The organism is Microvirgula aerodenitrificans DSM 15089, from assembly GCF_000620105.1.
Taxonomy (GTDB): Bacteria; Pseudomonadota; Gammaproteobacteria; order Burkholderiales; family Aquaspirillaceae; genus Microvirgula; species Microvirgula aerodenitrificans.
In genome coordinates, this window is sequence record NZ_JHVK01000004.1 from 1 (window position 1) to 225,764 (window position 225,764).

208 protein-coding genes, 7 tRNA genes and 1 riboswitch (1 of these 216 running past the window's edge) are annotated in these 225,764 nt (G+C 66.1%); of the genes, 70 read left to right on the top strand and 145 right to left on the bottom strand.

From position 1 onward, the window contains the following. From Q352_RS0105420 to Q352_RS0105455, 8 genes are all read right to left on the bottom strand, one after another. The coding region (locus tag Q352_RS0105420; RefSeq protein WP_028498455.1) for a GTP-binding protein at window positions 1–380 on the bottom strand (380 nt) is incomplete at its 3' end. A 35-nt stretch (window positions 381–415) separates the two neighbouring features. Beyond that, window positions 416–490, bottom strand: a tRNA-Thr gene (locus tag Q352_RS0105425). A 15-nt stretch (window positions 491–505) separates the two neighbouring features. Continuing rightward, window positions 506–579 (bottom strand) — tRNA-Gly (locus Q352_RS0105430). A 53-nt stretch (window positions 580–632) separates the two neighbouring features. After that, a tRNA-Tyr gene (locus tag Q352_RS0105435) sits at window positions 633–717 on the bottom strand. A 165-nt stretch (window positions 718–882) separates the two neighbouring features. Continuing rightward, the gene (locus Q352_RS0105440; RefSeq protein WP_028498456.1) at window positions 883–1,134 is read right to left on the bottom strand and encodes a YfhL family 4Fe-4S dicluster ferredoxin; all 252 of its coding nucleotides are present in this window, start codon (window positions 1,132–1,134) and stop codon (window positions 883–885) included. A 92-nt stretch (window positions 1,135–1,226) separates the two neighbouring features. Beyond that, window positions 1,227–1,775: a 16S rRNA (guanine(966)-N(2))-methyltransferase RsmD gene (gene rsmD / locus Q352_RS0105445; protein ID WP_028498457.1), complete on the bottom strand. Its 549-nt coding sequence runs from the start codon at window positions 1,773–1,775 to the stop codon at window positions 1,227–1,229. A 6-nt stretch (window positions 1,776–1,781) separates the two neighbouring features. Next, window positions 1,782–3,113, bottom strand: a complete 1,332-nt coding sequence (locus Q352_RS0105450; protein ID WP_028498458.1) for a M16 family metallopeptidase — start codon at window positions 3,111–3,113, stop codon at window positions 1,782–1,784. Continuing rightward, window positions 3,103–4,485, bottom strand: a complete 1,383-nt coding sequence (locus Q352_RS0105455) for a M16 family metallopeptidase (protein WP_028498459.1) — start codon at window positions 4,483–4,485, stop codon at window positions 3,103–3,105. The genes Q352_RS0105450 and Q352_RS0105455 overlap by 11 nt, the downstream gene beginning before the upstream one ends. Before the next feature lie 100 nt (window positions 4,486–4,585). Here Q352_RS0105455 and ftsY point away from each other — a divergent pair, with 100 nt between their 5' ends. From ftsY to rpoH, 4 genes are all read left to right on the top strand, one after another. Then, on the top strand, window positions 4,586–5,728 hold the full coding sequence (gene ftsY, locus Q352_RS0105460; RefSeq protein ID WP_028498460.1) for a signal recognition particle-docking protein FtsY: 1,143 nt from the start codon (window positions 4,586–4,588) through the stop codon (window positions 5,726–5,728). 11 nt (window positions 5,729–5,739) lie between these two features. Next, a complete protein-coding gene (ftsE, locus tag Q352_RS0105465) occupies window positions 5,740–6,393 on the top strand; it encodes a cell division ATP-binding protein FtsE (protein ID WP_028498461.1) in 654 nt (217 codons plus the stop codon). Continuing rightward, complete coding sequence (gene ftsX, locus Q352_RS0105470; protein WP_028498462.1) at window positions 6,390–7,298, top strand: permease-like cell division protein FtsX; 909 nt, start codon at window positions 6,390–6,392, stop codon at window positions 7,296–7,298. Before ftsE ends, ftsX begins: the two co-directional genes overlap by 4 nt. Before the next feature lie 225 nt (window positions 7,299–7,523). Then, complete coding sequence (gene rpoH / locus Q352_RS0105475) at window positions 7,524–8,372, top strand: RNA polymerase sigma factor RpoH (protein ID WP_028498463.1); 849 nt, start codon at window positions 7,524–7,526, stop codon at window positions 8,370–8,372. Between the two features lie 54 nt (window positions 8,373–8,426). Here rpoH and Q352_RS0105480 read toward each other — a convergent pair whose 3' ends face one another. Beyond that, window positions 8,427–8,990 (bottom strand): O-acetyl-ADP-ribose deacetylase, encoded by a 564-nt coding sequence (locus Q352_RS0105480; RefSeq protein ID WP_036385449.1) that lies wholly within the window; start codon window positions 8,988–8,990, stop codon window positions 8,427–8,429. Between the two features lie 43 nt (window positions 8,991–9,033). Between Q352_RS0105480 and Q352_RS0105485 the strand changes: the two genes are divergently transcribed. The 7 genes from Q352_RS0105485 (at window position 9,034) to Q352_RS0105515 (ending at window position 14,773) form a co-directional block, all read left to right on the top strand. Next, window positions 9,034–9,109 (top strand) — tRNA-Ala (locus tag Q352_RS0105485). Window positions 9,110–9,279: 170 nt separating this feature from the next. Further along, window positions 9,280–10,542, top strand: a complete 1,263-nt coding sequence (locus tag Q352_RS0105490) for an Hsp70 family protein (protein ID WP_028498465.1) — start codon at window positions 9,280–9,282, stop codon at window positions 10,540–10,542. Between the two features lie 111 nt (window positions 10,543–10,653). Further along, window positions 10,654–11,658 (top strand): taurine ABC transporter substrate-binding protein, encoded by a 1,005-nt coding sequence (gene tauA / locus Q352_RS0105495; RefSeq protein WP_028498466.1) that lies wholly within the window; start codon window positions 10,654–10,656, stop codon window positions 11,656–11,658. A 9-nt stretch (window positions 11,659–11,667) separates the two neighbouring features. Next, window positions 11,668–12,465 (top strand): taurine ABC transporter ATP-binding subunit, encoded by a 798-nt coding sequence (gene tauB / locus Q352_RS0105500; RefSeq protein ID WP_028498467.1) that lies wholly within the window; start codon window positions 11,668–11,670, stop codon window positions 12,463–12,465. Beyond that, entirely contained in the window at window positions 12,452–13,297 is an 846-nt protein-coding gene (gene tauC / locus Q352_RS0105505) for a taurine ABC transporter permease TauC (RefSeq protein ID WP_036385451.1), read from the top strand. Before tauB ends, tauC begins: the two co-directional genes overlap by 14 nt. 14 nt (window positions 13,298–13,311) lie before the next feature. After that, window positions 13,312–14,145 (top strand): taurine dioxygenase, encoded by an 834-nt coding sequence (tauD, locus tag Q352_RS0105510; protein ID WP_028498469.1) that lies wholly within the window; start codon window positions 13,312–13,314, stop codon window positions 14,143–14,145. 73 nt (window positions 14,146–14,218) lie between these two features. After that, on the top strand, window positions 14,219–14,773 hold the full coding sequence (locus Q352_RS0105515) for an NADPH-dependent FMN reductase (protein ID WP_028498470.1): 555 nt from the start codon (window positions 14,219–14,221) through the stop codon (window positions 14,771–14,773). 22 nt (window positions 14,774–14,795) lie between these two features. On the opposite strand, the gene Q352_RS0105520 is transcribed toward Q352_RS0105515, so the two are convergent. From Q352_RS0105520 to Q352_RS0105535, 4 genes are all read right to left on the bottom strand, one after another. Next, window positions 14,796–15,506 (bottom strand): MgtC/SapB family protein, encoded by a 711-nt coding sequence (locus Q352_RS0105520; protein ID WP_051528713.1) that lies wholly within the window; start codon window positions 15,504–15,506, stop codon window positions 14,796–14,798. Between the two features lie 35 nt (window positions 15,507–15,541). Beyond that, window positions 15,542–16,513 (bottom strand): 4-hydroxythreonine-4-phosphate dehydrogenase PdxA, encoded by a 972-nt coding sequence (gene pdxA / locus Q352_RS0105525; RefSeq protein WP_028498472.1) that lies wholly within the window; start codon window positions 16,511–16,513, stop codon window positions 15,542–15,544. Next, window positions 16,510–16,923: a hypothetical protein gene (locus tag Q352_RS0105530; protein WP_028498473.1), complete on the bottom strand. Its 414-nt coding sequence runs from the start codon at window positions 16,921–16,923 to the stop codon at window positions 16,510–16,512. The genes pdxA and Q352_RS0105530 overlap by 4 nt, the downstream gene beginning before the upstream one ends. A 66-nt stretch (window positions 16,924–16,989) precedes the next feature. Then, on the bottom strand, window positions 16,990–18,333 hold the full coding sequence (locus tag Q352_RS0105535; protein WP_028498474.1) for an adenosylmethionine--8-amino-7-oxononanoate transaminase: 1,344 nt from the start codon (window positions 18,331–18,333) through the stop codon (window positions 16,990–16,992). 166 nt (window positions 18,334–18,499) lie between these two features. Between Q352_RS0105535 and Q352_RS23715 the strand changes: the two genes are divergently transcribed. Beyond that, on the top strand, window positions 18,500–18,949 hold the full coding sequence (locus tag Q352_RS23715; RefSeq protein WP_036385453.1) for a pilin: 450 nt from the start codon (window positions 18,500–18,502) through the stop codon (window positions 18,947–18,949). A 68-nt stretch (window positions 18,950–19,017) separates the two neighbouring features. On the opposite strand, the gene secA is transcribed toward Q352_RS23715, so the two are convergent. After that, window positions 19,018–21,738, bottom strand: a complete 2,721-nt coding sequence (gene secA / locus Q352_RS0105545) for a preprotein translocase subunit SecA (protein WP_028498475.1) — start codon at window positions 21,736–21,738, stop codon at window positions 19,018–19,020. 249 nt (window positions 21,739–21,987) lie between these two features. On the opposite strand from secA, the gene Q352_RS0105550 reads away from it, so the two are divergent. Further along, window positions 21,988–22,428 carry a DciA family protein gene (locus tag Q352_RS0105550; RefSeq protein ID WP_028498476.1) on the top strand — a complete coding sequence of 147 codons (441 nt, stop codon included), beginning with the start codon at window positions 21,988–21,990 and terminating at the stop codon, window positions 22,426–22,428. Here the strand turns inward: Q352_RS0105550 and moaC are convergent. The 22 genes from moaC to gatC all read right to left on the bottom strand — a co-directional run bounded on the left by moaC (window position 22,425) and on the right by gatC (window position 44,709). Continuing rightward, window positions 22,425–22,907 (bottom strand): cyclic pyranopterin monophosphate synthase MoaC, encoded by a 483-nt coding sequence (moaC, locus tag Q352_RS0105555; protein WP_028498477.1) that lies wholly within the window; start codon window positions 22,905–22,907, stop codon window positions 22,425–22,427. The genes Q352_RS0105550 and moaC overlap by 4 nt on opposite strands. A 20-nt stretch (window positions 22,908–22,927) precedes the next feature. Continuing rightward, window positions 22,928–23,110 carry a hypothetical protein gene (locus tag Q352_RS0105560; RefSeq protein ID WP_028498478.1) on the bottom strand — a complete coding sequence of 61 codons (183 nt, stop codon included), beginning with the start codon at window positions 23,108–23,110 and terminating at the stop codon, window positions 22,928–22,930. Window positions 23,111–23,159: 49 nt separating this feature from the next. Further along, on the bottom strand, window positions 23,160–24,071 hold the full coding sequence (lpxC, locus tag Q352_RS0105565) for a UDP-3-O-acyl-N-acetylglucosamine deacetylase (RefSeq protein WP_028498479.1): 912 nt from the start codon (window positions 24,069–24,071) through the stop codon (window positions 23,160–23,162). Window positions 24,072–24,176: 105 nt separating this feature from the next. Beyond that, window positions 24,177–25,373, bottom strand: a complete 1,197-nt coding sequence (gene ftsZ / locus Q352_RS0105570; protein WP_028498480.1) for a cell division protein FtsZ — start codon at window positions 25,371–25,373, stop codon at window positions 24,177–24,179. Window positions 25,374–25,494: 121 nt separating this feature from the next. Then, window positions 25,495–26,706 carry a cell division protein FtsA gene (gene ftsA, locus Q352_RS0105575; RefSeq protein ID WP_233495175.1) on the bottom strand — a complete coding sequence of 404 codons (1,212 nt, stop codon included), beginning with the start codon at window positions 26,704–26,706 and terminating at the stop codon, window positions 25,495–25,497. A 62-nt stretch (window positions 26,707–26,768) separates the two neighbouring features. Further along, a complete protein-coding gene (locus Q352_RS0105580; protein WP_028498482.1) occupies window positions 26,769–27,503 on the bottom strand; it encodes a cell division protein FtsQ/DivIB in 735 nt (244 codons plus the stop codon). Then, the gene (locus Q352_RS0105585) at window positions 27,493–28,419 is read right to left on the bottom strand and encodes a D-alanine--D-alanine ligase (protein ID WP_084299885.1); all 927 of its coding nucleotides are present in this window, start codon (window positions 28,417–28,419) and stop codon (window positions 27,493–27,495) included. The genes Q352_RS0105580 and Q352_RS0105585 overlap by 11 nt, the downstream gene beginning before the upstream one ends. Beyond that, entirely contained in the window at window positions 28,419–29,816 is a 1,398-nt protein-coding gene (gene murC / locus Q352_RS0105590; protein WP_028498484.1) for a UDP-N-acetylmuramate--L-alanine ligase, read from the bottom strand. Before murC ends, Q352_RS0105585 begins: the two co-directional genes overlap by 1 nt. A gap of 73 nt (window positions 29,817–29,889) precedes the next feature. Then, the gene (murG, locus tag Q352_RS0105595; protein ID WP_199905534.1) at window positions 29,890–30,972 is read right to left on the bottom strand and encodes an undecaprenyldiphospho-muramoylpentapeptide beta-N-acetylglucosaminyltransferase; all 1,083 of its coding nucleotides are present in this window, start codon (window positions 30,970–30,972) and stop codon (window positions 29,890–29,892) included. After that, the gene (ftsW, locus tag Q352_RS0105600) at window positions 30,969–32,135 is read right to left on the bottom strand and encodes a putative lipid II flippase FtsW (protein WP_028498486.1); all 1,167 of its coding nucleotides are present in this window, start codon (window positions 32,133–32,135) and stop codon (window positions 30,969–30,971) included. Before ftsW ends, murG begins: the two co-directional genes overlap by 4 nt. A 2-nt stretch (window positions 32,136–32,137) precedes the next feature. Then, entirely contained in the window at window positions 32,138–33,508 is a 1,371-nt protein-coding gene (murD, locus tag Q352_RS0105605) for a UDP-N-acetylmuramoyl-L-alanine--D-glutamate ligase (RefSeq protein WP_028498487.1), read from the bottom strand. 5 nt (window positions 33,509–33,513) lie between these two features. Further along, a complete protein-coding gene (mraY, locus tag Q352_RS0105610) occupies window positions 33,514–34,599 on the bottom strand; it encodes a phospho-N-acetylmuramoyl-pentapeptide-transferase (RefSeq protein WP_028498488.1) in 1,086 nt (361 codons plus the stop codon). Window positions 34,600–34,689: 90 nt separating this feature from the next. Next, window positions 34,690–36,054, bottom strand: a complete 1,365-nt coding sequence (locus tag Q352_RS0105615; RefSeq protein WP_308417830.1) for a UDP-N-acetylmuramoyl-tripeptide--D-alanyl-D-alanine ligase — start codon at window positions 36,052–36,054, stop codon at window positions 34,690–34,692. Beyond that, complete coding sequence (locus Q352_RS0105620; RefSeq protein ID WP_028498490.1) at window positions 36,051–37,523, bottom strand: UDP-N-acetylmuramoyl-L-alanyl-D-glutamate--2,6-diaminopimelate ligase; 1,473 nt, start codon at window positions 37,521–37,523, stop codon at window positions 36,051–36,053. The genes Q352_RS0105615 and Q352_RS0105620 overlap by 4 nt, the downstream gene beginning before the upstream one ends. Then, the gene (locus Q352_RS0105625) at window positions 37,520–39,283 is read right to left on the bottom strand and encodes a peptidoglycan D,D-transpeptidase FtsI family protein (protein WP_036385458.1); all 1,764 of its coding nucleotides are present in this window, start codon (window positions 39,281–39,283) and stop codon (window positions 37,520–37,522) included. The genes Q352_RS0105620 and Q352_RS0105625 overlap by 4 nt, the downstream gene beginning before the upstream one ends. Beyond that, window positions 39,280–39,552: a cell division protein FtsL gene (gene ftsL, locus Q352_RS0105630; protein ID WP_028498492.1), complete on the bottom strand. Its 273-nt coding sequence runs from the start codon at window positions 39,550–39,552 to the stop codon at window positions 39,280–39,282. Before ftsL ends, Q352_RS0105625 begins: the two co-directional genes overlap by 4 nt. Further along, entirely contained in the window at window positions 39,549–40,502 is a 954-nt protein-coding gene (gene rsmH, locus Q352_RS0105635) for a 16S rRNA (cytosine(1402)-N(4))-methyltransferase RsmH (RefSeq protein WP_028498493.1), read from the bottom strand. The genes ftsL and rsmH overlap by 4 nt, the downstream gene beginning before the upstream one ends. After that, window positions 40,499–40,945: a division/cell wall cluster transcriptional repressor MraZ gene (mraZ, locus tag Q352_RS0105640; RefSeq protein WP_028498494.1), complete on the bottom strand. Its 447-nt coding sequence runs from the start codon at window positions 40,943–40,945 to the stop codon at window positions 40,499–40,501. The genes rsmH and mraZ overlap by 4 nt, the downstream gene beginning before the upstream one ends. Window positions 40,946–41,220: 275 nt before the next feature. Next, a complete protein-coding gene (gene gatB, locus Q352_RS0105645) occupies window positions 41,221–42,648 on the bottom strand; it encodes an Asp-tRNA(Asn)/Glu-tRNA(Gln) amidotransferase subunit GatB (protein ID WP_028498495.1) in 1,428 nt (475 codons plus the stop codon). Between the two features lie 11 nt (window positions 42,649–42,659). Continuing rightward, complete coding sequence (locus tag Q352_RS0105650; protein WP_028498496.1) at window positions 42,660–42,908, bottom strand: hypothetical protein; 249 nt, start codon at window positions 42,906–42,908, stop codon at window positions 42,660–42,662. Beyond that, entirely contained in the window at window positions 42,905–44,356 is a 1,452-nt protein-coding gene (gene gatA, locus Q352_RS0105655; RefSeq protein ID WP_028498497.1) for an Asp-tRNA(Asn)/Glu-tRNA(Gln) amidotransferase subunit GatA, read from the bottom strand. The genes Q352_RS0105650 and gatA overlap by 4 nt, the downstream gene beginning before the upstream one ends. Before the next feature lie 65 nt (window positions 44,357–44,421). After that, the gene (gatC, locus tag Q352_RS0105660) at window positions 44,422–44,709 is read right to left on the bottom strand and encodes an Asp-tRNA(Asn)/Glu-tRNA(Gln) amidotransferase subunit GatC (RefSeq protein ID WP_028498498.1); all 288 of its coding nucleotides are present in this window, start codon (window positions 44,707–44,709) and stop codon (window positions 44,422–44,424) included. A 148-nt stretch (window positions 44,710–44,857) separates the two neighbouring features. On the opposite strand from gatC, the gene Q352_RS0105665 reads away from it, so the two are divergent. The 7 genes from Q352_RS0105665 to Q352_RS0105695 all read left to right on the top strand — a co-directional run bounded on the left by Q352_RS0105665 (window position 44,858) and on the right by Q352_RS0105695 (window position 52,142). Beyond that, the gene (locus Q352_RS0105665) at window positions 44,858–45,901 is read left to right on the top strand and encodes a rod shape-determining protein (RefSeq protein ID WP_028498499.1); all 1,044 of its coding nucleotides are present in this window, start codon (window positions 44,858–44,860) and stop codon (window positions 45,899–45,901) included. Between the two features lie 63 nt (window positions 45,902–45,964). Continuing rightward, the gene (mreC, locus tag Q352_RS0105670; protein WP_028498500.1) at window positions 45,965–46,870 is read left to right on the top strand and encodes a rod shape-determining protein MreC; all 906 of its coding nucleotides are present in this window, start codon (window positions 45,965–45,967) and stop codon (window positions 46,868–46,870) included. A gap of 4 nt (window positions 46,871–46,874) precedes the next feature. Further along, complete coding sequence (gene mreD, locus Q352_RS0105675) at window positions 46,875–47,372, top strand: rod shape-determining protein MreD (RefSeq protein WP_028498501.1); 498 nt, start codon at window positions 46,875–46,877, stop codon at window positions 47,370–47,372. Window positions 47,373–47,376: 4 nt separating this feature from the next. Next, window positions 47,377–49,434: a penicillin-binding protein 2 gene (mrdA, locus tag Q352_RS19995; RefSeq protein ID WP_051528714.1), complete on the top strand. Its 2,058-nt coding sequence runs from the start codon at window positions 47,377–47,379 to the stop codon at window positions 49,432–49,434. A 1-nt stretch (window position 49,435) separates the two neighbouring features. Further along, on the top strand, window positions 49,436–50,548 hold the full coding sequence (rodA, locus tag Q352_RS0105685) for a rod shape-determining protein RodA (protein WP_028498502.1): 1,113 nt from the start codon (window positions 49,436–49,438) through the stop codon (window positions 50,546–50,548). Window positions 50,549–50,638: 90 nt separating this feature from the next. Then, window positions 50,639–51,421 carry a transporter substrate-binding domain-containing protein gene (locus tag Q352_RS0105690; protein WP_028498503.1) on the top strand — a complete coding sequence of 261 codons (783 nt, stop codon included), beginning with the start codon at window positions 50,639–50,641 and terminating at the stop codon, window positions 51,419–51,421. A 61-nt stretch (window positions 51,422–51,482) separates the two neighbouring features. After that, window positions 51,483–52,142 carry an amino acid ABC transporter permease gene (locus Q352_RS0105695; protein WP_028498504.1) on the top strand — a complete coding sequence of 220 codons (660 nt, stop codon included), beginning with the start codon at window positions 51,483–51,485 and terminating at the stop codon, window positions 52,140–52,142. 441 nt (window positions 52,143–52,583) lie between these two features. On the opposite strand, the gene ccsB is transcribed toward Q352_RS0105695, so the two are convergent. From ccsB to Q352_RS0105710, 3 genes are all read right to left on the bottom strand, one after another. Continuing rightward, on the bottom strand, window positions 52,584–53,729 hold the full coding sequence (gene ccsB, locus Q352_RS0105700) for a c-type cytochrome biogenesis protein CcsB (RefSeq protein ID WP_028498505.1): 1,146 nt from the start codon (window positions 53,727–53,729) through the stop codon (window positions 52,584–52,586). 23 nt (window positions 53,730–53,752) lie between these two features. Continuing rightward, window positions 53,753–55,765 carry a cytochrome c biogenesis protein ResB gene (locus tag Q352_RS0105705; RefSeq protein ID WP_028498506.1) on the bottom strand — a complete coding sequence of 671 codons (2,013 nt, stop codon included), beginning with the start codon at window positions 55,763–55,765 and terminating at the stop codon, window positions 53,753–53,755. Between the two features lie 101 nt (window positions 55,766–55,866). Beyond that, entirely contained in the window at window positions 55,867–56,487 is a 621-nt protein-coding gene (locus tag Q352_RS0105710) for a c-type cytochrome (RefSeq protein ID WP_028498507.1), read from the bottom strand. A gap of 93 nt (window positions 56,488–56,580) precedes the next feature. On the opposite strand from Q352_RS0105710, the gene yihA reads away from it, so the two are divergent. Next, window positions 56,581–57,228 (top strand): ribosome biogenesis GTP-binding protein YihA/YsxC, encoded by a 648-nt coding sequence (gene yihA, locus Q352_RS0105715; protein ID WP_028498508.1) that lies wholly within the window; start codon window positions 56,581–56,583, stop codon window positions 57,226–57,228. Between the two features lie 253 nt (window positions 57,229–57,481). On the opposite strand, the gene Q352_RS20000 is transcribed toward yihA, so the two are convergent. From Q352_RS20000 to Q352_RS0105735, 4 genes are all read right to left on the bottom strand, one after another. Then, on the bottom strand, window positions 57,482–58,570 hold the full coding sequence (locus Q352_RS20000) for an FAD:protein FMN transferase (protein ID WP_234413004.1): 1,089 nt from the start codon (window positions 58,568–58,570) through the stop codon (window positions 57,482–57,484). Beyond that, the gene (gshB, locus tag Q352_RS0105725) at window positions 58,555–59,502 is read right to left on the bottom strand and encodes a glutathione synthase (RefSeq protein ID WP_028498509.1); all 948 of its coding nucleotides are present in this window, start codon (window positions 59,500–59,502) and stop codon (window positions 58,555–58,557) included. Before gshB ends, Q352_RS20000 begins: the two co-directional genes overlap by 16 nt. A 28-nt stretch (window positions 59,503–59,530) precedes the next feature. Then, window positions 59,531–60,814, bottom strand: coding sequence for a glutamate--cysteine ligase (gshA, locus tag Q352_RS0105730; RefSeq protein WP_028498510.1), 1,284 nt, complete (start codon window positions 60,812–60,814; stop codon window positions 59,531–59,533). An 83-nt stretch (window positions 60,815–60,897) separates the two neighbouring features. After that, window positions 60,898–61,842 (bottom strand): carbohydrate kinase family protein, encoded by a 945-nt coding sequence (locus Q352_RS0105735; protein ID WP_028498511.1) that lies wholly within the window; start codon window positions 61,840–61,842, stop codon window positions 60,898–60,900. A 69-nt stretch (window positions 61,843–61,911) separates the two neighbouring features. Between Q352_RS0105735 and Q352_RS0105740 the strand changes: the two genes are divergently transcribed. From Q352_RS0105740 to Q352_RS0105760, 5 genes are all read left to right on the top strand, one after another. After that, window positions 61,912–62,397, top strand: coding sequence for a TlpA family protein disulfide reductase (locus Q352_RS0105740; protein WP_028498512.1), 486 nt, complete (start codon window positions 61,912–61,914; stop codon window positions 62,395–62,397). Window positions 62,398–62,491: 94 nt separating this feature from the next. Continuing rightward, on the top strand, window positions 62,492–62,983 hold the full coding sequence (gene purE, locus Q352_RS0105745; RefSeq protein ID WP_028498513.1) for a 5-(carboxyamino)imidazole ribonucleotide mutase: 492 nt from the start codon (window positions 62,492–62,494) through the stop codon (window positions 62,981–62,983). After that, the gene (locus tag Q352_RS0105750) at window positions 62,980–64,110 is read left to right on the top strand and encodes a 5-(carboxyamino)imidazole ribonucleotide synthase (RefSeq protein ID WP_028498514.1); all 1,131 of its coding nucleotides are present in this window, start codon (window positions 62,980–62,982) and stop codon (window positions 64,108–64,110) included. Before purE ends, Q352_RS0105750 begins: the two co-directional genes overlap by 4 nt. A 155-nt stretch (window positions 64,111–64,265) precedes the next feature. After that, window positions 64,266–64,943 carry an NYN domain-containing protein gene (locus tag Q352_RS0105755; protein WP_028498515.1) on the top strand — a complete coding sequence of 226 codons (678 nt, stop codon included), beginning with the start codon at window positions 64,266–64,268 and terminating at the stop codon, window positions 64,941–64,943. 63 nt (window positions 64,944–65,006) lie between these two features. Continuing rightward, window positions 65,007–65,885, top strand: coding sequence for a phosphoribosylaminoimidazolesuccinocarboxamide synthase (locus Q352_RS0105760; RefSeq protein WP_107888872.1), 879 nt, complete (start codon window positions 65,007–65,009; stop codon window positions 65,883–65,885). Window positions 65,886–65,991: 106 nt separating this feature from the next. Here Q352_RS0105760 and yedA read toward each other — a convergent pair whose 3' ends face one another. Further along, the gene (gene yedA / locus Q352_RS0105765; RefSeq protein ID WP_028498517.1) at window positions 65,992–66,897 is read right to left on the bottom strand and encodes a drug/metabolite exporter YedA; all 906 of its coding nucleotides are present in this window, start codon (window positions 66,895–66,897) and stop codon (window positions 65,992–65,994) included. 225 nt (window positions 66,898–67,122) lie between these two features. On the opposite strand from yedA, the gene Q352_RS0105770 reads away from it, so the two are divergent. The 5 genes from Q352_RS0105770 to Q352_RS0105790 all read left to right on the top strand — a co-directional run bounded on the left by Q352_RS0105770 (window position 67,123) and on the right by Q352_RS0105790 (window position 72,280). Then, a complete protein-coding gene (locus tag Q352_RS0105770) occupies window positions 67,123–67,332 on the top strand; it encodes a DUF2061 domain-containing protein (RefSeq protein ID WP_036385524.1) in 210 nt (69 codons plus the stop codon). A 115-nt stretch (window positions 67,333–67,447) separates the two neighbouring features. Then, window positions 67,448–67,942 (top strand): MarR family transcriptional regulator, encoded by a 495-nt coding sequence (locus Q352_RS0105775; RefSeq protein WP_028498519.1) that lies wholly within the window; start codon window positions 67,448–67,450, stop codon window positions 67,940–67,942. A 90-nt stretch (window positions 67,943–68,032) separates the two neighbouring features. Further along, the gene (locus Q352_RS20005) at window positions 68,033–69,496 is read left to right on the top strand and encodes an efflux transporter outer membrane subunit (protein WP_051528715.1); all 1,464 of its coding nucleotides are present in this window, start codon (window positions 68,033–68,035) and stop codon (window positions 69,494–69,496) included. 84 nt (window positions 69,497–69,580) lie between these two features. Beyond that, window positions 69,581–70,726 carry an HlyD family secretion protein gene (locus Q352_RS0105785; protein ID WP_028498520.1) on the top strand — a complete coding sequence of 382 codons (1,146 nt, stop codon included), beginning with the start codon at window positions 69,581–69,583 and terminating at the stop codon, window positions 70,724–70,726. Between the two features lie 12 nt (window positions 70,727–70,738). Next, entirely contained in the window at window positions 70,739–72,280 is a 1,542-nt protein-coding gene (locus Q352_RS0105790; protein WP_028498521.1) for a DHA2 family efflux MFS transporter permease subunit, read from the top strand. Between the two features lie 68 nt (window positions 72,281–72,348). On the opposite strand, the gene Q352_RS0105795 is transcribed toward Q352_RS0105790, so the two are convergent. Genes Q352_RS0105795 through Q352_RS0105810 form a run of 4 tightly spaced genes read right to left on the bottom strand, consistent with a single transcriptional unit; the run spans window position 72,349 to window position 74,663 of the window. Beyond that, on the bottom strand, window positions 72,349–73,005 hold the full coding sequence (locus Q352_RS0105795; protein WP_036385461.1) for a DUF799 domain-containing protein: 657 nt from the start codon (window positions 73,003–73,005) through the stop codon (window positions 72,349–72,351). Next, window positions 73,002–73,379, bottom strand: a complete 378-nt coding sequence (locus Q352_RS20010; RefSeq protein WP_036385463.1) for a DUF4810 domain-containing protein — start codon at window positions 73,377–73,379, stop codon at window positions 73,002–73,004. The genes Q352_RS0105795 and Q352_RS20010 overlap by 4 nt, the downstream gene beginning before the upstream one ends. Continuing rightward, window positions 73,376–73,684: a hypothetical protein gene (locus tag Q352_RS0105805; RefSeq protein ID WP_028498523.1), complete on the bottom strand. Its 309-nt coding sequence runs from the start codon at window positions 73,682–73,684 to the stop codon at window positions 73,376–73,378. The genes Q352_RS20010 and Q352_RS0105805 overlap by 4 nt, the downstream gene beginning before the upstream one ends. Before the next feature lie 22 nt (window positions 73,685–73,706). Next, window positions 73,707–74,663 (bottom strand): CsgG/HfaB family protein, encoded by a 957-nt coding sequence (locus tag Q352_RS0105810; protein ID WP_028498524.1) that lies wholly within the window; start codon window positions 74,661–74,663, stop codon window positions 73,707–73,709. A 378-nt stretch (window positions 74,664–75,041) separates the two neighbouring features. On the opposite strand from Q352_RS0105810, the gene Q352_RS20015 reads away from it, so the two are divergent. The 4 genes from Q352_RS20015 to Q352_RS0105830 all read left to right on the top strand — a co-directional run bounded on the left by Q352_RS20015 (window position 75,042) and on the right by Q352_RS0105830 (window position 79,828). Then, window positions 75,042–76,772 carry a DEAD/DEAH box helicase gene (locus Q352_RS20015; protein ID WP_084299889.1) on the top strand — a complete coding sequence of 577 codons (1,731 nt, stop codon included), beginning with the start codon at window positions 75,042–75,044 and terminating at the stop codon, window positions 76,770–76,772. Between the two features lie 68 nt (window positions 76,773–76,840). Continuing rightward, the gene (locus Q352_RS0105820) at window positions 76,841–77,587 is read left to right on the top strand and encodes a uroporphyrinogen-III synthase (protein ID WP_028498525.1); all 747 of its coding nucleotides are present in this window, start codon (window positions 76,841–76,843) and stop codon (window positions 77,585–77,587) included. After that, window positions 77,580–78,629, top strand: a complete 1,050-nt coding sequence (locus Q352_RS20020; protein ID WP_051528716.1) for a uroporphyrinogen-III C-methyltransferase — start codon at window positions 77,580–77,582, stop codon at window positions 78,627–78,629. Before Q352_RS0105820 ends, Q352_RS20020 begins: the two co-directional genes overlap by 8 nt. Further along, complete coding sequence (locus Q352_RS0105830; protein ID WP_028498526.1) at window positions 78,626–79,828, top strand: heme biosynthesis HemY N-terminal domain-containing protein; 1,203 nt, start codon at window positions 78,626–78,628, stop codon at window positions 79,826–79,828. Before Q352_RS20020 ends, Q352_RS0105830 begins: the two co-directional genes overlap by 4 nt. A gap of 55 nt (window positions 79,829–79,883) precedes the next feature. Here the strand turns inward: Q352_RS0105830 and Q352_RS22720 are convergent, their stop codons facing one another. Further along, window positions 79,884–80,312: a GNAT family N-acetyltransferase gene (locus tag Q352_RS22720; RefSeq protein WP_084299891.1), complete on the bottom strand. Its 429-nt coding sequence runs from the start codon at window positions 80,310–80,312 to the stop codon at window positions 79,884–79,886. A gap of 375 nt (window positions 80,313–80,687) precedes the next feature. After that, window positions 80,688–82,160: a glycerol kinase GlpK gene (gene glpK, locus Q352_RS0105835; protein WP_028498527.1), complete on the bottom strand. Its 1,473-nt coding sequence runs from the start codon at window positions 82,158–82,160 to the stop codon at window positions 80,688–80,690. Window positions 82,161–82,389: 229 nt separating this feature from the next. On the opposite strand from glpK, the gene Q352_RS0105840 reads away from it, so the two are divergent. After that, a complete protein-coding gene (locus tag Q352_RS0105840; RefSeq protein WP_028498528.1) occupies window positions 82,390–83,178 on the top strand; it encodes a DeoR/GlpR family DNA-binding transcription regulator in 789 nt (262 codons plus the stop codon). A gap of 59 nt (window positions 83,179–83,237) precedes the next feature. Here the strand turns inward: Q352_RS0105840 and Q352_RS0105845 are convergent, their stop codons facing one another. Next, entirely contained in the window at window positions 83,238–83,726 is a 489-nt protein-coding gene (locus Q352_RS0105845; RefSeq protein ID WP_028498529.1) for a universal stress protein, read from the bottom strand. Between the two features lie 347 nt (window positions 83,727–84,073). Here Q352_RS0105845 and Q352_RS0105850 point away from each other — a divergent pair, with 347 nt between their 5' ends. Beyond that, window positions 84,074–85,276, top strand: coding sequence for an SAM-dependent methyltransferase (locus tag Q352_RS0105850; protein WP_036385465.1), 1,203 nt, complete (start codon window positions 84,074–84,076; stop codon window positions 85,274–85,276). Window position 85,277: 1 nt separating this feature from the next. Here the strand turns inward: Q352_RS0105850 and Q352_RS0105855 are convergent, their stop codons facing one another. Continuing rightward, window positions 85,278–86,111 carry a dienelactone hydrolase family protein gene (locus Q352_RS0105855; protein WP_036385467.1) on the bottom strand — a complete coding sequence of 278 codons (834 nt, stop codon included), beginning with the start codon at window positions 86,109–86,111 and terminating at the stop codon, window positions 85,278–85,280. A 134-nt stretch (window positions 86,112–86,245) separates the two neighbouring features. Between Q352_RS0105855 and Q352_RS20025 the strand changes: the two genes are divergently transcribed. After that, window positions 86,246–86,650 (top strand): YbaN family protein, encoded by a 405-nt coding sequence (locus tag Q352_RS20025; protein ID WP_051528741.1) that lies wholly within the window; start codon window positions 86,246–86,248, stop codon window positions 86,648–86,650. A gap of 2 nt (window positions 86,651–86,652) precedes the next feature. Here Q352_RS20025 and prfA read toward each other — a convergent pair whose 3' ends face one another. The 3 genes from prfA to hemA form a co-directional block, all read right to left on the bottom strand. Then, window positions 86,653–87,729, bottom strand: coding sequence for a peptide chain release factor 1 (gene prfA, locus Q352_RS0105865; protein ID WP_028498532.1), 1,077 nt, complete (start codon window positions 87,727–87,729; stop codon window positions 86,653–86,655). Between the two features lie 97 nt (window positions 87,730–87,826). After that, window positions 87,827–88,990, bottom strand: coding sequence for a hypothetical protein (locus Q352_RS0105870; RefSeq protein ID WP_036385469.1), 1,164 nt, complete (start codon window positions 88,988–88,990; stop codon window positions 87,827–87,829). 18 nt (window positions 88,991–89,008) lie between these two features. Next, window positions 89,009–90,259, bottom strand: coding sequence for a glutamyl-tRNA reductase (hemA, locus tag Q352_RS0105875; RefSeq protein ID WP_028498534.1), 1,251 nt, complete (start codon window positions 90,257–90,259; stop codon window positions 89,009–89,011). Window positions 90,260–90,484: 225 nt separating this feature from the next. Here hemA and Q352_RS0105880 point away from each other — a divergent pair, with 225 nt between their 5' ends. After that, a complete protein-coding gene (locus Q352_RS0105880) occupies window positions 90,485–94,348 on the top strand; it encodes a DUF3683 domain-containing protein (RefSeq protein ID WP_028498535.1) in 3,864 nt (1,287 codons plus the stop codon). A gap of 30 nt (window positions 94,349–94,378) precedes the next feature. Here the strand turns inward: Q352_RS0105880 and Q352_RS0105885 are convergent, their stop codons facing one another. Then, a complete protein-coding gene (locus Q352_RS0105885) occupies window positions 94,379–95,017 on the bottom strand; it encodes an alanyl-tRNA editing protein (protein ID WP_028498536.1) in 639 nt (212 codons plus the stop codon). 33 nt (window positions 95,018–95,050) lie between these two features. Further along, window positions 95,051–95,605, bottom strand: a complete 555-nt coding sequence (locus tag Q352_RS0105890; RefSeq protein WP_028498537.1) for a YaeQ family protein — start codon at window positions 95,603–95,605, stop codon at window positions 95,051–95,053. A 131-nt stretch (window positions 95,606–95,736) separates the two neighbouring features. Between Q352_RS0105890 and Q352_RS24025 the strand changes: the two genes are divergently transcribed. Together Q352_RS24025 and Q352_RS22190 are read left to right on the top strand one after the other, a co-directional pair. Next, window positions 95,737–96,036, top strand: coding sequence for an Rdx family protein (locus Q352_RS24025; protein ID WP_028498538.1), 300 nt, complete (start codon window positions 95,737–95,739; stop codon window positions 96,034–96,036). A gap of 83 nt (window positions 96,037–96,119) precedes the next feature. Continuing rightward, on the top strand, window positions 96,120–97,067 hold the full coding sequence (locus tag Q352_RS22190) for a hypothetical protein (protein ID WP_028498539.1): 948 nt from the start codon (window positions 96,120–96,122) through the stop codon (window positions 97,065–97,067). On the opposite strand, the gene Q352_RS0105905 is transcribed toward Q352_RS22190, so the two are convergent. Continuing rightward, on the bottom strand, window positions 97,057–97,512 hold the full coding sequence (locus Q352_RS0105905) for an acyl-CoA thioesterase (RefSeq protein WP_028498540.1): 456 nt from the start codon (window positions 97,510–97,512) through the stop codon (window positions 97,057–97,059). The two genes, Q352_RS22190 and Q352_RS0105905, sit on opposite strands and share 11 nt — an antisense overlap. Window positions 97,513–97,579: 67 nt before the next feature. Here Q352_RS0105905 and Q352_RS0105910 point away from each other — a divergent pair, with 67 nt between their 5' ends. Further along, entirely contained in the window at window positions 97,580–98,176 is a 597-nt protein-coding gene (locus Q352_RS0105910) for a TetR/AcrR family transcriptional regulator (protein ID WP_028498541.1), read from the top strand. Here Q352_RS0105910 and Q352_RS0105915 read toward each other — a convergent pair. Then, window positions 98,170–98,811, bottom strand: coding sequence for an NAD(P)-dependent oxidoreductase (locus tag Q352_RS0105915; RefSeq protein ID WP_028498542.1), 642 nt, complete (start codon window positions 98,809–98,811; stop codon window positions 98,170–98,172). The genes Q352_RS0105910 and Q352_RS0105915 overlap by 7 nt on opposite strands. 101 nt (window positions 98,812–98,912) lie before the next feature. On the opposite strand from Q352_RS0105915, the gene Q352_RS0105920 reads away from it, so the two are divergent. Further along, window positions 98,913–99,809, top strand: a complete 897-nt coding sequence (locus Q352_RS0105920) for a LysR family transcriptional regulator (protein WP_028498543.1) — start codon at window positions 98,913–98,915, stop codon at window positions 99,807–99,809. 9 nt (window positions 99,810–99,818) lie between these two features. Here the strand turns inward: Q352_RS0105920 and Q352_RS0105925 are convergent, their stop codons facing one another. After that, the gene (locus Q352_RS0105925; protein WP_028498544.1) at window positions 99,819–100,139 is read right to left on the bottom strand and encodes a hypothetical protein; all 321 of its coding nucleotides are present in this window, start codon (window positions 100,137–100,139) and stop codon (window positions 99,819–99,821) included. Between the two features lie 182 nt (window positions 100,140–100,321). On the opposite strand from Q352_RS0105925, the gene Q352_RS0105930 reads away from it, so the two are divergent. Next, window positions 100,322–101,824: a SidA/IucD/PvdA family monooxygenase gene (locus Q352_RS0105930; RefSeq protein ID WP_028498545.1), complete on the top strand. Its 1,503-nt coding sequence runs from the start codon at window positions 100,322–100,324 to the stop codon at window positions 101,822–101,824. A 76-nt stretch (window positions 101,825–101,900) separates the two neighbouring features. Here Q352_RS0105930 and Q352_RS0105935 read toward each other — a convergent pair whose 3' ends face one another. From Q352_RS0105935 to Q352_RS0105960, 6 genes are read right to left on the bottom strand one after another with little or no spacing between them, the layout of a single operon-like run. Continuing rightward, window positions 101,901–102,509 (bottom strand): alkylhydroperoxidase domain protein, encoded by a 609-nt coding sequence (locus tag Q352_RS0105935; protein ID WP_156952482.1) that lies wholly within the window; start codon window positions 102,507–102,509, stop codon window positions 101,901–101,903. Then, on the bottom strand, window positions 102,506–103,132 hold the full coding sequence (locus Q352_RS0105940) for a CMD domain protein (protein ID WP_028498547.1): 627 nt from the start codon (window positions 103,130–103,132) through the stop codon (window positions 102,506–102,508). The genes Q352_RS0105935 and Q352_RS0105940 overlap by 4 nt, the downstream gene beginning before the upstream one ends. Continuing rightward, on the bottom strand, window positions 103,129–104,772 hold the full coding sequence (locus tag Q352_RS20035) for a dipeptide ABC transporter ATP-binding protein (protein ID WP_051528717.1): 1,644 nt from the start codon (window positions 104,770–104,772) through the stop codon (window positions 103,129–103,131). The genes Q352_RS0105940 and Q352_RS20035 overlap by 4 nt, the downstream gene beginning before the upstream one ends. Then, the gene (locus Q352_RS0105950; protein WP_084299897.1) at window positions 104,769–105,653 is read right to left on the bottom strand and encodes an ABC transporter permease; all 885 of its coding nucleotides are present in this window, start codon (window positions 105,651–105,653) and stop codon (window positions 104,769–104,771) included. The genes Q352_RS20035 and Q352_RS0105950 overlap by 4 nt, the downstream gene beginning before the upstream one ends. Continuing rightward, window positions 105,650–106,600 (bottom strand): ABC transporter permease, encoded by a 951-nt coding sequence (locus Q352_RS0105955; RefSeq protein WP_028498549.1) that lies wholly within the window; start codon window positions 106,598–106,600, stop codon window positions 105,650–105,652. The genes Q352_RS0105950 and Q352_RS0105955 overlap by 4 nt, the downstream gene beginning before the upstream one ends. 15 nt (window positions 106,601–106,615) lie before the next feature. Further along, complete coding sequence (locus tag Q352_RS0105960; protein ID WP_084299899.1) at window positions 106,616–108,280, bottom strand: TIGR04028 family ABC transporter substrate-binding protein; 1,665 nt, start codon at window positions 108,278–108,280, stop codon at window positions 106,616–106,618. A 195-nt stretch (window positions 108,281–108,475) separates the two neighbouring features. Here Q352_RS0105960 and mntA point away from each other — a divergent pair, with 195 nt between their 5' ends. Both mntA and hepT read left to right on the top strand, forming a co-directional pair. Continuing rightward, window positions 108,476–108,895, top strand: a complete 420-nt coding sequence (gene mntA, locus Q352_RS0105965; protein ID WP_036385474.1) for a type VII toxin-antitoxin system MntA family adenylyltransferase antitoxin — start codon at window positions 108,476–108,478, stop codon at window positions 108,893–108,895. Then, window positions 108,885–109,346 carry a type VII toxin-antitoxin system HepT family RNase toxin gene (hepT, locus tag Q352_RS20040; RefSeq protein WP_051528718.1) on the top strand — a complete coding sequence of 154 codons (462 nt, stop codon included), beginning with the start codon at window positions 108,885–108,887 and terminating at the stop codon, window positions 109,344–109,346. Before mntA ends, hepT begins: the two co-directional genes overlap by 11 nt. A 6-nt stretch (window positions 109,347–109,352) precedes the next feature. Here the strand turns inward: hepT and Q352_RS0105975 are convergent. The 5 genes from Q352_RS0105975 to cutA form a co-directional block, all read right to left on the bottom strand. Further along, window positions 109,353–109,428: transfer RNA gene (locus Q352_RS0105975), tRNA-Lys, on the bottom strand. Between the two features lie 31 nt (window positions 109,429–109,459). Continuing rightward, a tRNA-Lys gene (locus tag Q352_RS0105980) sits at window positions 109,460–109,535 on the bottom strand. 32 nt (window positions 109,536–109,567) lie between these two features. Then, a tRNA-Lys gene (locus Q352_RS0105985) sits at window positions 109,568–109,643 on the bottom strand. A 62-nt stretch (window positions 109,644–109,705) separates the two neighbouring features. Next, complete coding sequence (dsbD, locus tag Q352_RS0105990; protein WP_028498552.1) at window positions 109,706–111,526, bottom strand: protein-disulfide reductase DsbD; 1,821 nt, start codon at window positions 111,524–111,526, stop codon at window positions 109,706–109,708. Between the two features lie 23 nt (window positions 111,527–111,549). After that, window positions 111,550–111,900 (bottom strand): divalent-cation tolerance protein CutA, encoded by a 351-nt coding sequence (cutA, locus tag Q352_RS0105995; protein WP_036385476.1) that lies wholly within the window; start codon window positions 111,898–111,900, stop codon window positions 111,550–111,552. On the opposite strand from cutA, the gene Q352_RS0106000 reads away from it, so the two are divergent. Continuing rightward, on the top strand, window positions 111,899–112,357 hold the full coding sequence (locus Q352_RS0106000; RefSeq protein ID WP_028498554.1) for an FxsA family protein: 459 nt from the start codon (window positions 111,899–111,901) through the stop codon (window positions 112,355–112,357). The genes cutA and Q352_RS0106000 overlap by 2 nt on opposite strands. On the opposite strand, the gene Q352_RS0106005 is transcribed toward Q352_RS0106000, so the two are convergent. Further along, window positions 112,354–112,644: a DUF167 domain-containing protein gene (locus Q352_RS0106005; protein ID WP_028498555.1), complete on the bottom strand. Its 291-nt coding sequence runs from the start codon at window positions 112,642–112,644 to the stop codon at window positions 112,354–112,356. The two genes, Q352_RS0106000 and Q352_RS0106005, sit on opposite strands and share 4 nt — an antisense overlap. Before the next feature lie 61 nt (window positions 112,645–112,705). On the opposite strand from Q352_RS0106005, the gene Q352_RS0106010 reads away from it, so the two are divergent. The 6 genes from Q352_RS0106010 to Q352_RS0106035 all read left to right on the top strand — a co-directional run bounded on the left by Q352_RS0106010 (window position 112,706) and on the right by Q352_RS0106035 (window position 119,264). After that, window positions 112,706–113,167 (top strand): Dps family protein, encoded by a 462-nt coding sequence (locus Q352_RS0106010; RefSeq protein WP_028498556.1) that lies wholly within the window; start codon window positions 112,706–112,708, stop codon window positions 113,165–113,167. A gap of 366 nt (window positions 113,168–113,533) precedes the next feature. Next, window positions 113,534–116,884, top strand: a complete 3,351-nt coding sequence (locus tag Q352_RS0106015) for a bifunctional diguanylate cyclase/phosphodiesterase (RefSeq protein ID WP_028498557.1) — start codon at window positions 113,534–113,536, stop codon at window positions 116,882–116,884. 47 nt (window positions 116,885–116,931) lie between these two features. Continuing rightward, window positions 116,932–117,789 (top strand): energy transducer TonB, encoded by an 858-nt coding sequence (locus Q352_RS22195; RefSeq protein WP_156952483.1) that lies wholly within the window; start codon window positions 116,932–116,934, stop codon window positions 117,787–117,789. Window positions 117,790–117,850: 61 nt separating this feature from the next. Beyond that, window positions 117,851–118,228 (top strand): hypothetical protein, encoded by a 378-nt coding sequence (locus Q352_RS0106025; protein WP_028498558.1) that lies wholly within the window; start codon window positions 117,851–117,853, stop codon window positions 118,226–118,228. Window positions 118,229–118,335: 107 nt separating this feature from the next. Continuing rightward, a complete protein-coding gene (locus Q352_RS0106030) occupies window positions 118,336–118,743 on the top strand; it encodes an acyl-CoA thioesterase (RefSeq protein ID WP_028498559.1) in 408 nt (135 codons plus the stop codon). Between the two features lie 29 nt (window positions 118,744–118,772). After that, window positions 118,773–119,264, top strand: coding sequence for a peroxiredoxin family protein (locus tag Q352_RS0106035; protein WP_028498560.1), 492 nt, complete (start codon window positions 118,773–118,775; stop codon window positions 119,262–119,264). A gap of 61 nt (window positions 119,265–119,325) precedes the next feature. On the opposite strand, the gene Q352_RS0106040 is transcribed toward Q352_RS0106035, so the two are convergent. From Q352_RS0106040 to Q352_RS0106090, 11 genes are all read right to left on the bottom strand, one after another. Further along, the gene (locus Q352_RS0106040) at window positions 119,326–120,390 is read right to left on the bottom strand and encodes an ABC transporter substrate-binding protein (protein ID WP_028498561.1); all 1,065 of its coding nucleotides are present in this window, start codon (window positions 120,388–120,390) and stop codon (window positions 119,326–119,328) included. A 132-nt stretch (window positions 120,391–120,522) separates the two neighbouring features. Continuing rightward, window positions 120,523–121,641, bottom strand: coding sequence for a glutamate 5-kinase (proB, locus tag Q352_RS0106045; RefSeq protein WP_028498562.1), 1,119 nt, complete (start codon window positions 121,639–121,641; stop codon window positions 120,523–120,525). Between the two features lie 100 nt (window positions 121,642–121,741). Then, window positions 121,742–122,503, bottom strand: coding sequence for a HesA/MoeB/ThiF family protein (locus tag Q352_RS0106050; RefSeq protein WP_028498563.1), 762 nt, complete (start codon window positions 122,501–122,503; stop codon window positions 121,742–121,744). A 54-nt stretch (window positions 122,504–122,557) separates the two neighbouring features. Next, on the bottom strand, window positions 122,558–123,829 hold the full coding sequence (locus Q352_RS0106055) for a sigma-54-dependent transcriptional regulator (RefSeq protein ID WP_028498564.1): 1,272 nt from the start codon (window positions 123,827–123,829) through the stop codon (window positions 122,558–122,560). Continuing rightward, the gene (locus Q352_RS0106060; protein WP_028498565.1) at window positions 123,808–125,925 is read right to left on the bottom strand and encodes a sensor histidine kinase; all 2,118 of its coding nucleotides are present in this window, start codon (window positions 125,923–125,925) and stop codon (window positions 123,808–123,810) included. Before Q352_RS0106060 ends, Q352_RS0106055 begins: the two co-directional genes overlap by 22 nt. Continuing rightward, entirely contained in the window at window positions 125,925–126,533 is a 609-nt protein-coding gene (locus tag Q352_RS0106065) for a DUF4390 domain-containing protein (protein WP_036385479.1), read from the bottom strand. The genes Q352_RS0106060 and Q352_RS0106065 overlap by 1 nt, the downstream gene beginning before the upstream one ends. A gap of 10 nt (window positions 126,534–126,543) precedes the next feature. Then, a complete protein-coding gene (rsmB, locus tag Q352_RS0106070) occupies window positions 126,544–127,782 on the bottom strand; it encodes a 16S rRNA (cytosine(967)-C(5))-methyltransferase RsmB (RefSeq protein ID WP_028498567.1) in 1,239 nt (412 codons plus the stop codon). Window positions 127,783–128,061: 279 nt separating this feature from the next. Continuing rightward, window positions 128,062–128,928 (bottom strand): zinc metalloprotease HtpX, encoded by an 867-nt coding sequence (htpX, locus tag Q352_RS0106075; RefSeq protein WP_028498568.1) that lies wholly within the window; start codon window positions 128,926–128,928, stop codon window positions 128,062–128,064. Between the two features lie 168 nt (window positions 128,929–129,096). Further along, window positions 129,097–129,807, bottom strand: coding sequence for a LytR/AlgR family response regulator transcription factor (locus Q352_RS0106080; protein WP_028498569.1), 711 nt, complete (start codon window positions 129,805–129,807; stop codon window positions 129,097–129,099). Beyond that, window positions 129,795–131,510, bottom strand: a complete 1,716-nt coding sequence (locus Q352_RS0106085) for a response regulator (RefSeq protein ID WP_028498570.1) — start codon at window positions 131,508–131,510, stop codon at window positions 129,795–129,797. Before Q352_RS0106085 ends, Q352_RS0106080 begins: the two co-directional genes overlap by 13 nt. Window positions 131,511–131,517: 7 nt before the next feature. Further along, the gene (locus Q352_RS0106090) at window positions 131,518–133,674 is read right to left on the bottom strand and encodes a UvrD-helicase domain-containing protein (RefSeq protein ID WP_028498571.1); all 2,157 of its coding nucleotides are present in this window, start codon (window positions 133,672–133,674) and stop codon (window positions 131,518–131,520) included. Between the two features lie 130 nt (window positions 133,675–133,804). On the opposite strand from Q352_RS0106090, the gene Q352_RS0106095 reads away from it, so the two are divergent. Beyond that, window positions 133,805–134,485, top strand: coding sequence for an enoyl-CoA hydratase/isomerase family protein (locus Q352_RS0106095; protein WP_028498572.1), 681 nt, complete (start codon window positions 133,805–133,807; stop codon window positions 134,483–134,485). Here the strand turns inward: Q352_RS0106095 and Q352_RS0106100 are convergent, their stop codons facing one another. Together Q352_RS0106100 and Q352_RS0106105 are read right to left on the bottom strand one after the other, a co-directional pair. Continuing rightward, complete coding sequence (locus tag Q352_RS0106100; protein WP_084299907.1) at window positions 134,486–135,358, bottom strand: endonuclease; 873 nt, start codon at window positions 135,356–135,358, stop codon at window positions 134,486–134,488. It abuts the gene before it with no gap. Window positions 135,359–135,411: 53 nt separating this feature from the next. Next, window positions 135,412–135,819: an HIT family protein gene (locus Q352_RS0106105; RefSeq protein WP_028498574.1), complete on the bottom strand. Its 408-nt coding sequence runs from the start codon at window positions 135,817–135,819 to the stop codon at window positions 135,412–135,414. 166 nt (window positions 135,820–135,985) lie between these two features. Here Q352_RS0106105 and paeA point away from each other — a divergent pair, with 166 nt between their 5' ends. Next, complete coding sequence (gene paeA / locus Q352_RS0106110) at window positions 135,986–137,290, top strand: polyamine export protein PaeA (protein WP_028498575.1); 1,305 nt, start codon at window positions 135,986–135,988, stop codon at window positions 137,288–137,290. A 106-nt stretch (window positions 137,291–137,396) separates the two neighbouring features. Here paeA and Q352_RS0106120 read toward each other — a convergent pair whose 3' ends face one another. From Q352_RS0106120 to hemC, 7 genes are all read right to left on the bottom strand, one after another. Next, window positions 137,397–137,909, bottom strand: a complete 513-nt coding sequence (locus tag Q352_RS0106120) for a GNAT family N-acetyltransferase (RefSeq protein ID WP_028498576.1) — start codon at window positions 137,907–137,909, stop codon at window positions 137,397–137,399. A 4-nt stretch (window positions 137,910–137,913) separates the two neighbouring features. Then, entirely contained in the window at window positions 137,914–138,678 is a 765-nt protein-coding gene (gene ybgF / locus Q352_RS0106125) for a tol-pal system protein YbgF (protein WP_233495166.1), read from the bottom strand. A gap of 144 nt (window positions 138,679–138,822) precedes the next feature. Further along, a complete protein-coding gene (pal, locus tag Q352_RS0106130) occupies window positions 138,823–139,335 on the bottom strand; it encodes a peptidoglycan-associated lipoprotein Pal (protein WP_028498578.1) in 513 nt (170 codons plus the stop codon). Window positions 139,336–139,424: 89 nt separating this feature from the next. Next, on the bottom strand, window positions 139,425–140,711 hold the full coding sequence (tolB, locus tag Q352_RS0106135) for a Tol-Pal system beta propeller repeat protein TolB (protein ID WP_084299909.1): 1,287 nt from the start codon (window positions 140,709–140,711) through the stop codon (window positions 139,425–139,427). A gap of 2 nt (window positions 140,712–140,713) precedes the next feature. Next, a complete protein-coding gene (locus tag Q352_RS0106140) occupies window positions 140,714–141,598 on the bottom strand; it encodes an energy transducer TonB (RefSeq protein WP_036385481.1) in 885 nt (294 codons plus the stop codon). A gap of 5 nt (window positions 141,599–141,603) precedes the next feature. Continuing rightward, the gene (gene tolR, locus Q352_RS0106145) at window positions 141,604–141,987 is read right to left on the bottom strand and encodes a protein TolR (protein WP_244879558.1); all 384 of its coding nucleotides are present in this window, start codon (window positions 141,985–141,987) and stop codon (window positions 141,604–141,606) included. Between the two features lie 236 nt (window positions 141,988–142,223). Continuing rightward, window positions 142,224–143,144 (bottom strand): hydroxymethylbilane synthase, encoded by a 921-nt coding sequence (hemC, locus tag Q352_RS0106150; protein WP_028498582.1) that lies wholly within the window; start codon window positions 143,142–143,144, stop codon window positions 142,224–142,226. 108 nt (window positions 143,145–143,252) lie between these two features. Between hemC and ppc the strand changes: the two genes are divergently transcribed. Next, window positions 143,253–145,970, top strand: coding sequence for a phosphoenolpyruvate carboxylase (gene ppc / locus Q352_RS0106155; RefSeq protein ID WP_028498583.1), 2,718 nt, complete (start codon window positions 143,253–143,255; stop codon window positions 145,968–145,970). 263 nt (window positions 145,971–146,233) lie between these two features. Here the strand turns inward: ppc and argH are convergent, their stop codons facing one another. Continuing rightward, window positions 146,234–147,613, bottom strand: a complete 1,380-nt coding sequence (gene argH / locus Q352_RS0106160; protein WP_028498584.1) for an argininosuccinate lyase — start codon at window positions 147,611–147,613, stop codon at window positions 146,234–146,236. A 133-nt stretch (window positions 147,614–147,746) separates the two neighbouring features. Here argH and Q352_RS0106165 point away from each other — a divergent pair, with 133 nt between their 5' ends. Further along, window positions 147,747–147,932, top strand: coding sequence for a DUF3460 family protein (locus Q352_RS0106165; protein WP_028498585.1), 186 nt, complete (start codon window positions 147,747–147,749; stop codon window positions 147,930–147,932). 4 nt (window positions 147,933–147,936) lie between these two features. Here Q352_RS0106165 and Q352_RS0106170 read toward each other — a convergent pair whose 3' ends face one another. The 3 genes from Q352_RS0106170 to Q352_RS0106180 are packed head-to-tail and all read right to left on the bottom strand — an operon-like array spanning window position 147,937 to window position 149,945. Beyond that, window positions 147,937–148,668 carry a pseudouridine synthase gene (locus Q352_RS0106170; RefSeq protein ID WP_028498586.1) on the bottom strand — a complete coding sequence of 244 codons (732 nt, stop codon included), beginning with the start codon at window positions 148,666–148,668 and terminating at the stop codon, window positions 147,937–147,939. 3 nt (window positions 148,669–148,671) lie between these two features. After that, the gene (locus Q352_RS0106175) at window positions 148,672–149,187 is read right to left on the bottom strand and encodes a CNP1-like family protein (RefSeq protein WP_028498587.1); all 516 of its coding nucleotides are present in this window, start codon (window positions 149,185–149,187) and stop codon (window positions 148,672–148,674) included. Next, on the bottom strand, window positions 149,184–149,945 hold the full coding sequence (locus Q352_RS0106180; protein ID WP_028498588.1) for an NRDE family protein: 762 nt from the start codon (window positions 149,943–149,945) through the stop codon (window positions 149,184–149,186). Before Q352_RS0106180 ends, Q352_RS0106175 begins: the two co-directional genes overlap by 4 nt. Before the next feature lie 143 nt (window positions 149,946–150,088). On the opposite strand from Q352_RS0106180, the gene Q352_RS0106185 reads away from it, so the two are divergent. Both Q352_RS0106185 and pyrC read left to right on the top strand, forming a co-directional pair. Further along, window positions 150,089–150,319 (top strand): sulfurtransferase TusA family protein, encoded by a 231-nt coding sequence (locus Q352_RS0106185; RefSeq protein WP_028498589.1) that lies wholly within the window; start codon window positions 150,089–150,091, stop codon window positions 150,317–150,319. Window positions 150,320–150,336: 17 nt separating this feature from the next. Continuing rightward, window positions 150,337–151,377, top strand: coding sequence for a dihydroorotase (gene pyrC / locus Q352_RS0106190; RefSeq protein ID WP_028498590.1), 1,041 nt, complete (start codon window positions 150,337–150,339; stop codon window positions 151,375–151,377). Here pyrC and Q352_RS0106195 read toward each other — a convergent pair. From Q352_RS0106195 to Q352_RS0106255, 13 genes are all read right to left on the bottom strand, one after another. Further along, window positions 151,374–152,681, bottom strand: coding sequence for a cobyrinic acid a,c-diamide synthase CobB (locus Q352_RS0106195; RefSeq protein WP_036385483.1), 1,308 nt, complete (start codon window positions 152,679–152,681; stop codon window positions 151,374–151,376). The two genes, pyrC and Q352_RS0106195, sit on opposite strands and share 4 nt — an antisense overlap. A gap of 2 nt (window positions 152,682–152,683) precedes the next feature. Beyond that, window positions 152,684–153,286 carry a cob(I)yrinic acid a,c-diamide adenosyltransferase gene (gene cobO / locus Q352_RS0106200; RefSeq protein ID WP_028498592.1) on the bottom strand — a complete coding sequence of 201 codons (603 nt, stop codon included), beginning with the start codon at window positions 153,284–153,286 and terminating at the stop codon, window positions 152,684–152,686. A gap of 9 nt (window positions 153,287–153,295) precedes the next feature. Further along, window positions 153,296–154,384, bottom strand: coding sequence for a CobW family GTP-binding protein (locus tag Q352_RS0106205; RefSeq protein WP_028498593.1), 1,089 nt, complete (start codon window positions 154,382–154,384; stop codon window positions 153,296–153,298). Beyond that, window positions 154,381–155,922: a precorrin-3B C(17)-methyltransferase gene (gene cobJ / locus Q352_RS0106210; protein WP_028498594.1), complete on the bottom strand. Its 1,542-nt coding sequence runs from the start codon at window positions 155,920–155,922 to the stop codon at window positions 154,381–154,383. The genes Q352_RS0106205 and cobJ overlap by 4 nt, the downstream gene beginning before the upstream one ends. A gap of 71 nt (window positions 155,923–155,993) precedes the next feature. Further along, on the bottom strand, window positions 155,994–156,833 hold the full coding sequence (locus tag Q352_RS20050) for a cobalamin biosynthesis protein (protein WP_233495168.1): 840 nt from the start codon (window positions 156,831–156,833) through the stop codon (window positions 155,994–155,996). Between the two features lie 23 nt (window positions 156,834–156,856). Further along, on the bottom strand, window positions 156,857–157,672 hold the full coding sequence (cobM, locus tag Q352_RS0106220) for a precorrin-4 C(11)-methyltransferase (RefSeq protein ID WP_028498595.1): 816 nt from the start codon (window positions 157,670–157,672) through the stop codon (window positions 156,857–156,859). Continuing rightward, the gene (cobI, locus tag Q352_RS0106225; protein ID WP_028498596.1) at window positions 157,669–158,400 is read right to left on the bottom strand and encodes a precorrin-2 C(20)-methyltransferase; all 732 of its coding nucleotides are present in this window, start codon (window positions 158,398–158,400) and stop codon (window positions 157,669–157,671) included. Before cobI ends, cobM begins: the two co-directional genes overlap by 4 nt. Then, window positions 158,397–159,551: a cobalt-precorrin-5B (C(1))-methyltransferase CbiD gene (cbiD, locus tag Q352_RS0106230; RefSeq protein WP_028498597.1), complete on the bottom strand. Its 1,155-nt coding sequence runs from the start codon at window positions 159,549–159,551 to the stop codon at window positions 158,397–158,399. The genes cobI and cbiD overlap by 4 nt, the downstream gene beginning before the upstream one ends. Beyond that, window positions 159,548–161,119, bottom strand: coding sequence for a precorrin-8X methylmutase (locus tag Q352_RS0106235; protein WP_028498598.1), 1,572 nt, complete (start codon window positions 161,117–161,119; stop codon window positions 159,548–159,550). Before Q352_RS0106235 ends, cbiD begins: the two co-directional genes overlap by 4 nt. Continuing rightward, window positions 161,116–161,820, bottom strand: a complete 705-nt coding sequence (locus Q352_RS0106240) for a cobalt-precorrin-7 (C(5))-methyltransferase (RefSeq protein WP_028498599.1) — start codon at window positions 161,818–161,820, stop codon at window positions 161,116–161,118. The genes Q352_RS0106235 and Q352_RS0106240 overlap by 4 nt, the downstream gene beginning before the upstream one ends. A 33-nt stretch (window positions 161,821–161,853) precedes the next feature. After that, window positions 161,854–163,800, bottom strand: coding sequence for a putative cobaltochelatase (locus Q352_RS0106245; protein WP_028498600.1), 1,947 nt, complete (start codon window positions 163,798–163,800; stop codon window positions 161,854–161,856). Continuing rightward, window positions 163,797–167,873, bottom strand: a complete 4,077-nt coding sequence (locus tag Q352_RS0106250; RefSeq protein ID WP_028498601.1) for a cobaltochelatase subunit CobN — start codon at window positions 167,871–167,873, stop codon at window positions 163,797–163,799. Before Q352_RS0106250 ends, Q352_RS0106245 begins: the two co-directional genes overlap by 4 nt. Then, the gene (locus Q352_RS0106255; protein WP_028498602.1) at window positions 167,870–168,199 is read right to left on the bottom strand and encodes a (2Fe-2S) ferredoxin domain-containing protein; all 330 of its coding nucleotides are present in this window, start codon (window positions 168,197–168,199) and stop codon (window positions 167,870–167,872) included. The genes Q352_RS0106250 and Q352_RS0106255 overlap by 4 nt, the downstream gene beginning before the upstream one ends. 168 nt (window positions 168,200–168,367) lie before the next feature. Then, window positions 168,368–168,545, bottom strand: a riboswitch (cobalamin riboswitch). Between the two features lie 125 nt (window positions 168,546–168,670). On the opposite strand from Q352_RS0106255, the gene Q352_RS0106260 reads away from it, so the two are divergent. Next, window positions 168,671–170,116: a cobyric acid synthase gene (locus Q352_RS0106260; RefSeq protein ID WP_244879559.1), complete on the top strand. Its 1,446-nt coding sequence runs from the start codon at window positions 168,671–168,673 to the stop codon at window positions 170,114–170,116. Window positions 170,117–170,156: 40 nt separating this feature from the next. Here the strand turns inward: Q352_RS0106260 and Q352_RS0106265 are convergent, their stop codons facing one another. From Q352_RS0106265 to parC, 9 genes are all read right to left on the bottom strand, one after another. Then, a complete protein-coding gene (locus Q352_RS0106265) occupies window positions 170,157–171,218 on the bottom strand; it encodes a sulfate/molybdate ABC transporter ATP-binding protein (RefSeq protein WP_028498604.1) in 1,062 nt (353 codons plus the stop codon). A 26-nt stretch (window positions 171,219–171,244) separates the two neighbouring features. Next, entirely contained in the window at window positions 171,245–172,135 is an 891-nt protein-coding gene (gene cysW / locus Q352_RS0106270; protein WP_028498605.1) for a sulfate ABC transporter permease subunit CysW, read from the bottom strand. Between the two features lie 12 nt (window positions 172,136–172,147). Further along, window positions 172,148–172,978, bottom strand: coding sequence for a sulfate ABC transporter permease subunit CysT (gene cysT / locus Q352_RS0106275; RefSeq protein ID WP_028498606.1), 831 nt, complete (start codon window positions 172,976–172,978; stop codon window positions 172,148–172,150). A gap of 26 nt (window positions 172,979–173,004) precedes the next feature. Continuing rightward, window positions 173,005–173,829, bottom strand: a complete 825-nt coding sequence (locus tag Q352_RS20055; RefSeq protein ID WP_051528720.1) for an EAL domain-containing protein — start codon at window positions 173,827–173,829, stop codon at window positions 173,005–173,007. A 13-nt stretch (window positions 173,830–173,842) separates the two neighbouring features. Then, entirely contained in the window at window positions 173,843–174,844 is a 1,002-nt protein-coding gene (locus Q352_RS0106285; RefSeq protein ID WP_028498607.1) for a sulfate ABC transporter substrate-binding protein, read from the bottom strand. A 146-nt stretch (window positions 174,845–174,990) separates the two neighbouring features. Beyond that, window positions 174,991–175,836, bottom strand: coding sequence for a sulfurtransferase (locus Q352_RS0106290; protein ID WP_028498608.1), 846 nt, complete (start codon window positions 175,834–175,836; stop codon window positions 174,991–174,993). A 78-nt stretch (window positions 175,837–175,914) separates the two neighbouring features. Then, entirely contained in the window at window positions 175,915–176,295 is a 381-nt protein-coding gene (gene crcB, locus Q352_RS0106295; RefSeq protein ID WP_028498609.1) for a fluoride efflux transporter CrcB, read from the bottom strand. A 64-nt stretch (window positions 176,296–176,359) separates the two neighbouring features. Continuing rightward, window positions 176,360–176,821 carry a cupin domain-containing protein gene (locus tag Q352_RS20060; protein WP_107888917.1) on the bottom strand — a complete coding sequence of 154 codons (462 nt, stop codon included), beginning with the start codon at window positions 176,819–176,821 and terminating at the stop codon, window positions 176,360–176,362. Window positions 176,822–176,928: 107 nt separating this feature from the next. After that, entirely contained in the window at window positions 176,929–179,259 is a 2,331-nt protein-coding gene (parC, locus tag Q352_RS0106305) for a DNA topoisomerase IV subunit A (RefSeq protein WP_036385485.1), read from the bottom strand. Between the two features lie 147 nt (window positions 179,260–179,406). On the opposite strand from parC, the gene Q352_RS0106310 reads away from it, so the two are divergent. After that, window positions 179,407–179,862 carry a GNAT family N-acetyltransferase gene (locus Q352_RS0106310; protein WP_051528722.1) on the top strand — a complete coding sequence of 152 codons (456 nt, stop codon included), beginning with the start codon at window positions 179,407–179,409 and terminating at the stop codon, window positions 179,860–179,862. A 1-nt stretch (window position 179,863) separates the two neighbouring features. On the opposite strand, the gene Q352_RS0106315 is transcribed toward Q352_RS0106310, so the two are convergent. Next, window positions 179,864–180,253: a VOC family protein gene (locus Q352_RS0106315; RefSeq protein WP_199489719.1), complete on the bottom strand. Its 390-nt coding sequence runs from the start codon at window positions 180,251–180,253 to the stop codon at window positions 179,864–179,866. A gap of 221 nt (window positions 180,254–180,474) precedes the next feature. On the opposite strand from Q352_RS0106315, the gene Q352_RS0106320 reads away from it, so the two are divergent. From Q352_RS0106320 to Q352_RS0106330, 3 genes are all read left to right on the top strand, one after another. Beyond that, window positions 180,475–181,074, top strand: a complete 600-nt coding sequence (locus Q352_RS0106320; RefSeq protein ID WP_028498613.1) for a Maf family protein — start codon at window positions 180,475–180,477, stop codon at window positions 181,072–181,074. Between the two features lie 74 nt (window positions 181,075–181,148). After that, a complete protein-coding gene (rng, locus tag Q352_RS0106325) occupies window positions 181,149–182,672 on the top strand; it encodes a ribonuclease G (RefSeq protein WP_028498614.1) in 1,524 nt (507 codons plus the stop codon). Window positions 182,673–182,807: 135 nt separating this feature from the next. Next, window positions 182,808–184,169, top strand: a complete 1,362-nt coding sequence (locus Q352_RS0106330; RefSeq protein ID WP_028498615.1) for a sodium-dependent transporter — start codon at window positions 182,808–182,810, stop codon at window positions 184,167–184,169. A gap of 3 nt (window positions 184,170–184,172) precedes the next feature. Here the strand turns inward: Q352_RS0106330 and Q352_RS0106335 are convergent, their stop codons facing one another. The 11 genes from Q352_RS0106335 to Q352_RS0106385 form a co-directional block, all read right to left on the bottom strand. Further along, entirely contained in the window at window positions 184,173–184,751 is a 579-nt protein-coding gene (locus Q352_RS0106335) for a YqiA/YcfP family alpha/beta fold hydrolase (protein WP_036385487.1), read from the bottom strand. Window positions 184,752–184,838: 87 nt separating this feature from the next. Continuing rightward, the gene (locus Q352_RS0106340) at window positions 184,839–185,879 is read right to left on the bottom strand and encodes a nucleotidyl transferase AbiEii/AbiGii toxin family protein (protein WP_028498617.1); all 1,041 of its coding nucleotides are present in this window, start codon (window positions 185,877–185,879) and stop codon (window positions 184,839–184,841) included. After that, on the bottom strand, window positions 185,872–186,444 hold the full coding sequence (locus Q352_RS0106345) for a DUF6088 family protein (RefSeq protein ID WP_233495170.1): 573 nt from the start codon (window positions 186,442–186,444) through the stop codon (window positions 185,872–185,874). The genes Q352_RS0106340 and Q352_RS0106345 overlap by 8 nt, the downstream gene beginning before the upstream one ends. Window positions 186,445–186,639: 195 nt before the next feature. After that, window positions 186,640–187,422, bottom strand: coding sequence for a serine O-acetyltransferase (gene cysE / locus Q352_RS0106350; RefSeq protein ID WP_028498619.1), 783 nt, complete (start codon window positions 187,420–187,422; stop codon window positions 186,640–186,642). A gap of 132 nt (window positions 187,423–187,554) precedes the next feature. Then, window positions 187,555–188,529: a quinone oxidoreductase family protein gene (locus Q352_RS0106355; RefSeq protein WP_028498620.1), complete on the bottom strand. Its 975-nt coding sequence runs from the start codon at window positions 188,527–188,529 to the stop codon at window positions 187,555–187,557. A gap of 364 nt (window positions 188,530–188,893) precedes the next feature. Continuing rightward, a complete protein-coding gene (locus Q352_RS0106360) occupies window positions 188,894–190,249 on the bottom strand; it encodes an LLM class flavin-dependent oxidoreductase (RefSeq protein ID WP_028498621.1) in 1,356 nt (451 codons plus the stop codon). Further along, a complete protein-coding gene (locus tag Q352_RS0106365; protein ID WP_028498622.1) occupies window positions 190,249–191,481 on the bottom strand; it encodes an SfnB family sulfur acquisition oxidoreductase in 1,233 nt (410 codons plus the stop codon). Before Q352_RS0106365 ends, Q352_RS0106360 begins: the two co-directional genes overlap by 1 nt. Window positions 191,482–191,497: 16 nt before the next feature. Continuing rightward, window positions 191,498–192,751, bottom strand: coding sequence for an SfnB family sulfur acquisition oxidoreductase (locus tag Q352_RS0106370; RefSeq protein WP_028498623.1), 1,254 nt, complete (start codon window positions 192,749–192,751; stop codon window positions 191,498–191,500). A gap of 60 nt (window positions 192,752–192,811) precedes the next feature. Continuing rightward, window positions 192,812–193,456 (bottom strand): methionine ABC transporter permease, encoded by a 645-nt coding sequence (locus Q352_RS0106375; protein ID WP_028498624.1) that lies wholly within the window; start codon window positions 193,454–193,456, stop codon window positions 192,812–192,814. Beyond that, the gene (locus tag Q352_RS0106380; protein WP_051528723.1) at window positions 193,449–194,573 is read right to left on the bottom strand and encodes a methionine ABC transporter ATP-binding protein; all 1,125 of its coding nucleotides are present in this window, start codon (window positions 194,571–194,573) and stop codon (window positions 193,449–193,451) included. The genes Q352_RS0106375 and Q352_RS0106380 overlap by 8 nt, the downstream gene beginning before the upstream one ends. A gap of 10 nt (window positions 194,574–194,583) precedes the next feature. Then, the gene (locus Q352_RS0106385; RefSeq protein ID WP_028498626.1) at window positions 194,584–195,408 is read right to left on the bottom strand and encodes a MetQ/NlpA family ABC transporter substrate-binding protein; all 825 of its coding nucleotides are present in this window, start codon (window positions 195,406–195,408) and stop codon (window positions 194,584–194,586) included. Between the two features lie 250 nt (window positions 195,409–195,658). Between Q352_RS0106385 and metH the strand changes: the two genes are divergently transcribed. Next, a complete protein-coding gene (gene metH, locus Q352_RS0106390) occupies window positions 195,659–199,369 on the top strand; it encodes a methionine synthase (protein ID WP_028498627.1) in 3,711 nt (1,236 codons plus the stop codon). Here metH and Q352_RS0106395 read toward each other — a convergent pair. Continuing rightward, window positions 199,354–199,938 (bottom strand): helix-turn-helix domain-containing protein, encoded by a 585-nt coding sequence (locus tag Q352_RS0106395; RefSeq protein ID WP_036385490.1) that lies wholly within the window; start codon window positions 199,936–199,938, stop codon window positions 199,354–199,356. The genes metH and Q352_RS0106395 overlap by 16 nt on opposite strands. 85 nt (window positions 199,939–200,023) lie before the next feature. Between Q352_RS0106395 and Q352_RS0106400 the strand changes: the two genes are divergently transcribed. Together Q352_RS0106400 and Q352_RS0106405 are read left to right on the top strand one after the other, a co-directional pair. Beyond that, window positions 200,024–200,917, top strand: a complete 894-nt coding sequence (locus Q352_RS0106400; protein ID WP_028498629.1) for a DMT family transporter — start codon at window positions 200,024–200,026, stop codon at window positions 200,915–200,917. A 52-nt stretch (window positions 200,918–200,969) separates the two neighbouring features. Next, window positions 200,970–201,908 carry an alpha/beta hydrolase gene (locus Q352_RS0106405; RefSeq protein ID WP_028498630.1) on the top strand — a complete coding sequence of 313 codons (939 nt, stop codon included), beginning with the start codon at window positions 200,970–200,972 and terminating at the stop codon, window positions 201,906–201,908. Between the two features lie 6 nt (window positions 201,909–201,914). Here the strand turns inward: Q352_RS0106405 and Q352_RS0106410 are convergent, their stop codons facing one another. The 8 genes from Q352_RS0106410 to ada form a co-directional block, all read right to left on the bottom strand. After that, window positions 201,915–202,403 carry a M48 metallopeptidase family protein gene (locus Q352_RS0106410; protein WP_028498631.1) on the bottom strand — a complete coding sequence of 163 codons (489 nt, stop codon included), beginning with the start codon at window positions 202,401–202,403 and terminating at the stop codon, window positions 201,915–201,917. Between the two features lie 78 nt (window positions 202,404–202,481). After that, window positions 202,482–203,243 (bottom strand): response regulator, encoded by a 762-nt coding sequence (locus Q352_RS20065; RefSeq protein ID WP_051528724.1) that lies wholly within the window; start codon window positions 203,241–203,243, stop codon window positions 202,482–202,484. Continuing rightward, window positions 203,240–205,909 carry a DUF4118 domain-containing protein gene (locus tag Q352_RS0106420; protein WP_028498632.1) on the bottom strand — a complete coding sequence of 890 codons (2,670 nt, stop codon included), beginning with the start codon at window positions 205,907–205,909 and terminating at the stop codon, window positions 203,240–203,242. The genes Q352_RS20065 and Q352_RS0106420 overlap by 4 nt, the downstream gene beginning before the upstream one ends. Window positions 205,910–205,957: 48 nt before the next feature. Further along, window positions 205,958–208,039, bottom strand: a complete 2,082-nt coding sequence (kdpB, locus tag Q352_RS0106425; RefSeq protein ID WP_028498633.1) for a potassium-transporting ATPase subunit KdpB — start codon at window positions 208,037–208,039, stop codon at window positions 205,958–205,960. Between the two features lie 15 nt (window positions 208,040–208,054). Further along, window positions 208,055–208,738 (bottom strand): K(+)-transporting ATPase subunit C, encoded by a 684-nt coding sequence (gene kdpC, locus Q352_RS0106430; RefSeq protein ID WP_051528725.1) that lies wholly within the window; start codon window positions 208,736–208,738, stop codon window positions 208,055–208,057. Window positions 208,739–208,749: 11 nt separating this feature from the next. Further along, window positions 208,750–210,468, bottom strand: coding sequence for a potassium-transporting ATPase subunit KdpA (gene kdpA / locus Q352_RS0106435; protein WP_244879560.1), 1,719 nt, complete (start codon window positions 210,466–210,468; stop codon window positions 208,750–208,752). A gap of 124 nt (window positions 210,469–210,592) precedes the next feature. Further along, window positions 210,593–210,688, bottom strand: a complete 96-nt coding sequence (gene kdpF / locus Q352_RS22725; RefSeq protein WP_084299915.1) for a K(+)-transporting ATPase subunit F — start codon at window positions 210,686–210,688, stop codon at window positions 210,593–210,595. Between the two features lie 380 nt (window positions 210,689–211,068). Beyond that, window positions 211,069–212,145, bottom strand: coding sequence for a bifunctional DNA-binding transcriptional regulator/O6-methylguanine-DNA methyltransferase Ada (gene ada / locus Q352_RS0106450; RefSeq protein ID WP_051528726.1), 1,077 nt, complete (start codon window positions 212,143–212,145; stop codon window positions 211,069–211,071). Between the two features lie 308 nt (window positions 212,146–212,453). On the opposite strand from ada, the gene Q352_RS0106455 reads away from it, so the two are divergent. Further along, window positions 212,454–213,548 (top strand): HD-GYP domain-containing protein, encoded by a 1,095-nt coding sequence (locus tag Q352_RS0106455; protein WP_028498637.1) that lies wholly within the window; start codon window positions 212,454–212,456, stop codon window positions 213,546–213,548. Between the two features lie 13 nt (window positions 213,549–213,561). After that, window positions 213,562–215,244, top strand: a complete 1,683-nt coding sequence (locus tag Q352_RS22200) for a methyl-accepting chemotaxis protein (protein ID WP_028498638.1) — start codon at window positions 213,562–213,564, stop codon at window positions 215,242–215,244. A gap of 94 nt (window positions 215,245–215,338) precedes the next feature. On the opposite strand, the gene Q352_RS0106465 is transcribed toward Q352_RS22200, so the two are convergent. The 5 genes from Q352_RS0106465 to Q352_RS0106485 all read right to left on the bottom strand — a co-directional run bounded on the left by Q352_RS0106465 (window position 215,339) and on the right by Q352_RS0106485 (window position 222,327). Further along, complete coding sequence (locus Q352_RS0106465) at window positions 215,339–215,554, bottom strand: hypothetical protein (protein ID WP_028498639.1); 216 nt, start codon at window positions 215,552–215,554, stop codon at window positions 215,339–215,341. Window positions 215,555–215,975: 421 nt separating this feature from the next. After that, a complete protein-coding gene (locus Q352_RS0106470) occupies window positions 215,976–216,992 on the bottom strand; it encodes a class I SAM-dependent rRNA methyltransferase (RefSeq protein ID WP_028498640.1) in 1,017 nt (338 codons plus the stop codon). Window positions 216,993–217,148: 156 nt separating this feature from the next. Beyond that, the gene (locus tag Q352_RS0106475; protein WP_244879561.1) at window positions 217,149–218,123 is read right to left on the bottom strand and encodes a serine/threonine protein kinase; all 975 of its coding nucleotides are present in this window, start codon (window positions 218,121–218,123) and stop codon (window positions 217,149–217,151) included. Between the two features lie 48 nt (window positions 218,124–218,171). Then, window positions 218,172–221,228: an efflux RND transporter permease subunit gene (locus Q352_RS0106480; protein ID WP_028498642.1), complete on the bottom strand. Its 3,057-nt coding sequence runs from the start codon at window positions 221,226–221,228 to the stop codon at window positions 218,172–218,174. A 22-nt stretch (window positions 221,229–221,250) separates the two neighbouring features. Continuing rightward, complete coding sequence (locus tag Q352_RS0106485) at window positions 221,251–222,327, bottom strand: efflux RND transporter periplasmic adaptor subunit (RefSeq protein WP_036385493.1); 1,077 nt, start codon at window positions 222,325–222,327, stop codon at window positions 221,251–221,253. Window positions 222,328–222,538: 211 nt separating this feature from the next. Between Q352_RS0106485 and Q352_RS0106490 the strand changes: the two genes are divergently transcribed. Further along, entirely contained in the window at window positions 222,539–225,202 is a 2,664-nt protein-coding gene (locus Q352_RS0106490; protein WP_156952484.1) for a FimL-related protein, read from the top strand. A 53-nt stretch (window positions 225,203–225,255) separates the two neighbouring features. On the opposite strand, the gene bioF is transcribed toward Q352_RS0106490, so the two are convergent. Beyond that, a protein-coding gene (gene bioF / locus Q352_RS0106495; protein WP_028498645.1) for an 8-amino-7-oxononanoate synthase crosses the window boundary here: on the bottom strand, window positions 225,256–225,764 show its final stretch. 637 nt of this gene lie beyond the right edge of the window; only the last 509 of its 1,146 coding nucleotides appear in the window; the start codon falls outside the window, past its right edge; the stop codon is at window positions 225,256–225,258.

The window sequence follows — 225,764 nt, forward strand, 5'->3', positions numbered from 1 at the left end:
CCAACCTGACGGGCCAGCAGGATGTGTTCGCGGGTCTGCGGCATCGGGCCGTCAGCGGCCGAGCACACCAGGATCGCGCCGTCCATCTGCGCGGCACCCGTGATCATGTTCTTCACGTAGTCGGCGTGTCCCGGGCAGTCAACGTGCGCGTAGTGACGTGCTTCCGTTTCGTACTCGACGTGAGCGGTATTGATGGTAATGCCGCGCGCGCGTTCTTCCGGTGCGCTGTCGATTGCTGCGTAGTCCTTGGCCTCCCCGCCGAACTTCTTCGACAGGATGGTGGTGATCGCCGCGGTCAGCGTGGTCTTGCCGTGGTCAACGTGGCCGATCGTGCCGACGTTCACGTGCGGCTTCGTCCGCTCGAACTTCTCTTTAGCCATGATGAGTTTTCCTGTCAGAAAAACAAAGAAGTAAGTGGTGCCCATGGGCAGATTCGAACTGCCGACCTCTCCCTTACCAAGGGAGTGCTCTACCCCTGAGCTACATGGGCGCTTGACCTGAGACTTGGAGCGGGTGAAGGGAATCGAACCCTCGTCATAAGCTTGGAAGGCTTCTGCTCTACCATTGAGCTACACCCGCCTCGCTGCGCGTCGATTCAACGTCACGCCGCCAAGACTTTAAATCTTGAATTCTGGTGGAGGGGGAAGGATTCGAACCTTCGAAGGCTGAGCCGTCAGATTTACAGTCTGATCCCTTTGACCGCTCGGGAACCCCTCCGTGAGAGAGCCCGAACTATATAGACCACCCGGAAACCCGTCAACACCTTTTTGCGAAAAAAGCCCAATTTCTGCTGACCAAATGTGCCGGATGCAACAACGCCCCGGAAAATGCCGGGGCGTTGTCCTTGCCAATCAGCCAGTTAGGCGATGGCACGCGGAAGACTCAGGCCTTGCCGCTGATGATCACGAATTTCTGGTACAGCTGGTCGTGCGTCTCTTCGTGACCCGGGTCCAACGGGATACAGTCGACCGGGCAGACTTGCTGGCACTGCGGTTCGTCGTAATGGCCGACACACTGGGTGCAGAGATTCGGATCGATCTGGTAAATCTCTTCGCCTTGGGAAATGGCGTTATTCGGGCATTCCGGCTCGCAGACATCGCAATTGATGCACTCGTCGGTAATCATCAGAGCCATGCTGATTCTCGCTTTGTTTCAATAAGTTAGTAAGCAAGCTGACAATTGTGTCAGCTAAGTCCCGCCTGAGCAACTAACGGCGGGTTCTAAGTTCATGCCGGCTCGCGCATCAGCAAGCCATGGCGGACCACGCCCGCCCTGCCTTCCTTGACCCGTTTCCAGCCATTCAGTTCCGGCCAGTCGCGACATTCTGCGTAGACCGTTCCGCCCGGCGCAAGTCGTGCCGCCAGCAGTGGCAGGACGCGGGCCAGCAGGTCCGAATCGTACGGCGGATCGACCAGGATCAGATCGAAGGTGTCCGTGCAGCCGGACAGCCAGCCAATGGCGTCGGCGTTGACCACTTCGACCGTGCCGGCTTCAAGCAGGCGGCGATTGTCATGCAGACTGGCTGCCACCGCCCTGGATTTTTCAACCATGACCACGCGCGAGGCGCCGCGGCTGGCCGCCTCGAAGCCCAGGGCACCGCTGCCGGCGAACAGGTCCAGCACACGCTGGCCGTAGAGCGCCTGCCCCAGCCAGTTGAACAGGGTCTCGCGCACCCGGTCCGGCGTCGGCCGCAACCCCTGCTGGTCCGGAAACGAAATCAGCCGGCGGCGATAGTCGCCGCCGATGATCCGCACTTTATTGCTGTTGGATTTCACGCTGCCTCATTGAACGCGCTGCGGCTCGCCACCGACCACGACCACGCTCATCCGCGCCGGATCGACCCGACGGCGGTAAGCGTCGCGCACGTCGGCGGCGGTCACCTTGTCTATGGCCTTCGGGTAATCGTCTAGCCAGGAAAGGGGCAGATTATAGAAGCCAATGACCGCCACGTATCCGATCAGACTGCGATTGCTGGCATAGCGCAGCGGAAATCCGCCGACGATATTCCCCTTCGCCTGGGCCATTTCCGCTTCGGTCGGCCCGTGCTCGACAAAGTCGGCCAGGGTCTGCCGGGCGACTTTCAGCGCCTCGTCGGCCTGTTCGCGCCGGGTATTGACCGACAGGGCGAAGTCGCCGGGTTGCGCATACGGCGCCAGCCAGCTCGATGCGCCGTAGGTCAGCCCGCGCTTGTCACGCAGTTCCTTCATCAGACGCGAGTCGAAGGAACCACCGCCCAGGATGTAGTTGCCGACCACCAGCGCGTAGTAGTCCGGATCGTCCCGGGTGATCAGCGGCATGCCGAACATGACGCTGGCCTGGGTGGCGGTGTGCGTCTTCCGGATCGTGTCGCCCTGCGCCGCCGGTACTGGCGGCAGGGCCGGCAGGGCAGCCTGCGCGGGGGACAGACCACGCGTCAGCTGTCGGGCCAGCCGTTCCGCACTGGCCCGGTCAACATCACCGACGATGGAGATGGTCATGGTCGACGGCCGGTAGTAATGCCGCCAGAAGGCCTGCAAGTCGGCCCGGGTCAGGGCGCTGATGGCCGCTTCGTCGGTACGGGCGCCGCTGGCATACGGATGCGTTCCATACATGCTGCGGTTCAGCAGCCGGTAGGCGACGGCCTCCGGGCTGTCCTGTTGCTGCCGGTAGGCGGCAATGGCCTGGGCCTTGAGCCGGGTCAGCACCCTGGCCGGAAACGCCGGCCGGGTCAGGATCTCGTTGACCAGTTTCACCGAAGCCTCGCGCTCCGCCATGGACGACAGGCTGCGCAGGTGGACAAAGGCGCGATCGCGGTCGACGCCGGCACCAAACTCGCTGGCCAGATCGGAGAAGCGATTGGAGATGGCGTCTTCGCTCAGCGTCGTCGTGCCGGCGGACAGCATGTCGGCCGTCATGCCGGCCACACCGGGCCGGTCGGCCGGATCACGCCGGCTGCCGGCATCGAAATCGATGCGCAGGTCAACAATCGGATTCTGCCGCGCTTCCACATAGAGGACGCGGGCGCCATCGGGCTGGGTCCAGTGCTCGATGGTCGCCGCACTGGCGCTGCACACCGTGCCGAGCAGGCCGAGCGCCAGCACGGCCTTCAGGACCGGAACGTGATTAATGGACATTGCCGTCTCCTTTGAGGTTCTGCGCGGGCAGCGGGTGCTTCGGGTCCGGCGGCAGCGGCTTCAGCACGCCGACCGTCAGTGCCGAGTCACGCAGCCAGGCGCGAGCCACGCGCTGGATGTCGGCGCTGGTGACCTTGTTCAGCCGTGCATCCATTTCGTCTTCGGCCTTCCAGCCGAAGCCGCGCGTTTCCAGTACGCCGATATTCATGGCCTGGGCAAACTGCGAATCGCGCTGGTAGATGCGGGAAGCCATCATTTGCCGGCGGATGCGTTTCAGTTCGTCCTGGCTGACGCCGTCGCGCGCCAGGCGGGTCAGTTCGGTGCGAATGGCCTTTTCGACCTCGGCCACCGTCTTGCCGGCGGCCGGCACGGCAGTGATGGTGAACAGCGTGTCACCGCGCGATGCCGGGTCGTAGTCGACATTGATGCTGTCGGCGATGCGCGCCTCGCGCACCACGCGCTTGGGCAGTCTTGACGCATCGATGCCGTCCAGCGTGGCCGCCAGCATGCTCAGCGCATACGGATCGGCATCGTCGAGCTTGTTCAGTTTCGGCACCCGCCAGGCCATGACCAGATACGGCAGTTGCGACGGCTGCTCGACCACGAAGCGGTGCGGACCATCCTGCATCGGCGGCTCGACCGGCGCTTCCGGCCGGCGCACGTCGCGTCGCGGCAGCTTGCCGAAGGTGTCGCGGGCGGCGGCCAGCACCTGGGCCGGATCGACGCCACCGACCACCACCAGCGTGGCGTTGTTCGGCGCGTAGAAGCGCTGGTACCAGTCGTTCAGCACGCCGCGGTCGATGCGGGGGATGTCGTCGGCCCAGCCGATGACCGGCTGCCGGGCCGGCCCCTTGAACGCGGTCGCCCTCACCTTCTCCATCAGCACGGCCGCCGGGCTGTCGTCGGTGCGCATGCGCCGCTCTTCGCGGATGACTTCCAGTTCGTTCTTCAGCGTGTCGGCGTCGATGACCAGATTGGCCATGCGGTCGGCTTCGAGCCGGAACATCTCCGGCAATGCCGCGCTGCCGATCTGCTGGTAGTACGCGGTGTAGTCGCGATTGGTGAACGCGTTGTCCTGGCCACCGCGGGCGGCGACACGGCGGGCGAACTCGCCCGGACCGACGCTGCGCGTACCCTTGAACATGATGTGTTCCAGTGCATGGCTGATCCCGGTCAGCGTGCCGATCTCGTCGATGCCGCCAACCCGGTACCATACCTGCGACACGGCGACCGGTGCCCTGTCATCGGGACGGATGACCACTTTCATGCCATTGTCGAGAACCGCCTCGACCGTCGGTGCTTCCGCCGCGCCCGCACTGGCCGCCAGCAGCAGCAAGGCACCGGAAAAACCGGAAAGTTGAATTGCTTTCATGCCCTTGCCTAGTAGAAAGTCGAAAAAAGAATAAAATCCGGGCTTATACCTAATCATTTTGTCGCGAGTCATCCTCGCGCAACGACTGTCAGCTTATTCCATGTTCAGTTTTTTCAAGCGTAAACCCACTCCCGTCACCCCGTCGCCCGACACCGCGCCCGACACCGCGCCCGACACCGCGCCCGAAGCCGCGGACACGCCCGACACACCGGTCCCGGCAGCAGCCGAACCGGTGAACACTGTGCCCGAGCCGGTTGCGGTCGTCGAATCCACCCCGGTCCCGCCTGTTGCTGCGGAACCGGAGCCGGAACCGGCAGGCACGGAGACGGCCCGGCGCCCATCATGGACCGAGCGCCTGAAGGCCGGCTTGTCGAAAACCCGCGACAAGCTCGGCAAGCAGTTTGCCGGCCTGTTCGGTGGCGGCAAGATCGACGAGGACTTGTACGAGGAACTGGAAGCCGTGCTGCTGACCGCCGACATGGGCGTCAGCGCCACCCAGCATCTGCTGGACGACGTGCGCAAGCGGGTCTCGCTGAGGGGGCTCAAGGATGCCAGCGAGCTGAAGGGCGCGCTGAAGGATGCCCTTCTCGATCTGATCGGCCCGCTGGAGAAGCCGCTCGACCTGCAGCGCGCCGCCCCGCTGGTCATCATGATGGCCGGTGTCAACGGCGCCGGCAAAACCACGTCGATCGGCAAGCTGGCCAAGTACTTCCAGACCCTGGACAAGCGCGTGCTGCTTGCCGCCGGCGACACCTTCCGTGCCGCCGCGCGCGAGCAGCTGGCGGAGTGGGGGACGCGCAACAATGTGACCGTGGTCTCGCAGCAGGGCGGGGACGCGGCCGCCGTGTGCTACGACGCGATCCAGGCCGCCATCGCGCGCAAGATCGACATCGTGCTGGCCGATACGGCCGGCCGGCTGCCGACGCAGTTGCACCTGATGGAAGAGATCAAGAAGGTCAAGCGCGTCTGCAACAAGGCGCTGCCGGACGCGCCGCACGAAATCCTGCTGGTGCTGGATGCCAATATCGGCCAGAACGCCGTGCAGCAGGTCAAGGCCTTCGACGACGCGCTCGGCCTGACCGGCCTGATCCTGACCAAGCTGGACGGCACGGCCAAGGGTGGCGCCATTGCCGCCATCGCCCGCGAACGCCCGATCCCGATGTACTTTATCGGCGTTGGCGAAACCCTCGACGACTTGCGGCCGTTCTCGGCACGCGACTACGTCGACGCCCTGTTCGACTGAGCACGAGAGCCATGATCAAATTCGACCAAGTCACCAAGCGCTATCCCGGCAGTATCGACGCCATCAAGGGCCTGAGCTTCCAGATCGATCGCGGCGAGATGGTGTTTCTCGCCGGCCACTCCGGCGCCGGCAAGTCCACGCTGCTGAAGCTGATCTCCGGCATCGAGCGCGCGACGATGGGCAATGTGGTGGTCAACGGCCAGAACCTGTCCAAGCTGCGCGCCAGCCAGCTGCCGTACGTACGCCAGCATATCGGCGTGGTGTTCCAGGATCACAAGATCCTCTACGACCGCAGCGTGTTCGACAATGTGATGCTGCCGCTGGACATCATCGGCTTCGACCGTCGCGAATCGACCCGCCGCGTTCATGCGGCGCTGGACAAGGTCGGCCTGCTCGGCAAGGAAAAGACCAATCCGATCCGCCTGTCCGGTGGCGAGCAGCAGCGGCTGTGCATCGCCCGCGCCGTGGTCCACCGCCCCAGCATCCTGCTGGCCGACGAGCCGTCGGCCAACCTCGACCGCGCCTATGCGCTCGACATCATGGAACTGTTCAAGTCCTTCCACCAGGTCGGCGCCACCGTGGTCATTTCCGCCCACGACGAAACCCTGATGGCCGACTATGGCCGTCGCATCATCCGCCTGGCCCATGGAGCGTTCGCCGCATGAAACACTCGCTGATCCTGAACTGGCAGTCGGCCCGCCGCGCGCTGACCGGCTTTTTCCGCCAGCCGTTCGGCAATCTGCTGACGCTGTTGCTGCTCGCCGTGGCCCTGTCGCTGCCGCTCGGTCTGTACCAGACGGTCAAGGGCCTGTCGGCCTGGGCCGGCCAGCTGACCTCGGTCCCGCAAATGACGCTGTTCATGGAACTGTCGGCCGACACCGCCGACGTCAAGGCGGTCGAGGCGGCGCTGAAGCAGCATCCCGGCGTGGCCAGCATCGAGTTCGTCGGCCGCGATACGGCGCTGAAAGGGCTGCTGGCGCGCAACGGGCTGGACGGCATGCAGGACGGCCTCGGCGGCAATCCGCTGCCGGATGCGTTTATCGTGACGCCGAAGGACATGCCGGCCACGCAGCTTGAGCATCTGCAGCGCGAACTGTCCGGGCTGCCGCTGGTCGAACTGGCCCAGTTCGATGCGTCGTGGGCACACAAGCTGGACGCCATCCTGACCCTGGGCCGGCAACTGCTGCTCGGGCTCGGCATCGTGCTGGCGGTCGCGCTGGTGCTGGTGACCCACAACACCATCCGCCTGCAGGTTCTGGCGCGGCGCGACGAGATAGAAGTCGCCAAGCTGATTGGTGCGACCAACGGCTTTATCCGTCGTCCGTTCATGTATCACGCGCTGTGGCAGGGCATTTTCGCCGCGCTGATCGCCTGGGGGCTGTCGGCCGGTTTCGCCAGCATGGCCAGCCCGGCGCTGGGCCAGATCGCCACGCTGTACGGGTCGCAGGCCCGGCTGGCGCCACTCGATGCCGACGAGATCGCCATCCTGATCGCCGCCAGCGCGCTGCTGACCATGCTCGGCGCCCGCCTGGCGGTCAACCACCACCTGCGGCAGCTGACACCGCACTGAGATCCCGGCCGCCGACGATTAAGTCCGGGCTAAGCCCTGGTGGGCAGACTGGGTTTCCCGGGCAGGACGACAGCCGTCGACCTGCCCTGCTGGATTTTTGCGCTGGCCAATCATAGTCTTGAGCTATGTTGTCGATAAAAAATGACTGGCCGGCGAAACCGGATGCTTTTAGCAGTCTCCCGATGTGAGTGCTAGAATCGAGCGTTGAAGGAGGATATCCACTTGATGAATGCCACGATGAACCTGCCGGTACCGTCTGCCAATGGCAGCCTAGATCAGTACATTGCGGCCGTGAACAGCGTTCCGATGCTGACGCAAGAGGAAGAACTCGAACTCGCTACCCGCTTCCAGCAGGACGAAGACCTTGAAGCCGCGCGGCAACTGGTGCTGTCGCACCTGCGCGTGGTGGTCTCGATCTCGCGCGGCTACGCCGGCTATGGCCTGCCGCAGGCCGACCTGATCCAGGAAGGCAATATCGGCCTGATGAAAGCGGTCAAACGCTTCGAGCCGACCCGCGGCGTGCGCCTGTTCTCGTTCGCCGTCCACTGGATCAAGGCCGAAATACACGAATTCATCCTGCGCAACTGGCGCCTGGTGCGCATCGCGACCACCAAGCCGCAGCGCAAGCTGTTCTTCAATCTGCGCTCGATGAAGCAGGGCTTCTCGGCACTGTCGGACAAGGAAGCGCAGCGCATCGCCGACGACCTCGGCGTCAAGCCGGAAGAAGTCCGCGAAATGGAAACGCGGCTGTCCGGTCAGGACATCGCGCTGCTGGCCGATGATGGCGACGAAGACGGCTACGCGCCGATCGACTGGCTGGCCGACCACGAAAGCGAGCCGACGCGCGAAATCGAACGCAAGGCCTATGACCGCCTGCAGCGCGAAGGCATCGAGGAAGCCCTGGCCAGCCTCGACGCACGCAGCCGCCGCATCATCGAGGCGCGCTGGCTGCAGGACGATGGCGGCCTGACGCTGCACGACCTGGCGGGCGAATTCGGTGTGTCCGCCGAGCGCATCCGCCAGATCGAGGCCAAGGCACTGAAGAAGATGCAGATGACGATGGTTGCCGGCTGATCGCCGCCACATCAACGAAAAAGCCCGCACATTCGCGGGCTTTTTTCTTTCCACTCACTGCCATGGCAATCCGCTGACCCGGCTGAATATCTCACCGTCGCGGGGGGAGAAGAACACCAGCACGATGCGCTCGGGCTGGGCCATGCTCGCGCACCAGTCAGCCAGCACCCCGGCCACGACCTGTGCCGCATCGACATGCGGATAGCCGTAGATGCCGGTCGAGATGGCCGGGAAGGCAATGCTGGCGCACTCCAGTGCCGCCGCCCGTGCAAGCGCATTGCGGTAGCAGGCGGCCAGCAGCGCCGCTTCATCCCCGCCATGCCGGCCCCAGACCGGTCCGACCGTATGCAGCACATAGCGCGCCGGCAGCCGGCCCCCGGTCGTTTCCACCACCTGCCCGGTCGGCAGTCCGTCCGGCAGCACCGTCTCGCGCAGGCGCCGGCAATCGGCAAGGATGGCCGGCCCGCCGGCCCGGTGGATGGCGCCATCCACCCCGCCACCGCCCATCAGCCCCGAATTGGCGGCATTGACGATGACATCCACTTCAATCTGCGTCAGGTCACCCACGCAAATGCGGACCCGATCAGCCGGCAAACCGGCAGGTGTGATTTTGTCCATGGACTTGTCCGGCACCTCAAAAAACGTATAATAGCGCCTCGTTGGGCCGGTAGCTCAGTTGGGAGAGCGTAGCGTTCGCAATGCTAAGGTCGTGAGTTCGATCCTCATCCGGTCCACCAGAGAACACCCGATAAAAAACGCATTACACGGCAAAGTGTAATGCGTTTTTTATTTGCGGATGCAGCGCGCAGCAGGTGAAGGACTTTGGCGACACTTCCTCCCGATGGGGCTGGCCTGACGCCGCCTGCTCGCGTAGCATCCATGCCCCTTTCACGGCGACGTTCCCACCATGAATCTCTCACCCGCCCGCGCCTGCGGCATCGATTTCGGCACCTCGAACTCCACCGCCGGCTGGCTGCGTCCGGGCGTCGCCACGCTGCTGCCACTGGAAGACGGCAAGCCGACGCTGCCGTCGGCCGTGTTCTTCAACGCCGACGAAGACAGCATGAGCGTCGGCCGCGCGGCGATGGCGGAGTACATCGATGGCTATGAGGGCCGGCTGATGCGGGCACTGAAAAGCCTGCTCGGCAGCAGCCTGATAGACGGTCATACCGAGGTGCTCGGCCGCGCCCTGCCGTTCCGCGACCTGCTGGCGACCTTTATCGGTGAACTGAAGTCCCGCGCCGAGACCGCCGCCGGGCGACCGTTCGACCAGGCGGTCTTCGGCCGGCCGGTGTTTTTCGTCGACGAGAATCCGGAAGCGGACCAGCGCGCACAGGACACGCTGGAAGCCATCGCCCGCCAGGTCGGTTTCCGCGACGTCAGTTTCCAGTTCGAGCCAATCGGCGCCGCGCTGCACTATGAAACGACGCTGGCCCACGAGGAGCTGGTATTGATCGCCGATATCGGCGGTGGCACGGCCGACTTCTCGCTGGTGCGGCTGTCGCCGGAACGCTCGGCCCGTTCGGAACGGGCGGACGATCTGCTCGGCAATGCCGGCGTGCATATCGGCGGCACTGACTTCGACCGTGCGCTCAGTCTCGGCGGCATGATGCCGCACCTCGGCTACCGCTCGCGGATGAAGAATGGCGCCGAGATTCCGTCCGGCATCTTCTTCCATCTGGCGACCTGGCACACGATCAACCTCGCCTACACCCGCCAGGCCTGGGCCGATCTGCAGGGCATTTATCGTGACGCACTGGCACGGACCGAGCTCGACCGGCTGTCGCGGGTGGTCAATCGCCATGAGGGCCACTGGCTGGCATTGCAGGTCGAGCAGGCCAAGATCGACCTGTCGACGGCGGACCACGCCAGTCTGTCGCTGGAGCGGCTTGAAGCCGGCCTGGCGCCCGTCATCACCCGTGATGACTTCACCACGGCGACCCAGTCGCTGGTCGACCGGGTGGCCGTGGTGGTCGGCCAGTTGCTGAAGGATGCCGGCGTCGCCCGCGAACGGGTATCGACCATCTACTTTACCGGCGGCAGCAGCGGCGTGCCGCATCTGCGCGCCCGCATCGCCGCCGAGTTGCCGTGTGCGCGCGCGGTCGAAGGCGATCTGTACGGCAGCATCGGCGCCGGCCTGGCGGTGGAAGCGGCACGACGCTACGGCTGACGGCGCAACGCCTGAAACGGGAATATGCATTCCCGTTTTTATTGTTTTTCATTCCCTGTGACCTTTTCTACAGTCTCCTGACCGCGCAATTCCGCCGCTCAGGAGTCTGTCATGTCATTCAGCCGCCGCCATTTTCTGCTCGCCGCCGCCGCCGCTGCGGTTATCGGCCTGCCCGCCACGGCCATGGCCGACGAGGGCATCACCATTGCCTACCAGACCTCGGTCGAACCGTCCAAGGTACCGCAGGCCGACGGGCTGTATGAGAAAGCCATCGGCCAGAAACTGAACTGGCGCAAGTTCGAGGCCGGCGCCGAGGTCATTGCCGCCGTGGCCTCCGGCGATGTGCAGATCGGTTTCCTCGGTTCCAGCCCGCTGGCCGCTGCCGCCAGCCGTGGCCTGCCGATCCAGACTTTCTTTATTGCCGGGCAACTCGGCAGCGCCGAGGCGCTGGTCACCCGCAACGGCAGCAAGATCGAATCACCGAAGGATCTGCCCGGCAAGAAGGTGGCCACGCCCTTCGTGTCGACCGCTCATTACAGCCTGCTGTCGGCACTGAAGCACTGGCAGATCGATCCGCGTCAGGTGCAGGTCATCAATCTGCGTCCGTCGGAAATCACTGCGGCCTGGCAACGCGGTGACATCGATGCCGCCTATGTCTGGGATCCGGCGCTGAGCAAGGCGAGGGAAAGCGGCAAGGTGCTGGCCACGTCGGCCGACGTCGGCCGCTGGGGCGCACCGACCTTCGATACCTGGATCGTGCGCAGGGACTTTGCCGCCAGGCATCCCGAAGTGCTGGTCAAGTTCGTCAAGGTCACCCTTGACGCCTATGCCGATTACCGCAAGGACCCGGCGCGCTGGGATGCCGCCTCGCCACAGGTACAGAAAATCGCCCGGCTGACCGGTGCCTCGCCAGCCGACGTGCCCGGCCTGCTGGCCGGCACCGTCTTCCCGCTGGCGCGGGAGCAGCTGTCGGCCGGCCTGCTCGGTGGCGGCACCGCCCGCGCCCTGCTCGATACCTCGCGCTTTCTGAAGGCGCAGAACAAGGTCGATCAGGTCCAGGCCAGCTACCAGCCCTTTGTCGAAACCCGCTACGTGCGCCAGGCCGCCGGGCTGTAAGGGGGTCGCATGTCTGTCCTGTCCGTCCAGTCGGCCAGCGTGGTGTTCGGGACGCCGCGCGGTGCGCTGACCGCTCTGCATGATGTCTCGCTGGAACTGCGCAGCGGCGAGATCGTGGTGGCGCTCGGCGCATCCGGGTGCGGCAAATCGACCCTGCTCGGCCTGATGGCCGGTTTCCAGGCACCGGACCGTGGCCGGGTGCTGCTGGATGGGCAGCCCGTCCGCGGCCCCGGCGCAGAGCGCGGCGTGGTGTTTCAGGACGATGCACTGCTGCCGTGGCTGAACGTGCTCGACAATGTCGGCCTCGGCCCGCGCCTGCAGCGGGTCGGCCGCGCCGAGCGCGATGCCGCCGCGCGGCGCATGCTGAAGCTGGTCGGGCTTGACGGCTTCGAACAGCACCGGATCCGGGAATTGTCCGGCGGCATGCGGCAGCGGGTCGGGCTGGCTCGCGCGCTGGCTGCCGATCCGCACTTCCTGCTGATGGACGAGCCGCTCGGCGCGCTGGACGCGCTGACGCGCGAGCAGATGCAGAGCCTGATCCTCGATCTGTGGCAGGCGACCGGCAAGGGGCTGTTCGTCATCACCCACAGCATCGAGGAAGCGGTCTTTCTCGCCACCGAACTGATCGTGCTGTCGCCGCGTCCCGGCCGCATCTCCGCCCGCCATACGCTGGACTTCGCCCGCCGCTATGCGGCCGGCGAACCGGCCCGTTCGATCAAGTCCGATCCCGACTTTATTGCCTGCCGCGAGCTGCTGCTGGCCGAGGTCTTTGATCGTCAGGGGGAAACACACCATGTTCACGCCTGAAGCCGCCACGCTGGAAGCCGAGACGCTCGCCCCGCCGCAGGCCGTGCCCGCATCCCGCCTCACGACACGCTGGCGTCGCCAGCGACCAACCGTATTCAGTGTCGGCGGACTGCTCGCCCTGTGGTGGCTGACCACCACCCTGGGCTGGATCGACCCACTGTTCCTGCCCTCACCGCAGGCGGTGGCCGCGCGGCTGTACCGGCTGGCAATCGACGGTTTCATGGATGCCTCGCTGGCGCAGCATCTCGGCGCCAGTCTGTCGCGCGTGCTGCTGGCCCTGCTGGCGGCGCTGCTGACCGCCATCCCCACCGGCATGCTGATCGGCCTGAACCGGACCGCACGCGCCGCCCTCGACCCGCTGATCGAGTTCTACCGTCCGATTCCGCCGCTCGCCTATCTGCCGCTGATGGTGATCTGGTTCGGCATCGGTGAAACCTCGAAGGTGCTGCTGATCTACCTGGCGATCTTTGCGCCGCTGGTCATCGCCACCGCCAGCGGTGTGCGCCACCTCGATCCCTCGCGCTTGCAGGCCGCGCAGTCACTCGGTGCCAGCCGCATACAGCAGCTGCGCTTTGTCATCCTGCCCGGCGCCCTGCCCGACATCCTGACCGGCACCCGCATTGCGCTGGGCGCCGGCTGGTCGACGCTGGTCGCCGCCGAACTGATTGCCGCCACGCGCGGGCTCGGCTTCATGGTCCAGTCGGCGGCCCAGTTCCTGGTCACCGATGTGGTGATCGCCGGCATCCTGCTGATTGCCCTGATCGCCCTGGCGCTGGAGCTCGGGCTGCGCTACCTGCAGCACCGGCTGACGCCGTGGCGCGAACACGTCTGACAAAGAGAGATCCCATGACCACCCTGCATATCGAACCCCTCGGTCCGGCCATCGGCGCCCGGGTTGCCGGCCTGTCGCTGGCCGCGCCGCTCGACCCCCCTCATCGTGAGGCATTGCGTGCCGCACTGCTGCGCCATCAGGTGCTGTTTTTCGAGAACCAGCCGCTGACACCGCGCCAGCAGCGCGATTTCGCGGCGGCGTTCGGCGACCTGCATATCCATCCGGTGTACCCGAATGTCCGTGAGCAGCCGGAAATCATGGTGCTGGATACCGATGCCGACAATCTGCCGGACAACGACAACTGGCATACCGACGTCACCTTTATCGACACGCCGCCGCTGGGGGCGGTGCTGGCAGCCAAATCGCTGCCGCCGAGTGGCGGCGACACGCTGTGGAGCAGCGGCACCGCCGCCTTCGACGCGCTGTCAGCCCCGCTGCAGCAGTGGCTCGGCGGCCTCAGCGCCGTGCACGATTTCACCCGCTCGTTCCCGGAAGCACGTTTCCGCGACACACCGCAGTACGCACGCTGGCGCCAGGCGCGCGACGATCATCCGCCGCGCGTGCACCCGGTCGTGCGCACCCATCCCGAGACCGGTCGCAAGGCACTGTTCGTCAACGAGGGCTTTACCTCACGCATCGTCGAACTGCAGCCGCGCGAAAACGAGGCGCTGCTGGCTTTCCTGTTCGCCCACGCCAGCCGGCCGGAATTCAGCCTGCGCTGGCGCTGGAAGGAAAATGACGTGGCCTTCTGGGACAACCGGGTCACCCAGCACTATGCAGTGGCCGACTATCTGCCGCACCGGCGCGTGATGCACCGCGCCACCATTCTCGGCGATCGGCCGTTCTGAGCGGACAGTCAGGGTTTTTTCGTCTAGCGTTAAGCGTCATTGTCGTTTTCCCCCACCCGCAAGGAGATCGTTCATGAGCCATACCGTCGCCGTTCTGGTTGGCAGCCTGCGCAAGGAGTCGTACAACCGCCGCTTCGCGCTGGCCTTGTCCCGGCTGCTGCCGGCCGACTTCCGCTTCGAGTTCGTCGATATCGGCGTGCTGCCGCTGTACAACCAGGATCTGGACAGCCAGTTTCCCGCCGCCGCCGTGCACTTCAAGCAGCAGATCGAAGCTGCCGATGCCCTGCTGTTCGTGACGCCTGAATACAACCGCTCGGTGCCCGGGGTGCTGAAGAATGCGCTGGACTGGGGCTCGCGTCCCTGGGGCAAGAGTGCCTGGGGTGGCAAGCCGGCGGCCGTGGCCGGCACCTCGCCCGGGGCAATCGGCACCGCACTGGCACAGCAGCACCTGCGCAACATCCTCGCCTATCTCGATGTGCAGGTGCTGGGCCAGCCGGAGATCTTCCTGCAGTACAAGGACGGGCTGATCGACGCCGATGGCCATATCGGCAACGACGACACCCGCGCCTATCTGCAGGGCTTTGCCGACCGCTACGCGGCCTGGGTCAGACAGCACAGCCCGCGTTGAGGCCGGCGGCTGACGGGCTGCTTCAGGCCTCGCCGCTGGGAGCGATGCGGAAGCCCTTGAGCTGGCCCAGCCCGCGCAGATGGTCCGACAGCCGGGTGCCGGCGTCAGCATGCGACGCCCGGATCACCATCCGGTACTCGAAGTAGTCATCGTCGGCATCGTACTTGTAGCTGAGTCCGGTCAGGGTGAAACCCTGGCCGGCCAGCAGGCTGGCCAGTTCCGGCTCGGACATGACCTCGCGCAGCGAGAAGCGCAGCGTCAGGTGGGCATAGAACAGCGCCGGCATCCGCTTTTCAACCCAGCGGAACACCGACAGCGTGCCAATCGCCAGTACGGTGGACAGTGCCGCCGGCCACACGAAGCCGATGCCGATCAGTACGCCGATCGCAGCCGTGGCCCAGATCGACGCGGCCGTGGTCAGCCCGCGTATCGAGAATCCTTCACGCAAAATGGTCCCGGCACCGAGAAAACCGATGCCGGTCATGATCCCCTGCGCCATCCGGGTCGGATCCATCTGCAGATGAGCCTGCATGCCGGCCGGCACCCAGTCGGCCGGATAGACCGTCATCAGCATCAGCAGGCAGGACGACAGGCAGACCAGTCCGTGAGTGCGAAAGCCGGCCGGACGTCCATGGTAATGACGCTCGACGCCGATGATCGCGCCGGCAAACAGCGCCGCCAGCAGCCGCAGCGCCAGGTCACCGGTCTGTGCCGACAGCAGGGGAATCTCCATCGCGGTCCTTCCTTGGTGTCAGGTCTGCGCCCGGACTAGGGTCGACCCAGGGTGTCGGCCAGCGCCAGCGCCGCGTACAGGCTGCCGGGGTCGGCACGACCGCTGCCGGCCAGATCCAGCGCCGTGCCATGGTCGACCGAGGTGCGGACGATCGGCAGGCCAAGGGTAATGTTGATGCCGTGGCCGAAGCTGGCATGCTTCAGGACCGGCAGCCCCTGGTCGTGGTACATCACCAGAACGGCATCGCAGTGGGCCAGCTTGTCGGGATTGAACAGGGTATCGGCCGGCAGCGGACCGGCCAGATCGATGCCGCGCGCGCGCAGCGCGGCCAGCGCCGGTTCGATGATGTCGATTTCCTCGCGCCCCATGTGGCCGCCCTCGCCGGCATGCGGATTCAGTCCGGCCACCAGAATACGCGGCGCCGGGATGCCGAACTTGCCGACCAGGTCGGCATGCAGGATGGTGACCACTTCATCCAGCAGCGCGCCGGTAATGGCATCCGCCACCTCGCGCAGCGGCAGATGGGTGGTGACCAGGGCGACACGCATGCCGCCACCGGCCAGCATCATCACCACCCGGGGCGTACCGGTGCGCTCGGCCAGGTATTCGGTATGGCCGGTAAACGGCACACCGGCTTCATTGATGACACCCTTGTGCACCGGCGCGGTCACCATCGCCGCGAAGGTGCTGTCGAGACAGCCATCGATGGCGGCATCCAGCGTCGCCAGCACATAGTGACCATTGCGTGCATCCAGCACGCCGGCCTGCACCGGCACGGCCAGCGGCACATGCAGCACTTCCAGCGCCGTGTCCGGTGCAGGCGCGGCAGGGTCGAAAGCGACGAACTGCGCCGGCAGGCCCAGTTGTGCCGCCCGCGCGACCAGCAGTTCGCGGTCGGCGATGACCACCACCCGGCTGTCGCGGGGCCGCAGTGCCAGCTGGCAGACCAGGTCGGGGCCGATGCCGGCCGGTTCGCCGGCGGTCAGCGCGAGGGGGCGCGTGTTCATTGCGCGTCGTCCTGCTTTTCACGCCGGGCCGGGCTCGCGGACTTGCTCTCGATGGCGCGGACCACCACGTAGGCGATCATCGTGCACAGGAAGAACAGCAGCAGCAGCCAGGCGACCGACTGCAGCGTCTCGATCAGCGTGCGGTAGATTTCCAGCGTCCAGCGCGCGCCGGTCAGCTCGGTCGCCACGCTCTTGCCGTCCAGGTACTTTTCCAGCTCCCACAGCCGCACCCCGCCGGATACCCCGACCACGACAATGGCGAAGCGCAGGTACTTGCGCCACGGATCGGTCAGGTCGTCACCGACGATACGGCCAAGAATGCGCGCAACCGCGCCATCGAAAAAGCGCGACACCAGCACCGACGTCACCAGGGAAATCAGGAACGTCGCGGCGAGCAGCATGAAAAACATGGAACCTCCAGGGTCAGAACAAGTTCGGCGAGCGGCGGGACAGCCACCGTCCGTCCTCGAATGCGGTCAGGCCATCCGGCCATCGGGGCCGGCGCGCACCGGCAGTTCATCGATGCGCTCCAGCGTCGCCAGCGTCGCCTCGACCATCTGGTCCATGTGCGCGGCCTCGATCACGTACGGCGGCATGAAATATACGGTGTTGCCGATGGGGCGCAACAGGCAGCCCTGTTCCAGCATCGCGGCGAAGAACGCCGGCGAAAAGTCATTGCGCCGGCTGGTGACTTCGAATGCCCAGATCATGCCCTGCTGGCGGAAGCCGGACACCTTGGCGTGCGCCGCCACCGGCGCGAGCTTCCGGGTGAACAGGGCAGCACGCTCGCGGTTGGCAGCCAGCACGTCGTCCTGCTCGAAAATGTCCAGCACCGCCAGCGCCGCCGCGCAGGCCAGCGCATTGCCGGTATAGCTGTGCGAATGCAGAAAGGCGCGCGCCACCGAATCGTCATAGAACGCATCGTAGACCGTGTCGCTGGTCAGCACGCAGGACAGCGGCAGATAGCCGCCGGTAATGCCCTTGGACAGACACAGGAAGTCCGGCTTGATGCCGGCCTGTTCGCAGGCGAACAGCGTGCCGGTGCGGCCGAAGCCGACGGCGATTTCGTCCGCGATCAGATGGATGTGGTACAGGTCGCACAGCCGCCGCGCGCCGCTCAGATAGGCCGGCGGGTACATGCGCATACCGGCCGCGCCCTGAACCAGCGGTTCCAGAATCAGCGCGGCGGTTTCGTCCGAATGACGCTCCAGCGCATGTTCCAGCGCTGCCAGCGCACGGCGCACGGCGTCGTCGGCCGTTTCCTGGCGCTCGGGCAGCGGCGCCGGCAGTTGCAGGCCGGAGCGCACCAGCGGTGCGTAGGTATCCCGGAAAATGGCGACGTCGGTCACTGCCAGCGCGCCGACGGTTTCGCCGTGGTAACTGCCATCGAGGTGCAGGTAGCGGTTTTTCCACGGCAGGCCGCGGTTCTTCCAGTAGTGGAAGCTCATCTTCAGCGCGATTTCGGTGGCGCTGGCGCCATCCGAGCCGTAGAACGCATGACCGAGACCGGTCAGTGCCGCCAGCCGTTCCGACAGTTCCACCACCGGCCGGTGAGTGAATCCGGCCAGCATGATGTGTTCGATACTGTCCATCTGCCGGGTGATCGCCGCCTTGATGCGCGGTTCATTGTGCCCGAACAGGTTGACCCACCATGAGCTGACGCCATCCAGATAGCGCTTGCCGTCGAAATCCACCAGCCACATGCCGTCGCCGGAAGCGATCGGAGTGATGGGCAGGGTTTCATGCCGCTTCATTTGCGTGCATGGATGCCAGACGGCTTGCCGACTGCGTTGCAGCCAGTCGGCATTGGCGGAGGTCATAACGGGCTCCCGGGCAAGATGGTCAGGCGCCAGTTTAACAGGCTGGCCCCCGCCGGGCAGGCTGCCGACGACCGAAGCGACACCGACGGCAACGACGACGCCATCGGCCGGCCGCACCCACGGTGCCATTGCTATGATCGCGGGAACCGAACCGGAGACGAAAGAGATGACAGCACCACGGCCGCAGGGCTTTTCACTGATCGAGCGCATGCTGCTGGTCGCCGTGGTCGGCATCAGCTCGGCCATCGCCCTGCCACTGTACTGGCAGCACGCGAACCGCAGTCAGGTGACGCTGGCGCTGGAAGCGCTGGCAACCACCCGCGCTTCAGTATCGGCCTACTATGCGACCCATGGCCGGATGCCGGCCGCGACAGAACAGGCCGTGATCTCGCCATCGCCGCTGGTTGCTCGAATTGCCGACGCCCCGGCCGGCGCCGGCAGCCGCCGCTATCTGGTCACGCTGTCCGCCAGCGACGCGCTGGCCAGCACGCTGCGCCACACCACATTCGAACTGATCGGCACTGGCGACAGCGCGACGCGGCGGGTGCAGTGGCGCTGTCAGCCCGGCAGCACGTCGCCGACACCGGCCCGCTACCTGCCGGAAAGCTGTGGATAACGACGGCATTCGCCCATAAAAAACGCCGCGATCACAAGAACGCGGCGTTTTTTCGTGCTTCGGTCAGCTTAGGCCAGACGACCGTGGCACTGCTTGTAGCGCTTGCCGGAACCGCACGGGCACGCATCGTTGCGACCGACCTTGATGCCGGCGGCAGCCAGACGATCCGGCGAGTACGGGTTGCCGTCGACGGCTTCGTCGCCGTCGACGGTGAACTCGTCATGACGGAACTCCATCGGCAGCGGTTCGTGCTCGAATGCTTCGGCAGCGGCAGCTTCGTCCGGGCTGCGGATCTGCACCGTGGCCACGATCTGCGTCACTTCGCGCTTGATGCGTTCCAGCATCGCGGCGAACAGCTCGAAGGCTTCGCGCTTGTATTCCTGCTTCGGGTTCTTCTGCGCGTAACCGCGCAGATGGATGCCCTGGCGCAGGTGGTCGAGCGCGGACAGGTGTTCGCGCCAGGCGCTGTCGAAGTGCTGCAGCAGCACGGCACGCTCGAACTGGCGCATGACGTCGCCGCCGGCCGATTCGACCTTGGCATCGTACTGGGCGCGAGCCTGGTCAAGGATGCGCAGCTTGAACGTTTCGGTCTCGACCGACGGTTCGGCCTTCATCCATTCGTCGACCGGTGCGTCGATCTGGTAGTCGGCAGCCAGCACCTTGCGCAGACCGGCCACGTCCCACTGTTCTTCCATCGACTGCGGCGGGATATAGGCATCGAACAGGCCGGCCAGCACGTCGTCGCGCATGGCGGCGATCATGTCGGCGACATTCTCCGATTCGAGGATCTCGTTGCGCTGCTGGTAGATGACCTTGCGCTGGTCGTTCGACACGTCGTCGTATTCGAGCAGTTGCTTGCGGATGTCGAAGTTGCGGCCTTCCACCTTGCGCTGGGCATTCTCGATGGCGCGGGTCACCCACGGGTGCTCGATCGCTTCGCCTTCCGGCATTTTCAGTCGCTGCATGATCGCGCCGACGCGGTCGGAGGCGAAGATGCGCAGCAGCGGGTCTTCCAGCGACAGGTAGAAGCGCGAGCTGCCCGGGTCGCCCTGGCGGCCGGAACGGCCACGCAGCTGGTTGTCGATCCGGCGCGATTCATGGCGTTCGGTGCCGATGATGTGCAGGCCGCCAGCGGCCAGCACCTGATCGTGGCGCGGCTGCCAGTCGGCTTTCAGCGCTTCGATCTTTGCCGTTTTCTGTTCTGCAGTCAGCGACGCATCGTTCTCGATGGCGAGAATGTCCGGCGCAATGCTGCCGCCCAGCACGATGTCGGTACCGCGACCGGCCATGTTGGTGGCGATGGTGATGACGCCCGGACGACCGGCCTGGACCACGATGTCGGCTTCACGCGCGTGCTGCTTGGCGTTCAGCACTTCGTGCGGCAGCTTTTCCTTGTCGAGCAGGGCCGACAGCAGTTCGGAGTTTTCGATCGAGGTGGTACCGACCAGCACCGGCTGGCCGCGCTGCTGGCAGTCGCGGATGTCGGCGACGATGGCGTGATGCTTCTCGTCGGCGGTGCGGTAGACCAGGTCGAGGTTGTCCTTGCGGATCATCGGCCGGTTGGTCGGGATCACCACGGTTTCCAGACCGTAGATCTGCTGGAATTCGTAGGCTTCGGTATCGGCCGTGCCGGTCATGCCGGCCAGCTTCTTGTAGATGCGGAAGTAGTTCTGGAACGTGATCGACGCCAGCGTCTGGTTCTCGCGGTTGACGGTCACGCCTTCCTTGGCCTCGACCGCCTGGTGCAGACCCTCGCTCCAGCGGCGACCGGCCATCAGCCGGCCGGTGAACTCGTCGACGATGATGATTTCGTCGTCCTGCACCACATAGTGCTGGTCACGATGGAACAGCGCATGGGCGCGCAGTGCGGCCATCAGATGGTGCATCAGCGTGATGTTGGCGGCCGAGTACAGGCTGTCGCCTTCGCGCAGCAGGCCGGCATTGATCAGTTGGACTTCGGCATGCTCGAAACCGGATTCGGACAGCATGACGCTGTGCGCCTTCTCGTCGACCCAGTAGTCGCCTTCGCCTTCTTCTTCCTGCTGGCGGACCAGCAGCGGCGGAATGGCGTTCATGCGCTGGTACATGTCGATATTGTCGTCAGCCGGGCCGCTGATGATCAGCGGCGTGCGCGCTTCGTCGATCAGGATCGAGTCCACTTCGTCGACGATGGCATACGACAGCGGGCGCTGCACGCGCTCGCCGGTGCTGTACACCATGTTGTCGCGCAGGTAGTCGAAGCCGAATTCGTTGTTGGTGCCGTAGGTGATGTCGGCGGCGTAGGCGGTCTGCTTGTCGCCATGGGCCATCTGCGACAGGTTCACGCCGACGCTGAGGCCGAGGAAGTTGTACAGCTTGGCCATGGTGTTCGCGTCACGGCTGGCCAGGTAGTCGTTGACGGTCACGACGTGCACGCCCTTGCCGGCGATCGCGTTCAGGTAGGCCGGCAGCGTGGCGACCAGCGTCTTGCCTTCACCAGTGCGCATTTCGGCGATCTTGCCGTTGTGCAGCACCATGCCGCCGATCAGCTGCACGTCGAAGTGGCGCATGCCCATCACGCGGCGGCTGGCCTCGCGGCAGACGGCGAAGGCTTCGGGCAGCAGCGAATCGAGCGTGGCACCCTTCTGGAAGCGGTCGCGGAACTCGTCGGTCTTGGCAGCCAGCGCCGCATCATCCAGCGCCTGCATCTCCGGTTCCATCGCATTGATGCGGGTCACCGTACCGCGGTATTGCTTGAGCAGCCGGTCGTTGCGACTGCCGAAGACTTTTTTCAGTAGACTCTGGATCATGGGTTGTCAGTAGGCGGTGCGCGCCGAAAAAAATAGAGGGAATATTAGCACAGCGGCCATGCGCCCACGCTGGGCACGCAACGATCCCGACCGGGCGCGCGGGCCTGCGGGTGCTGCGATCGCGTATTGTCTGTGCCAGATCAATCCTGCATGCGCGGTGACAGATGCGGCGATCCCGCCATTTCTCAAGCCCGACGGCATGAATTTACAGGGATGGCGACAGGCCGGGCTCGTGGCACAATCCACGGCATGGACTCCAGCGACCCCGTTACCAAGCACCTGACCCGCGTACCGAAACTGGCCGCGCTCGCCGAGCTGTCGCACCGCTACCGCGAGCTCGACGCCGCACTGAAACGGCAGCTGACGCCCGGCCTGGCCGGCAGTGTCGAGGTCGCCTGCGTGCGCGAAAACGGCGAGCTGGTGGTGTTCGCCGCCAGCGGCAGCGTGGTCACCAAGCTGCGCTCGCTGGAAACCCGACTGTGCAACACCCTGGCCGCCGATGGCTGGCCGGTGTCGCGGCTGAAGGTCCGGGTACGGGTCGACATCAAGCCGAACAAGAAGCCCAAGAATTTCTCGGTCAACGACCCCGCACTCGACGCGCTGGAACGCACTGCCGGCAATGTCGCCGGCCATCCGCAACTCGCGCGGGCGCTGTCACGGTTTATCGCGGCACGACGGGCGAAGCGCTAGTCTTCCGCCTTCCAGTGCCCCGATTTGCCGCCGGCTTTTTCCAGCAGCCGGATGCCGCCCATTTCCATGCCGCGGTCGACTGCCTTGCACATGTCGTAGACGGTCAGCAGGGCGACGCTGACTGCGGTCAGCGCTTCCATTTCCACTCCGGTCTTGCCGACCGTTTCAGCGGTCACGGTGCAGCCGACGCGGCTGGCGGCCTCATCGAGCGCGAACTCGACCGCGACCCGCGTCAGCGCGATCGGGTGGCACAGCGGGATCAGCGACGACGCCTGCTTGGACGCCATGATGGCGGCCACGCGGGCTATGCCGAGCACGTCGCCCTTCTTGTGGCCACCATCGCGCACCAGGGCAAAGGTCGCCGGCTGCATGGCGATCCAGCCGGTGGCCACGGCGACGCGGGCGGTTTCGGCCTTGGCGCCGACATCGACCATGTGAGCCTGGCCGGCGGCATCGAAATGGGTCAGCGGAGAGGACATGCGGGGCTCCGTTCAGTCACTCAGTTGTACAGGTGGCGCACCAGCGCCCAGACCAGGGTCAATACCAGCGCCAGCACGGCCGAACCGATGACGATGCGGCGGATATAGCCCAGAAAGCGGCGCTGGCGGGTAAAGGCAAAGCAGAACAGTGACCAGCCGACGCCAAAGATGACGATCAGCAGCCACAGGCGGAAAAACAGCATGACGGCGCCCTCCGGTCAGGGTGGTTTCCGGGGCGGCGCCTGCCGCGGTTCAGACCGGGGCCGGCAGGCGATGGAAACTGGATGGTGCCTGGTCGGCCGAAGCGAAGCTGACGTATTCCCAGGCATCGGTACAGGCCAGCAGCTTGCGCAGCAACTGGTTGTTCAGCGCGTGCCCGGACTTGTAGCCGGAGAAGGCTGCGATCAGCGGGTGTCCGAGCACGTACAGGTCGCCGATCGCATCGAGGATCTTGTGGCGCACGAACTCGTCCGGATAGCGCAGGCCATCGCTGTTCAATACGTATTCATCATCGATGACGATGGCGTTGTCGAGGCTGCCGCCACGGCCCAGACCGGCCTTGGCCATGCTTTCCACTTCATGCATGAAGCCAAAGGTACGGGCACGGGCGATCGCGTCGATGTAGCTGGTGCCGGCAAAGTCGATCTCGACCTTCTGCGGCGCGCGCTGGAATACCGGGTGGTTGAAGGCGATTTCCAGGCTGACCTTGAAACCGTCGTGCGGCGACAGGCGGACCCACTTGTCGCCTTCGCTCACTTCCACCGTGTCCAGCACGCGGATAAAGCGCTTGGGCTTCGCCTGATCGACGATGCCCGCACTTTGCAGCAGATAGATGAACGGCATGGCGCTGCCGTCCATGATCGGCGTTTCCTGCGCCGTCATTTCCACAATCAGGTTGTCGATACCCAGTCCGGCCAGCGCGCTCATGAGGTGCTCGATGGTGCCGACACGCACGCCGTCGGGCGTGACGAGCGTCGAGGAGAGGCGCGTGTCGTTCACCAGTTCCGGGGCAAGCCGGATATCGTCGCTACCGGGGAGATCGGTGCGGCGAAACACGATGCCGGAATCGGGAGGCGCCGGGCGTAGCGTCAGCTTGATGCGGTCGCCCGAGTGCAACCCGACCCCGCTCGCGCTGACAGGCTCCTTGAGCGTGCGCTGGTGGATCATGGTTATCCAAACTTCCTGTACTGCGTATTGACGGCGTCAGCGTAGCACAGCGCACTCATTGCGCTGATGACTTGCACTGATACCGGCGATAGCAAACTGCTATCAGTCTGCCTGCTTGCGCAGGAAGGCCGGGATGTCGTAGTTGTCCATTACTGCCGGGTTGGCAAAATCGGCACCGGTGGTCACGGCGCGGCGGCCGGACTTCAGGAAGCCGGACACGTCGTTTTCGGCAGCCGGCACTTCGAACGGCATGTCATCGGTACCGGTACGTACGACCTTCAGGTAGTCGGGACGTTCGTCACGGGCCGCATTCTTCTTGCTGTTCGGCGACAGGCCGGTGGCGATCAGCGTCACGCGGATTTCGTCATCCGGCATGCCTTCGACTTCGGCAGTGCCGAACTTCATGTCGGCGTCGCCATCGGCGAGCTGGGTGATGATTTCCATGATTTCGCTGTACTCGCGCATGCGCAGGCAACCCGGCGCGGTCGAGATGTTGACCAGCAGGCCCTTGGCGCCGATCAGGGTCACGTCATCGAGCAGCGGGCTGGCCACGGCCTGTTCGGCGGCCACGCGGGCGCGGTCTATGCCGGATGCGCTGGCGGTCCCCATCATGGCCATGCCGTTGAGGCTCATCACCGTACGCACGTCGGCAAAGTCGACGTTGACGAAGCCCGGGGTGGTGATCACTTCGGCCACACCGGCGACAGCGCCCTTCAGCACGTCGTCGGCGGCACGGAACGCTTCACGCATGGTGACGTCGTCGCCGAGCACTTCCATCAGCTTCTGGTTCGGGATCACGATCAGCGAGTCGACGTTCTTCTTCAGGTCGTCAACGCCCTGCACCGATACCGCCAGGCGCTTGCCACCTTCGAACACGAACGGACGGGTGACGACCGCCACGGTCAGCACGCCGAGTTCGCGCGCGACTTCGGCCACCACCGGTGCGGCACCGGTACCGGTGCCGCCGCCCATGCCGGCGGCGATGAACACCATGTCGCAACCCTTCAGCACGTCGCCGATGCGCTCACGGTCTTCCAGCGCCGAATTGCGGCCGACTTCCGGCTTGGAACCGGCGCCAAGGCCCTTGGTCAGCGTCTGGCCGAGCTGGATGCGGGTCGGGGCGCGGTTCTGCGCCAGCGAATCGGCATCGGTGTTGGCAGCGACGAACTCGACGCCCTTCATCCCGGCATCGATCATGTTGTTGACCGCGTTGCAGCCACCGCCGCCGACACCGATCACCTTGATGACGGCCTGTTGGGCCGGCGCGTCCTGCAGCATTTCATAAACCATAACGCTCATGGTTCTCTCCTCGTAAAAAACACCCTGGCGATGTGCCCTGTATCCGCGACGGCAACGCCCTGCCGTCGCACTCCTTTGGCCGTCCACCCGGGTGGACGGCGCAATCCCGTTTCGGGTCCGGTCAGAAGTTGCTGCCGAACCACGCCTTCATCTTGCTGAACACCGACGTGATCGAACCGCCGTCGTTCTTCGGCATCAATACCTTGTGCTCGCGCTCCTTGCCCAGCAGCAGCAGGCCGACGGCGGTCGAGTAGGCCGGCTTGCGCACGACCTCGGCCAGGCCGGCATAGTACTGCGGCGCGCCGACGCGCACCGGCATGTGGAACACTTCCTCGGCCAGCTCGCTGACGCCCGGCATCTGGCTGGAGCCACCGGTCAGCACGATGCCCGAGCTCAGCATGCCGTCGAAACCGGCACGCTTGAGTTCCTGCTGCACCAGCTGGAACAGTTCCTCGACCCGCGGCTCGATGACCTCGGCCAGCGTCGCGCGCGACAGCTGGCGCGGTCCGCGTTCGCCGACGCCCGGCACGTCCAGCATCTGCGACGCGTCGGCCATGCGGGCCAGCCCGACGCCGTGCTGGATCTTGATGTCCTCGGCGTCCTTGGTCGGCGTGCGCAGCGCCATGGCGATGTCGTTGGTGATCTGGTCGCCGGCGATCGGAATGACGGCCGTGTGACGGATCGCGCCGCCCCGCAGCACGGCGATGTCGGTCGTGCCGCCGCCGATGTCGATCAGGCAGACGCCGAGATCCTTCTCGTCCTCGGTCAGCACTGCCTGGGCACTGGCCAGCGGCTGCAGGATCAGGTCGCTGACTTCCAGCCCGCAACGGCGCACGCACTTGGCGATGTTCTGCGCCGCGCTGACCGCGCCGGTCACGATATGGACCCGCGCCTCCAGCCGGACGCCGGACATGCCCAGCGGTTCGCGCACGTCTTCCTGGCCGTCAATGCAGAATTCCTGGGTCAGGATGTGCAGCACCTGGTGGTCCGGCGGAATGGTCACGGCGCGGGCAGTCTCGATCACGCGGTCGATATCGGCCTGGGTGACCTCGCGCTCGCGGATCGCCACCATGCCGTGCGAATTCACGCTCTTGATGTGACTGCCGGCAATGCCGGTGTACACCTCGTTGATCTTGCAGTCGGCCATCAGTTCGGCCTCGCGCACGGCAGCCTCGATGGCTTTGACCGTCGCCTCGATATTGACCACCATGCCCTTGCGCAGACCGCGCGACGGCGTATTGCCCATGCCGACAATATTGATGCCGCCCTCGTCGGTGACCTCGGCCACGATGGCCACGATCTTCGACGTGCCGATATCCAGGCCGACCAGCATCTGTTTCGTGTCCCTTGTTTTGCTCACCAATCGCTCCACCCGGTATGCGTATTCGGTTTCATTCAGGCCGCCGGTTTTCTCGGCAGCACATTTCCCGGCTTGTAGTCCGGCATCCGGACCGCAAATCCGTTCGGATACCGCAAGTCCACGTATTCAATGCGGTACGGCAGCTTGACCAGCTCCTGCTGCCACACCGCGACAAACCTCGCCATCCGGCCCTCGACATCATCGTGCCCCAGCCGGAGCTGGACGCCATTGCTCAGCATCACATCCCACGCCCGCCGCTCCGACAGCTTCAGCCCGGCCACCCGCAGCGAGGCCGGCGCCAGCAGCCGGCCGGCATCGGCCAGCGCCCTGACCAGGTCCTTCTCGCTGCCGGCCGGTCCTTCGACCATCGGCAGCGCCTCGCTCGATGCGGCATCGAACCACTCGCCCTGCGACGACAGCAGACCGCTCTCGCCCCAGCGGGCCACCGCGCGGTGCTCGTCGATCACGATTTCCAGCTGATCGGGCCATTGCCGCCGCACCACCGCACGCCGCACCCACGGCAGCTTTTCAAACGCTTCCCGGGTCGCATCGAGATTCAGGGTAAAGAACGTGCCCTTCAGCTCCGACTCGGCCACCAACCGCAACTGCTCCGGGGTCACATGCTTCAGCGCCCCGTCGATGCGGATCTTCCGCACCGGAAAATAGCTCGAATGGGCGATCCAGTACCCGCCCGCCACAAGGCTCATCAATAGCGCCGCGCCAAACAGGAAACTGGCGAAGCTGTTGAGGGCCTTGTGGTTATCCCACATGGGCCGTATCCAGAACCTGCACACACAGGTCCTCGTAGGACAGCCCGGCCACCCGCGCCGCCATCGGCACCAGCGAATGCGTGGTCATGCCCGGCGAGGTATTGATTTCCAGCAGGTACGGCTCGCCGGCCTCGTCGACGAGGAAGTCGATCCGTCCCCAGCCCTGCCCGCCCAGCACGGCGAACCCCTGCTCGGCCAGCCGGCGCATTTCCGCTTCGCGCGCGTCGCTGAGCCCGGCCGGGCAGCGGTACACCGTGTCGTCACGGAAGTACTTGGCCTGGTAGTCGTAAAACTCGGTCGCCGGCTCGATCTTGATCGCCGGCAACGCCTTGTCGTTGAGAATGGAGACGGTGTACTCGCCGCCACCAATGAATTTTTCCGCCAGCACCAGGCGATCGTACTGGCGCGCTTCGCGGTAGGCCGCTTCCAGCGTGCCGGCCTCGACCACCTTGGCCACGCCGATGCTCGACCCCTCACAGGCCGGCTTGACGAACAGCGGCAGGCCCAGCTTGCGTTCGATGGCGGCGAAGTCGCTGTCGTCGTCCAGCAATTCGAATGCCGGGATCGGCAGGCCGGCGGCCTTCCAGACCAGCTTCGAGCGCCATTTGTCCATGCCGATGGCCGAAGCCATCACGCCACAGCCGGTATACGGGATGCCCAGCGTCTCCAGCGCGCCCTGCAGCGTGCCATCCTCGCCGAACGGGCCGTGCAGGGCGATGAACACCCGGTCGAAGCCTTCGTCCTTCAGCGCCTGCAGCGGTTTTTCCGCCGGGTCGAACGCCTGCGCGTCCACACCGTGGTGCAGCAGCGCGGCCAGCACCCCGCTGCCGCTCATCAGCGACACTTCACGCTCGGACGAGGTCCCGCCGAGCAACACCGCCACTTTGCCGAAATGCCTGTTCATATCGCGCGTCATCATTGTTCCTGCTTCGCCGCCAGCTTGCCCGGCACCTGGCCGATCGAGCCGGCGCCCATCGTCATCACCACGTCGCCATCACGCACATGCGTCATCACGGCGCCCGGCATGTCGGCGATGGCCTCGACGAACACCGGTTCCACCTTGCCGGCCACGCGCACCGCGCGGCTCAGCGCCCGCCCGTCGGCGGCAACGATCGGCTGTTCGCCGGCCGGATAGACATCGGCCAGCAGCAGTGCATCGACCGACGACAGCACGCGGACGAAGTCCTCGAACAGGTCACGGGTCCGCGTATAGCGGTGCGGCTGGAACGCCAGCACCAGCCGGCGGCCGGGGAAGGCACCGCGCGCCGCGGCCAGCGTGGCCGCCATTTCGACCGGGTGGTGACCATAGTCGTCGACCAGCGTGGCATGGCCGCCATCCGGCAGCCGCAGCTCGCCATAGCGCTGGAAGCGCCGGCCGACGCCGGAGAAACCGGCCAGTCCGTCGGCGATATCGTCGATGTTCGCGCCGCACTCCAGCCCGATGGCGATGGCCGCCAGCGCATTGAGCACATTGTGCAGGCCGGGCAGATTGACCGTGACCGTGCGCCGGTGGCGTTCGCCGTTTTCCCACAGCACGTCAAAGCGCATGCGCCCGCCGTCGGCCACCACGTTCTCGGCCCGCACCTGGGCGTCCTCGCTGAAACCGTAGGTGGTGATCGGCTTGGTGATGCGCGGCAGAATCTCGCGCACGTTCGGGTCGTCGACGCAGACCACGGCACGACCGTAGAACGGCAGCCGCTGCAGAAAGTCGACGAAGGCCTGCTTCAGCTTGTCGAAGTCGTGGCCATAGGTGTCCATGTGGTCGGCGTCGATATTGGTGACGACGGCCATGATCGGCGACAGGTACAGGAACGAGGCGTCCGACTCGTCGGCTTCGGCGACGAGAAAATCACCGGACCCCAGCCGCGCATTGCTGCCGGCGGCGGTCAGCCGCCCGCCGATGACGAAGGTCGGGTCCATGCCGGCCTGGCCCAGCACGCTGGCCACCAGGCTGGTGGTCGTGGTCTTGCCGTGGGTACCGGCAATGGCGATGCCCTGCTTGATCCGCATCAGCTCGGCCAGCATCAGCGCGCGCGGCACGATGGGGATGCCTGCGGCACGCGCCGCCAGCACTTCCGGGTTGTCCGCCTTGACCGCCGTGGAGGTAACGACGACATCCGCGCCGCCGACATAGGTGGCGTCATGGCCGAACTGCACGCTCGCGCCGGCAGCCGTCAGCCGCTCGGTGGTGGCATTCGCCGCGACGTCGGAGCCTGACACGGTATAGCCGAGCGTCAGCAGCACCTCGGCGATGCCGCTCATGCCGACCCCGCCGATTCCGACGAAATGGATATGTCTGACTCTGTGTTTCATCCCGATATTCCGCGTAGACCGCACAAAACCCGCAAGGATACTGGCTTTTGAGCCAAAACTGTTTTGCGTGGCGTCATTTGTTACATCCTTTGCCCGCCAGTTGCGCGCAAATGTCCGCCACACGGGCGGCAGCATCGGTTTTCGCCTTGCCGCGCGCGACCCGCGCCATGTCCAGACACTGGCTGCGCGTCAGGCCGGAAATCAGCGCGGCGACCCGTTCGACCGTCATCTGCGGCTGCGGCAGCAGGATGCCGGCGCCGGCCTCGCTGAGGAAGCGCGCATTGCCGGTCTGGTGGTCGTCGACCGCACTCGGAAACGGCACCAGCACGCTGGCCGCGCCCACGGCGGCCAGCTCGGCCACGGTCAGCGCGCCGGCACGGCACAGCACCAGGTCGGCCCGCGCATACTCGCCGGCCATGTCGTCGATAAAGGCACGGCAGTCGGCCTCGACGCCGGCGTCCGCATAGTTCTGGCGCAGCGCCTCGATCTGCTTCTGCCCGGCCTGGTGGACTACCTGCGGCCGCGAGGCGACGGGCAGGCTGGCCAGCGCGGCCGGCAGGGTGTCATTGAATACCCGGGCGCCCAGGCTGCCGCCAACCACCAGCAGGCGCAGCGGGCCGTCGCGGCCATCGAAGCGCGTGTCGGGAGCGGGAACGGCGGCGATGTCGGCCCGAACCGGGTTGCCGACCAGTCCGGCCTCGCCGGCAAAGGCACCGGGGAAGGCGAACAGGGTGCGACTGGCAATCTTCGACAGCATGCGGTTGGTCAGCCCGGCGACCGAATTCTGTTCGTGCACCACCAGCGGAATGCCCAGCAGCCGGGCAGCCAGGCCGCCCGGCGCGCCGGTATAACCGCCAAAGCCGATCACCACGTCCGGACGCAGCCGGCGCAGGATCGCCACCGAGCGGCTGACCGCGCGGCCGAGCACGGCCGGCAGCGCCAGCCAGCGCGCGATGCCGTTGCCGCGCACGCCGCGAATGGCCAGGGTTTCCAGCGCATAGCCGCGCGACGGCACCAGCCGGGTTTCCATGCCGCCGTCGGCGCCAAGGAATACCGCCTGCCAGCCGCGCGAGCTCAGTTCGTCCGCAACGGCCAGCGCCGGGAAGATATGCCCGCCGGTGCCACCGGTCATGATCAGGGCGGTCGGCATGCTCATACCTTGTACCCCCGCATCAGCAAGCGGTTTTCCCAGTCGATGCGCAGCAGGATCGCCAGCGCGATGCAGTTGGCCAGGATCGCGCTGCCGCCATACGACAGCAGCGGCAGGGTCAGACCCTTGGTCGGCAGCAAGCCCATGTTCACACCCACGTTGATGAACGCCTGCCAGCCGATCCAGATGCCGATGGCCTGGGCGACCAGCGCCTGGAAGAAGCGTTCGAGTTTTTTCGATTCCATGCCGATGTGGAACGCGCGCCGGACCAGCCAGGCGAACAGGCCGACGACGACGGCAATGCCGACGAAGCCGAATTCCTCGGCAATCACTGCCATCAGGAAGTCGGTATGCGCTTCCGGCAGATAAAACAGTTTTTCCACGCTGTTGCCGAGGCCGACGCCGAACCACTCGCCGCGGCCGAAGGCAATCAGCGAGTGCGACAGCTGGTAGCCCTTGCCGTACGGGTCCTGCCACGGGTCGAGGAAGCCGACCACGCGCTCCATCCGGTATGGCGAACTCATCACCAGGCCAACGGCGCTGAGGCCGCCAACGGTGATCAGCGCGGCGAAGATGCGCCAGTTGATGCCGCCGAGGAACAGCGTGCCCATCGAGATCACCGCCACCACGGCGAAGGCGCCGAAGTCGGGCTCCATCAGCAGCAGGATGCCGGTCACCGCCACTGCCGCCGCCATCGGCACGAAGCCCTTGGTGATGCTGTGCATGTAGTCGGCCTTGCGGGTGGTGAAGTCGGCCGCATACAGGCAGGCCGCCAGTTTCATGATCTCGGACGGCTGCAGGTTCATGATGCCGAGCGATACCCAGCGCCGCGAGCCGTTCACCACCTTGCCGATGCCGGGCACCAGCACCAGGATCAGCATGACGAAGGCCAGCATGAACAGCCGGCTGGCGTGGCGTTGCCACATCGCGGTCGGCACCTGGAAGGCGACCCAGCCCACGGCCAGCGCGACCGTCAGCGCAATGCTGTGCCGGACCAGGTAGTAGAAGCGGTTGTGGGTGTCGGCATCGGCTTCCGCATACGCGATCGACGCCGAATACACCATCACCAGACCGATGGCCAGCAGCGCGACGATGACCCACACCAGCGCCTCGTCATACGCGGTGAAGCGTGGCGCGCCGGGGGTGGGTCGGTCGAAGGCAAAGCGCACGGTCAGCTCCTGCCTGCCGCAATGGCACGGGCGGCATCGATAAACACCTCGGAACGGTGGGCATAGCCGCGGAACATGTCGAAACTGGCGCAGGCCGGCGACAGCAGCACCACGTCGCCGGCCTGCGCCAGCGCAAAGGCCTCGCGGGTGGCGTCTTCCAGCGTGGCGCAATCAATGACCGGCTGCGCAATGCCATCCAGCGCGCCGCGGATCTGCGCCGCGTCGCGACCGATCAGCACCACGGCGCGGGCGATGCGGGCGATGGCCGGCTTCAGCGGCGCAAAGTCCTGTCCCTTGCCGTCACCGCCGGCGATCAGCACCACCGGCCGGGTCATGCCGTTGAGGGCGGCCTCGGTCGCACCGACATTGGTGCCCTTGGAGTCATCGATGAAATCGACGCCACCATGGGCCAGTACGTGTTCGACCCGGTGCGGCAGGCCACGGAAGGTTTTCAGTCCGGCGACCAGTCCGGCGCGCGGCATGCCGGCCGCTTCGGCCAGTGCCAGCGCCGCCAGCGCATTGGCCGCGTTGTGCAGGCCGACCAGTTGCATCTCGTCGGCCGCCAGCAGCGGGACGCCACCGGCCTGCAGCCAGTGACGACCATCGCGTTCGACCAGTGCGTAGTCGGCGGACGGGTCGCGCAGCGAGAAGGTGACGTGGCGGCGATCCGGGCGGGCCATGGCGCGGACGAACACGTCGTCGGCATTCAGCACCTGGACGCCCGCCCCGTTGAAAACCGCAGCCTTGCTGTCGGCATAGGCCAGCAGGTCGCGATAGCGGTTCAGGTGGTCTTCGGAAATGTTCAGCACCGTGGCAGCGACCGCATCCAGCGAGCGGGTGGTCTCCAGCTGGAAACTCGACAGTTCGAGCACAAACAGGTCCGGCAGCCGGCCTTCGCGCTCGATGCCGGTCAGCGCCGCCAGGGTCGGCAGGCCGATATTGCCGGCCACCACGGCCCGCAGTCCGGTGGCGTGGCACAGATGGCCGACCAGCGAGGTCACGGTGGTCTTGCCATTGGAACCGGTGATGGCAATCACCGGCTTGCCGAGCGGGCGGATGGCGCGGGCGAACAGCTCGACATCACCGACCACTTCGCCGGTGAAGGCGGCGATGGCCGGCGTCGCCACCGGCACGCCGGGGCTGACCACCAGCAGGTCGCAGCCGGCGAACGTGGTCGCGTCAAAGGCGCCGGTGCGCACGTCGGCGTCCGGCGCCACGGCGCGCAGCTCATCGGCATGCGGCAGCGTGTCGCGGCTGTCGGCCACTACCAGCCGGCCGACGCGCGAGGCGAGGAACGCCGCCGCCGCCAGCCCGGTATCGCCGAAGCCGACCACACCGACCGTTTTTTGCTTGAGTCCGAGATCCGCAAACATGTCCGTTACCTCAGCTTCAGCGTGGAAAGGCCGGCCAGCACCAGCATCATGGTGATGATCCAGAAGCGGACCACGACCTGGGTCTCCTTCCAGCCTTTCAGTTCGAAGTGGTGATGCAGCGGCGCCATCAGGAACACGCGCTTGCGGGTCAGCTTGAAACTGGCGACCTGGATCATTACCGACAGCGCTTCCATCACGAACAGTCCGCCCATGACGAACAGCACGATCTCCTGGCGCACGATCACCGCCACCGTGCCGAGCGAGGCGCCCAGCGCCAGTGCGCCGACGTCGCCCATGAACACCTGGGCCGGGTAGGCGTTGTACCAGAGGAAGGCCAGGCAGGCGCCGGCCATGGCCGCGCAGAACACCACCACTTCATGCGCGCCCGGAATGTGCGGCAGACCGAGGTAATGGGCGAAGCCGCTGTGGCCGGCCACATAGGCGAACACCGCCAGCGCCGAGGCCACCATCACCACCGGCATGGCGGCCAGACCGTCGAGGCCGTCGGTCAGGTTGATCGCGTTCGAGGTGCCGACGATGACGAAATAGGTGAGAACGCAGAAGCCGACCACCCCGAACGGATAGACGACGTTCTTGAAGAACGGCACGATGAATTCGGTCGAGGTCGGCAGCGTCGCGGTGGTGATCAGATAGACGCCGGCGCCGATGGCGATCAGCGACTGCCAGAACATCTTGGCCCGGGCCGAAATGCCCTTCGGGTCCTTGTAGACCACCTTGCGCCAGTCGTCGTAGAAGCCGATGGCGCCGGTACCGAACATGACCGCCAGCAGCAGCCACACGTATTTGTTCGACAGGTCCGCCCACAGCAGGGTGGTGATGCCGATCGACATCAGGATCAGCGTGCCGCCCATGGTCGGCGTGCCGGCCTTGACCAGATGGGTCTGCGGACCGTCGCTGCGCACTGCCTGGCCGACCTTCAGCTCGGTCAGCTTGCGGATGACCCAGGGGCCGGAGAACAGCCCGATGCCGAGCGCAGTCAGGCTCGCCAGCACCGCGCGCAGCGTGATGTAATTGAGAACATTGAAGGCGCGGACATATTCCCCGAGCCAGTCGGCCAGCCAAAGTAACAACTCGTACTCCCTGTGTCCGCCGCGTACGGCGAACCCTGTTTTTCTGTTTGCGACCGGTGGTCCGGTCGCCGCTTGTTCTCCGCCGCCGGCTCAGTGGCCGGTCGCGGTCTTTCCGGTCAGCGCGGCGACCACCCGTTCCAGCTTCATGAAGCGCGAGCCCTTGACCAGCACGGTCGAACCGCGCCCGGTCGCGGCCAGCGCCTGCAGCACCGCGTCGATGTCCGCGCCATGCACGGCACCGGCACCGAACGCCTGCGTCGCCCCGGCACTGTGCTCGCCGATGGTGACCAGGTGACGGATGCCGTGTTCGCGGGCGTAGCGGCCGATTTCGGCATGCAGCGCCGGGGCTTCGGCCCCCAGTTCGCCGATATCGCCGAATACCAGCCAGGTATCGCCACCACAGCCGGCCAGCACGCGGATCGCGGCATGGACCGAGTCGGGGTTGGCGTTGTAGGTGTCGTCGATCACGGCGGCACCGTTCAGTGCCGTGGCCGGCGCCAGCCGGCCGGCGACGCCGGCAAAGGCATCCAGTCCGGTCGCGACATCGGCCAGCGAGGCACCGAGGGCCAGCGCCACCGCAGCGGCAGCCAGCGCATTGGCGACCATATGGTCACCGGGTACGTGCAGCGTCACGGCGGCCTCGCCCTGCGCCGTCACCAGCGTGAAGCGGCTGCCGTCGGCCTGCGCGACCAGGTCGCGGGCATGGACGTCGCCGCGCGTCAGGCCGAACTCGACCCGGCGGCGGCCGGCGGCCGCAACCCGGAACAGATCTGCATGCGGATCGTCGGCATTCAGCACGGCGACACCGTCCGCCGGCAGGCCGGCGTAGATTTCCGCCTTGGCCCGCGCCACCGCCTCGACACTGCCGAAGTAGCCGATATGCGCGCGCATCGCGTTGTTGACCAGCCCCACGCGCGGCCGGGCCAGCCCGGACAGCCAGCTGAGTTCGCCAGCGTGGTTCATGCCCATTTCGATCACCGCCGCACGATGGTCGGCGGACAGTTGCAGCAGGGTCAGCGGCTGGCCGATGTCGTTGTTCAGATTGCCATGGGTAGCCAGCACGGCGGCGTCGCCATATTGCGCGACCAGGATCGCGCGCAGCATTTCCTTGACCGTGGTCTTGCCGTTCGAGCCGGTGATGCCGGCCAGCGGCAGCGCGAAGCCACGACGCCAGCGGGCAGCCAGGTGGCCGAGTGCGATGCGGGTATCCGGCACCTTGATCAGCGAGGCGCCGTCGAGTTCGAAATCGCAACGCACGACGGCGCCCACGGCGCCGGCCGCCAGCACGTCGGCGACGAAGTCATGCGCATCGAAACGTTCGCCCTTCAGCGCAACGAACAGGTCGCCAGGCCGGACCTGGCGACTGTCGGTCACCACGCGGGCAAAGTCCGCATCCGGTCCGGTGTGCACGGCATACAGTGCATCGGCGGCGGCGGACAGGCTCAGCATGCTCATGGCCGCGTCCCCCAGCTGGCCAGCGCGTCCTCGGCTTCCCGCACGTCGCTGAACGTGTGCTTGACGCCCTTGATGTCCTGGTATTCCTCGTGGCCCTTGCCGGCGACCAGAATCATGTCGCCGCTGCGGGCATTGCTGACCGCCCAGCGGATGGCGGCGCGGCGGTCGGCATCGACATGGCCCGGCGCACGCATGCCGGCAACGATGTCGTCGATGATCGCCTGCGGGGCTTCGGTGCGCGGGTTGTCGCTGGTGACGACGGTGATATCGGCCAGCTGTTCGGCAATGGCCCCCATCATCGGCCGCTTGCCGCGGTCGCGATCGCCGCCGCAGCCGAACACGCAGAACAGGCGGCCACCGGCCGGCCGCAGCACGGCCAGCGCGCCCAGCGCCTTTTCCAGTGCGTCCGGCGAGTGGGCGTAATCGACCACCACCCGCGGCTCGTCACCGCTGCCGACGCGCTGCATGCGCCCGCGCGCCGGCTGGATGCGGCCGAGAATGCGGCAGGCTTCGTCCAGCGCCACGCCATTGGCGCACAGCGCCGCCAGGCAGGCGAGCAGGTTCGAGGCATTGAAGCGGCCGAGCAGCGGCGAATCGATATGGCCCTCGCCCCACGGCGTGACCACGTCGAGGTGCAGCCCGTCCAGGCTGGCGATGAACTTGCGCGTGCGCACATCGCCCTGGTCGATGCCATAGGTGATGACGCGGCCGGCTTCGGCGCGGGTGGCAAGCTCGCGACCGAACGCATCGTCGGCATTGATGATTGCGTGACGCAGCCCGACCCAGTGGAACAGCCGTTCCTTGGCCGCGCCGTACGCTTCCATCGTGCCGTGGTAGTCGAGGTGGTCGCGGGTCAGGTTGGTGAAGACGGCGGTGGTGAAGGCGACGCCGTTGACGCGGTGCTGGTCCAGCCCGTGGCTGGACACTTCCATCGCCACCGCACTGGCGCCCTGGCGGCGGAAACCGGCCAGCGAGGTCTGCACGGTGACCGGGTCCGGCGTGGTGTGGGTGCTGTCGGCCAGTTCACCGAAGAAGCCGTTGCCGACCGTGCCGATCAGCGCGGTCTTGCGATTGTTCAGGGTCAGCGCCTGGGCCAGCCAGGTAGTGATCGAGGTCTTGCCGTTGGTGCCGGTCACGCCGATGACGGTCATGGCCCGGCTCGGGTCGCCGAGGCGGTGGCTGGCGATCACGCCCGCGCGTGCGCGCAGGTCGGGCACGGCCAGGTTGGGCACATCCCATGCAGGGTTCCAGGCGAAGCCGTCGGCCGGGTCCCAGGCCACGCCGCCGGCGCCCTGGGCAATCGCCTGGGCAATGTAGTCGCGACCGTCGGCGTATTCGCCACGGAAGGCCAGAAACAGGTCGCCCGGCAGCACGCGGCGGCTGTCGGACGTGACGCGATCGGGACGCAGTCCCAGCGAATCGAGTTGCGCCGGGTCCCATTCCGGCAGATTGATGAGGCGGGAAATCATGTTTCTTCTTTCACTAGCGGCACATCGGCCGGGAACAGCGTGTTGTTGGTCGGCGCATCGGGCTCGACGCCCAGCATGCGCAACCCGTCCGCCATGACCTTGGCGAACACCGGGGCGGCGGAAATCCCGCCGTAAATCATGCCTCTTTCATTGCCGGGCTCATCGAACATCACGGCGACGATCAGCCGTGGCCGCGTCGCCGGCGCAAAGCCGACAAAGGACGCCACGTATTTCTTCACGTAGCGCCCGCCTTCGAGCTTCAGCGCGGTGCCGGTCTTGCCGGCAACGTGGTAGCCGAGCACCTGCGCGCGTGGCGCGGTGCCGCCCGGCTCGGTGACCTTGATCATCATGTGGCGGATGGTGCGCGCCGTCTGCGCCGAAATGATGCTCTTGCCCGGCAGCGGCGCATCCAGCTTGGTAAACGAGATCGGCAGCATTTCGCCGTCGTTGGTGAACACGGTGTAGGCACGCGCCATCTGGATCAGGCTGACCGAAATGCCGTGGCCGTAGCCCATCGTCGCCTGCTCGATCGGGCGCCAGGTTTTCCACGGCCGCACATGGCCCGCGGCTTCACCGGGGAAGCCGGTCTGCGGCCGCCGGCCGAAGCCGATGTCGTTGAAGAACTGCCACATGGTCTTCTGCTGCAGCAGCAGCGCGATCTTGCTGGCGCCGACGTTCGACGATTTCTGCAGGATGCCGCCGATGTCCAGCTCCGGATACAGGTGGGTATCCTTGATCAGCGCCGGGCCGATGGTATAGCTCCTGGTATCGAACACCTGCTCGGCACGGATCAGGTGGTCGTCGAAAGCCTTGGCGATGACCAGCGGCTTCATGATCGAGCCCGGTTCGTACTGGTCGCTGAGCACGCGGTTGCGCATCTCCGCCGGTTTCAGGTCCCAGCGGTTGTTCGGGTTGTAGGTCGGCAGGTTGACCAGGGCCAGCGTTTCGCCGGTCTGCGCGTCGAGCACGACAATGCCGCCGGCCTTGGCGCCGCTGGCTTCCATGCCGGCCTTCAGTTCGCGATAGGCGAGGTACTGGACGCGGCGGTCCAGCGACAGCGCCAGGGTCTGGCCGTCACGCGGGCGCTCGATGGCGGCCACGTCCTCGACGATATGACCGCGACGGTCCTTGATCACGTGACGGCTGCCGGCGTGGCCGGCCAGCATCTTGTCGCGCGACAGCTCCATGCCTTCCTGGCCGCGCCCGTCCATGCCGGTGTAGCCGACCACCTGGGCCATGATCTCGCCGGCCGGGTAGTAGCGGCGGTATTCGCGCTGGGTCGACACGCCGGGAATGGCGAGCTTGACCACTTCATCCGCCAGTTCCGGGCGGATCTGGCGTTTCAGGTAGACGAACTCGCGCCGCTTGTCGGCAAACTTGCGCGCGATGTCCTCGGGCTTCAGGTCCAGCAGCCGCGCCAGCGCATTGATCTTCTCGACCGGCACCGCATCCATGTCGGCCGGACTGGCCCAGATCGACTGTACCGGGGTGGAGATGGCCAGCGGTTCGCCGTTGCGGTCGGTAATCATCCCGCGCGTGGCTTCCAGCGTCAGCGTGCGGCTGTAGCGGGCCGAGCCCTGCCCCTGCAGGAAGTCCTGCTTGATGACCTGCAGGTAGATGGCGCGGGCCAGCAGCGCGCCAAACAGCACGCCCAGCACGCAGCCGACGATTTTGACCCGCGACGCGGGCAGGCGCAGGCTCTGGTTCTGCCGGCGCGGAATGCCGCCGCGCGGGGTGTGGATCGCCCCGACGCGGGTCATGGCCGGCTCCCGAGGGTAATGACCTGGATTTCACGCGTGTCCGGCATGTGCATGCCGAGCGCGTCGGTGGCGCGGCGCTCGATCAGCGCATGCGCCGCCCAGGTACCCTGTTCCAGCCGCAGGCGGCCGTATTCGACGTCAAGCTCGTGGGCAAAACGCTGTTCCTTCTGCAGTTCGCCATACCGCTTGCGCGATTCGAACCGGCAGGTGATGACCGACAGGGCACAACCGATCAGCACGACCAGCAGCAGAAGGTGGCTCCGGGTCATGTCGACGGTCCCCAGCGCACATTGTTGCGTGACGCGACGCGCATGATGGCGCTGCGCGCGCGCGGGTTCGCCGCCAGCCGTTCGCTGCCCTCGCGCACCGGTTTGCCAAGCAGCGCCAGCGGCGGCTGCGGCAGGTCGGCGGCGCGGATCGGCATGCCGCGTGGCAGTTCGGGCGGCGACGACGCGGCGCGCATGAACTGCTTGACGATGCGGTCTTCCAGCGAATGGAAGGCGATGACCACCAGGCGGCCGGCCGGCAACAGCCGCGCCGCAGCCTGCGGCAGCACGGCTTCCAGTTCGTCCAGCTCGCGATTGATGAAGATGCGGATGGCCTGGAACGTTCGCGTGGCCGGGTCCTGCCCGGGTTCGCGCGTTCGCACGCAGCGCGCGCACAGCGCCGCCAGTTCGCGGGTGGTGTGAAGCAGCGTGCCGTCGGCGCGGTTCTGCACGATGGCACGGGCAATGGAGGCGGCGAAGCGTTCCTCGCCGTATTCGCGGATCACGCGACGGATATCGTCCTCGCTGGCGCTGTTCAGCCAGTCGGCCGCCGTCTGGCCGCGCGTGGTATCCATGCGCATGTCCAGCGGTGCGTCGAAGCGGAAGCTGAAACCACGCTGCGCGTCGTCGATCTGCGGCGAGGACACGCCGAGATCCATCAGCACGCCGTCGACCCGTTCGACGCCGAGCCGGTCCAGCTCGTCCGCCAGGGTTTCAAAGCCGGCGTGGACGATGGTCAGGCGCGGATCATCGATGCGGCCGGCCTCGGCAATGGCCAGCGGGTCCTTGTCGAAGGCGATCAGCCGGCCTTCGGGCCCGAGCCGGGACAGGATCAGGCGCGAGTGTCCCCCGCGTCCGAACGTGCAATCCACATACACGCCGTCCGCGCGCACGGCGAGGGCCTCGACAGCCTCGTCAAGCAGCACGGTAATATGTTGCAGCGGCGTGCTCACAATGAAAATTCTCCCAATTGGCCGGTCAGTTCGCCCGGCGGCAATGCCAGGGTCGCCATGGTCTCGGCGTCCCAGCGGTCTTCGTCCCACAATTCAAAGCGCCGGCCCATGCCGACCAGCACCACTTTCTTGTCCAGCCCGGTCATCTGCCGGAGTTTGGCCGGCAGCAGCACGCGGCCGGCACTGTCCATCTCCAGCGTTTCGGCGTGGCCCAGCAGCAGGCGCTGGTAGCGCAGCGCGGCCGGGTTGTTGGCCGGCAGGGCGGCAATTTTCTCCGCCACCGGCAGCCAGGTTTTCTGCGGATACACCAGCAGGCAATTCAGCGATTCGAGCGTCACCACCAGCCTGTCGCCGAAATCGGCGCACAGGGTCTCGCGGTGCCTGGCCGGAATGGCAAGGCGACCTTTGCTGTCGAGACTGAGGGTGCTGACGCCGCCTAACATGATGGCCCGATGCGTTCCTGGTTTTCCCTGGGGGGAATAATCCACTTTAATCCACTTTCCCCCACATTCCGCCACTATAAGGATTCGACAAAATCCGGTCAATGACCATCCTGCGCGATTCACCTTGCAGGACAAGCACTTAGAGAATTTGCCGAATGGGAAAAAACGGAAAGAATCAGCGGCTTGCTGCAGCGCCCACACGGCAAAAACAGTAAAAGGCCCCGCAAGGGGCCTCGTACTGTGGACTGCCGGGAAAATGACGAACGGTCAGTGCCTCAGGCCAGCTTCTGACGCAGGATCTCCTGCACCTGGCCCGGATTTGCCTTGCCGCGACTGGCCTTCATCACCTGACCGGCCAGCGCGTTCAGCGCTTTTTCCTTGCCGGCGCGGAATTCCTCGACCGCCTTCGGGTTGGCCGCGATCGCTTCCTCGACCAGCTTTTCGATCGCGCCGGCATCGGACACCTGCTTCAGCCCGTCGCGTTCGATGATGGCGTCGGCATCGAGTTCGCCGTCCCACATCGCGTCGAACACCTGCTTGGCCAGCTTGTTCGACAGCGTGTTGTCGGCAATGCGGACCAGCAGGCCGGAGAAGCGTTCGGCCGACACCGGCACATCGGCCAGCGTCTTTTCCTCACGGTTCAGACGCGCGGCGATTTCACCGGCGATCCAGTTCGCGGCCAGCTTGCCCTGTCCGGACAACTTCGCCACCGCCTCGAAATAACGGGCGGTATGCAGATCCTGGGTCAGCGCACCGGCGTCGTAGGCGGACACGCCATAGGCATCGATAAAGCGGGCCTTCATCTCGCCCGGCAGTTCCGGCATGTCGGCGCGCACGGCGTCGAGGTCGGCATCGGTCACTTCGAGCGGCAGCAGGTCCGGGTCCGGGAAGTAGCGGTAGTCGTGCGCGTCTTCCTTGCTGCGCATCGCGCGGGTTTCGCCACTGTCCGCATCGAACAGCACGGTGGCCTGCTGGACGCGCCCGCCGTCCTCGATGGTATCGATCTGCCACTGGATTTCGGCATTGATCGCCTGTTCGAGGAAGCGGAACGAGTTCAGGTTCTTGATCTCGCGCCGGGTACCGAATTCGGCCTGGCCAAACGGACGGATCGACACGTTGGCGTCGACGCGGAAGCTGCCTTCCTGCATGTTGCCGTCGCAGATGCCGAGCCAGGTCACCAGCCCGTGCAGGGTCCGCGCATAGGCGACCGCCTCGGCCGCCGAGCGCATGTCCGGCTCGGACACGATTTCCAGCAGCGGCGTGCCGGCGCGGTTCAGGTCGATGCCGGTCACGTGCTGGAAGGCCTCGTGCAGCGACTTGCCGGCGTCTTCCTCAAGGTGGGCACGGGTCAGACGCACGGTCTTTTCCGCCTCACCGACCCGGATCACCAGCTCGCCGCCCTCGACGATCGGCAGCTCGAACTGGCTGATCTGGTAGCCCTTCGGCAGGTCGGGGTAGAAGTAGTTCTTGCGGGCGAAGATCGACTTGCGATTGATCTTCGCGCCGATGGCCAGCCCGAAGCGCACGGCCTTTTCCATGGCGGCCCGGTTCATCACCGGCAGCACGCCCGGCAGCGCGATGTCGACCGCGCTGGCCTGGGTGTTCGGCTCGGCGCCAAAGGCGACGCTGCTGCCGGAAAAGATTTTCGACTGGGTCGAGAGCTGCGTATGCACCTCAAGCCCGATGACGACTTCCCATTTCATCGCTTCAGTACCTATTTTTCGTAGATTTCCGCAATCACCGGCACCGGCACGTTGTGGCCTGGCACTTTCGGGTTGCTCATCAGGATCTTCAAGCCCTGCCGCGCCAGTTCGACCAGTTCGCGTTCGCTGCGCACACGCACGAAATCACGCTCCAGGTGGGTCGGACTGGCGGCGAGCAGGCCGTCGCGGAACCGGTGCGGCGTCAGCACGGTGCCGATCGCCTTGCCGCGGCGCACGATATGTCGAAGCTTCTCGCTCACGACGCCGGCGCCTGTCGGTGCCAGTCGGTCGACTGCTGGAACTGGTGGGCAACGTTCAGCAGCTGTGCCTCGCGGAAATAGTTGCCGATCAGCTGCACGCCGATCGGACGGCCACTGGCGGAGAAGCCGGCCGGCATGCTCATGCCCGGCAGACCGGCCAGGTTGACCGCCAGCGTGTAGATGTCGGCCAGGTACATCGCGACCGGATCGTCACCCTTCTCGCCCAGGTTCCAGGCCGGGGTCGGCGCCACCGGGCCGAGGATCACGTCGCACTGCGCGAACGCGGCACGGAAATCGTCGGCCAGCAGGCGGCGGATCTTCTGCGCCTGCAGGTAATAGGCATCGTAATAACCGTGCGACAGCACGTAGGTGCCCATCAGGATGCGGCGCTTGACCTCGGCGCCGAAGCCTTCGGCGCGCGATTTTTCGTACATGTCGGTCAGGTCGCGGTATTCGGCCGCACGGTGGCCGTAGCGCACGCCGTCATAGCGGCTCAGGTTCGAGCTGGCTTCGGCCGGGGCGATCACGTAGTAGGCCGGGATCGACAGCTCGGTCTTCGGCAAACTGACTTCGACGATGCTGGCCCCGAGCCGCTTGAGCTCGGCCACGGTCGCATCAACCACCCGCGCCACTTCGGCATCCAGCCCGTCGGTGAAGAATTCGCGCGGCAGGCCGACCTTCAGCCCGGCCAGCGACTGGCCCAGCTCGCGGGTGTAGTCCTCGGCCGGACGGTCGAGGCTGGTCGAGTCGCGTTCGTCGAAACCGGCCATCACGTTCAGCATCAGCGCGCAGTCTTCGGCGGTCTGCGCCATCGGGCCACCCTGGTCCAGCGAACTGGCGAAGGCGACCATCCCGTAACGGCTGACGACGCCATAGGTCGGCTTGATGCCGGTAATGCCGCAGAACGACGCCGGCTGGCGGATCGAGCCGCCGGTATCGGTACCGGTGGCAACCGGCACCAGCCGCGCGGCCACGGCGGCGGCCGAGCCGCCGGAGCTGCCGCCGGGCACCGCGCCGTGATCCCACGGGTTGCGCACCGGGCCATAGAACGAGTTCTCGTTCGACGAGCCCATCGCGAACTCGTCCATATTGGTCTTGCCGACGGTCACGAAGCCGGCCTGCTTGCAGCGCGACACCACGGCGGCGTCATACGGGCCGATAAAGGTGTCGAGCATCCGCGATGCGCAGCTTGTCTTCATGCCTTCGGTGACGAACAGGTCCTTGTGCGCCAGCGGGATGCCGGCGAAACGCGGGGCCTGTCCGGCGGCGCGGGCCGCATCGGCCGCGCGGGCGGCGGCCAGCGCGACGTCGCGGTCGGCAATGGTGATAAAGGCATTGAGTGCCGGGTTGGCGCGTTCGATGCGGTCAAGCGCATCGGCAACCAGTTCGGCCGCCGATGCCTGTTTGCCGGCGAGCGCGTCGGAAAGCTCTTTTAGCGTGTATTCCATGTCGGAGCGGGCAGTATCTTGATATAAAGGGAGGCGGCCGGCACGAGGCCGGGCACGGTAATGCGTTATTCGATGACTTTCGGCACCAGGTAGAGGCCAGCCTCGACCTGCGGCGCCACGGCCTGGAACGCATCGCGGTGATCGGTTTCCGTCACGACGTCCGCACGCAGACGCAGGCTGACGTCCTGGGGATGCGCCATCGGCTCGACACCTTCCGTGTCGACTGCGCGCATCGCCTCGATCAATCCGAGGATGCCATTCAACTGACCTTGCACCGCCATCCGTTCCTCGTCGCTGACCCGGAGCCGGGCAAGCCGGGCAATCCGGGTGACATCTTCGGTCGTGAGCGCCATAAAAACCTCGTTAATGCCTTAATATTTAGAACTTTGTAGGGTATCATACCGCGCCGTTTCGCCCAAGCTTCCGCCACCGGCGGATTTGCCCCCACACACGGAATTTCGGGCCGTCGCAAAACGCGGCGTCCCTGATCAGGATTGTTACATGCTCCGTTCCATTACCGGTTATTTCTCTCACGATCTCGCGATCGACCTTGGCACCGCCAACACGCTGATTTACGTCACCGGCAAGGGCATCGTGCTTAACGAACCCTCTGTGGTCTCGATCCACCACGAGTCGAATTCGAACAAGAAGACCATTCTCGCCGTCGGCCTCGAAGCCAAGAAAATGCTCGGCCGCACCCCGGGAAGCATCTCGGCGATCCGCCCGATGAAGGACGGCGTGATCGCTGACTTCACCGTCACCGAGCAGATGCTCAAGCAGTTCATCAAGAAGGTCAGCCCGAGCCGCTTCCTGTCGTCCAGCCCGCGCATCGTGATCTGCGTGCCGTGCGGCTCGACCCAGGTCGAGCGCCGCGCCATCAAGGAATCCGCGCTCGGCGCCGGCGCGCGTCGCGTCGAACTGATCGAAGAGCCGATGGCCGCGGCCATCGGTGCCGGCCTGCCGGTCGAGGAAGCCACCGGTTCGATGGTGGTCGACATCGGCGGTGGCACGACCGAAGTCGGCGTGATCTCGCTGGGCGGCATCGTCTACTCGAACTCGGTTCGCGTCGGCGGCGACAAGTTCGACGAGTCGATCATCAACTACATCCGTCGCAACTACGGCATGCTGATCGGTGAGACCACGGCCGAAGAGATCAAGAAGACCATCGGTTCCGCCTTCCCGGGCGCCGAAGTCCGCGAGATGGAAGTCAAGGGCCGCAACCTGGCCGAAGGCATTCCGCGCTCGTTCACCGTGTCGTCGAACGAAATCCTCGAAGCGCTGACCGAGCCGCTGAACCAGATCGTGTCCGCCGTGAAGATCGCGCTGGAACAGACGCCGCCGGAACTCGGCGCCGACATCGCCGACAAGGGCATGGTGCTGACCGGTGGTGGCGCGCTGCTGCGCGACATCGACCGCCTGCTGCAGGAAGAAACCGGCCTGCCGGTGTTCGTTGCCGAAGACCCGCTGACCTGCGTGGTTCGCGGCTCCGGCAAGGCGCTCGACAAGCTCGACAAGGCCATCGGCACCATCTTCACCAACGATTGATCCCTTTGCAGTCGAGACGGCCGGCCAGCGATGGCCGGCCACTGACGGCCCACAGACTGCCGCATGGACTTTTCCAGCCAACCGAGATTCTTTCGCCGCGGTACGACACCGCTGACCCGCCTGATTGCCTGCGGGTCGCTGTCGCTCGCGCTGATGGTCACTGACAGCCGCCTGCACCTGCTCGAGCATATTCGCGAGACGGTGGCGGTCGCCCTTTATCCGCTGCAGTGGCTGGTCAATACCCCGATCGAGGCGGCGGTGCGCGCCAGCGACTTCTTCACCGCCCAGGCGGTGCTGGAGCGCGAAAACCACACCCTGCGCAACGAACAGCTGATGCTGTCGGCCAAGCTGCAGCGCCTGGCCAATCTCGAACAGGAAAACCGCGAACTGCGCTCGCTCGGTGGCCTGAAGCCGCAGAAGCAGGGCCACGAGCAGTTCGCCGAAATCCTGTACCAGAGTCGCGACCCGTTCACCCGCAAGCTGATCATCGACCAGGGCGACCAGAGCGGCATCCAGCCCGGCATGCCGGTCATCGATGCCCACGGCCTGCTGGGTCAGGTGTCGCGGGTTGCCCCGCTGACCAGCGAAGTCACGCTGATCACCGAGAAGGATTCCGCCGTTCCGGTCATGGTGTCGCGCAACGGACTGCGCGCGCTGCTGTTCGGTACCGGCGGCGGCGTCGAAGTCCGCTTCCTGCCGTCCACCGCCGAAATCGAGGCCAACGACCTGCTGGTCACCTCGGCCATCGACGGCACCTATCCGCCCGGCCTGGCCGTCGCCAGGGTGCTGAAGGTCGAACACAATGTTGGCGGCGCCTTCGCCCGCGTCATCTGCACCCCGCTGGGTGAAGTCGACCGCGGCCGCTTTGCGCTGGTGCTGCAGCAGCAGCCCGAGCTGCCGGCCCCGCCGCCAGAGCCGGTGCCGAAACCCCAGAAGAAGAAGAACCGCCGCGCTGGCGGCGACGAATAGGCCCATGGACAAACCGAGAGAACTGCTCAAGCCGATCAAGGCGCGCTGGATCCTGTTATCCGTGGCCCTGGCCCTGGTCGTCGAGCTGCTGCCGCTGGGCGGCAGTACCCGCTTCCTGCCCGACTTCGCCGCGCTGATGGTGATGTACTGGTCCATCAACCAGCCGTCGCGCTTCGGCATCGTGCTGGCCTTTCTGGTCGGCATCGCCTGCGACTTCACCAGCGCCAGCGTCATCGGCCAGCACGCGCTGGCCTACACCTTCACCACCTACCTGATCACGCTGCGCCAGCGTCAGGTGGTCATGTACAACCTCGGCCAGCAGGCACTGGTCGTGCTGGCGCTGCTGCTGCTGAACCAGGCCATCATGTGGATTACCCGCGTCGCACTGGGCAGCGCCCCGGTGGGTCTCGGTTATTTCACCTCGCCGTTCGTCGGCGCCCTGCTGTGGCCGCTGGTCACCAATATCCTGATCATTCCGCAGCGCCGCGGGCGCCCGGGCTGACGCGATGCTGTCTTTTCGACGCCGGTTCCGGTTCAAAGCGCTGTGGCGCGCCGACTCCCCGTCCGCCCAGCAGCAGGACAGCCAGTTCCAGATCCGGCTGGTCGTCGCCTTTGCGGCAATGGTGTTCGCGTTTTTCCTGCTGTTCACCCGCTTCGTGTTCCTGCAGGTACTGCAGCACGACCACTTTTCCACCCTGGCGCAGCAGAACCGGATTTCGCTGGTGCCGGTCGAGCCGAACCGCGGGCTGATTGTCGACCGCAACGGCGAGATTCTGGCGCAGAATTATTCGGCCTACACGCTGGAACTGACGCCGTCCAAGATCGACGATCTCGATGCCACCATCGCCGAAGTCGGCAAGCTGGTCGAGGTCACGCCGCGCGACCTGCGCCGCTTCCGCAAGCTGCTGGGCGAGTCGCGCAATTTCGAGAGCGTGCCGCTGAAGGTCAAGCTGACCGATGTCGAGATCGCCCGCATCGCCGCCCAGCGCTATCGCCTGCCCGGCGTCGACATCAATGCCCGCCTGTTCCGTGACTATCCGTTCAAGAACCTGCTGTCGCACGTGATCGGCTATATCGGCCGCATCAACCAGAAAGACCAGGACATGCTCGAGGAGACCGAGCAGATTTCAAATTATCGCGGCAGTACCCATATCGGCAAGACCGGGCTGGAAAAGGTCTACGAGGAAGAACTGCACGGCGTCACCGGTTTCGAGGAAGTCGAGACCGACGCCGGCGGCCGCGCCATCCGCACCCTGCGCCGCACCCCGCCGCGCAACGGCAAGATCCTGAAGCTCGCGCTGGACATCCGCCTGCAGCAGAAAGCCAGCCAGCTGTTTGCCGGCCGGCGCGGCGCCCTGGTCGCCATTGACCCGGCGACCGGCGGCGTGCTGGCCTTCCTGTCCGAGCCCGGCTTCGATCCGAACCTGTTTATCGACGGCATCGACAGCCAGACCTGGAAAGATCTGAACGACGACTGGAAGAAACCGCTGGTCAACCGCGCGCTGCGCGGCCTGTACCCGCCCGGCTCGACCTTCAAGCCGTTCATGGCCATGTCCAATCTGGAAGCCGGCTTCCGCAGCCCGGACTACGCGATCGCCGACCCCGGTTACTTCACGCTGCCGGGCAGCTCGCACCGCTTCCGCGACTCGTTCCCGAGCGGCCGCGGTTCGGTCAACCTGTTCAAGGCGATCCAGGTCTCCAGCGACACTTACTTTTACAAGCTGGCCTGGGACATGGGTATCGACCGCCTTGCGCCGCAGCTGGCCAAGTTCGGCCTCGGCACCCAGACCGGCATCGACCTCGACCACGAGGCGCGCGGCGTGCTGCCGTCGCGGGAATGGAAGGCCAGGCGCTTCGCCCGCTACCCGGAAAACGTGCGTCGCTGGATGCCGGCCGACGTGGTGCCGATCGGCATCGGCCAGGGCTACAACACCTACACACCGCTGCAGATGGCCAATGCAACCGCGATTCTCGCCAACGGTGGCAAGGTGTTCAAACCGCATGTGGTGCAGGAAATCATCGACCCGGCCACGCATGCGCCGACCCGGGTATCGGCACTGCCGATTCGCGACAACCATTTCAATCCGAAGAACGTCAATTTCGTCAAGGAAGCCATGGCGGCGGTGCTGAAGCCTGGCGGTACCGGGGCCCGCATCGGCGCCGGCCTGCAGTACGACATGGCCGGCAAGACCGGCACCGCGCAAGTGGTGCAGATCAAGCAGGGGGCCAAGTACAACGCCGCAGCCCTGGCCGAGCAGCACCGCGACCACTCGTGGTTCATCGCCTTCGCACCGGTCGATCAGCCGAAAATCGCGGTCGCCGTCATCGTCGAGAACGGTGGCTGGGGCGCCGCCGCCGCTGCGCCGATCGTCCGCCAGCTGGTCGATTTCTACCTGCTCGACAATGGCAAGACCCCGTTGATCCACCCCGGTGACGAGGTACCTGCGCCCGATGCCGAAGCGGCGGCCGCCACGCCGGCCAAACCATCGCGCAAGCCCGGCGCACCGGCAGGGAAACCGGCCGCCGCACCGCCGCGCGGTGTCGAAGAGGTACCCGAGGAATAACATGTCGCAATCCAGCAACCTGATCGGCCGCATCTTCGAGCGCATCAAGGCGCCGGTGGACGGCTGGCTGTTCCTGTTCACCATCCTGATCTTCATCGTCAGCCTGGTGGTGCTGTACAGCGCCTCGAACCAGAATCTGGACAAGGTGCTGAACAAGATGGCGTTCATGGCCATCGCCCTCGGCGTGATGTGGGCGATTGCCAACATCAAGCCGGAGCAGCTGATGCAGCTCGCGCTGCCCGGCTACCTGATCGGCGTCCTGCTGCTGGTCGGTGTGGCGCTGTTCGGCGAGGTGGTCAATGGCTCGCGGCGCTGGCTCGACATCGGCGTCACCCGCATCCAGCCATCGGAAATCCTCAAGATCATGGTGCCGATGGTGCTGGCGTGGTTCTTCCAGAAAAACGAAAGCAGCCTGCGCTGGTTTCACTTCGTGATCGGGGCGCTGGTCATCGCCGTGCCGGTCGCCTTCGTGCTCAAGCAGCCCGACCTCGGCACGGCATCGCTGATCGCCGCCGCCGGCTTCTACGTGATCTTCCTCGCCGGCCTGCCTTGGCGCGTGCTGCTGATCGGCCTGCTGGGCTTTGGTGCCACGCTGCCGGTGATCTGGAACATGATGCACGACTACCAGCGCCAGCGCGTGCTGACGCTGCTGGACCCGACCCAGGACCCGCTCGGTGCCGGTTACCACATCATCCAGTCGATGATCGCCATCGGCTCCGGCGGCCCGCTCGGCAAGGGCTGGCTGGCCGGTACCCAGACTCACCTGGAGTTCATCCCGGAACGGACCACCGACTTCATTTTCGCCGTCTATGCCGAGGAATTCGGCCTGCTCGGCAACGGCATCCTGCTGGTGCTGTACCTGCTGGTCATCGGCCGCGGGCTGATGATCGCGGCCAAGTCCACCAATCTGTTCGGCCGCCTGATGGCGGGCTCGCTGACGCTGTCGTTTTTCACCTATGCTTTCGTCAACATGGGCATGGTGTCCGGCATCCTGCCCGTGGTCGGTGTGCCGTTGCCGCTGGTCAGCTACGGCGGCACCGCCATGGTGTCGATCCTGGTCGGTTTCGGCATGCTGATGTCGATCCAGAAACACAGGCCACTGATCAAGCGCTGAGCGCCGACAGGACTGTTCAGGCACGCCGGGCGGTGATAATGTTCATCCGTTATTTTGCTTGGCGCAAATAGAACAAAAGGTTATATGAAAATGCGTAAATTCCTTGCTGTGCTGGCACTCGTCGGCCTGAGCACCACCACCCTGGCTGCCGACCTGCTCGATACGGTGCAGGCCCGCGGCACGCTGAAAATCGCCACCGAAGGCACCTACCCACCGTTCTCGTTCAAGGACAAGCAGCAGCAACTGACTGGCTTCGATGTCGAGATCGGCCGCGAGATCGCCAGGCGCCTGAAGGTCAAACCGGAGTTCGTGCAGAGCGAGTGGAGCGGCATGCTGGCCGGTCTGCAGGCCGGCAAGTACGACATTGCACTGAACCAGGTGTCGGTGACGCCGCAGCGTCAGCAGATCTTCGACTTCAGCGTGCCGTACACGATTTCCAGCGCCCAGTTGGTGGTGCGCAAGAATGAAACCCGCGTCTTCCGCTCGCTGGACGATCTGAAGGGCAAGAAGCTCGGCGTCGGCCAGGGCAGCAACTACGCCGACATGGCGAAGAAGGTCGACGGCGTCGAGGTCAAGACTTACCCGGGCGCACCGGAATACCTGCAGGATCTGGCCACCGGCCGCATCGATGCCGCGCTGAACGACAGCCTGATGATTCCGTTCTCGATCAAGGAATCGCGCCTGCCGGTCAAGGCCGGCGCGCCGGTCGGCGACCTGACCACCATGGCGGTGCCGTTCGCCAGGGGCAATCCGAAATTCAAGACCGCCGTCGACGCCGCGCTGAACGGCATGAAGAAGGACGGCACGTTCAGGACGCTGTCGGTCAAGTGGTTCGGCATCGACGTCTCGAAGGCGCCGGCGCACAAGAAGTAACTAGCGGGTACGCATGAGCGACACCGCCCGGTCGGGCGGTGTCGCTTTTTCGGGAGAAGAAATGAACTGGATGGAACTGCTGCAGACCGCGCTGCCGGTCATGCTGGCCGGGGCCGGCTACACCTTGATGTTTGCCGTGACCAGCATGGTGCTGGGACTGGCGCTGGGCTTCGCCGTGGCGCTACTGCGCGTCGCCCGGGTGCCGGTGCTGGCCCCGATTGCCGCCACCTATGTCAGCCTGATGCGCGGCACGCCGCTGCTGGTGCAGATTTTCGTCATCTACTACGGGCTGCCGAGCGTCGGCATCGAGTTCTCGCCGGTGCCGGCCGGCATTCTGGCGCTGACGCTGAATGTCGCCGCCTACCTGTCGGAATCGATGCGCGGCGCACTGGCCGGCGTCGAGCGCGGGCAATGGGATGCCGGGCTGTCGCTGGGCTTCACCTGGTGGCAAAGCATGCGCTACATCATCGCGCCGCAGGCGCTGCGCCTGGCCGTGCCCAGCCTCGCCAACAGCCTGATCTCGCTGATCAAGGACACGTCGCTGGTCTCGGTCATCACCGTGGGCGAGCTGATGCTGGCCACCAAGGACGTGATCGCACAGACCTTCCAGCCACTGCCGCTGTACCTGGCCGCAGCCGGTATCTACTGGCTGCTGAGTTTTCTGTTCGAGCGGGTACAGAAGCGGGTGGAAACCCGCCTCGCCGTCGCGCACCGGCACTGAGCCGGTACGTGCCGCTGGCGTCAGGCCAGCTCCGACCTCGCCAGCGTAGCCCCCTCATCTGCCCGGAGCAGACCAGCATGCCCAAATTGAAACGAGCCGCATTGAGCGGCTCGTTGGCGAGGGTGGATGAACGTGTTAAAGAACGCTGTCTGTCCATGACGCGGTTTCAAACATGCCGGCGTTACGGGCCGGCCCCTCTGTTTCCCCGTGGTCGCGCATCGATATCGCGTGTACGGCGGCTGGGGACCCCGTGCGCGCTGGGCGCAGTGGCGCGGGTCGGTTTCCGCCCTGACTGGCTACGGGACTCACCATCATGCAACGACGGCCTGCACCGCCCTGCACTGTGTTTGTAGCCCGCTTCCGGCCTCTCCGCCAATGCATGGCAAATGAAAAACGCCAGCAATGAATGCTGGCGTCGTAAAGTGATGCTGGCCCGCCCGACTACAGCCCGCCGTAGGAATGCAGGCCGGTCAGGAACATGTTCACGCCGATAAAGGCGAACGTGGTCACCAGCAGGCCGATGATGGCCCACCACGACAGCACGGCACCGCGCCAGCCCTTGACCAGACGGACATGGAGCCACGCCGCGTAGTTCAGCCAGACGATCAGCGCCCAGGTTTCCTTCGGGTCCCAGCTCCAGTAGCCACCCCAGGCATCCGCCGCCCACATCGCGCCAAGGATGGTGGCGATGGTGAAGAACAGGAAGCCGACGGCAATGGCACGGTACATGACTTCGTCGAGCACTTCCGGCTTCGGCAGGCGACCGCTGAGCACGCCCTTCGCCGACAGCCGCTCGGCGATGCCGAGCATGGCCGACAGCGAGAACGCACCATAGCCGATGAAGTTCGCCGGGACATGGATCTTCATCCACCACGACTGCAGCGCCGGAATCAGCGGCTGGATTTCATGCGCGCCGCGGCTGAAGGCATACCAGAGGATGAAGCCGACCGCGGCCGAGATCACCATCAGCACGAATGCACCCATCTGCCGGGCCTGATAGCGGGCCTCGTAGTACAGGTACATCAGTGCGGTCACCAGACAGAACAGGATGAATACTTCATACAGATTGGATACCGGAATGTGACCGATATCCGGGCTGATCAGATAGCTCTCGTCCCAGCGCACGAACAGGCCGGTCAGGCCCATGACCGCGCCGGCCCAGGTCAGCCCGCTGCCGACCCGGGTGCCGAACTCGCTGCGTGCCAGCACGCCGACCCAGTACACCAGCGTGGCCAGGAAGAACAGCACGCACATCCACATGATCGCCGACTGGCTGGACAGCATGTACTTGAGCAGGAAAAGCTTCTGGCCATTGGCCAGGTCGCCGTCATACAGCGCGATGGCCGCCACGGCCAGGGCGCCGCTCAGCGGGAAGAACCAGCGCCACGGCTTCCAGAACACGCCCAGCGCGATCAGGCCGACGGTACAACCGGCCAGAATCGCGTGTTCGTAGACGTCCATATAGGCACCGTACTGCGCGACGGCGATGCCGGCGGCGGCGATGATGACCAGCGCGTACAGTACGTCCTTGATCAGGCCGGTCCGCAGCGGGGGGCTGTCAGGCCGGTTCTTGGCTACGAGTTCCATCGGAAACGCTCCTCAGCAGGGGATTACAGGTGTTCGATGGCGTCGCGATGGCGATCGAAATCGCGGTCGAGATCGCTGGTCTTGCGGTTGGAGGCCATGGCCATCCGGCTGTTGCCCTCAGGCTGGATCAGCACCCACAGCCGCAGCTCGCGCACATAGAACATGAACAGGATGCCGGCCACCAGCAGCAGCGAGCCGAGATAGACCACGTTCTTGCCCGGCGAGCGCGTCATCTGCAACCCGGAGGCCTTGACCTCGTCAAAGCCGGTCAGCTGCAGGAACAGCGGCGAGCCATAGTCGCGGCTGGCGCTGTAGGCAACCAGACTGTCGAGCAGGAAGCGGTAGCTGTTTTCATTCAGCGGCAGCGGTTCCAGTTGCGCCTGGCGACGGGCCACGTCCTGCAGGTCGATGATCGCGCCCTGCAGGATTTTCACATAAGTCTGTGCCACGGCTTGTCTTTTCTCTTCCGGCACCTTCTGGTCGAGGAAGTTTTCCAGCCCGGCGAAACCCTGCTGCGAGAAGCGCGCCAGCACCCATTCGACGCTGCCGGCAAACTGGCGGGCAAGCGACGCGTCGATCGCGCCGCCGGCTTCCGCCTTGGCGGCCGCGCGGCGCGCCACTTCGCCGTACAGGGCCGGGTTCTGCAGCGCATTCTTCAGCCGCATGAAGCTGTCCAGCTTGCCCTCGGCATCCAGCGGATAACGCAGGAACGACATCGGGCCACCAACCTGGGTACGCACGCCGCTGACGATATAGCTGTGACCTTCGAGCTGGATCGGCGCCATGTAGGTCATGTACTCGAGCGCCTGACCCTGCGCATCGCGCAGTTTGAACTGGATGCTCGGGCCGAGGTTCTTCACCTGCTTGTCATGGTTGACCCGGCTGGCGTCGGCCAGCAGGCCCTGCAGGTTCTTCTTCACGCCCATCGCCGAGTTGTCGGCGACCGACTCGACGTTGAATGGCCGGAAATCGCCGAATTCCAGCGTATAGCGCTTGCCGTCGATGACCAGCGGCTGACCGTTCATCGACTTGCCGCGCAGTGTGACCGGCTTGTCCAGCGGACGGTTCAGGTCCCAGGCGGCAAATTCGAGCCCGGAGCCGCCATCGCCGAAGCTGGCCTGGTAGATCGACACGCCATCGATGGTCAGCGGGTGGTTGACCTCGATGGTGGCGGCGGTTTCCTTGCCGTTCTGCTTGTCGGTCACCACCACATCGCTGGCGAAGCGCTTCGGCATCCCGTTCGTGTAGTAGTCAACATGGAATTTTTTCAGCGTGACGATGAACGGCAGTTCCTGCACGAAGTAGCCGTTGCCGGCATTCAGGAACACCACGTCGGCCGACTGGTTTTCCGGCAGCGTGACATTGCCGCGGAACGACAGGTTGCCATCGCCGAGCCGGCTCTTTTCCGGCACCTGGCTTTGCGGCACGTCGCGGACTTCCGCGCTGGCGCGGCCGAACAGTTCGGCCAGTTTCAACGGCACGTTGCCGTCGATCAGGCCGCCGATACAGATCACCACCATCGCGATGTGGGCCAGGAAGTAGCCGAGCCTGTTGGCCGCGCCCTTCTTGGCCGCCAGCATCAGGCCGTCGTCGCGCTGCAGGCTGCGCACGCTGAAGCCCTGCGCTTTCAGGTAGGCCTCGACCTTGTCAGCCGGCAGCGCGCGCTCGATGCGGGCGCTGTGGGTCATGGCGGCCAGCGACTGGCTGGTCGCGCGTTCGCGGAAGGCCTTCATGTCCTTGATGAAGCCCGGCGCATTGCGCCAGATGCACAGCGTGGTCGAGGTGACCAGGAACACCAGGATCAGCAGGAACCAGCCGGAGTGGTAGACGTCGAACAGGCCGAGCGTGCGGTAGACCTCGAACCAGAACGAGCCGAACTCGAATGCATAGTTCGAGTACGGCTCGTTCTGCTTGAGGACCGTGCCGATCACCGAGGCGATGGCGAGGATGGTAAGGAGCCCGATGGCGAAACGCATCGAGCTGAGCAATTCGTAGAGGCTGGCGGCAAAGCCAGTCTGGCGGCGTTTGGACGTCATGGACCACACAATGTAAAGAGGGGGAGGCATTGACCTCCCCCTGTGTATCACGGCCGGATGAAAGCCGACTTAATCCGAATCAGGCCGTTTCATGCCCGGCCTCAGCGCAGGCCGGACACGTAGTTGGACACCGCCTTGATTTCGGTGTCGGACAGACGCGCGGCGATGTCGGACATCACCTTGTTGTTCGCGCGCTCGCCCTTCTTGAACGCAAGCATCTGCGCCTCGACGTAGCCTGCGTGCTGTGCGCCCAGATGCGGGTACTGGCCGGGGATGCCGGCGCCGGCGGGACCGTGACAGGCCATACAGGCCGGCACTTTCCGATCGGCAACGCCACCACGGTAGATCGTGGCTCCCGCCTTGATGGTGGTCTTGTCGGCGGCTTCGCGCGGCTTCAGCTTCTGCTCGTTGAAGTAGGCAGCCACATTGCGCATGTCATCTTCGGACAGCGTGGACGCCATCCCCAGCATGATGGCGTTCTGGCGCTTGCCCGATTTGAACTCGTGCAGTTGCTTGGCAATGTACTCGGCGTGCTGACTGGCGAGGGACGGATTGGCCGCCGCCACGCTGTTGCCGTCGGCGCCGTGACACGCCGCACACACTTGTTCGGCGATCACTTTGCCTTTTGCCGGGTCGGCCTTGGGGACGGCAGGGGCCGGGTTTGCCAGCGCGCCCGTGACCAGGGAGAGGCCGGCAACCGCCAACAGCATGTTGATTTTCATGGGTTCTCCTAGCGAAAGAAGTCGCAAATCCTTGGCGGACGTAGTATTTTCAAACCACTTATTCTATACCAAATGATTTTAAGCAGACTACCGATGCCGTTGTTCCAGAATGCAACTTTCTTTACCACCGTCAACCATATCAAGGATCTGCCCGATACGGCGGCCGAAGTCGCCTTCGTTGGCCGCTCGAACGCCGGCAAATCCAGCGCGTTGAACACCCTCGCCAACCGCACCCGGCTGGCCTTCGTCTCGAAGACGCCGGGTCGCACCCAGCATATCAACTTTTTCAAGCTGGACACCGGCGGCGAGGACTACCTGGTCGACCTTCCGGGCTACGGCTATGCCGAAGTGCCCGAAGCGATCCGCACCCACTGGGTCGAACTGCTTGGCCGCTACCTGCAAACCCGGGAAAGCCTGATCGGCCTGCTGATGATCATGGATTCGCGCCATCCGCTGAAAGACCTGGATGTGCGAATGCTGAATTTCTTCCGCGTGACCAATCGCCCGGTCCACATCCTGCTGTCCAAGGCCGACAAGCTGAGCCGCCAGGACCAGCAGAAGACCCTGGCCGCCGTCCGCCATGCACTGGACGACTACCCGGGGGTCAGTGTCCAGCTGTTCTCCAGCTCGAAGAAAACCGGCGTGGCCGAGGTCGAGGCCGTGGTGTCGGCATGGTTTGCCGATCGCCAGCCGCCGCATGACGACGTGCTGCTGGACGAGGAGCCGGACCGCGACGAATAAACGCCGCCTGCGCGACGGACGGCGGGCAGTGCCGGGAACTTTTCCCCTGCCCGCGCGGCCGAAGTCGGAGTGTCCGGCGTGGATGACGCGCAGCAACCTGCGCCGCTGCGGCGGATAAAAGGGAAGCGGCAACATCGCCGCCCCCGAACGCAGACGGTTGCGCCCGGAAGTGCGAACACCTCCCGCTTCTCCTCCCTGAGCGGGAGCCCGGCCTCCAGGCCAGGCATTCAGCCCTGAGTCGCACCCCTGTCGCTCAGGGCTTTTCTTGCGCCCTCGCCACCAGCACCGACTTGTGTACCGGCTCAATCAGCCACTCCAGCCGGGCAGCCATCGCCGGGCTGACATGAATCCCGCCCTCTCCGTCCACCAGCAGCACCGACTGGATGCCAAAACGTCCGGCCGCACGCAGCGCCCCTGCCGCACCGGCAAAATACACCGGCTTGCTGGCCACATCGGAACGCAGTCCCCGGTCGGTGCCACGTTCCACCAGCACCGTCACTGCCTGTACCCGGCAGCGGGCGTTGCCGTCGCGCGGGTCGATCAGGTGACAGTAGCGCTGGCCGTCGAGCATGAAAAAGCGCTGGTAGTCACCCGAGGTGCCCATGGCCTCGCCCGGCTGCAAGGCGACCACCGCCATCGCGCGCGGGTCGCGCGGATGCTGGATGCCGACCTTCCAGCGCACGCCGGGCGCCTTCTCCCCCAGCGCCAGTACATTGCCGCCGATATTGATCAGCGCATCGCGTACCCCGTGCCGATGCAGGATATCGGCGACCCGGTCCAGCGCCCAGCCCTTGGCCAGCCCGCCGAAATCCAGTGCCACATCGGGGTTGCGGCTGCGGGCCATGCCGTCGGCGACCGTGATGTCGAGGGTGGACGGATGCAGGGCGAGCACGGCGCGAAGGGCTGCTGTCGGCGGGGCGACCGGCGCAAAGCGGTCGGCGTGAAAACCCCAGAGTTCAACCAGCCGGCCGATGGCCGGATTGAACAGCCCGTCGCTGTTTCTCTCGCCGTCCTGCGCCAGCCGGATCAGGCCGGCCAGTTCGGCATCGACCGGCGCGGCGCGGCCGGCCGCGAACGCCTGGTTCAGCCGCACCACGTCGCTGCCGGCCTGCCAGGCATGCAGCTTGTTGTGCATCCGGTCCAGTTCGGCCAGTGCAGCAGTGACGGCGGGTGCTGCCTGCGCCTGTGGCAGATTGGCAACACTGACCTCGACCCGGGTTCCGAATACATAGCTTTCCTGCCGGTACGGCTCGGGCCGGTCGGCGCAGGCGGTCACCGCCAGCAGCGCGGCGGCAGCGAGCAGCCACCGTCGCCAGCCGCCGGCCGTCAGCTGGCCAGACAATGCTTCTCGATGGCGGCGATGAACATCCCGGCCACGTCCAGCCCGGTCTGGTCCATGATTTCGCGGAAGCAGGTCGGGCTGGTGACGTTGATTTCCGTCATGCAGTCGCCGATCACGTCCAGTCCGACCAGCAGCAGACCCTGGGCGGCCAGGCGCGGGCCGATGGCCTCGGCGATCCGGCGATCGTTCGCCGTAAGCGGACGGGCCACGCCGCGGCCACCGGCGGCCAGGTTGCCGCGCGTCTCGCCGGCCAGCGGAATGCGCGCCAGGCAGTAATCGACCGGCACGCCGTCGATCAGCAGGATGCGCTTGTCGCCATCGACGATCTCCGGCAGATAGCGCTGGACCATCAGCGTGCGCGTGCCGCGCCCGGTCATGACTTCCAGCACCGAACCCAGGTTCGGGTCGGTCGGCGTCAGCCGGAAAATGCCGTCGCCACCCATGCTGTCCAGCGGTTTGAGGATCGCATCGCCATGTTCGGTCACGAAGGCGCGCAGCGCGGCCATGTCACGGCTGACCAGGGTCGGGGCAATGAAGTCCGGGTACTGGAGGATGGCGAGCTTTTCATTGTGATCGCGGATCGCCTGGCCCCGGTTGAAGCAGCGCGCACCATGCCGCTCGGCCAGACTCATCAGGTGGGTCGCGTACAGGTACTCGTCGTCGAACGGCGGGTCCTTGCGCATCACTACCGCGTCGAACGCGGCCAGGTCGTGCACGGCGGTATCGCCGGGCACATACCAGTCATCGCGCTGACCGGTCAGTCCGATTGCGGTGGCCTCGGCCAGCACCCGCCCGTCGCGGGCGAACAGCTGCCGGGGTTCCAGCGCATACAGCGTGTGACCGCGTGCGGCTGCCGCCTCCATCATGGCGAAGGTGGAGTCCTTGTAGGTCTTGAAGCTGGCGAGCGGGTCAGCGATGAAGGCAATTTTCATGGGAATATTTTCCTGGGTCCGCGCCGGTTCAGCCTTGAGCCGGATCAGTGGCTTCGAGTTCGCGCGATGCCGCCAGCAGCGCCAGCCGCGCAACGACGCCATAGGCGTACAGCCGGTTGGTCGAGCATTCCGGCCCGCAGGTCATGTCCGGCAGGCAGGCCGCATCGAAGGTCATCGGCGTGAAATGCATGCCCGGCGCATTGAGGTTCTCGTCTACGCCGCGGCCCTCGTGCACCCGGTAGAAGCCGCCGACCACATGGCGGTCGATCATGTAGATGACCGGCTCGGCCACCGCATCAGCCACCGTCTCGAAGGTATAGACCCCTTCCTGGACGATGACTTCGCTGACCTGCTGGCCTTCCTTGATCACCGACATTTTGTTGCGCTGCTTGCGGTTCAGCCCGACCACGTCGTCCGGGCTCTTGGCGGTCATCACGCCCATGCCGTAGGTGCCGGCATCGGCCTTGACGATCACGAACGGCGTTTCGCTGATGCCGTGTTCGCGATATTTGGCACCGATCCGCGCCAGCTGGTCGCTGACCGCGTCGGCCAGTACCTGCTCGCCCTGGCGCTCGTGGAAATCCAGCCCGCCGCAGGCGGCAAAGTACGGATTGACGAACCACGGGTCGATCGACAGCAGTTCGCCGAACTCGTTGGCCACGCTGTCATAGGCGGCAAAGTGGTGGGTCTTGCGGCGCACGTCCCAGCCGGCATGCAGCGGCGGCAGCACGTTCTGTTCGAGATCGCGCAGCAGCGCCGGCGCGCCGGCCGACAGGTCGTTGTTCAGCAGGATCAGGCACGGATTGAAGCCGTCGGCCAGCACCAGCCGGTTGCCGCGCCGTTCGATCGGTTCCAGCGTCAGCGTGTCGCCGTCCGGCAGGTCGAACACCGTCGGTGCGGTGATTTCCGCCAGCAGGCTGCCGATGCGGACCCGGAAGCCGGCCTGCGACAGGATGCGCGCCAGTGCCGCGACATTTTTCAGATAGAAAGTGTTGCGGGTGTGGTTTTCCGGAATCAGCAGGATGCTCTTGGCGTCGTTGCAGGCCCGCTCCACCGCATGGGTGACGGCCTGCACCGCCAGCGGCTGCGCATCGCGTCCCAGATTGTTGAAGCCGCCCGGGAACAGGTTCATGTCCACCGGCGCCAGCTTGAAACCGCTGTTGCGCAAGTCGACCGAGCCATAGAACGGCGGCGCATGCTCGGCGAACTGACGACGGAACCAGTGTTCGATCTGCGGTTGTCCGGCGAGCAGGCGTCGCTCGAGTTCGATGAGCGGTGCGGTCTGACAAGAAGCAAGCGACGTGACGGGCATGGTGTCCCCTTGGGGAGGTTTGTATACAAACGGCGTTGATGGCGATCGCCGGGTCATTTTTCAAGAGTAGCCGGCGAAATTAGTCAAGGCAGCTGCCCTGGCCACGCGTCGCCGAAATGCGTCTGGTACTGCCGCGCCAGGCCCGGCCAGTCGAATACATGGTTCTGTCCGCCGCGGCTGGCAATCTTGATGGCGCCCAGCATCGACGCCAGCCGGCCCGACGCCAGCCAGCCCAGTCCATGACTGATGCCGTACAGCAGACCGGCACGATACGCATCGCCGCAACCGGTCGGGTCCACGACCCGCTCCACCGGCACGCCCTCGATACGATAATGCCGGTCGGCATAGATGTCCGAACCCTGTGCACCACGGGTCACCACCAGTGCCTCGACCCGTCCGGCCAGTTGCGACAGCGTCAGACCGGTACGCGCCTGCATCATTTCGGCCTCGTAGTCGTTCAGCGCCAGATAGGTCGCCCGCTCGATCATTTCCTGCAGTTCGGCGTCCGACAGCAGCGGCAATTCCTGGCCCGGGTCGAAAAAATACGGCACGCCGGCAGCGGACAGCTCGCGCGCATGCTGCAGATCGGCCTGGTGGCCGCTCGGGGCGACGATGGCAAGCTCGATGCCGGGCATCTGCCCGGCATGGTTCAGCGTCGCGAAATCGGTGGCACCCGGATGGAAGGCGGTGATCTGGTTGTCGTCGCGATCCGAGGTGATGAAACACTGCGCGGTATAACAGTCGGCAATCTCGCGAATGCCGTCGGTACGCAGTCCCTGTCGTTGCAGATGCTGGCGATACGGGCCGAAATCGTCACCGGCCGACGACAGGATGACCGGGTCGCCACCCAGCATTTTCAGGTTGTAGGCGATATTGCCGGCGCATCCGCCGAACTCGCGCCGCAAGTGCGGCACCATGAAACACACCGACAGCTTGTGCAGTTGATCGGGCAGAATATGCTTGCTGAACGAATCCTGGAACGTCAGCAAGGTGTCATAAGCAATGGAACCGCAGACCAGCACGGACATGGGCCGGCTCCTGTATGTCGTAATCCGCCCATTCTAAGATGGTTCGCGCTCCCCCCTGAAAGGCCCGCAATGAAAAAATCCTCCCTCCTTCTGCTCTCCGCGCTGCTGTTCGGTGCCGCGCCGGCCGTCAGCCTGGCCGCGCCGCCGTTCGACGGCATCAGCTATGCGGACCTGCAGGGCAAGCCGCACGGCTTTGAAGCGTGGCGCGGGCGGGTGGTGGTGGTGAACTTCTGGGCGACCTGGTGTGCGCCGTGTCGCGAGGAAATGCCGATGCTGAACACGTTCAGCCAGAAATGGGGCCCGCATGGCGTGACCGTGGTCGGCGTCGCCATCGACGACAAGGTGTCGGTACGCAACTTCGTCAATCAGTTCGGCATCACCTATCCGGTGCTGATCGGCGACCAGAGCGCCATGAATCTGCTGCGCGCCGCCGGCAACAAGGTCGGTGCGCTGCCATTCACCGCCGTGCTCGACCGCAGCGGCCGCCAGGTCGCCAGCCTGACCGGCCGGCTCAATGAAGCCCAGCTCGAAGCCGCGGTCCGCCCGCGCCTGTAAGGCCCTGAAAAGCATGCCCGGGCGACAGCCAAACGCTGAATCCACCCGGTTTTCAGGTAAGATCGCGCTTTCCGTTGAACAACAACTGCATCGCATGAAAATCGGTATTGTGATGGGGAGTCAGAGCGACTGGCCCGTGATGGAACACGCCGCCCGCGTCCTCAGGGATTTCGGCGTCGACTTTGAAACCCGGGTCGTCTCCGCCCACCGGACCCCGGACCTGTTGTTCGAGTACGCGGAAACGGCCGAACAGCGCGGACTGGCAGCCATCATCGCCGGCGCCGGTGGCGCGGCCCACCTGCCGGGCATGCTGGCCGCCAAGACCCATGTGCCGGTGCTTGGCGTGCCGGTGCCGTCGCGCTACCTGCGCGGCGAGGACTCGCTGCTGTCCATCGTCCAGATGCCGAAGGGCATCCCGGTCGCGACCTTCGCCATCGGCGAAGCCGGCGCGGCCAATGCCGGACTGTTCGCCGTCGCCATGCTGGCGAATGCCGATCCGGCGCTGGCGACGCAGCTGAAGGCCTTCCGCGAAAAACAGAAGCAGACCGTGCTGGACATGGTCCTGCCGGAGATCAGCGCCGAATGACCCCCATCCTTCCGCCGGCCATGCTCGGCATTCTCGGCGGTGGTCAGCTCGGCCGCATGTTCACGATCGCCGCCCGCACGCTCGGTTACCGCGTCACCGTGCTCGACCCGGACGCCAGGGCCCCGGCCGCCGCGTTCGCCGACGTCCACCTGTGCCGCGCCTATGACGACCGCGATGCGCTGAAGACGCTGGCCGATACCTGTGCCGCCGTGACCACCGAATTCGAGAACGTCAATGCCGACTCGATGCGCTGGCTCGCCCAGACCATCCGCGTCAGCCCGTCGGCCGACTGTGTCGCCATCGCCCAGGACCGCATCGCCGAAAAATCCTGGATTCGCCGCGCCGGGCTGGATACCGCGCCGTACCTCGCCATCGAATCGGTGGAAGAGCTGGCCTGTGACCTGTCGCCGTGGCTGCCCGGCATCCTGAAGACCGCCCGCCTCGGTTACGACGGCAAGGGCCAGGTCCGGGTCGACACGCCGGAAGCCGCGCGCGCCGCCTATGCCAACCTTGGCGGCCAGGCCTGTGTGCTGGAAAAACGCCTGCCGCTGCAGCGCGAGATCTCGGTCATCGTCACCCGCGTGTCCGACGCACTGGTCAACAGCTTCCCGGTGTCCGAAAACGAACACGTGGACGGCATTCTGGAGCTGTCGATCGTACCGGCGCGCATTGACGACGCGCTGGCCACTCGCGCCCGCGAGATGGCCATCCGCCTGGCGCACGAGCTCGACTACGTCGGCGTGCTGGCCGTCGAGTTCTTCGTCCTTGCCGACGACTCGCTGGTCATCAACGAGATCGCCCCGCGTCCGCACAATTCCGGTCACTACACGCTGGATGCCTGCAATACCGACCAGTTCCAGCAACAGGTCCGCGCACTGTGCGGCCTGGCGCCGGGTCGCGCCGACCTGCTGACCCCGGTCGTGATGGCCAATCTGCTCGGCGACCGCTGGAAGGCCGACGGCTCGGCACCGTACTGGGCCGTGCTGATGGACACCCCGAATGCCAAACTGCACCTGTATGGCAAGGACACCGCCCGCAAGGGCCGGAAGATGGGGCACTTCACCGTGGTCGGCAGCGATGTCGACAACCTGATCGAGCAGACCAGGGCCCTGCAGGAAACGCTGTAACCATCACATCGCCCCGGACCCGCCTCCGGGGCCTTTTTACTTTTTTACTGTGTTGTTCGCCCCCTACCGCTTCTGGCAGTAAGCCCGTCCGATCCCCATTGCCGGCCGGCCGACCCCACAGGCGTTTTATCGTTTTAACCGAGGTTCATCCCAACATGGCAACAGCCATCCTCATTGACGGTGCCTTTTTCCTGCACCGCTACCGTTCGCTGGTATCCGACGCCGCAACGCACACCCCTGAAGACGTGGCCGATACCCTGGTCCGCTGGTCGCTCGCCCACCTGAACCAGCAGGACGAACGCCGCGACCTGTACCGCATCTTCTTCTATGACTGTCCGCCGCTGGCGAAGAAAGTCCACATGCCGGTTTCCGGCAATCTGCGCGATTTTGGCGAATCGGCCGAGGCCCGCTTCCGCACCGGCCTGCATGAAGCGCTGTCGCGCAAGCGCAAGCTGGTGCTGCGCTACGGCCAGCTGGCCGATTTCGGCCAGTGGAACCTGAAACCGATGGTCCAGCGCGCGCTGGTCAAGCACGAGCGCGCCGTCGACGAACTGCGCGACGAAGACTTCGCCTATGACGTGCGCCAGGGCGGCATCGACACACTGATGGCCCTCGATGTCGCCGGACTGGTGTACAAGAAGCAGGTCGACCAGATCGTGCTGTTCTCCGCCGACGCCGACTTCGTGCCGCTGGCCAAGCTGGTGCGCCCGGAAGGCATCGACCTGGTGCTCGATCCGATGTGGAAGCCGGTCGCCTCCGAGTTGTTCAACCATATCGACGGCCTGCGTTCCACCTGTCCGCGCCCGGTGCGCGAAATCAGCGGCAACGTCTGAATCGACTGCGGACGATGCCACCCCGCATCGTCCCGCGCCTTTTTCCTGATCCGAAAGATAGCCATGAGCGGCCTGACCACCACCGACCTCAAAAGCCTGAAGAAAATCTACTCCGGGAAAGTTCGCGACCTGTACCAGATCGACGACACCCGCATGCTGATGATCGCCACCGACCGCCTGTCGGCGTTCGACGTCATCCTCGACGAACCGATCCCGGAAAAAGGCAAGATCCTGACCGCCATTTCCAATTTCTGGTTTGAACGCTTCAAGGACCTGGTGCCCAGCCACCTGACCGGCGATCGTCCGGAAGACGTGGTGTCCGCCGAAGACCGCGCACAGGTCGAAGGCCGCGCCGTGGTCTGCCGGCGACTGACGCCGATTCCGGTCGAAGCCGTGGTGCGCGGCTACCTGGCCGGTGGCGGCTGGAAGGATTACCGCCAGAGCGGTGAAGTCAGCGGCATCCGGCTGCCGGCCGGGCTGCGCGAAGCGGACAAGCTGCCGGAACCGATCTTCACCCCGTCGACCAAGGCTGCCGTCGGCGACCATGACGAACCGATCTCGTTCGCCCAGTGCGCCGACCTGATCGGCGCCGACCGTGCCGCCGAAGTGCGTGACACCGCCATCCGCCTGTACCAGGCCGCCGCTGCCTTCGCCGCCACCCGCGGCATCCTGATTGCCGATACCAAGTTCGAATTCGGCCTGGACGAAAACGGCACGCTGACGCTGATGGACGAGGCGCTGACCCCGGATTCGAGCCGTTTCTGGCCGGCCGACCAGTACCAGCCCGGCAGCAACCCGCCGTCGTATGACAAGCAGTTCGTGCGCGACTGGCTGGAAAGCGTCGGCTGGAACAAGCAGCCGCCGGCCCCGGCCATTCCGGCCGACGTCGCGCAGAAGACCGCCGACAAGTACCGTGAGGCGCTGACCCGGCTGACGGCCTGAGTCAGACAGCACCGGCAATTGCAGTCGCGCCGGTGCGCACCACCACAAGCATCTGGCCGGCCCGGCAACGGGCCGGCCAGATGCTTGCAAACCCCGTCCACGAATGTCAGTGCCGGCGGTTTCGCGCAGCGAGGCGCGGCCCCCGCTTCGGCAGGCCGATCAGCACCACCGCGCAGACAATCACGCCCATCGCCATCCATTCGGCCGCACCGATATGCTCACCGGCGAACAGCATGCCGAGCAGCACGGCCACCACCGGGTTCACATACGCATAACTGGTTGCCGCAGCCGGCCGTACATGCCGCAGCAGGTACTGGTAGGCAGAAAACGCGATCAGCGAGCCGAACACCACCAGATAGGCGAGCACGGCCCAGCCCGTCGCCGTCGGCAGGGCGTGCATGCGCTCGCCAGCCAGCTGACTGGCCACCATCAGCACCGCGCCGCCGGCCAGCATCTCCGCCGCCGGGGCCATCGCACCGGCCGGCAGTGACAGGCGCTTGCCCCAGACCGAGCCCAGCGCCCACGACGCCGCCGCCAGCAGGATCAGCACGGCGCCGACCGGACTGGCCTGCAGATTGCCGCCCATATTCAGCAGCAGCATGCCGAACAGTCCGAGTCCGATACCCAGCCATTCGCGGCGGGTATTGCGCTGGCCCCACAGCTGGGCGAAAACCAGGGTGAACAGTGGCACCGTGGCAACGCCCAGGGCAGCAACCCCGGAAGCCACCCACTGCTCGGCCACGGTCACGCCGCCATTGCCGCCGGCCAGCAGCAGGGCGCCGACGAGGGCCGCCCCCTTCCACTCGGCACGGGTCGGCGCCGGCGCGCCATGCCGGCGCAGCCAGACGTACATCAGGCTGCCGGCAATCAGGAAGCGGACGCCGGCCATCATCAGCGGCGGCCAGCTTTCCACGCCGAAGCGGATCGCCAGATAGGTCGAGCCCCAGATCACGTAGAGGGCAAAAAAAGAGGCGATCAGCCGCAGTCGGTCGGCTGGAGCAGGGGCTTGCATGGAAGGTCTTTCGGAAAAAGCGGGACAGGGGCCGGCAGCGGCTCATTCTATGGGCTTCAGGGTCAGGCAGACGGCTGACACCTGTCAACGATAGCGATTGACAATCAAACTGGTTTTTACAATCAAATTCATCTCTGGCCCGGTGATGGGTAATCTGCAGACATCGTTATCACGCCGACCCCGCCGGAGCCCGCCATGCACTTCCATCCCGCCCCGAACTCGCCGCTGCTGAAGACGCTGACTTTCGCCGCCGTCCACTTCACCGTGGCCTTTACTGTCGCCTATCTGCTGACCGGCAGCCTCGGCATCGCCAGCCTGCTGGCCATGGTCGAACCGCTGTGCAATACCGTGGCCTACTTCTTCCATGAAAAGGCCTGGAACGCGCTCGGCCGCGCACGGCGCCAGTCACAGGCGGTCGCCGGTGCCGGCATCTGAAATCCGCCGCCGAAATCTTAGACAGCGCTTAAAGAAAGGTCCGATAATGGACTTTCTTCTTGACTAAGTAGTCACGCACGTTACAATTTCAGTGCTGACCATTTGACCCAGAGCAATGAACGAATCCTTCAAGCAGTTCGAGCAGGCCATCGACCGGGCCGGTGCACGCTACCCCGGCTCGCCGCGGCAGGAAATCCTGCTGACCCGGCTCTACTATCACATCATTCCGCGCCTGAACAATTTCTTCAATGACGGCCTCAGGCAGTACGGCCTCAACGAGACGCTGTACCTGGCCCTGATGTCGATCTTCTCGGCCGAGAACCACGCCATTGGCCCGTCCCACCTGTCCGATGTACTCGACTCGTCGCGGACCAACATCACCCGCGTGGCCGACGAGCTGGTCCGCAACGGCTGGGTGTCGCGCGAAACCTGCAGCGAGGACCGCCGCCGGCTGTACCTGAAACTGACACCGGAAGGGCTGAAGATGGTCGAACAGTTGCTGCCGGAAATCCGCGTCATGCACCGCTCGCTGTGGGGCTCGTTTTCCGAGACCGAGAAAGTGGCCATGGAAGGCCTGATGCGGAAGCTGCTGGCCACGCTGGGCGGCTGAAATTTGTCACAAATATAATTACAAATGAAATTAATCGCATGGGAAGTATCGACTTCCTGCCTGCGAGACTTCACAGGACATAAAGAACACATGAGTGCATCCCAGCTTGCGGGCCGACCGCATTGCGACGCCCGGACCCGGCACGGACAGCCGGCCCGGTCCGCTTCGCCCCTGGCCGCGCTGGTCGCGGCGCTGATTCTGGCCGGCTGCGCATCACCGCACGGCATTGCGCCGCAGACCACCACGCCGGACCCGGCGCAAATGCAGCTGGCCCGTCCGGCCGGCGTCGAGGCCGCGCCGGTAGCGGATGGCTGGCTCGCGCTGGCGCAGCGCGACCCGCAGTTCGCCGCCGCACTGGCCGAGGCCCGCGCCGCCAGCCCGTCACTGACCGCCGCCGCCGCCCGCGTGCGCTCGGCCATGGCCGCCGCCGGCCTGGCCGAAGCGGCCCAGGGGCCGAATGTCGACCTGCAACTGGCCTATGACCGCCAGCGCATCTCGCTGAACAACCCGATGTTCCCGGCCCCGCTCGGTGGCGAGTGGTATCCGCTCTACCGGACCGGCCTGTCGGTGCAGTATGTGTTCGACTGGTGGGGACAATTCGCCGCCGAAGAACGCGCGGCACAGGCGCAGGTCGAAGTGGCGCGCGCCGAGGCCCGCGATGCCGACCGGCTGCTGGCCCATACCCTGGCCGCACAGTATGTGACGCTTGGCGACGCCATCACCCAGCGTGATCTGGCCCGTGCCGAACTGGCGGCGCTGGAACGCCGCGCGGCGCTGACCCGGCAGCAGGTGACGGCCGGCATCGCGCCGGCCGATCTGGCGGCCAATATCAATGCCCAGCGCGACCAGAAGAAGGCGGAGATCGCCAGTCTCGACCAGAGCGTTGCCAAGGCGCGCCATGCGCTGGCCGCGCTGGCCGGCAAGGGACCGGATGCCTTTGCCGCACTGACGCCGGCCGCGCTGCCCGCCGCCAGCGCAGTAGCCCTGCCGGCCCAGCCGACACTGGCCCACCTGGCAGCCCGCCCGGATGTGCAGGCCGCCCGCGACAGCGTGACGGCGGCGGCCGAAGGGGTGAAATCTGCCCGCGCCGCCTTCTATCCGACCGTGTCGCTGACCGGCTTTGCCGGCGTGTCCGCCGGCCATGTCAGTGATCTGCTGAAAAAAGCCAGCGGCACCTACGACATCATGCCGGCCATCTCGCTGCCGATCTTCGACGGTGGCGCACTGCGCGCCCAGCTCGGCAGCCGCGCCGCCCGTTTCGATCTGGCCAATGCCGAGTACACCCGCACCCTGATCAACGCTGCCCGTGATGGCGCCGATGCCATGGTGACGGTGCAGGCCAGCAGCGATGCCCGCCGCCAGGCCGATGCCGTGCTCGGCGAAAACGCCCGCGCCGCCAGCATTGCCAGGGCGCGTGCCGCCGGCGGCATCGCACCGGTCCGCAACGCGCTGGAAGCCGAACTGGCCCGCCTGCAGGGCGAGCGCAGCGCCCGCCACGCGCTGGCACAGGAATGGCTGGCACGCATGGATGCTGCCCGCGCACTCGGCGCCTGACCCCGATCACACCCCCACAGCTATACCCTACCCAATGACACGAGCGTGCCGGCGTCCCTGACGCCGGCCCGGAGATAAAGAAAAATGAACGCACAAGCCAGACCGAAGTCCCGCAAGCAGGCCCTGACCCTGCTGGCCGCCGCTGTTGTCGTCGCCGGCGTTGCCTATGGTGCCTACTGGGGACTGCATGGCCGCTATCACATCGAAACCGATGATGCCTATGTCGCCGGTCACATGGTCGCCATCACCCCGCTGACCGGCGGCACGGTCAGCACGGTCATGGTCGACGACACCGACTTCGTCAAGACCGGCCAGGTGCTGGTCAAGCTCGATCCGGCCGATGCCGAACTCGCCTACCAGCGCGCCCGTGCCGCCCTGGCCGATGCCGTGCGCTCGACCCGTGGCGCGACCTTCAGCGCCGACAGCGCGGCTGCCCAGGTTGCCGCCCGCGAAATCGATCTGCAGAAGGCCGAAGGCGATCTGGCCCGGCGCGAAAAACTGGTCGGCACCGACGCGGTGACGCTGGAAGACCTCGCCCATGCCCGCGACGCGGTCGCCGCCGCCCGCGCCGCCCTCGATGTCGCCAACCGCAACCGGTCCACGGCCCGCGCCCAGGTGCTGGACTCGCCGATCGCCGAACAGCCGAAGGTGGCCCAGGCTGCCGCTGCGCTGAAGGAAGCCTACCTGGCGCGCAAGCGCAATACCGTGGTGGCGCCGGTCGACGGCTATGTCGCCCGCCGCTCGGTGCAGGTCGGCCAGCGCGTGGCCGCCGGTACGCCGATGATGGCCGTGGTGCCGCTGCGTGACGTCTGGGTCGATGCCAACTACAAGGAAGTGCAGCTCGACCGCGTGCGCATCGGCCAGCCGGTCAAACTCGAAGCCGACCTGTACGGCGGCAAGATCGAATACACCGGCAAGGTGGCCGGCGTCTCGGCCGGCACCGGCAGCGCCTTCTCGCTGCTGCCGGCGCAGAATGCAACCGGCAACTGGATCAAGGTCGTGCAGCGCCTGCCGGTGCGGGTGACGCTGGACCCGAAGCAACTGGAAACGCATCCGCTGCGTGTCGGCCTGTCGATGACGGTGAATATCGACACCCGTGACGAATCGGGCCGCATCCTGGCCGACGCCCCGCCGGCCCGTCCGGCCTCGCACACCGGGGTCTATGCCCAGGACCTGGCCGATGCCGACGCGCTGGTGGCCGATGTCATCGCCGCCAACGCCGGCAAGTAAGGGAGCGGTCACATGACCCCGCATCCGCCGCTGGAAGGCAGCACCCGCTGGCTGATCACCATTGCCCTGTCTCTGGCGACCTTCATGCAGGTGCTCGACAGCACGATCGCCAACGTGGCGATCCCGACCATCGCCGGCAACCTCGGGGCGTCCACCAGCCAGGGGACCTGGGTGATCACCTCGTTCGGGGTGGCGAACGCCATCTCGATTCCGATCACCGGCTTCCTGGCCAAGCGTTTCGGTGAAGTCCGGCTGTTCATGCTGGCCAATATCGGCTTCATCATCACCTCGGCGCTGTGCGGCATCGCGCCGAGCCTGGAACTGCTGATTTTCTTCCGCGTGCTGCAGGGCGCGGTGGCCGGTCCGCTGATCCCCTTGTCGCAGAGCCTGCTGCTGTCCTGCTATCCGAACGAGAAAAAGGGCATGGCGCTGGCGCTGTGGTCGATGACGGTGATTGTCGCGCCGATTTTCGGCCCGATTCTCGGCGGCTGGATCTCGGACAACATTCACTGGTCGTGGATCTTCTTCATCAACGTGCCGATCGGCATTCTGGCCTGCTGGATGGCCTGGCCGATCCTGCGCGAGCGCGAAACTGCCCGCTTCGAGATCCCGATCGACCGCATGGGCCTGATCCTGCTCGCACTCGGCATCGGCGCGCTGCAGGTGATGCTCGACCAGGGCAAGGATCTCGACTGGTTCGCCTCGACCGAGATCGTCACCCTGGCCATCGTGTCCGGGCTGGCGCTGATCGCACTGGTGATCTGGGAGCTGACCGACGCCCACCCGGTGGTCGACGTGTCGCTGTTCAGGCAGCGCAACTTCCTGGTCGGTTCGGTCTCGACCGCGCTGGGCTACATGCTGTACTTCGGCTCGATCGTGCTGCTGCCGCTGCTGCTGCAGGAACACCTCGGCTATACCGCGACCCAGGCCGGTCTGGCGGCAGCGCCGATCGGCATCCTGCCGGTCATCCTGTCACCGATCATCGGCAAGTTCTCCAACCGGATCGACTTCCGCTGGCTGGCCACGCTGAGCTTCGTGGTGTTCGCCTTCACCTTTATCTGGCGTGCGCTGACTTTCGAGCCCGGCATGGCCTTCTCCGATGTGGTCTGGCCACAGTTCGTCCAGGGCATCGGCATCGCATGCTTCTTCATGCCGCTGACCGCCATCACCCTGTCCGGGCTCAAGCCGAACCAGATCGCCGGCGCCTCGGCGCTGTCGAACTTCATGCGGGTGCAGGCCGGCGCGATCGGTACCTCGCTGATCACGTCGATCTGGGAGCGGCGCGAGGCCGTCCACCACGTCGACCTGAGCGCGAACGTGTCGACCTACAACCCGGCCTGGCATGCAGCGCTGGGTGACTACCATCTGGCCGGGCTGACCGACGGCCAGGCACTGGGGGTCACGCTGCGCGAAATCGTGCGCCAGGGTTACGTGATCGGTGCGAACGAGATCTTCTGGGCCGCCGGCGGGCTGTTCCTGATCCTGACCGGCACCATCTGGTTCGCCAGCCGGCCATCCGGTGGCAGTGCGTCCGACGGCGGTGGCGCCCACTAGTCAGCCAGTATGCGGAAACAGAGAACGCTCCGGAAACGGAGCGTTCTTTTTTTACTGCTGCTGAATGACTACTTTTCTGCCGGCAGGTCGTACGGCCCCGGCAGCAGGCCGCCGGTATACACCGCCTGCTGATTGGCGCGCTGCGCCAGCGGCATGTAGTTCGGCGAGGCCTTGGCGATGGCTGCAGTCACTGCCATGGCGACCAGGTCCACCAGCGGATTGCCGGAGCTGTTGTTGTTCTGCGGCGAATAGGCAAGCTGCTGGTGGCTCTTCCACAGCGTCTCGCCGGTCAGGCCGCTCTTCAGCGTATAGTCCAGCGCCACGGTGACCGTGGTCGACAGCACGATATAGCGCGCATCCCAGCGCTCGATCGAGATGTACAGCACGCTGTCGGCGCCAAACAGGCCGGCCAGCTGGCGCGGGTCGGCCCCGTGCACCATGTCGGCATCGGCCATGCCCTCGTCTTCCATCATCCGCTTGACCAGATGCACCGGGAAAACGTAGTAGCCGCGTTCGGCCAGCGGGCGGGAAATGGTGGTCAGGAAGTAGTCCTGCGCATCCACGTCCACGCTGCGGTTGACCACCGGCACCACCAGCACCGAGCGCAGGTTGGCCTCGCGCAGTTTTTCCGCCGACGGCTTGTCGGCGTCCTCCGCCCTTGCCGCGAGGCTGGAGACGGCCAGCATCAGGCCGACCAGCACGGTTCCGATCCGGCGCGCGATCATGATGCACTCTCCTGGCTGGCGGGTTTCTTGCCGGCCGAAGCCGCCTTGATCATGTTGTCCATCAGCTTGCCGGACTCGGGCCAGCGCTGCTTTTCCTTCTCGAATGCGGCAATGGCTTCCTGCTTCTTGCCCTGCTGCATCAGCAGGTAGCCGTATTCGGCATACAGGCCGGGCGCCGGCGGCAGCTTGCCCTTTTCTGCGCCTTCGATGGTTTTCTGCAGCGCCAGTGTCAGGGCGGCGGCGTTTTCCGGATTCTTGTAGTAGCTGTACAGCGAGCTTTCATACTCGCCCCACGCGTACTTGTCGCGCTGGGCGGCGCAGCCGGCCAGCATCAGCGCGGCCAGCAGCGGCAGCAGGAGGTGGCGATGGGTCATCTGGCAGCCTCTCCCAGCCGGATCACATGGCGCTCACCATTGGTCAGCAGCACCTGCTGCCGGTACAGGTCCTGGCCATCGGCCGCGACGCGCAGCTGGTGCGGTCCTTCCTCGACCGTCAGCGTCTGCCGGACACCATCGTATTGCGACGCATCGCCGGCAGCGATGCCGTCGACGAACAACTGGGCCCGGGCCGGCGCGCCCACGACGCTCAGCGTCGGACGAAGCGTGGCGGTGCGGACATCGGTATGCGGCAGCGCGCAGGCGGTCAACGCCAGCAGGGCCACCAGGGAAAGCCGTTTCATGCGGGTTCCTTCAGGTCGGGGATCAGTGACGCGATTCAGCGATGTACAGGTCCGAGGTTCTGGCCTTGCCGAGCGAGCCGGACACCAGTTCGGCGACGGCGCCTTCGTTGCTGTCGTTGTCGCCGAACAGCTGCACCACGCGGACCCGGGCCACCTGCGTGCCCGGCAGGGCGATGCGGAAGCCGGTCTGGCCGCTCTTGACCTTCTCGCCCTCGTGCATCACGTCGAGCATGTCGCCGACGCGCAGGCCCTGCCGCTCGCCGCCGCTGATATACAGCTGGCGACCGCTGACCTTCAGGATGTCGGTGCGCCATGGCCGCGCATCGAGCTTGTTCATCAGCGCGGTCTGCACATCGGACAGCGCGGCGCCGATTGCGCGATCATTCAGCGAGCCGTCGTAATCGGCCTTGCTGCCGAAACCGGCGACCTGGCCGGACTCGGTGCTGGCCTCGCCGGCACCATTGGCCGAGAAGAACACATGCCCGGTACGGGCATCGACCAGGCGGATTTCGACCTTGGCCCGTGCGGTCTGGATCTTGGTGGCGCTGAGGAAGCCGGACTTGCCGGTGGTGCTGCGACCGAACTCGGTCACCGAGCCTAGGATCAGCGTGTCGACGCCGACCAGGTCGGCCTGCTGCAGGATGGCCTGCTCGGCCTTGATCCTGTTCAGGTCCTGGCGCTCGAACACCAGGAAGCGGTTGGACGCCACCAGCCGGTTGGCCAGCATGTCCGAGGCCTGCTTGCCGATCGGATCGAGGTTGTCGTCAGTGACGAAGGTGCGGCCGTAGCGGGTTTCATTGGTGAAGCGACCGATGGCGAGCTTGCGCTTCAGCGTCTTCTGCTGCGGCTGGGCAGCGGTGGCCTGGGCCTCTGCCTGGCGAACCGGCGACACCGGCAACTCGACCGACTTGGGAACAGGGTTCTGCGTGGCGCACCCTGCCAGCAGGGCAGCCAGTACGGCCAGGTGGATTTTGGTCATCGGGAAAATTTTTCGTGAAAAAAGGTAAAACGGCAGCCATATTGGCATGACATGCAGGACCCCGTGAAACCCATGCCGTCAGAATGTCGGCATTTTGCGACAGGGCAAATTAGCTTGTGAATACGTGCACAGAGAGGTGAAACACGGGCATGATCCGACAGGCGGGAAGCCGTCATTGGTCAATTCGTGCAGGAATCACTACACGGGCGGGCCAACAACCGCTAAAATCCGCCAGCCCGCGTCGAGCCAGTCCCCGCGGGCTGGAATCCTTCTAGAAAAGACCCTGCCAGGAGCGTCCTGCTCCGGCTGAAATCCGACAACATCTGCACCGGATTGGCATCACGCGCTCGCGTTGATGGTGTGGATGCAGGAAAGTCTATGAGCCAAACGACGTTTGCAGACCTGCGTCTGGCCGAGCCGCTATTGCGTGCCGTTGCCGACCAGGGCTATACCGAACCCACCCCGATCCAGCGCGAGGCCATTCCACAGGTGCTCGCAGGCGGAGACCTGATGGCGGCCGCGCAAACCGGCACCGGCAAGACCGCCGGTTTCACGCTGCCCCTGCTGCAACTGCTGGCGTCCACCCACGCCAACTCGCACCCGCCCGGCAGGCCGCGCGCGCTGGTCCTGACCCCGACGCGCGAACTCGCCGCCCAGGTCGAGGAATCGGTGGCCACTTATGGCAAATACCTGCCCCTGACCTCGCTGGTGATTTTCGGCGGTGTCGGCATCAATCCGCAGATCAGCGCGCTGAAAAAGCGCGTCGACATCCTGGTGGCAACGCCGGGCCGGCTGCTGGACCTGATTTCGCAACGCGCGGTCGATCTGTCCGGCATCGAAATCCTGGTGCTGGACGAAGCCGACCGCATGCTGGACATGGGCTTTATCCGCGACATCCGCAAGGTGCTCGCGCTGCTGCCGGCCCATCGCCAGAACCTGCTGTTCTCGGCAACCTTCTCCGACGAGATCAAGCGTCTGGCGGATACCCTGCTGCAGTCGCCGAAGCTGATCGAGGTCTCGCCGCCGAACACCACCACCGAGCTGGTGGAACAGAGCGTGCACCTGGTCGACCGTGACAAGAAGCGCGAGCTGCTCGAACACCTGATCCGCGAACGTCACTGGGAGCAGGTGCTGGTGTTCACCCGTACCAAGCACGGTGCCAACCGCCTGGCGGAAACGCTGGACAAGCATGGCGTCCGCGCCGCCGCGATCCACGGCAACAAGAGCCAGGGCGCCCGTACCCGTGCGCTGTCCGAATTCAAGGACGGCTCGCTGCAGGTGCTGGTGGCCACTGATATCGCCGCGCGCGGTCTCGACATCGACCAGTTGCCGCAGGTCGTCAACTTCGAACTGCCGAACGTGCCGGAAGACTATGTGCACCGCATCGGTCGTACCGGCCGCGCCGGCAGCCCCGGCTGCGCCGTGTCGCTGGTCTGCGTGGACGAGATCAAGTTCCTGGCCGATATCGAAAAGCTGACCCGCCAGTCGATCCCGCGCTTCACCATCGAAGGTTTCGAGGCCGACCTGAGCGTGCCGCCGGAACCGATCCCGATGGGTGGCAACCGCGGCCGCCAGCAGCAACCGCGCCACAATGCGTCGCCGCGCCAGCCACGCCCGGCCGCAGGCGACCGCCAGGACAGCGCCGCGCGCGAATCCGCCGATGGCGCCGCCCGGAAGAAGCGCCGCCGCACCAAGAAGCCGGCCGGCGAGCAGGCCGCAGGCCAGCAGCCGGAAGTCCAGGCAACAGCCAGCGCCCGCCCGCCGCGTGCACCGGGCAAGCCGCACGAGGGCCGTTCGTCGCAACCGGGCAACCGCAATGGCGGCAAGGGTGGCAAGCCGCGTGACCGCGACGCGCAACCGCGTGACCGTGATGCCCAGCCGCGCGACAACCGTCCGCAGGACAGCAATCGTGGCGAAGCCAACGGCAACAAGCAGTCGCGCAACGACCGTGCCGCCCCCGGCAACTCGATGGAAAGCGATCCGTCGGTCTACAGCGGTCAGCCGGTGCTGTTGAGCCATGTGCTGAACAACGGCGGCAACCGCAAGCCGCCACGCAAGCCGGTCGCCGCGCTGCTCGGCGGTCACGGCAACAAGAACCGGGGTCGCTGAGCGCAGACAAGGGCGGGGAGCGATGCCGCCGGGGTAGAATGGCCGTTGTCTCTTTCTGAACGGAATCCATGTCCGCTCCGCTCGTACTCGTGACCCGTCCGGACACCGTGTCCGCCGCGCTGACCGACCGGCTGGCGCAGGCGGGCCTGGTCCCGCTGGCGCTGCCGGTCATCGACATCGTGCCCGACCCGGCCCGGCTTGACCGGCTGGCCGGTGAGCTGGCCGGCTGTGACTGGCTGGTCGCCGTCAGTCCGTCGGCCGTCTCGGTGTGTGCCGATGTGCTGCAGACACTGCCACCGGCGCTGAAACTGGCTGCCGTCGGTGCCGGCACTGCCCGCGCGCTGTCGGCACTGACCGGCCGGCCGGTGCTGTTCCCGACCCACGGCAATGACAGCGAAGCCCTGCTCGCCTGTCCGGAACTCGCCGATCTTCACGATCGGCGCTTTCTTGTCGTCAAGGGCCGTGGCGGACGTCCCCTGCTGACGGAAACACTGGCTGCGCGCGGTGCGCGCGTGGTATCTATTGACGCTTATGAACGCCGGCCCCGGCCGGTCGATCGCGCCGCGCTGGCGGCCGCGCTCGCGGCCCATCCGCGCGCTGGCGCGGTGGTGACCAGCCGTGAAATCGCTAATGCCTTGCGCGACGCGGTTGGCGAGGCCCTATGGGCGTCGTTACAATCAATCGTGCATATCGTGCCGCATGAGCGGGTGGCCGACCGCCTGCGCCAGCTTGGCGTGCATGATGTCCTGACAACTTCGGCCGGAGACGACGGCATCGTCGCCGCGCTGATCGAATGGTTTGCCACGCATGACTGAATCTTCTGTACCTGTCGTCACCCGTACGCCGCGCCGCATCAGCCTCGCGCTGATCGTCGCCCTCATCGCGCTCGGGGTTTCCGGCTGGCAATGGTATGAGACCCGGCGCGTTCTCGATCGCGCCGAGCTCGACCTGGCCAAACGGCTGGCGGAAACCTCCGGCCTGAGCGTCTCCGCGCGGGCCGCGCAATCGCAGAGCCAGCAGGCCATCGACCAGCTCGCCACCCGCCTGAACCAGACCGAGGCGCGCGTCGCCGAGTCCGCCGGCCAGTACGCGACGCTGCAGTCGATGTACGCCGAGCTGACCAAGAACCGGGAAGACTGGCAGCAGGCTGAAATCGAACACGCACTGACCATCGCCAGCCAGCAGCTCGAACTGGCCGGCAATGTGCCGGCCGCCATCGCCGCGCTGGAAAACATCGACGCCCGCCTGGCCAACCAGGACAAGCCGCAATACATCGCGCTGCGCCGCGGCATCGGCCACGATCTGGAAGCGCTGAAGGCGCTGCCGTATGTCGACGTGGTCGGTCTGTCGGTCAAGCTGGACCGGCTGGTCTCCGGCGTCGACACCCTGCCGCTGGTCGTCGACGGCCACCGCGTGGTGGAAACGGCGGCGAACGGCAAGGCCGCCACGCCGCCCGCGACGGCACCGGCCACCAGCCGCTGGCGTGAAATCACCCGCGAGCTGTGGAACGGCTTTACCGGTCTGATCCGCATCCAGAACATGGACAAGCCGGATGCGCTGCTGCTGTCGCCAGAACAGGCGTTCTTCCTGCGCGAAAACCTCAAGCTGCGCCTGCTCGATGCCCGTCTGGCCCTGCTGCAGCGTGACTCGCAGGGCTACACGACCGATCTGGGCCAGGCGCAGGACTACGCGCGCCGCTACTTCGACACCCAGACCCAGCAGACGGCGCAATGGCTGCAACTGCTCGACAATGTCGCCAGCAGCCCGGTCAGCACCGATATTCCCAGTCTTGATGCCAGCCTGAAGGCGGCACGGGCGCTGCTGACGCCGCTGGCCAAGCCGGGGAGCGCGTCATGAAGTGGGTGTTGTGGCTGGTCGGCCTGTTTGCCATCGCTGTCGGCTTTGCGCTGTTCGCTGAAGTCAGTAAGGGTTACGCGATCCTGATCCTGCCGCCGTACCGGGTGGAGCTGTCGCTGAACCTGATGGTGGTCCTGCTGCTGGCGGCAGTGATCGCAACCTACCTGATCCTGCGTGCGCTGAGCATTGCGCTGTCGCTGCCGGAACGGGTCAAGCGCTTCCAGCGCCAGAAAAAACTCGACGCGGCGCGCCACGCGCTGCGCGATGCGACGCTGTCGCTGTTCGAAGGCCGCTACCAGAAGGCCGAACGCGAGGCGATCAAGTCGGTCGACAACGAGAGCGACGCGCAGAATCGCGCCATTGCCCTGCTGGTCGCGGCCCGTGCCGCCCATGCGGTCAAGGATGCCGGCAAGCGCGACAGCTACCTGGTCCGGCTGGAGAACGAGGGCGAGGCGGCCGAACTGGCCCGCTGCGTCAGCGCCGCCGAATTTCTGCTGGAGGACAAGCAGTACGTCGCGGCTCGCGCCGTCATCGACCGCGCGCGCCAGCTGTCGCCGAACCTGACCGCCGCATTGCGGCTCGAACTGCGGCTGAGCCTGGCCCAGGGCGCGCCGGATGCCGTGCTGGCCCTGACCGAGAAACTGCTGAAGGCCGAGGCCATCAGCCCGGAACAGGCACGCCGCTACCGGCTGGCCGCCTGGCGCCAGCAGATGGGTGGCCTGATCGACGCCGAGGAACTCAAGCGCTGGTGGAGCAAGATTCCGGCGCAGGAGCGCGAGAATGACGAGTTGCGCATCGCCGCCGCCCAGCACGCGCATGAACTCGGCGACACGCCGATGGCGGTCGATTTCCTGACCCGGCGCCTGGATGCCAGCTATTCCAGCGAACTGGCCGGGGAACTGGGCCGCTACGTTGCCGACCTCGACGACGAGGGCCGTCTGGCGCTGGCCAAGCGGGCAGAAAAGTGGCTGGAAACCGAACGCCGCGATCCGCGCCTGCTGCTGACGCTGGGCCGGCTGGCCGTCGCCCAGAAGCTCTGGGGCAAGGCACAGGGCTATCTGGAAGCCAGCGCCACGCTGGACCCGGCTCTGGCGACGCATGCCGAACTGGCCAAGCTGTTCAAGCGCCTCGACCGCGATGAAGAGGCCCGTCGCCACTTCGACGAATGCGTGCGACTGGCACTGGCACAAGCCGGCTGAGCCGGGAACACGTCTGAATGAGAACAGGCCGGCATATGCCGGCCTGTTCTCATTTTCAAGCAGTCATGCATGGCGCACGGCTGCAAACCACCAGCTTTTCTTTCTGTACAATATGATTACTGTTGAATATTGAAGTATTGCCTTCGAATGCCTCGGCAAAAATTGCAGTCTGCGAGAAGCGCTGTTTTAGTTCTTTTACCAGATCCGTCCCGATTCCCCTTTTCTGGTAGCGCGGGCAGACGCAGACCTCACTGATGTATGTAGTGAAAATTTCATCAGTAAATGCGCGAGCAAATCCGACAAGCTTTTGACTTTCTGCATCAAAAGCAAAAACACCAACGGTGCCAGGTGGAAAAAATTTCCTGGAAAATTCTGCCACGCCCAAGTATTTCTCAGCAGAGCCAAATCCTGCACTTTCGAGCACGGCTGCAAGCTCTCTGCTTTTCAGACCATTTTTTTCAAAAGTGATTTTGAATTTATGCATGGTTTACCCGCCATAAAGAAAATCATCATGTGTGCTGCATGACAATGGCTGTCTTCAGCCACTTTTGCTGAGGCACACCGGTATTCACTTGCTGATCCATTTCCAATGCCACCGACAAAAAACTGATTGACCACGGCGAATATCTCTTTCGCGCAGCCTGGGTGACGAACCATCCTATCGTTCTGCTTTCAGAAAAAACAAATGGGCATCATGACTCCCCGTCCTCAGGAATCAGACAGGCCGGATTTTGCTCGGCAAGGGCAGATTCCCGCTGTAGCCGAAATGCAACGCAGGAGGATCTGAACACAAAAACAGAGGGGTTAAGGCACGGTCGCTGGCGATGCCCCGTCAGGAGAGACAAACGCCTGCAGCTCATCAACCATCCGTATCCCGCGTCTTCGCCACCGCCTTCAGCCAGCCGGCGTACAGCGTCGCGCGCCGGTCCTCGGCCATGGCCGGAACGAAGCGGGCCTGGCGCCGCCACAGCGCCGACAGCTCGGCCAGGTCGCGGTACCAGCCGCAGCCGAGCCCGGCCAGCCACGCAGCGCCCAGGGCCGTAGTTTCGCTGGTACCCGGGCGTTCGACATCCACGCCGAGCATGTCGGCCAGAAACTGCATCAGCCAGTCATTGGCGACCATGCCGCCATCGACGCGGATCGATGCCGGGCTGGCGCCATCGGCGCGCATCGCATCGAGCAGGTCACGACTCTGGTAGCAGACCGATTCCAGCGCCGCACGCACGATATGGCTGATGCCGGAATCCCGCGTCAGGCCGGTAATGGCGCCACGCGCCAGCGGGTCCCAGTACGGCGCGCCCAGGCCGGTGAAGGCCGGCACCAGATAGACGCCGCCGGTCGAGTCGACCTGCCGCGCCAGGCCTTCGGTATCGCCGGCGTGCTCGATCAGCTTCAGCGCATCGCGCAGCCATTGCACCGCCGCCCCGGCGATAAAGATGCTGCCCTCGACCGCGTAGGTCGGCACGCCGTCCAGCCGGTAGGCCACGGTGGTCAGCAGCCGGTGGCGGGAACGCAGGGCCAGGCTGCCGGTATTCATCACCATGAAGCAGCCGGTGCCGTAGGTGGACTTGACCATGCCCGGCTCGAAGCACGCCTGGCCGACCGTGGCGGCCTGCTGGTCGCCGGCCATGCCGGTAATCGGCATCAGGTCGCCAAACAGCCGCGTCTGGCCGAAATCGGTTGCCGAATCGCGCACCTCGGGCAGCAGCGAGCGCGGGATGTCGAACAGCGCCAGCAGTTCGTCGTCCCACTGCTGGGTATGGATATTGAACAGCAGGGTACGGGCGGCATTGCTGGCGTCGGTCGCGTGGACGCGGCCCTCGGTCAGCCGCCACAGCAGAAAGCTGTCGATGGTGCCGAACGCCAGTTCGCCGGCCTCGGCCGCCGCACGGGCGCCGGGCACGGTTTTCAGCAGCCATGCCAGCTTGGTCGCGGAAAAATACGGGTCGAGCAGCAGGCCGGTGCGCTCGGCGATCCTGTCCTCGTGTTCGGCCAGCGCCTCGCAGTCGGCGGCGGTACGCCGGTCCTGCCAGACGATGGCGTTGTGCAGCGGGCGGCCGCTGCGGCGATCCCACAGTACGGTGGTTTCGCGCTGGTTGGTCACGCCGATGGCGGCAATGCGACTGCCGTCCTCCAGTTGCGACAGGGTTTCGCGCACGCAGTGGCGCACATCGTCCCAGATCCGCTCCGGGTCGTGTTCGACCCAGCCTGAGGCCGGATAGATCTGCGGCAGCTCCCGCCCGCTGCTGGCAGCGGCGTGGCCGTCGCGGGTGAAGGCAATGGCACGCGAACTGGTCGTGCCCTGGTCGATGGCCAGCAGGTATTCAGGCATTTTTCGGGCCGCAGGCAGGGATGGGCGAAGGCCCGATCCGGGTGGAGAAATGGACGTCGGTCATTTTATGTCAAACCTCGCCATTGCCGCCGTCTGTCGGTTTTTTCCTGGCGCCCTGTTTCGATTCCGAACCGGAACGCAGGGCAATGGTGCGGATGCTTTCGTTTGCGCACCCCTGTCAATCATGCTAAAAACATGTGATCCAAACGCAACACAAGATCCCAGCCAGATGAATCGCCTGCCGCGTCATGAACAGATCCTGAAGCTGGTACGGGCCAGCGGGTTCATGCCGATCGAGGAACTCGCCCGTCTGCTCGATGTCACGCCGCAAACCATCCGCCGCGACATCAATACCCTGTCCGAAGAAAACCTGCTGCGCCGTTTCCACGGTGGTGCCGCCCTCGGGCCCAGCGTCGAAAACGAGGAATACGCGACCCGCAAGGTCAAGAACCAGGCCGAAAAGACCCGGATCGCCAAGCTGGTCGCCGAGCACGTGCCGGACGACTGTTCGCTGTTCATGAGCATCGGCACCACGATAGAGGCTGTCGCACGCGAGCTGATCATCAATCACCAGCACCTGCGCGTCATCACCAACAACCTGAATATCGCCACCATCATTACCCGCCGCCCCGACTTCGAAGTCATCATTACCGGTGGCGTGGTGCGCAGCAAGGATGGCGGGCTGACCGGCATGGCGCCGGTCGACATGATCGAGCAGTTCAAGGTCGACTACGTGATCATGGGTGCCAACGGCATCGACAACGACGGCACGCTGCTCGACTACGACTATCGCGAAGTCCGCGCGACCAAGGCCATGATGAACAATGCCCGTCAGCGCTTCCTGGTCGTCGACTCGAGCAAGTTCGGCCGCAACGCGATGATGAAGGTATGCCATATCGGCGAGATGAACGCACTGTTCACCGACGACGAGCCGCCGGCCGAGCTGATGCCGCATCTGAACGAGAACAGCGTGCGCCTGTTCGTGGTCGAAGGTCAGCCGGCTCCCGTGCGCGGATAAGTCCCCCGCGCATTGCGGACAGCAGAACGCCGGGCCATGCCCGGCGTTCTGCTGTCCGCTTACAGCACCGGACGGCGCTTGCCCGGCGTGTGCTCGCTGGTTTCCGAACGCACCACCAGCAGCGGCATGTCGGCCTGACGCATGACCGACTCGGCCACACTGCCAAGCATCATGTGCATCAGTCCGCTGCGGCCATGCGTGCCCAGCACCAGCAGATCGGCCGGCACGCTGCGCGCATAGTTCAGCAGCCCGTCGGCGATTTCATCGCCACCACCCCAGCACTCGGCGATGAACAGCGACGGTTCCAGACCGGCGGCGCGAGCCTGCGCAGCGGCCCCTTCCAGCCGCGCCTCGCCGTGACGGTGAGCCAGTTCGGCCAGCTTGGCCTTGTCAGCCAGCACCACTTCTTCCAGTGCCAGTTCGAACAGATTGACGATATGCACCAGGTGCAGTTGCGCACCTGCCAGTTTCGCCACTGCGATGGCCTGTTCGAGCGCTTGCGACGCGTTGTTGCTCTCGTCGATCGACGCAACGATGTGCTGGTACATGAGGACTCCTTGGATTTTCACGATGACTGGACGCCGGCACGGCCCGATGCCCTGTCTCCACATCATTTTCCCATGATGGGGCTGCACCGGCCGCAGGCGAAAACACCTTCTCTCCCCCTGCCGGCCGACCGGGCCCGGCAACCGCTGTCACGGCCGGTTCATTAACGGCAGGGAAACCGATACGTGCGGGAATGATGGCAATGAGGATAACGCAATCCCCCGGCCCGCCGCGACGGCAGCTGTCATATTCGGCAAACGATTTGACGTGAAGCAAGCGCCAACCGTGACTATGCTCAAGTGACCATCGAATCGTTGTCCTCCGGCTTGAGCAGGAAAAGGAGACTGCCATGTTGACCAAGTCCACACTCGCAGCCGTTCTGGCACGGCTGACCGGCCCCGGCTTCCAGGTGAAATGGTGGGACGGTGATGTCCGCCGCTACGGCGGGGACGAGCCTGCGTTCAGCCTGAATTTCCATGCCGAACCGGCCTTCAACGCCGAAGATCCCATGGTATCGCTGGGCGAAGCCTATATGGATGGCGTGCTCGACTTCGATGGTGACTGGGATGCCATGCTGGGGCTGATCAACAGCAACCGGCAGATACTGGACGGCCCGCTGGCGCGGGTGGCCGGTGTGGCACGCACGCTCGACCGGTTGCGGCTGCGGGCGAGGCAGAAGGAAAACATCGCCCATCATTACGATATCGGCAACGATTTCTACCGCATGTGGCTCGATCCGGACATGAACTACTCGTGTGCGTATTTCGCCACAGCGGACATGACGCTGGAGCAGGCACAGCAGGCCAAGATCGACCATATCCTCGCCAAACTGTGTCTGAAACCGGGCGAACGACTGCTGGACGTCGGCTGCGGCTGGGGCGCCCTGCTGATCCGCGCGGCCCAGCGCCACGGCATCTGCGGCGTCGGCCTGACCCTGTCTGCGGAACAGGCCGACGCCGGCCGCGCACGCCTTGCCAAAGCCGGTCTGTCGGACCGGATCGAGATCCGGCAGATGGATTACCTCGACCTGTCCGGTGCCAGCGACCGTTTCGACAAGGCGGTCAGCGTCGGCATGTACGAGCATGTCGGTGAACGGCATGCCGCCCGCTATTTCGCCCGTGTCGCCGATGTGCTCGAACCGGGCGGCCTGTTTCTGCTGCATACCATCGTCGGCCATACCGACGATGGCAACACCAACCGCTGGGTCGAGAAGTACATTTTTCCCGGTGGCGAGATCCCGTACCTGCCGCGGCTGGCCGATACCGCCGCAAAAACCGGCTTCTTCCTGCTGACGCAGGAAAGCCTGCGCCTGCACTACGCCGCCACCCTGGCGCACTGGCGCGCCAATTTCGACCGCCATCTGGACGCAGTCCGTGCCCGTTTCGATGAACGCTTCGTGCGCATGTGGACGCTGTACCTGCGCGGCAGCGAGGCGTCATTCCGTGGTGGCGGGCTGGATCTGGGCCAATTCCTGTTCTCGCGCGGACTGGCCGCACATCCGCCGCGCCATCAGGCGCATCTGTACAACGGCGGGGAGCCGGTGCTGTGGTAGCTCAGGCCACGCCATGGCGACGGAACCACTCCAGCATGCGGCGCCAGCCATCCGTGGCGGCGCTTTCCCGGTAACTGGCCCGATAGTCGGCAAAAAAGGCATGCGGCGCATCGGCATAGATGACGATTTCGCTACCGCTGGCACCGATTTCCGCACGCATGCGCTCGACAGTATCGAGCGGAATCCCGCTGTCGGCCCCGCCATACAGGCCAAGCACCGGCACCCTGAGCCCGGCGCCGATATCGACCGGTTGCTGCGGCGTCAGCGCCGTGTGCTCACCGACCAGCCGGCCATACCAGGCGGCAGCGGCCTTCAGCGTCGGCCGGTGTGCCGCATACAGCCAGGCGATGCGCCCGCCCCAGCAGAACCCGGTAATGGCCGCACGACCGGTATCGCCATGGCTGTGGGCCGCGGCCCAGGCCAGCGCCGCGTCGAGATCGGACAGCACCTGCGCATCCGGCACCCGGCTCACCACCGTGTCCATGATGGTCGCGATGTCACTGATCCGCGACACATCCCCCTGGCGAAAATACAGTGCCGGCGCCACCGCGCAGTAGCCGAGCCGGGCCAGTCGGCGGCAGATATCCTGGATATGGGCGTGAATGCCGAAAATTTCCTGTACCACCAGCACGACCGGCCACGGACCGGGACCGGTCGGCATGGCGCGGTAGGCCGGCAGCGCGACGCCATCGGCCGCCGGTATCGTGACCAGTCCGGCAACCAGTCCGTCCGACGGTGTGGTGATGACCGTGGCCTGCGCAACCGGCTGCACGGCCAGCGCAAAACCGCCGGCGGCCAGCGTGGTCAGGAAATCACGACGGGAAAAGGGGGGCATGACGGGCACTCCACGGCGGCAGGCAATGTTTCCGGTATCGCCTTCCGGCCGGCGTACGTCAAGCCCGGCTTGCCGGTCCGCACCGGCCAAGGTAGAAAGACGGCGTGCGACCGCTTCCCGTTTCATCCCGACACCTGCTGCGCCCGCTGCTGATGCTTGTGGGCGGGCTGAGCCTCGCCCTCGGCATCCTCGGCATTTTCCTGCCGCTGCTGCCGACCACGCCGTTCGTGCTGCTGACCGCCGCCTGCTGGGCGCGTGCCTCGCCGCGTTTCCATCGCTGGCTGCTCGGTCACCGCACTTTCGGCCCGATCGTCATCGCCTGGGAAACCCGGCGCGCGCTGCCGCGCCGCGCCAAGCGGCTCGGGCTGCTGCTGATGACGGCATCGATGTGGACGTCGATGTGGATCGTCCAGCAGCGCCCGTGGCTGGTGCTGATGCTGCTGCTTACCTGGCTCGTGGTCGGTGGCTGGCTATGGCGCCTGCCGGAAACGACAGCGGCGCCGGCACAGGCCGGCGCCGCTGTCGGCCGAAATGACTGACGTCATTCGCCCAGTGCGGCCAGCAGTTCGGCCTGGTGCTCGGCGGTCAGCGCGTCGGTCAGTTCGGACAGATCGCCATCCATTACCTGATCGAGCTTGTACAGCGTCAGGTTGATGCGGTGGTCGGTCACCCGGCCCTGCGGGAAGTTGTAGGTACGAATGCGTTCGCTGCGATCGCCGGAGCCGATCAGGCTCTTGCGCTCGGCGGCTTCCTTCTGCTGTTGCGCGCGCCGCTGCACGTCGGCGATGCGGGCCGCCAGCACGGCCAGCGCCCGCGCCTTGTTCTTGTGCTGCGACCGGTCGTCCTGGCACTCGGCGACGATGCCGGTCGGCAAGTGGGTAACGCGAACGGCGGAGTCGGTCTTGTTGATGTGCTGGCCGCCGGCGCCGCTGGCGCGATAGGTATCGATGCGCAGATCGGCCGGATTCAGGTTCACTTCTTCCAGCTCGTCGGCTTCCGGAATCACCGCCACCGTGCAGGCCGAGGTGTGGATGCGCCCCTGGGTCTCGGTGCTCGGCACCCGCTGCACGCGGTGGCCGCCGGACTCGAATTTCAGCCGCGAGTAGGCGCCGAAACCGGCAATGCGGGCGATGACTTCCTTGTAGCCGCCAAGGTCGTTCTCGCTGGCGCTGACGATCTCGACCTGCCAGCGGTTGCGTTCGGCATAACGCGAGTACATGCGGAACAGGTCGGCGGCAAACAGGGCGGCCTCGTCGCCACCGGTGCCGGCGCGCACTTCGAGGAAGATGTTGCGTTCGTCGTTCGGGTCTTTCGGCAGCAACAGCCGTTGCAGTTCGCGCTCCAGCGCATCGATCCGCGCGTCGGCATCGGCCAGTTCGGCCTCGGCCAGTTCGCGCATGTCCGGATCGGACAGCAGCTCGCGCGCGGTGGCGATGTCGGATTCGGCCTGGCAGAAGGCCAGGTACTGCTCAACCACCGGGGTCAGCTCGGCGTGTTCGCGCGTCAGCTTGCGGTAGTTGTCGATGTCGTCGGTCACGGACGGCTCGCCCAGCAGACCGGTCACTTCATCGAGTCGGTCGGCAAGCTGTGCCAGTCTGGCGGCAATGGAAGGTTTCATGTGGGCGTTTGCTGCGAGTGAACGCAAAAGACGACCCGCCGGCGGCGGACCGTCGCCCGATGCGGGCATCGGGCAGGTGAATGAAGAAAACGGGGGCTCAGGGCAGGCGGACCCTGGCGGGACCACGATGCCGGTTTACCAGCCGGTACGGCACCACGGACCAGTCCGGGTACTCGCAGGCACGGGCGACACGCGGGAAGGACGGACCGAGGTACACGCCCTTCGGCGTCAGGTACCACGAAACGAACTGCCACACCGACGGGTCGGCGTAGTTGCATTCGTCGTCCTTCGCTGTCGGCATCATCATTTTCGGATACAGGCTCTTGAAGTGGTCGACCACCCATGGCGCGAACTGCTTGTCCCGGTAGCGGGAGAATGCGTCGAAATCGCGGGTATGGCCGTTGCCGCCACGCAGATAGCGTACCGGCTTGCCACGACCGAGCCAGAGGATGTCCTCGAGATCCAGCTCGCGACCGCTGGCGACGTCGAGCGTCATCGGATTGTCGGCGAAATCCGGATGCGCGCCGCCGCAATCATACCGGCTGAACACGCTGAGGCTCAGCACGGCCGGATTGATGAAGCGGGGCGTGACCTTCTGCGTCATCTCGCCACCGTGGCTGCGCGCGCCGCCAAGCTGGCATTCGTAATAGTTGCCGACACTCTGCCACAACCGGTTCATCAGCAGGCGGTTGATCCGCTTGCGGTCGCCTTCGGACCAGCCGTCAGTCAGCTGGAACATGCTGCTGCCGCTCCACGGGTCCTTCCACCACTGCAGGCCGTAGCCCATGAAACGCTCGTGGCTGCCCCGGTTGAACTGGTGGTCGGCCAGGCGCAGGAAGTCATACGGCGAGCGGACCCGCAGCCGGTGCAGATAGGGGCTGTCACGGTCGCCGTCCGGCAGCCGTGCCGGTGCCAGCGTGACCTTGTGCGTCTTGCCATGGTCCTGCCAGCGGCCCTGGAAGCGGTTGCCGCCGGCCGGATGCAGCACCAGCGCCGGCTGGCGGCGGCTGGCCTCGCGACCGGCCTGCTCGACCAGTTTCAGCTCGCCGCTGGCCTCGTTGCGCTGGCCGGCCAGCACGATGTCCTTGCGGAACTTGCGATAGAAATAGCGCCCCTCGACTTCGTTCTGGGCGTTCCAGTCCAGTTCCATCAGCACTGGCGCATCGCCGACGCGGCCTTCCAGCAGCAGCGGCGCGGCGATGGCCGGAGCGTGCAGCAGGGGCAGCAGGCAGAGAAGCCAGAGCGAGGGAATCTTGGGCATGGGCGGAAACCGGTTGGGCTAGTCGGCGTGCAGATCGTAAAGACGCGACACGGTGTCGATCAGATGGTCACGCTCGCCGCCACTGGCCTGGGTCAGGGCCGTGGTCGGGGCATGCAGCAACTTGTTGGCCAGCTGACTGGACAGGGCTTCCAGCACGGCTTCCGGCGATTCACCCCTGGCCAGCCGCTTCATTGCGGCGTCCAGCGCATGCCGGCGGACCCGCTCGCCATGGTCGCGCAGCGCGCGCACCACCGGGACGGCGCGACGACTGTCGATCCAGCTGACGAATTCGCGGGTTTTCTCGGTAATGATGGCCTCGGCGGCTTCCGCCGCCATCCGCCGCTCCTCGCGACCGGACTCGACCACCTGGGCAATGTCGTCGACGGTATAGAGGAAAATGTCCGCCAGATCGCCGACTTCGGCCTCGACGTCGCGCGGCACCGCCAGATCGAGCATGAACATCGGCCGGTGGCGGCGCAGCTTGATTGCGCGCTCGGCCAGGCCCTTGCCGAGAATCGGCAGCGGCGACGCGGTCGAGGTCACGATCACATCGTGATTGGCGAGAATGTCCGGCAGGTCGTTCAGCACCACGGCGCGGGCGCCGAACTGGCGTGCGAGTTTTTCGCCGCGCTCCAGCGTCCGGTTGGCGATGGTCATGCCGCGCGGCGTGTGCGCGGCGAAGTGGGTCGCGACCAGTTCGATCATCTCCCCGGCGCCGATGAACAGTACGTTCAGGTCGCGGATCGAGCCGAAAATCTGCTCGGCCAGCCGCACGGCGGCGGCGGCCATCGACACCGAGTTCGCCCCGATCGCCGTCTGGCTGCGGACTTCCTTGGCCACGGCGAAGGTACGCTGGAACAGCTGGTTCAGCAGGGTGCCGAGGCTGCCGGCGGTTTCCGCTGCGCGCACGGCGTCCTTCATCTGGCCGAGAATCTGCGTTTCACCCAGCACCATCGAGTCCAGCCCGCTCGCCACGCGGAACGCGTGCCGGGCTGCGGCCTCGGTGTTGTACACGTACAGGTACGGCTCCAGCCGGTCCACCGGCAGCTGGTGGTAGTTCGCCACCCAGGCCAGCGTGTCGCGCACATCCGGCGCGTTACAGTAGATCTCGGTGCGGTTACAGGTGGACAGGATCGCCACTTCGTTCGCTGCGTGCGCGCCCACCATGCCCGACAGCGCGTCCCGCAGCCGCTCGGCCGGGAAGGCGAGCTGCTCGCGGATGGCGAGAGGCGCGGTCTGGTGATTGAGGCCGAAGGCTACGAGCGACATGTACGCTGGTCTTGAGTGAATGAAGACGAATGGGTAAGGGCAAACATTCTAGCGTAAGCACGCCGGTTATGCCGGTCGAAGCGCGCAGCGGCAGCCGGCGCTGACGTCATTATCGACCCGGTCGCTGATCGTTGCCGGAGAAACCGCTTTTCACATGCAGTTTTTCGCGCTGCAACAATCGGTTAGAATCGTGCCCATTTTTCACGCCACGCCGCCCCCCCGCCGATGACTGCCCCCGAAGTCCACCGATTGCGCGAAATACCTTACAACTACACCTCGTTCTCCGATCGCGAGATTGTTGCCCGACTGCTGGGCGAGGAGGGCTGGCACATCCTCGACGAACTGCGCAGCGAACGCCGCACCGGCCGTTCCGCGCGCATGCTGTTCGAAGTGCTCGGCGACATCTGGGTGGTACAGCGCAACCCGTACCTGCAGGATGACCTGCTGGAAAACCGCCAGCGCCTGACGCTGCTGGTCGAGGCCATGCGCCACCGGCTGGCCGAAGTGTCCAAGCGCCGCGCCGGCAACGAGAAGGTCGGCCGCCTGCTGACCGGTACAGAGGCCGCCGTCGATGCGTTCGAGTCCGGTTTCGACCAGGCCGACGCACTGCGCCGCAAGATCCTGAAGCGCATGGCCGGCATCACCCGCAAGGACAACATCTGTTTCGATGGCCTCGCCCGCGTGTCGCACGCGACCGACGCCACCGACTGGCGGGTCGAATTCCCGTTCGTGGTGCTGAATCCGGACAGCGAGGAAGAAATCGCCCGCCTGGTCGCCGCCTGTATCGAGCTGGAGCTGACCATCATCCCGCGCGGGGGTGGCACCTGTTACACCGGCGGCGCCATTCCGCTGACGCCGTTCGCGGCAGTGATCAATACCGAGAAGCTCGACCGCCATCAGGGCGTCGAGTACCTGACTCTGCCCGGGCTGGACCAGCCGGTCGCCACCATCCAGTGCGGTGCCGGCGTGGTCACCAAGCGGGTGGCCGAGGCGGCCGACGCTGCCGGGCTGGTGTTTGCGGTCGACCCGACCTCGATCGAGGCGTCCTGTATCGGCGGCAACGTGGCGATGAACGCCGGCGGCAAGAAGGCCGTGCTGTGGGGCACCACGCTGGACAACCTGGCGTCGTGGCGCATGGTCGACCCGGACGGCAACTGGCTGCTGGTCGAACGTATCGGCCACAACCTCGGCAAGATCCACGATGCCGAAATGGCCAGCTTCCGCCTGACCCGCCATACGCCGGACGGCAAGCAGTTGCTGTCGGAACAGCAACTGGACATCCCGGGCCAGGCCTTCCGCAAGGTCGGGCTCGGCAAGGACGTGACCGACAAGTTCCTGGCCGGCCTGCCCGGCGTGCAGAAGGAAGGCACCGACGGCATCATCACCTCGGCCCGCTTTATCCTGCACCGGATGCCGGCGCACACCCGCACCGTCTGCCTGGAGTTCTTCGGCACCGTGGCCCAGGCGACGCCGGCCATCGTCGAGATCACCGACCTGTTCAAGCCGGGCCATGAAGGCGACGCTGCCGGCGTGAAGCTGGCCGGTCTCGAACATCTGGACTGGCGCTATGTGCGCGCCGTCGGCTATGCGACCAAGGCCAAGAGTCGTGGCCGGCCGAAAATGGTGCTGCTGGCCGACATCGTGTCCGACGACGAGAACGCGGTCGGCGACATGGCCAGCCGCATCGTGCGCATCGCCAATGCCCGCGTCGGCGAGGGCTTCATCGCCGTCACGCCGGAAGCGCGCAAGAAATTCTGGCTCGACCGCTCGCGCACGGCCGCGATCGCCCGCCATACCAATGCCTTCAAGATCAACGAGGACGTGGTGATCCCGCTGCCGCGTCTCGGTGATTATTCGGACGGCATCGAACGCATCAATATCGAGCTGTCGCTGAGCAACAAGCTGCGCCTGCTCGACGAACTGACCGAGTATTTCCACAGCCGGCTGCCGGTCGACAAGCTCGGCACCGATCTGCCGAGCCTGGAACTGATCGGCGATCGGCGTGAAACCGCGCTGGCGCTGATTGCCGAGACCCGCGCCCGCTGGCAGTGGGTCCTCGACCATCTCGATGCCCCGTTCGACGACTACCGCCAGCGCTATCCGCAGGCGCCGCTGGAGCCGGTCACCCCGCCGGAACCGCCGCATACGGTATTCCACGCGATGCGCGACTTCCTGCTGCGCGTCAGCTTCAAGCGCGAACTGCTGGCCGAGTTCGAGGCGCATTTCGGCGGCAACACCGATGCGTCCATTCTCGCCGCGATCCGCGCCATCCACGCCCGCATCCTGCGTGGCCGGGTGTTCGTCGCGCTGCACATGCACGCCGGCGACGGCAATGTGCACACCAACCTGCCGGTCAACTCCGACGACTACCAGATGCTGCAGACCGCCCATCGCGCCGTCGAACGCATCATGGCGCTGGCGCGCGGGCTGAACGGTGTCATTTCCGGCGAGCACGGCATCGGCATCACCAAGCTGGAGTTCCTGTCCGACGAGGAAATCCGCCCGTTCGTCGAGTACAAGCAGCGGGTTGACCCGCACGGCCGCTTCAACAAGGGCAAGCTGCTGCCCGGCGCCGACCTGAAGAACGCCTATACGCCGTCGTTCGAACTGCTCGGCGCGGAAAGCCTGATTCTCGAACAGTCCGAGCTCGGCTCGATCTCGGACATGGTCAAGGACTGTCTGCGCTGCGGCAAATGCAAGCCGGTGTGCGCAACTCATGTGCCGCGCGCCAATCTGCTGTACTCGCCGCGCAACAAGATTCTCGGCGTCGGCCTGCTGACCGAGGCGTTCCTGTACGAGGAACAGACCCGGCGTGGTGTCAGCTTCAAGCATTTCGACGAGCTGTCCGACGTGGCCGACCACTGCACCGTCTGCCACAAGTGCGCGAACCCCTGTCCGGTCAAGATCGACTTCGGCGATGTCACCATCGCCATGCGCAACTTCCTGCGCCGCACCGGCAAGAAGAAGTTCAATCCCGGCACCTTCGCCGCCATGGCCTTCCTGAACGCCAAGGACCCGGCGACGATCAAGACCCTGCGCCGTTCGATGATCGGCTTCGGTTACAAGGCGCAGCGGCTGGGCGTGAAGGTTGCCGGTTCGCTGGGGCTGACCCGCTCGGTTATCGAGGCACCGCCGGCCACGGTCGGCCGCCCCGACGTCAAGGCACAGGTGGTGCACTTCTTCACCAAGCCGATGCCCGGCAATCTGCCAAAGAAGACCAGCCGCGCGCTGCTCGACATCGAAGATCCGGCCGTGGTGCCGGTGATCCGCAATCCGCAGCAGGCGGCCGAGGACAGCGAGGCAGTGTTCTACTTCCCCGGCTGTGGCTCCGAGCGTCTGTTCAGCCAGGTCGGCCTCGCCACCCAGGCCATGCTGTGGCATGTCGGCGCCCAGACCGTGCTGCCGCCCGGCTATCTGTGCTGCGGCTATCCGCAGAACGCGACCGGCAACGGCGACAAGGCCGACGTCATCACGACGGAAAACCGCGTGCTGTTCCACCGCGTCGCCAATACGCTGAACTACCTCGACATCAAGACGGTGGTGGTCAGCTGCGGCACCTGCTACGACCAGCTCGACAAGTACCAGTTCGACAAGATCTTCCCCGGCTGCCGCATCATCGACATCCATGAATACCTGCTGGAGAAGGGCGTCCACATTGAGGGACTGGCCGGGGTGCAGTATCTGTACCACGACCCGTGCCATACGCCGATGAAGACCCAGCAGCCGATCAAGACCGTCAACGGTCTGCTCGGTGGCGGCGTGGTGCAGAGCGAGCGCTGCTGCGGCGAGTCCGGCACCCTGGCGGTGTCGCGCCCCGACGTGTCGACCCAGCTCCGCTTCCGCAAGGAAGAGGAGATCAACCGGGCGCGCGATATCGCGGCGGAAAAGGCCGGCGAAGCGGCGCAACAGGTCAAGATCCTGACCAGTTGCCCGTCCTGCCTGCAGGGGCTGTCGCGCTATCAGGACAGCACCGGCATTGAAGCCGACTATATCGTGGTGGAAATGGCCAAGGCGGTGCTCGGTGACAACTGGATGGCCGACTATGTCGCCCGGGCCCGCGATGGCGGCGTGGAACGGGTGCTGCTGTAGACCGGTGCGATCGGGTGGCCTCCGGGCCACTCAATCGACGAAGATCTCGATCCGTTCCTTGCCTTTGCCGACGTTTTTGCGTTTCAGCGTGATCCGGCCGATTTCGCCGGTACGGCGCAGGTGGGTGCCGCCACAGGGCACCCGGCCGACGCCGGCGATTTCCCAGTAGCGCCGCTCGGCCGCTTCGTCGCTGAAGGCGCTGACGATCGGCTGATCGGCCGCGACCAGGCTCGCCAGGGCCGGTTCCAGCGCGGCGAACAGCACGCTGATATTGCTGTCATGCAGAAAGTCGATGCGCGCCTTGTCGGCGGCAATGTGAGCGCCGATCTTGCCGATGCCCGGCACCCGGGCGCTGACCAGCTCCAGCACGATCTCGGCGGCGAAATGCAGTCGCATCAGCCGGTAACGCCGGTCCCAGTCGATCTCGATCCGTGCCGGGTCGCCGGCGTTCAGCCCGTGCCCGTCCGCCAGCGTATACACGATGTCGCGCCCGGCCTTGCGTGCCGCCAGCACCGGCTGCCCGGCCAGTGTGCCGCTGTCGCTTTCCTGCCCGCCCGACTCCGCGTAGAAGATCGTCGCCTCGACGGTCACCTCGTTGCCGTTTACCGTCGCCACGCGGGTGTCGAGCCCGGTGCAGTACGGGTCCTGCCAGAATGCCTTGACGGTCATGCTCGCTCCTGCCGGGCCTGTGCCCGCTTTTTCCTATCGTCGTTCGGCGTCGCCCTGCCAGACTTCGCCTTCCACCAGTACCGAATGCGCCGGGCCGGCCAGCCACAACTGCCCGTCCTGGATTGTCGCCTGCAACTGCATCCCGCGCTGGGTCAGCGTGGTCAGCTGCGCCAGCGTGTCCGGCGGGATGCTGATCACGGTCAGGTTCTCCAGCCGGCTGACCTTGCTCTGCATGCCCTGCCACCAGACGTCGGCGGCACGACCGCCATAGCAGTACAGCCAGACCCGGTCGGCGCGGGCGCAGGCTTTTTTCAGCCGCTTCTCGTCCGGCTCGCCCAGATCGATCCACAGTTCGATCTCGTCGCCGTAGTTCTTCTGCCACAACTCGGGCTCGTCATCGGCGATCAGGCCCTTGGTAAAGGCCAGCCGCTCGCTGGCGTGCAGCGCGAACACGGCCAGTCGCAACATCATCCGTTCGTCGGTTTCCGACGGATGACGGGCCAGCGTCAGGCTGTGGCTGGCGTAATAGCCCCGATCCATGTCGGAAATATCGAGATCGGCTTTGAAAATGGTGGCTTTGAGCGCCATGGGGACTTCCGGGCAAAAGATCGAGTTTACCGGTCCGCGCGGCTTGCCGCCTTGTCTTGTGTGCCATGCTGGCGCGTTCCCGGCTTCCGTGGCAGGGTTTGCCACCCTGATATTGTCATTCCGGAGCCGCCATGCCGTCCCCCAGACTGGAAATCCACTATTGCACCCAGTGCCGCTGGCTGCTGCGCGCCGGCTGGATGGCGCAGGAACTGCTGACCACCTTCAGCGACGGCGAACTGGCCGAAGTCGCGCTGATTCCCGCGCGCGGCGGGCTGTTCCGCATTCTGCTCGATGGCGAGCAGCTATGGGATCGCAAGGAAGAAGACGGCTTTCCGGATATCAAGACCATCAAGCAGCGCGTGCGCGACCGCCTGTTTCCGGACCGCCCGCTCGGCCACAGCGACCGGCCCGGCAAGGCCGAAGCCGACTGAAATCGGGACCGGCCAGCAGTTGACGCCCAAGAATGGTGCCATGTGGTCGATATAGCGGATATTGGAAACAGCTAGAGAATGCCATGCTGATCAACACCAACACCGCCCAGACGACCGCCGCCCAGAGCGCCAGTGCCAAAACCGACGCGACGGCATCGGCGCAGGCGCAACGCCAGAGTGTGCTGGCGCCGCTGGTCGAGGATGTGCGTGTCACGCTGAGCAACGAGGCACGCAAGGCCAGTCTGTCGCTGAACACGCTGAGTCGCACCACCAGGAGTCAGGCCAGCGAGCAGTCCAAGGCCATGGCACGCCAGCGGCTGGAGCAGTTGAAGGAACGCGTGCGCCTGATGCGCCAGTTGATGATCGGCATGACGCCGGCACAGAAGAAGGCCATGGCGCCGCAATTGAAGGAAATGGCGCGCGAGCTCAAGCAGATTGCCCAGCAGCTCGGCCAGTCGAGCGGGGACTCGTCGTCGGCCAGCAGTGGCAGCGTGTCCGGTGGCAGCAGCGATGGCGGGGCGTCGGCCAGCGCCAGTGCCGATGCCTCCGGCGCGGCCTCAGCCGCCGCAGCGGCCGAGACCGGTGGCGAGTCCGCCGGCGCAGGCGATGAGGCTGCCGCGCAGGCCGCCGCCGAGGTGCCGGTCGACAGCGAGCCGGCTGCCGCCACCAGCGACGAGGGCGGCGAGGAAGACGGCAGCAGCGGCAACGACACCGGCAAGGAAGCCGCCACTGCGGCTGCGGCAGGCACCGCCGGCGCCACCGCCACCCAGGCCGAGCAGGACGCGAACCGCGCCGCCGGCACTGATCAGACCTCGCGGATTTCGCTGTCGCCGTCCAGTGAAAAGAAGCTGAACCTGTCGCCGGAAGATGCGGCCAAGATCCGCGAAGTCATGCAGATGCTGCGCAATATGGTCAAGGATGTGCGCCGCGCCGCGCCGAACGACGCTTCGGCGCGCGATGCCGACAAGATCCTCGCCTCGCTGAACGAGTCGATGTCCGGCGCCGGCATCAGCATCAATATCAAGGCTTGACGCGCGACAGCGGCAGTTCGTGATAATCCTCGCTGCGCGGCATGTCATCGAAGATGGCCTGCAGCTCGGCCGGCGGAGTGGTCAGTTTGCGCGTCGACAGGTCCAGCCACGCGCCGGCGACTTCGTAGTGCGCCGCCAGCTTGCCGTCGTCGCGTACCATCTGCTGACGCAGTACCCAGCGCTGATGGTCCGCTGACGAGGCCACCAGCACCACGTCGATATCCAGTCGCATGCCGAGTTTCACTTCGCGCAGATATTCGGTCGTTTCCTTGAAAATGACCGGACCGAATCCAAGCTGGAAAAAGCGGTCCGCACCGAAGCCGGCATCCTGCAGCCACTCCAGGCGGGTATGGGTGCACAGATCGGCGTAGGCGGTATGCCGCATGTGCTGGTTGGCATCGATATCCGACCAGCGGATCTCGACCTGTTTGTGATATCGGGACATGAACGGCCTCCAAAAAAGAACGGTCGTGCTATTTTTATGTGAGACGGAACGAAAGGGCAAGCCATTTATGAGCAAGGGCGATGACACCCGGGCGCTGATTCTGCGCCAGGCCAGCGATCTGGCCAGCGAAGTCGGCATCTCCGGTCTGACGCTGGGTGCGCTGGCCGAACGCAGCGGCCTGTCGAAAAGCGGCCTGTTCGCCCACTTCGGGTCCAAGGAAGAGCTGCAACTGGCCACGGTCCGCGCGGTGCAGGCACGCTTTGTCGACGATATCGTGCGCCCGGCACTGGCGCATCCGCGCGGTCTGGTGCGCCTGCGCGCGCTGTTCGATGGCTGGCTGCAGTGGATCGCGCACGGCCCGTTTGCCGGCAGTTGCCCGCTGCTGGCTGCCGCCTCCGAGTTCGACGACCAGCCAGGGCCGATCCGCACCGCACTGGTCGACGGCCAGATCTGGCAGCGTGATGCACTGATCCGCGCCCTGGAGCTGGCGATCGCCAGCGGCGAGCTGCCGCCGGCTTTCGACTGTGTGCAGGCCGCCTTTGAGCTGCGCGGGCTGCTGTATGCGGCGCATCACGACCTGCGCCTGCTCAATGACCCGCGCGGCATCGACCTGGCGCAGCGCGGCTTCGAGCGAGTGATCGCCGCCCGGCCTGGCGATCAGTAGCCGACGGTAAAGCGCTGGCGATGGTGGCGCGGCGTTTCCGCCTCGTCGACCAGTGCCACTGCCAGATCAGCCACGCTGATTCGCGCCGGACCGGCTTCGCCCATCAGCACCTGGTCGCCCCCCACGCGGTACTGGCCGGTGCGCGTGCCCGGTTCCAGAAACACCGGCGGCGACAGGAACACCCAGTCGAGCACGCTTTCCTGACGCAATTCGGTCAGCACATCGCGCGCACCGAGCGCACCCTGCTTCCATTCGGCCGGAAAATCGTCGGTATCGACCAGTTGCACGCCCGGGGCGATTTCCAGGCTGCCGGCGCCGCCGACCACCAGGTAACGCGCGACGCCAGCCTGTTTGACGCCGGCGGCGATGGCGCGCGAACCGGAGACGAACTGGGCGTAGATATCCGGGTTGCCCCAGCCAGGATTGAAGGCACTGAGCACGGCGTCGTGGCCGGCCACGGCGGCGGCGACCTGCGCCGCATCCTGCGCATCGGCACGGACGGCATGCAGTTGTGGGTGTTGCGGCAGCTTTTCCGGGTGACGGACCAGGGCCGTCACCTGATGGCCACGTTGCAGCAATTCGGTCAGCAGCGCGGTGCCGACAAAGCCGGTGGCGCCGATCAGGGCGATTTTCATGAATGTCTCCAGTAAGTTCCAGGTGATGATGCATGGTAGACCCTTGACACCGGGCTGATTAGCCGTCGACATTCGCTTTATCTGTTTAGCAGGACTTAACAATGGACGCGCTGCGCAGCATGGCGATCTTCGCCACCGTGGTCGAGCAGGGATCGATGCGCGCCGCCGCGCGCGTGCTCGGCATCACGCCGTCGGCAGTCAGTCAGCAGATCGCCCAGCTGGAGCGCGATTGTGCGGTCACCCTGCTGTACCGCACCACGCGCAAGCTGACCCTGACCGAGGCCGGGCAGATGTTCTACGACGGCTGCGCCGACATGCTGGCGGCGGCACGGCGGGCCCGGACGCGGCTGGCCGAGCTGCGCGACACACTGAACGGCGAGCTGCGCATGACTGCCCCGGTCGGTTTTGTCGGCCGGATGATCAGCGACGCGCTGGCGCCGCTGCTGGCGGCCAACCCCGGCCTGACCCTGACCCTGATCGTCAGCGATGAACGCATCGACCTGATCGGCGAGCGCATCGATCTCGCGCTGCGGGTCGGGCAACTGGAAGACTCGACCCTGATCGCCCGCCAGCTGGCGCGCTGCGACAGCCTGCTGGTGGCCTCACCGGCCTACCTGGCGCGCCATCCGCCCTTGCTGACGCCGGAACAGCTGGTCCGGCACACCTGGCTGCTGCTGGATGTCGGTCAGGGCGCACAGATGCCCGGCTTCAGCGGTCCGGATGGCCAGACCTTCACCCTGCGGGTCGAACCCCGGGTCCGCAGCAACAATATCCTGCAGGTACGTTCCTTCACCTGTGCCGGGCTCGGGCTGTCGGTGCAGCCGGAAACGGAGATTCGCAACGAGCTGGCGCGCGGCGAACTGGTGCGCGTGCTGCCGGGCTGGAGCCTGCCGCAGATGGGCATCTACGCGGTCACGCCGCGCCGGGACGCACAGCCGGCCAAGGTCCGCCACGCCATCGCCGCGCTGCAGGACTATTTCGCCCGGCAGGCAGGCTGACGCCAGCGCTCAGCGCTGCTGCCAGAGCGTGTTCACTTGCTGCGAGGCCGCGTCATAGTTGCGGCGCGCCTGCTCCATTTGCAGTTGCGCCGCGGACAATTCGTTCTGCGCCGTCTGTTGCGCATTCTGCGCATCGATCAGCCGTTTGTCGGCGGTGTCCTTGGCCGTGGTGGCGGTCTGCAGGCGACGCTCGGCATTGCTCATGCCGTCGCGCGCCTGCTGGAACACGACCTGGGCACGATAGATCTGGTCTTCAATCGGCGGATTGGCCGCATGGACGGCCAGCGTGGCGCCGGCCAGCAGTCCGGCGAGGCAAAGTTTCTGGATCATGGCGGGGCCCTGGAGAAAGAGGAATCACTGTAGCAGAACCCCGCCGGCAGACAAATCGGCAGCCCCGGCCGCCACCGGCTTGTGCATTTCCTTCATTTGCACAGCATTTTTAAATGTTTGTCGTTTGCCGGGGGGCAGCGAATGATCACGGACCTGAATTCTGCATCCGGACCGAACGCGTCATGACCCCGATTTCCCCCGCCGCCACGCCATCGTCGTGGCCACACCCCCCCTCCCTCGACGCACTGGAAGCCCGGCTGCGACAGGATCTCGACTGGCTGTGCCGCCCGGCAAAAGCCTGGGTACCGTCCCGCGGACGCGGCGTGCTCGACGTAGCCATCATCGGTGGCGGCATGGCCGGGCTGACGCTGGCCGCCGCGCTCAAGCACCAGGGCATCCAGGCGATTGCCTTCGACCGTGCGCCGCAGGGTTTAGAGGGGCCGTGGGCAACCACGGCGCGCATGGAAACCCTGCGCTCGCCAAAGGAACTGACCGGCCCGGCGCTCGGTCTGCCGGCCCTGACCTTCCGCGCCTGGTACGAAGCGCAGTTCGGACTGGCGGCCTGGCAGGCCCTGGACAAGATTCCGCGCCTGCAGTGGATGGATTACCTGCGCTGGTATCGCCGCGTGCTGGAGCTGGACGTACGCAACCGCCAGCGGGTGGTCGACGTGCGACCGCGCGCGGACGGCAAGCTGGTCTCGCTGCAGCTGCGCGACGAGCAGCAGCAGGACCGGCCGTATGAAGTACTGGCCCGGCACGTGGTGCTGGCCACCGGCCATGACGGCCTCGGCGGCCCCTGGCTGCCGGACTGGGCCGCACAATTGCCGCGCGACCGCCGGGCCCATTCCTCGGACGACTACGACGTCGCCGCACTGCGTGGCCGGCGGGTGGTGGTCATCGGCGGCGGCGCCTCGGCCATGGACAGCGCCGCCACCGCGCTGGAAGCCGGTGCCGCGCGCGTCGATCTGCTGATCCGCCGCGATGACCTGCCGCGCATCAACAAAAGCAAGGGTGCCGGCAGCCCGGGCATGCTGCACGGTTACTGGCAGCTGGCCGACGAGTGGAAATGGCGCTGGCGTCACTACATCAACGAGCAGCAGATTCCGCCACCGCACAACAGCACGCTGCGCGTGTCGCGCCATGCCAATGCCCATTTCCATTTCGGCACACCGGTGCGCTCGGCGTCGCTGCGCGCCGACGGCGCCCTGCGGCTGGACACCGCCCGGGGACCGCTGGCGACCGACTTCGTGATTTTCTGCACCGGCTTCCGCACCGACTGGCAGCAGCGGCCGGAATACGCCGCCATCGCGCCGCATGTGCGACTGTGGCAGGACCGCTACCAGCCGCCGGCCGGGCTGGAAGACGCCGAGCTGGCCGGTTCGCCGGACGTGGGCAGCCTGTTCGAGTTCCGGCAGAAGACCGATGGCGCCTGCCCCGGTCTGGAACGCATCCATGCCTTCTGCTACCCGGCCGCCCTGTCCCAGGGCGCCGGTGCCGGCGACATCCCGCAGATCAGTGTCGGCGCCCAGCGCCTGGCCGAGGGGCTGGCCGCCAGCCTGCTGCTGGAAGATGCGCCGCTGCACTTCGCCGCGCTGCAGCACTATGACGATCCGGAGCTGCTCGGCAATGAATGGACGCCGGCCGCTTTCCCGGTCTACGAGGATGACAGCGAGCTGGTGTCGTGACCGCACGCAGCATGAAAAATGGCCAGGCCCGCATCCGGTGATGCGGGCCTGGCCATTGGTGTGAATGCCGCAGTACTCAGACGACGGCCGGCGCCTCCGGCTCGCCCAGGCTCAGCATCAGCCGGTTGGCCCAGTTGAAGAATGCGGCACCATGGATGACGTCGGCAATGGCCAGGTCGTCCAGCCCGGCCGCGCGCAGCCGTGCGGTCTCCGCCGCACCGAAGGTCGACGGGGTGGCCGACAGCGCGATCGATGCGGCGACGATGGCGTTCCAGCGTTCCCCCAGATCCGCCCTCACGCCGTCATCGAGCAGACGCTGCACGTCGTCGTCACGGTGCGAGAAATGGGCAGCGAAGCGCGCATGGACCGATGCGCAGTACAGGCAGCCGTTGTAGCGCGATGTCGCCGCGGCCGACAGTTCGCGCTCGGCGCGCGGCAGGCCGGCATCCGGGTTGTAGAAAATGTCCTTGTCGGTCCGGGTGCGCGCGCCAAGGGTGTCCGGGTCGCGCGCCAGCAGGCGGAAGTACGCCGACCTGGCCCGGGCGGCATCGACCAGCCCGGCGCGGTGACGATCGGTCAGTTCCGCTTCCGGCAGCGGTTCCAGCCACGGCAGCCATTCCAGTTGGTCACGGGTAAAGGCCAGCGGCGGCCGGTTGTCCGGATGGGTCAGCAGGGTGTCGGTCATGCCAGGGCTCGCTGCGGGGAAAGGTGGGCGGCCAGGACCTGCAGGCCGGAAACGACGCGGATCTGGAAGGCCAGGAAGGCCACGATCTGCGCCAGGATGACGATGTCGGTCGCCGACCAGCCGGTGTCGAGCAGTGCCTGCAGATCGGCCGCTGCCGCGTCACGCGGATGGAACACCAGCAGGTGCGCATGCCCGAAACCCGCCGCCAGGCGCTCGCCCAGCAGCAGGCGCTGCGCCGGGTCGGCCCGCCAGCGCGGCCCGTCGACATCCTCGACGCTCAGCGGACCGGCCGGATAGTGCCCGTACGGGCCCTGGCCTGCCGCCTGCGCCGCGATGGCCGCGACAGCGACCGCCAGCCCGGCATCCCGTTGCGCCAGGGCGTCGGCGTAAAAGCGGGCAGCATCGCCCTGGCGATGCAGGGCGGCGACAAAGGCGGCAATGGCGAAACGTTCATCGGCATCAACCTGGCCGGGCACCGGCGCGGCCGGCGCGAACAGCGCCAGATAACTCTGCTGCGCGTGCAGTCGCGCCTGCGGGCGCTGCGAGCGCAATCGGTCGATGGCGTCGCCCGGCAGGACGCCGGCCAGCTGGTCAATGACATCGGAAGGGGGAGATAAGGTCATGCGGCTTCCAGGCAAGGTGAAGGATGAAGGACAGGGCGCGGATGGCCCTGACCGGGAATGGCGGCCAGCAGCTCGCGGGTGCAGTCGCTGCCGGGGCGGAGGAACACGTCCACGACCCGGCCGCAGTCGACCTGGCGGCCGCCGTGCAGCACCGACACCGTGTCGGCGATCTGCCTGACCACTGCCAGGTCGTGGGAAATGAACAGATAGGTCAGGCCGAGGTCGCGCTGCAGGGTCTCCAGCAGGTCGAGGATCTGCGCCTGCACCGTGACATCGAGCGCCGACACCGCCTCGTCCAGCACCAGCACCCGGGGGTCCAGCACCAGTGCACGGGCAATGGCCACCCGCTGGCGCTGGCCGCCGGACAGTGCATGCGGATAGCGCGCCAGCACCGCCGGCGGCAGGCCGACCCGCGCCAGCATGTCGCGCACCTTGCGTTCGCGTACGGCGCGCGGCAGTGGTTCGAAATTGAGCAGCGGCTCCTCGATAATGCGGAACACGGTCTGACGCGGATCGAGCGAGGTAAACGGGTTCTGGTAGACCAGCTGGATCCGGCGGCGGAATTGCCGCAGCGCCTCACCGCGCAGGGTGGCCGGATCGATGCCGTCGATCCGCACCCGGCCCGATGTCGGGCGCAGGAAGCCGGTCACATTGCGCAGGGTGGTGGTCTTGCCGGAGCCGGACTCGCCGACAATGGCGTGGGTCGTGCCACGGCGGACACGGAACGACACCCGGTCGACCGCACGGAAGCGGTCATGGCGACCGTCCGACGCGAATTCGTGCACCAGTTCATCGACCTCGATGGCGATATCGTCGTCATCACCGGACACGGCGGGCCGGAACGCCGTCGTCGACAACGACGGGGCATCGGCCAGCAGCTTGCGGGCATAGGCGCTTTGCGGATTGCGCAGCAGTGCGGCCGTCGGGCCCTGTTCCTGGATGCGACCGTTCTGCATCACCACCAGCCGGTCGGCGCGGTCGGCCGCCACGCCGAGGTCATGGGTCACCAGCAGTACGGCGGTGCCCTGCTCGCGGCGCAGGGAGTCGATCAGGTCGAGGATGCGCCGCTGCACCGTCACATCCAGTGCGCTGGTCGGCTCGTCGGCAATGATCAGCGCCGGCCGCAGCGCAATGGCAATCGCGATCAGCACCCGCTGCTTCATGCCGCCGGACAACTGGTGCGGGTACTGGCGGGCGCGCCGTTCCGGCTGTGGCAGGCCGACGTGGGCCAGCAGTTCAATGACCCGGGCGGCGATCGCCTTGCGGTCGCCGTGACGGTGAATGCGCAGGATTTCCGCCACCTGCTCGCCGATGGTCAGTACCGGATTCAGCGAACTGGTCGGGTCTTGCGGGATCAGGCTGAGCACGCGGCCGCGGATGCTGTCGAAGCGCGCCGGCGACCAGCCGGCGATATCGGTGCCATTCAGCCGGATCGCGCCCTGCTCCAGCCGGCCATTGCCGGCCAGCAGGCCGATCACCGCCTGCGCCGTGGTGGTCTTGCCCGAGCCGGACTCGCCGACCAGGGCCACCACCTCGCCGGGACCGACCGAGAACGACACCTCGTGCACCACGCGCCGGCACTGGTCACCATCGCGATAGCTGATGGACACCTGGTCGAGTTCAAGCACCGGAACCGTCATGACAACTCCTTTCTCATGCCCACGCTGATGCGGTTGGCCGCGACCACCACCGCCACCACCAGCAGGCCGGGTACCGTCGTCAGCCACCAGGCGCTGGCGATGTAGTTGCGGCCCTCGGCAATCAGCAACCCCCATTCCGGCGTCGGCGGCGGAGCGCCGTAGCCGAGAAAGCCCAGGGTGGAGATCGACAGGATGGCCGAGCCGAACTGCAGTGCCGCCAGCGCAATGACCGAGGTCAGCGAATTGGGCAGCACATGCCGCCACAGCACGGCGGAAAAGCGGCCCCCGCTGCCGAATGCCGCCTCGACATAATCCGAACGGCGCACGCGGACGCTTTCCGAGCGCGCCAGCCGTGCGAAGCTGGCCACCGAGGCGACGCCAACGGCAATGGCCGCATTCAGGGTGCCGAAGCCGAGCAGAATGATGATGCTAAGCGACAGCAGCAGCGCCGGCACCGACAGCAGGACATCGACGATGCGCATGATCACGGCATCAGTCCGGCCACCGAGCGCACCGGCAATCAACCCGAGCAGGGTGCCGAACAGCAGCCCCACCGCCACGGCGACAAAGGCGCCGGACAGCGAATGGACGGCGCCGTACACCAGCCGGGCATACAGATCGCGCCCCAGCGCATCGGTGCCCAGCAGATGACCGGCGCCGGGCGCCAGCAGTTGCTGGCCGGCCACGCCCTGGGTCGCGCTGTGAGGTGTGAACAGGCCCGGCGCCAGCGCCCACAGTGCGACCAGCAGCATCACCAGCCAGGCCAGTGCCAGCGTCGGCGGCACCCGGCGCAGCCGGGCTGCGGCACGCTGCAGGACAGGGCGGACGGCACGTCCGCCGGAAGAGGTCAGCGCGACACGCGCCAGAAGTGGGGTATTCATGATGCGGCTCCCGCCTCGCGGCGCAATCGGGGATCGAGCACCGGCAGCAGCAGATCCACGATCAGGTTGATAACGACAAAGACGGTGGCGGAAAACACGACAATGGCCTGCAGCACGGCCGTGTCCTGATTGCCGACCGCCTGCTGGGTCAGGCTGCCGAGGCCGTTGAGACCGAACACGGCCTCGGTGACTACCGCGCCGGCCAGCAACTCACCGAACAGGATGCCGGCCATGGTCAGCGTCGGCGGCACCGCATTGCGGGCTACGTGCCGCCACAGCACGCCGTTGCGCGTGGCGCCCTTGGCCCGCGCCACGGCGACGAACGGTTGCGTCAGCACCTCGTCGATATTGCGCATCAGGATCTGGGCCAGCGGCGCCGAAATCGGCAGTGCCAGTGTCAGTGTCGGCAGGACCAGCCCTTCCCACGGGCCGGGATTGATGACCGGAATCAGCCCGAACCGGAACGAGAACACCTGGATCAGCATGATGCCAAGCCAGAACACCGGCACCGAAATGAACAGCGACGGCAGCGAACGGATGACCTCGCGCAGCCACGCGCCACGCGCGGAGGTCGACAGGACGGCCAGCACCACCGCCAGCGCCGCCGCCAGCAGGAAGCCCAGCCCGGCCAGACGCAGCGTCGGCGGCAGGCTGGTGGCCAGGCTCTGGCTGACCGGCACGCCGGCCTGCACCGAGTAGCCGAAATGACCGCCGAGGAAGTTGACCAGCGTATGCAGGTACTGTTCCGCCAGCGGGCTGTCCGCCCCGTAGGACGCACGGATGTCGGCCACCTGCTCCGGGCTCAGTCCGAGGTCCGGATTCAGGAACTTGATCAGGATCGCGTCACCGGGCAGCGCCTGCAGCAGCAGGAACGACAGGGTGAAGGTCGCCCACAGCACCAGCAGCGCCTGGCCCAGCCGGCCCGGCAGGGAATGGCTTGTCGACATGCAGGCTCCTTCCGGTCAGTGTGGCGCAAGCCAGGTGGTGTAGAAGCTCGGCCGGCCGACCGCCTCGAAGGTGGTATCGCGGACCCATGGCGCACCGGCATAGACCTGCGGCTCCTCGAAGATCGGGATCACGTAGGCCTGATCGATCAGGTAGCGCTGCACCTCGCCGACCAGCGCCAGCCGCTGCTTGCGGTCGGTTTCCGCCGCGATATCGTCCAGCAGGCGGTTGAGCCGCGCATCTTCGAAGGTCCGGACCTTGTCGCTGACGCCACCCTTCTGCAGCAGCGCATTGCGGTTGCCCGGGTAGTACTGGCTCTTGATCACGTCGGGATCGGCACGGCCGACCATGGTCGGATAGACCGGCGCCTTTTCCGGATCAAGGTTGTCCAGGGTCTTGCTGCCGGCATCGCCGGCCACGATGTCGAGCCGGACCCCGACCTTGCGCCACTGTTGCGCCACCAGTTGCAGCATTTCCTTGTTCTGCGGCTGTGGCAGCGACTCGTAGGCGGTCAGCGCCAGTGTTTTGCCCTCCTTGTGGCGCAGCCCGTCGGCACCGGTCAGCCAGCCGGCCTCGTCCAGCAGCCGTTTTGCCTTGCCGTCGTCGAAGCCGAGGCTGGCCGACAGGTCGACATGACCGGCCGCACCGGCCGCGATGACCGAGGTCGCCTGTGGATAATTGGCCGAGTACAGGGTCTGGACGATTTCCCTGGCATTGGTCGCGTGCAGCAGCGCCTGGCGCACGCGCAGGTCGGCCACCAGCGGATTGTCGGGACGGAAGTTGATGCTGTTGTTGACGCCGCGCGTCGCCGCGCCATACACCGGGAACCGCTGCGCCTGCACCCGCTTCTCGTCATAGGCCTGGATCTGGCGGATAAAGCCGGCCTGACCGGCCAGCAGCGCGCCGATGCGCACGCTGTCCTCCGGCGTGACCACCACCTTGATCGCATCAAGCCGCGCCCGGCCCTGATGCGCCAGTCTGACCGGCCCCCAGCGGTAGTCCTTGCGCGCAGTCAGCGTCAGCTCCTTGCCCAGCGTCTCGCTGCTGACCACGAACGGACCGGAACCGATGATCCGCGTCGCGTCACCCAGCTCCTCGAACGGCCGCGCCAGTGTCGCCGGCGATACCAGACCGGAGCCGATGACCGATGTCGCCTGCAGGAATCCCGGCGACGGCTTGCGGAAGTGGAACCTGACCGTCAGCGGGTCGAGCACCTCGCTGCGCTCGTAGTTGTTGATCGCCTCGGATACCGGCTGCTTCAGCGCCTTGTTGCCGAGCCCGTAGGTATCGAAGTTCTTCGCCACCGCGGCCGCATCCAGCGGCGAACCGTCGGAGAAGGTCACGCCCGGGCGCAGCTTGAACGTGTACTCGGTCACCTGGTCGTTGACCGTCCACGACTCGGCAATCCACGGCTCGATCTCCAGCGTGGCCGGATTCTGCCAGGTCAGCTTGTCGGTGATCTGGTTCAGGATGCCGCCGTTCGGGTAGAAGCCCCCCGCTGGCGGATACAGACTGGTATGCGGCTGCTGCTCCAGATAGACCAGCGTGCCACCACTGGCCGGCGCCGCCCCCTCGGCAGCTGGCGCCTCCACCGGCTTCGAGCACGCCCCCACCAGACCGGCCATGGCCACGGCGGCAATGGCGCTCACGACCCCGGTACGCTTGCTGAAAAACACGTTCATTTCTTTCCCTGACAACAACAGTCGAAGGAAAGTCATGCTACCGGACCCATATAACCTTGCTGGCAGATTAAGTGGATTGTTTATTTGGAATGGGAATAAAAGAGTGCAGGCAACCCCGCGCTCGCACGGCGTGGACCTCCCCCGCAATGGGCCCAGTGACGGGATGCGCGTTAAGATGCAGCAGAGGAGATGCCCATGCCCGATTCAGCCCTGCCAGATAGTCGCCTTGAAGCCGTGTGCCAACGACTTCGCGATGCCCTGCCTGGCGTAATGGGCATTTATGCCTTCGGCAGCCGGATGCAGGGCACGGCCAGGCCGGACAGCGACCTTGACCTCGCCGTGCTGGTCGACGGCTACGCCGATCCGCTGCAATTATGGGAGCTGGCCGGACAGCTGGCCGGACTGAGCGACTGGCCAGTCGACCTGCTGGACCTGAGAGCAGCCAGTACGGTCATGCAGTATCAGGTGCTGACGACCGGGCGACGCCTGTGGGCCCGGGAACCGGAGGCAGGACTGTTCGAGTGTTTTGTCATGAGCGAAAAAATCGCCCTGGATGAGGCAAGGGCCGGACTGCTGCACGATATCGCCACGGAAGGGCGCGTATATGGTCGATGATGTACTGCTGAACAAGGTCGCCACGATCGAGCGCTGCGTCGGACGTGCCCGCGAGGAGTACGCCGCTGCCGGTGCGGGCTTCGACACCGATTACACGCGCCAGGATGCTGCCGTCCTCAATATCCAGCGCGCCTGCGAAGCAGCGCTCGGCGCCGGCCACCATCTGATCCGGCGCGAACGACTCCGCATCCCGCAGAGCGCCCGCGATGTGTTCACCTTGCTGGCGCAAGCGGAATGGCTGGAAACCGGACTGGCCGGGAAGCTGAAACGCATGGTGGGTTTCCGCAATCTTGCCGCTCATGACTACCAGAGCCTGCTGGTACCGATCACGATCAACATCATCACCCTGCATCTGGATGATTTTCTGCAGTTCACTGCCGCGCTGCTTGCCCATGCAACGGACAATGAAAAACAAAAAGGCCCGGTCACGAAGACCAGGCCTGATGCTTGAAGCGATTGGTGGGTCGTGCGGGGCTCGAACCTGCGACAAACGGATTAAAAGTCCGCTGCTCTACCAACTGAGCTAACGACCCACGACATCGAGGGTACCGATGCCGGGAAAATTGGTGGGTTGTGAAAGGCTCGAACTTTCGACCTACGGATTAAGAGTCCGCTGCTCTACCAACTGAGCTAACAACCCGTCGGCCACGGAAGAACCGTTGCCGGGGAAACTGGTGGGTTGTGAAAGGCTCGAACTTTCGACCTACGGATTAAGAGTCCGCTGCTCTACCAACTGAGCTAACAACCCCAACAGAGGGGCGCAATATAACGAGCCCCCGGACACCTCGTCAAGTGTTTTTTGTCGACACGCTAGCGCAGCAGCGCCTGCACCCGGTCGAAAAACGGCGACGGCGGCAGGTAGCCAATGACCCGGTCGCGCTCCATGCCCTTGATGTCAAAGAAAATCGTGCCCGGCGGTCCGTACAGGCCGAAGTTTTTCAGCAGTTGCTGGTGGGCCGGCGAATTGGCGGTCACGTCGGCCTGCGCCAGCGCGAACTTTCCGAGCGCGGTGGCCACGCGCGGATCGCTGAACGTGTCCCGTTCCATCTCCTTGCAACTGACGCACCAGTCGGCATAAAAATCGAGCATGACCGGGCGGCCGCGGTTGGCAGCCAGAAAGCGCTCCCAGTCCGCCGGGCTGTCCACCCGGGTAAAGGCCGGATGGGAAACCGTGACGGTCGCGGCAGACGCGCGCGCAGTCAGCGGCAGCAGCGGGCGCAACGGATCGTCGGCACCGGCCAGGCCGCCGACCAGCTGGATCACGCCGGTAATCGCCGCCAGCAGGCCCAGCAGTTTCAGGAATCGGCGGCCGCCATGATGACCCGCCGGCAGCGCGTCGAACGCGCCGGCAAACACCGCCGCACCGACCAGCACCACGCCGTAGCCGAGCAGGGCCACCGGAGCCGGCAGCCACGGCGACAGCAGATAGATCGCCAGCAGCAGCATCAGCACGCCGAACACGCCCTTGACCGCCTGCATCCAGCCGCCGGCTTTCGGCAGCAGCTTGCCGCCGGCTGCACCGAGCAGCAGCAGCGGCGCGCCAAGCCCCAGCGCCATCGCATACAGCGCGGCGCCCCCCCGTACGGCATCGCCGCTGGCGCCAATATAGCCGAGCGCCACCGCCAGCGGCGGCGCCACGCACGGGCCGACGATCAGTGCCGACAGCGCGCCCATCGCGAACACTGACAGCAGGCGTCCGCCGGTCATCCGGTTCGATGCCGACGCCATTCTCGCCTGCAGGCTGGCCGGCAGTTGCACATTGATCACCTCGAACATCGCCAGCGCGAACACCAGCAGCAGCACGGCGGCCACGATGGCGACCTCCGGTCGCTGCAGCCAGACCGTCAGCAGACTGCCGGTCAGCCCGGCGGCGACGCCGACCACGGTATAGGTCAGTGCCAGTCCCTGCACATAGGCCATGGCCAGCACAAAACCGCGCCAGCCGTGCGCCGCCTCACCCTGGCCGGCGACGATGGCCGACACGATCGGCAGCATCGGATACAGACAGGCGGTAAAGGCCAGCCCGAGGCCAGCTACAAAGAAGCTGCCGAGCAGCGCAATCCAGCCCAGTTTTGCCAGCCCGCCCGTGTCTGCCGGTGCGGCAGCCGGTGTGGCCGGCGCACTGCCCAGACCGGCCGCCGACACGAAGCGCGACAGCAGGTCATCGCCCTGCTCACCGCCGGCCGGCACGCCGTCGGCGCCGAGCGTCAGCCGCCGCGTTTCCGGCGGATAGCAGACGCCGGCATCGGCACAGCCCTGCTGCGACACCACCAGCACCAGCGGACGCGGTGCGCCGGCCGGCAGCGTCACCGTCGCCTGGCTGCGGCCATGGTAGATTTCCGAGCGACCGAAGAACGCGTCCTGCTTGAGGGTGCCGTCGGCCAGCGTGGTCCCCAGTTCCAGCACCGGCTCGGTCGCAACCCGGATGCGCTCCTTGTACAGGTAGTAGCCGTCAGCAATGCGCCAGTCGAGCGTGACCGTGTCACCCTGCCGGGTGGCCGTCAGCGCAAAGGCACGTTCCGGTGGCAGCAGGTCGTCGGGATTGACCGCCAGCGCGGACAGCGAACACAGTCCCAGCACGAAGGCCAGCACGATGCGGATCAGGGTTCTAGGATTCAGTACGGAGGGCATGCGCAGGTTTTTTCTGTGGTTTATCACGCGTCAGTGCTTGAAATGGACTCACTGGCGACCCAGTTTATATAGGCGGGCAGGCCGGCAGTGACCGGCAGTGCCAGGATTTCCGGTACCGCGTACGGGTGCAGTGCCTGCACCTGTCGCTCAAGCGCCGGCCAGGCAGCCCGCACGGTCTTGATCACCAGCGTCACTTCGCTGGCGGTTTCCACCCGGCCCTCCCAGCGATACACCGATTCGACGGCGGGCAGCAGATTCACGCAGGCGGCCAGCCGCGAGCCGACCAGTTCTTTGGCAACAAGACGCGCACACTCGATATCTGGCACATTGACCAGCCCGACCAGCACTTCGCTCAACCGACTGCTCTCATCCATGAAATACCTTTTTCTGCTTGTTCTGGCGTTCCCGCTCATCGAGCTCGCCACCCTGATCGCCCTGGCCGGCCGCTTTGGCGGGGGCCCGGTGTTTCTGGCCCTGCTCGCCGGTGCGGTCATCGGCGTGCTGATCCTGCGCAACCAGCAGCTCGGCGCCTTGCTGACGCTGTCGTCGGTCATGCGCAATGGTCAGCAGACATCGCTGTGGCAGTTGCTGTGGCCACTGCGCTATGTGTTCGCCGGCCTGCTGTTCATCTTTCCCGGCGTCATCAGCGACGTCCTGGCGCTGCTCCTGCTGCTGCCGTTCAAGGGGCCGAAAATCATGGCCGGCCCGATTGGCGGCGATTTCCGTGCCGACCCGTTCGGCCGGCCACCGCAGCGCGACGACGGCACCATCGATGGCGAATACACCCGTGTCGACGAACAGCCTACGCAATTGACCGATCGTAAACCTTAAGGCAACAATCGTCGGGCCAGGTCGGACGCTTCGAAATGCCCGGCCAGCTCGACCACTTTCCGGCGGCTGCTGTCGCCGCTCCTGAGCCGGACTGCCGCGCGGGACACGCCGCAGCGTTCGGCCAGAAACGCCAGCAGGCAGGCATTGGCCTTGCCGTCCACCGGCGGGGCAGCCAGACGAATTTTCAGCGCCTCGCCATGCAGGCCGGCGGTCTCGGTCTTTTTGGCGCCGGGCTGGACATGCAGTGTCAGCCGCGCAAAATCGGGGCCTGTGGTCAACCAGTTCATGTCGTATCCGTTCTGCTTCGCGGTTGCGAATTTTATCAGCACTCAACAGGGAGGTTTCATTATGGATATCGGTATCAGCAAGGAAGATCGCGGCACCATCGTCAGCGGACTCTCGCGCCTGCTGGCAGACAATTTCACCCTGTACCTGAAGACGCACAACTTTCACTGGAACGTGACCGGCCCGCAGTTCCGCACCCTGCACCTGATGTTCGAGGAACAGTACAACGAGCTGTGGATCGCCAACGACCAGATCGCCGAACGCATCCGCACGCTGGGCTTCCCGGCCCCGGCGTCCTACGGCGAGTTCGCCAGGCTGACGTCGATCAAGGACACCGACGGCGTGCCGAAGGCCACCGAAATGATCGAACTGCTGGTGAACGGCCATGAAACCGTGTGTCGTACCATCCGCGGCCAGTTCGCCGCGGTCGAGGCCGCCAATGACCAGCCGACGCTGGATCTGCTGACCCAGCGCCTGGAAGTGCACGAAAAGACCGCCTGGATGCTGCGCAGCCTGCTCGACTGAGCGCGACAGTAACCGGTAACCGCCAAGCCCGCCTGCCTGCGGGCTTTTTTCTTGCCCGCCGTCAACGCCGCCTCATGCACGACGGATCAAACCGGCGCGCAGCGCGGGCGGGCGCAACGCGGTTTCCCCGCGGCAGCGAGGGCGGGGGACAGTGGGCAGCGGCAGGCTGGCGGCGGGCCCGCCCACCCTGCTCACCGCGACATGTTCCTGCCGTTCCGGCCCATGGCGGACTGCAATTGTAGCGCCGTCGCGGCAGGAAAATGCCACGAGTGAAATGACCGTCCGTCGCTCGCGACTTATGGCATGGGCATCCACCATTTACAACAAAGGGTGTCCATCATCATGCAGCGCGCGGGCGGTCCCTGTATGCGAGCCCCTTCCTTCCTGTCTGTCGCCAGCACGTCAACCGGCATTACCTCACTGCTGTTCACCACCCTCGGCGCCGCCGCGGCGAGCTGGATTTCGTTGCAATTCCCGTTCAGCACGGGATTCATCGCTTTTATCTGGCTGCCCAGCGGCTTGTCCCTGGTCGCGATCCTGTGGGGTGGCTGGCGCATGCTGCCGGCGCTGGCTTTCGGCATGACGCTGCCGATGCTGCCGGAGACGCCGCTGGCGCTGTGGCCGGCACTGCTGCTGGCGCTGCTGTCAGCCGGACACAGCGGGCTGATCGGCACCCTGTTCGGGCGCTGGCGCCACCGGCACTGGGATCGCCTCGATCTCGGCGACCTGATCCTGGCCCTGCTGACGGTCGGCGCCATCACGCTGACCACTGCCCTGCTGTCAATTGCCATCTGCGTGGGCAGCGGCCTGCTGCCATGGGGCGCGCTGACCCGTGCCATCCTGCCGTGGTGGAATGCCGATCTGCTGTCACTGGCGGTGCTGCCTCCGCTGCTGATCGCCTGGCGCGGCACGCCATGGCCGGCCGGCCGGCGGCAGCAGGAACTTGCGCTGATCCTGGCCGTCACCCTGGCCAGCGTACTGCCGGTCCTGAACCAGCCGGAACCGCTGGCCTACCACGCATTCATCTACCTGCACTTCATCACCGTGATCTGGATGGCGTTGCGCTTCGGCCAGCGCGAGGTTGCGCTGCTGTGCCTGCTGGTCCAGGCCGGCCTGCTGCTCGGCTGGGGCACGCAGCACCAGTCGTTCCAGCAGCAGATGACCGATCAGTTGCTGCTGCTGACCGGTGCGGCGATGGGCCAGATCGTGACCGTGCTGGTCGCCGCGCTGCGCGCCCGCAACCAGCAACTGGAAAACCTGCTGGCCAGTACCGAGGCGCAGAAACGGGACCAGGGCGCCATCCTGTCGCGGGCACTGATGCTGATGCCGTCCGGTGTGGCGATCATCCGCGCGTCCGACGGCCATATCGTCGACTGCAATCCGCGCATGTGCGAGATGTTCGGCGTGGAAAGACAGGCAATGCTGGGCCGCAGTTCGATTGAATTGTGGCTGTGGGACAATCCGGCCGACCGCGACACGCTGGTCACCACCCTCGATCAGCCGCTGGCGCAGGAATTCTGGATGCGGCACAGCGACGGCAGCCGCTGGCGGGCGCTGGTCTGTGCGTCCTGGCTCGATCTCGGCGGCGAGGCGCACTATCTGGCGATGATCAGCGACATCGACCGGCTGGTGCACGCCGAGGCCACGGCGCTGCACAGCGAACGCCGCATCGAGTCCGCGCTCAGCGCTGCCGGCATCGGCTACGTCGATCTGGACTTTGCCCGCAACCGCGCCAGCGGCAACGAGGCCATGGCCCGCTTTTTCGACTATCCGGTCGCCGGCGAGCACGACATTTCACCGATCCGGACTGACTGGATCGACCGCATCCATCCGGAAGACCGGCAGAAGATCGCCGATGCCTTCTGCGCCATGCAGGCGTTCAGGGATATTCCGCGCCGCAGCGAATTCCGCATCCGCGACGGCGACAACTGGCGCTGGATGGTCTCGACCATGGAACCGATCGAATCGACCCGGGACGGGCGCGTCCTGCGCTGGGTCGGCACCTATGTCGACGTCAGTGCCCAGCATCAGGCGGTCGAGCAGCTGCAACTGGCCGCCCATGTACTGTCGCACAGCTCGGACGCCATGGTGATCTGCGACACCCGGGGCAACATCCTGCAGGTCAACCACGCGTTCGAACGCCTGACCGGCATGTCCCGCACCCAGGCCATCGGCGCGTCGCTGGCCCGCCTCAGCGGCCCGGAATGCCACTGCGAAACGCCGCCGGACAATCAGGCCTGGGAAGGCGAACGGCCCTTCCTGACCGCCAGCGGGCAGTTGCTCGCCTGCTGGCAGCGTCAGACACCGGTCACCGATGCCCTGGGCGAAACCCGCCATCTGTTCATCACGCTGACCGACCTGACCGAACGGCGCCGTGCCGAGGCCCGTATCCGCTTCCTCGCCGAGCACGATCCGCTGACCGGCCTGATCAACCGGGCCGCATTCAGTGAGAGGCTGGAGCAGGCACTGCTGCAGTCGCAGCGCGACGGCAGCAGCAATGCGCTGATGTTCATCGATCTGGACAATTTCAAGCAGGTCAACGACAGCCTCGGCCATGCCGCCGGCGACCTCCTGCTGCGCGAGGTGGCCCAGCGCCTGCGCGGCGTGGTCCGCGCCAGCGATGTGATCGGCCGGCTGGGCGGTGACGAGTTCGTCGTGCTGCTGAGCCGGATTCCCGACCCGGGCGATGCCGCCCAGGTCGCGGAAAAGATCCTGGCCACGCTGAACGAACCGTTCAGCCTGGCTGGCGACGAGGTCCAGTCGCCGGCATCGATCGGGGTGGCGCTGAGCCCGCAGGACGGCAGCGACAGCGATCTGCTGATGCGCCACGCCGATGCCGCCATGTATTTCGTCAAGACCCACGGCCGGCATGGCTGGCGCTTCTTCGCCCCGACCATGCAGGCCGAAGTGATCGAACGGCGCGAACGCGAGCAGGCGCTGCGCCGTGCGATCGAGACTTTCGACTTCGAGCTGTGGTACCAGACCGAACACGATATCCGGACCGGTTCGGTCATCGCCATCGAGGCCTTGCTGCGCTGGCGTGACGAGGCCGGCCTGTTGCGACCGGCGGCGGATTTCATCGCACTCGCCGACGATATCCGCCTGTCCACCGAACTGACCAGCTGGACCCTGAACGCCGCCTGTGGACAGGCCCGCCACTGGCGCGACAACGGCCTGATCCAGTGCCCGGTCGCAGTCAACCTGAGCCCGCGCCAGTTTGCCGATCCGGCACTGACCGAGCATATCGCCAAGGCACTGTCCGACAACCGGCTGGATGCGGCCTGGCTGGAGATCGAAGTGCCGGAGGCCTCGCTGGTGCAGGATATCGTCCATACCCGCCGTCAGTTCGCGGCACTGTCCGCCCTCGGCGTGCGCGTGGTGGTCGATCATTTCGGGGCCTCCGCCTTCGACCTGCTGCTGCTGTGCCAGCCGCCGCTGGTCAGGCTCAAATTCGACCGCGCCCGCCTGCAGCACCTGCTTGCCGACGGACGCGCGGTACCGGCGCTGGCGGCCTTCCTGTGCGCGCTGGGGCTGCCGCTGACCGCCAAGGGCGTCGAGCACCTGGACGAACTGCCGATGCTGGCCCGGCTCGGCCTGCGGCATGTGCAGGGCATTGCGGTCGGCGAACCGCTGTCGGCCAGCGCCATGACCGCGCGGCTGACGGCATCGAATGACGCCCATGCTAAAATGACCGCCATCTCGCCCCCCGCGTCCTGAGCTGCACGGCCGGAGGGCGTACGCCGCGCAAGGACGTCCCGACCATCGTGCACCCGGATCTCACCTACGACTCATCGCCCCGACACGCGCCGCTCTGGCTGGCGGTGGGGGTGTCGTTTGCCGTGCATGTGGCCATTGTCATCGGCATCCGCTGGCAGCCGGCACTGCCGCTGCCGGCCGACCCGGTGCCGCTCGAAGTCGTGCTGAGCGCCGGCGCAGCGCACGACAAGCCGGTTCGCGCCACCGTCGCCGCGCCGCCGGCGCCGGCAACGGTCAGGCCGGACAGCACGCCACAGCGGCGCCATGACGCACCGAAAGCCAAAGCCGACCGCCCGGTCCGCGAACCAGCCCCCCGCACCAGACCCGAGACCGCCGACATCCCTGCCAGCGAGCCGGCACCCCGTCCATCGCGTCACGTTCCGGCACACCAGGCAACACCGCGAACCGGCACCCCCTCGTTCACTACCGGCGACCTGCTGGCCGACGCCAGGGCACTGGCGCGGGCAGACAGTGACACGGCGGCACCACCGGCGGCCGGTGCCGCCTCCCGCCGCGCCGTCATCAGCGCCACGACCCGCGATGCGGTCTTCGCCAGCTATGCCGAGGACTGGCGGCGGAAGATGGAACGCGTCGGCAATCTGAACTACCCGCAGGATGCCCGTGACAAGGGGGTCTACGGCCGTCTGAAGCTGCGGGTCGACATTCGCGCCGACGGGTCGCTGATCGATGTCCGCATCCAGCGCGGCTCCGGCCATCCGGAGCTGGACGACGCGGCGATCCGCATCGTCCGGCTGGCGGCACCGTTTGCCCCGTTCCCGCCGGCACTGGCCCGCGACTACGACCAGCTGGCCATCATCCGCAGCTGGAACTTCACCCGCGACAACCAGTTCGCAGCCGGAAACTGAGCGTTCCCCTCTCGCAGCCCGGTTGCCGCAGCGCTTACAATGGCGTTTTGCGGAGAGCCCCATGTACGAAGTCAATCGCAGCGTCATCATCGTCAAGCCCAGACAACCGTTCGTCGACTGGCTGCTCGGCCTGCCGTTCGAAATCGATGCCGACGAGGTCAACCTGGTCAATCTGCGCCGCGACAGCAATGCGCTGCTGGTGCCGGCCATCGAGGACTACGACGATCTGCGCGCCGTACTGAAGCAGCGCTGGCCGGACATTTTCGAGGCGGAGCTGGCCGACTGGTGCGCCGACGACACGCTGTGGCCGGAAAAGCGCACGCAGAACCTGTTCTCGCAGTGGTTCGAGATCGAACTGTCGTCGGTGCTGACCGACCTGTGCGATGAGCCGCTGGAACGCGAAGCCTACGATGACATCGAGTTGCCGGACGCCGAATAAGGCTTGCCCGGCGGCAACCCGACTGTGCTGTAATGGCGGGAAAACGAGCGTTTGAACTCGTTCGTGGCCGCACGGCCCCCCCCCGCCATTCGACAAAGGAGACTCCGATGCATCAGACCGACATAAAGGTTCGTGGTTATCATCTCGACCTGTACGGTCACGTCAACAACGCCCGCTACCTGGAATTTCTCGAGGAAGCGCGCTGGGCCTACTTCGATGTGCACACCGATCTGTACGGCTTCATGCAGACCGGTCTGGCCTTCGTCGTCGTCAATATCAACATCAGCTACCGTCGCCCGGCACTGATGAACGAGATCCTGACCGTCGACACCTCGGTCAGGGACGTCGGCAACCGCTCGGCCGTCATCCGCCAGGTGATCCGTCTGCAGGGCAGCGACACGGTGGTGGCCGAAGCCGACGTGACCTTTGTCCTGTTCGACAGCAAACAGAATCGTGCCGTCACCATTGAGGGCGAGATCCGCGCCCTGATGGACCGGCTCGCCGCCGAGGACTGAACCCGGCGGCCACTGCAAGGGGAAGCTGAATGAAGAAGGTGATTGCCATCGCCCTGGTGCTCGCGGTCGTGGCCGTGGCCGGCTATGCGCTGACCAGCCGCGATCCTGCGCCATCGGTGACCTACACGTCGATGGATGCGCGGAAGATGACGACCGACTCGCTGAAAGGCAAAGTCGTGCTGGTCAATTTCTGGGCCACCAGCTGTCCCGGCTGCGTGAAGGAAATGACCGAGTTCAGGCAGATCTACCAGCAGCTGGCACCGCAGGGAAAATACGAAACCCTGGCCGTGGCGATGAACTACGACCCGCCCAACTACGTGAAGACCTTCGTCGCCGAGAACAAGCTGCCGTTCCCGATCGTTCTCGACAGCGACGGCAAGCTGGCCGAGGCCTGGGGCGGCATCCAGCTGGTCCCGTCGACCTTCCTGGTCGGCAAGGACGGCCAGGTGATCAAGCGCTATCTCGGCGAACCCGATTTCAGGGAACTGAGACAGTTGATCGATCAGGCGATCGCCGCCTGACCGGCGCTGCCGGGGACACCAGCGGGCTGAATGCCGTCGGTGCCCCGGCCTCAGGCCCGTCTCAGCGTGCCTTGATTTCGGTCCACAACCGGTTCAGCTCGCGCCGGTCCTTTGCACCAAGATCCTTCAGCAATACCAGCTTGTCGCGGGATGGATCGGCCATGATCACCTTGTTGGCCCTGATCTCCGGCTGCAGGTAGCTCAGCGCTGCCCGGTTCGGATTGACCGACCCCATGATGTTGGACACATCGGCCGCATTCTTGCCGTCCAGCAGGAAGTTGATGAACTGCAGCGCCAGGTCCGGACGCTTCGCGTTCTTCAGGATCACCAGGTTGTCCAGCCCGAGGATATTGCCTTCCTTCTGCAGGTTGTAGCCGATGGTGAAGTTGCGCTTCGCCGCCTTCGCGTCGTGCATCGCCTGGAAGAAGTCGTTGGTGAAGCCGTGCACCAGCCAGATATTGCCGACCGTCAGTTCCTTGATATAGCTCTGATTGTTGAACGCGGCCCAGTACGGCTTGGCCTTGCGGATCACCGCGGCGGCGGCCTGCAGGTCGGCCGGGCTGGTACTGTTGGCGTCACGCCCCAGATACATCAGTGCCGCGCTCATCAGCTCGCGCTGGCTGTCGAGCACGGTCACCCGTCCCTTGAGCTTGCCCAGGTATTTCGGATCGAACACCGCTGCCCAGCTGTCGGTCGGAATGCCGAGGGCGCGCATTTTCTCGCTGTTGTAGCCAAGGGCGGTAATGCTGGCGAGCAGCGGCGCGCCGACGGCATTGCCCGGGTCGAACGGGGCATTCAGCTTCAGGTAGCCGGCATTCAGGTTGGCGAAGTTCGGCAGTTTCGCCCGGTCCAGCGGCTGGGTCTTGCCCTGCTTGATCAGTGCCTGCATCGCATAGGTGGTCGGCACGACCATGTCGTAGCCGGTCGCACCGGCGGCCAGCTTGGCCAGCATTTCCTCGCTGTCGCCGTAATAGTCTTCCTGCACATCGCACTTGCACTGTGCCTCGAAACGTTTGATCGTCACCGGGGCGATTTCGTTGTTCCAGTTGAAAACGCGCAGCACATCCCTCGCCAGGGCGCTCCCGGACAGGGCAACGATCGTGGCGGCGAGAACGAGCTTCTTCATTATGGTGGGCTCCTGTGCCGGCATCGCCCGGAGCGGGCCGGGCCGGCGGGGTGGGTGGGAAAAACGGGGGGACATGCCGACGCGGCCGTCAACAGACGGCCGCAGTGCCTGCATCGGACGTCCGGCGCAGCGTCAGACGTTGACCATGTTGTCGCGGTGGATCAGTTCCGGTTCACCGACATAGCCGAGCAGCGCCTCGATATCGCGGGTCGGATGGCGCATGATCAGCCGCGACTCGTCAGACGAGTAGTTGACCAGCCCGCGCGCCACTTCGTTGCCGTCCTCGTCGACGCAGGCCACGGCATCGCCGCGCAGGAAGTCGCCCTGCACCTCGCTGACGCCGATCGACAGCAGGCTGGTGTGCTGCTCGCCCACCGCGCGCACGGCGCCACGGTCAAGCACCAGCGCACCGGCCAGCCGCAGGTGGTCGGCCAGCCACTGCTTGCGGGCGATCATCCGGTCCGAGGTCGCCACCAGCTGGCTGCCGATGGATTCGCCATCGGCCAGCCGCGACAGCACGTTCGCTTCGCGCCCGCTGGCGATCACGGTCGCGGCGCCGCTGCGCGCGGCGCGCTTGGCGGCGAGGATCTTGGTCAGCATGCCACCGGTGCCGACACTGCTGCCGGCGCCGCCGGCCATGGCTTCCAGCGCCGGGTCGCCGGCCTGCCCCTCATGGACGAACTCGGCCGCCGGGTTGCTGCGCGGGTCGGCGGTGTACAGACCGCGCTGGTCGGTCAGGATCACCAGCGCATCGGCTTCGATCAGGTTGGTCACCAGCGCGCCCAGCGTGTCATTGTCGCCAAAGCGGATTTCGCTGGTCACCACGGTGTCGTTCTCGTTGATGATCGGCACCACGTTCAGCGCCAGCAGCGTGTTCAGTGTCGAGCGCGCGTTCAGATAACGGGTACGGTGGGTCAGGTCCTCATGGGTCAGCAGCACCTGGGCGGTTTTCAGGTTGTGGGCGGAAAACGCCTGTTCATAGGCCTGGCACAGGCCCATCTGGCCCACGGCGGCGGCGGCCTGCTTCTCGTGCAGCGCCGTCGGGCGGGCGTTCCAGCCGAGGCGTTTGACCCCCTCGGCGACCGCGCCGGAACTGACCAGCACCACCGCCTTGCCACGCCGCATCAGGTCGGCGATTTCCCCGGCCCAGCGATCCAGCGCGGCATGGTCCAGCCCTGCGCCATCGTTGGTAACCAGACTCGAACCGACCTTGACCACGATGCGCGTGGCGGCGTGAATGACCGACTGCATGTAATTCTCCAGACAAGACGAACGGCGGTCCGGTCAAGCCAGCCGCCGCAATGAAGTGCCGATTATCGCGCGTTCGGCGCGCCGGTTGTAGGCCACCAGATCAAGGAACGGCAGCCTGTGTGCCGCAGACCGGACAGGCCGGGTCGCGGACCAGCCGCATGCGCCGCCATTCACCGCTTTTGCCGTCCAGCAGCTGCAGGCGGCCGACGGCCTCCGACGGAATGCCGGCCAGCAGCTTGATCGCCTCCATCGCCTGCAGGCTGCCGATGACCCCGACCAGCGGCGCCAGCACGCCGAACAGCGCACACGGGCCGTCGGAGGCATCGCCCTCGTCCGGGAACAGGCAGTGATAGCACGGCATGTCGGGCTGGCGGTAGTCGAACACTGCGAGTTGGCCGTCGAAGCGCACCGCCGCGCCGGAAACCAGCGGCGTGCCGGTGGCGACGCAGGCACGGTTGACTGCATGCCGGGTGGCGAAATTGTCGCAGCAGTCGAGCACGATGTCGGCTGCCGCCACCCGCGCCAGCAACGCCGCACCATCGAGCCGCTCGGCCACGTCGTGCACGACGATGTCCGGGTTCAGCTCCAGCATGCGCTGGCGCGCGCTGGCGGCCTTGTTGACGCCGATGCGGTCGGTCGCATGCGCGACCTGGCGCTGCAGATTGGTCAGATCGACATCGTCGTCATCGCAGACGGTAAGGGTGCCGATGCCGCTGGCGGCCAGGTACAGCGCCACCGGGCTGCCGAGGCCGCCGGCACCGACGATCAGGGCGTGGCTGTCGAGCAGGCGCTGCTGGCCATCGATGTCGATCTCGGGCAGCAGGATATGCCGCGAATAGCGGATCAGTTGCGTGTCGTCCATGCCGGGATTGTGCCGGGTTTTGCCGTCTGGCGCAGTCCGCCATTCGGCGGAGGGTCAGGCTTCCTCGACCACCTTGCGCTGGAAGCGCACGCCGAGCTGCTTGAGCTTGCGGTACAGGTGGGTGCGTTCCAGCCCGACCTTCTGCGCCACGCGGCTCATATTGCCCTTCTCCAGCGAGATGTGATGCTCGAAGTAGCGACGCTCGATCTGTTCGCGCAGCTCGCGCAGCGGCAGGTTGAAGTCAAAGCCCAGCTCCTCGATCGGCTTCTCGACCTTGAACTGCGACAGCACGCGCAGGACGTCGGGCGCGTCGATCTCGTCGTCCTCGACCGTCAGCGCCAGGCTCTTGACGATGCCCTTGAGCTGTTCGAGGTTGCCCGGCCACTCGTACTGGCGCAACGCGTTCAGCGCCGCCGTGGTAAAGCGCTTCAGCGGGGTCTGCTTGCTCTCGACCAGTTCGGCAACGATCTGGTTGGCCAGATCGACAATATCCTCGGCATGCTCGCGCAGCGCCGGAATCGGCACGATCACGCTGGCCAGCGTGGTCAGCAGCCGGTTGTCGCACTCGGGATCGACCAGCAGGTCGGACAGCGGCCGGCTGCAGGCGCAGACCACGCGAGCGTTGTAGCGATCAAGCTTGGACAGCAGGAACAGCAGCCCCTGCTGCGCCTTCTTGTTCAGGTAGGCAATGTCGCCCAGCCACAGCACGCCGTTGTTGGCTTTCTGCAGCAGGTCGAGCGGCGCATCCGCCAGCGTCTCCGGCTTGGCGACCGTGACCCACGGCGTATTCTGCGCATGCAGGAAGCGCGCGACCAGCTCGAAGCCGACCCCCGGCTCGCCGGACAGCAGCACCGGCGTCTTCAGCGCGGCAACGCGTTCGAGGTTCTTTTTCAGTTCCTGGACCGGCGCGCTCTTGCCGAGCTTGTTCAGGTCCAGCGCCTGCGCCGCCTGCATGTCGCCATACTTCAGCGCACGCTGGATGGTGCTGAGCAGCTTGGCCAGCGCGATCGGTTTCTCGAGGAAATCGAACGCGCCGATGCGGGTCGCCTCGACCGCGGTGTCGATGCTGGCATGACCGGACATCATGATGACCGGCATGTTCAGCTGGCCGGACTTGGCCCACTCCTTCAGCAGGGTGACGCCGTCACAATCCGGCATCCAGATATCGAGCAGCACGGCCGCCGGGCGCACCTGGTTGCGCAACTGCCGGGCCATTTCGGCGTTCTCGGCCACGGCGGCGGTATAGCCTTCGTCGAGCAGGATCTCGGAAAGCAGCTCTCGAATGCCGACCTCGTCGTCAACGATCAGGATGTCACTGCTACGCATGGTGTCTCCGATAGGGGCAGCATCACCCGCATTTGTGCGCCATGGGGCGACACATTGCCGGCACTGATACTGCCTTTATGCTCTTCAATGATTCGTTTGACCACCGCCAGCCCCAGGCCGCTGCCTTTGGCTTTGCTGGTGACATAGGGATCGAATGCGCGCGGCAGGATTTCGGGCGGGAAGCCGGCGCCATTGTCGGTCACCGTCATCACAACTTGTTGATCTGCAATGAACGTCCTAATTTCTATGATCGCCTCGGCAACGTCAAGCGTGGCATCCTGCGCGTTCACGACCAGATTGTGTATGACCTGGCGCAGCAGGGCGGCATCGGCCAGGATCGGCAGTTCGCCGTCGTGGAGATCCATCCGTACCGACGGGTTGGATTCGTACAGCATCATCACTTCGCGCACGATCGCATTCAGGTCGGTGGCCGCCATCCGGCTGGCCGGCGCGCGCGCGTAGTCGCGGAAGGCGTCGACCATGCCCTTCAGCGCCGCCACCTGCTTGATGATGGTATCGGTCGAGCGTTGCAGGAAATCGGCGTCGTGCGCATCGAGCTTGTTGCCGAGCTTCATCGCCAGCCGTTCGGCCGACAGCTGGATCGGTGTCAGCGGGTTGCGGATCTCGTGGGCGAGCCGCTTGGCAACCTCGCCCCAGGCCGCATCGCGCTGGGCACGGACCAGATCGGTCACTTCGTCGAAGACCACCACCCGCCCGGCGCCATCCGGCAGCAGGCCGCCGCGCACCAGCAGCAGCCGGCCGTCGCTGAGTTCGATCTGCTGCTGCCAGTCGCTTTCGTCACGGTCCAGCCTCGAGTAGACCGACGACACGAAGGCTTCCAGCGCCGGTGCCCACGCCAGCCATTCCGGCAGCGGCGTCAGCGCCAGCATGTTCAGGTCCCAGTCGAGAATGCGCGACGCGCTCTGGTTTGCAGCCGTCAGCCGCAGGTCGGCATCGAAGGCCAGCACGCCGCTCGACAGCGCGGCCAGGATGCGTTCCAGATAGGCGCGGTTGGCCTCGATCTGTTCGCGCGCGGCCTCTTCCGCCTGCTTGGCATCGGCCAGTTGCCGCGTCATCCGGTTGAACAGCGCGGTCAGGATGCCGAGCTCGTCGCGGCGGTAGATCGGATGCTGGCGCGAGAAGTCGCCCTGGGCCACCGCCCGCGTGCCGGCAGCCAGCGCCGACAGCGGTGCCGACAGCCGGCGCGACAGCAATGCCCCCAGCCCGACGGCCGCAAACAGCGACAGCAGCAGGGTCAGCGACAGCGTCAGCCGGTAGAACTCCTTCAGCCCGTCCCGCGCCAGCACCAGCTTGCGGTAATCGGCCCGGGTCGCTTCGACCTGCTCGGCATCGACCGCCAGCTGCTGCGGCGCCGGCTGCACGGCCACCAGCGTGACCGTATCGCCGTAGCCGATGCGGTTGATGCGCTGGGCCACTTTCAGCAGCAGCGTCGCCCCGCCGCCGCCCTCGATGCCGCGCCACTCGCTGGTCGCATCCAGCGCACCGCCAAAACTCGCCGCCGGCGGCGGAGGCGGCGACATGTTGTTGTCCGGACACGAATAGGCGATCAGCCGGTCGCGGCTGTCGAACAGCGCCAGCTGGCGAATGCCCAGCTGTGAGCGCAGGCGGTCCAGCCGTTCGGCCTGCAGGGCCGGCGTGGCGTTGGCCAGTTCGCGGGCGGCCACGCTGTTGCGCGCGGCCAGATCGGCCAGAAGCGCATCCAGCGCCGAGCGGCCGAGGTTCAGCCCGCGGTCCAGCGCACTTTCGACCTGGACGTTGAACCAGCTTTCGATGCTGCGGTTCAGGAACTGGACCGACATGGTAAACACGAGAATGCCCGGCAGCACCGCCACCAGCGCGAACATGCTGGTCATGCGCAGCGTCAGCTTGGCGCCGAACACGCGTTCGCGCACGGCACGGCGCATGCGCCACAGCTCGCGCCCCAGCACCGCCACCAGCCCCAGCACCAGCAGCCCGTTCAGCGCAAAAATCCACCAGTAGTAATCGGTCAGGCTCGACGTGCTGCCGGACGCAATGGCCAGCAGGTACAGCAGGCCCAGCCCGAGTACGCCGAGCGCAATCAGCCAGGGGCGCATCAGTCGTCTCCTTCGCCCTGCCCGCTGGTCAGCGGAATCCAGTCCGAATCCAGCGCCCAGTCGTTCGACTTGATGATGTTCAGCTGGAACGGCTTCGGCAGCCGGGTGGTGTCGAGCGTCAGCCGGATGCGACCGGCGAAGTCTTTCAGCGGCGAGCGACCGACGACCGAGCGTGGCAGCACACGCCAGCTGCGCGCCGAGCCGATGATGGCCAGGGCGTCGTCAAGCCGGGCAAAACTCAGGTACAGGTTGCCCTGGCCGATGCCGACGCGGTACTGCCGGGTCAGCGGGTGCCAGGACAGCCGGTAGCGCTGGGTGGCGGTCGGCTCGAACCAGTCGCCCAGCGAGCGCCACCAGGCGGTGGTCCGTGGGCGGGTCAGTTCGAAATCGAGGCGAAAGGTCAGCATGACACCCTGTTCGAGCGCATCGGACAGGGTCGGGTTCAGGTGCAGGGCAAAACGGCTGTTGACGGCCAGTGCGCCATCGCTGATGACCAGTTGCGCGATCCTGGATTCGACCGGCGCCGGATCGGCGGCGTGAACCGCCAGCGGCATCAGCGCCGCGAGCGAAAGAAACAGGGTCAGGAGTAGCGCAAGGCCACGGGACATGCAAAGCCTTTCAGCGCTTGGCGATCCTGGCGTAATAGAAACCGTCATGGTCGGAGTCGGGCAGCAGTTGCTCGTCGCCCTCCAGGCCGGCGTCGTCATGACGGGCAAGGAACGCGTCGATCTGTTCGCGGTTTTCCCCCGGGAAAATCGAACAGGTAGCGTAAAGCATTTTACCACCCGGGGCGAGCAGACCCCACAGCGCGTCCATGATGCGGCGCTGCGTTGCGGCAAAGGCGCGGATATCGTTCGAGCGGCGGTTCCACTTGATGTCCGGATGACGGCGTGCCACGCCGGAGGCCGAGCACGGCACATCGGCCAGGATGCGGTCGAACGGCCGGCCATCCCACCAGCCCTGCGGCGCACCCGCGTCACCGGTCGCCAGCGTCGCCTGCAGCGACAGCCGTTCGAGGTTCTGGGTCACCCGGCGCAGGCGCTCGCTGTCGTGGTCCAGCGCCACCAGATCCAGGGTGTGGCATTCCAGCAACTGACCGGTCTTGCCGCCCGGCGCGGCGCAGGCATCGAGCACGCGCATGCCGTCGGTCACGTCCAGCCAGCTGCCGGCACGCTGGGCGCCCGCGTCCTGTACCGAGGCCCGTCCGCTCTGGAAACCCGGCAGGCGGTCCACCGGCACCGGCCGCAGCAGGCGCACGGCATCGCCGCCCAGCGACTCGGCCTCGATACCGGCATCGGCCAGTTCATGCAGGTAGCCATCGGCACTGATCTGGCGCCGGTTGACCCGCAGCGTCATCGGCGGATGCTGGTTGGCGGCGTCGAGCACTTTCTTCCAGTCACGCGGCCAGGCCTGGCGCACCAGGGCAATCCACCATTCAGGGTGGTTCCAGAAGGCGACCGGGTCGCGCGTCAGCTCGGCATCCAGCTCGTCCTTGCGCCGTTGCGCATTGCGCAGGACCGCGTTGACCAGCGACTTGAGCCGCGGCGAGAGTTTCTCGGCGGCACGGACCGCATGGTCGACCACGGCGTACGGCGCCGCCCGCGTCGCTTCCAGCTGGTACAGCGCGACGATCAGCAGCCGGTCGATCAGCGGCTCGGTCAGCGGTCGCGACAGCAGCCGGTCGAGGCGGGCGCGCAGACTGCCGTAACGGCGCAGCGCGCCATGGGTCAGGTCGATCAACTGGGCGCGTTCGGGCCCGTCGACCCCGGCGGCAAGCCGGCCGAGCACGTCGTTGAGATTGTGACCGTCCAGGGTCGTGTCGAGGATCCGGGCGGCGAGCAGCTGATTCTGGTACATGGCAAAAGAAACAGCCACGGTTGCCCGTGGCTGCCAGGTTGTTCATTAAGCCTCGCCACGAAGAACGGACGAGCGTAGCGAGGTCCCCTCGCGGCGGCGAGGGCGGAGGGAGCCGGACCCAATCGGGCAGACTGCCGCAGTCACGACTTTTTCTGTCAGTCGGGCATGCACCGACGCCACTGTCGCCGTCGGTGCTCATCTCCATCAGCAGTCTGACAGCCACGGTTGCCCGTGGCTGCTTTCATAATCAATAGTTTGGATTATACGGCGCGATGGCAGTCACGACCAGTCGCCGCGCGCGATCGCTTCCAGGCGGGCAATGCGCTCGTCGGTCTGCGGGTGGGTACGGAACAGCTCGCTGATGCTGCTGCCACCGGCCAGCGGGTTGATGATCATCATCTGCGCGGTTTCCGGATGGGCCTCCGCCGCCGGCATGAAGCGCCCCTGCGCGTAGTACTCGATCTTGCGCAGCGCGGCAGCCAGCGCCAGCGGATCGCCGGAAATTTCGGCACCACCGCGGTCGGCGCCAAACTCGCGGGTACGGGAAATTGCCATCTGGATCAGCGATGCGGCGATCGGCGCCAGGATCGACACCAGCAGCATCACGATCGGGTTGGAACCGCGCTCGTCGTCACGGCCGCCGAAGATCGACGCGAACATCGCCATATTGGCCAGGGCGGAGATCGCACCGGCCACCGAGGCGGACAGGGTCGAAATCAGCGTGTCGCGGTTGCGGACGTGAGCCAGTTCATGGGCCATCACCCCGCGCAGTTCGCGATAGTCGAGCAGGCGCAGGATGCCGGTGGTGGCCGCCACGGCGGCGTTCTCCGGATTGCGGCCGGTCGCGAACGCGTTCGGCTGCTCCTCGTCGATGATGTAGACCTTGGGCATCGGCAGCCCGGCGCGCTGCGCCAGTTCCGCCACCATGCCGTAAAATTCGGGCGCGGTGCTGGCGTCGACCTGGTGCGCGTTGTACATGCGCAGCACCATCTTGTCGGAATTCCAGTAGGCGAACAGGTTCATGCCGCCGCCGACCAGGAAGGCAATCAGCATGCCGCCCCGGCCGCCGATGGCGCCGCCGACGACCATGAACAGTGCCATGATCCCTGCCATCAGAATGGTGGTTTTCAACCAGTTGTTGCTCATTGTGGACTTTTCTCCGTGCCGGATATCTCCGGTATTGAATGCTGTCGACCGGGCAGGATTTCAAGCCCCGGTCCCGGGCTGCGGAGCGGAACGCCCTGCCGGAAACCGGATCTGCCGGCTCCTGATTCTTGATCCGGGCGCTTAAGTCACACTTAGAGCCGGAACGGATCAGCGGAACAGCTTGACCACGAACTGCTGCCGGCGACTGACCGGCACGCGCTCGGGCGAGCCGTTCAGCATCACATACCAGGCGCCGTCGGTATTGCGCTCGAATCCGGCAATGGCGTGCCGCAGTACCAGGCAGTTGCGATGCACGCGCACCACGGCGTCACCATACTCTTCCTCGAGCTGGGTCAGCGGCATGTCGAGCAGGTGCTCGCCGGTCAGGGTGCGCAGGGTCACGTATTTGAGCTCGGCTTTCAGATACAGCGCCGATTCGATCGGCACCAGTCTGACATGACCACGCTCGATCACGCTGAAGTGCCCCGGTGCGCCGCCCGCCGGGGACGACGGGCGCGACATCAGCCGCGCCAGCACGGCGGCCAGGCGGTCGCGCCGCACCGGCTTCAGCAGATGGTCGACGGTCAGGCCGTCGACAGCGAACGCAGGCGGCTGTGGCTGGGAAGACGCGAACACAATCGCGGGGGGATGGGGGAGCGCCGCCAGTTTGCCGGCCAGGGTGACGCCATCCATTCGTGGCATCTGGACATTGACAAAGGCGGCATCGGCGCGATTGCCGTTGCTGCCCAGCCAGTCAAGCGCCGCGCCGGCGTCGGCCAGTGTCGCCACCACATCGACACCGGCCTCCGCCAACAGCAGGGTCAACCGCTCGCGGGCCTGGGGTTCATCGTCAATAACGATTGCGGTCAGAGCATCCATTGGGTTTTGCCGTGCTTTTCGATGAGATTTCGATAGGCAACAAGCAGGCGCTGGAACTTGACGTTTGCGGGGTCGGCCCGGCGGGCGCGTTCGAGTAATTCGTGCGCCCTCGCCACATGACTTTCGTGCCAGCCCTTGCGGTGAACGAAAGCGAGAATGGCGTTGACCGCGTTCAGCATGATTTGCGAATTGGACGGCAATTCGTCCACCGCCTTGTTGAACAGGGCCACCGCTTCCTCGATTTCACCGGACTGCGCCAGCCGGACTGCTTCGTTGTTGAGATCAACGACCGACTGGACATTCTCTGCAATCAGCTGCTTGCCTGCTTCCGGACGACCAACCTGATTGAAAACCTGTTCGATCCGTTCCAGCAGCAACTCGTCGTCATGGTTGTTCTTCACCATCTGCTGCACCACGTGAACCGCAGCGTCTTCCCGCCCGCTCTTGTAGCAGGCGTGAACCAGTTCCAGACGCGCGTTTTCATTCAGCATAGGCGACAGATCGCGATATTTTTCGATTGCGTCATCAAGAAGTTCGCGACCGCGATGCGGCTGGCCGGCCTGGGTCGCCACTTCGCTCTCGACCACGGTCGAAACCCAGTTCGCAACCGGGTCATTGCGGAATTCGCGCCGCAGATTGGCAACGGTCTGTTGCGCGGCCTTGCCGTCGTTCGACGCCAGTTGCGCCCGCGCCAGCGCGGCATAATCCTCGGGACAGCGGTAGGTCGAATACTTGGCCAGGTCGATGGTGCGGGTAAACGCCTGCTGCGCGGTGGCGAAGTCGCCATCCTGCATCGCCGCCTCGCCAAGCTTCTTCTGCCGGCGCACCACCACCGGCGACAGGTCGGTCGCGGTCGCCAGCGTATTCTTGGCGTTGGCCGTGTCGTGCTTGGCTTCGTAGATGCGCGCCAGCCAGTCGTAGGCCTCCATCACGCGCGAGTTTTCCTCGAGCACTTCCTCGAACAGCTCGCGCGCCTGGTCGTACTGCCGGGTCGACACCAGCGTCTTGCCCAGACCCAGCTTGGCCCACGGCAGCGCCTTGATCTTCAGCACGTCGCGATACAGGCTCTGCGCGCCGAGATAGTCGCCGATCTTCAGTTCCAGCGAGCCCTTCAGCTTCATGAAGTCGAGCAGGAATTCATCGCGCGCGGCAATGCGCTTGTCGCATTCGGAAATCGCGCTCAGGTACTCGTCCTTCATGATCGACTGGTCGACCACGCGCAGCGCATCGCGGCGACGCATCGCCCGTTCGAGCCGCACCCGCAACTGCTCGCCGGTAAACGGCTTCAGCAGATAGGCATCCGGCGACAGTTCCGCCGCGCTGACCACCCGCTCGATGCGGGCCTCGGCGGTCACGATCATGAACACACAAGACTGCTTGATCAGGTTGCGCTCGCGGATTTCCTCCAGCAGGTGCAGGCCGTCATAGCCGTTGCCGAGGTCGTAGTCGCACAGCACCACATCGAAGTCGAAGCGGCCGAGCTTGTTGAATGCATCCGAGATCCGCGTCGCGTACTCGACCTTGTTGGCGCCGAAGGTCGACAGGGTCATCGACACCGCCCGCTGCATCTCGGGCACGTTGTCGATAATCAGGAACAGCTTCTTCGCGTACAGATTGTCGTCGCGCGGCGCGATCTTGGCCGCCTTGACGCTGGAAATGGACTGGTAGCTGGCGTTGTTTCGGTTGGGCTTGTCATCGGTCATAGGGATCTCACACAGCGGACAGTTTGGCGTAGCGCAGATCGAGCCATTTACGTCCTGCGTCCTGAAAATTCACTTCTACCCGCGACTCGCCACCGCCAGCCTCGGCGTCGGTAATGACACCCAGGCCGAATTTCGGATGAGTCACGGTCTGGCCGACCCGGAAACCGCCGACCCATTCGGGGGCGGCTGTCCTGACCGGTGTGCGCGTCTTGCGCCCGGTCGGTGCCCACGGGGCGGCCGTTTCGACCGGCTTGCGCACGACCGGTTCGATATTGATCGGATGCAGCAGTTCGGGGGGCAATTCGTCCAGAAAGCGCGATGGCAGCGGATAGCGTGTCTGTCCGTGCAGCATGCGGGTCTGAGCATAACTCAAGGTCAGCCGGCGGCGGGCGCGGGTAATGGCGACATACAACAGCCTTCGCTCTTCCTCCAGCCCGTCCGGATCGGCAAAGCTCTGCTCGTGCGGGAACAGTCCCTCTTCCAGCCCGGTCAGGAACACGCTGTCGAACTCCAGCCCCTTGGCCGCATGCACGGTCATCAGCGTGATCGCCTCCTCGCCGGCGGCGGCCTCGTGGTCACCCGATTCGAGCGACGCGTGGGCAAGGAATTCGACCATCGCCTGTGCCGGATCGTCCGGGACGAAGGACACGGCGGCATTGACCAGTTCGCTCAGGTTTTCCAGCCGTTCGCTACCGTCCTTGTCCGCCTGGTACATCGCGGTCAGGCCGCTGGCGTCGATCACGTGGCTGACCAGCTCCGCAAAGCCCAGTGTGTCGGCCGCGGTGCGCAGTTCTTCGATCAGCAGCACAAAACGGCCAACGCTGGCCGCCGCACGGCCCCCGACCTGACAGGCGGCCTGCCACAGGCTGTCGCCGCTGTCGCGGGCCGCCATCTGGATGCCGTCCACCGTGCGGGCACCGATACCGCGCGCCGGCAGGTTGATGATGCGCAGCAGCGCATTGTCGTCAGCCGGGTTGGCCAGCAGGCGCAGGTAGGCCAGCGCATGCTTGATTTCCTGGCGCTCGAAGAAACGCAGCCCGCCATAGACCCGGTACGACAGCCCGGCCTGGAACAGCGCGTGCTCGAGCGCCCGGCTTTGGGCGTTGCTGCGATACAGCACCGCCACGTCGGCCAGCGACACGCCTTCGCGCTTCAGCGCCCGCGCCTCCTCGGCGATGAATTCGGCTTCCTCGCCATCACTCCAGCCGCGGTAGACGCGGATCTGCTCGCCTTCGCCGGCATCGGTCCACAGCGTCTTGCCGAGCCGGCCCCGGTTGTTGGCGATCACCGCATTGGCGGCGGCCAGGATGCGCGATGTCGAGCGGTAGTTCTGTTCAAGCCGGATCGGCTCGCCGGCCGCGTAGTCGCTCAGGAAGTCGCGCATATTGCCGACTTCGGCGCCGCGGAACGCGTAGATCGACTGGTCGTCGTCACCGACGGCAAACACGGTGTTGTCGTCGCCGGCAAAACATTTCAGCCACGCGTACTGCAGGCGGTTGGTATCCTGGAATTCATCGACCAGAATATGACGGAAGCGGCTCTGGTAATGCTGGCGCAGTGCGGTGTTGCCGGACAGCAGTTCGTACGAGGCCAGCAGCAGCTCGGCAAAGTCGACCACGCCTTCGCGCCGGCACTGGCGGTCGTATTCCCGCCAGATTTCCGTCAGTTTGACCTCGAAGTGATCGGCCGGCGCAAAGCGGTCCGCCCGCAGCCCCTTTTCCTTGCTGCCGTTGATGAACGACATCACCTGGCGCGGCGGGTAGGTCTCATCCGACAGCTGCAGCGTCTTCAGCAACCGCTTGATTGCCGCGAGCTGGTCCTGGCTGTCGAGGATCTGGAAGGTCGCCGGCAGGCCAACGTCGCGGTGATGCAGGCGCAGCAGGCGATTGGCCAGCCCGTGAAAGGTGCCGATCCACATCTGTTTCGGGTTGACCGGCAGCATGGCAGTCAGACGGGTCTGCATTTCCCGCGCGGCCTTGTTGGTAAAGGTCACGCCGAGAATGCCGGCCGGACTGGCCAGTCCCTCGCGGATCAGCCAGGCGATCCGCGTGGTCAGGACACGGGTCTTGCCGCTGCCCGCGCCGGCCAGCACCAGTGCGGAATGCGGGGTCGTCACCGCTTCGCGCTGCGCCGGGTTCAGACCGGCCAGAAATTCGGAGTTCATCTGTCTGCTTAGCCATGGATTAGGTAATTTGGGCCCATTCTATCAAGCGATTGCCCTCCGACGCGCTGCGCTTGTATTCAAACGACCGTTTGAGGCATGATGGATCGATATCCACAAAGGAGATTCCCCGATGCCGCAACTCCGCCTCGACCGCACCGGCGACGTTTTTGTCCTCACGTTCCAGAACGCCGACGCGTCAAACATGCTCGATGACAGCACGCTCGACGAGTTCAACGCCCATCTCGATACGGTCGAAGCGGCAAGCGGCAATGTCGCGCTGCTGATCACGGCGGACGACGAGAAATTCTTCAGCAACGGCATCAATCTCGACTATATCCAGAGTCAGGGCGGCATGCCGTTCCTGCTGAACACCTTCGTGCCGCGGCTTGACCAGCTGCTGCAGCGTCTGGCCCGCTTCGGCTGCCCGACGCTGGCGGCCATCAACGGCCACGCCTTTGGCGGTGGTGCGCTGATTGCCTCGGCCTGCGATTTCCGTACCATGCGCGCCGACCGGGGCTTCCTGTGTTTCCCGGAGGTCGATCTCGGCCTGGCGCTGTCGCCGACCATGGTCGCCTGCGTGAATAATCTGCCCGGCGAGGCGGTACGCCGCCGTCTGGCGCTGACCGGCGCCCGCATCGGCGGCGAGGAAGCTGCCCGCCTCGGCCTGGTCGAAGCCGCCCATGCGCCGGACGTATTGCAGCCGGCCTCGCTGGCCATGGCCGCAGAGCTGGCCAAGAAGAACCGCCGTGCCTATGCGACCATCAAGCGCAGCCTGCTCGGCCCGCGCTGGGATGCCCTGCTGGCCGACTGATCAGCCTGCCGCGCACAGCGCCGCCAGACGGGTGGTGTCGCCGACCAGCGGGTTGCCTTCCCCCTGCCAGCGCACCAGCCGCTCGTTGCGGCGCAGCTCCCAGTCATCGACCGGATACGCGTTCGCCCACGCACAGAACAGTTTCCGGTCCTGGCTGGACAGGCGCAGCCGGTAGCGCTGGTGCATGTACAGCTGGATGCGCGCAATGCGCCCGCGCACTTCCTCGCGCGGCTGCACGCGGCGCAGGCGGAAGTCGACTACCGTCCGGCAACTGCCGTACACCGGCGCAGGGTTGCGCGCCCAGACGCTGTACGGGAAGTTGCTGCGGTCGCCGTTGACTTCACCGACCGCCGGTACCAGATTGACCAGGTCACCCTCGGCCATCCGGAACAGCGGGTCACTGCTCGTGCACTGCTTGCGACCGCCGTTCTGCCAGCATTGCCGCTGGTGGCCCAGCACCCAGGCCGGCACCACGTGTTCCCATTCGATGCGCTGGCCGCGTTCGGCATTCTTGCGCGGCCGGTAGCCGCAGCTGGTGGCATCGACTTCCTTGCCGCTGTAGCGACAGCCGCAGTAGAAATCTTCTTCCATGCCGGCATAGATGCGCGGCAGGATTTTCTTGGCATTGACGAAGTTGCGATGGCCGACGGCCTTGTTGCCGGACACCAGCTCGACCGCCTGCGGTTCGGACGGATCGGCGGCGGGTGTCAGCGCGCCGTCCAGCGTCTTGCCGAGCCACTCGCCGACCTGTTCGCTGATCAGGCGTGAGCCTTCCTCGATTGCACCATGGGCCAGGTCGCGCGCCTGCTGTTCGGAACAGGCGGCAAGCGTCGCGACGCAACAGGCCGCGAACAGAAATAACGATTTGGACATCAGAAACCGGACTGTCGACAGCGGAAAGTTCGCTATTGTAGACGCTGACGAACTTATTCCGTTGCAGACAGTCTTGCGCGCAGCCGCGCCGCCAGCCCGTCGACGTCATGGGCAACGCCATCACGCTGGCGTGCGGCCCAGACCGGTGCCGGGAAATGGGCGTCATCAGCAAAGCGCGGAATCACATGCCAGTGCAGGTGCGGCACCACATTGCCGAGGCTGGCCAGATTGATCTTGTCCGGATTCAGCTCGGCGCGCAGCGCGGCCTCGACCCGCAGCACCCAGTCGAGCAGGTGGGCACGGTCGGCAGCGGCCAGGTCGGTCATCTCGCGCACGTGCGCCTTCCACAGCACCCGGCAGAAGCCGGGGTAATCGGGCTCGTCGTCGACCAGGATGACGCGCAGCCGGGCGTCTTCGAACAGCAATGGCGAGGACGGGGTTTCACACAGGACACAGGACATGGCGCATCCGCAGACAGGAAGATCGAACCCGGATGATACCCAGCGACGGCACGGACAGGCATCCGAAAATTGACTGCACCCGGCTATCCGACGTTATGCTGTAGTCGTCTCCAACGCACTCCCGAATGGGTATTGACCCCCTGTCGGACAGGACCCGGACTTACCTATGAGCTTTCTGCAGCAACTTCTCCTTATCGCCGCCCTTATTGCCGTCAGCATGTTTTTTTCCATTTCGGAAATCTCGCTCGCGGCGGCACGCAAGATCCGGCTGCGCCAGTGGGCGGATGAAGGAATGGTCAATGCCCAGCGCGTGCTGGACCTGCAGGCAAAGCCGGGCCATTTCTTTACCGTGGTGCAGATTGGCGTCAATGCGGTAGCGATTCTCGGCGGTATCGTCGGCGAACCGGCATTCACGCCGTATTACGCCCGGCTGGTCAGCCTGTTCTATCAGGGGCCGGAAGTCGCCGCCATCGGCTTCGTGCTGTCGTTCCTGACCGTGACCAGCCTGTTCATCCTGATCGCCGACCTGCTGCCGAAACGGCTCGGCCTGCTGTTCCCCGAACTGATCGCGGTGCGCATTGTCGGGCCGATGCTGACTTGCGTGAAGGGGTGCATGCCGCTGGTCTGGCTGTTCAACGGCCTGGCCAACCTGATTTTCCGCCTGCTGAAGGTGCCGATGGCCCGCTCCGACGACATCACCTCGGACGATATCATCGCCGTGATGGCGGCCGGCGCCGAGGCCGGCGTGCTGCACGCCGGCGAGCACCAGTTGATTGAAAACGTGTTCGAGCTGGAAAGCCGGACCGTGTCGTCATCGATGACCGCACGCGAAAGCATCGTCTGGCTGCCGCTGCTGGCCGACAACGATCTGATCCGCCGCACCATCGCCGCCAATCCGCATTCGAAGTTCCTGGTCTGCGACGATGCAATCGACAATGTGGTCGGCTATGTCGATACCAAGGATCTGCTGGTGCGCGCGCTGAACGGCCAGAGCATTTCGCTGAAGACCGAACCGACCGTGCGTCAGGCCCTGCTTATCCCGGACACGCTGACGCTGTCGGAGATCCTGTCGCGCTTCAAGAGCGCGCGCGAGGATTTCGCCGTGATCCTGAACGAATATGCGCTGGTGGTCGGCATCATCACGCTGAACGACGTGATGAGCACGGTGATGGGCGATCTGGTCAGCGTCGAGGAAGAGCAGATCGTCCAGCGTGACGAGCTGTCATGGCTGGTCGATGGTGTGACGCCGATCGACGACGTGATGCGCGTGCTCGACATCGATGCCTTCCCCGATGACGAGCATTACGAAACGGTGGCCGGTTTCATGATGTACATGCTGCGCAAGATCCCGAAACGGACCGACTGCGTCAGTTTCGCCGGCTACAAGTTCGAAGTGGTCGACATCGACAATTACAAGATCGACCAGTTGCTGGTCACCCGCTTGCCGAAGGCGCAGGACGGCGACGTCTAGCGTCGGCGCCAGCCCTGCCACAGCGCGCGCGGCACGCCGATCACGATATACAGCAGCAGGCCGACGAACAGCACGACGAACTCGGCCAGCGCACGCAGCAGGCGCATCAACTGGCGGCAATCACGGGATGGAAGTGAACGATGGCCGCCGGCACGACGCTCGCCGTCAGCGCCATGGCCATGAAGTGACCGGCCGGTACGTCGAATTCGCAGCGCAGCCCGTCGCGGGCGGCAAAGCCGAAGCGGTGGTAGTAGGCCGGATCGCCCAGCACCACCACGCCGGCGGCACCCTGCGCGCGCAAGCGCCCGAACAGCGCCTGCACCAGCGCGCTGCCGACACCGCGCCGCTGGTGGTCGGGATGCACCGACAGCGGCGCCAGTCCTTCCCAGCCGCCGGTATCGGCATCGAGCACCACCGGCGAGCTGGACACATGACCGATCACCTCGCCGGACTCATCCACCGCCACCAGGCTGGCACTCAGTGCGCCGGCCGCACGCAGCCGGGTCACCAGCGCTGCCTCGGTGCCATCGCTGTACGGGTGGCCGTCGAACGCGGCCGTCACCACGGCGGCAATGGCACCGGCATCAGCCGGCGTCTCGTCGCGCACGTACGCCGTCATCGGTCTATTTCAGTGCCGACAGCTGCTGCTTCGCCTTCTGGGCGGCATCGCTGTTCGGATATTTCTTGATCAGCTGCTGCCAGGTTGACTTCGCCCGTGCCGTGTCGCCAAGATCCCGCTGGCAGCCGCCGATATTGCGCATGGCATCCGGCACCCTGGCATGGGTCGGGCTCAGTTCGATAAAGCGCTGGTAGGTATCGATCGCCGGCTGGAACTGGCGCTCGGCGTTATAGGCGACACCAAGCCAGTAACGGGCGTCCGGTGTCTGCTTCGCGGTCGGATTGGCGTTGATGAAGGTCTTCAGCGCCGGAATCGCCTGCTTGAAATTGCGGTTGCGCAGCTGCGCCAGCGCCTTGTCGTATTCGGCCCCGACCGGATCGGCGGTCGGCGTCGGTGCGGCGGCGGCCTCACCGTCGTCAGTGCGCGCGGCACTGTCGGCACCCGGCGCCGGCGTGGCGGCGGTCTTGCCTTCCAGCGGCGTCAGACGCTGGTCGAGGTCGTTGTACAGGTCGTTCTGACGTTTCTGCGTGGTCTGCAGATTGTAGTTCAGCACCTCGACGTCCCCCTTGAGCTTGGCCACTTCGGCCTGCAGGGAACCGACCTGATTGATCATGTCGAGCAGCTTGTCGTTGGAAATCTTGGTTTCGATCTGCGACAGCCGCTGCTGCTGCTGCACGATCTGTGCGCGGGTCACGTCGAGATCGGTGGTCGAGGCGCAGCCGGCGGCCAACAGCACCGGCAGGAGGGCAATAGGGAGGCGTCGGATCATGGGCGGATAGGGTCGCTGTAAAAACGAACAACCCGGATGTTGCCACAGCCGCATCCGGGTCGGGGAATTGCCGGCCGGTCCCGGGCCGCGAACGGCGGGCGGGACCGGCAGCAACACAGCCGGCATCAGGATGCCGGCACGCGATCACTCGCCGTCGTAAACGACGTCGGCGCGACGGTTGGCGGCGAAGTCGGCGTCGGTGTTACCCGTGGCGCGCGGCTTTTCCTTGCCGAAGCTGACGGCTTCCAGCTGGGCTTCCGGCACGCCGATCACGCGCATCATCTGCTTGACGGCTTCCGAACGGCGCTGACCCAGTGCCAGGTTGTATTCGCGGCTGCCGCGGGCGTCAGTGTTGCCCTGGATCTGCACCTTGCGGTTGCTGTTCTGCTTCAGGTACTCGGCGTGGGCCTGGACCACCGGCTTGTACTCGTTGCTGACGGCCGAGCTGTCAAAGCCGAAGAACACGCTGCGCTTGGACAGCACGTTGTTCGGGTCCTTCAGCGGATCGATCTGCTGACCGGCAGTGCCGCCGGCGACAGCGCCGCCGTTGCCGGCGTTGGCGCCGGCATTGGCGTTGGTGGAATCGGCCGGCTTGGTGCTTGCGCAGGCGGCGAGCAGGGCGGCAACGGCAACAGCGGTGAGGGTTTGCTTCAGCATCGCTAGGGCTCCTTTATGCTTTGGTTATGTGACGAGGAATTCGGTAGAAGGGCGATTCTCGTGTCAGTCATGCCGGCCTGGGGCCGGTGTCAACGCGGGAAGGGTCCCCAGTCAGGCTCTTGCACGTCCCCCGTGGCCCCCAGGCGCGTCTTGGTACTGCCGTCGCGGGTCACCGTATAGAGGACGCCGCGACCACCCTGATCGGTCGCATAGAGGATCATCTTGCCGTTGGGGGCAAAACTGGGGGACTCGTCGTACTGCGTGGTCGACACGTAGTTGGCCTGGCTGCTGCCGAAATCCTGGAGCATCACCCGGTAGCGGCCGCCTTCGCGGCGGACAAAGGTGAAGCTCTTGCCGTCCGGGCTGACGCTCGGCGACACATTGTAGTTGCCTTCGTAGGTGAGGCGCGTCGCCGCGCCGCCACCCGCCGGCATGCTGAAAATCTGCGGGCCGCCCGCGCGGTCCGAGGTGAACAGGATGCGGCTGCCGTCCGGGGTATAGGTCGGCTCGGTATCGATCGACGCGTTCTGGCTCAGCCGGCGCATGCCGGAACCGTCAGCGTTGATCTGGTAGATCTGGGTGTTGCCCGGCAGCGTCAGCGCGACGGCCAGGCGGGAACCGTCCGGCGCCCACGACGGCGCGGAGTTCGACCCCTTGAAATTCGCCACGGCGCGGCGGGTGCCGGCAGCCAGGTTGTGCACGTACACCACCGCCTTGCGCGTCTCGAACGACACATAGGCGATGCGCCCGCCGTCCGGCGACCACGACGGCGACAGGATCGGTTCCTTCGAGCGCAGGATGGTCTGTTCATTGGCACCGTCGGCATCGGCCACCCGCAGTTCGTAGTGGTCGCGGCCCGACTTGCTGACATAGGTGATCTGGGTGCCGAAGATGCCGCGCTCGCCGGTAATCGCCTGGTAGATCATGTCGGCGATGGTATGGGCGAGCTGGCGGCTCTGCCGCGGCGTAATCGAGAAACTGCCGCCGGTCAGCTGTTTTTTCTGCGCGACGTCCATCAGCCAGAAGCTGACGGCGAGCTTGTCGCCCTGCTGCTGGACCTTGCCGACCGAGATCGAGAACGCGCCAGCGGTCTTCCAGTCCGGATAGGCGATCTGGCCCGGTTCGGTCGGCTTGTTGGCGACGCTGTTCGGATCGATGAAGCGGAACACGCCGGTGCGCGCCAGGTCATTGCGGATGATCGGGGTCAGCCCACCCGGGGCAAGGTTTTCGCCGGCAAACACCGGCAGCGCGATCGGGTGCTGGTTGGTACCGCCGCCGACGATTTCCACCGTCATTTCGGCACGGGCAACGCCCGCAGCCAACAGCATCAGCACGGGAACGAACAGTCGGGTCAGCCAGTGAGTGCGCATCGTCATCCTTATTTCGGTCGGAATTTCAGCTTCATCACCCGCACGTCCGAGAAGGACATGCCGGCGGGCAGCGCCGGGAAGGTACGGGCTGCCATGACCGCGCGTTGCACGGCCTCATCGTATTGCGGGTTGCCGGACGACTGCACCAGCTTGACGTCGCGGACTTCCAGCGACGGCAGCAGGGTCACCTGCACCACCGCCGTCGGGTTGCCGTTCAGACCGTCAGGCACCTGGACCAGCGGCCGCACGCGGGCCACCACCAGTCCTTCGTAGCCCTTGCCGCCACTGCCGCCGGCGCCGATGCCACCGGCACTGCCGCCGGGCACGCCATCCTTGCTGCCGGCCTGGGTGCGGTTGCTGTTCGGCCGGACTTTGGTATTGGTGCTGCCGAGGTCGGCCAGCTCGTCATCGACGTCGAAGCTGCCCTGACGGGCGTTCTTCGCCGCCGGCTTTTTCGCCGGCTCGGCCGGGGTCGCCTTTTTGGCGTCGGCTTTCTTTTCCGGTTTGGCCTCGGGCTTCGGTTCCGGTTTTTTCTCCGGCTTCGGCTCGGGTTTCTTTTCCGGCTTGGGTTCCGGCTTCTTTTCCGGCTTGGGCTCGGGCTTCGGCGGTTCCGGTTTTTTCTTGGCCACGGCGATGTCCGGCGTCCGGACTTCCGGCGTCACATCGGGTTCGGGGGTCGGGGTCGGCTCGGGCGCGACCACCGGCGCCGGGGTCGGGTCGGGCATGACGACGCCGCGCGTCATCGGCGGCGCGCTCCACAGTTCAACCGCAGCCGGCGGTGCATTCACCGTCCGGGTTTCCGGGTGGAATGACAGCGTCAGCAGCAGCAGAATGAAAAGATGCAGCCCGAGCGAAACAGCAAAGCTCGTGCTGCGGGTATTGGCAGCCGTCATCGGCGCTATTGCTCCGATTTGACCAGCAGACCCACGCGTTCGACCTTGGCCTTCTGCAGCGCGCTCATCACTTCCATGACTTTTTCATAGGCGACCGTCTTGTCGGCGGAGATCACCACCGGGCGGTTGGTGCCGTCGGCCAGACGGCCCTGAATATCCGAGGTCAGCCCGGCCAGATCGTCGAACTGGCTGCTGTCGCCCTTGTCGGCCAGTCCGAAGCGGCCGTCCTTGTCGACGGTGACCTGCAGCGGTTCGGTTTCCACCTGCGCCGCCTTGCCGACCGAGGGCAGATTGACGACACCGGGGGCGAACATGGGCGCGGTCACCATGAAGATCACCAACAGGACCAGCATGACGTCGATATACGGGACGACATTGATCTGGTTCATGGAACGGCGGGGACGGCGATTGAGCATGGACTGAAAACGCGATTCTGGATCGATCGAGAAGCGTCATGATAGCAAAAGCCGGCGCTCGTGCCTGTTACATGCGAAACCCGCCGGGTCGAAATCGGCAAAAACCGCTATCGAATGTCACATTTATTGACATTTCCGCACATTCCCGCCGCGCCGCCGGCCCGGAAAACCGCCGTCGGCGGCGTTTCCCGGGCCGCTGGCGCGGGGGTTCAGTCCAGCAGCGCCGCCATGATGTCGTCCGCGCCCTGGTCCAGCAGCTTCCTGGCCACGGCACGACCCAGCGCATCGGCATACTCGGCCGGCGCGCTGACTTCGGCAGTCAGCATGGTGCGGCCGTCGGTGGTGGCGACAAAGCCGCGCAGCGTCAGCTGGTCGCCGTCCTGGGTCGCGTAGCCGCCCAGCGGCACCTGGCAGCTGCCGCCCAGCGCCCGGCTCATGGCCCGCTCGGCACTGACGCAGGCGTAGGTGACCGGGTGATTCAGCGGCGCCAGCAAGGCCATCAGGTCCGGCCGGCCGGCACGGATCTCGATGCCGAGTGCCCCCTGGCCCACGGCCGGCAGGCTGTCCGCCGGTGACAGTTCGGCGCGGATGCGGGCGTCCAGTTTCAGCCGCTTGAGGCCGGCCGCAGCCAGCAGGATCGCGTCGTACTCGCCCTCGTCGAGCTTGCGCAGCCGGGTCTGCACATTGCCACGCAGCGGCCGGACGTCCAGTTGCGGGAAACGCGCGCGCAACTGGCATTCGCGCCGCAGGCTCGACGTGCCGACCACGCTGCCCGGCGGCAGTTCGGCCAGGCTGGCGTAGGTGTTGGACACGAAGGCATCACGCGGGTCTTCGCGCTCGCAGATCGCCGCCAGCGCAAAACCGTCCGGCAGCTCCATCGGCACGTCCTTGATCGAGTGCACGGCCAGGTCGGCACGGCCGTCGGCCAGCGCCTGTTCCAGCTCCTTGACGAACAGCCCCTTGCCGCCGATCTTGTTCAGCGTCTTGTCGAGAATCTGGTCGCCCTGGGTGGTCATGCCGAGAATCGACACCTGCAGGTCCGGATACAGCCCGGTCAGGCGGTCGCGGATATGCTCGGCCTGCCACATCGCCAGGGGGCTCTCGCGGCTGGCGATCACGAGTTGCGTCATGAGGGTTTTTCCTGTGTTAACGTGTTTCCAATCCAACATCATGGCCGTCCGGATGTTCGATAGGGAACATGCACGGCGACCGATCACCCGCAAGGATAACGCAGACCGATGAGTGTTGAACTTGACAAGGATGTCCCGCTGACGCGGGACCGGGGGCGTCTGGCCCGTTTGCTGGCCGATGTCGTGCGAGAGCAGACCGGTGACGCGATCTGGGACGAAGTCGAAAGCGTGCCGGATCTGGCCAGCCATGTCGACAGTCTGGCCGACTGTCGCGCCCACCTGGCCACGCTGTCGCCGGAAGTCACCGACACGCTGCTGCGCGCCTGTGGACTGCTGGCCCAGCTGGAGAATCTGGCCGAGGACCTGCACCACAACCGGCGCCGGCTGGCCCACAAGCGTGCCGGCTCACCGCCGCAGGCCGGCAGCCTGGAGCGGGCGCTGGTCGTGCTCAAGCAGCGCGGCGTGCGCGCCGCCGACGTCGAGTCGCTGCTGCAGCATGCCCAGATCGTGCCGGTGCTGACCGCGCACCCGACCGAGGTCCAGCGCCAGACCACGCTCGACTGCCAGCGTGCCATCCGCAAGTTCCTGATCCAGCTCGGCCAGCCCGAGCTCGACCACGATGAAGTCGCCGAACTCGAAATCAAGCTCAAGCGCGTACTGCTGACCCTGTGGCAGACGGCGGAAATCCGCCCGTTCAAGCTGACGGTCAAGGACGAGATCGAAAACGGCATCGCCTATCACCCGCTGACCTTCCTCGATGCGTTGCCGGCGCTGTACGCGCAGACCGAGGACACCATCGAGCGCGCGTATGGCGTGCGGCTCGATCTGCCGAACTTCTATCGCATCGGCAGCTGGATCGGCGGTGACCGCGACGGCAACCCGAACGTCAATGCCGGCCTGCTGCGCTACGCGCTCGGCCGCCAGGCCGAGGTGGTGTTCGACCACTACGGCTACGAGCTGGAAGGGCTGTACCGCGAACTGTCGCTGTCGGACCGGCTGGTCGCGGTCAGCGACACCGTGGCCGAACTGGCGGCGATCTCGCCCGATACCGCCGTCAGCCGCGACGAGGAACCGTATCGCCGCGCGATCGCCACCATCATCGCCCGGCTGTCCGCCACCGCCCATGAGCGCGAGGTCGCCTTCCGCTCGCGCTTCGGCGATGGCGAGCCGTACCCGAACCGCCATGCCTTCGCCACCGACCTGAAGGCGCTGGCCGACTCGCTGACCTCGCACGGCAGCGGCCTGCTGGCCGACGGCCGCCTGCGCCGGCTGCGCCGCGCGGTGGGCGTGTTCGGTTTCTTCCTGATGCCGCTCGACCAGCGCCAGCACGCCGACCTGTACGGCGGCGCGGTTGCCGAGCTGTTCACCGCCGCCGGCCAGCCCGGCTATGCCGGACTCGACGAAACCGGCAAGCGCGAATGGCTGCTGGCCGAGCTGGCCCATGCCCGGCCGCTGATGTCGCCGTTCGTCGACTATTCGGACGGCACCCGCCGCGAACTCGACCTGTTTGCCGCCACCCGCGACATGCAGGACCGCTATGGCGAGGGCGCGCTGCCGAACCTGATCATTTCCAACTGTGCCGAGGCCAGTGACCTGCTCGAAGTGGCGTTGCTGATGAAGGAATCCGGCCTGCTGCCGCTGGACGCCAGTGGCGCCCCGCAGGCGCGCGCCAACATCATTCCGCTGTTCGAGACCATTACCGACCTCGAAAACGCCGCCGAAGTGATGCAGTCGCTGTTTGCGCTGCCGTTCTACCGTGCGCTGCTCGCCAGCCGCCAGCATGTGCAGGAAGTCATGCTCGGCTACTCGGACAGCAACAAGGACGGCGGCTACCTGATGAGCCAGTGGGGCCTGTATGCGGCCGAGAAACAGCTTGTCGCCGTCTTCAACACGGCCGGCGTGCGCATGCGCCTGTTCCATGGCCGGGGCGGTTCGGTCGGCCGTGGGGGTGGTCCGAGCTTCGAGGCCATCGTCGCCCAGCCGGCCGGGACCGTGCAGGGCCAGATCCGCATCACCGAGCAGGGCGAGGTCATCGCGTCGAAGTATGCCGACCGCGACATCGGCCTGCGCAATCTGGAATCCATCCTCGCCGCGACGCTGGAAGCCAGTCTGGCGCCGGTGCCGGCCTGCCCGACCGACGAGTCGATCTTCGCCGAGCTGGCGCGCGACAGCTATGACGCCTACCGGCGGCTGATCGACACCGACGGCTTCATCGACTATTTCCTGACTGCCACCCCGATCAACGAGATCGCCAAGCTCAACATCGGCAGCCGGCCGGCATCGCGCAAGACGCTGTCGTCGATTACCGATCTGCGCGCGATTCCGTGGGTGTTCAGCTGGATGCAGTCGCGGGTGATGCTGCCGGGCTGGTACGGCGTCGGCAGCGCGGTGGCCGCGTTTATCGAGCGCCACGGCGAGCAGGGCATCGTTCGCCTGAAGGCGCTGTACCGCGATTCGGCCTTCTTCCGCGTCACGCTGTCGAACATGGAAATGGTGCTGGCCAAGGCCGACATGACCATCGCCGCCGAGTACGCACGACTGGTGCCGGACGCCGAGCTCGGCAACCGGGTGTTCGGCATGATCCGCAAGGAATTCGAGCTGTCGCGCGACATGTACTTCGCCATCACCGGCGCCGACCACCTGCTGGCCGACAACCCGACGCTGGCACGCAGCCTGGCTTCACGCCTGCCGTACTTCACCACGCTGAACCTGCTGCAGATCGAGTTCCTGCGCGCGCTGCGCGAAGCGCCGGAGCACGACGGCCACCTGCATGCAATCCACCAGACCATCAACGGTCTGGCCGCCGGACTGCGCAACAGCGGTTAGGTCCTGCCCACCAGCAAAGAGGGCGCCCCGGAAGGCGCCCTCAGACTGCTCATAAAGGTGAGCACCGACATTCACAGTGGCGTCGGTGCATGCCCGACTGACAGGATCTGCCGTGAGCACGGCAGTCTGCCTGATTGAACCCGGCCTCTTCCGTCCCCGCCGCCGCGGGGAAACCCCGCTTCGCTCGTCCGTTCTTCGTGGGCGGGGTGGATGGACAGCCTGAGGGCGCCCCGGAAGGCGCCCTCTTTGTTCATGCGCGGCCGTTACGCCAGCAATCCGCGCCAGCGCGCGATCTGCGCCCGGACCTGGGCCGGGGCGGTGCCGCCGACGTGGTCACGCTGGGCCAGCGAGCCTTCCGGCGTCAGTACCGCGTACACGTCCTGCTCGATCAGCGGCGAGAACTCCTTCAGCACGTCGAGCGACAGGTCGGCCAGATCGCAGCCCCGGGTATCGGCCAGCTTGACCGCACGGGCGACCACTTCATGGCTGTCGCGGAACGGCACGCCCTTCTTGACCAGATAGTCGGCCAGGTCGGTCGCGGTGGCGAAGCCCTGCAGCACGGCAGCGCGCATCGCTTCCGGCTTGACGGTGATGCCGCGCATCATGTCGGCGTAGATGCGCAGGGTATCAACCAGGGTGTCGACGGTGTCGAACAGCGGTTCCTTGTCTTCCTGGTTGTCCTTGTTGTAGGCCAGCGGCTGCGCCTTCATCAGCATCAGCAGCCCCATCAGGTGACCGGTGACGCGACCGGTCTTGCCGCGCACCAGTTCCGGCACGTCCGGGTTTTTCTTCTGCGGCATGATCGAGCTGCCGGTGCAGAAGCGGTCAGCGATATCGATGAAGCCGACGCGCGGGCTCATCCACAGGATCAGTTCCTCGGACAGCCGCGACAGGTGCAGCATGACCAGGCTGCCGGCCGCCGTGACTTCGATGGCGAAGTCACGGTCGGACACGGCGTCGAGCGAGTTCTGGCACACATCGTCGAAACCGAGCAGTTCGGCGGTGTAGTGGCGGTCGATCGGGTAGGTGGTACCGGCCAGGGCGGCAGCGCCGAGCGGCAGACGGTTCACGCGGCGACGGGCGTCGATCATGCGTTCGGCGTCACGGCCGAGCATTTCCACATAGGCCAGCAGGTGATGGCCGAAGGTGACCGGCTGCGCGACCTGCAAGTGGGTGAAGCCCGGCATCACCGTGGCGGCATTCGGCTCGGCCAGATCCAGCAGCGAGGTCTGCAGTTCGCGGATATGGGTGACGATGCGGTCGATGGCGTCGCGCATGTACAGGCGGATGTCGGTCGCGACCTGGTCATTGCGGCTGCGGCCGGTATGCAGGCGCTTGCCGGCATCACCGATCCTGTCGGTCAGACGCTTTTCGACGTTCATGTGCACGTCTTCGAGGTCGACCGACCAGTCGAAACGACCGGCGCGGATATCGGCCAGGATGGCTTCCATGCCGTCGCGGATCGCGGCCAGATCAGCGTCGGACAGCACGCCGGCGCGGGCGAGCATGGTCGCGTGGGCCAGCGAGCCCTGAATGTCGAACTCGGCCATGCGCTTGTCGAAGCCCACCGAGGCGGTATACGTTTTCACCAGTTCGGCAACCGGCTCGGCAAAGCGGCCCGACCACGCCTTGTTATCGCTCATGACAACCCCTTGAAACCCGATGGAACGGAAAGCCCAGAGTATACGGCAGTTGTGGCGCCGGTCGGGCCGCGACACGGCGGCGCTGCGGTACAATGCCGCTTCCGTCAGCCGTCCCCAACACGAGATCCCCGCCATGGCCGCTTACCAGTCCGACCTGACCCAGTTCATGAACGCCTTCCTGGAAAAGAACCCGCAGGTCGTCGCCGACCGGCAGGCATTCCGCCTGACGCTGTGGGACCGCAACCTGGATATCGACGAGCAGCGCCGTTTCCGCGCCTCGGCCGTGGCGCAGAAGCCGTACGTGTACAACCCGGACTGAGTCCTCAGTCCGGCAGCGCGTCGCGCCAGCCGAGCGCGTCGACCACCTGCAGGAAATCCGCGGCCAGCGGACACGCCACGGTCAGCGGCCGGCCATCGACCGGATGGGCGAATGACATCCGCGTGCAGGCCAGCAGCAGCCGCGACACGCCGAATGCCTCGGCAAACGCACGGTTGTGCCGGCCCTTGCCATAGGTCGCATCACCGATGATCGGGTGGCTGACGTGCTTCAGGTGCCGGCGCAGCTGGTGGCGCCGGCCGGTCTGCGGATCGAGTTCGACCAGCGCGTAGCGCGAACTCGGATAGCGGTCGACCGCCCATGGCAGCTCGATGGTCACCAGCCGGCGAAACCGCGTCAGCGCCGCCTGCGGCGGGCTGTCGTCGTGGACTTCGCCCGGCGCGTAGTGATCGACGATGCGCCGCAGCGGATGATCGATTTCCCCGCCCTCGTCCGGCCAGCCACGCACTACCGCCAGATAGCGCTTGTCGACGGTCTGCGCCTCGAACGCCTGCGACAGCGCCCGGCCCGCCGCCGGCGTCAGCCCGAACAGCAGCACGCCGGAAGTCGGCTTGTCGAGCCGGTGGGCCGGGTAGACCCGGCAGCCGAGCTGGTCGCGCACGCTCTGCACGGCGAAGCGCGTTTCGTGACGGTCGATGTCCGAGCGGTGAACCAGCAGCCCGGACGGCTTGTGGACCGCGACCAGATCGTCATCGCGGTACAGGATGTCCAGCGCCACCGGTCAGCGGTTGTTCTGCAGCAGCTTGACCGCCTGCTCGACCGACACCACCGGCCGGTCCTGGTCCGGGCAGAACACGTCATACTTCAGTTGCACTTGCGGCACGTCGCCGGGAATCAGCTTGCGCCATTCGGACTTCGGGCTCATCCGCCAGCTTTTCGATTCCGGCCGGCCGGTCGCATAGCGGATGGTCTGGCTGTTTTCGCAGCGCATGCCTTCATACAGATAGTTCTGCGCGCCTTCCGGGCTGACCACCTTCAGCGCATAGCGCACGCTGCCGTCGGCCACCAGCGAGATTGACGACGGCGCGACAAAATAACGGTTCTTGTGCATGCGGCCGGCGTTGTACGGCAGCCAGCCGTCGTCGGCGACCCAGGCCGGCAGGGTGACGGCAGTGTCCTGCTTGACCTCGTCCGGCTTCCATTCATAGTTGCGGTTGTATTCGCCGCTGTTGTCGCCGGCATGGGCAAGGGTGACGAAGGCCAGCGCGATGACGGGCAGAAAACGAATGGCGTTCACGGACGCGACTCCAGGGTAAAGGTGAATGGGCGCCGGCCCAGCGGCCGGCCGGCATGCCAGGGCTGTTCGCAGAACGAGACCCGGCCACGGGTGTCGACGGCGACCACGGTACTGGCGCGGGTCGCGTAATCGGCACCCTGGATGCATACCGGCGACAGAAAGCGCTCGCGCGCCGTGCCGACGCCGGTATTCGGCAATTCATGGATACCGGCTTCCTCGGTATCGGACAGCCACTCGAACAGGGTGTCCTGCGACGGCAGCCGGCTCAGTCCGGTCAGATGCTCGCCCAGCCGGCGCGTTTTCGGCCACGGCGCATCGGGACGGCCGTTGCTGATGCCGTGCACGCCGCGCGTCAGCCGGTTCAGCTCGCGGGTCGGGCTGTGGAAAACCAGCAGTTCGTTGGCATGGCCGAACACCAGATTGAACGGCGCATAGGCCGGCGCAAGGTCTTTCAGTTCACGGGCATAGGCTGCCGGCGACAGGTCGGACGCCAGGAACGACGTGACCAGCTCGCCACGGCTTTTTTCGCCGCTGCCCGGACGGCCCTGACGGACATTGGTCACGGCGGCGAAACGGCCGTCGCGACGGATTGCCAGCCACGAGCCCCCGGCGACCAGATCGCGGCCACCGAGCGTGTCGGGACGATCTTCCCACCAGTCGGCCACCGCGGATTCACGCGCGACGAACTCGTCACGGTTGGCGAGCACTACCAGCGACTGACCGGGAATGGCATGAACGGCAAGAGCAATGAGGCACATGGTCAACCTGTCCGACGGCGAAATGCCGCAACGGCGGAAGGATACCCGGCCCGGCCGGCCCGCGACCAGCGCGGGCGCAACTTTCAGCGTTTGCGGCAGCCGGGTAACATGGGCTCCTGCCCGATTCCCCGTTAGAGAAACGCATGATCCCCGATCACAAGCTCGACGTCAGCGGCCTGTCCTGCCCGCTGCCAATGCTGCGCGCCAAGAAGGCCCTGGCCACGCTGACCAGCGGCCAGACGCTGGAGGTCATCGCCACCGACCCGGCCGCGCCGACCGATTTCGAAGCCTTCTGTCGCCAGACCGGCAATGTGCTGGTCGAGTCCGGTCAGACCGATGACGGCAAGTTCCGTCTCGTGCTGCGTCGCAAGTAATCACGGAAGCCCTGCCGATGACCCAATTCCTGACCCTGACCCGCCCCGACGACTGGCACCTGCACCTGCGCGACGAAGCGGCACTGCATGCCGTCGTTGCGCATACCGCAAGCGAATTCGCCCGCGCCATCGTCATGCCGAACCTGAAGCCGCCGGTCACCACCGTCGCGCTGGCGGCCGCCTACCGCGACCGGATCACCGCGGCGCTGCTGCCGTCCGGCCTGTCATTCACGCCGCTGATGACGCTGTACCTGACCGACAACACCCCGGCGGACGAAATCGACCGGGTGGCGGAATCGGGCTTTGTCCACGCGCTGAAGCTGTACCCGGCCGGGGCGACCACCAACTCCGACGCCGGCGTCACCAGCCTGCAGAAGTGCATGAAGACGCTGGAGCGCATGGCCGAGCGCGGCGTGCCACTGCTGGTTCACGGCGAGGTGACCGATCCGCAGATCGACATCTTCGACCGCGAAGCGGTCTTCATCGACACCGTGCTGATGCCGCTGCTGCGCGAACTGCCGACGCTGCGGGTGGTCATGGAGCACATCACCACCCGCCAGGCAGCCGAGTTCGTCGCCGCCGCCGGCGACAATCTGGCGGCAACCGTCACCGCCCATCACCTGCTGCTGAACCGCAATGCGATCTTCCAGGGCGGCATTCGTCCGCACCTGTACTGTCTGCCGATCCTGAAGCGCGAGGAACATCGCCGCGCGCTGGTCGCCGCCGTCACCAGCGGGTCGCCGAAGTTCTTCCTTGGCACCGACAGCGCACCGCACGCCCGGCACGCGAAGGAAACCGCCTGTGGCTGCGCCGGCATGTACACCGCGCTGGCGGCGATGCCGCTGTATGCCGAGGTGTTCGAGGATGCCGACGCGCTGGACCGGCTGGAAGCCTTTGCCAGCCACCACGGCCCGGACTTCTACCGCCTGCCGCGCAACACCGGCACCCTGACCCTGGCGCGCGAAAGCTGGACCGTGCCGGACAGTCTGCCGTATGGCGATCAGCAGCTGGTTCCGTTCCGCGCCGGCGAAACCATGCGCTGGAAGCGGGTCGACTAGGCCCCGGCGGACAGGAACAGCCGCGCGGCCGCCTCCGGCTGCGACGGGAAGTAGGCGTGCAGATAGCTGGCGGTAATGCCGCGATGGCGATAGACCGCCTCGCCGGCCGCCCCGCCGCTTGCGCGCCGGGCATGGGTCAGCGGCGTCAGCGGCGTGTCCAGCCGCGAGTAGTGGAAGGTGTGCCCGCGCAGCGTGCCGCCATCCAGCTCGACCGCCTGCAGGCCGAGGCCGGCCAGCCGGCGCTGGACCCGGGCCTGTCCCGGCAGCAGGCCGAGCAGGGCCGCGCCGTGGCCGGCGCCGTCGGTCAGCCGGTCCAGCAGATAGAGCATGCCGCCACATTCGGCATACAGCGGCCTGCCGGCGTCGACATGCGCGCGCAGCGTGTCCGCGCTGATCCGGTTCGCCGCCAGTGCGTCCAGGTGCAGCTCCGGGTAACCGCCCGGCAGGTAGACCGCATCGGCTGCCGGCAGTGGCTCGTCGGCCAGCGGCGAGAAAAACACCAGTTCGGCCCCCAGCGCGGTCAGGCACTCGACATTGGCCGGATACAGGAACGAGAACGCACGATCGCGGGCAATGGCGATGCGCACGCCGGCCAGTCGTGGCGCCAGTGGCAGGCACCCGACCGGGGCGAAGACAACCGGCGGAGGCAGCGTTGTCAGCGCAGTGGCGGCAATCTGCGTGGCGGCAACCTGCAGCCGGTGTTCCAGATCATCGATTTCCTGCGCCTGCACCAGTCCCAGATGGCGCTCGGGCAGGGTCATTGTCTCGTCGCGCGGCACGCAGCCGACGCAGCGAAGATGGGGCGGCAGCGCCTGCAGCAGCATTTCGGCATGGCGCTCGCTGGCAACGCGGTTGGCCAGCACGCCATAAAACGGCAGGTCGGGCCGGAAACTCGCCAGCCCGTGCGCCACGGCGGCAAAGGTCTGCGCCATGCCGGTGGTGTCGATCACCGCCAGCACCGGCACACCGAAGGTCGCCGCCAGGTCGGCGCTCGACGGCGTGCCGTCGAACAGTCCCATGCTGCCTTCGATCAGGATCAGATCGGCATCGCCGGCAGCCTGGTACAGCCGCTGGCGGCAGTCCTGCTCGCCGGTCATCCACAGGTCGAGCGCGTGGACCGGCAGGCCGGATGCGCGTTCCAGAATGTACGGGTCGAGAAAGTCCGGCCCGGTCTTGAACACCCGTACCCGACGTCCCTGGTCACGATGGTGACGGGCCAGCCCGGCACACAGCGTGGTCTTGCCCTGGTGCGACGCCGGCGCGGTCAGAAACAGCGCCGGGCAATGGCGAATGCGCTCGTCCATGCTCAGAACTCGACACCCTGCTGGGCCTTGATGCCCTGCTCGCGGTACGGGTGCTTGACCAGCCGCATCTCGGTCACCAGGTCGGCCGCCTCGATCAGCGCGTCCGGCGCATGGCGGCCGGTCACGACCACATGCAGCGCGGCCGGGCGAGCGGCGAAGGTCGCCAGCACTTCGTCGAGCGGCAGGTAGTCATACTTGAGCACGACGTTCAGCTCGTCGAGGATCACCATGTCGTAGTCGCCGCCGGCGATCATCCGCTGCGCCTCGTCCCAGCCCCGGCGGGCGGTGGCGATATCGGCGTCGCGGTCCTGGGTGTTCCAGGTGTAGCCGTCGCCGACGGTCAGGAAATCGCAGTTGTCGAAGCCGCCGAGCAGATCGCGCTCGGCGGTATGCAGCGCGCCCTTGATGAACTGCACCACACCGAGCCGCATGCCGTGGCCGACCACGCGCAGCCCCATGCCGAAGGCGGCGCTGCTCTTGCCCTTGCCGATGCCGGTATGGACGATCAGCAGGCCTTTTTCGCCGGCAGCAGCAGCCTGCTTCTTGTCGAAGCCGGCCTTGCGTCGCTCGGTCATGCGCTGGTGGGAAGCCGGATCGGTTTTCATGGAGATCTCCTAACGCCAGCGGGTGCCGGTCAGTTCGTTCAGTTGTTCGATCACGCGCGGACGGCTCGGGTGGTAGCCGATGCACACCAGTTGCGCCGGCCGCACCGGGGTGTCGGCGTCCTGCAGCTGCACGTCGACCCGGCTGCGCACCGCCTGGATGCGCAACCGGCTGCCGGCTGCCGGGGCGAAGCCCTTGATGCGCAGCAGCGGCTCGCAGCGGGCGATGGCGATCAGCGCCCGGCGCAGCGTGTCGGCATCCTGCGCCTCGGTGCTGCTGACGGTAAACGACTGCCAGCCCGGGTCCTGCTCATGGAAATGGCGATGGGTGGCAAGGCCGTGGCTGTGGGCGCCGAGGCCGCCATGGCTGTGGCCGTCGAGCGGTCGCTGGTCGGACAGCGGGCGCAGGTTCAGCCCCGGCAGGGTGGCGACCGGGCCGTAGTGGCGATGGCCGCTGCCGGCCACTTCGTGCAGGTGCAGGCCGAGCGTCAGCCGGGTATCCAGCCGCGCATCATGCGCAAGCTCGATAAAGCGGATCGCCGGCGCCAGCCCGCGCACGCGGGCTTCGGCGTCGAGCAGCGCGTCGTCGTCAAGCCCGCCAATCTTGTTCAGCACCACAATGTCGGCGCTGGCCAGTTGCTGCCGGAACAGGCTGGCGACCGGATCGCCATCCGTTGCCGGATCAAAATCGCCGGCCAGCAGCAATGGCGTATCGACCACCGCCAGCGTGGCGTCGAGCACGAAATACGGCGCCAGGTCGTCGCCCTGCAGGCGCTCCATGACCGCAGTCGGCAGGGCCAGACCGGAGGTCTCTATCAGGATATGGTCGATCTGCTCGCGCCGCGCCCACAGGGCCTGCAGCGTCGGCAGAAAGTCCTGATCGTCGCCATAGGCAATCAGTCCGTTCGGCAGGTCGTGGATTTCCGCGTCCGCGCTGCGGCCATCGTCGCGCAGCAGCGCGCCGTCGATCGACACCTCGCCGAATTCGTTGACCAGGATGGCCAGCCGGCGGTTGCGGCTGGTGCGGATCAGGTTCGACAGCAAGGTGGTCTTGCCGGCGCCGAGAAAGCCGGTGATGAGGGTGACCGGAATGCGGTTCATGCGGCAATCTCCGGCAAAGCGGCCAGAACGGCGCCGAAATCGGTGGCCATGGCCGGGTAATCGACCTGCGGCCGGTCGACCACGATCAGCGGAATGCCCAGCGCCGCCGCCGCCGCGGCCTTGGCCGGATAACCGCCGGCCGCGCCGGACTGCTTGGTCACCACGCAGTCGATGCCCCAGTCGCGCCACAGCGTCTCGTTGGCCTGCTGCGAGAACGGCCCCTGCATCGCGCACAGCCGGGAGCGCGGAATGCCGAGGTCGAGCGCGCGCTGCAGGTGCAGCGGGTCCGGTGCCAGGCGCACGAACCAGGCGTGCTGGCCGGCACCGTCGGCCTGGACGAAATCGGCCAGATCCTTGCTGCCGGTGGCAAGAAAGATGCGCCGGCCGTGCGCCATGGCCAGTGCGGCCGCCCCGGCCATGCTGGTGCAGTGCCTGGCCGGGTGCGGATCGCACGCATCCGGTCGCTCGTAGCGCAGATACGGCAGGTTCTGCCCGGCTGCCAGCGCGATCAGTTGCTGTGACATGTCGGCCGCGTACGGGTGGGTTGCATCGACGATGAAGCGCGCCCGGCTGCGGGCCAGCAGCTCGCGCCGGCGCTCGATGCCGAGCCGGCCGGCCAGCGGCGTCAGGCCCGGGCAGTCCTGCGCGACCAGTTCGGCACCGTAGTCGCTGGCGCTGGACACCACCACCGCATGGCCGCGGCCGGCGATCTCGCGTGCCAGCGCATTGCCGTCACCGGTACCGGAGAACACCCACACGGCGCCATCGGGCAGGCTGTCCGCCGTGACCGTGTCCGGCGTGTCATCCCAGTTGCCGTAGCCGCGCGGGGTGAAGATCCAGTCGCGCTTGCGCCGGGTAAAGCGGTTGCCGATCACCAGCGTGGTCAGCATGTCGAACTGGCGGGTGCGCAGCTCGGCCAGGGTGGCGATCTCGACCGACTGGCCCTCGCGGTAGGCATTGCGGACGATGCCGCACAGGGTCCCGGGCCGCTTGTGTTCGAGCATGATGTCGAGAATGCGGTAGACGCCTTCCTGGCGCTGGCGGCTCTGCACGTTGTAGAACACCGCCGCCAGGTCGGCCTGGGCGATATGGCGGGCACGGGTTTCGATCCAGTCCCACGGGCACAGCAGGTCGGACAGGCTCAGGGTGGCGAAATCGTGCGACAGCGGCGAACCGAGCAGGGATGCGCAGGCATTGGCCGAGGTGATGCCGGGAATCAGCTGCACCTCGTAGCTGTCATCGTCGGCCATGTCCTCGAATGCCAGCGCCGCCATGGCGTACACGCCGATGTCGCCGCTGGACACCAGCGCCACGGTCCGGCCGGCGCGGGCTTCGGCGATCGCCAGCTGCGCGCGGTCGCGCTCCTGGGTCAGCGGCAGGGTGCGGATGTCCTTGCCGGCAATCCATGGCCGGATCCAGGTCAGATACAGCTCGTAGGCGACGACCACGTCGCTGGCCTGCAGGGCGGTCTTCACCATCGGCGGGATCAGTTCATGACTGCCCGGGCCGACGGAGACCAGATAAAGTTTGCCGCTCATTGGATGGCTTTCAGGCTGCCGCGCCGGAAGCACGGCAAGGGAAGGAAAACAGGCTGCATCGGCAAGGCGTCCTAGCAGTCGTCAGGCAGGCAGCGGCGCCAGTGCGGCCGGTAGGGTCCGGCGGTATCGGCGGTCTGGCCATCGTCGACGACGGCGACGGTCACGCCATTGACCGCGGTCTTGGGCACGACCAGTTGCCCGCGCGGGCTGGCGATCAGCGCGCACGGCTCGCACACGCCGCCGACGCCGACATGGCGCCGCACCCAGTCGGACGGCTGGTTCAGCCATGCCCGGGCAGCGACATCGTCGCGGTCGATGACGCGCAACGGCAGGTCGTAGCGGATGCAGAACGCCAGCAGGCCGGGTTCGTCGGCTTTCAGGTCGATGGTGGCGACCTCGCGCACCATGCGCAGCGGACGGCCATCCAGCACCTGCAGCACCGCACGTTCGATCTCGTCGACCGACTTGCCGCGGCGGCAGCCGATGCCGAGCGTCAGCGGTTTCAGCGCCTCGGTCGCGGTGGTCACGACCGGGACGGCACCGGTCAGTCGCGCCAGCCGGTAGGCCAGGGCATTGGCGCCGCCCTCGTGGCCGGACAGCAGCGGGATGGCGAAGCGCGCTGCTTCATCGAGCACCACTACCGCCGGGTCGGTATGCTTGCTGGCGGTCAGACCGTCCAGATAGCGCACGGCGATGCCGCTGGCCATGATCAGCACCCACTGCCGCCGCAACGCAAACTGCTGCCGGAACTGGATCAGTGGCGACAGCCCGGGTGTCAGCCATGGCCGGACGCAGTCGGCATCAAGTGCGGTGGCCAGTCGCTCGCCGAGCGGCTGCGCATCCGGCCGCACCAGCCAGACCGCGCACGGGCTCAGCTTGCCGGCGACCACGGCGGGGCGCAGCGATGTCATGGCAGAAGTGTGTCCGGGTGGCTTCATTTCGCGTCCTCCGCTGCCGGCGCCGTGCGACGGCGCACGCGCGGCTTCTTGCGGTCGCTGCCGTCGCGGAACAGGTGGGTGAAACCGGCCGCATACAGGCTGGATTCGACCCCGCCGTCGCGTGACAGCGCCGGGCCGACCAGCAGCAGCGTGGTCAGCAGCCAGTCCTTCTGCCGCACCCCGCCAAGCAGGGTCGCCAGCGTGGCGCGGTGGATCGTCTGGTCCGGCCAGCTGGCGCGCCGCACCAGCGCCACCGGGGTATCGGCCGGGTAGTGCAGCAGCAGGTCGGCCACGGTCTGCTTCAGCCGCTGGCCGGACAGGAAGATGCACATGGTCGCCTGGTGCTCGGCAAAACGGGCGATCGACTCCCGCTCCGGCACTGCCGACGCCCGGCCGGACACCCGGGTCAGGATGACCGACTGCGACACCGCCGGCCGGGTCAGCTCGCTGCCGAGAACGGCGGCGGCGGCGGTAAACGACGACACGCCGGGCACGATCTCGTAGTCGATGCCGAGCGCTTCCAGCCGGCGCATCTGCTCGGCGGTCGCGCCGTAGATGGCCGGATCGCCGGAATGCAGCCGCGCCACGTCCAGGTCGGCATCACGCGCGCGGCGATAGCAGGCTTCCTGCTGGTCGAGTGACAGCTCGGCGGTATCGAGGATCTCGGCATCGGCGCGGCAATGCTGCAGCATTTCGGCCGGCACCAGCGAACCGGCGTACAGCACCATCGGCACGCGGCCGAGCAGGCGGCTGCCGCGCAGGGTGATCAGGTCGGCGGCGCCGGGACCGGCGCCGATGAAATAGACTTTCATGCGTGTCGTCTCTCTCTCGCCTCGCGGCGGATCAGCAGGGTGGCCAGATAGCCGCTGGCCGACGCATCGAGCCGGCTCACGTCATCGCACAGCACTTCGCCGGGCAGGCCGATACGGCGGGCAAAGGCACAATGCCGCGCAATGCCCATGTCGTCGAGCAGATCCAGTACCGCGCCCAGCCGGGCACCGATTTTCATCAGCACCACGATGTCGTGGCTGTCGATATCGGCGCGCAGCGCGGTCATGTCGTCCGGGCACGGCAGGATCAGGATGCGTTCCTTGCCTTCGCCCAGCGGCCATGACAGTGCCGACGCGGTCGCGGCAAAGCTGGTGACGCCGGGAAAGGTGCGGTGCTCGAGCCCGGGCAGCCGCTCGCGCAGCGCGGCAAGCAGATAGCCGTAGGTCGAGTAGGTCATCGAATCGCCAATGGTCAGGTAGGCGACGTCACGTCCCTGCTGCAGCTCGCCAGCCACCGTTGCCGCCAGCGCCGCATAGTGCGTCGCCAGCACCCGGCGGTCCGGGTCCATCTCGAATTCGATTTCGCGGAAGCGGTCGTCAGCCAGCCCGAGCCCGGCCAGGCACTGTCGCGCCACCGACACCTCGCTGCCGCGCGCGCGCGGCAGGTAGATCAGGTCGACGCCGCGCAGCGCCTCGAGGGCGGCAACCGGCACCAGCCCGGCCGGGCCGGGGCCGACGCCAACGCCGAAGAAACGTCCGCACTGGCTCATGCCGCCTCCCCTGCCGCTTCACCCAGCGGCGTGCCATCCATGCTGAACAGGCGCACGGCAACCCGGTCGACGCTCGGCACCCGCGTCTGCATCCGCGCTGCCACCCGCTGTTCGATTTCACTCCAGAACGCGCGGGCGCGGTCGCCGGCATCATTGGCCATGATCTGCACTGCATTCTCCACGGTATTGGCTGCCCCGATGCGCGTCACCAGCGCGGCGGGAAAACCGGATTCGGCGGCCACGGCGGCCACGACGCCCATGGCCATGCCGCTTTTGCCCGAATGCGTGTCCCACACGCCGTCGAGCAGTTTGGCAATCTTGCCCGGGTGGCCGAGCACCCACAGGGTACCGAGCCGGGCCTGTCGTTCCTGCAGCGTCGCCTCGACATAGTCCAGCGACGTGCCGACAAAGTTGGCGATCTGCACCACCCGGGTGCCGGGCAGACCCAGAACCTGCGCCGCATGGCCGCGCCCGATCTTGCCCGGGGTGAAGGCGATGGCGTCCGGCAGTTCGCCCAGCGCCACGCGGATATAGATTTCGATCGACGCCATCCAGGCCGCCAGCGACATCGGTTCAACAATGCCGCTGGTGCCGAGGATGGAAATGCCGCCGACAATGCCGAGCATCGGATTGAAAGTACGACGGGCGATCTTCTCGCCGTCTACGCAGCCGATCGCCAGGTCGAAGCCGGGGTCCGGCGCACCGGCCAGCACCTCGGCCACCGCCCGCCGCATCATCTCGCGCGGCACCGGATTGATCGCCGCCTCGCCGGGCGGAATGCGCAGGCCGGGCAGGGTGACGGTGCCGACGCCGGCGGCGGCGAGAAAACGCAGTTCACCGCTGCCGTTCGGTGTCACCGTGGCGAAAATTGTCGCGCCATCGGTGTTGTCCGGGTCATCGCCAGCGTACTTCAGTACCTCGGCACGAGCCGCGCCGCCGTCCAGCAACCCGACCGCCTGTACCGGCACGGTCAGGTAGAACGCCGGGTCCGGCAGGCTGATGTCGACCTCGCTGGCGCGGACATCGCGCAGCAACAGCAGCAACGCGGCCTTGACCGCTGCCGTGGCGCAACTGCCCGTGGTCCGGCCGCGTCGCAGGCCGTTCGGCGCCGGCGTGGCCAGATCGTACGGACGGCGCGCCGGGGCGTTCATCGTGCGGCGTCCGCCTGCTGGCGATACACGTGGTCGATCGCCTCGATCATCAGCGCATTGACTGCTGACGCCGCCCACGGCGAGCCACCGCGCGTACCGCGATTGGTGATGCGCGGCACCTGCATCAGCCGGCGCAGTGCCTCCTTGCATTCGCGCGTGCCGACGAAGCCGACCGGCAGTCCGACCACCAGCTGCGGCCGCCAGCCGTGCTCGCGCACCAGCCGTACCAGTTCCATGATCGCGGTCGGCGCGTCGCCGATCGCCACCACCACCTCGTTGCCGAATTTCTCCCACGCGCGGCGGATGCCGGCGGCCGAGCGGGTGATGCCGTGCGCGTCGGCCAGCAAGCGGGTTTCCGCATCGTGCACGCCGCACCAGGTGTCGACGCCAAGCTGATCCAGCACCGCGCGCTTCAGTCCGGTCTGCACCATGGTGACGTCGGTCACGATGCGCCGGCAGCGCAGCAGCGCACGCATGCCGATCTCGACCGCGCCGGGCGAGAAATACAGGTCGTCGACAATGTCGAAGTCACCGCTGGTATGCACCAGCCGCCGCAGCACGATGCGGTGGTCGTCCGGCACACCGGACCAGTCGCGACCGGCGTCGATGAGGCGCATGCTTTCCGCCTCGATCGGGTGCGGCTGGTACGCGGGCCATGGCACCGCCTCCGCCGGCGCATCGTCGCGCGCCAGCAGCCCGCGCACGCCGCCATGATGGCCCTGCTGCGGCAGACCGACCTGTTCCTCGAAGCCGACGATCTGCACCCGGTACTTGCACAGTGCGCAGTTCATCGTCGCCCGCCCGTCGACGCCTTCGCGGGCGCGATCGAGGAATACGTCGGCCACGTGCGCATGCACGCCGAGATAGCCGGCCGGCAGCACTTCGATCTCCGGGTGGCGGGCGGCGAGGTCGGCGGCAGCCGCGTAGATGCGCTTGACCAGCACGCCATCGAACAGGAAGTACGGCAGCACCATGATGCGCGAATAGCCGAGCAGCGCGGCGGCCCGGAGCCCGTCGGCGACCAGCGGCCGCGCCGTGCCGGAATAGCAGACGAACGATGCGCCGTAGCCCATGCCTTCCTCCAGCATGCGCGTCAGCTTGGAGATTTCCGAGTTCGCATCCGGGTCGGACGTACCGCGGCCGACCACCACCAGACAGGTATCGGCACGGGCCACGGTGCGCGCCGTGCGCGCCTCTGCCTCGATCAGCCGCAGCCGGCACAGTTCCAGCAGTTTCGGATGCAGGTCCATTGCCGCGCCAAAGTGGAAATCGACACCGGGATGGGCGCGCTGCAGCGCCAGCAGCTCGCTCGGCATGTCGTTCTTGGCATGGGTGGCAGCCAGCAGCACGCCGGGTACCATCACCAGTCGCCGCGCACCGTCGGCGATGGCCGCCTCGACCGCCTGGTCCAGGGTCGGCGCGGCAAATTCCAGGAAACCGTGCGTGACCGGCCGGCCGGCGGCGCGCTCGCGCAACAGCCCGACCAGCGCCATGAACTCGCGCACGCCGTCCGGATCGCGGCTGCCGTGACCGGCCAGCACGATCGCGTAGTCGCTGCCGTCACTCATGCGGCCTCCGCCGGTTCGATCTGGCTCGCCATCGGCTGCAGCGTGCGGATCAGCATGATGCTCATGTCGGAGAAGGTCTTGTCCGCGCATTCGGCCAGCGTGCCATGCCATTCGGCTTCGCCGCGGGTCAGGTTTTCCCAGACTTCGGTCGGCTGCGCCGGCGAAATGCCGTTTTCCAGCAGATAGGCCGCGATATGGCACGGCATGAACGAGCGCGCCGCATCCCACGGGCACGGAATGACGATGGCGTTGCGCTGGTCTTCCAGCACATGGACCAGATGGCGCTTGAACGGCGTCAGGTCGCCACGGCGATGGAAGGTGATAAAGGTGGTTTCGTCGAAGCACACCCTGGCGCGCGATGCCAGCACCTGCGCCGACGACAGGCCGGGCATGGTCTCGACCGGATGGCCGCAGGCGCGCTCGACCCGTTCCAGATACTGGAAGCCGCTGAAATGAATGTCGCCCATGAACACCACCACGCAGCGCTTGCCGGCGTGGTGCAGGCGCGCCACGTGTTCCAGTTGCGCGACCTGGTCCTTGTAGCCCATCAGCACCACCTCGGCACGGGCCGGAATCAGCGGCCGCACCACATTGACGACCGCGTCGAAGCCGGCGATCACGTCCGCGTCGCGGATCAGCCCGGCCGAGCGTTGCGGCAGGTAGCCGATATCGCCGGGGCCGGCGCCTATGCAAATGATCATGTCAGTTCCTGATTTGAGTGGAATCGCCGTGCCTTACCGGCCCTGGCGTTCACGGATGGACAGCGCCAGCACCTCGGCCGACAACTGGTCCATCGGTACATAGTCGGCCTGCAGCGCCTGCGCGAGTTCGCGCGCGCGGCCCAGCCGGACAAAACCCTGCTCGGTATCCAGCACCAGCGCCGGCAGGCCGCTCTCCGCCAGCCGGCCGGCCAGCCCGAGCGCCTCGGCCCACGGATCGAGATGCACATCCAGCGCCACATTGGCACGGCCGTCGCTGAGCACCACCAGCAGCGGCGTCAGCGTGTCGCCATGCCGGGCCAGGGTGTCGGCGGCCAGCCGCAGCGCATGCGACAGCGGCGTACGGCCCCCGGTCGGCAGTTCGTGCAGGGCCTGTTCCGCCTGTTCGACCTGGCGTGTCGGCGGCAGCACCAGCTCGGCCTCGTCGCCGCGGAAGGCAATCACCGCGACCTGGTCACGGCGCTGGTACGCATCCCGCAGCAGGCCGAGCACCGCGCCCTTGACCGCTTCCATGCGCCGGCGCGCGGCCATCGAGCCGGACGCGTCGACCACCAGCAGGATCAGGCTGGCCTGGGTGCCGACGCGGACTTTGGCATGCAGGTCGGCACGGGTGACGCCGAAAGCCTGCGGGTCGCGCAGCAGCGCATGGCGCAGCGTGGCATCGACCGCCAGCTGGTCCGGCGCCTCGTCCGGCACCGCACGCACATAGTGACCGCGACGGGCGCCGACCACGCTGCTGCGCCGGCCGCTGGCCTCATGCGCCTGGCGGGCCAGCAGGTCGATGCGGGCGACATCGTCTGCCCCGGCGGCAGCGAATTGCCGCTCCGGCGCCGCGCCGGACCCGCCGTCCCCGTCATGCTCATCGTCCGGCTCATCGGCGGCGGGAGCAGGGGTGGCGTCGTCATCGGGCGGCGGGCCGTCCTGGCCATCGGACGGCGGCGGTGGCGGCGCCGCTGCCTGCCGGGTCAGCGACTCCAGCTTGTCGTGGTCGAGACCGGCCTGCTCGAACGGCTTGCGCCGGCGACGATGCGGCAGCACCAGCCCGGCGGCATCGCGCACGTCTTCGGCACTGACCACCTCGCGACCGTCCAGTGCTGCCATCGCCCGCGCCGCCTTGTGCATGACAATGTCGGCACGCAGGCTGGCGACCTCGAATTCGCAGCACAGCTGGCTGACGAAATCGAACAGCGCATCGGACAGCGTCACCCGGCGCAGACCGGCCTGCGCGACACGGATCGTGTCGCGCAGCGCATCGGTTTCCGCGCGCCAGCCGGCGACAAAGCCGGCCGGATCGGCCTCGAACGCCAGCCGCCGCCGCACCACTTCAGCCCGCACCGCCGCATCGCGCGGCGCGCTGACTTCGACCATCATGCCGAAGCGATCCAGCAATTGCGGACGCAGGTCGCCTTCTTCCAGATTCATGGTGCCGAGCAGGGTGAGGCGGGCCGGATGGCTGACCGACAGCCCCTCGCGCTGCACGGTATTGACGCCCATCGCCGCCACGTCCAGCAGCACGTCGACCAGGTGGTCGGCCAGCAGATTGACCTCGTCGATATACAGCAACCCGCGGTGGGCAGCCGCCAGCAAGCCGGGCTTGAAGGCCTGCCGGCCGTGTTTCAGCGCCTGCTCGAAATCGAGGCTGCCAAGCACGCGGTCTTCGGTGGCGCCGAGCGGCAGGTTGATGAACGGCACCGGCACGGTCACGGCAACCGGGGTGGCGCCATCGCCGCAATGCGGGCACTCGGCCAGCGGCGCATCCGGCGCGCAGTTGTACGCGCAGCCCGGCACCCGGGTGATCGGCGGCAGCACATCGACCAGCCCGCGCGCGGCGGTGCTCTTGGCGGTGCCCTTGTCGCCACGGATCAGCACGCCGCCGAGCGAAGGGTCGATCGCGCACAGCAGCAGCGCCCGCTTCAGTTGCGGCTGGCCGACGATGGCGACAAACGGATAAGCGTGTTTCATGCCTTGTCGACTCCAATGCGCGGAATGTCACCGCGGGCTTCGAGCATTGCCTCGCTGCGCAGGTGCAGCGCGCGCAGCGCCTCCAGCGTGTCCGGCGCCGGTTCGGCCCACAGCTGGCGCTGCGCGGCTTCCAGCAGGCGTTCGGTGATGGCATGCAGCGCCCACGGATTGCTGTCGGCAAAGAAGGCCTGCATGTCGGCGTCCAGCGCGTAGGTTTCGGCCAGTTGCTGGTACACCCAGTCGTCGACCACGTGCGCGGTGGCATCGTAGCCAAACAGGTAGTCGACGGTGGCGGTCAGTTCCAGTCCGCCCTTGTAGCCGTGTTTGCGGATGCCGTCTATCCATTTGGGATTGGCGACGCGCGAACGGAATACCCGCAGCACTTCCTCCTTCAGTCCGCGCACGGTCGGGCTGGCCGGATCGTGGGTGTCGCCGAAGTCCTGCCGTGGCTGGCGGCCGGTCAGGCTGCGGATGGTGGCGATCATGCCGCCGTGGTACTGCAGGTAGTCGTCGCTGTCGAAAATGTCGTGTTCGCGGTTGTCCTGGTTGTGCAGCGCGACCTCGATGCCGGACAGCCGGTGGCGGAAGTCGTCGCGGGCGTCGACGCCCTGGTCATCGCGGCTGTATGCATAGCCGCCCCAGTTGACGTAGGCGGTGGCGAAGTCGGCATCGTCCTGCCAGTTCTGCTCGTTGATCAGCGGCAGGATGCCGGCACCATAGGTGCCCGGTCTTGAACCGAATACCCGGTACAGCGCGCGCCGGTTGGCGCTGTCACGCGGCAGCCGGCCCAGCAGCTCGCCGGCCAGATCGGCCAGGTAGTGCTTGCGGACAAAGTTGCGATCGACCGGTTCATCGAGCAGCGCGACCGTCCGCACCGCATCATCGACCAGCTGGATCAGGTGCGGAAAGGCATCGCGGAAGAAACCGCTGATGCGCACAGTGACGTCGATGCGCGGCCGGCCCAGTTCGGCCAGTCCGATCACCTCGATGCCGGACACGCGCCGGCTCTCGGCCTGCCAGGTCGGCCGGACACCGAGCAAGGCCAGGATCTCGGCAATATCGTCTCCATGGGTACGCATGGCGCTGGTGCCCCAGACGCTGATGCTGACCGACTCCGGATCATGCCCGGTGTCCTGGCGATGGCGGGCGATGACCTCGCTGGCCAGCTCGGCGCCGATGCGCCAGGCGGCCTGCGAGGGCAATCCGCGCGGATCGACCGAGTAGAAATTGCGCCCGGTCGGCAGCACATGGGCCATGCCGCGCGTCGGCGCGCCGCTTGGCCCGGCCGGCACGTAGCCGCCATCGAGTCCGTGCAGCAGGTTGTCGATTTCCTCGCGCGTTCGCGCCAGGTTTGGCACCAGTTCGGCGCAGACAAACGCCAGCGTGCGCGCCATGTCGTCACTGGCGACGACGCCGGGCAGCACGGCCGCCAGCACCGCACTGACCGCCGCCGGGTCGAAACCGTGTCCGGCCAGCCCGGCCACCAGCCGGCGGCCCAGCGCGGCGATGACATCCAGCGCATCGGCACGGGTCACCACCGGCGCATCGGCCAGCGCTGCCAGCAAGGGCGGTACCGGCTCCAGCCGCCGGCCCTTGTCGGCCTGCAGCGTCTCCAGCACCAGCCCGAGCGCCGCCGCCACCCCGGCCGGCAGGCCGGGCACGTCCAGGTTCGGCAGGCGCACCAGCGCGCAGATCATGTCGACCAGCGCCTCACCATCCGGCGAGCGGCCCAGCACATGCAGGCCGTCGCGGATCTGCGCCGCACCCAGCTCGCACAGATAGCCGTCGATATCCTCGATCAGGTGGGCGACATCGACACCGTCCATGCCGGCCAGCGTCAGCGGCACGCCGTCATCGTTCAGCGTGGCGTCCCAGTCGTGGTCATGATCGTGGTCATGATCGTGGTGATGGTCATGATCATGATGGTGGTGGTGATGGCCGTGATCATGGTCATGCGGGTGCGCGGCTGCCGGCGTGGCAATGCGGTACTTGCCGGCACCGGGCGCGGCGGATGACGCCGGCTTCGGCCGGTACAGGCCCGTCGGCGCGGCCGGTGCCGGGGCGGGCTCGTGGTCGTGGTCGTGCTTCATCATCGCCGCCAGATCGGCATCGAGATTCGAGGCCTTGATCAGATCCCAGATCTGCTGTTGCAGCAGCGGCAGCTTGCCCGGATCGAGCATCTCGACCTGGTAGTACTCGTCGACCAGCTGTGTCAGCTGTGCCAGCGGCCCGTAGGTGTCGGCGGTGGTCATCGGCGGTGTCAGGTGGTCGATGACCACGGCATGGGCGCGGCGCTTCGCCTGCGAACCTTCGCCCGGGTCATTGAGAATGAACGGGTAAAACAGCGGCATGTCGCCGAGCAGCGCGTCCGGGAAGCAGTTTTCCGACACGCCGACGCCCTTGCCCGGCAGCCATTCCAGCGTCCCGTGCTTGCCGACGTGGACGATGGCGTCGGCCCGCCAGTCGTCGCGCAGCCAGCAGTACAGTGCATGGTAGTGATGGGTCGGCGGCAGGTCCGGCGTGTGGTAGATCGCGTCCGGGTCCATGCCGTAGCCGCGCGGCGGCTGCAGGGCGACGAATGCATTGCCGTATTCCAGCCCGGCAAACACCAGCCGGCCCTGGTGGACATAGGCACTGCCCGGAGCGGCACCCCAGCGCGCGCTCATCCGCTCGCGCAGTGCGTCCGGCAGCTCGGCAAACCACTCGGCGTAACGCGCCGCCGGTACGGCCGCCACGGCCCGCCGCAGCTGGTCGTCGCTGAGATAGGCCTCGTCATAGGCGCCGCGGTCGATCAGTTCGTGGATCAGGGCATCGCTGCTGTCCGGCAGCCCGTCGATGCGATAGCCGCGCGCCTGCATCGCATGCAGCATGGCAAACAGCGAGGCCGGCGAGTCGAGGCCGACGGCATTGCCGATCTGCGACGCCTTGCTGTTAGAGTTGGTAAAGATGAAAGCGATGCGCTTGTCGGCGGCTGGCACCCGACGCAGCCGTACCAGCCGTGCGGTGATGCCGGCCACGCGCCGCACCCGGTCGGGCAGCGGCGCATAGTCGGTCTGTTCGGCCGGCGCACCGTCGCTGGCATGCTTGAACGACATCGGCACGCTGACGATGCGGCCATCGAACTCCGGCAGTGCGACGTTCATCGCCGTGTCGAGCGGATTCAGCCCGCGTTCCGACTGCTCCCATTGCGCCCGGGTCATGCTGCTGGTGATTGCCTGCACCACCGGGACGTCGAGGCGCTCGAAAGCGGCCACCGACCAGCCGGTCGGCGTCGGCCCGTCGGCGTTCACGTCGCCCATGGCGAACGAGGTGGTGTTGATCAGCGCATCGATGCGGCTCGTGCCGTCCGCCCCGACAAAAAACTGCATGGCGGCCGGCATGCCGTTACCGTCCAGCGTGCGCAGCGAGGCGGTATAGACCGGCAGCGCATTCAGCTGCTGCGCGGCCAGGGCGTCGACCAGGCTGTCGATAAAGCGGGTGTTGCCGCTGACCCAGTGCGCGCGATAGAAGGTGATGCCGACCGTCGGCCAGTCCGGCCGGCGGATCGCCAGCCAGTCGTCGAGCGAGCAGTCGGCCGACAGTTCCGGATGGTGGATGCCGTGCTCGGGCAGCGGCGTCGGTGGCAGGTAGCCGAAGCCGGTCATCAGCAGGTAGTCGGCAAGGAAACGCAGCAGCTGCGCCATATTGCCGGTGCCACCGGCCTGCAGGTAGGCGGTCACTTCATGCTGCAGGGACGGCGGGACGGTCGACTGTGCTGCCAGATCCGGGTCCGGCTCGCCGGTGCCGCTGACCACGATCAGGGCGCGTCCGTGGGCGCGGGCGTCCTTCCACAGGGTGTCGAAACCGGGAATGGCACTGGTGCGGCCCAGCACGCGGACAATGACGACGCGCGCCGTCGCCACCGGACCGGCCAGCACGGCGGCCATGCCGTCCGGGCAGACGATGGTCTGCAGGTTGACGCCGGAGACTGGCACGAAACCGTCCGGCAGTTCGGCACGCACGCGCTGCAGCGCGGTCAGGTCGGTGCCGGCGTGGGTCAACAGCACGATGCCGCGGGAAACGGGAGTGTTCACTGGCCCGCCTCCTGCCCGACATCGCCGGTTCCGAGCCGGTGGAACACCAGCGCGTCGACCGGGCGACCGTTGACCAGATGTTCGTCGACGATGCGTTCGACGGCGGCGGCATCGACCTGGCGATACCAGACGCCGTCCGGATAGACGACGGCGATCGGGCCTTCCCTGCACACGGCAAAGCAGTGCGAACGGGTACGCTTGACACACAGCCCGTCGCGCGCGTCGATCGCCTGCCCGAGCACCTTGAACATCGCCTCGGCCTCGACGCCGTTGCCGGTGCAGCGCGGGCCAGTGCACATCAGGACATGGCGGTCGTGGCGTCTCATGACGGCACCCTCGCGGCGGCAGGGCAGAACGACAATGGAAGGCGGAAGCGGCGCGGTGGCAGGGCCATGGAGGACGTCCTCGTGCAGGGGGCGTCGCCGCGAGCGAGGCGCCGCAGCCGGAACGGCTGCTGGCGGTTTCCCCCGGTGCACCCCGCCCGGTTTCAACTCACGTCGACTAAGGCGATGGCCGGTCTCCTGGCTCGTGCGTCATCACCCGCGCGGCCTTCCCGGAGTCATCCAGTGGCATCGTCAAGCGGGCTCGTCACTTACAGTTGCGGGGGCAGCCACGGTTTCTCACCGCATTCCCGTTTCACCCCGAAGGGCACCATCAGCAATAGCGCCGGATAATACGTGATTTCGGGGCACCGCGTTTGTGCCCGATCGGCCGTCCGCCACGCCCGGCGCAGGCGACACCCCTATAATGGCCGTCCTCATTCACCCGTCCCCGCCGCCATGCCAGCCAGAACCCTCATGATCCAGGGCACCACCTCCGATGCCGGCAAAAGCACCCTGGTCACCGGCCTGTGCCGCTTTCTCATACGGCGCGGCATCCGGGTCATGCCGTTCAAGCCGCAGAACATGGCGCTGAACAGCGCGGTCACCGTCGATGGCGGCGAAATCGGCCGCTCGCAGGCGGTGCAGGCGCTGGCCTGCGGCATCGAACCGCATACCGACATGAACCCGATCCTGCTGAAGCCGAACAGCAATACCGGCTCGCAGGTCATCGTCCTTGGCCATTCGATCGGCAATATGGACGCCGCCGCCTATCACCGCTTCAAGCCCAGGGCGCTGAGCGTGGTGCTCGAAGCCCACAGCCGGGTGGCGGCAAGCTGCGACTGCGTCCTGGTCGAAGGCGCCGGCAGCCCGGCGGAGATCAATCTGCGCGATGGCGATATCGCCAACATGGGCTTTGCCGAAGCGGTCGACTGCCCGGTGATCCTGGTGGCCGATATCGACCGGGGTGGCGTGTTCGCCCATCTGGTCGGCACGCTGGCGCTGCTGTCGGACAGCGAGCGCCGGCGCGTGGTCGGCCTGGTCATCAACCGTTTCCGCGGCGACATCGCCCTGCTGCAGCCGGGACTGGACTGGCTGGAGCGCGAAACCGGCAAGCCGGTGCTCGGCGTCCTGCCGTACCTGCAGGGACTGCATATCGAGGCCGAGGACAGCCTGAGCCAGGGCACGCAGGGCGTGGCGGCCAGCGGCGAGCGGATACTGCGCGTGATCGCGCCGGCCTTGCCCCGTCTCAGCAACCACACCGACTTCGACCCGCTGCGCCTGCATCCGCAGGTCGAATTCCAGCTGATCCCCGCCGGCCAGCCGATTCCGCCGGCCGACCTGATCGTGCTGCCGGGCAGCAAGAACGTCCGCGACGATCTCGGCTGGCTGCGCGCCAATGGCTGGGAGGCCGCCATCGACCGTCACCTGCGCTACGGCGGCAGGCTGATCGGCATCTGCGGCGGCTTCCAGATGCTGGGCCGCCAGCTGCACGACCCGCTCGGGCTGGAAAGTGCGGCCGGCAGCACGCCGGGACTCGGCCTGCTCGACATGGAAACGACACTGGATGCGCACAAGCAGCTCGAACGCCGGCAGGGATGGCTGGCCTCGGGCCATGCCGCCGTCACCGGCTACGAGATCCACATGGGCGTGTCGACCGGCCCGGCGCTGGACCGGCCGGCGATCCGGCTGGCCGACGGCAACGAGGGGGCGGTCTCGGCCGACGACCAGGTGCTGGGCAGCTATCTGCACGGCCTGTTCGACCATCCGGAAGCCTGCCTCGCCCTGCTGCACTGGGCCGGCCTGCCCGATGCGGTGCCCGTCGACTACCCTGCGCTCCGCGAGGCGCATATCGAACGGCTGGCAAACCTGATCGAGGAGAACCTGGACATCACCCGCATCGCCGACTGGCTGCCGGACTGAAGCGCGGACGCGCGAAGCGGGGCCTGCCCCCGGCGACAACTCAGATGTTCGCGCCTTCGTCGACGAATACCGCCACTTTTTTCGGCCGGACGAACACCTGGTCACCAAGCATCAGGCCAAGGGCGCGGTAATCGTCGCGGTTCAGCGCCACGTCGATAACCTGCCCGCTCAGGCTGTTCAGCTCGACCCGCACCACCGGGCCAACTGCATGGATGTGCTCGACGGTGCCGCTGGCCAGCGCGCGGTCTTCGTCGCGGCTGACTTCAAGATCGTGCGGCCGCACGTAGATGGTCGCATCGCCATCGCGGGTCGCGTCTTCCAGCTTGTGCTGGTAGTCGCCGATCGCCACGCGTCCGGCTTCGACCCGGCCGTGGAACAGGTTCACGTCGCCGAGGAACTGGGTGACGAACGGCGAGGCCGGATCGTCATAGATCGACGCCGGGCTGCCGACCTGCTCGATGCGGCCGTGGTTCATCACCACCACCCGGTCGGACACTTCCAGCGCCTCTTCCTGGTCATGGGTCACGAACACGCTGGTGATGTGCATTTCATCGTGCAGGCGGCGCAGCCAGCGACGCAGATCCTTGCGCACCTTGGCGTCGAGCGCGCCGAACGGCTCGTCGAGCAGCAGCACCTTGGGCTCGACCGCCAGCGAACGGGCGAGTGCGATCCGCTGCCGCTGGCCGCCGGACAGCTGCGACGGGTAGGCGTCGGCCAGCCAGTCCAGCTGCACCAGTTTCAGCAGCGACATGACCTTCTCGCGGATCACCTCCTTCGGCGGCCGGGTCGCACGCGGCCGTACCGACAGGCCGAAGGCGACATTCTCGAACACCGTCATGTGGCGGAACAGCGCGTAATGCTGGAACACGAAACCGACCTTGCGCTCGCGCACATGGCGTTCGGTCGCATCCTCGCCATGGAACAGGATCTGGCCGCTGTCCGGCGTTTCCAGGCCGGCGACGATGCGCAGCAGCGTGGTCTTGCCACAGCCGGACGGCCCGAGCAGGGCGAGCAGTTCGCCCGAGGCGATGTCGAGGTTGACGTTGTCGAGGGCGACGAAGTCGCCGAATGTCTTCTGGATCTGGCGGATGGCGATGCTCATGCGATCTTTCCCGTCATTCTTTCAATTCAGTGAGCGGTGGCAAGACGGGCGCGGGCTTCCAGCGGCACGTCCGCGCTTTGCTGGCGCGTGGCGCGCCATTCGACGATGGACTTCAGCACCAGCGTGACCAGGGCCAGCAGGGCCAGCAGGGACGCGCAGGCGAAGGCGCCGACGAAGTTGTATTCGTTGTACAGAATCTCCACATGCAGCGGGATGGTGTTGGTTTCGCCGCGGATATGGCCGGACACCACCGACACCGCACCGAACTCGCCCATCGCGCGGGCATTGGTCAGGATCACGCCGTACAGCAGACCCCACTTGATGTTCGGCAGCGTGACCTTCCAGAACGTCTTCCAGCCCGAGGCGCCAAGCACGATCGCCGCCTGTTCCTCGTCGGTACCCTGGGCCTGCATCAGCGGGATCAGTTCGCGGGCGACAAACGGGAAGGTGACGAACACGGTGGCGAGCACGATGCCCGGCACGGCGAAGATGATCTTGATGTCGTGCTCGGCCAGCCACGGGCCCAGCCAGCCCTGCGCGCCGAACAGCAGCACGTAGATCAGGCCGGCGACCACCGGGCTGATCGAGAACGGCAGGTCGATCAGCGTGGTCAGGAAGCTCTTGCCGCGAAACTCGAACTTGGCGATCGACCAGGCAGCGGCGACACCGAACACCAGGTTCAGCGGCACCGAGATCAGCGCGGCGATCAGCGTCAGCTTGATCGCGTCGACGGCTTCGGGGTCGGTCAGCGCGGCCAGGTACAGGTCCCAGCCCCTGGACAGCGCTTCCCAGAACACGCTGATCAGCGGCACGAACAGGAACAGGGTCAGGAACAGCAGCGCAAGCAGGATCAGTGCCCAGCGGACGGCAAGCGGCTCGGTCGTGGCCCGGGTGCGCTTCGAAGCGGAATTGGACATGGTTCTCTCCGGTTAGCGCGCGGCGTGGCGGCGGCTGGCCCACCACTGGATGCCGTTGATGGAAAACAGCATCAGGAACGAAATGACCAGCATCACCACGGCAATGGCGGTCGCGCCGATATAGTCGTACTGCTCGAGCTTGCCGATGATCAGCAGCGGCGTGATTTCCGACACCATCGGAATATTGCCGGCAATGAAGATCACCGAGCCGAACTCGCCGGTGGCGCGGGCAAAGGCCAGCGCAAAACCGGTCAGCAGCGCCGGCAGGATGGTCGGCAGGATCACCCGGGTGAAGATCTGCAGCCGGCTGGCGCCGAGACAGGTCGCCGCCTCTTCCAGTTCGGCCTCGAGATCCTCCAGCACCGGCTGCACGGTCCGCACCACGAACGGCAGGCCGATAAAGGTCAGCGCCACGACGATGCCCAGCGGGGTAAACGCGACTTTCAGTCCGAGCGGCTCCAGCCACTGGCCGAACCAGCCATTGGGCGCATAGATGGTGGTCAGCGCGATGCCGGCCACCGCAGTCGGCAGCGCAAACGGCAGGTCGACCAGGGCGTCGATGATCCGCTTGCCGGGGAACGGATAGCGGACCAGCACCCACGCCACCAGCAGGCCCATGACGCCGTTGATGCTGGCAGCAATCAGCGAGGCGCCGAACGACAGCCGCAGCGAGGCCAGCACCCGGTCGGTGGTGACCGTGCTCCAGAAGCCGGCCAGGCCCAGGTCGGTGGTTTTCAGCACCAGCGCGGCGATCGGCAGCAGCACGATCAGGCACAGCCAGAACAGGCTGTAGCCGAGACCGAGGCCGAAGCCGGGCAGGACACTGTGTTTTTTGAACGACATGTATGTACTCGGGCTAGAGGTTGAAGTCAGGCGGCCAGGGCGTCCACCGCGCCGTCGAGTCCCGGCGCCGGGCGCCCGAACAGATAGCCCTGCAGGAACGGAATGCCGGCTTCCTCGGCCAGCGCGCGCTGCGACGCCGTCTCGATGCCCTCGGCGACGACATGCGCGCCGAGTCCGTTGACCACCCGCACCAGCTTCGGCAGCAGGTAGCTCGGACTGGCACGGCTGCCGTCAAGCAGCCGGCGGTCAAGCTTGACGATATGCGGACGCAGGCTGAACAGCCGCCGCTCCGACACCCCGTTGTCATCGCCGCCGAAGTCGTCCAGCGCGATCAGGAAACCGCGGGTCTTGAAGTTGCTGACTGCGTGGCTCAGGCGCACCTCGTCCGTCGTCGCGTGTTCGAGGATCTCCAGCACCACGCGGCCCGGTTCGAGACCGGCCTCGCGCACGATGCACTCGAAGGTCCGGCCGTACTCGCCGGACACGCTTTGCAGGTGACGCGGGTGCAGATTCAGGAACAGGTAAGCGTCCTTCGGCTGCTGGGCGACGAAGTTGGCCAGGTGCAGGCTGCGGCAGATGCGGTCGAAACGCGCCATGGCCTCGCCGACGCCGAGCCGGTCGAAGGCTGCTTCCGGCGCCAGCGGTGCGCCGTGCTCGTCGAAGGCCCGCAGCAGTCCTTCCCAGCCCAGCACGCTGTTGTCGGTCGCGCGGAGGATGGGCTGGAACGCACTGGTCAGACGCAGACCGTTGCTGTCCGCTTCCACCACGCCATGGCGGGCGACGAACACCGGGGTGTCGTCGCTGGCGAAGCGCTGGTTCAGCAGATTGAGCAGATCGACGGAGATGGCCACCGGATAACGCCTTTTACTTGCTGCTGTAGATCTGGTCGAACACGCCACCGTCCTTGAAGTGGACGTCCATCGCCCGCTTCCACGAACCGAAGGTTTCCTCGACGGTAAAGGTCCTGATCGCCGGGAACTGGGCCGCATGTCTGGCCAGCACCTGCTTGTTGCGCGGGCGCAGGTAGTTCTGCGCCGCGATTTCCTGACCTTCCGGACTCCACAGGTATTCCAGGTAGGCGGTGGCTTCCTTGCGGGTGCCCTTCTTGTCGACCACCTTGTCGACCACCGACACCGGGCTTTCGGCCAGGATGGACACGGCCGGGTAGACAACGTCGAAGCTGCCGCGGCCGAATTCGCGCGCGACCATTTCCGCCTCGTTCTCGAACGTGACCAGCACGTCACCGATCTGGCGCTGCATGAAGGTGGTGGTAGCGGCACGGCCGCCGGCATCGAGCACCGGCACGTTGGCGAACAGTTTCTTCACGTAGTCGCGCGCGGCGGCATCACCGCCGTGGCGCTTCGCCTGGCCCCAGGCAGCCAGATAGGTATAGCGGCCGTTGCCGGTAATCTTCGGGTTCGGGATCACGACCTGCACGCCCGGCTTGACCAGATCGTTCCAGTCCCTGATCTGCTTCGGGTTGCCCTTGCGCACCAGGAAGATCATGGTCGAGCTGAACGGCGCGGCGTGATCCGGCAGGCGTTTCTGCCAGTTGTCCGGCACCAGCTTGCCGCGTTCGGCCAGGATGTCGATGTCCGGTGCCTGGTTCATGGTGATCACGTCGGCCGCCAGGCCGTTGACCACGCTCATCGCCTGCTTGCTGGAGCCGCCGTGCGACTGCTGGATGGTGACCGTCTCGCCGGTCCGGGCCTTGTATGCCTTCTGGAATGCCGGGTTGTAGTCCTTGTAGAAGTCGCGCATCACGTCGTAGCTGACGTTCAGCAGCGTGACATCGGCGATGGCGGCAACACTGCTGCCGGCCAGTGCGGCGGCGACAACGAGGCGGGACAAAAGGCGGCTGACCATGCGGCAACTCCTGGGCTGATTTCGGACAATGCCAGAGAGCTTACGCAATTCGCCTTAATTACAATAAATACTGTTTAGCGATAGTTTTATATTGTCTGAGAATAACCAGCCCCCCGTCCGGACCCGGCAACAGGGGGCTTCGGCGCTCAGGCGCCGGTCGCGCAGGGCCGGCCCGGCGCGGCCACCCATTCGCTCCACGAGCCCGGATACAGGCGGCTGCCGTTCAGGCCCGCATACTCCATCGACAGCAGGTTGTGGCAGGCGGTCACGCCGGAACCGCACTGGTGGACGACCTGCTGCGGCGGGCGTCCGCCAAGCTGCGTCTCCCACTCGTCACGCAGCGCGGCCGCCGGCTTGAAGCGGCCGTCGCTGGCCAGATTGCCGGCAAACGGATGATTGATCGCACCGGGAATATGCCCGCCGACCGGGTCGATGGTTTCATTCTCGCCACGGAAGCGGTCGGCACCGCGCGCATCGACCAGCTGGAACTGCGCCCGGTCGATATTGGCCAGCACCTCGTCGGCCGTCACCGTGCGCATGCCGCCATCGCGCGGCAGGAAACGCACCGGCGGGTGCGAGCCGGCTTCCGCCCGGGTCAGCGGATGGCCGGCGGCGGTCCAGGCCTGGATACCGCCATCGAGCACGGCCACCTCGTGATGGCCCAGCCATTGCGCCAGCCACCACAGCCGCGCGGCAAACATGCCGCCGGCGTCGTCATAGGCCACGCACTGGATGCCGGGTGCCAGTCCCAGCGCACCGAATACCACTGCCAGCCGTTGCCGGTCCGGCAGCGGGTGACGGCCGTTGCTGCCGGAGGTCGGTCCGGACAGGTGATAGTCCAGGTGCAGGTGATGCGCATCGGGCAGGTGTCCGGCCGCATAGGCACCGCGGCCGTAATCGGGGTCGGCCAGTTGGTGCCGGCAGTCGATCAGCAGGACGGATTCGGGTGGCAACACCGCGAGTTCGTCCACGGAAATCAGTGTTCGGTACATGGTCACACTCCGTTACACAGTGTGACCATTAAAGTCCCTTGCCCCCGCCGCTGGCAAGCCGGCATGCCGTCGTGCGCGCTATGCCAGCACCCGCACCAGCAACAGACCGGTCAGTGTCAGCAGCAGGGAGCCGAAGACGTGCAGACCGATGCCAATCATGACGCTGGCCCATTGGCCGGCCAGAATAAAGCCCGACATTTCCGCGGAAAATGTTGAAAATGTCGTCAAACCGCCGAGAAAACCGGTCGTCAGCGCCAGTCGCATCGCATCGGGCCAGTCACCGAAATGACTGAACAGCCCCATGATCACGCCCATCAGCAGCGCGCCGATCCAGTTGGCGGCCAGCGTGCCGAGCGGCAGGCTGGCCAGCAGCGGATTGAGCAGCAGGCTCAACACCCAGCGACACCAGGCACCGACGGCGGCGCCGATGCCGACATAGAGAAAGGCAAGGGGACTCATGAGCAGGCGCTAGCAAATAAAACCGGCAGGGTAGCGCGCCAGGACGGCGCCGGGTAGCCCCGCCTCACTTGCCCAGTCGCGGGTCGTCGGCCAGATCGAGATAGTGGATGTCGAACGGCCCGTCGCCATACAGCTGCAGCACGGTCATCTGCCGGGTGTACAGATAGTGGTGGGTGGCCGGTGGCAGGTACAGATAGGCGCCGCTGCGATGCTCGTCGGCGGCGCCGGCCTTGACCGTATTGCCGTAACCGACATACAGCCCGCCGGACAGCACGACGAAATTGGTCGCCAGCGAATGCCAGTGCGGGCCGATCCGGTAGCCGGCCGGCAGCATCAGCCACACCGAGTAGGTGCCGGCCCGCTCCGGGTTGCCCTGCAGCGCCGTGACCAGCGCGCCCTTCGGCATCGCCCGGGTCGCCATGCGCCACGACACGTCCGAGCCGGCACGTTCGATAACGCCAGGCGGCAGCGCTGCCAGCGCCGGAGGCAGCATGGGCAGCAGGGCCAGCAAGTATATTGCGCGCATCGGTCGTCCCCGCGTCGGCTGATCGGCTACTTATCCGTTGTAGTCCATCGCCGTCACTCGGGAACGACAAAAGCCGGCAGGCCACAGCCCACCGGCATCAGCCGTCGTCAGCAGTCCCGGATCGAGCTGATCTGCCAGCGCTTCGGCAGCAGCTTGCCGCGCCGCGCACGCTTGCCGATATAGTCGGCCAGCATGATGTTGAAGCTGTCCTCGCGCCCGGTCCGCAACGTGCCGGTCAGCGTCGCCTTGGCACCGCTGACGATGCCGACGGCAGTCGTGGTCTCGCCGTCGTCGAGCTGTACCAGCATCAGGCCACGGCCCTTGGCCAGCGGCTTGAGCTCGGCCAGCGGGAAGGCCAGCACCCGCGCCTCGCTGGTCCCGACCGCCAGCAGGGCGCCGGCAGGCGTCGCGGCAGGCAGCGGCAGCGGCCGCAGCGGGGTTTCCTTTCCGTCCAGCGACAGGAAGCCCTTGCCGGACTTGTTGCGGCTGACCATGTCGCCCATCCGGGCGACAAAACCATAGCCACCGGAACCGGCGATGACGAAGCGGGCATCCTCCGGCGCGGCAACCAGCTCGGCCACCTGCGCCCCGTCCTGCACTTCGATCAGCGACGTGACCGGCACGCCGTCGCCCCGGCCGGTCGGCACTTCGGCCGCATCCACGGTATACGCGCGGCCCTGGCTGTCCAGCACCACCACCGGCCATACCGTGCGCGTCTCGACCACGGTATGCAGCCCGTCGCCATCCTTGAACGACAGCGATTCCAGGTCGACGCTGTGGCCGACCCGGGCACGGATCCAGCCCTTGCGCGACAGGATCAGCGTGATCGGCTCGTCGGCCACGGTCTGGGTCAGTACTGCCTTCTCCGCCGGCTGCAGCAGGCTGCGGCGCTTGTCGCCGTACCTGGCCGCATCGGCCTCGATTTCGGCAATGACCAGTGCCCGCTTGGCCTCCTCGTCGCCGAGCAGGTGCGACAGACGCGCGCCTTCCTCGCGCAGCGCATCGAGTTCCTTCTCCAGCTTGAAGCCTTCCAGCCGCGCCAGCTGACGCAGGCGGATTTCGAGAATGTCCTCGGCCTGGATCTCGCTGAGGCCGAATGCGGCCATCAGTTCGGACTTCGGCTCGTCCGATTCGCGGATGACGTGGATCACTTCATCGATGCGCAGGAAGACCAGCAGCCGGCCTTCGAGAATGTGGATGCGCTGGTCGACCTTGCCGAGCCGGTGGCGCAGGCGGCGGGTGACGGTATCGACGCGGAAGCTCAGCCACTCGCTCAGAATGGCACGCAGCCCCTTCTGGCGCGGACGGCCGTCCAGCCCGATCATCACCAGGTTCAGCGAAACGTTCTGTTCCATGCTGGTCTGCGCCAGCAGCAGGGTCATGAAGTCATCCGGGTTCTGCCGGCTGGACTTCGGCTCGAACACCAGCCGCACCGGATGCTTGTTGTCCGACTCGTCGCGCACGCGGTCGAGCTGGCTCAGCATCAGCGCCTTCAGGTTCTGCTGGTCCTGGGACAGGGTTTTCTTGCCGGTCTTGACCTTCGGATTGGTCGCGTCCTCGATCTCCGCCAGCACTTTCTGCGCCGAGCTGCCCGGCGGCAGCTGGCCGACGATGATCCGCCACTGGCCGCGGGCCAGCTTCTCGACCTCCCAGCACGCGCGGACGCGGACCGAGCCGCGGCCGTGTTCATAGGCGGCGCGGATGTCTTCCGGCGGGGTGATGATGCGCCCGCCGCCCGGAAAGTCCGGGCCCGGCACGTAGGCCATCAGCGCGGCGGTATCCAGATCCGGCTGCTTCAGCAGCGCCACGGCGGCGGCGGCGACTTCGGTCAGGTTGTGCGGCGGAATTTCCGTCGCCAGCCCGACGGCGATGCCGGAGGCGCCGTTCAGCAGCACCATCGGCAGTCGCGCCGGCAGCAGTTGCGGTTCTTCGAAGGCGCCGTCGTAGTTCGGGATGAAATCCACCGTGCCCTGGTCGATTTCCGACAGCAGCAGATCGGCGATCGGCGTCAGCCGCGCCTCGGTGTAACGCATCGCGGCAGCCCCGTCGCCGTCGCGGCTGCCGAAGTTGCCCTGGCCGTCGATCAGCGGGTAGCGCAGCGTGAAGTCCTGCGCCATCCGCACCAGTGCCTCGTAGGCCGAGCTGTCGCCGTGCGGGTGGTATTTGCCGAGGATTTCACCGACGACGCGCGCCGACTTGACCGGCTTGGCGCCGGTGGACAGGCCCATTTCCTTCATCGCGTACAGGATGCGACGCTGCACCGGCTTCTGGCCGTCGGCCACTTCGGGCAGCGCACGCCCCTTGACCACGCTCATCGCGTATTCCAGGTAGGCGCGCTCGGCGTAGGTGTCGAGAGGCAGGTGGTCGGCGGCCTCGTCGGCTACCGGCGCCGGCGGTGCCGGCGGGACGGTGCCGGCCGGTTCGAACAGATCGTTCATCGCAATGCGGTCAGGAAGTTCATCTCGTCGCGGATTCTATCGGTTACGACCCGGTCCGTCGCGCCCGCAGGTCATGGACCGGGTACGCGGACCGGGATCCGGCGACTATCATGGCGGATTCTTCCGCCTTGGCACGAAAGCACGATCATGCAGACTGACTGGACCGTTCTGACTTTTCCGCAACTCGGCGTCGACAACCTGTACGACCTGCTGCAATTGCGCGACCAGGTATTCGTCGTCGAACAGGCGTCGATCTACGGCGACCTCGACGGCCTCGACCGCCCGGCGCTGCACCTGCTCGGTCGCGATGGCAGCGGCGCGCTGGTGGCCTATGCACGCCTGTTGCCGCCCGGCAGCAAGCGCGACGGCGAAGTCGCCATCGGTCGCGTGGTCATCGCCCCGGCCGGCCGGGGCCAGGGACTGGGCAAACAGCTGATGCAGCTTGCACTCGACACTGCTGCCCGCCACTTTCCGGGCACGCCGCTGTGGCTGTCGGCACAGGTCGACAAGATCGGCCTGTACCGCCAGTTCGGTTTCGTCGACCAGGGCGACGCCTATGACGACGGCGGCATCCTGCACCGGGACATGTGCCGTCCGGCCTGACTTACAGCGACGGGTCGCGGTTGGCGACCTCGATCAGGTTGTTGTCCGGATCGCGGAAGTACACCGACAGCAGCATGCCGGTCGCCCCGGTCCGATGGACCGGGCCTTCCACCACCGTCACGCCGCAGGCGTCGAGATGGGCGATGACATCGTGGATCGGCACCGAGGTCAGGAAACACAAATCGGCCGAGCCCGGCAGCGGATGGTCCGCCTTGGGTTCGAATTCGTGCCCGTGCAGGTGCAGGTCGATTTTCTGCGTGCCGAAACTGAGCCCCTTGCGCCGCTCGGCGAAGGTAACGATGTCCATGCCCAGTACGATCGAATAGAAACGGCAGGTCTGCTCGATATCGGCGACGGTGAGAACCACATGGTCCAGTTGGTCCAGCTTCATGATGCGGCTCCTTGCCAGTTGCCCGGAGGTCCGGAGAAAGGCTGATATGCCATCATTCTGCCTTGCCGGCGACAAACGCACACCCCCCTTGATCACAGACAACGCCTGACGGCGCCGGCAATGGCACGCGAGCGTCGTTTCAGCGCGTATCACCCCGGCCCGGCAACGCCCGGCGTGGTAATCTCCTTGTCCAACTGCGTTCTGCTTCCCACCCCGACATCATGACTGCCGTGCACACTCTGTACCTCGCCAGCGCCAGCCCGCGACGAAAGAAAATCCTCAATCAGCTCGGCCTGATGACGGCGCGCATTCGCGCCGACATCGACGAGTCGCGCCATTACGGCGAAAGCCCGCGCGAGTACGTGGTGAGGCTGGCGCGGGAAAAGGCCGCAGCAGGCTGGGCGGTGGTCGAGGCCGAGGGCCTGCCGGCACGGCCGCTGCTGGCGGCGGACACCACGGTGGCGCTCGGCGACGAGATCTTCGGCAAGCCGGCCGATGCCGACGAGGCGCGCAGGATGCTGCGCCGCCTGTCGGGCACGGTGCACGAGGTGTTCACCTCGGTGGCGGTGCGGCTGGGCGGCCGGGTCGAGGTCGCCACCTCGGTCAGCAAGGTCACGTTCTCGGTGCTGAGCGAGCGGCAGATCGACGCCTACGTCGCCAGCGGCGAGCCGATGGACAAGGCCGGCGCCTACGGCATCCAGGGTCGGGCCGGACTGTTCGTCGCCTATCTGGAAGGCAGCTATTCCGGGGTGATGGGGCTGCCGGTCCATGAAACCGGACGTCTGCTGGCCACCTTCGGTATCGACGTGCTGGCGGCCTGAACGCACCGCTCCCTTATTTCCAGCGACCGCCCGCATCCGGCGGACGCAGCTGATTGCCATTGCCGGAGGCCGACATGTCGTTGAAAGACCACCCCACTTCACAGCCGATTCCGCTGCCGACGCGCGACAGCATGCGACTGGCGGAAAAGATCCTGGTCAACATCACCCCGCAGGAAACCCGCGTGGCGGTGCTGGAAGACAATGTGGTGCAGGAACTGCACATCGAGCGCGAGGCCAGCCGCGGCATCGTCGGCAATATCTATCTCGGCCGCGTCAAGCGCGTGCTGCCCGGCATGCAGTCGGCCTTTATCGAGATCGGTCTGGAACGCGCGGCGTTCCTGCATATCGCCGACATTCTCGAGCAGCGCCAGCACCCGAGCGAACCGCAGCGCATCGAAAAGATGCTGTTTGAAGGCCAGACCGTGCTGGTGCAGGTGATCAAGGACCCGATCGGCAGCAAGGGCGCGCGTCTCAGCACCCAGGTCAGCCTGGCCGGACGTTTCCTGGTCCACCTGCCGCAGGAAGAACATATCGGCGTTTCGCAGAAGATCGAAGCCGAAACCGACCGGACCAGCCTGAAAACCCGGCTGGAATCGCTGCTGCCGGAAGGCTCGCCGCGCGGCTACATCATCCGCACCAGCGCGGAAACCGCCAGCGACGACGAACTGGCGGCCGATATCGGCTACCTGAGCAAGCTGTGGACCGACATCCGCGCCCGGGCCGAAACGCAGCCGGCGCAGTCGCTGCTGTACCAGGACCTGCCGCTATCGCTGCGCGTGCTGCGCGACATGGTCAGCGAAGCCACCGAGAAGGTCGTTGTCGACTCGACGGAAAACCATGGCCGCATGGTCGAGTTCGCCGCCCAGTACGTGTCGCAGTCGCTGCGCAAGATCGAGCGCTATGCCGGAGAGCGACCGCTGTTCGAGCTGCACGGCATCGAAAGCGAGATCGACAAGTCGCTGTCGCGGCGGGTGAACCTGAAGTTCGGCGGCTACCTGATCATCGACCAGACCGAGGCGATGACCACCATCGACGTCAACACCGGCGGCTTCGTCGGGGTAAAGAGCTTTGACGACACCATCTTCAAGACCAATCTGGAAGCCACCCACGCCATCGCCCGGCAACTGCGGCTGCGCAATCTGGGCGGCATCATCATCGTCGACTTTATCGACATGGACAGCGAGCAGCACCGGGAAGCGGTGCTGACCGAACTGGCGCGTGCGCTGGCGCGCGACCGCACCCGGGTCACGCTGAACGGCTTCACCAGCCTCGGGCTGGTCGAAATCACCCGCAAGCGCACGCGGGAAAGCCTTGCCCACGTGCTGTGCGAATCCTGCCCGACCTGCCAGGGCCGGGGCGAGATCAAGACCGCGCAGACGGTGTGCTATGAAATCCTGCGCGAGGTGGTGCGGGAAAACCGCCAGTTCTCGGCCCGCGGCTTCCGCATTCTCGCCGCCCAGCCGGTCATCGACCTGTTCCTCGACGAGGAGTCGCAAAGCCTCGCCATGCTGGCCGATTTCGTCGGCAAGCCGGTCACGCTGCAGGTGGAAACCGAGTATCCTCAGGAACAATTCGACGTGGTCCTGATGTCGAACTGAGCGTCGGCGCGGCGCGAATGGCGCCGTCCGGCGAAAATTTCACGTTTCCTTGCGCCAGATTCTTGCCGGCATGCCGCGATCTCAGCACAATCGCGCCTTCGCGACCCGGATCGCTCGCAGATTGTGCCAACCAGTATGTCTACCCCCTCTACTCAGCGCGACGGTTTCACGTCTTCGTTCGGCGTGCTGGCCGCGACCCTCGGCTCGGCCGTCGGTCTCGGCAATATCTGGAAATTTCCCTACCTGACCGGTGCCAATGGCGGCGCCAGCTTCCTGGTCGTCTACCTGCTGGCGACATTGCTGGTCGGCCTGCCGGTGATGATCGTCGAAATCATGCTCGGCCGGCGCGCCAAGGCCAATGCCGTGACCACGCTGGAACGCCTCGCGCCGCGCGGACAGCCGTGGTGGCTGATCGGGGCGATGGGCGGGCTTGCTGCCTTCCTGATCCTGGCTTTCTATTCCGAAGTGGCCGGCTGGGTGTTCGCCTACGTATTCAAGTCGGCGGCCGGCCATGTGCTGACGACCGACCCGGCCGTGGCCGGCGCCGCGTTCGAGCACATGATCAACAGCCCGTTCGAGGCGCTGCTGTGGCAATGGGCGGTGCTGGTGTTTATCGGTGCCATCATCCTGATGGGCGTGTCCAAGGGCATCGAAGCCGTCACCAAACGGCTGATGCCGGTGCTGTTCCTGCTGCTGATCGCCATCGGCATCCGCAGCATGACGCTGCCGGGCGCGATGGCCGGTCTGCACTTCCTGTTCGCGCCGGACTTCTCCAAGATCACCACCGCCACCGTGCTGACCGCACTGGGGCTGGCGTTCTTCAAGCTGTCGATCGGCATGGGCACGATGATGACCTACGGCAGCTATTTCCGTGACGACCAGAATATCCCGGCCACCGCGACCCGGGTCATGCTGGCCGACCTGACCGTCTCGATCCTCGCCGGCATCGCCATCTTCCCGGCCGTGTTCGCGCTGGGCTTCAAGCCGGAAGCCGGCCCGTCGCTGCTGTTCATCACCATCCCGGCCGTGTTCGCCAACATGCCGGGTGGCAGCGTGTTCCTGGTGGTGTTCTTCGTGCTGACCGCGATCGCCTCGACCGGGGCGATGCTGTCGCTGCTGGAAGTCCCGGTCGCCGTGCTGAGCGAGAAGTTCGGCTGGTCGCGCATCCGTGCCGTGGTGGTCAGCGTGCTGCTGCTGGCGGCGCTGGGCTCGACCGCCGCGCTGTCACACAGCCTGCTGGCCGACGTGAAGCCGTTCGGCATGACCTTCTTCGACCTGTACGACTTCCTCAGCTCGAACATCATGCTGCCGCTGGGCGGCATCGGCCTGGCGATCTTCGTCGGCTGGGTGCTCGGCAAGAACCAGACCATCGACGCGCTGTCGAACGGCGGCGTGCTGGCCAATGCCGGCGTGGTCAGGGTGGTGGTATTCCTGCTGCGCTGGGTGTCGCCGGTGCTGATCGCCCTGGTGATGCTGAAAGGGCTGAAGGACTTCTGACCGTCAGCCTTCCTCGGCGGCGAAGGCGAGGATCTGGTCCAGGTAGTCGCCGAACTGCGGGAAACTGTGGTCGCCGCCGTCCAGCAGGGTCTGGCGGCAACCGGCGAAGCGCTCGACGCCATCACGGTAGTCGAGCACTTCGTCGCCGGTGCATGTCAGCAGCCAGTAGCGCGACGGCGTGACCCGTGCAGGCTCCGCCTGGCGCAGGATGTCGAAGTACTCGCGCCGCACCACGACCTGCTCGCCGGTGTGATGGTGGGTGTGGATGCCGACATATTCATCCGCATGCCGGTACGGATAGGCGGCCGGATTGACCAGCACCGCGCGCGCATTCCACTTCTCCGCCATGATCTGGGCCAGATAGCCGCCCAGGCTCGACCCGACCATGATGAACGGCTCGAACTCGAAGTCGATAATCTCCGCTTCGATGGCCAGCATGGCCGCCAGCGGTTCGGACGGCAGCAGCGGGGCGTGGAACAGGTGACCGAGTCCACGGTCAGCCATGTGCCCGGCCAGCATCATCGCCTTTTCGGACGCGGGGCTGGACAGGAAGCCGTGCAGGTAGAGGATGTGGGTATTCATGCTGTAAAGCATACACAAGCGGCGAGGCGACGGCATGCGGAAAACGGCTCCCACCCCGGACGCCTGCATCAGCTTTTTTCTGCGCTTTCATTTCCCGCTGGCGAGCTTGCAAGCTTCCTCGTTTGCCTTTGCTTCCAGGTCGGCGCATGCCTCTAGCAGCTCGTCAAAAGGCAATGCGTCGCCCAGCATGATCTCGTCAGCAAGCATGGCCGCATAATCCTCGGCAAGAGCGGCCCGGGCGTTTTTTTCGGGGACGATGCTCAGCTTCCCTGTAGCTGCTGCGACATAGTCAATGATCTGGCCGCTGGCATCTTTTTCAATAAAAAAGTGCGATTTATGGCGGGCAACAGCGATTGCCACCTCATGATCGGCAATGGCTGCCGTGAAATGGGAACTTCGCGCAATCGCAGCCAGATCGTGCCAATGCCGGGCATACCGTCCGCCTCGAATACGCCCTTGTGCGCAGAACACATGCGCTGCGGTCGCCTTTTCCCAGAAGGTCCGGCTGACACTCATCACCTGCGGGAAAGCGACCGGAAAGGTGAGATCCGGCAGGCATTCGGCCATATCGCAGGTAACGTGATGTATCTGGTGGGGTTCTCCGGTAGCACGACCGCCGAACTCCAGCGTGACGACCGGCGCCACATAGCCCGTACCCTGCGTCAAGGCAGGATAGCGCAGCAGCAGTTTGTCATTATCCTGGCCGCCGGGCTCGATCTGCACGTCAAGGTGATCACGCTCACGTGCTTGCTGAAGGACGGGCAATATGTCTTTTGTGATCCAGCAGGGCAGGCGATCCCGGACGGCCCTGGTCCATTTGTCGGCCTGGCTGCGGCTGGCCGGCAGTTCTCCATGGTGAGCAAGCAGATCCGGGATCAGCTTTCGGATGTCGCAGGTAAGGTCGATGTCTTCCGAGAAGCGGTCGATAATCCTGTAGACCTTGGAGAGCGAAGTACCGCCCTTGAAGGTCAGGTCACTTGCTGAGGGCGAGTCGAAGAGAGCGCATAGCGCCCAGACCACCCAGATGTCCTTTTCCAGCAGGTGAGCCGGGCGGCCTGATCGGGCGCGGGCATGTTCCAGCGCTTCACGCCGGTCTTCCTGGCTGAGGCTGAAAAAGTGTTCAGCCACGCATTGCCTCCTGGCCGATGGCCGCCGCCATCCAGCCCGGCAAGGTTGCCCGTGCCGTGGTCAGGGCATGCCACTCGGTACTGGAAAGTGTGCGATGCAGTAAAGCCAGGGACTCACTGGCATGCGTTTGCCCCATCCATGCCAGGGCACGCACCGCTGCGCCCGCCGGGCGTGCGCCCAGGGCCAGCATCCAGTGCGGAGCATGCTTGACCAGCACTTCCGAGCGACCAAGCACCAGTTTGCGCGTCCGGCCGGACGTCAGGTAAACCTCCCGGACAGGCACCTGTTGTGTCAGCCCCAGCGCATTGGCAGCACTGGCGCCATGCGGCACGACGATCTCGCCACTTTGCGTGGCCAGGGCCAGAACGATCTTTTCAGGAGCAGGTGCACGCACGCCGAACCGGCTGGATACAGGAGCAACGTAGGCACCACGGGCCACGCGCAGCAGCCGGCCGGCCCTTGCCAGCCGGGAAAACGCCTGGTCAATGGCGGCCCGGCTGCCCAGGTGCAGGAATGCCTTTGGCGACAGGACGCCCCCCTCGGGGAGAGAGCGGGCTTGTTGCATGATGGTTTCGGGCAACGTATTCACAGGGCACCTCATTTGTCAGAAACAGTACTCCAGTTTCTGACATCATGAAAGCAATAACGTGCCCCGTGCACAGCGGTCTGGCGGCCCTGGATGGCAAGGTACGCCTGTTCTGGATAACCGGGCAATCCGGCACGGGCCTGCACGAAGCACAGGCCCGCCAGGAAGAGGGCCTCAGCCCAGCTTGTGATTCATCTCCAGCGCCGGCATGTCCTCGGCCGACTGGCCGACGATGCGGGCCGGCACGCCGGCCACGGTCACGTGTGGCGGCACGTCATCCAGCACCACGCTGCCGGCACCGACCTTCACGCCTTCGCCGATGCGGATATTGCCAAGCACCTTGGCCCCAGCGCCAAGCAGCACGCCGGCACCGATCTTCGGGTGGCGGTCACCGCACTCCTTGCCGGTCCCGCCGAGCGTCACGCCCTGCAGGATCGACACATTGTCGCCAACCACCGCCGTCTCGCCGGCGACAAAGCCGGTCGCGTGGTCGAGCAGGATGCCACGGCCGAAACGGGCGGCCGGATGGATGTCGACCCCCATGCTTTCCGAGACCCGGTTCTGCAGGAACAGCGCCAGCGACACGCGGCCGGCATTCCACAGCCAGTGCGTGACCCGGTAGCTCTGCAATGCGTGATAGCCCTTGAAGTACAGCAGCGGCGTCGAGTACGCGTCGCAGGCCGGGTCGCGGTCAAAGCAGGCGGTCAGGTCGGCCCGGGCGGCATCGGCCAGATGCGGGTCGGCATCGAAGCCTTCGCACAGCAGCTCGTACAGTGCCCGGCCGTCCATGACATTGCACGCCAGCTTGCTCGACAGGTGGAAGGCCAGCATGTCCTCGAAACACGCGTGCCGCAGCACGGTCATGTGCAGGAAACTGGCCAGCAACGGTTCTTGTCTGGCCGCGCGTTCGACCTCGTCGCGGATGGATTGCCAGAGCGGGTCGGGCTGAAAACTCACTACTATCTCCGAAAAAACCGGCCGGGCCGGCGGGGGCAGAGGGTTCGGAACCCCCGTCAACGCCACAGACGAGCGTGAACGGGGTCTCCCCCAGCGTGGGGGCAAAAGGGACAGGATTCAATCGGCTGTGGTTCAGGGCACCAGAATGGTCGAACCGGTGGTCAGTCGCGCTTCCAGGTCCGCGTGCGCCTGCGCCGCGTCCTTCAGCGCATAGCGCTGACCGGGCTGGACCCGGACCTGGCCGGACAGCAGCACGTCGAACAGGTCGGCGGCGGTTTCCAGCAGTTCGGCGCGGGTGGCAGTGTAATGGCCGAGCGTCGGCCGGGTCAGGTACAGCGAGCCCTTCTGCGACAGCAGCAATGGGCTGAACGGCGGCACCGCACCGGACGCATTGCCGAAGCTGACCAGCATCCCGCGCAGCGCCAGACTGTCGATCGAGCCGGCGAAGGTGTCCTTGCCGACCGAGTCGAACACCACCGGCACCCCGTGGCCGCCAGTGATGTCGCGCACCCGCTCGGCGAAGTTTTCGCGCCGGTAATTGATGACGTGGCCGGCGCCGAGCGCGCGGGCGATGTCGGCCTTGGCGTCCGAACCGACGGTGCCGATCACGGTCGCGCCGAGCGCCTTCGCCCACTGCACCGCGATCTGGCCGACGCCGCCGGCGGCGGCATGCCACAGCAGCGTGTCGCCAGGCCGGACCGGCCGGGTGCACTTCAGCAGGTAACGGGCGGTCATGCCGGCCAGCATGCTGGCGGCGGCGATCTCGTCGCTGATGCCGTCCGGCAGCGGGACCAGCTTGTCGGCGGCAAGGTTGCGCCGCTCGCTGTAGGCGCCGAGCGGCCCGCCGACATAGCCGACGCGGTCGCCGATGGCGATACCGTCGACGCCGGGGCCGATCGCCTCGACCACCCCGGCAGCCTCGGTGCCGAGACCGGACGGCAGCGGGGCCGGGTACAGCCCGCTGCGGATATAGGTATCAATGAAATTGACCCCGATGGCAGTGTGCCGGACGGTGACTTCGCCTGCGCCCGGCGCGGGCACGTCGACGGTTTCCCAGCGCAGCACGTCGGCGCCGCCCACGGTGTGGAAGCGGATGGCATGACTCATCGGGCACTCCGAATCAATAGGGTTGACCTGTCGATTGTAGCGCCTGACAAATTTCATGTCGTGCGGCCGCACGCGCCGGCGGCCGGTTTTCTTCGCCACCGGGCACGCCCTGTACTGAAGCGGGCGATCAGCGCAGGAGGGCTGAACATGTCCGAAACGACCGTTGTCATCCACGTCGATGCCGAGAAGCAGACAATCCCCGCGCTGCGCTGTTGCTGGACAGTTTGATCGCCGAGACCACCCGCCGAAGGAACGCGGGAATTTGTCATTCATCCAGGCTGCATACTGATTTATGGCGTCGTTGATGCCCAAATACGGGTATTGCGCATCCTGCATACGGCCAGGCGATGGCCTTCTCCTTGACTCACCCCCACCGATACGATGCCCCGACATGCCGCGCCGGCAGCCGGTCGCCGTCACCGAACAGCTTGTGGCGCAGGCTGCCTTCGGCATACGCGGTCTTGAAGCGGCCGCGCTGCTGCAGTTCGGGGATTACCAGTTCGATAAAGTCCTCGTAGCTTTCCGGCGTCACCGTCCGCGTCAGGTTGATGCCGTCGATACCGGTTTCCTCCAGCCAGGATTCCAGTTCGTCGGCCACGCTGGCCGCATCGCCGACCAGGGTCGGATAACGGCTGCCGAGGCGGAAGCGTTCCAGCAGCTTGCGTCTGGTCAGCGCGCTGGCCTGCGCGGTCTGCGCAGCCGACTCGATGGCGTTGCTGTTGCCGTAGTCGATCGGATCGTCGAGCCCGTAGCGGGCGAAGTCGACCCCGGTGCTGCTGGCGAAGTGGGCCAGCCCGGCCTCGGCGCTGGCGTACTGCCAGTACTCGTCGAATTTCTGCTGTGCCTCGTGCGCGGTCCTGCCGACCACCACCGACACCCCGATGAAGATTTTCAGGTCCTCGGCACGGCGGCCGGCACGGACGGCCTGCGCGCGCAGGCTGTCGACCAGCTTGCGCGTCTCCGCCTTGTCGGTCGCGGCGATAAAGATGCCTTCGGCGTGACGGGCGGAGAAGCGCTGGCCGCGGTCGGACGCGCCGGCCTGGAACAGTACCGGCGTGCGTTGCCGCGACGGTTCGGACAGGTGATAGCCATCGAGCCGGTAGAACGGTCCCTCGTGCCGGACGCGATGCACCCGGGCCGGATCGGCATAGATCCGCGCCGCCTTGTCGCGGCGTACCGCGCCGTCCTCCCAGCTGCCCTCCCACAGCTTGTACAGCAGTTCGAGGTAGTCGTCGGCACGCTCGTAGCGCTGGTCGTGTGCATCCATGGCCGGCAGGCCCATCGCCCGTGCGCCGCTGTCCAGATAACCGGTGACGATATTCCAGCCGGCGCGGCCGCCGGTCAGGTGGTCGAGCGTGGACATGCGGCGGGCGAACAGATACGGCGGTTCGTAGCTCAGGTTGGCGGTCACGCCAAAACCCAGGTGCTGCGTCACGGCGGCCATCGCCGGCACCAGCAGCAGCGGATCGTTGACCGGCAGCTGGATCGATTCCTTCAGCGTCAGGTCGACCGACTGCTGGTACACGTCGTAGACACCGATGATGTCGGCGATAAACAGGCCGTCAAACAGCCCGCGCTCCAGCGTGGCCGCCAGCCGGGTCCAGTAGCCCAGCGTATTGAAATCGACCGAGTCATCGCGCGGATGCGTCCACAGCCCGTGATTGATATGCCCCACGCAGTTCATGTTGAACGCGTTGATCAGCAACTGTTTCTTGCTCATTACAGGGCTCCGTGACGCGGCGGACGCGCGCCGTTCAGGTGGAAGTTGCCGACGGCGTGGAATTTCCAGCGCACCGGATCGTGCAGCGTGTGGGTGCGGGCGTTGCGCCAGAAGCGGTCGTAGTTGTGCTCGCCGAAAGTCGCCGCGGTGCCGGACAGCTCGAACAGGCGGTTGCCGGCCTTCAGCGCAATTTCGGTGCTGAGCACGCGCGCCTCGGCCACCGCCACCGACGCTTCGGCCACGCTGTCGTCGCTGGCCTGCGCCTGGGCCGCATCGACGAAGCGGCCGCCGCGCCGCAGCAGTGCCTCGGCCGCATGCAGGCGCACGGCCAGGTCGCCGACCTGGACGATGGCCAGCGGATCGTCACTGGCACGATCGACACCGGCGTCGATCCATGGCCGGGCGCGGGTGCGGACAAAGTCCAGCGTCGCCGCCCATGCGCCGCGCGCCGTGCCGGTATCGATGGCGGCATGCAGCAACTGGGCGAACGGCCCGATCGGCGTCGGCCGGGTGAACGATGCCGAGAACGGCACCACCCAGTCGGCCTCGACCCGCACCTGCTCGAAAGCCACCGAACCGCTGCCGGTCACGCGCTGGCCGATACCGTCCCAGTCGTCGACGATGGACACGCCATCCGCCTCGCGCGGCACGAAGGCCAGGTACTGGGTATCGTCGTCGGCGACCACCAGGGTCGGAATCCAGTGCGCGTACAGCGCCCCGGTGCAATAGAACTTCCGTCCGTCGACGCGGAAACCGTCACCGTCGGCGATCAGCCGGGTGCGGCGGCGGAAATCCTTGTGGCCGATTTCGGCCAGCGCATTGCCGAAGCGGTAGCCGGCCAGCGCCTGCTGGTAGAAAAAGCGCTTCTGCGCCTCACTGCCGCCGACGCGCAGCACTTCCAGCGCGTAGTAATGGTTCTGCGGAATCTGCGCCAGCGAGCCGTCGGCGGCAGACAGGGTGGCCACTACCTCGGCCAGCGTCACGCTGGAGACACCGGCGCCGCCGTATTCGCGCGGCACGGTAATGCCCCACAACCCGCTGCGGGAAAAGCGTTCGAGTTCATTCCACGGCAGCAGCCGGTCACGGTCGCGATCGGATGCGCCGACGGCGAAAACGCTGGCCAGTTCGATGGCGACCGCCACCGCCTCGGCATCGTCGCGAATCCGTTGCGCGGGTGTCAGCGGGGCCGGAGCCGGCTGCAGCGGCGTCTGGAGGGATGCAGTGTGTGTCATGTCGTGAGCCCTCGCCTTAGTTCCATTGATGACGGGCAGGCAGTGCCCGGTTCAGGTAGTAATTGCCGACCAGGTGGTATTTCCAGCGCACCGGGTCGTGCAGCGTGTGAGTGCGGGCGTTGCGCCAGTGCCGGTCGAGGTTGTGCGTGCTGCGCGACGCGGCCGAGCCGGCCAGCTCGAACAGCTTTTCACTGGCGGCCAGCGCGATTTCGGTGGTCAGGATCTTGGCTTCGGCCACAGCGACCGAGGCGCGGGCGCTGCTGTCGGCCGTCACCGGGCCGGCCGCGATCCGGTCCAGGGTTTCGCCGGCATCGGCCAGCAGCGCCTCGGCCGCATGCAGGTCGATGGTCAGCCGGCCGACGTCATGAATCAGGTGCGGGTCGTCGCTGGCGCGCGCCACACTGGCATCCACCCACGGCCGCGAATGCTCGCGCACGAAGGTCTTGGCATCCTCCAGCGCCGCATGGGCAATGCCGGCGTCGATGGCGGCCTGGATCAGTTGCGACACCGGCCCGGTCAGGCCCGGCCGGTCGGCCAGCTGCCAGGCCGGCAGCACCAGCTCGTCGTCGATGGCCACGCCATCGAACACCACGGTGCCACTGGCGGTGGTGCGCTGGCCGAAGGCCGACCAGTCGTCGATCACGCTGACGCCGGCGCGTTCGCGCGGCACCAGCACCAGAATCGGCCGGTCGTCGTCGTCCAGCGCCCGGGTCGGAATCCAGTGCGCGAACAGGGCGCCGGTCGAGTAGGCACGCGTGCCGCTGAGCCGCAAACCGAGCGGGGTCCGGCTCAGGCGCGTGGTCTGGACCGCGATGGTCCGGGTGCCACGCTCCGGACCGGCATTGCCGAGCCGCTTGCCGGCCAGCACGTCGGCGTAGATCCGCCGCTTCTGCGCGTCGCTGGCCAGCTCGGCCACCACGGCGAGTACGCCGAACTGGTTCTGCGGGATCTGGCCCAGTGCCGGATCGGCGGCGCACAGGATGCGGAACACCTCGGCCAGCGTCACATGCGACACCGCCGCCCCGCCGTATTCGCGCGGCACGGTGATGCCGCCCAGCCCGCTGGCCGAGTAGCGGTCGAGTTCCTCCCACGGCAGCCGGCGGTGACGGTCGCGGTCGGAAGCGCCATCGGCGAAGACGGCGGCCAGCGCACGGGCGACCTCGATCGCCTCGGCATCGCTGGTGATGCGGTGAACGCCGGCGGGGTCCGGCACGGTCGGCAGTCGGGTCGAGACGACGCCGGGAACGGGGGGATGAAGCGGTACGGACATGGGAGTTCCTCGGGCGCCACCGTGACGGCGGCGCAGGATGTCAGGGAAGGAAAGAAGTCGTTACAGCCGATGATTCAGCCGCCGGGCCCAGAAATCGCCGCTGGCCTGGACCAGGCAGACCAGGGCGACCAGACCGGCCAGCACCGAGAACATCACCTCGCTGTCGAAGCGCTGGTAGCCGTAGCGGATGGCCAGATCGCCGAGTCCGCCGGCGCCGACCGCACCAGCCATGGCCGATGAGCCGATCATCGCCACCAGCGTGATGGTCAGGCCGCTGACGATGCCGGGCAGGGCCTCCGGCAGCAGCACATGGCGGATCACGTGCAGGCGCTTGCCACCCATCGCCTGCACGGCCTCGATCAGGCCGCGGTCGACCTCGCGCAGACTGACTTCGGCAATGCGGGCGAAGAACGGAATGCCGGCCACCGACAGCGGCACCGCCGCCGCCCACACGCCAATGGTGGTGCCAACCAGCAATCGGGTGAACGGCAGCAGCACCACCAGCAAGATGATGAACGGAATGGAACGGAACACATTGACCACGGTGCCGATCACCCGGTTCAGCCCCCGGGACGGGTACAGGTCGCCGGGGCCGGTGGTCACCAGCACCAGTGCCAGTACGATGCCGAGCACACCGGACACCAGTGCCGACACCCCGACCATCTGCAGGGTCTGCCAGAAAGCTTCCAGATAGAGTTCAAGCATGATTCAGGTATCCGAGAACGCGCACGCGCTCCGCGCCGAGCCCGAGGCTCGCGGCCAGTGCCGACGCCGGTGAGGACAGGCCGGCCGGGTCCAGCGCCAGCACCAGCCGGCCCAGTGGCCGGCCCTGGATGCGTTCGATCCCGCCGTGCAGCAGCCGAACCCGCCGGCCGAGGGCGGCGGCGACGCGAGCCAGGTCAGGATCGTCGCCGCTGGCGCCATCCAGCCGGACATCGAGCAGCAGATCGTCATCGACGGCGGACGGCGTGGCAGTGATGCGATCGCGCAGGTCATCCGGCAGGTCGTGCGCCAGCGGGCGCAGCAGGGCGTCGGTGGCCTCCGCCTGCGGCGCGCCGAAGACGCGCCACACAGGCCCCAGCTCGACCACCCGGCCTTTTTCCAGCACCGCGACCCGGTCGCACACCTCGCGGATGACTTCCATTTCGTGGGTGATCAGCACCACGGTCAGCCCGAGCCGGCGGTTGATGTCGCGCAGCAGGGCCAGGATCGAGTGGGTGGTTTCCGGATCAAGCGCCGAGGTCGCCTCGTCGCACAGCAGGATGTCCGGGTCGTGGACCAGCGCGCGGGCAATGCCGACCCGCTGTTTCTGCCCGCCGGACAGCGTGGCCGGGTAGGCATCGCGCCTGGCGCTGAGGCCGACCAGTTCCAGCAGGCTGTCGACCCGCGCCGCGATATCGCGCTTCGGCACGCCGGCGATACGCAGCGGCAGGCCGATGTTCTCGGCCACTGTGCCGGACGACAGCAGATTGAAATGCTGGAAGATCATGCCGATGCGCCGACGTGCCTGCGCCAGTGCATCCTCGCCCAGCGTGGCCAGGTCGACGCCATTGACCAGCACCCGGCCGGACGTCGGCCGTTCCAGCTGGTTGATGGTCCGCACCAGCGTCGACTTGCCGGCACCGCTGCGGCCGATGATGCCGAAGATTTCGCCGGCATGAATGGTGAAGTCGATATCGTGCAGCGCGTCGACCGCACCGGCCGGCGTATCGAAGCGGCGGCCGACATGCTCGAACGCCACCCGTGCCGTCGAGGCGGCTTCGGCCTGTGCCGGCTGCAGCAGCGCATGCAGGTCCGGCGGCAGATCGGTCAGCGAAGTCATGACGTCTCCCTTACCAGGCCGGTACGTACAGCTTGCCGAACACCTGATCCAGCGACGCGCGCACGGCCTTCGAGTGCTGGTAGATGTCGATGAACTTGCGGATGCGCGGGTTGTTCGCATCCTTCGGCTGCACCACGAACTGCAGTGCGTACAGCTTGTTGTCGATGCCGTCGAACAGCAGTGCATTGTCCGGATTGCGGCCGGCAAGCTTCAGGAAGATCGGGTAGCCCTGGGCCAGGTCGACATCGTCGAGCGAGCGTGCCAGCTGGGTCGCTTCCAGCGCGATGATTTTCAGCTTCTTCGGATTGCTGACGATGTCCTGCACGCTGGCGTTGTAGCTGACGCCGGGCTTCAGCCGGATCAGGCCGGACTTCTGCAGCATCAGCAGCCCGCGGCCGCCGTTGACCGGGTCGCTGGCAATCGCCACCGTGCCGCCGGTCGGGATCTGGCTGAACGATTTGTACTTGTTCGAGTACAGCCCGATCTGGGTCAGCGTGCCCGGGGCGATGGCGACCAGCCGGTAGCCGCCCTGTTTCTTCGCGTTTTCCAGGAACGGGATGTGCTGGAAATAGTTGACGTCGATATCACCGTTGGCGAGTGCGGCATTCGGGGTATTCCAGTCGTTGAACTCGACCAGTTCGACCTCCAGCCCCTGTGCTTTGGCCTCGCGCGCCGCAATCCGCAGCGATTCGACCTGCGGCGTCGGCGTCACGCCGAGCCGGATCGGCGCGTCTTTCGCCTGTCCCGCCAGTGGCAGCATCAGGGTCAGCGCCAGTACGGCGCCCAGCCACGTCCGCGTCGGCGCGGCCCGGTTTCCTGCAGTTCTGCTGTTCATGTAGCGACTCCCGCAAAGGCCTGTTCAGGGCCTGGCATCAGGTTGCCCGCCGGGTTTTCCGCCGGGTTCGCTATCGATGAAAGCAAGTTTTTTTATGTTTTTAAATACTGTTAGTCGGCTTGTTAATTTCTTTTGGTTATAAAAATACCGATGCAAATCGTTATATCGATAAAAGACCGTCGTCCTGAGCGCGCGCGGCGTGCATGGTAGACTCGCCAACCCAGTCTCCGTTGCCGTCAGCCGCCCCGCCATGCCCGATAGATCCGCCCGCCTGTCCGCCCTGCTTGCCGAACGCATCCTGATTCTCGACGGCGGCATGGGCACCATGATCCAGCGCCACCAGCTGGAGGAAGCCGACTATCGTGGCGAGCGCTTTGCCGACTGGCCCAGCGACGTAAAAGGCAACAACGACCTGCTGGTGCTGACGCGCCCGGACGTGATCGGCGGCATTCACCAGGCCTATCTCGATGCCGGCGCCGACATTATCGAGACCAACACTTTCAATGCGACGTCGATCGCCATGGCCGATTACGGCATGGAAGCGCTGGTCCACGAGATGAACCGCAGTGCGGCAGTGCTGGTACGCGGGCTGTGCGATGCCGAAACGGCACGCAATCCGGCCAGACCGCGCTTTGTCGCCGGCGTGCTCGGCCCGACCAACCGCACCTGCAGCATCAGCCCGGACGTCAACGATCCCGGCTACCGCAATGTGAGTTTCGACGAGCTGGTGGTGGCCTACACCGAGGCCATCGATGGCCTGGTAGCCGGCGGCGCCGACCTGCTGCTGGTCGAAACCATCTTCGATACGCTGAATGCCAAGGCGGCGGTGTTCGCCATCCGCCGCTATTTCGACGCCCGCCCGACGCTCGAACGGCTGCCGGTAATGATCTCCGGCACCATTACCGACCAGAGCGGCCGCACACTGACCGGCCAGACCACCGAGGCGTTCTACAACAGCCTGCGCCACGCCAGCCCGCTGAGCATGGGCCTGAACTGTGCGCTGGGCCCGGACCTGCTGCGGCCGTATGTCGAGGAGCTGTCGCGGATCAACGAAAGCTTCGTGTCGGTCCATGCGAACGCCGGTCTGCCGAATGCATTCGGCGGCTACGATCTGGAACCGTCCGACATGGCGACGTCGGTGCGCGAATGGGCCGAGTCCGGGCTGATCAATATCGTCGGCGGCTGTTGCGGCACCACCCCTGACCACATTGCCGCCATGGCGCGCGCGGTCGACGGCCTGCCGCCGCGGCAGCGGCCCGTCATCGAGCCGAAATGCCGGCTGTCCGGTCTGGAACCGTTCAATATCGGCGACCGCGACCTGTTCGTGAACGTGGGCGAACGCACCAACGTCACCGGCTCCAGGGCCTTTGCCCGGCTGATCCTGGCCGGTGACTACCCGACGGCGCTCGATGTGGCGCGCCAGCAGGTAGCAAACGGCGCCCAGGTCATCGACATCAATATGGACGAGGGCATGCTCGATGCGCATGCCGCCATGGTCCGCTTCCTGAACCTGATCGCCGCCGAGCCGGACATCGCCCGCGTGCCGATCATGATCGACTCGTCGAAGTGGGACGTGATCGAGGCCGGGCTGAAGTGCATCCAGGGCAAGGGCATCGTCAACTCGATCTCGATGAAGGAAGGCCGCGACAAGTTCGTCGAGCAGGCACGCCTGCTGCGCGCCTATGGCGCAGCGGTCATCGTCATGGCCTTCGACGAGAGCGGTCAGGCCGACACCTATGCGCGCAAGGTCGAGATCTGCGCCGAAAGTTACCGCATCCTGGTCGACGAGGTCGGTTTCCCGGCCGAGGACATCATCTTCGACCCGAACGTGTTCGCCGTTGCCACCGGCATCGAGGAACACGCGCGCTACGGTCTCGATTTCATCGAGGCCACCGGCTGGATCAAGCAGAACCTGCCGCATGCCAAGATTTCCGGCGGCGTGTCCAATGTGTCGTTCTCGTTCCGTGGCAACAACAAGGTGCGCGAGGCGATCCACGCCGTGTTCCTGTACCACGCCATCCAGCGCGGCATGACCATGGGCATCGTCAATGCCGGGGCGCTGGAGGTCTACGACGAGGTCGACCCGGCCCTGCGCGAACGCATCGAGGACGTCGTGCTGATGCGCACGCCGAAGGACGGCGGCGACGCGACCGAGCACCTGATCACCCTGGCGGAGAAATTCCGGGGCGACGCGAAGGAAGCCAGGGGCGAGGACCTGAGCTGGCGTGAATGGCCGGTCGCCAAACGACTGGAGCACGCGCTGGTCAAGGGCATCACCACCTTTATTGTCGAGGATACCGAACAGGTCCGGCTGACCTGCGAGCGCCCGATCCATGTGATCGAGGGCCCGCTGATGGACGGCATGAACGTGGTCGGCGACCTGTTCGGCGCCGGCAAGATGTTCCTGCCGCAGGTGGTGAAGTCGGCCCGGGTCATGAAGGCCGCGGTCGCCCACCTCGAACCGTTCATCGAAGAAGAAAAGATCCGCATGGGGCTGGCCGACGCGCCGGCCAAGGGCGTGATCATCATGGCCACGGTCAAGGGCGACGTCCACGATATCGGCAAGAACATCGTCGGCGTGGTCCTGCGCTGCAACAACTATCAGGTCATCGACCTCGGCGTGATGGTGCCGTGCCAGAAGATTCTCGACGCCGCCATCGAACACAGGGCCGACATCATCGGCCTGTCCGGCCTGATTACGCCGTCGCTGGAGGAAATGAGCCACGTCGCCAGGGAAATGCAGCGCCAGGGTTTCAGCCTGCCGCTGCTGATCGGCGGCGCGACCACGTCCAAGGTGCATACGGCGGTGAAGATCGCCCCGCACTACGCGCATCCGGTCATCTACGTCGCCGACGCCAGCCGCGCGGTCGGCGTGTGCTCGAACCTGCTGTCGGACACGCTGTGCGAACCGTTCGTGGCCGAAATCGCCGCCGAATACCAGCGCGCCCGCGACGGCCACGCCAACCGCCGCGAAGGCCGGCTGGCCTCGATCGCCGCCGCGCGCGCCAACGATTACAAGCTCGACCTCGCCCACTACACGCCACCGAAGCCGGCCTGGCTCGGCGTGCGCGAATTCCGCCACTATCCGCTGGCGGAGATCGCCGGCCATATCGACTGGACGCCGTTCTTCCAGAGCTGGGAGCTGGCCGGCCGTTATCCGCGCATTCTCAGTGACGAGATCGTCGGTGAATCGGCGCGCGCGCTGTTCGCCGATGCCCAGGCGATGCTGAAGGAGATCATCGCCGGCGACTGGCTGACCGCCAATGCCGTGATCGGCCTGTTCCCGGCCAACCGCGTCGATCACGATGATATCGCGCTGTATCACCCGGACACGGGCGAACGCCTGCTGACCTGGCACGGACTGCGCCAGCAGATGCCGCGCAACGACGTGAAACCGAACTGGTGCCTGTCCGACTTCGTCGCCGACAAGGCCAGCGGCGTCACCGACTATGTCGGCGCGTTTGCCGTGACCGCCGGCCTGGGCATCGACGAGCACGTGCGCCGTTTCGAGGAAGCCGGCGACGACTACTCGGCCATTCTGCTGAAGGCGCTGGCCGACCGCTTTGCCGAAGCGTTCGCCGAGCTGATGCACGAGCGGGTGCGCCGCGAGTTCTGGGGCTATGCCGCCGACGAACAGTTGAGCAATGAAGCGCTGATCGACGAGCAGTACCGCGGCATCCGCCCGGCGCCAGGCTATCCGGCCTGCCCGGACCATACGGTCAAGACCGCGCTGTTCGACCTGCTCGATGCACGCGCCATCGGCATGGACCTGACCGATGGCTATGCAATGACGCCGGCGGCAGCGGTCAGCGGCTTCTATCTGAGTCATCCGGACAGCCAGTATTTCGGCGTCGGCAAGCTCGGGCGTGATCAGGTGGAAAGTTATGCCGCCCGCCGCGGCGTCACGCTGCAGCAGGCCGAACGCGACCTGGCGCCGAACCTCGGCTACGACCCGGAGTAAGGGACCGGCGGGGCAGCGACGATCACGTTCTTGCTGAAACGCACCGTCTCCGTCCCCTCGTTCCGGTAGCTGTAGTCGATGTCGGAATGAAAGGTCAGCGACTGGCCGGCCGCCAGTCGCCAGACCCGCTCGCCCTGCTGCAGCACCAGCTCGCCATCGGTCACCCAGACCATTTCGTGGCTGCCCGGCGCATCGGCCTCGGCGTCATAGCGATCGCCCGGCGCCACCCGCCAGACCCACAGTTCGACCGTCTGCCCGTTGTGGGTCAGGCTCTCCATCAGGATGCCCTTGCTGTCTGGCAGGGCGCCCTGCCAGACCTGCAGCGGCGCGGCCCGTGGCGGACCCTCGCCGTCCGCCGGCCGCACCAGCTCGGCAAAGCTCAGGCCGAGTGCGGCCGCCAGCCGGTCCAGCGTTGCCAGGCTGACATTGCTGTCGCCGGTCTCGATGCCGACCAGCATGCGCCGGCTGACGCTGGCGGCACCAGCCAGCCGCTCCTGGCTCCAGCCGCGCAGACGGCGGGCATGGCGAACATTGCGGGACACATTGGCGAGCACGGAGTCGGTATTCATCGGCCGGATTGTGCAATATATTGCGCCGCAGAACAAATGCGCAGTATATTGCCCAGTCCTGTTGTCAGACAAACGCCCACTACCGATGACCGCCTCCAGCCCGGCCGCTCCGCTGGCCCCGCCCCGCTCCCTGCTGCCCGATGCCACCCTGGTCGGCATCACCCTGCTGTGGGGCGGCACCTTCCTGACCGTGCAGACCGCACTGCAATGGTCCGGCCCGTTCGGTTTTGTTGCCCTGCGCTTCGGTGTCGCCGGGCTGGTGGCGCTGCTGCTGTCATGGCGGCTGCTCGGCGGGCTGACCCGCATCGAGCTGCGTTCCGGCATCCTGATCGGCAGCGTGCTGTTCCTCAGCTACAGCCTGCAGACCTCGGGGCTGAGCAGCATCACCAGCAGCAAATCCGCCTTTCTGACCGCGCTGTACGTGCCATTGGTACCGCTGATGCAATGGCTGCTGTTCAAGCGCTATCCGAGCCGCTGGTCCTGGGCCGGCATCGTCATCGCCTTCACCGGTCTGGCGCTGCTGTCCGATCCGAGCGGGCTCGATTTCGGTTTCGGACCGGGCGAATGGCTGACCCTGGCTGGCGCCGCCGTCATCGCGTTCGAGATCTGCCTGATCAGCCGTTATGCGAACGCCTGCGAACCGCGCCGGGTGGCGACGGTGCAGCTGCTGGTGGTGTCGCTGCTGGCGACCACCGGCATGCTGGTGTCCGGCGAACCGCTGCCGCAGCCGCATCCGGGCCTGATTGCCTGCGTCGCCGGCATCGGGCTGGCCACCGCGCTGATCCAGGTGGCGATGAACTGGGCGCAGAAGACCGTGCCGGCCACCCGCGCCACCATCATCTATGCAATGGAACCGGTCTGGGCCGGCTGGATCGGCTGGCTGGCCGGCGAGACGCTGACACCGCTGGTGATCACCGGGGCGGCACTGGTGGTGGTCAGCGTGCTGATCAGCCAGTGGGGCGAGCGGCAGACCCAGTGAACGGGATCCGGGCTATAGTCAGGATTATTCCATCCGACTAACGGAAACCGCCATGCATGCAGTCAGCCCCAAACTCGTCCCGTGGCTTGCCGATCTGAACCAGCGCAACGCCGCGCTGATCGCCAATGGCTATCTGCCGACCGCAATCAGCGCGCGTGAAGGACTGGCCGGGATGACCTTCCTGCAGGTCCAGCCCGGCCCGCCGCTGGCCTGGGTCAATGACGAGCTGATTCCCGGTCCGGGCTACACCGTGCCGGTGCGCATCTATCACCCGGCACCGACCGAGGAACGCGCCGTGATCGTGTTCCTGCATGGCGGCGGCCATATGGCCGGTGGTGTCAGCGTCTACGATCCGGTCTGCCGCCGGCTGGCCGCCGCAACCGGCCAGGTGGTGGTCTCGGCCGAGTACCGGCTCGCGCCGGAAAACCCGTACCCGGCCGGCCTGAACGACGGCCACACCGTGGCGCGTGGTGTCTGGGCGGCACTGGAACGGCGCCAGCTGCCGTACCGGCACGAGCTGACCCTGATCGGCGACTCGGGCGGCGGCGCGCTGTGCGCCAGCATCAGCACACTGGCGCAGTTCGATCCGGCACTGCGCATCAGCAACCAGGTACTGATCTATCCGAGCCTGGACTACACGCTGAGCCTGCCGTCGATACAGGAAAATGCCGAGGGATACCTGCTGCACAGCAGCCGGGTCAGCTGGTATTTCGACAACTATTTCCAGCACAGCGAGAACCGCCGCGACGCCTCGCCACTGCACGCGCCATTTATCGAGCGCCTGCCGCGCACGCTGATCGTCAGCGCCGGCTTCGACCCGCTGCGCGACGAAGCCATCGCCTACCAGGCGCGGCTGCAACAGGCCGGCATTGTCTGCGAACGGCTGCACTTCGACGACATGGTGCATGCGTTCCTGAACCTGGAGAACCTGGTCGCCGATGAATGCGCCGCCGTCTACCGGCGCATTGCCGGCTTCCTGCAGGGCGACTGAGCCCGCTCAGCCCTCGCGCACGGTCAGCCACACCCGCATGTCGAATTCCAGCTGGTGGTAGTCAGGCTCCATATGGCAGCACAGCTGGTAGAAGGCCTTGTTGTGGTCCTTCTCCTTCATGTGCGCCAGCTCGTGCACGACAATCATCTGCAGAAAGGCCGCTGGCGCATCACGAAACAGCGCGGCAATGCGGATTTCGTGCTTGGCCTTCAGCTTGCCGCCCTGGGTGCGCGACACGAAGGTATGGGTGCCCAGCGTGCCGCGCATCGGGTGCTGCTGGCTGTCGAACTGGACCCGGGACAGCAGCGGCGCATTGCGCATATGGCGCTGGCGCAGCGCATCGACGTACTGGTACAGCGCCTTGTCGGTCTGCACCGCATGCCGGTCGGGGTGACGCTGCTCGATCCAGGCGCGCAGCTTGCCGCCATCACGCAGGTCGCGCACGCGCTCAAGCAGGGCCGGTGCATAGCCGGCCAGGTAGGGAAGATCGGACATGGCGCGGATTGTACGGGCCGGTGACCGGTGTGTCTTGAGCATGCGCAGGCAAGGACCCGCCCGGCGCGGAGCCCGTGCTTACGGCTGAAGTCCGGGGGGCCATGGGCTGGAGCCGGGGGCGTTCGCCGGGATTTCGCCTTCGATCGTCATGCCGGACAGCCGGTAGCCGACCTGCAGTTCGGTAAGCAGGAATTCTGGCTGGGAGAGATCGTTTTCAAGCTTTTGCCGCAGCTGCATCATGTAAACGCGGAGGTAGTGGGGACGGTTGGTATACGGCGCGCCCCAGGTGTCGCGCAGAAGCTGCTTGTGGGTCAGCACTTTGCCATGCCCGCGTATCAGCGACGTCAGCAAGCGGAACTCGATGGGCGTCAGATGCACCGGTTTGCCATCGCGAATCACTTCATGGGTGGCGAGATCGACCGCGACATTGCCGAACCGGATGCGCGACGAGGCCACATCGGTATTGGACACGACCTGCGAACGGCGCAACAGCGCGCGAATCCGCGCGACCAGCTCCGGCACGCCAAACGGTTTGACAAGATAGTCGTCCGCACCGGCATTGAGCGCCTCTACCTTTTCGTCTTCGCGCTCCCGGGCCGAAAGCACGAGGATGGGAGAAAAAACCCAGTTCCTCAACTCGCGGATCAGGTCCTTTCCGTCCCCGTCCGGAAGACCAAGGTCCACGATGATCAGATCGGGCCTGCGCGTCACGGCGTCCATCCGGGCCTGCGCCCCCGAGGGCACCTCGAAAACGCTCATTCCCTCCTGCTCCAGCGCAATCCGGACAAAGCGCCGGATATTCGCTTCGTCCTCGACAATCAGTATCTTCGGCTTGCTCATGCATTGACCTCATCGCTGTCGACCGCGGGCGGAATGCGCAACGGCAGGCGGATTTCGAAAGTGACGCCATGCGGCTTGCGCGGCTTTGCGCTGATGCTGCCCCCATGCGCAGCGATGATCGTGCGGCACAGCCCAAGGCCCAGGCCGACGCCGGCGATGGAAGACTCTTTCTGCCCGCGGGTAAAAGACTCGAACAGCCGCTCGGGATCACCGGCCGGCAGTCCGGGGCCATCGTCGGAGACCAGCAGGTACATCGAGTCGCCGGAAGACAGGCCCCGGATCCTGATCGTGCTGTCTGGCGGCGTGTACTTTGCGGCATTGTCCAGAAGGTTGGCGAGCACGCGCTCCATGAGTACGGCATCGAGCTCCACCAGCGGCAGGTCGGGCGGCAGGTCGGTCACCAGCGTCCGGGGCTGCAGCGCCGTGGTGCATCGTGCCAGCGCACAGCCCACGATCTCGCTGAGCGCATGCCATTCCCTGTGCAGTCTGACCCCTTCGCTCTGTATGCGCGCAAGATCCAGCAGATTGGAGACCAGCCGTCGCAACTCGTCCGACTCGATGCGGATGGATCTGGCGATGTCCGTTCGTTCGGACTCCGCCAGTCCCCCCGGATGTTCCAGGGTCTCGGCCAGCCCGCGAATCGCGGTGAGGGGGGTCTTGAGGTCATGTGAAACGGCGGACAGCAGCGTGTTTCGCATCTTCTCGCCCTCCATGCGGACGATGGTGTCCTGGGCAATGTCAACGAAGTGGATGCGCTCCAGCGCCTGGGCGATGGCAAAACAGCAGGCATCCAGCAGCCGCCTGCTGTCGGGCGTGCCCGACAACAGCGTGTCACCGGGTTCCACGGCGAGCACGCCCCGCGGCGCCATCGGCCCTTCCAGCGGCAGATACAGCGCCAGTGCGCCATTCAGTGTCTGCGTACCGTGTCCGGCCTCCTCGGCGTGATCGAATGCCCACTGGGCGACCGACAGCTCGACGAAGTCCGCATGACGGGTCGCGACGAGCTGGCCGTCGCTGTCGGGCAGGATCAGGACCACCTGCGTCCCGAAAAGCGGCTCGACCGTCTCCCGGCAAACCTCCACGACCTGCTCGACCGCGATGGCGCCGGCAAGGTCACGCGTCACGCGCACCAGTGCCGAAGCGCGCCGTTCGCCTTCCCGCGCCCCCTTCGCCTCCCGCTGCAGCCTGGCCGCAAGCTGGCCGATGATGATCGCCACCGCCAGCATCAATCCAAGAGTGAATACGTACTGCGTGTCGGTAACGGCAAAAGAGAAGCGGGGCTCGACAAAGAAGAAGTCGAAAAATGCGACCGACAGCAGGGAGACCCATACCCCGGCAAGACGCCCCAGCCGCAGGGAGGTGAACACCACCGTGATCAGAAACAGCATGACCACGTTCGAGAGATCGAAAAACCGCAGCAGCTGACTGGCGACCGCCACGATCAGGATGCAGGCCAGCGTCGCAATCGACAGCGCCTTGACATGCCCTGCCGGCTTTTCCAGCTCCCAGCGCCGGATCGGCCGCTGCGCCGCGTCGATGCGCAGCAGAACCAGGCCCATCTCGGGGTTGGTTCGGGCGATGCGTTCCGCCAGCCGCGACTGAAACGGCAGGAAAGACCGTGCCGCCGTATTGCCCATGATGAGCTTGGTCGCGTTGCGCTGTCTGGCGTAGCTCAGGATCGCATGCGCCACATCCTGTCCCGCGATATTCACGAAATCGGCGCCGGCATGCTGCGCACAGGCTGCCAGACGCAGCAGTGCGGCCTGTGCCTTGGGGTCGCCGCTCTCATGGGGCGGGTCCACATGCAGAACGACCCATTGGGTCTGAAGCTGCTGGGCAAGCCTTGCCCCTTCCCGGATCAGCGCTTCCTGGGCGCTGTCGGCGCTCACGCACACCATCAGCAGTTCCCGGGTAGGCCAGACCGTGCGGATCGCATGCGAGATCCGGTACACCCGGACATCCGCGTTGACCCGGTCCGCCACGCGGCGCAGGGCAAGCTCGCGCAGGGCAATCAGATTGCCGCGACGGAAAAAATGCTGACGCGCCTGCATGGCGGAGGGCGGCAGATACACCTTTCCGGCACTCAGGCGCGCCAGGAGGTCGTCCGGGGGAAGATCGACCAGCACCACGTCTGCGGCGCGGTCGAAAATCCGGTCGGGCACGGTTTCCCGGACCCGTATGCCCACGATCCCGCCGACAACGTCGTTCAGGCTGTCGAGGTGCTGCACGTTCAAGGCCGTGTAGACGTCAATGCCCGCATCCAGCAGCTCCTCGACATCCTGCCAGCGCTTGGCGTGGCGACTGCCGGCCAGGTTGGAGTGGGCGAGTTCGTCGACCACCAGCAACTGATAGCCGGCCGTCAGCGCACCGTCCAGATCGAATTCCGTCGCCAGCCGGCCATTCGTCTGAATCTCCCGCCGCGGCAGCATGGGGAGGCCTTGCGTGAGTGCCAGCGTCTCCTCCCGCCCGTGCGTCTCAACGATGCCGATCGCCACCGCCGTGCCTTCGGCCCGGAGCTGGTGCGCAGCCTGGAGCATGGCGTATGTCTTGCCCACCCCCGCGCAGGCGCCGAAGAAGATCTTCAGCTGGCCTCGACGAGGACGGTGCGGGTCGTCGCCAATGACCTGCAGGAGTGCGTCGGGGTCCGGGCGGTCCTCGGTCATCATCTATTCCGTTTTCCTTTCCGCAGGGTTCATGCCGCTATCACACCGGGATCAGAAGAAGGGCGTCAGCATGAGGTCGATCAGCTTGATGCCGATAAACGGCGCAATCAGTCCGCCCAGGCCATAGATGAGCAGGTTCCGCGTCAGCAGGCGGCTTGCCGGCTCCGCCCGGTACTTCACGCCACGCAGGGCGAGGGGAATCAGCACGACGATGATCAGGGCATTGAAGATCACCGCGGACAGGATCGCCGAGCCCGGGCTGTGCAGATGCATGATGTTCAACGCCCCCAGCGCCGGATAGGTGGCGACAAACGCGGCAGGGATGATGGCAAAGTACTTGGCGAGATCGTTGGCGACACTGAAGGTCGTCAGCGCACCGCGCGTCATGATCATTTGCTTGCCGACTTCGACGACACGCAGCAGCTTGGTAGGATTGCTGTCGAGGTCCACCATGTTGCCGGCTTCCTTGGCAGCCTGGGTGCCGCTGTTCATGGCGACGGCGACATCCGCTTGCGCCAGCGCTGGCGCATCATTGGTACCGTCACCCGTCATGGCGACCAGCCGGCCTTCCTCCTGGTACTTGCGGATCAGCCGCAGCTTGTCCTCGGGTGTGGCCTCCGCCAGGTAGTCGTCGACCCCTGCCTCGGCGGCAATGGCCGCCGCGGTGAGCTTGTTGTCACCCGTGATCATCACCGTCCTGATGCCCATGGCACGCAGTTCGGCGAAGCGCTCCTTGATGCCGCCCTTGACGATGTCCTTCAGTTCAACGATGCCCAGCACCTTGCTGCCGTCCGAGACGACCAGGGGGGTGCTGCCACGTCTGGCAACCTCATCGACAAGCTTGACGAGCTCCGGCGGGAAGATGCCGCCCAGCGATTCGACATGAGTGCGGATCGCGCTCGCCGCTCCCTTGCGGATCTGGTGATCGTCGATATTGATGCCGCTCATGCGGGTATGGGCGCTGAAGGCAATCGTTTCCGCCCCCTGCACTTCACGGCCGCGCAGATTGAATTTCTGCTTGGCCAGGATAACGATGGAGCGGCCCTCAGGCGTCTCGTCGGCCAGTGAGGCAAGCTGTGCGGCATCGGCCAGCGCCTGTTCGGTCACGCCGGGCGCCGGGATAAAGGCCGAGGCCTCGCGATTGCCGAGCGTGATGGTGCCCGTCTTGTCGAGCAGCAGCACGTCGACGTCACCAGCCGCCTCGATCGCGCGGCCGGACGTGGCGAGCACGTTCGCCTTCATCATGCGGCTCATGCCGGCGACACCGACCGCCGACAGCAGGGCGCCGATGGTGGTCGGAATGAGGCAGATGAGCAAGGCGATCAGCACCGTGATGGTCACCGGAGACCCCGCGCCGTTGACGATCGCGCCGAAGCTGGAAAACGGCAGGAGCGTCACGCAGACCAGCAGAAAGATCAGGGTCAGGGCGACAAGCAGGATGTTGAGCGCGATCTCGTTGGGCGTCTTGCCCCGCTTGGCGCCTTCGACCATGGCGATCATGCGGTCGAGGAAGGCTTCGCCCGGTCTGGCCGTGACCCGCATGACGATCCAGTCGGACAGCACGCGGGTGCCGCCCGTGACCGAGCAGAAATCGCCGCCGGACTCGCGAATGACCGGCGCCGATTCGCCAGTGATCGCCGACTCGTCGACCGATGCCGCCCCCTGCAGCACTTCACCGTCGGCGGGGATGATCTCGCCCGCCTCGACGCGCACAAAGGCGCCAACGGCCAGTTCATCACTGGGTACCGGCCAGGACTGGCTGTCGCGCCGGGGCTCCTTGAGCACCTGGGCGACCACCCGCTTGCGGGTGGAACGCAATGCGTCGGCCTGGGCTTTGCCGCGCCCTTCGGCCAGCGCTTCGGCGGCGTTGGCGAACAGCACCGTAAACCAGAGCCAGGCGGCGATGGCGAAGATGAACCCCGCCGGCGCCTCCCCGTCGCCGCCCAGCGCCTGAATGCCGAGCAGCGTGGTCACGATGCTGCCGAGATAGACGACAAACATCACCGGGTTTCTGAGCTGCACGCGCGGCGACAGCTTGCAGAACGCCTCGCCGATCACCGCAACCCGGGAGACGGGCCTGAAAGTGCTGCCCGTGAATTCGCCTTGCGGCAAGCTTGTATCTGTGGAGGACATGCTGACACCCCTGTCTTATTGCGCGGCGGGCCGGGCCGGAGCGGCCGCGTCGAGCGCGAGGTTGAGTTCCAGGACATTGACGCGCGGATCGCCGAGCAGACCGAGCTGGCGCGCATGGGTATGCTGATCCACGAGTCGAAGGACCTGCCCGACCGGGAGGCCACGCGCCCTGGCGACGCGCGGCGCCTGCAGCCGCGCATTGGCGACCGAGACGTGGGGATCGAGACCGGAAGCCGAGGCCGTTACGGCATCGACCGGAACGGCAACGTCAGTCGCCAGTCCATTCACTGCCCGGTAGGTCCTGGTGCGCTCGTCAACGGCCGCGAGCAGCTTCTTGCTGATCGCCCCCTGGTTGCTCGCGCCACTCGCTGCGGCGTTGTAGGGCTGGTCGATGGTTCTGGACGGATCGGCCGGGTCGGCGCCCACCGTCGCACTCGGCCGGCTGTGGAAGTACTCCATCCTGGTGAAATGCTGGCCGATCTGGCGCGACCCCACCACCTTGCCGTCATTCACGATCAGGCTGCCTTGCGCCTGGTCGGGAAACAGAAGGTTGGCGACCCCGGTCGTGGCCAGCGGATAGCCGATGCCGGTCAGCAGCATGAAGAACACGGCAGAGACGATCACCGGCCGGGCGATGCCCTTGAACGGCGGCAGCAACGCCGGATTCGTTGTTTTGACGATGGTTTTTGCGTTATGCATGGGATCAGTCCTCAGAATGTCGCGCCAGAGAGCATCATCAGGTGCTCGACGATAGGACCGAGGGCGAGCGCTGGCAGGAAGGTCAGCCCGCCGACGACGATGACAATGAACACCAGCAGGCCGGCGAACAGCGGCGTCGCCGTCGAAAGCGTGCCGGGACCTTCGGGAACGGCTTTCCTGGCAGCGATCACGCCTGCCACGGCAAGCATCGGCAGCAGGGTCAGATAGCGGCCCGCCAGCATGGCAAGACCGATCGTCGTATTGAAGAACGGCGTATTGGCATTGAGGCCGGCAAAGGCGGAACCGTTGTTGGCCGTGCCCGAGGTGTAGGCGTAAAGCACTTCGCTGAAGCCGTGCGGCCCCATATTGGAGAGGCTGTCCAGCGTGGACGGCATGAGGCAGGCGATCGCGGTGAAGCCCAGAATGCTGAGCGGGTGCGCGAGAATGGCCAGCATCACGTACTTCATCTCCCGCGCTTCGATTTTCTTGCCGAGAAACTCGGGCGTGCGCCCGATCAGCATGCCCACCAGAAAGACCGTCAGGATCGCGTAGGTGATGAGATTGATGAAGCCCACCCCGATACCACCGAACACGTTGTTCAACATCATCTGGGCAATCGGAACCAGACCTCCCAGCGGCGTCAGCGAAGAGTGCATCGAATTCACCGAACCGGTCGTGGCCGCCGTGGTGACGGTGGCGAACATGCTGGTCTGGGCAATGCCGAAACGCACTTCCTTGCCTTCCATATTGCCGCCACCCGATGTCGCACTCTGGGTCTGATCGACCCCCATCGGTGTCAGCAGCGGATTGCCTGCCTGCTCAGCGCTGTAGATCAGGGTCAGAAATCCGAGGAACATCACCAGGAAAGCGGCGAAAAAGGTCCACCCCTGGCGCCGGCGCAGAATCATCGAGCCAAAGGCATAGGTCAGCGCCGACGGAATCAGCAGCATGCTGAGCATGTGCAGGGTATTGGTCAGCGGCGTCGGGTTCTCGAACGGATGCGCGGCATTCATGCCGAAGAAGCCACCGCCATTGGTGCCGATATGCTTGATGGTCTCGAAGCTGGCTACCGGGCCCAGAATGATCTGCTGCCTGACGCCCTCCAGCGTGGTCGCGACCGCATCGGCGCTCAGCGTCTGCGGCATGCCCTGCCACACATAGACCAGCGCCATCACGAAACTGGCTGGCAGCAGCAGCCGATAGAGCGAACGGGTGAAGTCGACCCAGTAGTTGCCGATATCCGTCGTGCTCTTGCGGCTGAGGCCGCGCATGAACCCGCCCGCCGCGGCCAGGCCGGTGGTGGCGCTGATCGACATCAGGAACGTAATGGCGGCCATCTGCGAAAAGTTCGAGAGACTCGATTCACCCGAATAGGCCTGCCAGTTGGTATTGGTCGTGAAGGAGGCTGCCGTGTTGAAGGCCAGATCCGGTGTCTGCGCGGCTCGTGCAAGCAGGTCGCCGGGCAGGAAATCCTGCACGCGCAAAATGAGATAACCCAGCAACATCATTGCCGCGTTGCTGAGCACCAGAACCATGCCATAGCGCTTCCAGGACATTTTCTCTTCCGGGTTCACTCCGAGCAGCCGGTAGGTCCCCCGTTCGAGAATATTGTGTGCCGGACTGGTGAAAAGATGCGTTATCCATTTCCCGAGCACCACGACCAGGCCGGTCATGATCGCAAGGATAACGACGAATTGAGTAATATCGCCAACCATGCTGGTACCCATCATATTTTTTCAAGGCTGATAATGAAACCGGCAACGAATGCGAAAAACACAAGCGTCACGGCCACGAAAACTAAGTCACCCATATACGTCACCCAGGAGTAGTTGATAGGTTTTCAGGGTCCGCCATTCAGAACTTTTCTGCCTTTACCAGCGCAAAAAACAGATAGGCAAACAGACCGATTGAAATGACACCCGCCAATATATTGATGAAATTTGCGCCCATGTTAAGCTCCTAATCAAGGCACGGCATGCATGCATGCCTTATCGGATGCTATGGATTTCAGGCTTCATACTCTGTCGCTTTTGCGGTTCGATTACTGCTTTTAAAAACGGTAATCGCAAGCACAGCCAACCATTCCAAGCACGAACCGGGAGAGTAGGGATTTTGATATAGAACCGGGAAATTGATTTCAGGCAAACCTGTAAAAATCGCATATGGAATGCCCGGAACCTGCGCTGATACCGAGGCCCGGGTGAATGGCACCATAATCAGGTCTGATCCGTTTTCCGCGGTCGAAGCCAATTGCTGTTGGCGGCCCGGCAATACCGCTGCAGTGGCGGTCTCGGCCAGGACCGGTCCGTCGCCATGAGGCCCGGGGCAGGTCAGCCGCCCGCTTCGCGCCGCAGCAGTTCGCGCTTGCGCTCGACGCCCCAGCGATAGCCGGAGATATCGCCGTCGCGGCGCACCACGCGGTGACAGGGGATGGCCACCGCCAGGCAGTTGGCACCGCAGGCCTGAGCCACGGCGCGAACCGCCTTCGGCGCGCCGATGCGCGCGGCGATGTCGCCATAGCTGACCGTCGTGCCCGGCGGAATGTCGCGCAGCGCCAGCCACACCCGTTCCTGGAAAGCGGTGCCGCGCACGTCCAGCGGCAGATTCAGGCCCAGCGCCGGCGCCTCGACAAAACCGACCACCTCGGCCACCAGCCGCTCGAAGCCGGCATCGCCGCCGATCAGCGTGGCGCGGGGAAACCGGTCCTGCAATTCGCGCAGCAGCCGGTCCGGGTCATCGCCGAGCAGGATCGCGCACAACCCGCGCAGGCTTTGCGCCACCAGAATCGCCCCCAGCGAGCACTGGCCGACGGCAAAGCGGATTTCGGCGTGCCGGCCACCGTCGCGGTAGTCGCGGGGCCGCATGCCGAGCAGGCCTGCCGAGGAGTCATAGAAACGGCTGCTGGCGTTGAAGCCGGCTTCATGGGCGGCGGCCGTGACCGAGGCCGCCCCGCCCAGTTCCGCCCGCAGCCGACGGGCGCGGAACGCATTCGCATAGGCCTTGGGTGTCAGCCCGGTTTCGGCCTTGAACAGCCGGTGGAAGTGGAACGGACTGATGCCCAGCCGGGCGGCAATGTCGGCCAGCACCGGCGGAGTCTCCGCCGCTTCAATCAGCCGGCAGGCCCCGGCCACCAGCGTGGCGCGGCGGGCGGCGGCCGCGCTCTGGTCGGCGGAAAGGCGGCGGCTCGGACGGTAGCCGGCCGCCTCGGCATCCTGTGCGGTGGCAAAGAACACGACATGCTCGCGCTTCGGCAGCCGCGCCGAGGCACTGGGCCGGCAGTAAACCCCGGTGGTGGTGACGGCATAGACGAACTGGCCATCGGCACGGGCATCACGGGCCTGCACCGCCGCCCAGCGGGCATCATCGCCGTCGATGCGCGGAAGATCGGTAAGTGGGTCAAGGGTCATGACAGGTCCGGCGGCACGGGGGACAGTGTCCACTGTAGCGGCGAATTCGATCGCAAGCGCCCCGTTTCTTGCGACCGAATCCGGTGCCAGCACCGGCCGCGGACAGTTTGCCGCAGGGGAAAACCTGATTGGCAGCGGGGACCATGCCAATGTGCTTGATGCAGATCAAAGTGCTCCACAAATTTTATCGTCATCAAAAGAATTGAATGTCATAAGAAGCGTCCTTCACATGATCCATTGGCTGACAATCCACCATGCGACGCATCCGCCAAAGCGATTTGGTCCTGAACGAGCCTCTGCCTTGGCCGTTGTATGACGAGAATGGCAACCTGTTGCTGCGCGAGGGCTATGTGCTGAGCATCCCGCGCCATATCGACTCGTTGCTGGCGCGCGGTGCCTATGCGCCCGATCCGCCGGCCGACAACCCCGGGCAGCCGGTTCCCACCCTTCCCGATTACGTCGTGCCGCCCCCGGCTGCAGACCCGGTCTTCGCCCGGGCCGACACCCTGGCGCTGACACTGAAGCGCCTGCATGCCCACCTGCTGGCCGCCTCGCTGCAGGCCGAGCTGCGGCAGGTCGTCCTTGCCCTGGCGCGCGGCATCATCGACGCCTGCAGCGAAGACGCCGACGCCCTGCTGGCCGCCCTGCACCTGGATCGCCAGCACCCGTATCTGGTAATCCAGCAGCTGCTTGGCGCCACGCTGGTCGAAGTGGCCGCGCGCGAAATGGCACTGGATGAATCGACCCGCCTGTCGCTGGCCTGTGCGGCATTGACGCGCGACCTGGCCCTGCTGCCGGTCCAGACGCAGCTCGACCAGCAGGCCGGGGCGCTGACGCCGGAGCAGGCCGCGCTGGTACGCAGCCACCCCGAACGCTCGGCCGCCCTGCTGGCCACGATGGGCGTGACCGATCCGCTGTGGCTCGAACTGGTCCGCCAGCACCACGAGCGGACCGACGGTTCCGGTTATCCGCGCGCCCTGAGCGGCGACGCCATCCTGCCCGGCGCCCGCCTGCTGGCCATTGCCGACTCCTATGCGGCCATGGTGACGCCGCGGCCGAACCGGGTCGGGCAGTTCCCGCGCGATGCACTGAAATCCCTGTTCCTCGAGCGTGCCCGACTGTATGACGATCCGCTGGTACAGCTGTCGATCAAGACCCTGACCATGCACCCGCCCGGCACGCTGGCACGGCTGGCGAACGGCGAATTCGCCGTGGTGCGTTCGCGGCAGAAGCAGAATGAACCGATGGACCTGTGGAGTCTGTACGACAGCAGCGGCATGCCGATCCTGCGCCCGCAACGTCGCGATTCGACCGACCCCGCCCATGGCATTACCGGCTCGCTGCGCGTCGAGGAATGCCGTTCCGCCGCGCTGGTGCTCAAGCGCCTGTGGATGAAATCATAAGAAAGCCCAAGTCATGAAGCAGAACCTGCCCGTTACCTCCCGGCAAACCGACATCCCTCCCGGCGTAACCCTGGTTTCCAAGACCGACCTCAAGGGCGCCATCACCTATGCCAACGACGCGTTCGTCGAGGTCAGCGGTTATCCGCTCGACGAGCTGCTGCACCAAAACCACAACATCGTCCGCCACCCGGACATGCCGCCGGCCGCTTTCGAGGACATGTGGAGCACGCTGAAACGCGGTCAACCATGGCGCGGCATCGTCAAGAACCGCTGCAAGGACGGCGGCTACTACTGGGTCGACGCCTGCGTCGTGCCGGTCAAGCGCCACGACCAGGTCATCGGTTACATGTCGGTGCGCAAGCATGCCACGCCCGCCGCCATCGAAGCCGCGGAAGCGCTGTACCGCGACATGGCGGCCGGCACCGTCCGGCGGCGCCCGCGTCCGCCGGCCTGGCTCGGCATCCGCAATGGCATGCGCGCCGGCAGCCTGTTCGTGGCCTTCCTGATGCTGGCTGGCGGTGCGCTGGGTATCGGCGGGCTCAAACTGGCTGACGATGCATTCTCCCGGCTGTACCACGCGCAGCTGGAACCGGTGGCCACCATCGGCAAGATCGAAACCCGGCTCAGCGAAAGCCGCGCCACCATGCTCGAAATCCGCCTGGCCCGGCAGGAAGGCAGCCAGGCCGGCCAGGACAGCCAGCTCACGGCGCTGGACAGCCAGGTGGCGAAGCTGCGCGCCAACCGCGACGAAATCAACTCGCTGCTCGGCCAGCTGACCGGCGCAGCCGATCAGGTCACCCGGCAGATGTACCTGCTGACCGAAGCGCTGAACCGTTACACCAGTGACGGGCTGCTGCCGGTGGAACAGGCCGCGGCACGTGACGACCCGCAGCGGGTCGACCAGCTGGTCAGCCAGCGCGTGCTGCCGCTGGAGCAGGCGGCCACCACGGCGGCCGTGGACCTGCGCAATTCGCTGATCACCGCGGCCCGGCAGGAATACGAGGACACGCTGGCGCGCAACAACCGCATCCGCAATTTTGCCATCGGCGGCATCCTGTTCGGGCTGGCGGTGGTCGCGCTGGTCGGCCATATGTTCATCCGCGGCATCGTCGACCCGCTCAATGCGTCCATCCGCCGGCTGAACCGCATTGCCCAGGGCGACCTGCAGGGCGAGATCGACCTGTCCGGCACCGGGGAGAGCGGCCAGTTGAACCATGCCGCGGCCGTGATGCAGCTGCACCTGAAGGTGATGATCGACGAGATTGCCCTGGCCGCCCGGCGCATCCACCAGCACTGCGCCACGTTGAACATTGCGCTGTACGAGGTCACCGAGCACTCGGAAGAGCAGCATGACCGCGTCTATTCGGCAGTCCGCTCGCTGGACGACGCGGTGGCGGAGACCAGCGACCTCAGCGAACGGGCCGAGCGACTGCTGAATCTGGCCGGCGAATTCGACGCCAGTGGCATCGGTCAGACGCTGGTGGGCGAAACCCGCGAGCTGGCCACGGCAACCCGCCTGGCGGCCTTTGGCGCCGACGAGGTGGCCGGCGCCATGCGCCAGGTGGCCGAACTGATCGTCGAGAACCGGGGCGAGGCGCAGCGTGCCTGGCTGGCCTCGGAGGAGCTCAAGCGCACCGCCGGCGAACTCAAGAACCTTGTGGACTATTTTGAGCCGGAAAAAGTGGCGAACACCTAGCCAGCCAGACCCTGCCGCCGGGTTTTCTGGCGAGATTCGGAAACAGAAAAAGCCACTGTTAATACAGTGGCTTTTTTTAATTAAACCGGGTAAATCAATGACGTTGATAATCGTGCGGATTCGCCTTGATCACTTTTTCCGCATAGTCATTGGCAGCCTGAATCTGTTCTGCCGATTTGGCCGGCGCTGCCTGGGTGGCCTGTTCCTTCTCCATACGCATGCGTTGCAGATTATTCATGCCTTCACCGCCAGCAAAAGCAGCGCCGGCCAGCAGACTCAGGGAAATCAGCGGAAGAATGATTTTTTTCATGATGATGCCTCAATATTGAATTCTGTATGTCGATGTGATTGCTCTCACAATCCATTTGAACTGCGCGGCTTGTTTTACTGCGGTGTTCAGTCCATGGCTGAATAATAGTTATCAGCAACCGAAACAGATAGCGCAAATGATCGAACACATTGTTCAAAAATTCTGAACTACTATTGCATTTATTTAATCCCGCCTTAATCCGCTCACAGCCAGCCATGAAAAACGCCGCAGCCAGAATGGCCTGCGGCGTCAGACTGCCCGTCCACAGCGAACGGACGAGCGAAGCGAGGTTTCCCCGCGACGGCGGGGACGGAAGAGGCAGGATTCAAACAGGCAGACTGCCGTGTCCACGGCAGACGCCTGTCAGTCAGGCGTGCACCGACGCCACGGAGACCGTCGGTGCCCATCTACGGAGCAGTCTTCAGACGTGCAGCAGCGCCATCTTCAGCGGTGCCTGACCGTCGTAGCTCGGGAAATCGGCCTCCGGCACGATCCACTCGACATCATGGACCGGACGGCCGGCCTTGGCCGCGCTGCGCGTCAGTTGCGCCAGCCAGGTGTCGCGATCGACCTGGGCCACATTGTTGCAGCAGATCAGCGTGCCGCCCGGGGCGGTGGTCAGCAGTGCCGGCTTGAACAGCGCCGCATAGTCATTGACCAGGTCGACCACGCCGAACGGGCTCTTTGCATAGCGCGGCGGATCGAGGAACACCAGATCGAACTGGCGCGGTTCCAGCGTCGGGAACGGCGGCATGCGCTTGCCGCGCACCCGTTCCGGCTGGCCGATGCCGGACAGCTGGCGCACGGCGGCGAACACGTCGCTCTGCACGAAACGCGGACGGTGCGGCAGGTCATTCAGCTTGGCGTTGGCGCGGCCGATCGCCAGGCTGGATTCGGCAAAATCGACGTTCATGACAAATGCCGCCCCGGCCCTGGCGGCGGCAATGCCGACACCGCAGGTATAGGCAAACAGGTTCAGCACCGATTTGCCTTCGGCCAGCTCCATCACCCGGCGCCGGCCGGCACGCAGGTCGAGGAACAGCCACGGATCCTGACCGGCATGCCGCGCCTGGATCTGATAGCTGATGCCGAGTTCACGCGCGAGGCGCGGCTGCTCCGCCACTGCCTGCGCTTCCGGGTCCAGCCGGTTGCCGACGCGCGAATTGGCGCCGCTGCGATCGTTGTAGACCGCTGTCAGGCCGGGCTGGGCGGTCTGGTAGAACTCGAGAATGGCCTGATGCTCGTCGGCTTCCAGCGGATGGTGGAAGGTTTGCAGCAACAGCAGGTCGCCATAGCGGTCGACCGACAGACCGGGACGGCCCTCGGCACTGCCATGGAACAGACGATAGGCATTGGTATCCTGCGCGTGCAGCTGCGCGATCAGGTCGGATCGCTGATCCGCTGCACGCTGCAGCAGTTCGGTAATGGGAGCGGACATGAAAACTTTCTGGAATAGGGAGCCGGACGCCGGGCAAGCCGCGGACCGGCCCTGGAATAGCGACATGGGCGCATGATACAGGTCGTTGACTGACGACTCTATGAGGAACGGACCGACGCCACCGTCACCGCCAGTGCCCATCCCGCGTGGCTGTCGTCACCCCTGCCACAGCGGCGACGCACTCATCGCGTCGATCTGGTCGCGCAGCTCATGGATGCGCTCTTCCCAGTAGCGCGGCGACGCAAACCACGGGAAGGCGGCCGGGAAGGCCGGATCGTGCCAGCGCTGCGCCAGCCAGGCGCTGTAGTGGATCAGGCGCAAGGTACGCAGCGGTTCGATCAGGTGCAGTTCGCGGCTGTCGAAATCACAGAAATCCTCGTAACCGACCAGCAGGTCGGTCAGCTGCCGCCGCTGCTCGTCACGTTCGCCGGACAGCAGCATCCACAGGTCCTGTACCGCCGGGCCCATGCGGCTGTCGTCGAAGTCGACGAAGTGCGGGCCGGCATCGGTCCACAGCACGTTGCTGGCGTGGCAGTCGCCATGCAGCCGCAGCCGGCCCACATCGCCGGCGCGGTCGAAGCCCCGGCGCACACCGTCCAGCGCCTGCGCCGCCACCGTGAGATAGGCATCGTGCAGATCGCCCGAGATGACCTGGTGTTCCTTCAGCCAGGCCAGCGGCGTCTCGCCAAAGCTGACGATATCGATGGTCGGCCGCTGCCCGAAATCGCGCACCGCGCCCTGGGCGTGGATGCGACCGAGAAACCGCCCCAGCCAGGACAGGACTTCCGGCCGGTCCAGCTCCGGCGCCCGCCCGCCCCGGCGGGGGAATACCGAGAAGCGGTAGCCGTCATGCTGGTGCAGCGTGGCACCGCCGATCTGCAGCGCCGGCACCACCGGGATCTCGCGTTCGGCCAGTTCGGCAACGAAGGCGTGCTCCTCCAGAATCTGCGCATCGCTCCAGCGTCCGGGACGGTAGAACTTGGCGATCAGCGGTGCGCCGTCGTCGATACCGACCTGGTAGACGCGGTTTTCAAAGCTGTTAAGCGCCAGCAGGCTGCCGTCGACCTGCAGACCGACGCTTTCCAGCGCGGTCAGCAGGCAATCGGGCGTCAGCCCGGCGAAAGGAGGCACGAGGTCTGGGTTCATCGCTGCATGATACGCGCGGCGACCCGTCCCGCGTCATGCCTTGTTGCCGCTCCGGTCGCGCAGGCGGTGGGCATGCCACTGTTCAACTAGTGAATAGGCAGCCGGGATCACCGACAGGGTCAGCAGCGTCGAGCTGATCATGCCGCCGATCACCGCCACCGCCAGCGGCCCGTTGGTCTCGGCGCCAGCGCCAAAACCGAGCGCGGCCGGCAGCATGGCCAGAATCACGGTCAGCGAGGTCATCAGCACCGGCCGCAGGCGCATCGGGCAGCTTTTCAGCAGGGCCTCGTCCACCGCCAGCCCGGCCGCACGCTGCTGATTGGTCACGTCGATCAGCAAAATGGCGTTCTTCGCCACCAGCCCGATCAGCAGGATCAGACCGATCACCGAGTACACGTTCAGCGTATGCCCGGTAATCCACAGCAACAGCAGCCCGCCCACCACGGCCAGCGGTTCGGCCAGCATCACCAGCGCCGGCTGCAGGAAGGAGTTGAACTGGCTGGCCAGGATCATGTACAGCAGCAGGCTGGCAAAGCCGAAGGTAAACGCCAGCTGACCGGCAGTGCGCGACAGCTCGCGCGCCTCGCCGAGATACTCGACCCGGTAACCGGGCGGCAGTGCCCTGGCAGCGGCATCGACCAGCTTGACCGCATCGGCCAGCGCCACGGTCGGCGAGCCCTTCAACTGGACCGCATATTGCAGATCCTGGCGCTGGATCTGGGTCGGGCCCAGCGTATGGCGGATGCGCGCGACGCTGTCCAGCCGCACCAGCTTGCCGTCCTGCCCGCGCAGGAACACCGCGCCGAGGGTATCGGGCCGATCCAGCGATGATTCCAGCGCCCGCACCTGGATATCGTAGCGCTCGCCACTGTCGGAGAAGCGTGCCGGCGTGGTGCCGGCCGTCAGCAGATTGACCGCATCGCTGATCGACTGGGTCGACAGGCCCAGCCGGGCAGCAGCGGCGCGGTCGATATCCAGCTTCAGCTGCGGCTGGTCGAGGTCGACGTCGCTGTCCAGCCGGCCAATGCGGCTGTCGGCGCCCAGCCGGGTGGCCAGGGCATCGGCAGACTGGCTGACGACATCCAGCGCCGGCCCCACCACGGAAAACTGCAGCTTGCCGCCCCGGCTTTCACCGATGCGCGGAAACGGGAAGACCGACGGCCGCACGCCGGGCACCTGGGTAAACGCCTTGCGCATCGCCGCCATCAGCTCGCTTTGCGAGCGCTGGCGTTCGGCCTTGGGTTTCAGGCGCACGACGAAGGTGGTCTGGTTGACCTGCCCGCCGCCAAAGCCGCCGATGATGGACAGAAAACTGCCGATTTCGGGCTGGGCGCGGATGATCTTCTCCAGCTCGGCCGTCTTGCGGTCGGTGTAGTCGATTGACGCCCCGATCGGCGTCTTCATGCTGACCAGGAAGCGGCCTTCGTCCTCTTCCGGCAGGAATTCGGTCTTCATTACCATGAAAATCAGCGCGCTGGCGGCCACGCTGGCGCCAGCCACCGCCAGCACCAGCCCGCGATGGGACAGCGTCCAGCGCAGCATGCCGCGGTAGCCGTCCTCGAGGCGCTGGAACGCCGCTTCCAGCCGGCGGTACAGCGGGCCATGATGCGGCATGGTCTTCAGCATCCGGCTGGCCAGCATCGGCGTCAGCGTCACCGACACGAACAGCGACACCATCACCCCGGCGACGACCACGACGGCAAAGGAATTGAACAGCCGGCCGATCAGCCCGGACAGGAACACCACCGGCGCGAAGATCGCCACCAGGCTGAAGGTGGCGGCAATCACCGCGAACACCACCTGCTGACTGCCTTCCGCCGCGGCACGGAAACTGTCGGTCTCGCCTTCCTCGCGCAGCCGCCAGATGTTCTCGATCACCACAATGGCGTCGTCGACCACCACGCCGATCAGCAGCAGCAGGCCGAGCAGGGTAATGGTGTTGAAGGTGTAGCCAAGGAAGTACATCAGCGCGACCGCGCCCAGCAGCGACACCGGAATCGCCAGCGCGACAATCAGGGTCGAACGCAGATTGCGCAGGAACAGCCATACCACCAGCGCAGCCAGCAGGGTGCCCTCGAACAGGTGGTCTTCCAGCGCATTGACCATTTCAACCACGAAGCTGGAATCGTTCGACGCCACGGTCAGCTTCACCCCCGGCGGCAGCGCCGGCACGATTTCCTTTTCGACCTTGTCCAGCACGCCATCGGCCACCGCCACCATATTGCTGTTGGTCACGCGGATGATGCCGATATTCACCCCCGGCTGGCCGTTGAAGCGGGTGATGCTGCGCACGTCCCCCTCGCCATCGGCCACCACGGCGACATCGGCCAGCCGGATGGCGGCAGCGCCGCGGTAGCCGACCACCAGTTCGCGCAATTCGTCGATGGTGGTGTATTCGAGGTTCAGGTTGACCTGGTATTCGCGGTCGCCTTCCTTCAGCGTGCCGCCCGGCGCCTGGCGGTGCTCACGCGAAACGGCCGCGTCCACATCCATCGGCGACAGGCCGAAGCCGGCCAGCTTGACCGGATCGAGGTCGACGCGGATCACCCGCTCGCCCCGTCCGCGGATGATGACCTCGCCGACGCCGTCGATGGTCTCCAGCCGCTTCTTGATGACCGTGTCCGCATACGCGTACAGCTGCTTGGCAGTACGGTCGCCGGTCAGGCCAAGCCAGATGATCGGGCTGGCATTGGCGTCGGTCTTCGACACCACCGGCGCGTCAGCCGCATCGGGCAGCTGGCGCTGTGCCTGGCTGACCTTGACCTGGACCTCGTTGAAGGCCACGTCGACGTTCTTGTCCAGATTGAAAGTGATCTTCACCGACGAGCGACCGGCCTGCGAGGTCGACTCGATCAGGTCGACGCCGGGCACGCTGTTGACCGCGCTTTCGATCGCCTGGGTGACCGACTGGTCGATCACTTCCGGCGTGGCGCCGTCGAGCCGGGTCGAGACCGAGATTACCGGCTGGTCGATATTCGGATAACGGTCGATGCCGATGCGCTCGAAGGCGACCACGCCGAACAGGATCAGCACGGCCGACATCATGAACGCCAGCACGTGGCGGCGTATGGACAGTTCGGCAATCTTCATCGTGGGCTCCGCCGTGCGCCGCTCATCTGGCCGCCTCCGGCCGTGCCGACTTGTCGCGGATCGCCGCGCCGTCGGTCAGGAAACCGGCGCCATCGGCGACGACACGGTCGCCGGCCTTCAGCCCGTCGAGAATTTCGATGCGACCGTCCTGTTCGATCCCGGTTTTGGCCGGATGGGCAGAGACCTTGCTGCCGGCCGCCACATAGACCACGCGACCGGCCGGCCGGTCGACCACCGAAATCTGCGGCACCGACAGGGCGTCGCGGCGGGCCAGCACCAGATCTGCCGGCAATGCCTGGCCGGCGGTCAGGCTGCTGCCGGCCGGCAGGGCGGCCAGCGCGATGATTGCGCCGCTGTTGCTGTCGACTGCCGGGCGCACATCGCTGACCTGCACGTCCAGCGGACCGGCATTGTCGCGATACACCCGCACCGTCAGTCCCGGCCGGATGGCCTGCGGATCGCGCCCGGTCAGTCCCAGCCGCAGCCGCAGACCGCCCTGTTCGCCGCTGAGCACAAACAGCGGCTTGCCGGCCGTGGCGTAGTCGCCAACGCCGACCAGACGGGCATCGATGCGACCGGCGATCGGCGCCAGCACCGTGGTCCGCGCGGCATCGCGACGCGCCTGGGCGGCCTGGGCGCTGGCTGCCGCATGCTGCGCCCGCGCCGCATGCGCCTTGGCGGCCAGGTCGTCCACCGCCGACGCGGAAATGAAGCACTGTCCGGCCAGTTCGCGGCCGCGACGCCATTCGCTCTCCGCCTGCCCGGCCAGCGCGGCCAGCCGGGCGACATCGGCTTCGGCCGCCAGCCGCTTGCTGGCAGCATCGGCCGAATCCAGCCGCGCCAGCGGCTGACCGGCATGTACCGACTGACCGACGTCGGCCAGCACGGCAATCACCCGGCCGTCGACCTCGGCCACCACGTCGGGCGCATTGATCGCCTCGACCACGGCCAGCGCACGGGCGCGCTGCTCGATCGGCGTGATACGGGCGGTTTCCAGCGAAACCGACACCGGTGGCGGCCCCTTCGGACCGTCATCCCTGGCACCACCGGAGCAGGCGGCAATCAGGAGTGTCAACAGGACAGGCAGCAAACGGGGCATGGGCAGGATATCGAGCCGGTGAAAATCAGGGGTCGACCACGCACCTGACGGGCAGGCGCATGGCTTCGGAAAAATCCGGCAAGCATACGCTGTGAAGCTGAATATCGTCTTGCCACTCATGCCGGAACCGGCCACAAAGTCAGCCGTCGGTAGCACACCGGTAGGGTTTGTCGGCAACCTCGTTTAATATCCCCTGTCATTGACCGATCAATTGACCGACGACATCACTGCCGCCGCAACGACCCTGCCTCCTATGAATGCCGCCGAGCTAGCCGAACGCCTGTCCCGCCCCGCCCCCCGCTTCCTGATCGCACTCGACGTGCCGCCCGAATCGCGCGCGCAGCTGGCGGCCGATCAGCAGCACCAGTTCGAACGCGGCCTGCTGCTGTGGGGACGAACCGGCCACCAGCAGGCAATGGATCTGATGCGCGAAACACTGGCCGTGCTCGGCAGCCTGCAGCGCGATCCGGTCGCCAGACAATTCTGCTGGCTGGCCGAAGGCGCGCTGGAATCGTGCAAGGACCGGTCGCCGGCCACGCGCGAAATTCTCAATGCCCTGTCGCAACAGGTGCGCAGCCTGGCGACGCAGACTTTTACCCTGCCCGAGGCGCTGGCCCTGTCGCTATGGCAGCGCATCAGCGTAACCGGCGGTGGCGAAACGGCCGCGGCCCTGCGCCGCCACCTGAATGCACCGGCGCCGGCCGCACCGGCCATCCCGACGCTGAACCCGGTCGATGCCATCCCGACTGTCGACGACGCGATACCGCCACCATCCGGGGGGCCGGCCATCCCGACGCTGGACCCGGTCGATACCATCCCGACTGTCGACGACGCGATACCGCCACCATCCGGGGTGTCGGCCATCCCGACGCTGGACCCGGTCGATGCCATCCCGACCATCGACGATATCGCTCCTCCACAGCCCGATGCCGATATCCCCGACCTGTCCCTGGACTGGGCCGTTCCGGATGCAGGGACAGACGCGCCGGTTCATGAGCGGCTCGAGTCGGTGCGCTGGGTTGCACCGTCCAGCAGCTATGCGCTGCCGACCCGGATGGAAGTTCCCCCGCTATTGCCGATCAACGAGCCGGCAGCGGCCATCCCCGAACTGTCCATTGGCGACGCACTGCCAGCCACCGATGCCGCGCCGACAGCAGCCATCCCCGAACTGTCCATCGGCGATGCACTGCCAGCCACCAACGCTGCGCCGGCAGCCGATATTCCCGAGCTGTCCATCGGCGATGCACTCCCGACCGCCAGCGCCGCACCGGCAGCCGACATTCCCGAGCTGTCCATCGGTGACGCACTGCCAGCCACCGATGCTGCGCCGACCGCCGATATCCCCGAACTGTCCATCGGTGACGCACTGCCAGCCACCGATGCTGCGCCGACCGCCGATATCCCCGAACTGTCCATCGGCGATGCACTCCCGACCACCAGCGCCGCACCGGCAGCCGACATTCCCGAACTGTCCGTCGGCGATGCACTCCCGGCCGCCGACACCGCGCCGGAAACCGGTATCCCGGAACTGACGATCGGTGACGCACTCCCGCCCACCGATGACGCGCCGACAGCAGCCATCCCCGAACTGTCCATCGGCGATGCACTGCCAGCCACCGATATCCCCGAACTGTCGATCGGCGATGAATGCCCGGCCGCCGACGCCGCGCCGGAAACCGGTATCCCCGAGTCGCCGCGACCTGTACCCGCCCCGCTGCCGGAGCTGCCGCTGATCGCCAGCGCCCCGTTTGCCGCACCGCGCCAGGCGCTGTCGATCGAGCCTCACCCGCAGGCCGCCGTCTTCGCCGCACTGGCCGCCGCCTTGCAGTCGAACTGGCAGCGGATCGCCAATGGCAGCACCTCGCACTTCAATCTGTTCCGCGACGCGCTGGTCACCCTGAATGACGGATTGCCGTCCCTCGGCACCCCGGCGCTGGCCAGGCTGGCCAGCGCGCTGCTGACGCATGCCGATGAGCTGCCGGTCTGCGGCCCCGCGGCCGACGAGGGCGAACGGGTTGCCGAAGCGCTCGACAACCTGACTGACTGTCTGAAGCGCTGGCCGAAACTGGGGGAGGACGATATCGAGGCGCTGGAAGCGCATCAGCGCGCGCTGACCGAGATGCCACAGGCCGGAACCCCGTTGCCGGAAGGCGAGCTGCAGCAGCTGGCTGCCGACATGCAATCGCTGTCGGCCACGCCGGCCGACCCGGTTCCGGCGCCACCTCCCGCTCCAGCCTCGATTTCGCTTGCCGAGGTGCCACACCTGTATGCAGCGCCCACCGATGCCGACGTACCGAGCAACGCGGCCATCGAGCGCGCCGCGCTGGGCGTCGCCGCTCAGGCGCACCTGACCGAACTGATCCATGGCCGCTCGCGCGCCTCTGCCGGCGGCGGCATCGACAACGACATGGTCCAGGCCGCCCAGGCACTGGCCGCCGAGGCCGAAGCGGCCGGCGAAACCGCACTGGGCTCGCTGGCTGCCGCCTTCGCCGCTGCCCTCGATGCCAGCCGCTTCCACCCGGAACCGGTACTGGAAATCGGCGCCGACATCATTGCCGTGCTGGTCGACATGATTGGCAGCGTGCAGCGTGGCGAACCGGTCGAAGGCGCCGAAGATCTGGTCGAGGTACTGGTCGAACTGACGCCGAAGGCGCCCCCGTCACTGTCGCTGCCAGAGGAACCGGCGGCGGGAGCAGAACAGGAACAGGAGCCGGTTCCCGCACCGGCCGCTTCGCCGGCGCCGGCCTTCGAGTTGCCGGACCTGAGCTTCGACGAGGAAGTGATGCCGCCATCCGCCATGGAACCGGAACCCGAGCCGGACACGCCGTGGCCGGACGAAATGCCCGACCTTGGTGACGACCTGACGCCACGCTGAGCCCAGATAAGACGAAGTGGAGAGCGCCGCGCCGGCGCTCTCCCTCGCAGTGATCAGCTCAAGCCGTCCAGCAACGCCTCGACATCGGCCGCGCTGTGTGCGGCGGATAGCGACACCCGCAAGCGTGCGCTGCCCACCGGCACCGTCGGCGGGCGGATCGCCGGCACCCAGATGCCGCGTTCCCGCAGCCGTGCGGCCGCAGCCAGTGCCGCGGCGTCGTCGCCGCACGGAAATGGCTGGATCGCGGTGCGGGACGGCAGCAGCGCCAGGCCGCGGGCAGCGGCACCCTCTCGCAGCTGCACGATGCGCGCCTCAAGGTCGGCACGGCGTTCATCGGCCTGACCGACCACATCGAGCATCACCGTCAGCGCGTGGGCCAGCGATGGCGGACAGGCCGTGGTGAAAATTGCCGTGCGCGCACTGTTGACCAGCCAGTCGATCACCGTGGCCGTGCCCGCCACGGCCGCCCCGGCCAGACCGGCCGCCTTGCCGAAGGTGGCCAGTTGCACCAGATTCGGACTGTCCAGCCCCGCGGCAGCCAGGCTGCCGCGACCACCGTCAC

Coding starts and splice junctions, on each gene's coding strand:
- Q352_RS0105440 (WP_028498456.1), bottom strand. CDS start 1,134: ATGGCTCTGATGATTACCGACGAGTGCATCAATTGCGATGTCTGCGAG.
- Q352_RS0105450 (WP_028498458.1), bottom strand. CDS start 3,113: ATGTCCATTAATCACGTTCCGGTCCTGAAGGCCGTGCTGGCGCTCGGC.
- Q352_RS0105455 (WP_028498459.1), bottom strand. CDS start 4,485: ATGAAAGCAATTCAACTTTCCGGTTTTTCCGGTGCCTTGCTGCTGCTG.
- ftsY (WP_028498460.1), top strand. CDS start 4,586: ATGTTCAGTTTTTTCAAGCGTAAACCCACTCCCGTCACCCCGTCGCCC.
- ftsE (WP_028498461.1), top strand. CDS start 5,740: ATGATCAAATTCGACCAAGTCACCAAGCGCTATCCCGGCAGTATCGAC.
- ftsX (WP_028498462.1), top strand. CDS start 6,390: ATGAAACACTCGCTGATCCTGAACTGGCAGTCGGCCCGCCGCGCGCTG.
- rpoH (WP_028498463.1), top strand. CDS start 7,524: ATGAATGCCACGATGAACCTGCCGGTACCGTCTGCCAATGGCAGCCTA.
- Q352_RS0105480 (WP_036385449.1), bottom strand. CDS start 8,990: ATGGACAAAATCACACCTGCCGGTTTGCCGGCTGATCGGGTCCGCATT.
- Q352_RS0105490 (WP_028498465.1), top strand. CDS start 9,280: ATGAATCTCTCACCCGCCCGCGCCTGCGGCATCGATTTCGGCACCTCG.
- tauA (WP_028498466.1), top strand. CDS start 10,654: ATGTCATTCAGCCGCCGCCATTTTCTGCTCGCCGCCGCCGCCGCTGCG.
- tauB (WP_028498467.1), top strand. CDS start 11,668: ATGTCTGTCCTGTCCGTCCAGTCGGCCAGCGTGGTGTTCGGGACGCCG.
- tauC (WP_036385451.1), top strand. CDS start 12,452: ATGTTCACGCCTGAAGCCGCCACGCTGGAAGCCGAGACGCTCGCCCCG.
- tauD (WP_028498469.1), top strand. CDS start 13,312: ATGACCACCCTGCATATCGAACCCCTCGGTCCGGCCATCGGCGCCCGG.
- Q352_RS0105515 (WP_028498470.1), top strand. CDS start 14,219: ATGAGCCATACCGTCGCCGTTCTGGTTGGCAGCCTGCGCAAGGAGTCG.
- Q352_RS0105520 (WP_051528713.1), bottom strand. CDS start 15,506: ATGGAGATTCCCCTGCTGTCGGCACAGACCGGTGACCTGGCGCTGCGG.
- pdxA (WP_028498472.1), bottom strand. CDS start 16,513: ATGAACACGCGCCCCCTCGCGCTGACCGCCGGCGAACCGGCCGGCATC.
- Q352_RS0105530 (WP_028498473.1), bottom strand. CDS start 16,923: ATGTTTTTCATGCTGCTCGCCGCGACGTTCCTGATTTCCCTGGTGACG.
- Q352_RS0105535 (WP_028498474.1), bottom strand. CDS start 18,333: ATGACCTCCGCCAATGCCGACTGGCTGCAACGCAGTCGGCAAGCCGTC.
- Q352_RS23715 (WP_036385453.1), top strand. CDS start 18,500: ATGACAGCACCACGGCCGCAGGGCTTTTCACTGATCGAGCGCATGCTG.
- secA (WP_028498475.1), bottom strand. CDS start 21,738: ATGATCCAGAGTCTACTGAAAAAAGTCTTCGGCAGTCGCAACGACCGG.
- Q352_RS0105550 (WP_028498476.1), top strand. CDS start 21,988: ATGGACTCCAGCGACCCCGTTACCAAGCACCTGACCCGCGTACCGAAA.
- moaC (WP_028498477.1), bottom strand. CDS start 22,907: ATGTCCTCTCCGCTGACCCATTTCGATGCCGCCGGCCAGGCTCACATG.
- Q352_RS0105560 (WP_028498478.1), bottom strand. CDS start 23,110: ATGCTGTTTTTCCGCCTGTGGCTGCTGATCGTCATCTTTGGCGTCGGC.
- ftsZ (WP_028498480.1), bottom strand. CDS start 25,373: ATGAGCGTTATGGTTTATGAAATGCTGCAGGACGCGCCGGCCCAACAG.
- ftsA (WP_233495175.1), bottom strand. CDS start 26,706: ATGCTGGTCGGCCTGGATATCGGCACGTCGAAGATCGTGGCCATCGTG.
- Q352_RS0105580 (WP_028498482.1), bottom strand. CDS start 27,503: ATGTGGGATAACCACAAGGCCCTCAACAGCTTCGCCAGTTTCCTGTTT.
- Q352_RS0105585 (WP_084299885.1), bottom strand. CDS start 28,419: ATGACGCGCGATATGAACAGGCATTTCGGCAAAGTGGCGGTGTTGCTC.
- murC (WP_028498484.1), bottom strand. CDS start 29,816: ATGAAACACAGAGTCAGACATATCCATTTCGTCGGAATCGGCGGGGTC.
- murG (WP_199905534.1), bottom strand. CDS start 30,972: ATGAGCATGCCGACCGCCCTGATCATGACCGGTGGCACCGGCGGGCAT.
- murD (WP_028498487.1), bottom strand. CDS start 33,508: ATGTTTGCGGATCTCGGACTCAAGCAAAAAACGGTCGGTGTGGTCGGC.
- Q352_RS0105615 (WP_308417830.1), bottom strand. CDS start 36,054: ATGAGCATGCTGAGCCTGTCCGCCGCCGCCGATGCACTGTATGCCGTG.
- Q352_RS0105620 (WP_028498490.1), bottom strand. CDS start 37,523: ATGATTTCCCGCCTCATCAATCTGCCGGAATGGGACCCGGCGCAACTC.
- Q352_RS0105625 (WP_036385458.1), bottom strand. CDS start 39,283: ATGACCCGCGTCGGGGCGATCCACACCCCGCGCGGCGGCATTCCGCGC.
- ftsL (WP_028498492.1), bottom strand. CDS start 39,552: ATGACCCGGAGCCACCTTCTGCTGCTGGTCGTGCTGATCGGTTGTGCC.
- mraZ (WP_028498494.1), bottom strand. CDS start 40,945: ATGTTAGGCGGCGTCAGCACCCTCAGTCTCGACAGCAAAGGTCGCCTT.
- gatB (WP_028498495.1), bottom strand. CDS start 42,648: ATGAAATGGGAAGTCGTCATCGGGCTTGAGGTGCATACGCAGCTCTCG.
- gatA (WP_028498497.1), bottom strand. CDS start 44,356: ATGGAATACACGCTAAAAGAGCTTTCCGACGCGCTCGCCGGCAAACAG.
- gatC (WP_028498498.1), bottom strand. CDS start 44,709: ATGGCGCTCACGACCGAAGATGTCACCCGGATTGCCCGGCTTGCCCGG.
- Q352_RS0105665 (WP_028498499.1), top strand. CDS start 44,858: ATGCTCCGTTCCATTACCGGTTATTTCTCTCACGATCTCGCGATCGAC.
- mreC (WP_028498500.1), top strand. CDS start 45,965: ATGGACTTTTCCAGCCAACCGAGATTCTTTCGCCGCGGTACGACACCG.
- mreD (WP_028498501.1), top strand. CDS start 46,875: ATGGACAAACCGAGAGAACTGCTCAAGCCGATCAAGGCGCGCTGGATC.
- mrdA (WP_051528714.1), top strand. CDS start 47,377: ATGCTGTCTTTTCGACGCCGGTTCCGGTTCAAAGCGCTGTGGCGCGCC.
- rodA (WP_028498502.1), top strand. CDS start 49,436: ATGTCGCAATCCAGCAACCTGATCGGCCGCATCTTCGAGCGCATCAAG.
- Q352_RS0105690 (WP_028498503.1), top strand. CDS start 50,639: ATGCGTAAATTCCTTGCTGTGCTGGCACTCGTCGGCCTGAGCACCACC.
- Q352_RS0105695 (WP_028498504.1), top strand. CDS start 51,483: ATGAACTGGATGGAACTGCTGCAGACCGCGCTGCCGGTCATGCTGGCC.
- ccsB (WP_028498505.1), bottom strand. CDS start 53,729: ATGGAACTCGTAGCCAAGAACCGGCCTGACAGCCCCCCGCTGCGGACC.
- Q352_RS0105705 (WP_028498506.1), bottom strand. CDS start 55,765: ATGACGTCCAAACGCCGCCAGACTGGCTTTGCCGCCAGCCTCTACGAA.
- Q352_RS0105710 (WP_028498507.1), bottom strand. CDS start 56,487: ATGAAAATCAACATGCTGTTGGCGGTTGCCGGCCTCTCCCTGGTCACG.
- yihA (WP_028498508.1), top strand. CDS start 56,581: ATGCCGTTGTTCCAGAATGCAACTTTCTTTACCACCGTCAACCATATC.
- gshB (WP_028498509.1), bottom strand. CDS start 59,502: ATGAAAATTGCCTTCATCGCTGACCCGCTCGCCAGCTTCAAGACCTAC.
- gshA (WP_028498510.1), bottom strand. CDS start 60,814: ATGCCCGTCACGTCGCTTGCTTCTTGTCAGACCGCACCGCTCATCGAA.
- Q352_RS0105735 (WP_028498511.1), bottom strand. CDS start 61,842: ATGTCCGTGCTGGTCTGCGGTTCCATTGCTTATGACACCTTGCTGACG.
- Q352_RS0105740 (WP_028498512.1), top strand. CDS start 61,912: ATGAAAAAATCCTCCCTCCTTCTGCTCTCCGCGCTGCTGTTCGGTGCC.
- purE (WP_028498513.1), top strand. CDS start 62,492: ATGAAAATCGGTATTGTGATGGGGAGTCAGAGCGACTGGCCCGTGATG.
- Q352_RS0105750 (WP_028498514.1), top strand. CDS start 62,980: ATGACCCCCATCCTTCCGCCGGCCATGCTCGGCATTCTCGGCGGTGGT.
- Q352_RS0105755 (WP_028498515.1), top strand. CDS start 64,266: ATGGCAACAGCCATCCTCATTGACGGTGCCTTTTTCCTGCACCGCTAC.
- Q352_RS0105760 (WP_107888872.1), top strand. CDS start 65,007: ATGAGCGGCCTGACCACCACCGACCTCAAAAGCCTGAAGAAAATCTAC.
- yedA (WP_028498517.1), bottom strand. CDS start 66,897: ATGCAAGCCCCTGCTCCAGCCGACCGACTGCGGCTGATCGCCTCTTTT.
- Q352_RS0105775 (WP_028498519.1), top strand. CDS start 67,448: ATGAACGAATCCTTCAAGCAGTTCGAGCAGGCCATCGACCGGGCCGGT.
- Q352_RS20005 (WP_051528715.1), top strand. CDS start 68,033: ATGAGTGCATCCCAGCTTGCGGGCCGACCGCATTGCGACGCCCGGACC.
- Q352_RS0105785 (WP_028498520.1), top strand. CDS start 69,581: ATGAACGCACAAGCCAGACCGAAGTCCCGCAAGCAGGCCCTGACCCTG.
- Q352_RS0105790 (WP_028498521.1), top strand. CDS start 70,739: ATGACCCCGCATCCGCCGCTGGAAGGCAGCACCCGCTGGCTGATCACC.
- Q352_RS0105795 (WP_036385461.1), bottom strand. CDS start 73,005: ATGATCGCGCGCCGGATCGGAACCGTGCTGGTCGGCCTGATGCTGGCC.
- Q352_RS20010 (WP_036385463.1), bottom strand. CDS start 73,379: ATGACCCATCGCCACCTCCTGCTGCCGCTGCTGGCCGCGCTGATGCTG.
- Q352_RS0105805 (WP_028498523.1), bottom strand. CDS start 73,684: ATGAAACGGCTTTCCCTGGTGGCCCTGCTGGCGTTGACCGCCTGCGCG.
- Q352_RS0105810 (WP_028498524.1), bottom strand. CDS start 74,663: ATGACCAAAATCCACCTGGCCGTACTGGCTGCCCTGCTGGCAGGGTGC.
- Q352_RS20015 (WP_084299889.1), top strand. CDS start 75,042: ATGAGCCAAACGACGTTTGCAGACCTGCGTCTGGCCGAGCCGCTATTG.
- Q352_RS0105820 (WP_028498525.1), top strand. CDS start 76,841: ATGTCCGCTCCGCTCGTACTCGTGACCCGTCCGGACACCGTGTCCGCC.
- Q352_RS20020 (WP_051528716.1), top strand. CDS start 77,580: ATGACTGAATCTTCTGTACCTGTCGTCACCCGTACGCCGCGCCGCATC.
- Q352_RS0105830 (WP_028498526.1), top strand. CDS start 78,626: ATGAAGTGGGTGTTGTGGCTGGTCGGCCTGTTTGCCATCGCTGTCGGC.
- Q352_RS22720 (WP_084299891.1), bottom strand. CDS start 80,312: ATGCATAAATTCAAAATCACTTTTGAAAAAAATGGTCTGAAAAGCAGA.
- glpK (WP_028498527.1), bottom strand. CDS start 82,160: ATGCCTGAATACCTGCTGGCCATCGACCAGGGCACGACCAGTTCGCGT.
- Q352_RS0105840 (WP_028498528.1), top strand. CDS start 82,390: ATGAATCGCCTGCCGCGTCATGAACAGATCCTGAAGCTGGTACGGGCC.
- Q352_RS0105845 (WP_028498529.1), bottom strand. CDS start 83,726: ATGTACCAGCACATCGTTGCGTCGATCGACGAGAGCAACAACGCGTCG.
- Q352_RS0105850 (WP_036385465.1), top strand. CDS start 84,074: ATGTTGACCAAGTCCACACTCGCAGCCGTTCTGGCACGGCTGACCGGC.
- Q352_RS0105855 (WP_036385467.1), bottom strand. CDS start 86,111: ATGCCCCCCTTTTCCCGTCGTGATTTCCTGACCACGCTGGCCGCCGGC.
- prfA (WP_028498532.1), bottom strand. CDS start 87,729: ATGAAACCTTCCATTGCCGCCAGACTGGCACAGCTTGCCGACCGACTC.
- Q352_RS0105870 (WP_036385469.1), bottom strand. CDS start 88,990: ATGCCCAAGATTCCCTCGCTCTGGCTTCTCTGCCTGCTGCCCCTGCTG.
- hemA (WP_028498534.1), bottom strand. CDS start 90,259: ATGTCGCTCGTAGCCTTCGGCCTCAATCACCAGACCGCGCCTCTCGCC.
- Q352_RS0105880 (WP_028498535.1), top strand. CDS start 90,485: ATGACTGCCCCCGAAGTCCACCGATTGCGCGAAATACCTTACAACTAC.
- Q352_RS0105885 (WP_028498536.1), bottom strand. CDS start 95,017: ATGACCGTCAAGGCATTCTGGCAGGACCCGTACTGCACCGGGCTCGAC.
- Q352_RS0105890 (WP_028498537.1), bottom strand. CDS start 95,605: ATGGCGCTCAAAGCCACCATTTTCAAAGCCGATCTCGATATTTCCGAC.
- Q352_RS24025 (WP_028498538.1), top strand. CDS start 95,737: ATGCCGTCCCCCAGACTGGAAATCCACTATTGCACCCAGTGCCGCTGG.
- Q352_RS22190 (WP_028498539.1), top strand. CDS start 96,120: ATGCTGATCAACACCAACACCGCCCAGACGACCGCCGCCCAGAGCGCC.
- Q352_RS0105905 (WP_028498540.1), bottom strand. CDS start 97,512: ATGTCCCGATATCACAAACAGGTCGAGATCCGCTGGTCGGATATCGAT.
- Q352_RS0105910 (WP_028498541.1), top strand. CDS start 97,580: ATGAGCAAGGGCGATGACACCCGGGCGCTGATTCTGCGCCAGGCCAGC.
- Q352_RS0105915 (WP_028498542.1), bottom strand. CDS start 98,811: ATGAAAATCGCCCTGATCGGCGCCACCGGCTTTGTCGGCACCGCGCTG.
- Q352_RS0105920 (WP_028498543.1), top strand. CDS start 98,913: ATGGACGCGCTGCGCAGCATGGCGATCTTCGCCACCGTGGTCGAGCAG.
- Q352_RS0105925 (WP_028498544.1), bottom strand. CDS start 100,139: ATGATCCAGAAACTTTGCCTCGCCGGACTGCTGGCCGGCGCCACGCTG.
- Q352_RS0105930 (WP_028498545.1), top strand. CDS start 100,322: ATGACCCCGATTTCCCCCGCCGCCACGCCATCGTCGTGGCCACACCCC.
- Q352_RS0105935 (WP_156952482.1), bottom strand. CDS start 102,509: ATGACCGACACCCTGCTGACCCATCCGGACAACCGGCCGCCGCTGGCC.
- Q352_RS0105940 (WP_028498547.1), bottom strand. CDS start 103,132: ATGACCTTATCTCCCCCTTCCGATGTCATTGACCAGCTGGCCGGCGTC.
- Q352_RS20035 (WP_051528717.1), bottom strand. CDS start 104,772: ATGACGGTTCCGGTGCTTGAACTCGACCAGGTGTCCATCAGCTATCGC.
- Q352_RS0105950 (WP_084299897.1), bottom strand. CDS start 105,653: ATGAATACCCCACTTCTGGCGCGTGTCGCGCTGACCTCTTCCGGCGGA.
- Q352_RS0105955 (WP_028498549.1), bottom strand. CDS start 106,600: ATGTCGACAAGCCATTCCCTGCCGGGCCGGCTGGGCCAGGCGCTGCTG.
- Q352_RS0105960 (WP_084299899.1), bottom strand. CDS start 108,280: ATGAACGTGTTTTTCAGCAAGCGTACCGGGGTCGTGAGCGCCATTGCC.
- mntA (WP_036385474.1), top strand. CDS start 108,476: ATGCCCGATTCAGCCCTGCCAGATAGTCGCCTTGAAGCCGTGTGCCAA.
- hepT (WP_051528718.1), top strand. CDS start 108,885: ATGGTCGATGATGTACTGCTGAACAAGGTCGCCACGATCGAGCGCTGC.
- dsbD (WP_028498552.1), bottom strand. CDS start 111,526: ATGCCCTCCGTACTGAATCCTAGAACCCTGATCCGCATCGTGCTGGCC.
- Q352_RS0106000 (WP_028498554.1), top strand. CDS start 111,899: ATGAAATACCTTTTTCTGCTTGTTCTGGCGTTCCCGCTCATCGAGCTC.
- cutA (WP_036385476.1), bottom strand. CDS start 111,900: ATGGATGAGAGCAGTCGGTTGAGCGAAGTGCTGGTCGGGCTGGTCAAT.
- Q352_RS0106005 (WP_028498555.1), bottom strand. CDS start 112,644: ATGAACTGGTTGACCACAGGCCCCGATTTTGCGCGGCTGACACTGCAT.
- Q352_RS0106010 (WP_028498556.1), top strand. CDS start 112,706: ATGGATATCGGTATCAGCAAGGAAGATCGCGGCACCATCGTCAGCGGA.
- Q352_RS0106015 (WP_028498557.1), top strand. CDS start 113,534: ATGCGAGCCCCTTCCTTCCTGTCTGTCGCCAGCACGTCAACCGGCATT.
- Q352_RS0106025 (WP_028498558.1), top strand. CDS start 117,851: ATGTACGAAGTCAATCGCAGCGTCATCATCGTCAAGCCCAGACAACCG.
- Q352_RS0106030 (WP_028498559.1), top strand. CDS start 118,336: ATGCATCAGACCGACATAAAGGTTCGTGGTTATCATCTCGACCTGTAC.
- Q352_RS0106035 (WP_028498560.1), top strand. CDS start 118,773: ATGAAGAAGGTGATTGCCATCGCCCTGGTGCTCGCGGTCGTGGCCGTG.
- Q352_RS0106040 (WP_028498561.1), bottom strand. CDS start 120,390: ATGAAGAAGCTCGTTCTCGCCGCCACGATCGTTGCCCTGTCCGGGAGC.
- proB (WP_028498562.1), bottom strand. CDS start 121,641: ATGCAGTCGGTCATTCACGCCGCCACGCGCATCGTGGTCAAGGTCGGT.
- Q352_RS0106050 (WP_028498563.1), bottom strand. CDS start 122,503: ATGGACGACACGCAACTGATCCGCTATTCGCGGCATATCCTGCTGCCC.
- Q352_RS0106055 (WP_028498564.1), bottom strand. CDS start 123,829: ATGCGTAGCAGTGACATCCTGATCGTTGACGACGAGGTCGGCATTCGA.
- Q352_RS0106060 (WP_028498565.1), bottom strand. CDS start 125,925: ATGCGCCCCTGGCTGATTGCGCTCGGCGTACTCGGGCTGGGCCTGCTG.
- Q352_RS0106065 (WP_036385479.1), bottom strand. CDS start 126,533: ATGTCCCGTGGCCTTGCGCTACTCCTGACCCTGTTTCTTTCGCTCGCG.
- rsmB (WP_028498567.1), bottom strand. CDS start 127,782: ATGTACCAGAATCAGCTGCTCGCCGCCCGGATCCTCGACACGACCCTG.
- htpX (WP_028498568.1), bottom strand. CDS start 128,928: ATGAGCAACAACTGGTTGAAAACCACCATTCTGATGGCAGGGATCATG.
- Q352_RS0106080 (WP_028498569.1), bottom strand. CDS start 129,807: ATGGATGCTCTGACCGCAATCGTTATTGACGATGAACCCCAGGCCCGC.
- Q352_RS0106085 (WP_028498570.1), bottom strand. CDS start 131,510: ATGACCGATGACAAGCCCAACCGAAACAACGCCAGCTACCAGTCCATT.
- Q352_RS0106090 (WP_028498571.1), bottom strand. CDS start 133,674: ATGAACTCCGAATTTCTGGCCGGTCTGAACCCGGCGCAGCGCGAAGCG.
- Q352_RS0106095 (WP_028498572.1), top strand. CDS start 133,805: ATGCCGCAACTCCGCCTCGACCGCACCGGCGACGTTTTTGTCCTCACG.
- Q352_RS0106100 (WP_084299907.1), bottom strand. CDS start 135,358: ATGTCCAAATCGTTATTTCTGTTCGCGGCCTGTTGCGTCGCGACGCTT.
- Q352_RS0106105 (WP_028498574.1), bottom strand. CDS start 135,819: ATGTCCTGTGTCCTGTGTGAAACCCCGTCCTCGCCATTGCTGTTCGAA.
- paeA (WP_028498575.1), top strand. CDS start 135,986: ATGAGCTTTCTGCAGCAACTTCTCCTTATCGCCGCCCTTATTGCCGTC.
- Q352_RS0106120 (WP_028498576.1), bottom strand. CDS start 137,909: ATGACGGCGTACGTGCGCGACGAGACGCCGGCTGATGCCGGTGCCATT.
- ybgF (WP_233495166.1), bottom strand. CDS start 138,678: ATGATCCGACGCCTCCCTATTGCCCTCCTGCCGGTGCTGTTGGCCGCC.
- pal (WP_028498578.1), bottom strand. CDS start 139,335: ATGCTGAAGCAAACCCTCACCGCTGTTGCCGTTGCCGCCCTGCTCGCC.
- tolB (WP_084299909.1), bottom strand. CDS start 140,711: ATGACGATGCGCACTCACTGGCTGACCCGACTGTTCGTTCCCGTGCTG.
- Q352_RS0106140 (WP_036385481.1), bottom strand. CDS start 141,598: ATGACGGCTGCCAATACCCGCAGCACGAGCTTTGCTGTTTCGCTCGGG.
- tolR (WP_244879558.1), bottom strand. CDS start 141,987: ATGAACCAGATCAATGTCGTCCCGTATATCGACGTCATGCTGGTCCTG.
- hemC (WP_028498582.1), bottom strand. CDS start 143,144: ATGACGCAACTCGTGATCGCCAGCCGCGAGAGCCCCCTGGCGATGTGG.
- ppc (WP_028498583.1), top strand. CDS start 143,253: ATGAGTGTTGAACTTGACAAGGATGTCCCGCTGACGCGGGACCGGGGG.
- argH (WP_028498584.1), bottom strand. CDS start 147,613: ATGAGCGATAACAAGGCGTGGTCGGGCCGCTTTGCCGAGCCGGTTGCC.
- Q352_RS0106165 (WP_028498585.1), top strand. CDS start 147,747: ATGGCCGCTTACCAGTCCGACCTGACCCAGTTCATGAACGCCTTCCTG.
- Q352_RS0106180 (WP_028498588.1), bottom strand. CDS start 149,945: ATGTGCCTCATTGCTCTTGCCGTTCATGCCATTCCCGGTCAGTCGCTG.
- Q352_RS0106185 (WP_028498589.1), top strand. CDS start 150,089: ATGATCCCCGATCACAAGCTCGACGTCAGCGGCCTGTCCTGCCCGCTG.
- pyrC (WP_028498590.1), top strand. CDS start 150,337: ATGACCCAATTCCTGACCCTGACCCGCCCCGACGACTGGCACCTGCAC.
- Q352_RS0106195 (WP_036385483.1), bottom strand. CDS start 152,681: ATGGACGAGCGCATTCGCCATTGCCCGGCGCTGTTTCTGACCGCGCCG.
- cobO (WP_028498592.1), bottom strand. CDS start 153,286: ATGAAAACCGATCCGGCTTCCCACCAGCGCATGACCGAGCGACGCAAG.
- Q352_RS0106205 (WP_028498593.1), bottom strand. CDS start 154,384: ATGAACCGCATTCCGGTCACCCTCATCACCGGCTTTCTCGGCGCCGGC.
- cobJ (WP_028498594.1), bottom strand. CDS start 155,922: ATGAGCGGCAAACTTTATCTGGTCTCCGTCGGCCCGGGCAGTCATGAA.
- Q352_RS20050 (WP_233495168.1), bottom strand. CDS start 156,833: ATGACATCGCTGCGCCCCGCCGTGGTCGCCGGCAAGCTGAGCCCGTGC.
- cobM (WP_028498595.1), bottom strand. CDS start 157,672: ATGAAAGTCTATTTCATCGGCGCCGGTCCCGGCGCCGCCGACCTGATC.
- cobI (WP_028498596.1), bottom strand. CDS start 158,400: ATGAGCCAGTGCGGACGTTTCTTCGGCGTTGGCGTCGGCCCCGGCCCG.
- cbiD (WP_028498597.1), bottom strand. CDS start 159,551: ATGAACGCCCCGGCGCGCCGTCCGTACGATCTGGCCACGCCGGCGCCG.
- Q352_RS0106235 (WP_028498598.1), bottom strand. CDS start 161,119: ATGAGTGACGGCAGCGACTACGCGATCGTGCTGGCCGGTCACGGCAGC.
- Q352_RS0106240 (WP_028498599.1), bottom strand. CDS start 161,820: ATGATCATTTGCATAGGCGCCGGCCCCGGCGATATCGGCTACCTGCCG.
- Q352_RS0106245 (WP_028498600.1), bottom strand. CDS start 163,800: ATGAAACACGCTTATCCGTTTGTCGCCATCGTCGGCCAGCCGCAACTG.
- Q352_RS0106255 (WP_028498602.1), bottom strand. CDS start 168,199: ATGAGACGCCACGACCGCCATGTCCTGATGTGCACTGGCCCGCGCTGC.
- Q352_RS0106260 (WP_244879559.1), top strand. CDS start 168,671: ATGATCCAGGGCACCACCTCCGATGCCGGCAAAAGCACCCTGGTCACC.
- Q352_RS0106265 (WP_028498604.1), bottom strand. CDS start 171,218: ATGAGCATCGCCATCCGCCAGATCCAGAAGACATTCGGCGACTTCGTC.
- cysW (WP_028498605.1), bottom strand. CDS start 172,135: ATGTCCAATTCCGCTTCGAAGCGCACCCGGGCCACGACCGAGCCGCTT.
- cysT (WP_028498606.1), bottom strand. CDS start 172,978: ATGTCGTTCAAAAAACACAGTGTCCTGCCCGGCTTCGGCCTCGGTCTC.
- Q352_RS0106285 (WP_028498607.1), bottom strand. CDS start 174,844: ATGGTCAGCCGCCTTTTGTCCCGCCTCGTTGTCGCCGCCGCACTGGCC.
- Q352_RS0106290 (WP_028498608.1), bottom strand. CDS start 175,836: ATGTACCGAACACTGATTTCCGTGGACGAACTCGCGGTGTTGCCACCC.
- crcB (WP_028498609.1), bottom strand. CDS start 176,295: ATGAGTCCCCTTGCCTTTCTCTATGTCGGCATCGGCGCCGCCGTCGGT.
- Q352_RS20060 (WP_107888917.1), bottom strand. CDS start 176,821: ATGCGCGCAATATACTTGCTGGCCCTGCTGCCCATGCTGCCTCCGGCG.
- parC (WP_036385485.1), bottom strand. CDS start 179,259: ATGAACGATCTGTTCGAACCGGCCGGCACCGTCCCGCCGGCACCGCCG.
- Q352_RS0106310 (WP_051528722.1), top strand. CDS start 179,407: ATGCAGACTGACTGGACCGTTCTGACTTTTCCGCAACTCGGCGTCGAC.
- Q352_RS0106315 (WP_199489719.1), bottom strand. CDS start 180,253: ATGAAGCTGGACCAACTGGACCATGTGGTTCTCACCGTCGCCGATATC.
- Q352_RS0106320 (WP_028498613.1), top strand. CDS start 180,475: ATGACTGCCGTGCACACTCTGTACCTCGCCAGCGCCAGCCCGCGACGA.
- rng (WP_028498614.1), top strand. CDS start 181,149: ATGTCGTTGAAAGACCACCCCACTTCACAGCCGATTCCGCTGCCGACG.
- Q352_RS0106330 (WP_028498615.1), top strand. CDS start 182,808: ATGTCTACCCCCTCTACTCAGCGCGACGGTTTCACGTCTTCGTTCGGC.
- Q352_RS0106335 (WP_036385487.1), bottom strand. CDS start 184,751: ATGAATACCCACATCCTCTACCTGCACGGCTTCCTGTCCAGCCCCGCG.
- Q352_RS0106345 (WP_233495170.1), bottom strand. CDS start 186,444: ATGCAACAAGCCCGCTCTCTCCCCGAGGGGGGCGTCCTGTCGCCAAAG.
- Q352_RS0106355 (WP_028498620.1), bottom strand. CDS start 188,529: ATGAGTCATGCCATCCGCTTCCACACCGTGGGCGGCGCCGACGTGCTG.
- Q352_RS0106360 (WP_028498621.1), bottom strand. CDS start 190,249: ATGAGCAAGAAACAGTTGCTGATCAACGCGTTCAACATGAACTGCGTG.
- Q352_RS0106365 (WP_028498622.1), bottom strand. CDS start 191,481: ATGACACACACTGCATCCCTCCAGACGCCGCTGCAGCCGGCTCCGGCC.
- Q352_RS0106370 (WP_028498623.1), bottom strand. CDS start 192,751: ATGTCCGTACCGCTTCATCCCCCCGTTCCCGGCGTCGTCTCGACCCGA.
- Q352_RS0106375 (WP_028498624.1), bottom strand. CDS start 193,456: ATGCTTGAACTCTATCTGGAAGCTTTCTGGCAGACCCTGCAGATGGTC.
- Q352_RS0106380 (WP_051528723.1), bottom strand. CDS start 194,573: ATGACTTCGCTGACCGATCTGCCGCCGGACCTGCATGCGCTGCTGCAG.
- Q352_RS0106385 (WP_028498626.1), bottom strand. CDS start 195,408: ATGAACAGCAGAACTGCAGGAAACCGGGCCGCGCCGACGCGGACGTGG.
- metH (WP_028498627.1), top strand. CDS start 195,659: ATGCCCGATAGATCCGCCCGCCTGTCCGCCCTGCTTGCCGAACGCATC.
- Q352_RS0106395 (WP_036385490.1), bottom strand. CDS start 199,938: ATGAATACCGACTCCGTGCTCGCCAATGTGTCCCGCAATGTTCGCCAT.
- Q352_RS0106400 (WP_028498629.1), top strand. CDS start 200,024: ATGACCGCCTCCAGCCCGGCCGCTCCGCTGGCCCCGCCCCGCTCCCTG.
- Q352_RS0106405 (WP_028498630.1), top strand. CDS start 200,970: ATGCATGCAGTCAGCCCCAAACTCGTCCCGTGGCTTGCCGATCTGAAC.
- Q352_RS0106410 (WP_028498631.1), bottom strand. CDS start 202,403: ATGTCCGATCTTCCCTACCTGGCCGGCTATGCACCGGCCCTGCTTGAG.
- Q352_RS20065 (WP_051528724.1), bottom strand. CDS start 203,243: ATGAGCAAGCCGAAGATACTGATTGTCGAGGACGAAGCGAATATCCGG.
- Q352_RS0106420 (WP_028498632.1), bottom strand. CDS start 205,909: ATGATGACCGAGGACCGCCCGGACCCCGACGCACTCCTGCAGGTCATT.
- kdpB (WP_028498633.1), bottom strand. CDS start 208,039: ATGTCCTCCACAGATACAAGCTTGCCGCAAGGCGAATTCACGGGCAGC.
- kdpC (WP_051528725.1), bottom strand. CDS start 208,738: ATGCATAACGCAAAAACCATCGTCAAAACAACGAATCCGGCGTTGCTG.
- kdpA (WP_244879560.1), bottom strand. CDS start 210,468: ATGATGGGTACCAGCATGGTTGGCGATATTACTCAATTCGTCGTTATC.
- kdpF (WP_084299915.1), bottom strand. CDS start 210,688: ATGGGCGCAAATTTCATCAATATATTGGCGGGTGTCATTTCAATCGGT.
- ada (WP_051528726.1), bottom strand. CDS start 212,145: ATGACCCTTGACCCACTTACCGATCTTCCGCGCATCGACGGCGATGAT.
- Q352_RS22200 (WP_028498638.1), top strand. CDS start 213,562: ATGAAGCAGAACCTGCCCGTTACCTCCCGGCAAACCGACATCCCTCCC.
- Q352_RS0106465 (WP_028498639.1), bottom strand. CDS start 215,554: ATGAAAAAAATCATTCTTCCGCTGATTTCCCTGAGTCTGCTGGCCGGC.
- Q352_RS0106470 (WP_028498640.1), bottom strand. CDS start 216,992: ATGTCCGCTCCCATTACCGAACTGCTGCAGCGTGCAGCGGATCAGCGA.
- Q352_RS0106480 (WP_028498642.1), bottom strand. CDS start 221,228: ATGAAGATTGCCGAACTGTCCATACGCCGCCACGTGCTGGCGTTCATG.
- Q352_RS0106485 (WP_036385493.1), bottom strand. CDS start 222,327: ATGCCCCGTTTGCTGCCTGTCCTGTTGACACTCCTGATTGCCGCCTGC.